Genomic DNA, 230,686 nt, shown 5'->3' with positions numbered 1-230,686 from the left:
GAAGAATCTTCCTTAAGCGCTTCGGTTTTGAGAACAGATGCCGTTTTCACACACGCAACATTCAATAAATATCATTCTGAATCCAAAATGATGCGTTATTTGAAGCGTTTGGAAAACAAAGATCTTTCATTGGTTCACTCCATGATTCCGCTTGGATCTTGTACCATGAAACTGAATGCAGCTTCCGAGTTGATTCCGATCACGAATCCTCAGTTCGCAAACATGCACCCGTTTGCTCCGGTGGAGCAGGCAGCAGGTTACCACGCGATGTTCCGTCAGCTGGAAAAAGATTTGTGTGAATCCACAGGATTTGCAGCCATGTCTTTGCAGCCGAATTCAGGAGCACAGGGAGAATATGCAGGATTGATGGTTATCAAGGCATACCACGAAAGCCGCGGCGACAAGCAACGTACAAAAATGATCATCCCTTCTTCGGCACACGGAACAAACCCGGCTTCTGCAGTCATGGCAGGAATGGAAGTGGTTGTAACAGGTTGTGACGAAAACGGGAACATCAACATCGAAGAATTAAGAACAGTTGCCAACCAAATCGGGAACGAATTGGCAGGTTTGATGGTTACTTATCCTTCCACACACGGAGTTTACGAAGAAGGTATCCGTGAAATTACGTCTATCATCCACGAAAACGGTGGACAAGTATACATGGACGGTGCAAACATGAACGCACAGGTCGGATTAACAAATCCGGGAAATATCGGTGCAGACGTTTGTCACCTGAACTTACACAAAACATTTGCGATTCCTCACGGAGGTGGTGGCCCTGGAATGGGACCGATCGGAGTGGCAGCGCATTTGGCTCCTTTCTTACCAAGCAACCCGGTTGTTGCAGCAGGAGGAAGCACGCCGATCCACGCAGTTTCCGCAGCACCTTACGGAAGTGCTTTGATCTTATTGATCTCTTACGGATACATCAAAATGCTGGGAGCCGACGGATTGCGTCAATCTACGGAAGCAGCTATTTTGAATGCCAACTACATTGCAGCGAAATTGAAAGGTCACTACGACGTATTGTACACCGGTAAAAACGGAACAGTAGCGCACGAAATGATCCTGGATTGCCGTGATTTCAAGAAAACAGCAGACGTAGAAGTTGCCGATATGGCAAAACGTTTGATCGACTTCGGATTCCACGCACCAACGGTATCATTCCCGGTTGCAGGAACTTTGATGGTTGAACCGACAGAATCGGAAGACAAGGAAGAACTTGACCGTTTCATCGAAGCGATGATCAAGATCCGTGCGGAGATCAAAGAAATCGAGAATGGTCACGCCGACAGAGAAAACAACTTGTTGAAGAACGCTCCGCACACAGCAGACTGTATCATCAACAAAGACTGGAATTACCCGTACTCTCCACAGGAAGCAGCTTACCCGGTTGCCTACCTGAAAGAATGGAAATACTGGGTTCCGGTACGTCGCGTAGACAACGCATACGGAGACAGAAACCTGATTTGTTCTTGTCCGAGCGTAGAGAGCTACATGCACGTGGAGGCTTAATTAAGAAAGCAATAAACGCTATAGAGAAATCCGTTCATCAGTTGATGGGCGGATTTTTGTATTTTTGCGGAATCAATTTAACCGTATGAACCGATTAGTATCATTAATATTTTTTTTCTTATTCTTTTCAAGTACAAGTTTTGCTCAGCCTGGAGCAAATGATCCGACATTTAATCCGACGGATATTGGTTTCGGGAATGGGGATGGTGCGAATAATGATATACAAGTTATTGTAAAACAGCAAGATGGTAAAACACTCATAGGAGGTCTTTTTACATTATATAATGGTGTCGCTAAGAATGGAATAGCAAGGTTGAATAATGATGGCACAATCGACACCTCATTTAATATAGGAACTGGATCAGACGGTTATATATATGCTTTGGCAATCCAACCTGATGGCAAGATCCTTATAGGAGGGTTATTTCACTTTTTTAATGGGATATCTAAATTCAACATCGCGCGTTTAAATTCTGACGGGACCCTTGATAATACATTTATAGCTACTACTAATACATCCGTAAGATCAATCGCCGTTCAATCAGATGGTAAGGTTCTTATAGGAGGAGAATTTGTGAATGTAAATAACACGAGTAAAAACAGGTTAGCCAGATTAAACGCAGATGGAACTTTGGATGCGACTTTTAACGTTGGATCTGGTACAAATAACATTGTAACCTCAATTTTTATTCAACCAGATGGAAAAATCCTTTTTGGAGGCGCATTTTCTAGTTATAATTCACTGGGCGTAAATCGCCTTGCTTGTTTAAATATTGATGGGACATTAGATAGTACTTTTGATATTGGTTCTGGACCAAATGATGTTGTGAATGCAATAGATTTACAACCAGACGGAAAAATTTTCGTAGTAGGGAATTTTAGTTCTTACAATGGTACAACCGCTCAAAAAATTGCAAGACTAAATACAAATGGGACTCTCGATGGAACCTTTTCCTCCGCTTCCGGAGCGAATGATGATATTTTATCAATAGACATTCAACTTGACGGAAAGATCTTAGTGGGAGGTGATTTTACTATATATCAGAATTTCGTAGTGCCACAACTTGCACGATTGAACGGGGACGGCACCTTTGATAGTTCATTTGGTTTAAGCGGAATAACTATTGCCACAAGTGGTATTCAGGTTAAATCAATTGTAGTGCAAACCGATGGGAAGATTTTAGCAGGAGGTGACTTGCCGGTTGTTGCGGGATTTAGCTCAAATCAAATTATTCGTTTGAATTCAAATGGCTCAAATGATAATTCATTCAATGTAGGAGGAGGAGCAAACGATGAGATTTTAACAACAGCATTACAACCAGATGGGAAAATCTTAATAGGAGGTTATTTTTCATGGTATAATGAAAGCTTTAAAAAGTATTTGGCCAGATTAAATGCAAATGGAACAGTTGATACTTCCTTTAATGCATCAGCATCTTTCAGCGACATTGTAAGTTCAATACTTGTTCAGCCAGATGGAAAAATACTAGTTGGGGGATGGTTTCAAGTTTATGATGGAGATTCTGTTCGCAGACTTGTTCGTTTAAATTCTAATGGAACCCGCGACATGAGTTTTAATACCGGCACAGGATTTAATTCATCTATTTATACCATGACATTACAACCGGATGGAAAAATATTAGTTGGGGGTTATTTCACTAATTATAATGGGGTTACAGTAGGGCGCATTACTAGACTAAATACAAACGGAACAATTGATAATTCTTTTAACTGTACATCATTGGCTAATGGAGGAGTAAATTCAATAGGATTGCAATCAGACGGAAAAATTCTGGTTGGCGGAACTTTTGGAACATATTATGGTTCAGCCACGAATAAAATTATTCGTTTAAATTCGGACGGAACAATAGATTTATCTTTCAATGTCGGTAATGGGTTTAATGCCGAGGTGAGCTCAATACTAGTTCAACCCGATGATAAGATATTGGTCGGAGGATGGTTTACCTCATATAGCAACGGTAATTCAACAAATAAATTAACTCGGTTGAATACGGATGGGTCAAGAGATTTGACTTTTAATGTGGCATCAGGAGCGAATAATACTATTCTTTCAATAGGGCTAGAACCAAATGGTAAAATTATTATAGGTGGTACTTTTCAAACCTTTAATGGAATTCCATCTAACGGAATTGCGCGTTTAGAAAGCGATGGGTCTTATGATCCTTCTTTTTCTATTGGTAATGGATTCATAAGTGCCAATCAGTATCAACGTATCAATTCAATCATCCTCCAACCTGATGGGAAGAAAATTTTGGCAGCAGGTGAGTTTATGCAGTATGATGGGTTTGGAAACAATCGAATCGCCAGAATATTGAATTGTGTTCAAACATTTGGTACCCAAACTGTTTCTGCATGTGGACCGTACACCTGGATGGATGGAGTCACATATACTCAATCAAATAATACAGCTACATTTAACTTATTGAATTCAACCGGTTGTGATTCAATTATCACACTGAATCTTACAATACTTGCAGATTCCGTTATTGATAATCAAACTGCATGTACATCATATACATGGATAGACGGAAACTCCTATTATGCTTCAACAGATACACCGACAGTAGTGCTGCAAAATGCATTCGGCTGTGATTCGATCATCATACTTCACTTGACCATTCTATCCGATTCGGTGAACGATACCCAAGTAGCATGCAATTCTTTTACCTGGATTGACGGAAACACCTACTATTCCTCTACAAATACCCCAACATTTGTCTTGCAGAATGTAGCAGGTTGTGATTCGATTATAACATTACACCTTACTATCCTGAATTCCAGTTTGAGCACAGAAACTGAAAGTACCTGCGGTTCTTTCACCTGGCCGGTCAATGGTCAAACGTATACTTCATCCGGTCAATACATCGATACGATTCCAAACGCTGCTGGCTGTGATTCGATTATAACATTAGACCTTACGATTTTGAATTCCAGTTTGAGCACAGAAACTGAAAGTACCTGCGGTTCTTTCACTTGGCCGATTAACGGTCAAACGTTTACAGTTTCAGGGCAGTATATCGACACCATTCCGAACGCAGCAGGTTGCGATTCGGTTATCACTCTAGACCTGACCATCATTCCGTCTCTGCCTCTAACAATCGAAAATAGTTTTTCCGTGCCTTCAGACGCTAACACGTGTATAGGTGAAGTAGCAATTGACCTTTCCGGGAATGCCCCTTTCGAACTCGATTTCGACAACGGTTCACAAGTAATTACTTCGAATGGGTATTCTTTAGTAACAGGTTTATGCGCCGGAGTGCACGATCTGCATGTTACAAGCAACTGCGGAGACACACTTTCCACAACGGTCGTAATTCCGGTTGATTCGAATTTCGTATTCAACAACCCGTTTATCGATTCCCTGGCTCAGGATTCTTTGGGTGTCACATTGACGAACTGTGATATTTATTACGCTGGAATTGATACCGCGTACATCGATTCTATCTGGGCAAACGGAAATACCGTAAACGTAATCTGGAACATCGTGGATTCAAACGGTTCGAACTTCGACACGACGAGCTACGTATTGAACAACGGAAACGGTGTTTACTGGCTGCAATTGAGCGTATTCTGCCCGAATAAATCATTGGAAGAATTCTTCACGGTGACGGAAGCAATTTCCTTTTACAATGGCCACGCAGGAACTGCCGGTTTGACGGATATTTCAGACAATCTGTTCGAGATTTATCCGAATCCGGCTACCGACCAGGTCCACATCCACTTCTCCGGCCCGGAAGCTGAATTAACGGTTTATGATGCACAGGGGAAAGTGGTATTGAGAGAACATTCAAAACAATGAAACCATTTCCCTGCAAAACTTCGAACGCGGTATTTACCTGTTTGATTTTAAAAATGCGCAGGGACATAGCGTTCAACGCATTGTGAAGCAGTAGTGGTTATAACTAACTATTTTTCAGAATCCATGCATCGGCTGATGTGTGGATTCGTTATTTTAGGGATTGAGTGACCCAATGAATAGCATTTGTTAATGATTTATTGAAGATGTGTATGTCAGCAGCAGCAAGGATTTTTGTATTTTTGTTGTCTCCGTTTTTAACCTCCAGTAATGAAAATCTTAATCATAGACGACGAAAAAATGGCACGGGAAAATTGCCTGATGGTTTTGGCCCGAACCGGTATTGATAATCTGGTAATCCGTGAAGCGGATAGTGTATCGACTGCTTTGCAGGCAATAGACGAGTTTGATCCCGATCTGCTCCTGCTGGATATCCAGTTACACGACAAAACGGGATTTGACATCCTGGAAACGATTTCACCGCGTTATATTCCAACGATTTTCATCACTGCTTACAATGATTTTGCACTGAAAGCATTCCAGGTTTCCGCTTTGGATTACCTGCTGAAGCCTTTTGACCCTTCTGATCTGACGACTGCATTGCTGAAGGCACATAAGCGGATTCAGAATGATAAAATCCTGGAGCAATTGGACGTATTTCGTCAGCAGATTAAAAACACCGAGCCAAAACGCATTGTGCTGAATACTTCCGACATGCTGCACATTGTTGATGTGGAAGACATCACATACTGCCTGGCTGACGGAGCATACACCCATTTTTTCTTCACGAACCGGAAAGAGATCCTGGTTTCCAAAACCCTGGCTCATTTTGAAAGTGTGATCAGCAGCAACCAGTTCATCCGTACGCATCAGAGTTACCTGGTGAACATGCGCCATGTTACGCAATTCGACAAGCGGAACGGTGGATTCCTGATTCTTCCGAATGGAATTGAAATACCGGTTTCCACCCGTAAAAAAGAAGAAGTTTTAGCTCATTTTAAAGCAAACCACCTGTAATAATTTGAATTCCATGAATCCTTTCAAAAACGCTGATCGCTTGCAACTGGCGGGTCGTTCGGCTATTCTTGCTTTATTCTGCTGCCTGTTTACCGGTTTATCTCATGCACAGCCGGAAGACCTGTTGAAACAACTTCGCCGGCACAAGAAAGAAGATACGGTGAAAGCAAAACTGTATTATGAAATAGCCAGGAATAGTTTTGGCCTGGATACACGCTTGTACAAGGCATATACGGACAGTTCGTTTCAATTGGCTACCAAATTGAAGTTCGACCGGCAAATAGCATTGACACATGCCGCTTACGGATTCTATTATTCCCTGACCAACGAATGGGGAAAAACCATTGATCACCTGAAAAAATCAACAGCTATTTATAAAAAGCTGGGTGGAAATGAACTGTTAATCATAAAAAACCAAGCCTATTACACGAATTATTACAAGTTCATCGGAGATTATGATAAAGCATTGGACAACTGCTTGAAAATCCTGAGGTATTATGATAAGAACAACCTGAAACCTGAAAAAGCAGCATTACTCGGAGAGATAGGGATATTATTGGGTGACCTTAAACGCATAAAGGAAGCAGAAGTATATCACAGGAAATCCCTTGCACTTTTCAGGGAGTTAAAGAACGACATGGAAGTTTCCAGGCTACTCCTCAATCTGGGAGGATTGATGGCCGACCAGGACCGCTATGCGGAAGGAGAAGCTTATTTGAACGAGGCATTGGAAATACAAAAGAAATTAAAGGATGAAGAACGGATATTTGCGGCTAAAGTTGGGCTGGCTGCTATTTATAGTGAGACAAAAAGACCCCGGAAAGGCTTGCAGCTGGCCATTGAATGTGATGAATTCTATGAAAAATATGCGGACACATTACAGCTTGTAAGACTTTCCATGTTTAAGGCCATTGCATATAGAGAGTTAAAAGAATACGACCAGGCAATCGCAGGATTGGATTTGAGATACCCGTTAATTAAGGGAAATCCGAGGCACCTTGGGTTGGAATCCCTCGTGCAACGAGAATATTATTACGTCTATAAAGCGATGGGTAATACCGATATGGCATTGAAATACCTGGAAGGATCCAAGGCACTTTTTGAAGCGAACCAGGATGACGAGATCCAACGTGCCATTTCCCGTGCGCGTGAAGAATACGAAACAGAAAAAAAGCAGGCGGAAAACAACAGGCTTAAAAAGGAAAACGAGTTGAAAGACCTGCAGATCAGCCAGCGCAATTACCTGGTTTACGGATCGATCTTATTACTCGTTCTGATATGCCTGATTGCAATTATCGTAATCCGGAACAACCGGTTGAAGGCGGAAAAAGCCACCATGGAAATGGAACAGCGCTTGCTGCAAAGCCAGATGAACCCGCATTTTACGTTCAACGTATTGCATGCAATCCATACCTTCATGCTCCGGAAAGACACGGAAGAATCCGGGAAGCTGCTGACGTCCTTTGCGCGCCTGATGCGTGCTATTTTGCAGCATTCCTCCAAAGACTACATTCCATTATCCGATGAGTTGAATTGGTTAAAGGATTATATCCGTTTACAACAATTGCGTTTCTCCGACTCCTTCAGTTACACCATCGAGATCGATGAGCAATTATCTGCAGATAATGTATTATTGCCTCCGATGCTGATCCAGCCGTTCATCGAAAATGCGATCGAACATGGTTTTCCGGGGTTAAACAAACCGGGAGAATTACACATTTCCTACAAAAAGGCCGGTAAAGAACTGGAAATTCGCATCACCGATAATGGAAAAGGATTTTCAAAGGAAACTCTGGCGCGTGAGAAGAAGGGTCACGAATCCGTTGCTATTCAAATCACGGAAAAACGCATAAACCTGTTAAACAAAAAGCGAAAAGGAGATTTTAAATTCGAGATCAGTTCTGTGCCATTGCAGGGAACGACCGTCTTTTTCTCTATTCCATTCAGCACCCTTTTTGATTAAAGCCTCCCTTTTTCTATTGGTAGTGTCATACGCTTATTTGAAAAAAGGGCGCACTTATCAATTGCGGCCGTTCGGACACCAAAACGAGGCATTTTGCTACTTTTTGTTGGTTTACTTTTGCTGCAAACACAAAGGAATTATGAGATTAATTATGTTATCAATCGCTGCAGCAGGAGGATTATTACTGGGATCCTGTTCAGCTACACCACCTGTATCAATCAAAAAAGCAACAGAGTTTCAATTCGATGATCAGAAAATGACCGTTGACTTTAAAGCGAGTTCTGTTTTGGTAAACGAAGAAGAGCAGCAAACATTGATCGCACCGGAAGGTAAAATCTATGTAGTAGTTGACGTAAAAGGAGAGAACAGCAATTATTTCCTTTCGGTAAAAGAAGGAGATAAAGAAATTGAAGCAGTGGATTTCCTGGTTGCGGGTCCTTTCGTAAGAGATTTGGATTTGACTTCAAGCCCTGATAAAAGCGATTTATACCTATTGGATGTAAACGGAAAATATACGATCGAGATCAAATCGTTCGGAGATGCTTCTGCTACTTTGGAAATGGGAGCTTTGAAAGATGAAGCGACGGTAAAAGTAAGCGACCGCATGAAAGCATTCCTGAACGAATTTACGGAAGGCGGACGTATCCTGGAAGCAGCTAAGAAATATGTGAAAGAAGGTGTAAACCCTTACGATATTACTACTGAGAACGGTGAACCGATGCTTGGAGATCCGGCAACTCAGGGACTTGCAATCACTAACATCAAAGCAGACGGAACTTATGTATGTTCGGCAGAACTTTGGTACGACACGGTTGAAGTAACCTGGGATGGCGACAACATTTCCAAAATCGTTGTAACCGTTAAATAAGACACTCCTCAATAACCAATCCTACTTAAAAAAGGGCGCTCCTGTAACTCAAATTGAAGCCCGGATCCGTCTTCCGTCTGTCATAGGTCGGGAGACGGATTTTTTTGTTTGTAACACCTGTTTTTAAGCAGATAAAATCCCGATTTGGTTAAACATTCCATTATTTGGTAATTTACATATGAATTTTTAGCCGTTTATTTGTACTTTAAACTGCAACTTATCTGACACTTAAACTCCTGGAGTTCTAATTGTTCGATGATTAATTTATGGAAGAATCAATCTGAAAACACATGCTTAAAATTACCTGTCGCTTATTATTCCTGCTTTGTTTATTGAGCCCGTCAATGGGTTTTTCACAAGCTGCTGCTATTGATCCTACGTTCAGTATTGGAACAGGATTCAATGGCGAGATCAGGTCCATGGTGGCACAAACCGACGGTAAAATCATTTGCGTCGGACTTTTCACTTCATACAATGGAACAACTGCCAATAATATTATCCGTTTAAATCCGAACGGTAGTGTCGATTTAACATTCAATACCGGAGGTTCCGGTGCAAACCAGGGCATCAATGATGTGATCCTTCAGTCCGATGGCAAAATATTGATTGGAGGCCATTTTTCCACCTACAATGGTGTATCAAGAGTAAATATTGCCAGGCTGAATACGGATGGAACTTTAGATGCTTCCTTTAATGCCGGTACAGGATCATTGAGCTCAATGAGCTATGTGAATGCCATAAGATTGCAAACCGATGGAAAAATGGTGGTCGGCGGGTCATTTGATGACTTTAACGGCAATATGTATGTCCATAATATTATGAGATTGAACTCAAATGGATCTATTGATCTGACTTTTGGCAGCGTGAATATTCCCTATGGCTTTAATGGTGTGGTAACGGACTTAGTCGTAGATTTTTTTGGAAAGATTACGGCTGTTGGACAATTTACTTCTTACAATGTTGGTTCAACACAATATCCTTCGGTAAAAATTGCCCGGATAAATAGCAATGGCACATTTGATGCTACGTTTTCAACCGGTACGGGCATTACAGGAGATCCATACAATGTACAAATCACAAATGGTATTTATGTTAGCGGAGTCATTTCGAATTATAACGGCACGAATATTTCCGGGATAGTTAAACTAAACGACAATGGTTCTTTAGCAACCGGATTCAATCCGGGAACAGGAAATAGCGGGGTTCTTGCCGTGGCTTTTCAACCGAATGGTAAGATAATTGTCGGGGGACCTTTTGTTATATTTAATGGTGCGACACGGTATCGTATTGCACGATTGAACGCTGATGGAAGTATTGATGCAACGTTTAATCCAGGACCGGGATTTGATAATAATTATGTGATGTGCTTGCTTCGCCAGGCCGATGGCAAAATTATAGCTGGTGGAAATTTTACCAGTTACAATTCAAATCCAAAAAACAGAATCATCAGGTTACAATCCTGTGATACACCCCTGCAAAGAATTCAGGTTGTATCTGCATGTAATTCCTATACCTGGATCAATGGAACGACTTATACCTCTTCAACGAATGCACCGACTTACCTGATCCCGGGGGTTGGTAGTTGTGATTCACTGATTAAATTGAATTTGACAATCCACAATGCAACAACTGGTATCGATACCAGAACAGCCTGTAATGCCTATACGTGGATCAATGGAATTACCTATACTTCTTCCACAAATACTCCGACTTTCGTTTTACAAAACGCAGCAGGTTGTGACTCAACGGTTACCTTACATTTGACTATCCAATCAAATACCGGTATTGATGTTCGAACAGCTTGTAATTCCTATACCTGGATCAATGGAATTACGTACACTTCATCTACAAACACCCCAACTTTTGTGTTGCAAAACGCATCTGGTTGTGATTCGACAGTAACGCTTCATTTAACGATCAATCATTCCACAACCGGGACAGAGGTTCAAACCGCTTGCGATTCGTATACGTGGATTGACGGGAATACGTACACTTCATCTACAAACACTCCGACCTTTGTATTGCAAAATGCATCTGGTTGTGATTCGACAGTAACGCTTCATTTAACGATCAATCATTCCACAACCGGAACGGATGTTCAAACGGCGTGTGATTCGTATACGTGGATTGACGGGAATACGTACATTGCATCTACAAACACTCCGACCTTTGTATTGCAAAATGCATCTGGTTGTGATTCGATAGTAACGCTTCATTTAACGATCAATCATTCCACAACCGGGACAGAGGTTCAAACCGCTTGCGATTCGTATACGTGGATTGACGGGAATACGTACACTTCATCTACAAACACTCCGACCTTTGTATTGCAAAATGCATCTGGTTGTGATTCGACAGTAACGCTTCATTTAACGATCAATCATTCCACAACCGGAACAGATGTTCAAACGGCATGTGATTCATATACGTGGATTGACGGGAACACGTACACTTCATCCACAAACACTCCGGCTTTTGTGTTGCAAAATGCATCTGGTTGTGATTCGACAGTAACGCTTGATTTAACGATCAATCATTCCACAGCCGGAACGGATGTTCAAACGGCGTGTGATTCGTATACGTGGATTGACGGGAATACGTACATTGCATCTACAAACACTCCGACCTTTGTATTGCAAAATGCATCTGGTTGTGATTCGACAGTAACGCTCCATTTAACGATTAATCATTCTACAACCGGAACAGATGTTCAAACGGCGTGTGATTCGTATACGTGGATCGATGGGAATACCTATACTTCATCTACAAACACCCCGACTTTTGTGTTACAAAATGCATCTGGTTGCGATTCGATAGTAACGCTTCATTTAACGATCAATCATTCCACAGCCGGAACGGATGTTCAAACAGCGTGTGATTCGTATACGTGGATTGACGGGAATACGTACATTGCATCTACAAACACTCCAACCTTTGTATTGCAAAATGTGGCAGGTTGTGACTCAACGGTTACTTTACATTTGACCATTATACCGGCTCTTTCGTTTGCGGTTGAGAACATATTTGTTCTTCCTTCCGATGCAAACTCCTGCGTAGGAGAAGCAGCTATCGACCTTTCCGGAAATGCCCCTTTCGAACTGGATTTTGATAATGGTTCGCAAGTAATTACTTCGAATGGGTATTCTTTAGTAACCGGTTTATGCGCCGGAGTGCACGATCTGCATGTTACCAGCAATTGCGGAGATACACTTTCCACAACGGTCGTAATTCCGGTTGATTCTAATTACGTTTTCAACAATCCGTTTATCGATTCCCTGGCATTGGATTCTTTGGGAGTAACGATGACCAATTGCGATATCTTCTACAACTCCATTGATACTGCTTACATCGATTCTATCTGGGCAAACGGAAATACCGTAAACGTAATCTGGAACATCGTGGATTCAAACGGTTCGAACTTCGACACGGCGAGCTACGTATTGAACAATGGAAACGGTATTTACTGGCTGCAATTGAGCGTATTCTGCCCGAACAAATCGTTGGGAGAATTCTTCACGGTAACGGAAGCAATTTCCTTTTACAATGGCCACGCAGGAACTGCCGGTTTGACAGATATTTCAGACAATCTGTTCGAGATTTATCCGAATCCGGCTACCGACCTGGTCCACATCCACTTCTCCGGCCCGGAAGCTGAATTAACGGTTTACGATTCACAGGGAAAAGTGGTATTGAGAGACAACATTCAAAACAATGGAACCGTTTCCCTGCAAAACTTCGAACGCGGTGTTTACCTGTTTGATTTCAAAAACTCACAGGGGCATAACATTCAGCGCATCGTAAAACAATAATGAATAGCGAAATCATTGAAAATCGGCTCGTAACTTACGGGCCGATTTCTTTTTATATTCGCGTATGAAAAACTTGATCGTTCTTCACGGAGCGCTTGGTGCCCAATCCCAGTTCGAACCGGTAGTTTCCCAATTGTCGGAACACTTCCATGTTTACACACTTGAATTTGACGGACACGGAAAGAAATCTGCAGGAAACGCTGATTTCTCCATCGAAGGATTTGCTCAAAACCTGAAGGATTTCATGCAGCAGAACCATCTTCAAAAACCGCTGGTTTTCGGTTACAGCATGGGAGGTTACGTGGCTCTGAAACTGGAAAGCCAGGAAGCAAATACGTTTGAAAAGATCGTGACTTTGGGAACCAAATTCGGCTGGAACCCCGAAAGTGCCGAAAAAGAAGCAAAGATGCTGAACGCGGAAAAGATCGAAGAGAAAGTTCCTGCCTTTGCTGCTTATTTAAAATCACTTCATGGCGAACAGAATTGGAAAACGGTTCTTCAGCGCACGGCAAAGATGATGCTGGAACTGGGAAATAAACCAGCGCTAACCGCTGATGATTTTCACCGCATTCAAATTCCCGTTCAACTCTTACGTGGTTCAAAAGATATCATGGTGACACAGGAAGAAACCATTGAAACGCAATCCCTGCTTGGAAATGCGGGCTACCGGGAAGTGGAAAAGTGGCAACATCCTGTAAACCAGATTTCCCCGAAGGAACTAGCACAAGAATTGTTAAGTTCGTATTTACCGGGGTAAATTGCTGTAATTTTACTTCATGAAAATTGAAATTTGGTCGGACATCATGTGTCCGTTTTGCTATATCGGGAAAAGACATTTGGAAGCAGCGTTAGATCAATTCCCGGATCAGAACTTTGAAATTGAATGGAAAAGCTTTCAGCTGGACCCGACAATTGTTCCGCAACCTGGTAAAAACGTTTACGAGTATTTGGCTGAACGCAAGGGAATGTCGGTGGAAGAATCCAAACAAATGCACGCCGGGGTAGTAGCCCGTGCAGCTGCCGTGGGACTTGATTATCATTTCGAGAAAGCAGTTATTTCGAACTCATTCGATGCACATCGCCTAATTCAATTGGCGAAAACCAAAGGATTCGGTGACGCCATCGAAGAAACGTTTTTCAAAGCTTATTTTACGGAAGGAAGAGATCTGAATGACAAAGACACCCTGATGGAATTGTGTGTCGGAGTGGGATTAAACGCCCTGGATGTGAAAGAAGTTCTGGAAGATGAGACGAAGTTTGCCGGTAACGTAAGAAATGATATTTCGGAAGCACAGCAAATAGGGGTTCGCGGTGTTCCGTTCTTTGTTTTCGACCGTAAATACGCCGTTTCAGGCGCGCAACCGATCGAGCATTTTGAACAGACAATCCGGGAGGTTTTAAAAGGATAATACAATCAGATTATTAAATTAATAAACAATAGGGACGTGAAGCTTCATGTCCCTTTTTTATTGAAAAAAAGAAGAACGGGGCACAATTCGGAATTCGATTGAGAATTATTTAGTAGTTTTACCCCGTGAATTTCATTTCCACATACCGAAATTTTACGCGCCATTCCATTTGGCGAATGCGTATGTATCCTATTTGCAGGTACTAAATCGCAATGGAGGTAGTTGAGCCTCTGAAAACCCTCAGCAAACAATCAGTTTTTACAATTTTATTATTTACACGATGAACACGCTCGTTTTGGAAGAGCAGGTTCCCGCATCAGGACCCAATTTGGTTTCCGGAGAACTTGCCAGTAGAATTGCTTATTTGGAACAACAGGCTGAAACCTTGCATGAGAGTATGCGCTATGCGGGAAGTTTGCAGCGCAGCATTTTACCCAATGAGCGTATTTTCCAAAACATCTTTTCGGATGCTTTTGTCATTTTTCAGCCCAAGGACATTGTAAGCGGCGATTTCTATTGGATCTTCCAGCACCACGACGACATCTATTTTGCGGTAGGAGATTGTACCGGACACGGTGTTCCCGGGGCGATGGTAAACATTGCCGGAAATGCGCTGCTCCGGCAAATCATTCGCCTGGAAGGATTATCCGACCCGGCGAAGATCGTGGAATTACTGGACCGCGAATTAACGAGCTTATTCAATGAACACTTAACGGAAGGAACAACCCGCGACGGAATGGATCTCGTTTTTTGCAAATTCAATCTTTCTCAAATGAAAGGTTCGTTTTGCGGAGCAGGAAGACCGTTAATCCTCATAAGAGACGGAGAACTGGTCGAATTCAAAAAAGGGCCGGATTCAATCGGGCACACTTCGAAGGAAACGAAGGAATTTGAAACCGTTCATTTCGGGCTGCAGGAAGGAGATCAGTTCTACTTGTTTTCTGACGGATACACCGACCAATTCGGCGGAGAGAACGTCAAGAAATTCAACCGTCAGCGATTCCGCAATTTACTGCTTTCCATCCGGGATTTCGAATTACGCGAACAGCGAAAAGAATTGCTTTTGAATTACAATAACTGGAAGGGAAAGCAGGAACAGGTGGATGATATTTGCGTGGTTGGTATCAGAATTTAAAATGATCAAGGAGGCTTTCCCGAAGCTTCCTTGATCATTAATCTATTGATAATTGATCATTCTTTATCGTACGATTAACTTGTATTTTTCCCCATTCAGGTTAATCCAGTACATGCCCGATTCAAAAGACTGCGTGTCCAGTAAATAAGTGTCTTCTGAGTCCGGAGTTGCTTCGAAAACAACTTTGCCCAATGCGTTGTAAACCGAAAGGCTCGAAATCGGCTCATCGGAAAGAATTGTTACCAATCCTTTGTCCGTCGGATTCGGGTAAACTTTTACCTGGTTTACTTTCGGGCTGTTGTTGATGGAACGTATATCCGATAAGTGGAAATTGTTGTTCTGATCTACCTGCTTCAAGCGGTAATAGGAAACACCGGTTAAAGGAGAATAATCTGTCAGGGAATAATCAAGCGTTACCTGTGACGAGCCGTTTGCGGAAACCGTTCCGATAGTTGACCAGTTCTGGCCGTCATCCGAACGCAACACATCGAAATAGCTGCTGTTGAACTCACTGGCTGTTTGCCAGCTAAGGATAACTTTTCGTTCTGCCAGTGTTGCAGCAAAAGAAACCAGTTCAACCGGCAACGGGCTTATCGTGTAATCTTTGGTAGCCAAAGTGTAATATCCGTCGAGTGTAATGGATTGGTTCGTAAAAATAATCTGATCTCCGGCAATGGAATTTGCCGCTGCGATCTCGGTCCACGGGCCGGTTTGTCCTGCGCGGTAAACCAGGATGTAATTGGAGGTGATTCCCAGGTTTACTCCTGTCATTCCACCGTCACTCATATCGAAAGTGAGGTTAGCAACGTTTGCAGCACCCGTATTGGTCACATCAAAATACCAGATGCGCTGCCAGCGGGAAACATTTGTTCCTGTAATTCCGGCAATGTCTGTAGTGGTCTCACTGTTTACAGGGAAAGCATGCCCTGCAAGAATGTAATCGTTGTTGTCCAGGCCGGAAACCGATTGCATTCCCAATCCTGCACAAGTTGACGGATCGAAAGAAGGATTTGTCAAGCCTGTTGCATCTTTCCCGATTCCTGAAACATTGCGGTCATAATTCCCGTTTGCCGGATTATCACCTACGTACCAATCGTTGGAGCTCAACGCAATATCGTATTTCGCCGACAAGTGATTATTGATAATGGTGCGTTGTGCATCGTTTAATTTCGTGCGGTACATGATGATCTCGGAAATATATCCGTTGAAAGGTCTTGGATCCCCGGTATGTGTTGCTCCTACCAATAGAGGAGAAACTTTATCCGGAACTGTTGTACTGCTTTCCGTACTGGTAGTTAACAGGTTTTCCTGGTCAAAAATCGTAGAACGCTGTGTGGGAGTTAATGTCCCATCGAAAAAGAAATCATAAATCTTGTTGGTATTGACAGTACTTATTGCTGAGTTTGAAAAGCGGTTATTATCGTTGTCAATATCTACAAACAATCGGTTTCCGGTATAATAAAAAAGCATGAAAGCCTCTTCATTTCCAACGTTATTTCGTTTACTGATAATGGATTGCGCGTCGCCGAATCCCTTCATACGTGTTACCGTAAAGAAGCTGTATCCGCTTGTATTGTCGAAAATAGGATTATCCGGAGTGATGAGGTAATCGTTTTGCCCGGAAGAACTGTTGTTATCAAACTCGATTGCGGGATATCCGTTCATCAAAGAATTGACGAATAGTGGCTGCTGTGCCGCTGTAGCCTGACTTAATACCACGCCGTTCCCGGATTGATCAGCCCAGGAGGAAACGGGAGAACCGTTTGTGGAAGTACTGGTTCCGGCATCTGCTTTTAACCACAAAACATTGGTAGCAGAAGTTCCTACTCCCGCAGGACCTGTTTGTCCGAATGAATAAAAAGTAGCAAGCAGACCAAGGATGATCAGGGAGGAAAAGTTGTACATAGACTATTACATTAAATACACTAAAACGAAATAGTGGATCTCTTACGCAGAAACAAAATTAATTTAAAATGTTGGAAAGACGCTCTTAAAAGTCGTTAAATGAGCCAATTGCTTACCCGGGTTACTATGCAGGCATTATGAATGAGGATTAACAAGCTCATACTGAATAGAATCGGTAAAAAGCAAATCTGATACTGATCGGCTTTCATGCTGTGTTTGAACAGATACCCGTTTAATAATTGATCATTATGCCATTGATAATTCTTATTGTGCCAGCCACAAAGTAGGATTGATGCGTTGCACGCTTCCTTCAACCACCTGGTGAATCTCAAAATGAGAGGTGGAAAGATTCCCTTCATCATCCGCAAGCAGTGACCCGATGGACTGTTTTGAACCCACTTTATCGCCCACAGAAACGTAAGCTTCCTGCAGGTTGCTGTAAACCGTTCTGTAAGCTCCGTGTTTGATGATAATCACTTTTCCTGCTCCCGGAATATTCAAAACGCTTGTTACTTCTCCGTCAAAAACGGCTCTTACCTGCGAATTTTTCGGAGCGCCGATATCAATTCCGTTGTTATTGGTATAAACGTTCGGCAGAGTCGGGTGGGCGTTTTTACCGTAGTTTTCGGTGATAGAACCTTTTGCTACCGGCCACGGCAATTTCCCCCTGTTCGATTCAAAACTTTTCCCCAAAGCAATGTTTTCCTTGGTATCCGTAAACGAAACCTCTTTGGTTGCGGTAGAAGTCGTTGTGGTTTTGGAAGATGACGATGAAGCAGTGCTTTTGGAAGCCAGGGAAGCCTTTTTCTCCGCTTCTTTTTTGGCTTTTGCCTCGGCTTCGGCAATTTCTTTTTCAATTGCCAGTTTGATACGGCGCTTCAATTCTGCTTTCTGGCGTTCCTGCTCTTTCAGTTCTGCCATCAATGAGTTCTCATCTTTGCGCAATTTCTCCAAAGCAAGCTGTTTGGCCGACTTATCCTTTTCGATCTGCTGCTTTTCAACGATTTTCTCCTGCAACAATACTTTTTTGTGGTCTTTCTCTTCCCGGATGGTTTTGATCTCTTTGTGGATCGTTTTTTCACTTTGAAGAATGACCTTGAACTGCTTTTGCTGGATTTCCGAAAGACGTTTCAGGTAGGAAGTTCTTTTCACTGCTTCGAAATAATTGGAAGAGGAGAAGATGTACATCATTTTTGCCGATTTGTTGCGGTGCTTGTAAGCGTAAATCAGCAGCTTTTTATACTGCTCCTTTAAGCGGACCAGGCGTTTTTGAAGTTCTTTGATCTGGTCTCCTTTGGAAGAAATGGTTAATTCTGCACTGCGGATCTGGTTGTCAAAATTGCGAACAAGCAACTCCCGGTTCTTCACCTGGTTTTCGATCAGTTTCAATTCATTCAAAGAAGATTCCGTTCCCTTTTTTACTTTGTCCAGCAAAGATTTAGTGGTAGAAAGTTTCTTCTCCAGCTTATTTTGTTCGGCTTGAAGCTGATCGCTTTTCTTCTGTGACCAAACAAAACCGGTGCTGGTCAGTAGAAGAATAAACAGGCTATTTTTCAGAATTGCAGTTGTCATACTCTTCCGGTATTACAAAATAAATTTCCTGAGGGGTGTTTATTTCTGTCTTGTCGTAATCCATAGTTAAAACGATATGATTACGGGCCGTTACAATATCGATGATTACTTCTTTGGGCAACAGGTAAGTATCTACCGTGTCGCGGTCAATATAATCTACGGAAATGTGGGTCGTGTCTTCCGGGCTGTCGATGACCATCCGGCTGATGCTTTTCAGAGAAGGATGAATGAAATAACGGATGATGACATTGTCTTCCTCATTCGCGTCATCGTTCCCGTTTCGTTCCCTGCGCGGATTATCGCGGTTATTGTCCCGGTCGTGCTTGTTGTTGCGGTTATTGGTATTCTCGTCCCGGTTCTCTTTGCGGATGATTCTTTTGCGGTGCGAAGAAATGATGTAATTATACGGGTCGTTGATCTGGAAATATTTTTGGGTCGTGTCGTAAGCAACCGGTAAGCCTAGAAGCAACTCTTCAATATTTCGGTAATCGAAATCCACTCCGAAGGATTCCTTAATGTAGCCCATGTTGGTGAGGATTTTACATTTGTCCTTTCGGTTGGAAATAAACAAAGAATCGCGTCTGATCAGGGAGTTCACAATCGGAATACCCGCATAGGTAATGATCGGGTTGATAGCACTGTCTCTGACTGCCCGGATGGAGGTTTTGAAACTGACTCTCCGGTTGGTATCTGAGAAATGGCACTTGATTTTGGTATAGAACGAATTCGGGCGAATACCGGAAAGACTGTCCATTGCGTGAATCAACTCAGCCGTTTTTCGTTTTTCAAGCTTCACGGGCTTATCTGCGACTGGCCTTCTTGCACAAGAACCCAGAACCACCAATAAAGCAATTCCCAACCATTTAATATTCCGGATCGACATACGTTTTTGATTGAATTTTTTTGGTAAGTAATTTATTCTTTGATCCAAGTGTAAGTGCTTTTTTCCACAATTCAAGCGCTTTAGCGGTATCTCCCAATTTGAAGAAAGCATCGCCCATGTGCTCGATGTAATTTTTGTTTTCTTTGTCCAATTCGTCAGCAATCGTAAACTGCTCCAAGGCCTGTTTGAATTTGCCTTGTTTGAACAAGATCATTCCTTTGGTATCCACATATGGTGCCTGGTTTGATTTCCCGTCAAGGACTTCGTTGATCAGTCTTTCCGCTTTCGCAAGATCCATATTGGCCAATGCCAGTCGCATGGCGTAATTATTCTTTGTCAGGGAATTTGAAGGAGAAATAGCCAGGGCTTTATCGTAAGCTTCTGCTCCTTCCTGGTAGCGTTTCAACCCAAACAAAGCATCTCCTTTTTGCGCGTAGAATTCAGATTCCGTTGCCGGATCGTTCACCACCAAATCTTTCCCCATATCTGCAGCATCAATAGCTTCCTGGAAATGGTCCAATTGCACGCAGGCAATGGTATACAGCAACTGCACACTGGAAATCGTCGGGAATAAGGCACTGCACGCACGTGCATCTTTGTAAAGGTCTTCGAACTTCATCAGTTCGTATTCCAGGATCAGTACCTGGTTCCAGATCGGGAATTTGCCGTCTTCGTGTTTCAGGGCTTCTTTATAAGCAACCAAAGCCTCTTCTTTCTGGTTGTTGCGAAGCAGTAAATCACCTTTGACAGAATACCCTTTTGCATCGTTCGGATAACTTGCGATCAGCAAATCTGCCAATTCGATCAGTTCCTTATCAACGACCACCTGCTTCTCATACATTTCCAGCAAAACCGACATTTTCGTATCGATGTCAATACCCATTCCTTCGAATGCAGCCTTGAAATACTTGTAAGCTTCCGGCTTATTCATCTGGCGGTAGTACAAATCACCCAAAGCCAGGTTTGCACGTGCATTCGACGGATCGTTTTTCACCAGTTCAACCAGCATTGATTGAGCTTTGGCAATTTCCCTTTTGGAGAAATAATAATCCACCAGTGTTCCGATCAATCCCAGGTCATCCGGGTAAACTTCCCGGGCTTTCTGGATTTCGGCAATTCCTTTTTCATCTTGTTTAAGCGAAACATATAATTCGAATTTCTGGATAGACAAATCGGGCAAAACACCTAATTGGTCTTCCATCTTATTCAAGGCGTTGATAGCATCGGTTTGGCGTCCCAAACGCTTCAGGATTTCCGAATGCGCAAACAACCAATCCACATTCGTTGGCTGCGCTTTCACCATTTTGGCAAAGCATTTTTCAGCTTCGGTAAATTTTCCCTGGTTGTAATACATGTACCCCAGTTCCTGCGTATACCAAATGTTATTCGGGTCGAGTTTACTGGCCATTTCGGTGTATTCGGCAGCTTTGGTTTTATTGTCGAGCTGCAGGTAACACTGGCTCAACCCGAAAGCTGCGGCATCGTCTCCCGGACGGATCGTCAGACAGGAATCGAAAGCCTGGATGGCTTCATTGGTTTGTCCCTTTACCTTGTAGCGCATGGCATTGTGGAAGGTCTGAATATACGCCAGATCCTGCTGGTTGTTCGTTTTTCCGGAAGATGCCACCTTTTTGGTCCCACAAGAAGTAAGAACAAGCATCCATGCACATACGTAAAGGAACTGTTTCATCAGCTGATAATTGAATAGTCGCTCAAGCTCAAATCCCGAGCCAAACCTTTGTATTTTGAATGTGAACCCAACATGGAGTCTTTCAGATTCGCATCAACTATGATGGAATACTGTTGCAAAATGCTGTTCTTAATAATGGAATTGGTCACCATGGAACCTTTTCCAAGTGAAACATGCGGCCCTACAACCGAATTTTCCAGGATCACATCCTTCCCGATAAAACACGGAGGAATAATGATTGAGTTCAGCACTTTTGCAGAATCGTCTACCATGTCAATCCCTTTTTCCTGGTCGTATTCCAACACGCGCTGATTGGTAATAACCGTAACTTCTTTATTTCCGCAGTCAAGCCATTCATCTACTTCTCCCGGTTTAAAGCGCTTTCCTTTTTCCGTCAGTCTGCGCAATGCATCCGGAAGCTGGTACTCGCCGCTCTTTATGATGCCGTTTTCTACCAAAAAGTTTAATTCGTCTCTCAAAGCCATTCCGTCCTTGAAATAGTAAATCCCGATCATGGCCAGGTCCGAAACGAAATCTCTCGGTTTTTCTACGAAGTCAACGATCTCACCGTTGTCGTTCAGTTTTACCACTCCGAAATTGCTTGGGTCTTCAATTTGTTTTACCCACAAAATTCCGTCGGCATTCGGGTCGATTTTGAAATTTGCACGGAACAAAGTATCTGCAAAAGCGACAACTACCGGCCCTTGCAGTAATTTTTCAGCACACAAAACAGCATGTGCCGTTCCAAGCGGTTTATCCTGGTAGAAGATGCTTCCTTTTGCACCCAACTTTTCCGCCACTTTGATCAGTTCAGCTTCAATTTCAGGACCGAAATCCCCGATCACAAAACCAATTTCGTCAATCGGTTCGCTGCACAATGCAGCAATGTCTTCCACCAGGCGGTGAACGATCGGTTTTCCACCAACCGGTACAAGCGGTTTCGGAACTGTTAAAGTATGTGGTCTTAATCGGCTACCACGCCCCGCCATTGGAACGATAACTTTCATAGTATTGTTTTAATTTTTTCCTGTACTCCCGAAACCTCCGTCTCCACGGCTGGTTTCCGAAAGTGTATTCGTTTCTGTTAATTGTGCCTGTACATAAGGTGCTACAACCATCTGCGCCACGCGTTCACCACTTTCGATGATCACATCTTCGTTCGACAAGTTAATCAATAACACGCCGACTTCACCCCGGTAATCCGCATCAATGGTTCCCGGCGAATTCAAAACAGTTACTCCCTGTTTGTATGCAAAACCGCTTCTGGGGCGAATCTGTACTTCGTACCCGCTTGGGATCTCCAGGTACAAACCCGTCGGGATCAGTTTGCGCTCCAAAGGCTTCAAGGTAACTGCCTCACTCAAAAATGCACGAATATCCAAACCTGCGGAATCTGCTGTTGCATAATGCGGCAGTTCGTTGTTCGATTTATTGATGACTTTGATTTCCATAGCATTAATTCTGATTTGGATCTTTGGTCACAGCGTAGCTGATATCCATGATATTTTTCACGCTTTGCTCCGTAATTCCCTGCTCGAAAGTGAAGGTATAATTTCCTTTCTGCGGGAATTTGCGGTGTTTGAAGTAAACCGTATTTTCTACAATTGTTCCGGAAGTTTCACCGATCCAGGAACCGTCCGGGTTGGCAATTTTCATTTCAAACGGCTCTCTTCCGACCTGGCCGAGCGGAGTGCGCGAATGAATGAAGAACCACAGGTTATTGTAAGCGTAATCGGTCGTGGTGCGAATCGTAATCTGGATCGTATAGAAAGAAGTGGTATCCGGAATATAGACCTTGAACACCGGCTTTACGTCCTGTTCCCACGAATTATTCGCAAAAGAATACGACTTATTGTAAAGCGGTGAATCTCCGCATGAGCAGAGCAGGGCCACCAACAGGACCACTATCCAACTATTTTTGAGCACCTTCATTTCCTCCGTTGTTATTTTTACGCGGCGGTCTGCGACGATTGTTTTTCTTCTTATTCGGATTTGCCTGTGCCTGAGGTGCATTTCCTTCTCCGCTTTGAGCGTTTTGAGCAGGTTTTTGCTGCTGTTGCGGCTTGTTATTCTGCTGTTGCAGACGGTTTTGCGGTTGTTTATCCTGCTGCGGCTTATTTCCTTGCGGCCTGTCTTGTTTTTGAACAGGCTTTTGAGCTGGTTTTGGAGTTGCTGTTGCAACACCTTCAGCTTGCGGCGCATTTCCTTTCGGCTTTTTCTTCTTGCGTTTTTTGTTCTTGCTGAACGTATTGTCGAAACGGTTCAAAGAATCCTGGCCTACCACATTGTCGTAATCCGGTTCTTTGCGTGTAACCACATGCGAATCGAAATCCTTCAGATCGGCAGGTTTTTTCCCGGATTTGTTGACCTTGATAATATCCTGAACGCGTTCAGGGCTCAAAGCAACCAGTCCTACACCGATAGAAGCTTCGCCTTCATACATGTACCACAATTGTCTTTTGAAAACATCTGTTTTGATGTGGAAAGCAGTTCCTTTTTCGGTTTGCAGTTTCACATCCGTGCTTGGGAAAGACTTGATCGCATCGAGGTACATATCCAACTCGTAGTTCAGACAGCACTTCAGTTTTCCGCATTGTCCGGCTAATTTTTGCGGATTCAGCGACAATTGCTGGTAACGCGCCGCAGAAGTAGAAACCGAGCGGAAATCTGTCAACCAGGTGGAACAGCACAACTCGCGTCCGCAGGAACCGATACCACCCAAACGCTGAGCTTCCTGGCGCGAACCGATCTGGCGCATTTCGATACGGATCTTGAATTTATCGGCCATGTCTTTGATCAACTGGCGGAAATCCACACGACCTTCAGCCGTGTAATAAAACGTTGCTTTCGTAAGATCGCCCTGGTATTCGACATCGGAAATTTTCATCTCCAAACCGATATTTACGGCCAAAGTACGAGCCTGGAACATCACTTCCGACTCCAGAGAGCGGGCTTGCACCCATTTGTCAATATCTTCCTGATTTGCGATACGCAAAATCTTCTTGGTCTCCATCGGTTTTAAACCCGGAGCTTTCTTTTTGACCTGAATTCTGGCTAATTCACCTACTACGGAAACAACACCCACATCGTAACCCGGGCTTGCTTCAACTACTACCACATCACCCACTTGAAGCGAGAGGTTTTTCGCATTCCTGTAAAACGTCTTGCGACTGTTTTTGAAGCGAATTTCAAGTATATCGTAAGATGCCTGACCTGCCGGCAACTGCATGTTTGCCAACCAATCGAATACACCTAGTTTATTACATCCACCAGAACTACAGGTCCCATTATTTTTACAGCCGCGTGGCGTACCACCGCCACTACTGCACGAGGAACATCCCATAGTTTTTCGAATTTGATGTAAAAATACGAAAATTAACAGTCGGGATTGCATTTTGTCGCGCGACTTGACAACAGCTTTTTGTGAATAGCGGCAGGGACGAAAAATTTTTTACCCCTACAGGTAAAAATTCCTTATTTTCGGTTCCAATTAAAACACAATCACACATGAAATTTGGATTTATTTTTTCGACAGCTGTGGCATTCATGCTTTTGGTGTCTTGTAATATGAACAACGATAAGCGAAGAGGATTTAAGGACGTGGTCGAATACAATGATTTCATTGTGGATCACATCAACTCACTGGATTCTGCCTACATTTTGGCACTGGCAACAGATAGCGGTATTGATGTGTGTATGAAAAAATGTGACGACCTGGTTGTATTGTGTGATAAAACAACGGAAGAATTTAAAGGAATTCAGCCGTATGAAGGCGACAGCACGCTAACGATGCAAGCTTTGGCTTATACGCAGTTCATGCGCAACAACGGTAAAACGGAAATCAAAAAGTTGTTGAAACTGATCGATGCTTACCAGAATGCAAGCATGGAAGAGCAGGAAAAAATGGTGGACGAAGTTCAGTCAACCGCTGAAGAAATCGACAAGCAATACGATATTGAGATCAATAAAGTGGACCAGGTTCAACAGAAATTCTCCAAAAAACACAATTTCAAGATCTTAAATTCAAGACACTAAAACAGAAATTCTAAGCTCTGTGAATAAAGCGCATGACTTGAAAGCAGAGCTGTGTAAACAACAACTTCCCGAAAGCATTCCGGTCTAAATGATAATAGGCGTCGTTGAAGATTTCCATGAAATCAAGCGCATTGTTATTCGAAATGAAACGCGCAAAATTAGCGAGGAAAGCAGCTTCTTCCTGGGAAACACGCGTCAGCATATCCTGCGTGTAATTCTTGAGTAAACTTTGGCGAACCATGTGCAGGGCGTATTGCACAAATTGTTTTTGTCCCTCGCGTGAAAGTGCCGAAACCTCATCGGTCCAGTTCAGCATGGCGTTGACATCCTTTTTGAAACAAACGCGCATCAGCTGGATGAACAATTCCCGGAACAGGTTTGCTTCGGACTGATCTCCCATGATTTGCTGGGCATCGATCAGGTTTCCGTTACTCCTGGAAGCAATACTTTCTGCCAGTTGCCGGCCAACTCCGCTTCGTTCCACTACCTGCTGGATCACATCGATCGGGTAAGAAGGAATGCGCAGGATCTGCGTCCGGGAAAGGATCGTGGTGAGTAATTTATCCGGACTGTCGGTAACCAGCAGGAAAAGTGTTTTCGCAGGTGGTTCCTCCAGGATTTTCAGCAATTTATTGGCACAGGTGGCATTCATTTCTTCCGCCATCCAGATCAGCATCACTTTGTAGCCTCCTTCGTAAGATTTCAGGGCCAGTTTCTTAACGATTTCCAGACTTTCTTCCGTTCCGATGATCGGCTTCCGTTCCTTATCATCCATGCGTTTGGTCCAGTGATAGAGATCAAAGATCGGTTGCTCCTGGATTTGTGTGCGCCATTGTGGCAAAAGCGGATTCGTTGTTTTCGAAATGGCCTGGACCGTGGGGAATGAAAAGTGCAGGTCGGGATGCTGTAAATCCGAAACCTTTTTGCAGGATGCGCATGTTCCGCAGCTGTCGTTTTCCTGTTTGTCTTCGCAGAAAATGTACTGAACGAATGCCAAAGCCATCGGTAAGGTAGCATGACCGGCTTTTCCGGCAAACAATTGGGCGTGACTGATTTTCCCTCCTTTGACTTCTTCAATCAAATGAGACTTAATTTCTTCCTGCCCGGGTATTGAATGGAATTGCACGCCGTAAAGTTAAATCTTCTACGCACAATGCGCGGCAAAAAAGCGACAAAAATATTGGAAAGTGAAACAAAGTTCATACCTTGCTGAGACAAAACCCTGCTCGATGAGATCATTCTTCTTACTAATCGGATTAACGGCCGTATTTCCTGTTTTTTCAAGAGCACAGGAAGTAAAATTAAAAGACGAATCCGTCACTTTTTCCGTAGGTTCCCATCATGCAATCGTTGCAGAAATTCCCTTTGGAAAGCGCGCTATCGTGGAGAAACAATTGAAATCCGAACTGAAGGGTTGGGGTGGAAAATTGCTCATTTCCGGCGACGAGTACAAAGTGGTTCAGGGAAAAATGAAAGTTTTCGGAGACAAACGTTTTGACGGCTACGCGAAAATCATTGAAACAGCCGATGCGATCAAAGTGGCTTTTGCAGTGGATATGGGCGGAAAATTCATGTCTGCCGGAGACCATCCTTCGGAGTACAAAACCATTCGTGAACGCGTGCGGAATTTTGGTGCAAAAACAGGAGGGCTGAGCCTCGATGCGGATTTGGATGCCGACAAAAAAGCGCTGAAAGTATTGGAAAAGGAAGAGAAGCAAATCGAAAAGAGCATTGAAAGCTCCAACAAAGACATTGAAAGTTACCAGAAGAAAATCAAACAGGCGGAGAAAGACATCGAAGCCAAAAAAGCCGAATTGAGCATCAAACAGGAAGAGATCAAAACGCAGAACCTGCAAATCACCGAACGTAAGAAAACAGCTAAGAAAATCAAGTAAACAACACACAATATAAACAGCATGAAACAAGTAACACTTTTCGTTGCCACACTATTCACTACCTGGGCAATCGGACAAGAAGTAAAAACATCAAATGACAAAGTGAGTTTTTCTCACGGATCTTTCGACGCGATCGTTGTAACCATTCCTTACGGGAATAAAGATGTTATCGAAAAAGAATTGAAGTCCGAAATGAAAGATTGGGGCGGAAAATACAACAGTTCGAAGGGTGAGTACACCGCGAAAGAAGCCAAAATGAAAGACATGGGTGACAAGTATTTCGACGGATACGCAAAGATTATCGAAAGCGGTTCAGAGATCAAAGTAGCTTTTGCGGTGGATTTGGGTGGCGCGTATATGAATAGCGGTGAGCACAAAGACCAGCACAAAACCATCGAAAGCCGCGCGAAGAAATTCGGACAGAACGCTTCCAGAGAAAGTGTCAACGGGATGATTGAAGCAGAGACCAAAACGCTGAAGAAACTAACCGGAGAGAAAGAAGAAATGTTGAAAAACATCGAGGAATCCAAAAAGGATATAGAGAATTACAAAAAGAAAATCGCGGAAGAAGAGCAAAAGATTAAAGACAACGAAGCGGCATCTCAAAAGAAGGAAACAGAAATCGGTGCGCAAACAACCAAGGTGAGCGAAACGCAGGGGTTGCTGAAAAAAATTAAATAAATCAGGAAAATACGGCAGGGACGCCACGCATCACGTCCCTGCCTGTTTAAAAAACGGCTATCTTTTTGATATGTTTGATTTACGTATAATGGTGAAAACAAAAATGATCTTTTTCATACCTTTGGCGGCATGAAAATTCTCGTTGTCCGTTTCAGTTCCATCGGAGATGTGGTACTCACCACGCCGGTTGTGCGCTGTCTGAAACAACAAGTGAAGGATGCCGAGATCCATTTCATCACCAAAAAAGCATTTCAATCCGTATTGGACCAAAATCCATACATTGACCGCATTATTACCATTGAAAAATCGGTAGATGAGGTGGTGGATCTGTTGAAGAACGAGCGCTACGATTATGTGATCGATCTGCACAACAACATTCGCACCTTGCGGCTGAAACGTGCTTTGAAAGTGAAATCTTTTGCCTTTCCGAAGAAAAATTTCTCCAAATTGCTTTTAACGAGATTCAAGATCAACCGCATGCCGAAAGTGCACGTGGTGGATCGCTATTTTGAAGCAGTGAAGGAACTTGGCGTAAAAAACGATCAAAAGCCCTGTGATTTTTTCCTGTCGGATGCAGATGTCGTTTCCCTGGAATCCATTGCCTTGACTTCCAAACAGTTTATCGCTGTAGCAATGGGAGCACAATATGCCACCAAGCAAATGCCCGTTTCGCTGATGGCGCAAATCCTGGAAGGAGTTCAGCAACCGGTAGTTCTGCTGGGCGGGCCCATGGATTCCGAACGTGCCGCCGAATTGATCCAAAAACTTCCGAACCAACGCGTGCTGGATCTTTGTGGAAAATTGACCCTGCGCCAGTCGGCATTTATGACCAAACAATGTGCTAAATTATTAACCGGCGACACCGGGCTGATGCACATTGCCAGTTGCTTCGAAACGCCGATTGTGAGCGTTTGGGGAAATACCGTTCCTGATTTCGGGATGTATACGTATGCACCGCAAAACAAATCGTTATACACCATTCATGAAGTAAATGGATTAAGCTGCAGGCCGTGTTCGAAAATCGGTTACAAAGAATGCCCGAGAAAGCATTTCAATTGCATGCACCTGCAAAACCCGGAGGTGATTCGAAAAGACTTATTATAGGATTTAGTAGGGGCGAATAATTTTTCGCCCCTACTAAATAGATTTAATCCATAAACAATTTCCGTAATTCCGTGGCGTCCTTCGGGCTCATTTTTTTAGCCAGGATCAAAGCCAGCTGCTTTCTTCTCAACGCTCCTTCAAAACGCTCCACTTCCTCTTCCGTTTCGGGAACCAGTTCAGGAACCTGGATCGGTCCGCCATGCTGATCAACAGCTACAAACGTATAAATCGCCTCATTGGATTTGCTGCGTTTCCCGGTAATGTTGTCCTCCACGAATACATCTACGAAAACTTCCATCGAAGAATTGAACGCGCGGGAAACCTTCGCTTCCAAAGTCACGATAGACGCATGATTGATCGGGGAATTGAAACTCACATTGTTCACATTCGCCGTAACAACCACCCTGCGTGAATGCCGGTGAGCAGAAACACTCGCAATTTCATCCATCCAGGCCAACAATTGGCCTCCGAATAAGTTACCAAGTGTATTGGTGTCATTCGGTAAAACAACTTTTGTAGTAATAGCAAGGGTTTCCGATGCAAGTCTGGCCTTCATGTTTCCTTTTTCCGGTAAAAGTACATTAATTTAACAGGAGGGCAGATGAAGATTGCGGTCAGAAATCAAAAAATTTCTTCTGTTAGAAAAAGCCTTACTATATTTACACGCATCAAAGAAAATTATGGAAAAACTCATTCAGGCATTTTCGTCCAACATCAGCGAAGCATTAGAAATTGCTGCCGGAGCAACATTTGTAAAACCAACCCAGGATATCCGGAATATCGTTATTTGCGGTATGGGCGGTTCCGGGATCGGTGGAAAAATTGTAGCGCAATGGGTCCAGAATTCCTGTTCGGTTCCGGTATTGTCCGTTCAGGATTATACCTTGCCTGCATTTGTGGATAAGTACAGTTTGGTGATCGGTTCCTCTTATTCCGGGAATACGGAAGAAACCCTGTTTGCTTTGGAAGATGCAAAAGCGAAAGGTGCTACGATTATCGGGATTTGTTCCGGTGGTGCATTGGCTGAATTCTGTAAATCCAATCAGTACCAGTATGTGATCGTTCCGGGTGGAAATCCGCCAAGAACAGCACTTGCGTTTTCTTTGGTACAATTAAGTAATATCTTCCTGCAATTGGGTTATGCTCACTCAACGATTTTGAACGAAATTTCAAACGGGAAGAACCTTATTGATTCCGAATCGGCACATATCAAATCAGAAGCGATGCGTGTAGCGCACGAACTTCAAAAAAGAACCGTAGCAGTTTATGCCGGTGCAGAATATGAAGGAATTACCATTCGCGCAAGACAACAGTTCAACGAAAACTCGAAAGAATTGAGTTGGCAGAACGTCATTCCTGAAATGAACCACAATGAATTGGTCGGATGGGGCGGCGGCGACAACCGCTATGCATGTTTGTTTATCCAAACCGGCGATTTGTCCATGCGCAATCAGAAACGTTTCGACATTTCCGTTGAACGCACTAAATCAAAAACAGATAAAGTAGTAGTGATCTCGGCAAAAGGAGCAACTCCGGTGGAAAAAAGCATCTACCTGATCCATTTGATCGACTGGACGTCCTTGTACATTTCCGATTTAAAGCACGGAGATCCGATCGAAATCGACATCATCGATTATTTGAAAGAAGAATTAGGGAAAATCAAATAAAAAAGTAGGGCCGGAAAATTTTCCGGCCCTACTTTTTTACAGTTATAATTAATCTACGAATTTCCCGCCCGCATAAACCTGGAATTCAAAACCTCTGTCGTTGTGAACCTCGAAGTTTACTTTTACGTGTGCGCCCATGTATTTTTCAGGGTCCGCTGCAAGGATATTGACCAATTGGTCTTTGTAATCGAGTCGTAAAGCTGTTGTAAACCCGTTCGGATCATCTGCTCCGAGAATGATGTAGCTAAACATATCCTGGTTCACGAATCCCTGGAAAGTCGTTGCAAACTCTTTTTCAGAATTCAACGCGTCCATTGCTCGTTGTGAACTGATCGGGTGAAGCGGTGCTGCTTTGTATTTCATGCCGTTCACATCGTCCTGGAAAGAAGCACGACGCTCTTTGGTCTTGATGATTTTTCCTTTCGAATCGTAGTACGAAATGCGGTCAATGAAAGTCGCTTCCTGATTCTCTCCGTTCACCTGGTCAATCAATTCCTGGATCACGAAAGGTTTCCCGTTGTTCAGGAAATAGTAACGCGTACCGTTTGTTTTGCCGTTCCCTTCGGAAAATTGCTCTTCCAAGATCTGGAGCACATTGGCCGTGTCCAAATGCCCGATCACTTCAATCATTTGCCCGTCCGCTTTTTCGTAATGCAGGGAATTGGCAACGATATCCGAAGCTTCCGTGATTTTCTTTAACTCAAGGACTTGCCGGTCCATTTCAGCTTCATTTTTGAAAGTTTTTACGATGGTTTTCGTCTCTCCGGAATTTTTCTCACCGGAATTATCAGAACCACAGGAAACCAATCCTACAAGCAATAAAGGGAAAATATACTTTTTCATAGCGTTTGTTTCATTCAAAATGATATGCTAAGTAAAAGTAACAGGTTTATAACAAATGACACCCTTTTTTTAGCTTAAATTAGATCCTGAAAACAGTTCAATGTATGGAAAAGATCGTTATTGCAGGAGGTTCAGGACTTATCGGAACAGGATTAGCCAATCATTTGCGAAAAGCAGGACACGAAGTTTGGGTACTTTCCCGCAAACCTTCAGATCCGGACCGTTTCTTCCTGAACTGGGATCCGTATGCAGGTAAAATAGATCATTCGGCCATTGCCGGAACAAATATCCTGATCAACCTGAGTGGCGCAGAACTGGCTGCAAAAAGATGGACCAAAGCACGCATTGAGGAATTGTACGATTCCCGCGTTGATACTACGAAATTCCTCTTCGAATCGTTTAACAACTCATCAGCGCTCAAGCAATATGTATCGGCATCCGGCGCGGTGGCTTATGGGTTCGATCATCCGGAAAAAATTTACCGGGAATCCGATCGGTTCGGGGACGATATTATTTCAGACATTACCCGGGAATGGGAAAAAGCCGCCGATAAGTTTTCAGCAATCTGTCCCGTTTCAAAAGTCCGCATTGCAGTCGTATTGAGTGAGTCGGGAGGTGCTTTGCAAAAACTGGCCAATCCGGTCAAAAAAGGATTCGGGGCCGTTTTAGCTTCCGGGGAACAAGCCATTCCCTGGATTTACAGCGAAGATCTGTATCGCGTTTTTGAATATGTGATTACCCATAAACTGGAAGGAGCTTACCATGCTTCTGCCGGGAATACTACCAATAAAGAACTCACGAAACTGATCGCTAAAACACTGAATAAAAGATTATTGCCTGCTGTTCCTGCATTTATGGTGCGGATTTTATTCGGGAAGATGGCCATGATGCTGCTTTCGGGCAACAAAGTGTCTAACGATAAACTGGTATCCGAAGGATTTTCTTTCCGGCATGCAGATCTTAATTCAACAATTCAACGTATTTTTGGGTAAACAAAAAACCCCTTGCCAAAAGGCAAAGGATTTTTTTGCTATTAATCGAAAAAACAAGAGCACCCCTACTCCTGTTACTCAAATGAGTACTTTTTAGGGCGAATGATTGTGTTAAATCATTCGAACAGAACAAAGATGTAACATGGACTTGATTATTCGAAATAAATATTTTTACGATTTACGATACCCAAGCTCCAACTTAAGATACTTATTAAACTGTAAATCAAACAATTACAAACATTATTTTAAGTAAAAAATTACAATGTCCACAGGATCAACAGATAGTTTAGTTCGTTTAATTTCGTCACTTTCAAAGGCAGAAAAACGAAGTTTTAAGCTTTATGCGAACCGGAATTCTTCTTCCCAGGAAGAAATCAAGTACTTGCAGTTGTTCGATTTTATTGATAAAACGGAGAATTATTCGGACGACCTGGCCATTTCCAAAATCAGTTCGATCAAGAAAAGCCAGCTTTCCAATATTAAAGCCCATTTATACAAGCAGCTGCTGACTAGTTTGAGGCTGCAGCATGCGGCCCATTTGCCCGCAATTGAAATCCGGGAATCCATGGATCACGCTTTGATCCTGTATGAAAAAGGATTTTACAACCAGGCGTTGAAATTATTGGAGAAAGCCAAACAGCACGCTATAAAAATCCAGGCAACGGTACTGCATTTGGAGATTCTGGATTTTGAAAAATTCATCGAGTCACAGCACATTACGCGCAGTGTTTCTTCCCGCGCCGACGAATTAACAGCCGAGAGCAGGGCTTTGAGCAAGCACGTCCAGGGAAGCATCCAATTTTCGAATTTGTCTTTGCAGCTTTACGCATTGAACGTAAAAGTAGGATTTGTGCGGGACGAAAAAGATTACCGGTTCGTGAAGGAATTCTTCGCGAAACGTTTGCCCGAATACAACATGTCGGAACTCAGCTTCGAAGAGAAAATGCACCTGTACAATGCGTATGTGTGGTACCATTACATGACACAGGAATTTTTGATGTGCTTCAAATACGCGAGTTTGTGGGTGAAATTGTTCGAGGATAACGAACATGTAAAAGATCATTACCGCGAAATGTACCTGAAAGGGCTTTACAACTTACAGAATGCCCTGTTCAATTTGAGGAATCACAAACGCTTGCAGGAATCCATCGAAAAGTTGGAAAGTGCAGACCTGGGCGACCGCGAGAATGAGAACATTTCCCTATTGCACCGCATGTACTGGCTCACGGCAAAAATCAATTATTATTATTTGTGCGGTACTTTTTCCGAGGGAATTGAGATCGTTCCGAAAGTGGAGCAGTTCATTTCCGATCACGAAGATCGTTTGGACAACCACCGCATCATGATCCTGTATTATAAAGTTGCTTGTTTGTATTTCGGGAACGGCGACAATAAGATGGCCATTAAATACCTGAACCGCATCATTCAGCTGAAAGACGTTTCCCTGCGGGAAGATATCCAGGCATTTGCGCGCATTTTGAACCTGATTGCGCATTTTGAATTGGGAACAGACGACCATTTGCTGGATTACCAGATCAAATCCGTTTACCGCTTCCTTCGCAACATGGGCGATTTACACGGGGTGCAGCAGGAAATCCTGAATTTCTTGCGCCAGCTTCCGTTTGCAGATGATCGCTCGCTAATGCGTGCCTTCCGTATTTTGCATGGAAAACTGGTGAAATTGTCCAAACTTCCTTATGAAAAACGGCCGTTCCTGTACCTGGACATTATCTCCTGGCTGGAATGTAAGATCGAAAAACGCACCGTTCAGGAGGTCATCCGGGAAAAATTCCTGCTCGAACAGGAAACCGGGCAAAGCGTCTATTTCCCGGAGTAGGAACGGGAATCCGGAGATTCATCCTTTACAAAAACGAACCGATGACGAAAAATTAAGCAAAAAATGCAACTCAAATTTGTCAGTTTGAAAATAAGTTGTACTTTTGATTACATCTTCGTCAAATAAATGTTTAAATAATCAACAATTAAATGACTGGATTAAAAGTAGGTGATCGAATGCCTGATTTTCAGGGACAAGATCAAAATGGAAAAGAACTATCGAATCGCGATTTTACCGGCAAAAAGTTAGTGATTTATTTCTATCCGAAAGACAATACTCCGGCTTGTACGAACCAGGCATGCAGTTTAAGGGATTCGTACGGGGAACTGAAAAAAGCGGGGTATACGATTTTGGGAGTAAGCATGGATACGGAAAAAGCGCACACGAAGTTTATTGAAAAGTTTAGTTTACCTTTTCCATTGATCGCAGATACCGAACGGAAAATGATTGATGCATTCAAAGTTTGGGGTCTGAAAAAGTTTATGGGGCGTGAATACGATGGAATCCACCGGACCACGTTTGTCGTAAATGAAAAAGGCATTATCACACATATAATAGACAAACCAAAAACGAAAATACACGGTGAAGAGATCTTAAATTTAGAATGATCTGTACATCGTAAGTAGTTTACGACCTACTGGTCATACATTTGCAGAAACGATAACAAAACGATTAAAATTTAAACGATATGGCAGTTAAAGAAATCAACCCGGAAAAATTGAAAGCACTTCAACTAACAATGGAAAAGTTAGACAAGACTTTCGGAAAAGGATCTGTAATGAAATTAGGAGATAATGCGATTGAAGAAATGGATGTTATTCCCAGCGGATCAATCACATTAGACCTTGCTCTTGGAGTAAACGGTTACCCGAAAGGAAGAATCGTTGAGATCTACGGACCGGAATCATCCGGAAAAACAACCCTGGCAATCCACGCCATTGCAGAAGTGCAAAAACAAGGTGGTATTGCAGCGATCGTGGATGCGGAACATGCATTTGACCAGTTCTATGCTCAGAAATTGGGTGTAGATATCGACAACTTATTGATCTCTCAGCCCGACAACGGTGAACAGGCATTGGAAATTGCAGACAGTTTGATCCGTTCGGGAGCAGTGGACCTGTTGGTTATTGACTCCGTTGCGGCATTGACTCCGAAAGCTGAGATCGAAGGAGAAATGGGGGATTCTCAAATGGGATTACAAGCCCGATTGATGTCCAAAGCATTACGTAAATTGACCGGATCCATCAACAAGGCAAAATGCTGTTGTATTTTCATCAACCAGCTGCGTGATAAGATCGGAGTCATGTTCGGTAACCCGGAAACAACAACCGGAGGAAATGCGTTGAAATTCTATGCTTCCATGCGTATCGATATCCGTAAGTCGAGCCAGATCAAAGAAGGAGAAGATGTAATCGGTAACCGCGTAAAAGTAAAAGTGGTGAAGAACAAAGTAGCTCCTCCGTTCCGCAAAGCAGAATTCGACATCATGTACGGAGAAGGAATTTCGAAAGTAGGTGAGGTAATCGACTTAGGAGTAGAATTGAACATTTTAAAGAAAAGCGGATCCTGGTTCTCTTACGGTGAAACACGTTTGGGACAAGGAAGAGACTCCGTAAAAAATATGATCGCTGATAATCCGGAATTAATGGACGAATTAGAAGCAAAAATCAAAGAAGCTCTTGGATCTACTGCTACTGCAGTAGTGGGAGACCAGGACTAACTGCATATCGTTTCCAATGAGTCCTGTCCGCCACGGCGGATGGGACTTGTATTGGAACATACGGCACAAGACTACAACCTAATTTTAACCGCAAAGAGTTAAGGAACGCAAAGAAATGATAAAAACTTTGAGTACTCCTTTCTTTGCGGTTTAATCATTTACTCAATTTCTTTGTGTGTACATACATTGGAATTAACACCTTCTCGACAATATTTCCTTACTTTTGCCCAAACTGAAGCAAATGGTATTATCAATGACCGGCTACGGAAAAGCAAGTGGTACCTTCCAGGGGAAGAAAATCGTTGTGGAAATCCGTTCCTTAAACAGTAAAAGCTTAGATCTGAATATGCGTGCAATTCCATTGTACCGCGAGATTGAGTTGGAAAATCGTTCGATAGTTGCTGAATTATTAGACAGGGGAAAAGTAGAATTGTCTATTTCCCTGGAGAATTCCGGTGAAACGAAGAATTACGCGATCAATCGGGATCTGGCGCAGGCTTACTATAAAGACATCAAGGAAACAGCTGAATTATTGGGTGAACCGGCAGATGATATCCTGGCAATGGTTCTGAGAATGCCGGAGATTTATTCCAATGAGAAAGAAGCACTTTCGGATGAAGAATCGACTTTTGTACAAGGATTGGTAAGAGAAGCTTGCCAGCACTTGAACGAATTCCGTAAACAGGAAGGTGATCAGCTGCGAAAAGACTTCGAAGGAAACATCGGGCGTATCGAAGAATTGCTTTCAGAAGTTCCGAAATACGAAACAGCGCGCATTGAAGCAGTTCGTGAGCGTATGAAAACCGGATTGGAGAAAATCACCAATATATCAATCGACCTGAACCGTTTGGAGCAGGAAATCATTTTCTACATTGAAAAGATGGATGTTTCGGAAGAAAAAATGCGTCTTTCCAATCACCTGAACTACTTTTTGGAAACCATGAATATTCCGTTATGCGGAAAGAAATTGGGCTTCATCACACAGGAAATCGGTCGTGAGATCAACACACTCGGAAGCAAATCCTACCACGTGGAAATGCAAAAACTGGTCGTTGAAATGAAAGATCACCTGGAAAAAATCAAAGAACAAGTTTTAAATACCCTGTAAAATGGCATTTGATTCGAGTGGTGGTAAATGCGTGATTTTTTCTGCTCCTTCAGGTGCCGGGAAAACAACCATTGTTCAATACTTGTTAGGCGAAGTTCCGGAACTGGCATTCTCCATTTCTGCATGCAGTCGTGATCCGAGAGGAGAGGAAGAGCATGGAAAACACTATTATTTTTTGGGAATCGAAGGGTTCAAAGAAAAGATAGATGGCGGTGAATTCATCGAATGGGAAGAAGTTTATACGGATAATTATTACGGAACACTGGCTTCCGAACTGGAAAGAATCTGGGGAGAAGGAAAGACAGTGATTTTTGATGTGGACGTTGTGGGTGGATTGAACCTGAAGAAAATTATGGGCGATAATGCCCTGGCTATTTTCGTACAACCTCCTTCTTTTGAAGCCCTGGAAAAACGACTGCGCTACAGAAGTACGGAAACAGAGGAAAAAATTAATATGCGTTTGGCAAAAGCGCAGATCGAGCTGGACCGTGCACCTGAGTTTGATTATATTCTCCTGAACGACGATTTGCAAAGAGCTTGCAGAGAAGCAGCAGAGATTGTTCACAAATTTATTTCTGGAGTATGAAAGTAGGTTTGTATTTCGGAACGTTTAATCCCATTCATGTCGGTCATTTGGTCATTGCAAATTTCATGGCGGAATACACCGATATCGACCAGGTGTGGCTGGTAGTTACGCCACAGAATCCGCTGAAACTAAAATCTTCTTTACTGGCAGATTACCACCGGTTGGCCATTGTTAATGAAGCGATCCAGGACAATGTGAATCTGAAAGCCTCAGATATTGAGTTCAAGTTGCCACAGCCGAATTATACTGCCACGACTCTTGCATATCTGAAGGAGAAATACCCGACTCACGAATTTTCCCTGATCATGGGAGAAGACAACCTGAGAACTTTCCACAAATGGTACAATCACGAACATTTGCTGGCGAATTATAAATTCTACGTCTATCCGCGTGTTTTGACGGTCCAGGAGGAAGAAGAAGTCCAGGAAATCGGACATCATCCGGAAAATGGATTCAAGAACCACCCGAATATCATTATGTGTGAAGATGCGCCGGTGATGAAAGTGTCATCAAGTTTTGTCAGACACGCTATCAAAGAGGGAAAAGATGTGCGTTACCTGCTAACCGATCCGGTTCGCAAGTACATCGATGAGATGAATTTTTACCGTTAAGCTTTCGCCTTTTTGCTTTTGAATAAGCGTGCAATTTGCTTGCGGAAGAAAAACATCAGGATTAAATAAGGAATTGCAATCAGGAACAGGATTCCGGTATTGATCGAAGAACCGAATGAATTCTCATTCAATTCGCTTCCCTGCTGCGCCAATAATTTACATTGGGAACAACCCTGCCCGAAAACAACATCCACAGCGATCAATGCAATTGCCAATAAAAACAAGCGTTTTTTCATACCGTAAAAGTACGAAACAAACGAATAGAGTAGATATCTCCGGTTGGGATTTAACATATCGTATAGTCGGGGATGGTTGATACGAACTAGCTTTAAGGGAACTAATTAATCAAAGTTTAGAAGTTTTTTAAGTGCATGCAGGTTATATAGATTCCGATCCCCGTATGTACAGGAGAGAGCGGATTTAATTACCTAATTATCTGCGTAAATCGGCGAAATCTGCGTGAAAAAACAGTTATTTGAATCTCTCACAACAACTCCACCAGCTCCTTCCGGCTCAACTGCTTCAGCGTACTTACATCTGTATGCACCAGGTCGCCCACTAATTCGTGTTTGCGCTTTTGCAGTTCCAGTATTTTTTCTTCGATCGTATTCGGTGTGATGAAACGCACGGCAACCACTTTTTTGTCCTGCCCAATCCGGTAAGCACGGTCGATGGCCTGGTTTTCCACTGCCGGATTCCACCACGGATCTACGAGGTACACGTAATCTGCTTGTGTGAGGTTCAAGCCCATTCCGCCGGCTTTCAAACTGATCAGAAAGACGCGGATATTTTCGTTTTCCTGGAAAGCGCTTACCACTTCCTTGCGTTTGCGGGTCTGGCCGGTTAATTTGGAATACGGAATTTCCCGCTCTTCCAACGCCTTCTCGATGAGTTCCAGCATTCCCACGAATTGAGAGAATACCAGGATTTTATGATGCTTCTTTTTGTCTTCGATCTGTTCTACCAATTCCTTGATCTTGGCCGACTGATCGCCGTAGGAAACGCCGTTTTCGTTGATCAATGCAGGTGAGTTACAAATTTGCCGCAATCGGGTCAAGCCTGCCAACACATGCATGCTGTGCTGACCATCCGTGAAATCGGGTTCGCTCAGCAAATATTCCTTCAATTCGGTTTTGTAAACGTCGTAAACGCGCTGCTGCTCGTGATCCATTTCGCAGTAAACTACCATTTCTGTTTTCTCCGGAAGTTCGGTCGCGACTTGTTTTTTGGTACGCCGCAGCAGGAAAGGATGAATGCGTTTTTGCAATTCTTTCGCACGCAGGCTGTCCTGGAATTTATCGATCGGGAAAGCAAAATGCTCCTTGAACTGTTTCAGTGAACCAAACATTCCGGGATTGCAGAAAGACAGGATCGAATAAATATCAAGTGTGTTGTTTTCAATCGGTGTTCCTGTAAGCACAAACCGCTGTTTGGATTGCAGCAAGCGAACGGTTTTGTAGCGTTTGGAATCCGGGTTTTTGATTGCCTGACCTTCGTCAAGGATAATCGTATCAAAGACAAAGTCTTTCAGGTAGCGGATGTCCGAAAGCAGGGTTCCGTAGGTGCTTAAGAGAATATCAAATTCTTCGAAATGATGGACCGACTTGATGCGTTTGGTTCCGTGAAGATCCAAAACCCGCAAATGCGGAGTAAATTTTGCGATTTCATCCTTCCAGTTGAAGACCAGGGAAGTCGGAACAACGATCAGGTGGACACCTTTTTTGGTTTCTAGCTTTTTGGAAAGGTAAGCCAAAACCTGGATGGTTTTTCCCAATCCCATATCGTCTGCCAGGATTCCGCCAAAACCGAAATCGTTCAAAAAATGCAACCAATGATAGCCTTCCCGCTGGTAGTGTCTGAGTTCTGTTTCGAACTGTTGCGGAAGGTCAACTTCAGGAATGCGCTCAAAGTGTGTAATCTTCTCTTTTAAGTCTGTAATCTGTGTCCGGACTGTGCTGTCAATTTCTTCTGCTTCGAACCATTCATCGATGAATTGATAGGAAGTTTTCGGGATCCGGATGACGTCTTCGACCAATTCGCCTTCCTGGAAAAATGCCGAAAAACGGTCGAGCCATTGTTGCGGAAGCAAGGCCATTTGCCCGTCGCCTAATTTTACATAGCGCGATTTCTGGATAATACTGCGCTGAATTTCTTTCAAACGCACGCGGTTATCGCCGACTTTAATATGTGCCTTCGTTTCGAACCAATCAATTCCGCTGATAATTTGAACGGAAACCTTCATGCTTTTCGGAACCAGTTTCAATTTGGTTATTTCCTGGAAACCGTGAATTTCCAGTTCTGCTTCCGACCAGGATTCAAATGCATTCAAAAACCAATCGTTTTCCAAAAACTGGCTTTTGTGCAAATAGAAAAAATCGCCGCCCATCTGGTATTCGAAATCTTTGTGCAAACGGATAATTTGTCCCAGGAAAGCTACTTCCAGGTTTTCATCCCGTGGAATCTCAAAAGAATTCCCCGTTTGATCAATAGTGAGCAATTTGCGTTTGGAAAGAATGGGGATTTCCACATTTCCGTATTCGATGATCGGAGTAATGTGAATATAATGTTCGCTGTCTGTCAGATAAATGCGTTTTGCACCAACGGTTGCCAGTTCTGTTTGTTTAATAATGGCCCGCGTAGCCTTTTTGACGTATGAATAATTGATGCTGATCACGTTCTCCAACGGAACCAAAAAACTGGCCTGGAAAGCATCAAACTGCGACTGGTGAATAATCAGTTTATGATGGTTCTTCCGGAAATAGCTCAATGTTCGCAGGTAATTCCAGTTTTTGATCAGGTATAGGTCCTGCCCGCGACGGATAAACAATTCGCTCTTCATTTTCACCTGGTCGAAGGAAATTTGGTGATTGTCAACTTCAATAAACCCGGTAATTTCGAAGAATTCTTCGTTCTGGTTGACATCCAGGTGCAATTGCATCGGTTTGTCGTGAATATGAAGGGTAAAATCCGTGTCTTTGGGAGGTTTTGTATTCCAGGTTTCGATCACTTCCAGTTTATCAAAAAGCGGTTTGGCAATCCCGATCGATTTGACCACTTTCAGGAAAGTTTCCTCGTCATTAACCAGATTGCGGTACAAATGATGCTTCGTTCCCAACATGCCCAAAGCAGTATAAGCCTGGATCAGCTCCGGGGAAGTTTCCTGCAATGCCAGTTCCAGGGCGTTCAATACCCGGATCGGAGCTTTGATTTTGCCGTTTTGGGTCAAAGCACTTTCATTGACTTCGAACTCAAAATGGTTTTCATCTGGGTAAGCACGAAAGGAAATATAGCGGTTTGGCAGGGGAGCGTGCAATTTTTCCGGGGAAAAGGAAACCGGTGCCAGCTTGCGGTTCAATTCGTCCAGTTTATCAGGAGTTAAACGGATCAACTCCGGGTTTTTCGAAGTCACTTTTACCTGCCGGTTTTCATACGAGAGCTCGAAAAGCCCGTTCCACTTGGTTTCATCCGAAATTCCGTAGGAAAGTGCGGTTTCCGAAATGCGTTTCTTCCGGTCGGATTCATCAAAGAAAGCGCGGAAATCTCCCAGTTCCATGACCCGGTAAAGGACAATGGCCTGGTGATCGCACAGTTTTTTACCATTCCCGCCGCAGCTGCAGGCAAGCACAACGGTCCGGTTTTCCTGTGTCAGGATGACCTCGTGTTCGGCCCGGAAACCGTAATTGCATAAAAAGATGCCTTTGTTGATGGAAAGTTCGACCGCATGAACGGAATTCCCGCTGAAATTCAATACCTGGATAGCTGATGCTTCCGCGAATTTCAAAAGCGTGCCGTAGTTGAGTTCAGCAAAGGTGGAATCGCGAAAAATAAACACATCTTCGTCGTTTTCCGGGTCATCCATTTCAGCTGAACTTAACATCCCGTGAAGATAATTAAAAGCGCCCGGTTTTCTGTTTCCGGGAAGCCTTCAGGAGTAAATTTTACTTAATTTTAGGCCAATCATCTCTAAAATATACATTCAATGAGTTCATTGTGGACTGTTTCAGTAATCAAAAAAGGAAAGAAGTGGATTGATATGGAAGTGCTTTTTGCACATCCGGATGCGGGAAATTTCCCCGAAGACCCGGCTTTTGCCCTGGCGTTACTGACTTCTGAAGCTTACAGTTTCGATAAGGATTACAACCGGGTGGCAACATCGCCGCTTGCAAAGGAAATTCCGTTCGACGATTCGTATTTGCCCGGCTCATTGGGTCCGATAGCGCATAAATTCATTGAGAAAGTGGTGATTTATGAAGCCCGCAATGTTCCTTTCGTGGAAGACGAAGCCCATGAAAAAGTAGGTCAGAAAGTCAAGGATAACCTTGGAATTGATGAAGACCACGAAGATTGGGACGATGAATGGGAAGAAGAATGGAGAAACTTTTGGGACGATGCGAATAACCTTCCCTTGGCGAAATACCGGATTTGGGTCACCGACGAACAATGGACCGAACACCTGAAAGCCGGAAAATACTTCGATACGGCTTCCTTCAGTGAAGATGGTCCGTGGATAAAAGAAAACCGATTGATTGCTTTGGAAAACGAATAAATCCGGGAATAGCCGGATATTTGTACGGGTTGATTATTCTAAGTAATTTGGAGTCTTGAAAACAAGAAGCATCACAAATAGCATCGCATTTTTACTGATCACATTCGTTACGCTGATCTTCCAGTTCAGGCATCTGAATGAAATACCTGCGTATACGCATACGTGGGCTCAAAACGATCGGCTGGCACTTGCAAACGGATTTGTGCGCAACGATCTGAACTTCTTCAAGCCTCAGAATTATATCCTCAATCACCAGTTTCCTAAAAATTGGTCCGATCCGAGCTATTCGACGATTACAGCGGTGGAATTTCCGGTGCATGATTACGTTCCGGCGGTCTTTATGGAGGCTTTCGGCACGAATGAACCGTGGGTTTTCCATGCGTACATACTCATCTACAGCATTGTCGGATTTTTCTTTTTGTACCTGTTGTCGGAGAAGATCTGCGGCTCCAAAATAAAAGCGGCTTTGGTGGTCATTTTTGCGATGTCTTCACCGATTTACATCTTTTACCAGGGCGGATTCCTACCCACGATCCCAAGTATTGCGAATACGATCATAGCGCTTTACTGCTATGCATTGTATTTTGAAGGCGGAAGAAAGAAGTGGTTCAGATGGGCCCTGTTCTTTTTCACTTTTGCTGCGCTTGCCCGTTTCACCTTTGTGATTCCTTACCTGGCGGTTTTGGGCTTCGAACTCATCCGCATTTTCCAAAAGAAAGCAAAATTCTGGCCGAATGTGCTCGGAGTAGGCCTTTCTGCATTGGTTATTTTGGCCGCTCAATACTACAACAGCACGTTGCGGGCAACATACGGGTCGGATTTCCTGAGCCAGCTGTTGCCGGCCGATAATTGGGCGGAAATGAAAACCATCCTGGAACATATCTGGGAAGTGATGGTGCTGGCTTACCTTTCCATGAAACACTATTTCCTGCTGTTCCTGCTGATCGTTCTTGTATTGATTGCTTTGCTCATCAAAGAACGGAATACTTACAGGGTATTCAACGCGTGGTGGATCATCTGCTTGTTTTGGTTTACGGGCGTGGTCTTATTCTGGTTTGCAATGGCCAAGCAATTCTTCGCGCACGATTACTATTTCCTGGACACGTTTTACCTGCCGGTCGTTTTCTTCGTAGCGCTTTGTTTGGCAGTTCTTCCCAAGCCGCAATGGTATTTCGGGGAAACAGTCATGGCTTTATTCGTGATCTATTTCGGGATGATTTCTTTCCGGGAAACTTCCGATTTCCAGGATCAGCGACGTGTTTTTGTGGCGAGTGACCATTTCACGGGATCCGTTATGAACTTTGAAGGATCAGATGAATTCCTGACCAAATCAGGAGTTGCCAGGGAAGATACAATTTTGGTGATCCATACTTACGGGCCGAATATTCCGTTTATCTTTATGAACAGGGTTGGATTGGCTGTTGTAGGCCACGAACCGGATGATATTAACCGGGCACTGAGCTGGAAATGGGATTATGTGGTGTTCCAGAAGCCGTATTTCATGGATGAGGTTTACGCGATTTACCCGGAGATTCTAGAAAAAGTAGAATCGATCGCTACGAATGAAAACCTGATTTTGTGTAAACGGAAAACGGACACGATCCCGCAATCCATGATGGATTTTATGGGGGTGAAAGGAGCGTACAAAACGATCCGTACTGATTTTGAAACGATAAATAAGGCGCAGCCGGGAATTCTGTACGAAAAAGATCCCGCAGATGCTAAAAACCAGGTGGGGGTGGTAGGTGAAAACGAAGCCTATGGTTTTGCACAGGATTTCACCAAAGATGTAGGCCCGGATACGCAGGGAAGAGTATTGAAAATAAAAGGAAAATTCCTGCGTAAGAACGACAACCAGATTGCGATCATCGTGGCGTATTCCCGGGGTAACGATCTGAACTATTATCAGACAGTGGAACTGAACCCGGTTTTACCGGTCAATGAATGGACGGAAAAGGAATTTATCCTGTTCCTCCCGAAACGATCCGCAGCGGATGAAAAATTGAGTTTCTACATCCACAATACCAATAAAAATGTGGTGTTGCTGGATGATTTCGAATTTACCTTTTACAGGAACTAGACCTTAACCGCCTGATCGGTGGAATGATATGGAAACATTTGTAAACAGGATTGTGAGTTACATGGATGAACATGCACTGAATTTTCAGAATGCATGCATTGTCGTTCCATCCGAACGTATGATCGCGTATTTACAACGTGCGTTCTACGAATTTTACCAAAAGCCCATCCTGTCGCCCAAGATCGTGACAATTGACCGCTGGATCCAGGATATCAACCCGATTCCGGTGCTTGATAAAACCAGCTTGCTGTTTGAATTGTACGATATTTTCAAAAAGGACCCGGTGGAAATCAACGTGGATTCTTTTGACTCGTTTATGGCCTGGGGGCAAATATTGCTGAGCGATTTCGATGAAATAGACCGTTACCTGGTGCCCGCCGACCAATTGTTTAAAAACCTTCGGGATATCCGGGAAATCGAGAATTGGTCGTTTAATTCGGAAGAATTGTCCAAAGGTCAGATCCAGTTCATGGCTTTTTGGGACAAGCTGAAACCTTATTATTTTGCACTCGAAGAACGGTTGAATGAAAAATCGCTGACGACCAAGGGAAAAGCGTACCGCTACCTGGCAAACAACATCGATTTGGCTTTTGCGGCCGATAAAGATACCCAGTTCGTATTCGCAGGATTCAACGCGCTTTCGGAGTCGGAAATTTCGATTATGAGGCAACTTTCGATCATGGGCAGGGCTTCGATCCTTATGGATTCCGATGCGTTCTATTTCAACGACAATATTCACGAAGCCGGGCAGTTCCAGCGCGATTTGTGTAAAAGGCTCGAATTGAAAACGCTGCCGTTTATCGAAAATCACCTCAGTACGAAGGAAATGCATATCCGCGTGGTGGAATGTCCGCAGTTTACTTCGCAGGCGCAGGTGGTGGGGAGCGAATTGAAAAAGCTGAATTCCGCTCAGTTAAACGAAACACTCGTGCTTTTGGCCGATGAAAGCTTGCTGAGTTCCATTTTGAAACACCTTCCGGCCGAGATCGGACAGGCGAATATTACCGTTGGTTTGCCCCTGAGACAAACTTCCCTGCGTTCCTGGGTCGACCTGATTTTCAGGCTGCAGGAATCGTTTTTAAGAAGAGGAAATTCCAGTATTTACTACCGGGATTTCATTCAATTTGCGCACCATCCGTTTATTTTGGGGGTACTTTCCGCTGAAGAAAAGAAAGAAATCCAGGACATCGAATCGCGGATCATCAACCACAACTGGCACTTCCTCGACCGGAAAAAACTGGACCTGAGCGAACGCCTGTCCGAGTTGAACAAACTGATCTTTGAACCCTGGAAAAACGATTGGCTGAAAGGAATCCAGGTCATTCAGCAACTCAACGAAAAGCTGGACCTGTGGCTCGAGGAAAAGAACGAACTGGAACGTGCCATTGTTCGCAGGTTTGCGCATGCAACGATCGTTTTGCAAAACATCATGAGCACCCAATCTCCGCTGATGAGCATTTCGTCGTTCCGGAACCTGTTCAATGGAAACTGGAGCAACGAAACCATCGCTTATTTCGGGAATCCGCTGGAAGGCTTGCAGATCATGGGACTTTTGGAAACCCGCGGACTGGATTTCAAGCGCATCTTTGTGTTTGGTTTGAACGAAGGTTCCATGCCGCCTCAAAACGCCATCAACACCATCATCCCGATGGATTTGCGCAAGTATTTCGGGTTGCCGACACCGCGTGAAAAACAGGGATTGTTTGCTCATCACTTTTACCGCTTGCTCCATCACGCCGAAGAAATGCTCATTACCTATTCGAGCGCTTCGGAATCTGTGGGATCGAGTGAACCGAGCCGTTACATTCAGCAAATCGAATTGGAACTCGCACAGGTCAACCCGCATGTGCACATCCAAAAGTCGTTTTACACAGCCGGGAACAAGGAAAAAGTCGGGACTACGGTCATTGAGAAAACAGACGAGGTCATTAATCGCATTTACGAAGTACTGAACGGTGGGATCAGCTTCTCCATGCTGGATAAGTTCATGAGCTGTCCGCTGGATTTCTATTACCGCTACGTATTGCGTTTCGGGGAAGAGAACAAGGTTGAAGAAGACATTGAAAGCAGCACGCTCGGAACGATTATCCACTACGTGCTCGAAACACTTTTTGCACCGTTTATTGACCGGTTCGATGAATCGGGGAGAAAGATTTCAGGCAAAGCGGTTACGGAAGACGACCTGCAGCGGATGGAGAAAGACGTTCCGCTTTTGGTGAGCAAAAGTTTCGAGTTGCACTTCTCGGAAGACCGCAATTCCTGGCAAACGGGAACCAACCACATCAACTTTGAAGTGGCGAAAGAAATGGTTCAGAACGTGCTTCGCCGTGACCGGACCATTTTGAAGGAAAATCCACAGAAAGCCTTGTTTATCCTGGGACTGGAAAGAAGACTGGAAACATTGATCCCGATTGTTCCGGATTCCGGTTCTTCAAAACCGATCGAAGTACGCCTTTCGGGTATTTGCGACCGCATCGACCAGTTTGACGGTGTTCACCGGATCATTGACTACAAATCCGGAAGTGTGAGCCAGGACAAAGTGGAGCTAAAGAAAACGGCCAACCAGGAAAGTTACGAAGAAGCCATTCTGACTAATCGCCGCAAGGGAAATTCCCAGCAAAAACACGTGCTGCAGCTGTTGATCTATTGCTACCTCTACTACAAAGAAACCGGCATTCTGACCGACCAGGCAGGAATTTTCTCCTTCCGGTCCATCAAGGAAAGCCCGCATTTCCTGAAACTCCCCGACGACATCCGCAAAGAAGACATCCCCGAGTTCCTGGAGCAAATCCTCAAACAGACCATTTCCGACATGCTGGACCAAAGCGTTCCTTTCGAGCACAACAAAGACTCGAAGTTCTGCGCTTATTGTAATTAATAAAAGACTATAGCAGCAAATAGTTTTCGGATAGCTGATTTTGCATTGGAAAAAGTAGTGAGAATTGAGAAGAGATATTTTCATGGCCTGTGGCAGAACGCATTTTTTTTGTAACATTTGGAAGATCTGAAAGTTAAACGAATACCATGCAACTAAAATTCTTACCGCTTTATACCTTGTGTTTTCTATTACTGGGTTGTTTCCAGGACAAATCCCGGTTGAAAGGAACTCTGAAACTACCTCCCTACGAAGATCTGATTGCCTCCGTGGAAAACCAGCGTACTGCTTTTCAGAAAGAATACATGAATGCGGATGAAGAATCCCGTAGCAGGATCGAACACAAAGCAACTTCTTACCTCCTGGAAAAGATCACACACGATTTCTTCGAGCAGTGGTACGGGACCGAGTGGGATTTTAACGGAACAACGCGCACCCCGCGAAAAGGAAAAATAGCTTGCGGTTATTTCATCACCACCGTGCTTTTGGATGCCGGGTTTAAAATTCCGCGCGTCAAATGGGCGCAGCAGGCTTCCGAATATTACATCACCCGGATGACCACTGAAGTGAAACGCTTCAGCAACAAATCGCCCGAATTTATGAAAGGCTATTTCCTGGATCAACCGGATGGACTGTTCGTAGCAGGACTCGATAACCACGTGGGTTTTGTATACAAATCAGGTAAAAAAGTGACTTTCACACACGCCAGCTATTACGATCCGCAAACCGGTGTTCAAACCGAAGAACTGGACGGTGACAATCCTTTTGCCAAATCGGCCTACCGCGTGGTGGGGCACATCCTGAACCGGGAAATGATCCGCAAGTGGATCCTGGGGGAAAGCTGGGAAGTGTGATTTTTCTTACCGCAAAGAGAATGAGCGGGCAAAGGATAAACTCAAAATCTTTGAGTCCTTATGTTTCTTTGCGGTTCATTTAAATGGGTTTTACTCTCCCAACCCTTCTTCTTTCAACGTTTTGTCGATACCTTCCAGGTCTGCGTAGAATTCTTCGCCGAATGCGCGGATGAGTGGTTCGCGCAGGAATTTGTATACCGGAACATCCAGTTTTTCGCCGCACGCACAAGCCGGTTTGCAGATATTCCATTCTTCGTAGTTCAAGGCAAGGCCCTCGCTCAGTTTTTTGACGCGGATCGGGTACAAATGGCAGGAAACCGGTTTTTTCCAGGTCGTTTTCCCGGATAAATACGCCTGTTCAATCGCACATTTGGTAATTCCCTGGTCGTCAAAATACACAAAGGCGCATTCCTTGCCGTTCACTAAGGTCGATGCAGGTTCGTTCCACGGGTCCATGTAAAACACCCCCGATTTTTGTACGGCTTCAATTCCTTCCGGGCGCATGAAGGGCATCACATCGTCCAGGATTTCTTCCATAATGTCTACTTCCTCGAAAGTAAGCGGAGCTCCACCGTCACCTTCCACGCAGCACGCGCCTTTGCAGGCGTTCAGGTCGCACACAAATTTGCGGTCGAATACTTCCGTGGAAATCAATTTATCATCTATCGCTACGATCATACTGTTACTGAATTAAAAGAACGGACCAACTCACTCAGATCCTCAAATTGTGCATCGGCCAACATCAGTTTCGGTTCTGGATGATGCGTTTTTTCAGGTACACAAAATACGGTCATCCGGGCTGCTTTCCCGGAAATAATCCCGTTCAGGGAATCTTCGATCACCAAGCAGCGTCTGGGGTCCAGACCCAGGCTTTTTGCGGTCGTTAAGTAAACGGCAGGATGAGGTTTTCCGTACAATTCGAATTCTGCGGAATGGATGGCCTGGAAAAAATGGCGGATCTGCAAAGTATCCAGGATACAGTCGATCAAAACCTGGTAAGAAGAAGTCGCCAAACCGATTTTCAGTCCCTTCGAAGCAAAAAACTCCAGGGATTCTATCACACCGGGAAGTGGAGTGGCGCGTTCGGTCAGTAATTCCACCATGCGCCGCACAATGGCATTTTCCACATCTTTCGGAGTTGCATCCGGCCACGGGGAAACCTGGTACCAATAAGCAATCACTTCATCGATGCGCAATCCCACCGTTTGCTGAAAATCTTCTTTGGTAAGCGGGCAACCCACACTTCTGAATACGTCTTCCATGGCAATTTTCCACAAAGGTTCCGAGTCGGTAAGCACTCCGTCCATGTCATAAATCACTCCGTCAAACTTGCTGAGATTCATTTCTTCTTTTGTACTGGTTTAATGATGTACATATTTCCGCCGCCAATGATCTTCTGCCGTTCGTCTGCCACGTAAATTTTCCCGTTCGAATGCACGGCGATGGCTTCTTTCTGGGTTATCGGCAAAAGTGTTTGATGGGATTCGTATTTCGCTCTTCCGTTCTCAAAACTGTGCGTGATGATCCGGTTATAGGTCAACAGGTATAATTTGTCGTTGCGAATGTCGGCCGAAGTAGCTGCATCCCTGAACCAATCGCGCTTTCCAAGCACCATGTAATACTTCTTTTTAGCTTTGTATGTTCCGGGTTTCGTGGGAAGCGCATACACGTAGCATTTCCCGTCGAAAGGTTCCGCGCGGCATTTGGTAAACAAATACAGGGAATCATTATAAAAACTCATGGCCTCGCAATCGAAGTACTTTTCAGTCAGTTTCGGTGGAAAGCCGGTTTGTTCGGGATACGAGAAATCAATGAATTTCGCCTCCACATCTTCGTTGTCGAGTACCTTTTTCAGGCTCACTTTCAGCACTCTTAAATTGGTACGGGTGTTATTATTATTCCCGAAATCTCCCAGGTACAAATTCCCTTTATGATCCGTCGCAATATCTTCCCAATCGGTATTGTCCGCGTTGGTAACCGTTATTTTATGGCGAATGCTTCCGTCCAGGTTCAGCACGAAAATCTTGGGATCATTTCCACCATCATTGTGAGCAATCAGCGTGCTGTCGTTTGCAAAAACCCACCCGGAAATTTCTTTCAGGTCCTTCGGCAGACGGTTCGTTTTCTGGACCGTTGCTGCAAGAAGGAATATAGGAATAAATAAGAGAAACGCCTTTTGCATGCTGCAAAAATACGAAGAAAACACGTAGGGGCGCGATTAATCGCGCCCCTACGTTATTGTTGTAAAATGTATTGTTAATTCAACACTGCTTCCACCCAGGACTTCCCCCATTCTGCAGTTTCTGTTTCAGACCACAATTCCGGGTAAAAAATGCGCTTCTGGAAACGCGGCGGAAGGTATTTCTGCCAGTTCGTACCACCTGTTGCAGCGATATCGCCTTTGTCTTTCTGTAAATAACGCACCGCAGACTTATAGTGAACCAACGGCCAGTTAATGTTTACGTTTACATCGTTCTGCTTCAGCACATGGATAACTTCAGGCGATTCCTGGTCTTCAGCCGGTAAGCGTAAATAACATTGCCACAGGTTATCGTTGCGCAGTTTTTCACCCATCTGAATGAATTCCTCGCGGTAACGGTCCTCGAATTGAGTCAATGTCAAAGTCTTCTTACCGGTTTCAATATCTGTTGCTCCTTCTTTCCAGTAAATATTCTCAAAAAGCTCGGCAATCGGTTCTTTACCGGTATATTTTGCACGGTGGTCTTTGTGAACCAACTGCAGGAAATCCGTAGAGAAAATTTCGATTTTGCGGTACTGCGCGGATTGGAAACCGGAAGCCGGTGCCAACGCCAGTCTGAACTTCAGGAATTGTTCTCGCTGCATTCCGTCGACCATGATCTCAAAACTCTTTGTCAAAGCCTCAAAATAACGGTTGATGCGCTGAACGTGCTCCACGAAGAAAGCCGCATCCAGGTTCTTGCGATCTGAAATTTGCTGAAATTCATGCAGGCATAACTTAAAGTATAGTTCCGTTACCTGGTGGTACATCAGGAAAACCATTTCATCCGGGAAATCGGTATATGTTTTCTGTAAAGACAACAACGTGTCTACCTGAATGTAGTCCCAATAGTTCGGCATTCTTGAATACAGCAAACTATCCAGGTACGTGACTAAATCCTGACCTTGCGCATCATACTTCGCTTTAAGAAGAGTAATTCTTTCTAAGATTTCAGGAGTTAATTCCATGTATTTTCAGCTTTTAGACAGCAAAGATAGGGGAAAGCAATGTATTAATCATGAACAAAAACGTGAATATTTGAACATTTGGCACTCCGTCCCCTTCGCTTACTAAATTTTTAGCATGGTAAAACGTTTTACTATTTTGCCTTTATCAGGTCGTGTTTTAATCCCGACCATTCCACCAGATGAAGCTTAACAGATCCCACCGGAATTTTTGCTTTCACCAGGATCGGAATGCGGTTTTCGTCTTTTGTCACCCAAAAGTTTAGGTCATCCTGTTTTTTAAACACGCGTCCGGTTTGAACAACCGGGGCAAATTTCATACAGTTGAACTTTCCTTTGCGGATGGAAATCTTCTCATCACCCAGGTATTTCACTTTCAACGGCCAGATTTCATCGTCCATAAAACATTTGAATTCGAACGTATCACCGACCTTTGCAGATTTGAAATTCAAAGTCCGGGCATAGTAGAATGAAGAGATCATATCCTGGATTCCGGAAGGTGTGCTGAAATCCTTCTCACCGTTGTGTACTTTCTGTTTGTCTTGCTTGAATGCATAATCCTGGGAAAGCTTGTATCCGCCCTCTTCCACACGACGCACGAATTGCCACGGAAAAATCCCTTTTTTGTCGATGTAACTTTCATAGACATCATTCACCTTGTAAACGGCATTGAATCCGCCGAGTGTTTTTCCCGTTCCTTTGATATGATATAGATCGCGTGTTCCGTTTCCTTTTTTGCTGGTTTCCTTAACTTCAAGGACCGCTTCACCCGCATCGATGAAACCATATGTAATGCGGTAGCGCAGTTTTTCTCCTGTTTGAAATGAATTGTTTGAAACAGTTGGCAGCGCGATTTCCTGCATACTGCAAGCTAAACCCACTACTAAAATGACTGCTGCGGAGATAATCAAACGTGTTTTCATAATTGAATTTCTAATTTATTGGAAAAAGGGATTACAAACTAAATGCCAAAAATCACTGTTCCGGCTTTAAGAGAAATAATTGATTTCCAGTGAAAAGGTACAATTTTTCCGAAACCAATCAAAATACCTAAAATCTGGTATTGAGCGGGAAGCACACCTCCCTTACTTTTGTGACCAAATTTAGTACCATGAAAAAAACCGCAATCGGGCTATTTGTACTTGCTTCAGTAGCATTTACTGCATGTAAGAAAGATAAAAAGGAAGACGAAACGTCTACGGATCAATATGCACAGCAAAAAACGGACATCAAAAAAACGTATGCGGATATGGCGTTCGCTGTATACAAGGATTCATATACTGCAACCGTAACCTTGCAAACTGCATGTCACACCTTGGCGGATAACCCTTCTCAGGCAAACCTGGATGCTGCTAAACAGGCATGGCTGGATGCACGTGAGATTTACGGTTTAACAGAAGTTTTCCGGTTTGTTGACGGACCGATTGACAATACCAACGACGGACCGGAAGGTTTGATCAATGCATGGCCGATGGACGAGAACTACGTGGATTATGTAGTGGGTGAGCCAAATGCTGGAATCATCAATGACGTAGCTAATTACCCGACTATTGATGCGGCAACAATCGTTCAGGCGAATGAATTCGGTGGTGAAACAAAAATTTCCTGTGGATACCACGCAATCGAATTCTTATTGTGGGGACAGGATTTAAGTGCGCTTACTGCCGGACAAAGATCTTACGAGGATTATGTGATCGGAGGCTCCACTGCTGATAACGAAGGCCGTCGTGCAACTTATTTGAAAGTAGTAGTTGACTTGTTGGTTTCTGCTTTGGACCAGGTGAAAGATGCTTGGGATCCTGCAATTCCGGGAAGCTACTACCATACTTTCCAGGCATTGGACAGCAAAACAGCTTTGCGTAAAATGTTCAACTCGATGCGTGTACTTGCTGGAGACGAATTGGCTGGTGAGCGTATCTATGTTGCTTACGAAAATGCAAACCAGGAAGATGAGCATTCTTGTTTCTCAGACAATACACACCGGGATATTTACCTGAATGCATTGGCAGTTGAGAACCTGTACAAAGGAAACTACACTTCTCCGTTCGGAAATAACATCAGCGGATATTCTCTGGAAGATTTGGTAGGTACGATCGATGCTGCAAAAAACACGGCATTGGTTAACCGTTTTGCCGCTACGATGGGATACATCGCTGTGATGTACCATCCGTTCGACCAGGCAATCGTGTTGCCGGCTGAGCGTCCTAAAGTATTGGATGTAGTGACTTCACTGCAAAGTGAACAAGTAGATTTAGATGCTGCAGCTGCAGTATTCTCAATAACATTTTAATGAAACAGTTATTCCTGCTCGGAATCGTTTTATCAATCGTGGTTTTTTCCTGTAAGAAGGAAGAAACCACTGTTGTTTCTGCGTATAGCGACGATTCAACATTGGTGAATCTGGCCGGGGATTGCAGCACGGGAGATCAAACATCCTATGCTTTCTCTTACCAGATCAACGGGCTCACTTCGGCCCAGTCACTGATGTTCTATGTAGGAAATTCGTTTTTTAATCAAAGCTGGGTGCAGGCACCTTCTTCAACAACTGCCAGAGACGGGTTAGGGCCATTGTTCAATGCAAGATCCTGTTCGGCTTGTCACTTCCGCGACGGAAGAGGAGCTCCCCAGTCAAATTCCGGTTTGCTTTTCCGCCTGGGCGCAAACTTTGACAATTCCCCCGATGCCATTTACGGCGGACAATTACAGGATTTCTCGCACAATTCCATCACACCCGAAGGAAGCATGGGAATTACCTATGTAGAGGAAACCGGTTATTTTGCCGACGGAAGCACTTATTCGCTCAGGAAACCGGTTTACACGGTTGCAGGTCAAAGCTATGGAGCGATGCAGGGAACAACCGGGATTTCTCCGCGGGTTGGACAGCAAATGATTGGTTTGGGGCTTTTGGAACTCATTTCCGAAGCAGATATTTTGGCAAATGCAGATCCGAATGACGCGAATGGTGATGGTATTTCAGGAGTTGCGAATTACGTAACGGATATCGTATCCGGAATGCCGGTTATCGGCCGCTTCGGATGGAAAGCGAACGTAGGAAGCATTGCACACCAGGTAGCAGGAGCATTCAACGGGGATATCGGTATTACCAGCACTTACTTCCCGAATGAGAATTATACGGCCAATCAGCCTTCCTGTGCCGGTTTACCTAATGGGGGAACGCCGGAAATCGAAGACAACGATCTGAATGCGGTGATTCTTTATGCAAAAACGCTGGCGGTTCCGAGAAGAAGAAATGTAACGCAGGGCGAAGTAAAATTCGGTGCGCAGTACTTCAAATCGCTTGGATGTGTTTCCTGTCATAAGATGAATTTCACCACCGGTTTCGGCGGAGACATTGCCCCTTTGAAAAACCAAAAAATAACTCCTTATACAGACCTGCTGCTCCACGATATGGGGCCTGGCCTGGCAGACAATGTTCCGGATCATCTGGCTTCCGGTTCTGAGTGGCGAACACAGCCGCTTTGGGGATTAGGGTTGATCTCATTAGTGAACGGTCATACGTATTTGCTCCACGACGGAAGAGCACGGTCCATAGAAGAAGCTATTTTATGGCACGGTGGAGAAGCTGAAAAGAGCAAGGAAAACTACAAGAAACTTCCCGCGAAACAGCGCGCCTACCTTTTAAAGTATCTGCAATCGTTATAATTGAAAAGTATTGAACCTTTGAACTTTTCAACGGTTTGAACACCATCCTAAAGGATGGAAATCTCCGTTCTCCGGTTCTTCGCCTTTCCTTGCGGAGTGGTGTTATCAGCAACAGGTTTGCTTTCTCCGTAACCCTTTGCCTGCATGCGCCCGGCATCAATTCCCTGGCTGATGAGGTAATTCCGGACGGATTCCGCGCGTTGCTGTGAGAGTATTTGATTGGCGCGTTCTTCTCCGTCACTGTCCGTGTGTCCGTCAATTCGAATCTTCAGGTCCTTTTTGCGCTTCATAATTTCTACCAGGTTTTTCAGATGCGCATAGCTGGCAGCTTTCAGGTCTGCTTTGGCCGTTTCGAATTGAAGGTTGGTAAACGAAAAAGTCGTTCCGGGATCGTATTCAATGACCAATTCTGCTTCTTCAAAAAATTCACCGGGTTTTACCGCAGGAATTTCCAGGGTATTGTACTCAATTTCATCGCCGATACTTTGGATGCGGATATCGTAAACATCACCACTCGGTAGCTGGATAACGAATTGCCCGGCTTGATTCGTAACTCCCGAAAGTGTTTGTTTGGACTTTTGTCCCACGAAAAGCACTTTGTCATTCGGATAAGGTTTCCCGTTAAATCCTTTGACAACGACTTTAACAGGAGCCTTGGTTGCTTGTGCGTTTACACCGAAAGCAAGGACCGCGAAGCATAAAGAGTATATGAGTTTCATAACAGTGTTTTTATGCTCAATGTCGGTATTTGAGAAAAGTAACAATTGAATGGCATTTTCGAAAAGTGAAATTCGGAAATTCAAGCCGGAGTTCGTTAACCGGAATGCTTGCGCACCCGTTCGCAATTTGGCAAACTTACCATTTAGCGAATTAACTCGGCGCGTCGCCGTTGGTATGCAGAATGCCCGGAGAATTTGATCTTGAAACCTGCCAAATTGTATAGTTATTTTAGGACGGGTCAAGTACGGGTCATGTATAGGTCAAGTATGGGTATAGTATGAAACCATTAATAATTGAACAATCGCTTAAAAATTCAACATCCATAAATCGACACCGAATAAATACTACTTTTAAGCTTCCAAAAGGAAGTTCATGAAATTCATCCGATTTAAGATTTTACTGGTGTTTGCCATTGCTTTTATAGTGGGACTGATTTTCTACTGTTTAAATTGGTCGACCCAGGAAAGCATTATTTTTTCGTGGCTTACATTCGGCGGATTATACCTTCTGGAAAGTGTGATTACGATGATCCGCATTCCTTCCAAATCGATCCGCTTGCGTGCCAAAGAAGAAGATCTGGGTGTCTGGATGCAATTCATCGTATTGGTAATGACCTGTTCCACAGCTTTGGTGGCCATTATTTTCTGGAATAGCGATAACAACAGCCATTTCAGTAAGCACAGCACAATCCATGAGGTTTTCTTCATCGCTACCGTAACTTTGGCCTGGATGGTCCTGCACCTGTCGTTTACTTTCCGCTATGCCCATTTGTATTACGGCGACAGAGACGAGAAAGCTGCCGAAGATTCCCGCGGATTGGAATTTCCCGGAGAAGAGCACCCGGATTATTTTGATTTCGCTTACTATTCCTTCACGATCGGGATGACCTTCCAGGTTTCCGACGTCGTGATCAAAAAGAAAGGACTGCGCCGTTTAACACTGGCCCATTCCCTGGTCGCTTTTTTCTTCAATACCATCCTGATCGCCATCACGATCAACGAGATTATTAATCTGTAAGTTTTTAAGCACAATTGAAAGGCAGTTTTGCCTACTTTTTCTGCCTTGGCAAAAGTAGGATAACTACCCTGCGACCGGTTCGGGCGCTACAGCTTCTTCTTCCTTCGGCTCCGGGAAAACAATCGTCTTCTCCAACACTTTTGTAGGAACAAACGGCTGACTGGTGAGCGGGAACAAATCCATCAACTCGCCGCTGTAGTAGAATTCGTAACACAAACCACCGAAAGTATACTCCTTGTCGCCTACATTGAAAGTAGAACCACCCACAGCAGGGTTTTTCTTTGGCTTACTTTTCTGGAAACCAAGGTTGTAAAGCGTTCCCAGGATTTCCGGGCGGTAAGCAAGCGTAAATCCTTCTTTTTCCCAGTGCGACTGGAACTGGCGCAGGAAGAATGCCGTGTACAAATACGAATAGAAATGATCTCCGCCTTTCATCAAACGCTGAATCGTCAAATGCTTATGCGCTTCAATTGTATCGTTGACCAGTTCCGGGAAGGAATCTTTGACATTCAAACAATTCTGGTAATACGCCCCCGGGTAGAAAGCGCTCGTTTTGTCAAAAAGGTTTTTCTCAATTTTCAAGGCCGTATTCTGAAGGATTCCCGTTACCCCGTATCCGCGGTTGGTAGTCATGATCAACCGGTTGTAGGGAATCACGTACTTTTTGAATTGTTCACGGGAAGAGTTAAACATGCGAATCTGTTCTCCTACCAAACACATCACAATCAGGCGCGACTCAACACCCGTAATGCGTGAAACGGAGTCAATTGCAGCACTATCGGCTCTTACCACGCGGCAGAATTCTTTCCATTCCCGATAGTTCGCCCACGGATAGATCGAAAGGGAAGCTTCGCTTGCTGCAGCCTCAATACGCGCCAATTCCTGCTGGTAACCTTTGTGCTTTTTCATGCGCAGGTTTGCGGCATCCAGCATGCGTAAAGCAATCGTCACATCCCCCGAACGCTGGAATGCATCCAGGATGAGCTTGGCATTGTGCGGGTAGTATTTGGCCAAAAGCCCCACGTTTTGGTACATCTGCCGCTCCTGCTTGGCAAAAGTCAAGCTATCTGTTTGGAAGCCCTGGTTGTATTTCCCAGCCATTTCAGAAAAATAACGGCTGTTCAGATCCACGTTTCCGCTGTCGTTCGTCCACTTGAATTTGGCGGCCAAAGCAACGCCGATCAGGGCCATAGCGAACAATGCCAATAAGTGTATCACTCCGAAATAACCGCGGCGCAGCCATTTTCTGAATTTACTTCTGGGCTTTTTAGTGGTTTCGGCTTGTGCCTGGATAGGAGAAGCGGGTTGTTCCATGGATGGTCTTAATTTTGTGCAAAAGTAAAAATCTGTTGCGAAAAATGCACACATTCACCTGCAATCCGTTGAAAATGATTTCAATCAGCGTCTTTTAGCAGATAAAAAGAGGGTATTAGTGTGTGAAAATCACGTCCGCAAGTAAAACGTTTACGGATCTGTAATAACTTTAAAAAAGAAATACTTCAACTCCTTATGAACAAGTTCATTACCTGTTTCATGCTCCTCCTGGTAGTTGCTTGCTCCACGGACCAAACAATCCGTAAGCCGGTCGCAACTGACAAGCTGAGATTAACCGTCAGCGCGAAATATGCTTTTGCTATGGGATACGGAACGATCTTTACCTGTAAAGTGAAATCCGTGGAAACCGGGTTGATGGAAAAAGGAACCGTTTTTAAACTGGTTACCGTGAAACGCCGCTACGAAGAATACCTGATGGAACATCCGGTTTGTAAGATTACCTTTAAAAAGATCGCAACCCACGTGGAAGACAACTGGCTCACTACCGACGGATTTATCGATAAACAAAAGAACAGTTGGGAAGTAGTTGCGATGAAATAAAAAAATAATTTTCAGTCAAATGTTTACCTTTCCGTTTTCTGAACACAACCGGTAAATTCAACATGGAGAAACGCCTATACGATCCTTTGGAAATCAAAAAAGAGCTTGCTGTGCTGTACAGGCACTTTCCGGAGGTCAAACGCTTGCTTCGAACCTTTGGTTGTGACGGCCTGACCGCAGAAGACCTCTTCCAGGAAGCCCTGATCATTTACCTGCGAAAGAAAAACGATCCCGGTTTTGAGTTCCAATTGGCTCCGGTTCATTTCATCAAACAGACCTGTAAATTGCTGTGGTACAATGCTTCCCGCAAAGATCAGAAACAAGGCGCAGGAAGCCTGGAAACGGATCCCGAAGAAACACCGGAGACCTGGATGGAGAAGGAATTGCAGTATAAGCAACTTGAGTCTGCCCTGACGAAAATCGGGGAGCAATGCCGCGAACTCCTGCATTTGTTCTACGGCTTGGGCTGGAACATGACAGATATTGCCAAAAAGCTCGGTTTCCGGAATGATAAAGTGGCGAAGGCCCAGAAATACCGCTGCATCCAAAAAGCCAAGGAATTGGTGCAGGAAGCTCAGCTGAATGTCGAACTCAATCAATTCTAAGCCATGGAAACAAACTGGAACAAATTGATTGAGCGTTATCTGAATAACGAACTTTCAGCAGAAGGAAAAGCAGCTTTTGAAACGGAATTGAACCAAAATCCGGAACTGCAAAAGGAATTTGAATTACACCAATTAACCCGTGAACTGATCGGGCGGCATTCGTTGCGCACCCTGGTAAAAGAATCCGGGAAGTGGTTCCACCTGAAGAAAATACTGATCAATAGCGGCCTTGCGATCGTGATTGCCGGAGCTTTAGCTACAGCGGTTTATGTTGCTATGACATGGAAAAAAGGTGGGGCCGAAAAGAACAGTGAACCCGAACAAATCGAGCAATCCATGTTGGAAAAACTGGAGAAAAACCTGGCTTTTGAGAACATCGACCCGGAATATTTTCAGTTTACCGGCAAATCGGATGTTTTTTTGTCTGAAAGCGGCGTATTGCTGAGCTTAACCGGTGAATCATTCTTACTCGACGGAAAAGCTTACAAGGGCGAAGCAATCGTGCAGTGGCAGGAAGCACAACAAGCATCTGACATTGTGAAAGCCGGATTGAGTACCAAATCGGGAGATCGCCTGCTGGAAACGCAAGGCATGTTCAGCCTGAACGCTTTTACACCCGAAGGCAAAAAACTGCAATTAACAGACAAAGGTGTATACGTCCAGGTTCCGGTCGGCGAACTGAAAAAAGACATGAAACTCTTCACCGGCGTTCCGGGAAAAGATGGGAAAATCGATTGGCAGAACCCGGTAGAACTGGAGCGCCTTCCCAAGCCGAAGGACATGTCGGAAATGGACTTATTCCCGCCGCGCTATGAACCGAAATTGAACGAACTGAAGTGGTTTAAGGAAAGGACCAGACGCGATAGCTTGTATTTGAGTTTTGAGGAAACCGCCGCTGTTTCAGATACGATCGCCCGCAGTGAGAATGCTCAAAAACCAGTTGTTTATAACTCCGTAAGAATCGATGAAATTCCGATTGCAGGAAGTTCAAATCAGGAAAAGATAATTTCAGGTACTGTAAAACAACAGACCCAAATTGAGAGCCCGACGGATAAGGTTCATTGGAATTTTTCCGTGGAAAATCTGAAAAACAATGTTGTAAATATAGTTGCAACGGTAAACCTGGAAGACAACTGGATGATCGGGATTTTAAACAAATCGATCTCACCGTTTACCGTACCAACCCGGTTCACGCTGAATAAAACCCCGGATTTTGAGTTTGTCGGAGAAGTGAAGGATTTAAGTTCGGTTGAGGATCTAAGTCCTGATGCTGGTGGAATGAATTCGGAAAGCGCAAAAAAATACAAGGTCCGGAAGTTCTGCAGTGAAATGGCACTTTACGAAAGCAATCGGCTTGTTTTCAAACAGCAAGTGAAACTGGTAAAAAAGGGCACATTCACTATTTCCGGAAAATTTTCCTACCAGGTTTGTAAGGCTCAATCACACTGTTTACCGCCTTATTCAGGTAAGTTTAGCGTGCAGGTAAGTTCCGGTCAGAAATCAGTCACTGACCATATTCCGCCGTCAAAAGTTCTTGCCATCTGGAACAAAAAATTCAACCATACGAATCTGGCAACGCAGGATTTTGAAGACCGTATGAAAGCCATTCATGAAACCTGTGATGAAAAGGTATTTGATATCTATGCAAATAACCTGGACGAATCGTTGTGGAAACTCGATCAGCGCGTAGTAAAGATGGGTTACCCGGAATTCCAGCGCTTTGCGGATCAGAAAGTAGGAGCGATCCGGATGAATGATGCACATCAAAAGAACCTGGAAGAATTTTACGAAAAAGCGGTCAAAACGCTTCGTGAAACCGGGAAGAAAAACCTGCAGGTTGCGCTGAGTAGAGAACGGCACTGGGATCATGAAGTGCAGGATGAACGAAATAAAGAAGTGTTGCGAAAAGGCCTGCGCGAATCTGCCAATTTGAATGAAGAGTACGGATTCAATTTGCGGAATGTATACAAACAGCTGGGCGTTACGGCAGGATTCCAGATGCATAATGGGGGAAGCATTGTCAATATCGATGCTTACGTCAGAGAAGCAACGGTCAATCGTCAGTCAACCGTTATTACCGATCCCGCAACCGGGAAAACGGCTCAAATTACCTACAAACCAATTAGCATAGAAGTGAAGGAAGCGGAACAATACGGCAAACTGTTTCTGTACCTGTTCTCCAAAGAGATCAACAGTTACCAGCGCCTGGATTTCACGGATGGGAAGTTGAATTACAACCTGAACGGCGACATGAATTACAACGCTGCAATAATCGGAATGAACGAAGAAGGCTTCTTCTATTACCAGATCAATGAATTGAAAGCTCAAAAAACGCAAACTGAGCCCGTTGCACTGGAAGAAATCACTGAGAAGGAATTCGACAAACGGATCAATCACCTGAACGATCACCGCGTTGAAAAAGCCATGAGCCTGAAAGATGAATTACAGTGGTTGTTCAAAGAAAAAGCGAATTACGCCGTTCAGAAAAAACGCCGGGAAAATGCCGCATTCCGCGAAAAAATTCGCCCCACGATTTATTCGTGCGAACAAGGAGCAATCCCAGATAGCACATCCGCAATTGTTGAAGAACTCGCCAAGTAATAATACGACAGTAGGGACGCGATGCTTCGCGTCCCTACTGATTTATATCATCGCGTCTCCGCCTGTTTTTTTAATTCCCGCTGCAAGGTCGAAATGCGCTCATCTTTTCCATCGTGTTTCCAGCCGGGTGCTCTGAAAATATAGCCAAGTTTGGCTTTCAAACCGGAAGCTTGTTTCACATCCCGCACCATGTCGCGGAATTCATCGAACACGATGTGGAAAACGTTGTAAGTGCTGATATTGTGAAGGATTCCGTACTCGGTCGTTTTTTGTTCCTCCGCTTTGTAAGTTCCGAACAAATGATCCCAGATCATGAAGATACCGCCGTAGTTTTTGTCGAGGTCTTCGATTTTCCGGGAATGGTGCACGCGGTGATTGGAAGGTGAATTGAAAACCTTGTCGAACCAGCCCAGTTTCCCGATCGCATCCGTATGCGGCCAGAACTGAAAGATCAGGTTGAATTGGTGCATCATGCACATCATGATCGGGTGAAAACCAATCAGGATGAAAGGAATGTACCAGATATCGCGGTAGGCAATTTCAAACCAGCCCTGGCGCAGTGCAATAGCCAAACTCAAATGGGTAGCCGAATGATGGTTTACGTGCCCGGTCCAGAATAGGCGGATCTTATGACTCAAACGATGGTGCCAGTAAAACCCGAAATCCTGCACGATCATTACCAGCAGCCAAAGCCACCAATGGTCCAGCTGCCATTTCCAGGTGAAAAAATCGTTGAAGTTTTCGATGCCGAAAATATCCGTGAGCCGGAAATTGTTGTAAAGCCAGAAGTAAAACGAAAGCGTAATAGCCTTCATCCCAAAATCGAGCAATACCGACCCGATTCCCAAACCGATACTTGATTTCCCGTCTTTGATCATTCCTTTGGTAAACAGCTTGCGGGGAACCTGGTACAGGAATACTTCGCCCAGGATCAGTAGAATAAATCCCGGGATGAAATAAGTAACCGGGTCCGTGAAATCCAGCGGACTGAATAATCCGAGGCCGTTAAAGAAAGCGGAGATTTGTTCTTTCATGGATCAGGAACGTTTGGCGGAAATCATTCCGTAGACTAAAGAAAGCTGTGCGAAAACGTAAGTAGTCATGACCACTTGTTCCAGAATAGCCGAAGAACTCACAAACAGGTTGAATGCCAGAAGAGAATCGGAAATAACGAACAAAAGTGCCCCGGAAATGAGCATGTTATTCCTGGTGCGAAGGCTGAACCAAGCCATCGTCGAAATAGTTATTCCGTAAACAATTACCGGGATCTCCATCTCTTTCAAATACGGGTGGAGGAAATAGAGCAGCAATCCGAGATACAGCAGGATAAACGGCAAAGAGGCGAGCATTTTGGATTCGCGGAGTTTTACAAAGCTCAGAATATATAGGATATGCGCAACCAGGAAGCAGCCCAATCCTGGAAGAAACGCCCATTTAAACAGTAGAAAGGTATCTCCCAGGAAACTGAAGATCAACCCGGAAAGGAAATAAGGATTGATTCCAGTTGCTTTTTGCCGCACTCCAGAAAAATAGATTGCAAGGATCACCGGCACTAAAAGCGGCTTGGTGAAGAACCGCAGTTCATTTCCGTTCTCAAAACCAATCAGGACCAAATCCGCTACGAAGAGGATTCCCAAAAAACCGATCAGGATTTTGTTTGCCATAAGAAGGAAGTTTTTCCCTCACAATGTAGGAATAATCCATCATCCTTCATCACTTCCAAACATTAATAACCGGAAACGATTGTTGGGCATTTTAACGAAATTTAGGGTTGTTACTGAAAATCCTTCAGTCAATTAATGTAAATTTTCAGGTACCATTCGCATAAATTTTGTTTTTCAGAATGAATTGCACCGGAAGAATGATTTGTAACAAAAAAGAAAGATTATGAAACTGAACATTGGTATTAGCGACAAAGATTTAAAAGGAATCCACCAACTTTTAAACGCCGTATTGGCAGATGGCAATATTTTATACATCAAACTGCGAAAATTCCACTGGAATTTATCGGGGGATAATTTCATGGAACTACACCAGCTTTTTGAAGCGCAATATAACGACGTCGCATTAGCGATTGATGAAGTAGCAGAACGCATCAGTACGCTGGGTGGAGTGGCGATCGGGACAACTTCCGAGTTTGCTGCGACATCCAATCTGAAAGAAACACCCGGAAAAGTTCCGGATATCCAGGGAATGCTGAAAGAATTGGTCAGCGACCACGAAACCATTGTGCGGGCTTTGCGCCAGGGCATCGATGATGCAGAAGAAAAATACAACGATGTGGGAACAGCCGATTTTTTAACCGGGTTAATTCAGAACCACGAAAAAATGGCCTGGAAACTCCGCAAATATTTTAAGGATTGATAATAATCATGTAGGGACGCGATGCTTCGCGTCCCTACATGGATTGCACGATGAAAAATAACCGTATGGAAAAGAAAAACGTGGGATGATTTATCATCCCACGTTCCATTTATAAGTTCTTAAAAGAATTAAACCACAATATTCACGATTCGCCCGGGAACCACAATGATTTTATTCGGGGTTTTCCCTTCCAGCCATTTTTGTGCTTCTGGCATTGCAAGTACTGCTTCTTCCACTTCTTTGGCAGAGAAAGCTGTAGGCAAATCTACTTTCATGCGCATCTTCCCGTTGAAAGAAACCGGGTAAGAAACGTTTGCTTCCACCAGCATTTCCGGGTTGAATTTCGGGAATGGAGCCGTGGAAACCGTTCCTGCGGCATTGCCCAACGCTTCCGACCACAATTCTTCTGCGGCATGCGGGGCGTAAGGAGCCAACAGGATCACCACTTGTTCCAATACCTCTTTCGAATGGCATTTTTGTTCCGTCAGTTCGTTCACACAAATCATCAGGTTCGAAACATTCGTATTGAACGAGAAACGCTCCAGGTCTTCTTCTACCTTCTTGATCGTCTTGTGAAGCGTTTTCAACGATTCTTTGCCCGCAGCTTCATTCGTTACGATCACTTTTCCGTTCTCGTAGAACAAACGCCACAATTTGCGCAGGAAGTTATGCACTCCTGAAATTCCTTTCGTATCCCACGGCTTTGTTTGCTCCAGCGGACCTAAGAACATTTCGTACATGCGTAGCGTATCTGCTCCGAATTTTTCGCACAGATCGTCAGGAGTCACCACGTTGAACCAACGTTTAGACATTTTGTCGACTTCCCGTTTTACAATGATTTTTCCGTTTGCATTCGGAACAAGTTCGATGTTTTCAAATTGCGGCTGCCACTTTCTTAACTCCTCAATTTTAATGCTTTCGTCATCATTAATAAGGTCAATCAGAATGCGTACTTCACGAAAATCAGAAGTATCTTTTTCGATATCGTCATAGGAATAAAGTTTTTCATCCGGTCCGATATAAGCAATGGCGGATTTCCCCAAAATCATCCCCTGGTTGATCATCTTCTTAAACGGCTCGTCGAAGGAAATGAATCCCATGTCGTACAGGAATTTGCACCAGAAACGCGAATACAACAAGTGGCCGGTTGCGTGCTCCGAACCTCCGATGTACAGATCCACCTGGTTCCAGTAATCCGCTTTTGCTTTCGAAACGAACTCCTGCTCGTTGTGCGGGTCCATGTAGCGCAGGAAGTAGAAGGAACTTCCGGCCCAACCCGGCATGGTGTTGAATTCCATGCGGTCGCCCTCGGAGTATTTCCACGCACTTTTTTCGGCACGCGCCAATGGCGGTTCACCGTCTTCTGTCGGTAAATACTTGTCCACCTCCGGCAATTCGATCGGCAAATGAGCATCGTCAACCAAATAAGGAATCTCGTTTTTATAATAAACCGGGAAAGGCTCGCCCCAATAGCGCTGACGGGAGAAAATCGCGTCGCGCAGTCGGTAATTCGTTTTTCCTTTTCCAAGTCCTTGTTCTTCAATTTTTGCAATCGCTACCGACATGGCTTTTTTGATCGGCAATCCGCTCAGGAAATCCGAATTGGCGATCGTTCCTTCTTTTTCGGCATAAGCTGCTTCGGAAATATCCACGTTCTCAAAAATGTTTTTGATTGGAATATTGAAATGTTTCGCAAAATCCCAATCACGCTGATCCCCGCAAGGAACGGCCATAACAGCACCGGTTCCGTAGGAAGCCAATACGTAGTCACCGATCCAAACCGGGATTTTCTCCCCGGAGAACGGATGAATGGCATAAGCTCCGGTAAATTGCCCGGTAATGTTTTTCACATCGGCCTGTCTGTCGCGTTCGGATTTCAAAGAAGCAGCCGTTTTGTAGGCATCAATGGCGTCTTTGAACTCAGCGGTTGTGATCTCATCCACCAGGGGATGTTCCGGCGCCAGCACCATGAACGAAACTCCAAAGATCGTGTCAGGACGGGTAGTAAATACTTCGATGGAATGACCGGAGTCTTCTCCCCCTTTGAAGGGGGACAAAGGGGGATGGCTTCCCTCTAACGCAAAGCGAACGGAAGCCCCAACCGATTTCCCGATCCAGTTGCGCTGCATGTCTTTGATCGCGTCTGTCCAGTCAACTGTTTCCAAACCGGTCAATAAACGCTCCGCATATGCTTTGATTCGCATCGACCACTGGCGCATCAGTTTTTGTTCCACCGGATGCCCTCCGCGCTCGGAAAGCCCGTTGATCACTTCGTCGTTGGCAAGTACTGTTCCCAAAGCCGGACACCAGTTTACCCAGGAATCAGCCAGGTAAGCCAAACGGTATTCCATCAGGATATCCGATTGCTCTTTTTCGGAGTAATTTTTCCATGCTTCAGCAGTAAAGGTGTTTGCAAATTCGCTAACAGCGTTCACGCCTGCATTTCCATTCTTTTCAAATTCCGCAATCAGTGAATCGATGGATTCCGCCTTGTCTGTTTTCGTATTGTACCACGAATTGAAGATCTGTTTGAAGATCCACTGCGTCCATTTGTAATATTCCGGAGATGAGGTACGAACCTCTCTGTCCCAGTCAAATGAAAACCCGATTTTATCCAATTGATCGCGGTAACGCACAATGTTTTGTTCCGTGGTAATTGCAGGATGCTGACCCGTTTGGATCGCATACTGTTCCGCCGGAAGACCGAATGAATCGTATCCCATCGGGTGCAGCACATTGTAGCCTCTCAGGCGTTTGTAACGCGCATAGATATCCGATGCAATGTAACCGAGCGGGTGGCCAACGTGTAAACCTGCCCCGGATGGATACGGGAACATATCCAATACGTAGTATTTGGGTTTTACAGAGTTGTCCTCAGCGGCAAATGTTTTATGATCTGCCCAATATTTGCGCCATTTGCGCTCGATTTCATTAAAATTGTATTCCATGCTTTCGCGTCTCTTAAAGTGTGGGAAGCGCCTGTGCCAGAGCTTAAACGCCGGCACAAAGATACCAAAATAGAGGCATTTACCGCCATTCACACATTTTTATCCGCATGAAAAAAGAAGGGAGTGTAACCAATTCATTTTTTGGTGTTATATTGCTAAAAATCAAAGCTTATGATTCTCCGTATTTTCCCCGCTCTTATTGCAGCAAGTTTCCTTTTGGGAACTGCAGGTTCAGTAAATGCTGCTGAACAGGTAACCAATCAAAGCAAATCTGCTTTGGAAATGAAGGCTTCTTCATTGGGTAAGAAAAAAGATTTCAGACCGAGAAAACCGAAGAAATCAAAGCCGAAAAAGCGCCATTGCGACGCATATTAACAGCCAAAAAAATAAAGATAGTTTAATAACAAAGGGGTTCTTTTTTGTGATCTGTCACGGAAGAGAACCTTTTCTATTTGAAAAAAACTATTTTTAGTCCATGTATCGCTTCATTCTGTCCTTTTCAATCGGGTTTGTTTGTCTTCTTGGCATTTCAAAGACGGCCCTTGCAGGTAATGCGGATGAATCGAGCTACCGGAAAGCCTACCTGACGGAAAAAAACGGAACCAAGAAATTCTGGCGCCAGGTAGCCCTGGGTAAATACTACCAGTTAAACAACGTTCAAAAGGCCGATTCCATTCGCTATGCGATCATCGATGCGAGCCGTGTGGAATCTGATTCTGCCAAATTACAGGCATTGATCTTCGACCTTCGGGTGGAAGCCCTGCTGGGGAATAAAACGGCATACTATGCTAAAATTCTCCAGTTACAACCCTATTTGTCGCGCACGGATTCCAAGTTGAACCAGGTTCATATTTTTCATTTACTGGCAGAATACCACATTGCTTTTCGTGAGTTTGAGCAGGCAGATATTTACCTGACGGAAGCGCTCCGTTTTTCAAAACGGGTGAGAAGTTATGCACTGATTGCAGAAACGAACCGCTTGCTGGCGAAACTGAATATGGAGCAGAACAAACGCGATGCTTCCCTGGAATTCGCTGAAATGTCCATTCAATATGCGCGCCGCTCAACCGATAAATCCCTGATGGCGAAATGCGTGAACATGCAGTCGGCTATCTACAATTTCTTCGGGCAGGTCGAATTATCCGTTTCCAAGAACTTCATTGCACTTCAATTGGCCAAGCAGGCAAACGATTATCCGCAGATTGCCCAATACCAGCGTGAGATCGGGGAATCTCAGTACCAGATCTTCAACTTCGACAACGCCAACAATTTCTTCATGCAATCGCGTGAAACGGCTTTAAAAATCCAGGATTACCGCCTGGCCGGATTAGCCGATACAGACATCGGTTTGGTGAAACTGGCCAAAAAAGAATACGAAGAAGCCATTGCAGACCTTAAAAGGGTCGTTCACACGCTTCAGGCTTACAACGACCAGGACGGATTGGGACTGGCGCATAAGTACCTGGGAAATGCATTTAACGAACAAAAGAAGTATGACGAAGCATTGCGCTACTACAACATGGCGCTGGTTTACTTTGAGTCCGCATCCAATCGTTCAGAAATTGCTTCTGTGTACCACCTGGTCGGGACCGTTTTTGCCGAACAGGGAAAGTATAAGAACGCCCTGAATTACCTGAACCGGTCCATTGATATCCGTTCGCAGTACGGTTACATCGGGGGAATTTATCCTTCCTACAAGGAAATTGCAGACGTTTACAAGAAGACCGGCAACATGAAACTGGCCTACGAATACCTGGACATGTACTCGGATTATTCGGACAGTGCGCGGATTGTGGAAGTAAGCGCGAAAATTGCCGAATTATCGGAATTGTACCGTTCCGAACAGCGTGAACGTTTGATTGCCATTCAGGCAGATTCCATTGAATTGCAGCGAAAGGAAAAGGAAAACACCGAATTGCGGAATATCTTCCAGATGTACATCATCATCGGGTTCATCATCTTGCTGGCCCTGGGAGCGTTTATCATTTACAACCGCTGGAAACAGCGAAACATCCGTCAGTTGCAGCGCGAAGCAGAAATGAACCAGACCCTGCTGCGTTCACAAATGAACCCGCATTTCGTCTTCAATGCGATGTCTGTGATTCAGAGTTACATTTACGAGAACGATACCAAAAACTCCACGAAATTCCTGATCAATTTCTCCAAACTCATGCGGCTGATCCTGGAAAATTCCTCCAAGGAGTTTATTCCGCTGACAACCGAGATCGACATTTTGAACAAGTACCTGGAAACACAAAAATTGCGTTTCGGAGACCGCTTTGAGTACGAAGTCAGCGTGAACCAGCAATTACTGGATGAAGAAACCGTGATTCCACCGATGATTACACAGCCCTTTATTGAGAATGCTATCGAGCACGGACAGCTGCATACGATCGAAGGAGGATTTATCCACGTACGCTTTACCAAAGACGAGGAAATGCTCCACGTGATGATCGAGGACAACGGGATCGGCAGAAAAGGGTCGAAAAACAATAAGAAAAGCGCCGAACACAAAAGTATGGCGATGAAAATCACTCAGGACCGCATCAACAACCTGAGTTATAAGTACAAAATCCTTGGTCGCATGGAAATGGAAGATTACGACAAGGAACTGGAAACCGGAACGCTGGTGAATATCTATTTGCCGTATAGAACGGATGGAGCGAACGGATGAAACTTCGATCCGCCGGGACTGACTCGGTTTCCTTAAAATTCATTGATTTGTCAAGTAACTGAACCCCTGATTTTCGGGGAAGACACATTTTATAATAAACCGCTTCTCTGAACGTTTAATAGGTATTAATGTTTATCTTTCGGCACAAATCCAACAAACCATGAAAAAAGTATTAATCATTGATGATGAGCAGCGAACGCGTGAATTGATCGCTAAAATGATCGAATCATTTGACCTGGATATTCAAACATTCCCGGTTGGCGAGAACGTACAATCTGGATTAGCTGCCATCAAAGAAATTGAACCGGATTTGGTATTTCTTGACATTCAGATGCCGGACGGTACGGGGTTTGATTTACTGAAATCATTACCGGAAAAAAACTTCGAAGTCATATTCATTACAGCGCATGAAGAATTCGCTATCAAAGCCATCAAGTTCTCGGCGCTCGATTATATCCTGAAGCCGGTCGACCCGGAAGAATTGAAAGCCGCGCTGGAGCGTGCCCTTGAATCAATGAAAGAAGCAGATGCCAGACAGGAACCGCAGTTTGAAGCTTTACAAAACAACATCCAGCCGAATCAAAAACGCAGATTGGTACTGAAAACACAGGAAAGTGTTCACGTAGTAGACCTGGACCACATTATCCGTTGCGAGGCAGACCGGAATTACACCTCTTTCTTCCTGACGGAGGGAAAGAAAATTTTGGTTTCCAGAACACTGAAAGATTACGAAACATTGTTGTCCGGACACAACTTTTTGCGTGTGCAGCAATCGCATTTGATCAACCTCAATTTTGTGGATCGTTACGACAAGGGAAACGGTGGTGCAGTGGTCATGAAAGACGGATCGGAGGTACCTTTATCACCTGCAAAACGCGATATTTTCTTCCAGATCCTGGAAAGCTTATAAGGCCTGTTAAATTAGTTCTGCCAAATATTCATTCAAATCCGGTGTTTATTCATTAGAGGATTTCTATTTATAGTACATAGCTATCTTAGAAGAGGAAATAAGGAGAATGGAATCAGGTTGTTTTCTATGTTAGGTTGAAGTTGAAACGGAAAAACACTGCAATGGAGAGGCAGTTTTTTCATTTTCTAGTTTTATTGAAGAGTATACAGTTCTATCTCCGTCAAAGACTTGACCGATTTAAAAACTTAGAAACAACCTGATTTTCATTAAAGTTGATTGTTCACACGCGACATACAAACTAAAACACTACTAAACGGATTAGAGACTCATGTATTCATGGGTCTTTTTTGTTGAAAAGTATTAAACATTTCGTCGTTTAAATGTTTTTTTATAAGTTTAGTCGAAAACTCAGTTTTCAATTCATCAATTCATTTAATTTTGCTCAAAAATGGAAATGGACACAACTAATTTCGTTCAAATTGAAAAAGAAGAGGTGGCAGGTTTGCATTTTCCGAAGGAAGAAATTTTGGAAGATACGGATTTGATCGCGAAGCGAAAAGCAGATGTTAACCGCGCGATTTCTCTTGGTAATTTGGAACATTATAAAGTAAAGATTTATTTTGCAGACGATAGTGGGGAGAAGGTTGTGAACACAACTATCTGGGCAGTAACAGATGTTGCAATTGTTTTAAAACAACACGTTCTTATTCCAACACATCGTATCATCAAACTAGAAATATAATAACAGCATGTCGAAAAAAAAGTCAATCATTAGCTATGATAAGCTGAGTATCGATCAGAAGAAACAATTATTAATCGCATTCCCGGAAGGATTTTCCGGAAACACTACAAAAATGACCAATCCGATCACCGGTGAAGTGTTCGATTCATTGTTGTGGGAAACTGAAGAGATCATTTACCTGGTGAAACTTCCGAAGGTGACTTTAAAATCTCCTTCTGTAGATGATGACGATGATGATGAGTTCGAAGATGATTTCGATTCAGCAGATGCAAAAGGAGATGATGACGATGTTTCTGACGATGACGACGATGATGATTCTTACGATGATGCTCCGGCTGATGAAGACGATGATGAAGACGAAGACTAAGGTCTATTAAAATATGAATTCATGCCCCGGTTCCGTAACTACGGGATCGGGGTTTTTTAATGCGATGGAAGAAGAACAACTAACAACGCCTGCTCCCGGAAAACAAACGGAAGAGGACAAGGCCCTGAAGCGGAAGAAATGGCTGAAACGCGCCGGATTAGCCGGGTTCTTATTCTTCCTGATCAAAGGACTGGTTTGGATCGCGGTTGCTTTGTTTGCCTGGAAAGGCTGCAGCTGAGTTTACCTTTTCAATTCCCGCACATTGGGTAAAAAGATCTGCATGTTCCGTTATTTTACCTTGACAATACTGGCTGTTATTTTCAGCATCACCGCTACCTATTCGCAGGATACGGCTTCCGTTTATTTTAAAGTGGGAAGCCACAAACTATCTGACTGGTCCCAAAAAGTCCTTCAAAAAACGTTTGCAGACCTGGATTATACGGATCTGGAGCACATTGCCTTTATCGGTTATTCGGATAGTACCGGGAAGATTGATTCCAATCAGAAATTGTCTGAAAGAAGGGCAAAAGCCGTTTTAAAATTCAGCGAACGGTTCATGGAAAGCAAAATTCCCACGGATATTCAATCGAAAGGAGAAATACCACGGATTGTAGACAGCCTGAGCCGTCGTGTAGATGTGGTTTTCCATTACCGCTCTTCGGATGATTGGGATCAAAATCAAAACAAGGACACGCTGGTAATCGTACCGAAAGACCCGCGCTGTTTTTTTATCGATGAACACATAGAGGCTTTTGGCCATGTCACGGTCAGAACACATAAGAAAAAACAGGTTGTTTACCTGGAATTACTGAATGAAAAAGAATTCTCACAACGGAAATATTACTATGTAAAGAACCCTTCCAAATCCACTGCGGTTGCCCAGCGCGTGAACTTTAAGTTGGAAACGACGGGAATGCTTTGGTGGCGCGAAAAGCGTCTTACCGCAACCATTCCACTGGATAGTTATAAGCAATACGGGTTGTTTTACCTGGAAGAGCCTCCATGCAACGGCTGCAAGGAACAATTGTTCAAAAAGGATACGGTTGTTTTTACAAAAACAGCGATTCTGAATGATTATTTCATCATGAGTGTTACACAGTTCAAAAGCAAATTCTTTCGTCCGAATGTTGTGAAAGTCCGGGCACCGAAGGAGTACATTCTCGAAGGAACGTCGTATTACGCAGTTAAAGATTACGGGTATGAAATCAAGAACGAACAATTGGAATGGAAAGAAAAGCGCGGGAAGAAGAAAGAGGATTACCTGTTTTCGGAAATTCACATGAAAGGTGTTCGAATGGCTTCCATCGCCCGCCCGCAGCGAATGTCTTACTGCCCGGATAAAAATACCTGGCCGGATAGGACTGGCGGTGGTTATTATTCCTGGGGTTGCGGCAATTATGGAGGACGGCTTTCTTTTCCCGGTTCTATGACTTTTTTAGCGGGAATACATGCCTTTTACCACAACGATACCGTTACAGCGTTTGTTTCTGTAGGATTGGGCTATGAATTGGGGCGGAATGAACTTGCCTTAAACATCGGCCTTAATCATCATCCGGGATTGTATTATTCGGCACATTATCACGTGAATTTTCTGGATTTCACCACGATGACCAACCGCATGCTGGACCCGTGGCAAAAATTGAATAACAGTCAGTTCACCACACGGATTAAAGGATATGTCGGGCCGGAATTTCGATCCAGTTATAACCAAAAATACCGCTCTTTTTCCGAACTGAACCTGCATCTTGGTTTTTCAGTGGCGTGGCAAAACGGGTTGAATTATTATGTCCAGGGAGGAATTGCCCGCGATTTATCGGGCCGGATCAATAATGGGTTTTATCCTTACATCCAGGCGGGGTTGCGGTTTATGATTAAACTTTGAAGATTATTTGCTATTCCCAAGGGTTTTTATGCTTTGATTTTCAATCAGCGATTTCATTTGCGTGATAGCGATTCTGTTCAGCTGAATCAATCTTTCACTTTGTGGCATAACCTGAGCAATAAGCATGGAATTGATACTTTCGAGATTAGAAAGGACAACTAATTGCTGAATGGTAGCGTGATCCCTGATATTTCCTTTTACATCCGGATTTGAATCCCGCCATTGTTTGGCGGTCATCCCAAAAAGCGCCATATTCAATACATCTGCTTCAGTTGCATAGATTAGGGAAGTTTGATTCTTGTTTAATTCCAATGGGATGAGGTTTTCCTTGATAGCATCCGTATGGATCTTGTAATTGACCTTTGCCAACATTCGTTGAAAACTCCAATCCAGATTTAGACGATTGTTTTCCTCTGTTTGTAAACGTTTATATTCCTTAATTAAGTATACCTTAAACTCGGCGCTGATCCACATACCAAATTCAAATGCTATATCTATATGAGCATAAGTTCCTCCGTATCTGCCTGCAGTTGCTTTTAATCCAATAGCATTTGTTTTCTCAACCCATTCTTTCACACTGATTTTATAGCTGTTTAAACCGGCCTGACTTTTAATTATGGCGAATTCGCCATAATTAAAAGTTGGATTATTTATCGATTCCCAAACACCCAAAAACTCAACTGTATTTCTATTACGTAACCAATCAGAAATGAAAAACTCACCATCCTTTGCTTTGAGCATATCGGTTAATGAGATATAATCTTCCGAATTGCTTTTATAAATAGTTATGGGTGTACCCTGAACTTCAATTTTTTGATTTTTCATTATTTGATATAGTAGTAATAGTTTCCATGATAAAATGAGAGTCTCTTAGATTAAGTTAGGAAATATTATCGCTTGAAAAAAGTGTTTTTTCGAAAAAGACAATTCCCAAATTCGACTGTTTCCATCCGCCGGGGTGGAACGAACAGATTGGAGGCTTATTCACGATTATCTTTTAATAAAACACACGCCTTATATGTTTGATTTTCATCGGACTAAAGAAATGAATTGAATTATTACATATAAGTAGGGGCGAAAAATTTTTCGCCCCTACCACTATTTTTAAACCCGTCGGGTTTTATTTAATCATTCAATTTCAATACCGCCATGAATGCTTCCTGCGGAACTTCAACTTTTCCTACCTGGCGCATGCGTTTCTTTCCTTCTTTCTGTTTTTCCAATAATTTACGCTTACGGGAAATATCACCACCGTAACATTTTGCAGTTACATCCTTACGCAAAGCCTTGATCGTTTCACGTGCGATGATTTTCGCACCGATAGCTGCCTGGATCGGAATTTCGAATTGCTGTCTTGGGATCAGTTCCTTCAGCTTCACACAGATTTTCTTCCCAAGGTCGTAAGCATTGCTACGGTGAACCAATGCAGAAAGTGCATCCAGCTGTTCTCCGTTCAGCAACATGTCCATGCGGATCAAATCAGATTCCTTATAACCGATCGGGTGGTAATCGAAAGAGGCATAACCGCGGGAAACAGATTTCAAACGGTCGTAGAAGTCAAATACGATTTCTGCCAAAGGCATTTCGAACGTTAATTCAACGCGGTCCTGTGTCAAATAAACCTGGTTTCTCAATTCACCGCGTTTTTCAATACACAACGTCATGATCTGACCGATGTATTCGCTTTTCGTGATTACCTGCGCTTTAATATATGGTTCTTCAATGCGGTCAATCGTAGACGGGTCCGGCAATTCGGACGGGTTATTCACCGTAAAGCGGTCATCCGGATTTTTAGTTGTGTAACAGTAGTACGATACGTTCGGTACCGTTGTAATCACGGTCATATTGAACTCGCGCTCCAAACGTTCCTGGATGATTTCCATGTGCAGCATTCCCAGGAATCCGCAACGGAAACCGAAACCAAGTGCAGCGGAAGATTCCGGTTCGAAAACCAGCGAGGAATCGTTCAACTGTAATTTCTCCATGGAATAGCGCAATTCTTCGTATTCGTCTGTTTCTACCGGGTAGATTCCGGCAAATACCATCGGTTTAACGTCCTCAAATCCTTTGATAGCTTCCGTAGTCGGATTGGATGCCAGCGTAATCGTATCTCCTACTTTTACTTCTTTGGCAGTCTTGATCCCTGAAATGATGTATCCCACATCACCCGCACGAACTTCATTTTTCGGGCTCAGGTCCATTTTCAGGATGCCGACTTCATCTGCATTGTAATCCTTCCCGGTATTCAGGAAACGTACTTTATCTCCTTTTTTGATCACCCCGTTTTTCACGCGGTAGTAAGCAATGATTCCCCGGAATGAATTGAAAACCGAGTCAAAGATCATGGCCTGAAGCGGTGCATTCTCGTCTCCTGTCGGGGCAGGAATGCGCTCGATAATAGCTCTTAAAATATCTTCTACACCCAAACCGGTTTTCCCCGAAGCAGGGATAACATCACTTGGGTCACAACCGATCAGATCAACAATTTGGTCCGTTACTTCTTCCGGCATGGCACCCGGAAGGTCCATTTTATTCAGGATCGGGATAATCTCCAAATCGTGCTCCAAAGCCAGGTACAGGTTGGAAATAGTTTGTGCTTCAATTCCCTGGGAAGCATCTACGATCAGTAAAGCTCCTTCACACGCCGCAATGGAACGGGAAACCTCGTAAGAGAAATCCACGTGTCCGGGTGTGTCGATCAGGTTCAAAACATATTCCTGCCCTTCAAACTTATAATTCATTTGAATGGCGTGCGATTTAATGGTAATACCGCGTTCACGTTCCAGGTCCATATCGTCGAGTGCCTGAGCCTGCATTTCACGATCTGAAATAGTCCCTGTTGTTTGCAACAAACGATCTGCTAAAGTACTCTTACCATGATCGATGTGCGCGATAATACAAAAATTGCGGATATGCTTCATGGCGCAAAGATAATGCTTTTTTTTTCAGATTTGTTCCGGATACTTATGCGCTGAAAGCGTGAAAAGCGTTCCCGGATAAAAAGAACCGGCCAATTACCGGATCAACGTTAGAAAATGATGACCTGTCAACTGGATATTTGTTGGAAGTGTTACCTGATAGGTAAAGAAATAAACTCCTTCTGATGCGGGATCGCCGTTGATGCGTCCGTCCCATTTTTCAGTAGGAGCGTTTAATTCGGCCACGCGGTTCCCCCAGCGGTTCACAATGTCGACATGTATTTTTAGGGCGTCCGGAAACGGGAGGAAAAACTCATCGTTGATCCCGTCTCCGTTCGGAGTAAAGGAATTGGCAATAGATGCATTTTCCGGTTGCGGTTCCGGCTCGGTACCCGGATCGGGAGCCAGGATAGTAACATAGATTGTGTCGGTATCCGAACACGAACCGTTACTTGCAGTAAGCACCACCGGGTAAATACCGGGCTGCGTAAATGTTGCTGAAACGATTTCCGTGACATCCGTGGTGGAAGTCGTCAGATTTGGTGCAAACTCAAAAACAAAAGAAGTCGCATTTTGACTGGAATTGGAAAAGTGAACCGTCAGGCCCGGATAACCGGTTGTTGCATCCGTAGCGGTAAAACTTGCAACCGGCATTTGGGTGCAGTCTTCCGGTTTCCAGGTTATTCCGCGCAACTGGGTCCCGGACGGGAAACCTGCTGAAGAGACCAGTACCGTTTGCAAAGATCCTCCTGTAACCGGGCAGGAATTAATAATATACGCTCCGCTTCCCCGGGAGATAAAGATGGTATTGTCTCTCACGGTTAAATCGGTCATGGAGTAGTAGGAATCCTGGCACAGCAGCACCGGCGGATTGGCAAAAGCCATATCCTGCTTGAAAACGCGGCTGTCGGAGTTGACCGAACAATCAAAATAATACAGGACTCCCTGTTCATCGAATTCGATGGCGTCAGCTTCCGATTCAATGGCATTCGTAGTCGGATGACTAAAAACCCCGATAATTTGTCCCTGCATCGTAGCGGTGTTGATCCGGATCAAAGTTTCCGAACAATAATCGCCTTGCGAAGCACCCCCGTTGAGGCTCACCGAAGCATACAATTGGTTGTCCTGCGGATTAAAAGCAATTCCTTCCATAACGGAAATGGTGTAGCCGGGAACGTTCACAGCACCTAGCGTAGTATAAACCCCGGTTTCAGAAATCCGGAAGATTGAATTTCCCAAAGGGACCTGGATTCCATAATAACAACTTTGGGACTCACTCCAGTCGAGGCTGAACGGATCGGCCGCCGGGAAATTGGAAATATTCAGATAAGGATTGACTCCGCCGTTATTCTTATTGACTTTGTAAAGCTTTTGATTGGCCAAAAGGATTAGTGTATCTGCGGTAGTTTGGGAATACACCAAACCCGTGAACAGGAACAGGATTCCAATCAGGAAATGTTTCGGATGGAGAGCAGCTTTCATGTGATCTAACGAAATTTAAGCGTTAATTAATTGGTTGATTGCAGCTAAATTACGGTTAAATTTCTGAAATTTCACTGGAATTGAAGAATTGGTTTTAGGATTTACACCCTATCCAAAATCGTGCGTACAATTCCCTGGATGCGCTGAGCCATTTCATCGGTCGGAAGGTCGTTGTCGTCGGTTCCGAACGGATCTTCGATTTCTTCTGCCAGGACTTCGATACTTACGAATACATAGAAAATGAAAGTTGCAATGATGGCCGACCAATAGCCGAAATTCACCACGAAAGCAAACGGAAGCGTAATGACGTAGCTGAAGATGAATTTCTTGAAGAACATCGAATAGGAATAGGGGATCGGCGTGTTTTTGATGCGCTCGCAGGCACCTACACAATCCAGGAAACCGTTCAGGTTGCGGTCCAGTCTGATCAGGTCTTCTTCGGAAACAACGCCTGCCTTTTTCAGCTTGTTCAAACGGCAGTACATCAATTCCACAATCCCCGACGGAACGTGGTCCAGGCCTTCCAGGAAAGTGCGTTCTTCGGGAGTAATGTCCAGTATGTCGTAATTGGTTCCTGCCCGCAAATGTTCCTTGATGCACAAAGCAAAATTCCCGATGTGACGCCCGAAGAAATGATTGTCTTCCGTACTTAAATCCAGTGAAGTTAATTTCACGGCCAGGTTGCGGGAATCATTGACCAATTGGCCCCAGTTTTTACGTCCTTCCCACCAGCGGTCATAAGCCGTATTGGTGCGGAAAGCAAGCAACAGGGAAATCACGAACCCCAGGATCGAGTAGATCGAAAACAGCTTTTCCAGCACCATCGCTTTCGGAAAGAAAAGGTCTTCCGCCAAAGCCACGCCCATCGTAAACACAAAAATAAAGACCAATTCCCTCCAGAGAATGGAAATCGTATCGCTTTTTGTTAAGTGAAAAATGAGTGCCAGCCAGCTTTTAGGGTTGTATGAAATCATGAGTTGAATTGAGGAGCAAAAATAATCAATTTTGGGTCAGTGATAATTTTCCGGTAAAAAACACGTTAATCTGCACGTTGGGTAAATTTCAGGACAGGATTTACCAGGGAAAAATGCTACAAACAGCGATTTTTTCATCGATTAGGCGCTAGAATTTGGCTATTGCCTAATTTGGGATAAATTTGCAACTCTTAATTGAAACTGGATATGGAAGAAAGCAGCAAGGTAATGCAGGAACAACGGATGAATCTCTTCGTTACATTATGGGCTAAGCGTAAAATACTAATCATTGTTACTGCCGCGGGACTCGTGGTTTCCACCGTGATTGCTTTCTTAATGACACCTTTATACCGGTCTACGGCAATCGTATTCCCGGCGGCAACCAGTACGGTATCTTTCTCCGAACAGCGAAATGCAAAAGCTTCTTCCATGGACTTCGGGGAAGAGGAGCAGGCCGAACAATTGATCCAGATCCTTCAGTCTTCCAAAGTGCGCGATAAAGTGGTTCAGCAATTCGATTTGATGAAGCATTATGAAATCGAGCCGGATGACGCCAATAAGCACTACAAACTGGTAAAGGAATACAACAGCCACATTTTATTTGTGCGTACGCGTTACGGTTCCATCCAGATCGATGTATTGGACAGAGATCCGCAACTGGCTGCAGATATGGCCAACAAGATCGTGGACCTGATCGATACCGTGAAAAACGAAATGGTGATGGAACGTACGGTTCCAGCTTTCGAGATCAACAAACGCAAGAAAGAACAATTGGAAGCGGATAAAAAAGCGGTTTTGGACCAGTTGGATTCACTGGCTGCTTTGGGAGTAGTTCCGCTGGAAGGGCGTGCGAACCTTTTCCAGGCATACGTAGAAGCGAAAAATGCGGAAGACAAAGCAGATTATAAAGCGCGTATCGATATCAACCTGAAGTATGGAGCGGTATTCGACGGATTGGAATATGTGCGGAATGAAAAGATCATGAAATTATCTGATTTCGCGGCTTCCTATGAACAGGCGGAATCGGATGCCAATACGCAGTTCAACCACAAGTTCATCGTGGAACGTGCCGTGGTAGCAGATAAGAAAGACAAGCCGAAGCGTTTGATCATTATGTTGCTGGCAACTTTCGGAACATTTGTGTTCATGGTCTTTGCCCTATTGATCCAGGATAAGATCAAAGAAATCCGCAAGCTGGCATAAACGTGGCTTTTTTACGGGAAAATAAGTTATTGTTAACCCTCGGACTGGCTTTTGTCGGTTTACTGGGTTACGGGTTTTGGTTCGACAACGAATACATTCCGCTTATTCCCTACGCCCTGATTGTTTTGTTTGTTGCGCTGTTCTACACGGAATACACCTTCTTTTTTATCATCGCAGCAACTCCTTTGTCCATCAATATAGAAGAGTATACAGACAGTTTCGGGCTGTTCGTACCTACGGAACCATTGCTTTTCGGGACCATGCTTTTGCTGTTGATCCAAAATCTGAAATACCGGGTTTTCCCCACTTATTTAAGGAATTCGGCCATTGTCTGGACAGTTGTCTTTTACTTGGTTTGGATCTTTTTCACATCCATCACCAGTGAAAATCCGGTGACATCCCTGAAATTCCTGTTAGCGCGGCTTTGGTTCATTGTTCCCGTTTTGTTTTATGGAAGTTCGGTATTTTATGATCCGAAGAAAATCCGCTGGTTCCTGTGGTTGTTCCTCTCTGCCATGATTATCGCAATTACCTATACCATTTTGGTGCACGCTTCCTACCGCTTCGGGGAAAAGGAAAGTCACTGGGTCATGTGGCCGTTTTTCAAGGATCACACGATTTACGGTGCGTTGGTTGCTTTGGTCGTTCCGTTGATTTTCTCCTTTTACTTTTCGCGTAAGCACGGGCCGCTACTCCAGTTTATCCTGATCGGTTTCATGGTGATTTCCATCCTGGGATTGTATTTCAGTTACACACGTGCAGCCTGGTTGAGCGTCTTTTTGGGGATGGTCATCTGGATGCTGATCCGCTTCAAAGTAAAATTCTCCTGGATTGCCGGAATAACGCTGGTGGTCGGAATCTACATTTGGGCTTCCTGGGATGAGATCCAGCAGGATCTGGCCCGGAACAAATACGAACACACGACCGAAGAATTCGGAGAGCGTTTGCAGAGTGCTACCAACGTTACAACGGATGCTTCCAACCTGGAACGTATCAATCGCTGGAATTGTGCCATTGACATGTTTAAGGAACGCCCATGGGTAGGATTTGGCCCGGGAATGTATTCCTTCGAATATGCCCGTTTCCAGCGCCCGGAAAACCTGACGATCATTTCCACCAACTTCGGGAATATGGGAAATGCGCACAGTGAATATCTGGGGCCTCTGGCTGAAATGGGCTGGATCGGGATGCTGAGCATGCTGGCCATTGTAGCTGCGATCTTTTACGAAGGGATTACGCTTTACAATCAGTGGCCGTCGGAAGACCGGGAAATCAAAACGCTCTTAATGGGTTTCATCATTGCTTTGTCGACCTACTTCATTCACGGATTCCTCAATAATTTTTTAGATACGGATAAGGCAGCTGTTCCTATTTGGTCTATGTGTGCTATCTTTATAGCCTTAAGAGCACGCTTGAATCAGATCAAGCTGAGCCAGAGATAAAGTTCGCTTAAGCGGACAGACACAAATCTTCAACAAAAAACACGATGTTTACAGGCATTATAGAAACCCTCGGGACCGTTGTTGCGATTGAAAAAGATCAAAGCAATGTTCATTTTACAGTAGAATCTTCCATTACCCACGAATTGAAAATCGATCAGAGTGTGGCTCACAACGGTTGCTGCTTAACGGTTGTAAAGCTGGACGGTGATTCATACGTAGTGACAGCCATTCAGGAAACATTGGATAAAACCAACCTGGGCGACCTGGAAGTGGGATCGAAAGTAAACCTGGAGCGCTGTATGCTGCTGGGCGCACGGCTCGACGGACACATTGTGCAGGGACATGTAGACACTACTGCAACCTGTGTTTCCATTGATGATCTGAACGGAAGCTGGAAATACACATTCCGTTATGATTTTGATCAGCCTACCGTGGCAAAAGGATCCATCACCGTGAATGGTGTCAGTTTAACCGTTGTAGATTCTGAAAAAGGATTGTTTTCCGTTCACATTATTCCCTACACACAGGAACACACCAATTTTCATTCGTTCCAAGTGGGAACAAGGGTGAATCTGGAATTCGACATTATTGGAAAATATGTAGCCCGCTTAATGGAGCAACAGAAAGCTTAATGATTTAATAATACTTTTATTTAAATCGATTTAGTTTTTGTAACTAATTGAAATTCAACAACTAAATTTTTTACTAAAATTTAGTTTTGTTCCGGTAAACTGTAAAATTTTTAGGAACATAGCTCCGTCTTTTCATACATTTGGGAAAAATTTCAAAAAAAATGAAAAGACTTTTACTCATTCTAATCACCCTTCTTCCGATGATGGGGATCGCACAGATCGCTTCATGGGACTTTACGGGAGAAAGTACTTTAGCGACGAGTACCGCTGAGGTTTATGCTGCCAATCTGGATGCTTCACCCACTTTAACACGCGGTTCTGGTGCTGCAGCTTCAGCAGGATCAAACTCCTTCCGTACGGTTGGTTTTCTAAACAATGGTATTTCAGTTGCAAATACGGATTACTTTGAGAATACTTTTTCAGCGGCTCCGGGATATCAATTGTCACTTACATCTATTGATGCTGTTTTTGCTGGAACAGCAAGCTTTTCAGCATCTCCGGGTGTTTCCATGCAATACGCTTACAGTTTGGACGGAACCAACTTCACATTGATCGGTTCGCCTTTCGTGAAAATTGGAAACGGTGCCATGTCACAAATTAACTTAAGCGGTATTTCAGCGCTGCAAAATGTGCCGGATAATATTACAGTTACTATCCGTTTTTATGCCAGCGGACAAACAACCACAGGAGGATGGGGTTATAACTCTCCTTCTGCAGGAACAGTTGGTTTGGCTTTCGGCGGATCCGTTACAGCAACAGGAGGATGTATCAACACTGCTGCAACGATTACTCCGGCGCCACAATGTACTTCTTATACAGTTCCTTCCGGAGATGAAACCTATTTCGCTTCCGGGGTTTACCACGATACCATCCCGAACGCGGCTGGTTGCGACAGTGTTTTAACGATTAACTTAACGATCAAAAACAACACAACTTCTACCATTTCTCCGATTGCCTGCGGATCTTACACAGTTCCTTCCGGGGATGAGACTTATATGACGTCAGGAACGTACAATGATACGATCCCGAATGCTGTTGGTTGTGACAGTATTATGACGATCAACCTGACAATTACAGGTTCTATTACATATTACCAGGATTCAGATGCGGATGGTTTCGGAAACCCTGCTGTTTCTCAAACAGGATGTGCACCGATCCCGGGATACGTTACCAACTCAAACGATTGCAACGATTCAAACCCTGCAATCACTGTTGGAACAACATTCTATGCTGATGCGGACGGTGACGGACTGGGAAATCCGGCTGTTACACAAGTTGCATGTACAGCACCTGCAAACTATGTTTCAAACGGCAATGACTGTAATGATTCCAACAATGCGATCGGAGCAGCACAAACCTATTATGCAGATACCGACGGTGACGGATACGGAAACCCTGCTGTTTCTCAAACTGCTTGTACACAGCCTGCCAACTACGTATTGGACAATACAGACTGTAACGACAACAACCCTGCGGCTCACCCGGGTGCTACTGAAATTCCGAATAACGGAGTGGACGAAGACTGTAATGGTTCCGATTTGAACACCATGGGAACAACTTTGGGAATGTATGAGTTCCAGGGAAATACCTGCCCGATTGTTGTTGCATCTATGGAGGTTACAACGCAGCCTGCAAATGCGACTTTCGGTCCATATGCTGCTACAGGATCTACTTTGGTTTGTCAGACAGCTGCGGATGTAATCAATTTTGCAGGGTTTAATACTTCAGCTACGGTTGATCCAACTCAGTATTTCAGCTTTAATGTAACACCGGCAAGTTGCTATAGCTTAGATTTAAACCGGATTATATTCTTACATAAAACAAGTAATACCGGAGGTACACCAACTGTTCACCTGCGATCAAGCCTGGACAATTTCACTGCGGATATTGCAACGAAAACATTACCGAACAGTACTGCGAAAACCGATACAATTGATTTACCGGCAGTATTTGATAACGTAATCAATACGATTGAATTCAGATGGTATATTACGGGAATCGGTCAAACCGGATCGACTTATCGTCATGATAATGTGAAAATCATGGGTAATATCAATGCACTTACTCCGACAACCTATTATGCAGATGCAGACGGTGACGGATACGGTGATCCTGCAACTTCTCAATCGGCTTGTTCTGTTCCGGCAGGATACGTGTTGGACAATACAGATTGTGACGACACAAACGAAGATGCATTCCCGGGTGCGGTTTGGTACCAGGATAATGACGGTGACGGTTTAGGAAACAATGCGGTTTCGTTGACTCAGTGTACACAACCGGCAAACTATGTTGCGGACAACACAGATTGTAACGACGCAGATGATCAGATCGGAAGTGTGGTGATTTATTATGTGGATGCTGATGCTGACGGATTTGGTGATGCAGCTGATGCAGGAACAAACTCTTGTACTCCGATTGCCGGTTCCGTAACCAACAATGACGATTGCGACGATTCGGACGAAGACATTAATCCGGGCGCAGCAGAAGTTTGTGACGGAGTGGACAACAACTGTGACGGCGACATCGACGAAGGATTTACCATGTTGACTTATTACGAAGATGCTGATAACGATACATACGGAGACCCTACGTCTTCTGTAACAGATTGTACTCAGCCTGCAGGATATGTTACGAATAATACCGACTGTGACGATACAAATGCGGCAATCCATCCGGGAGCTACAGACAATACCGGAAACACGATCGATGAGAACTGTGACGGAGTTGACGGAGTTTTGGGTATCGAAGAATCAATCCTTGCAAACCTGAATGTATACCCGAATCCGGGAACAAGTTCGGTAGTATTGAACATGAGCAACGGATGGAACGGATTCCAGGTAGTTTTCGCAGGTGTTGACGGTAAAGAAATGAAGTTGACAGCTATTCAGAAATCTGCAAACGAACTGGAATTCAATACGGATTCCCTGGTTCCGGGAGTATATTTCATTCGCCTGACTTCTGATTCAGGAACTGCTTTGGTTCGCTGGGTGAAAAACTAATTATAATATCAAAAAATGCAATAAGTAGGGGCGCGATTAATCGCGCCCCTACTTATTATGTACCTTTGCATTAATGGAACACATCATTTATAACGTTACGGTAAGCCTTGATCCGGCAATTGAGCAGGATTGGGTCAATTGGATGCGAACAGTTCACATTCCCGAGGTAATGGCAACCGGTTGTTTTTTGGAAAGCCGCATGTCTAAAATGAACGAGCAGGAGGACGGAGCATGCACCTATGCAATGACTTATGTGGCTTATAGCCAGGAACACCTCGACGATTATCAGAAAAATCACGCTGCTGCTTTGCAGGTTGATCATAAAACCAGGTATGAAGGGCGTTTTGCGGCTTTCAGAAGCACTTTAAACGTTATTCAACATTTCCGGCATGAGCGTTAGAGCAAAGAAACATTTAGGACAGCACTTCCTGAAAGATAAGAACATCTGTAAGAAGATTGCAGATCAGTTTACCCATCACAAGGGAGTGAAAACGGCTATCGAAATTGGTCCCGGAATGGGAGCGCTCACGGAATACTTGCTGCAGGACCCTGAAACGGATTTGTATGTGATGGACCTGGACGAAGAATCTGTGGATTACCTGAAAGTGCATTTTCCGCAATTGGAAGGGAAGATTACATTCGGGGATTTCCTGAAAATGGACCCGAAAAGTATTGTAGGAGACAAACCTTTCGCGGTACTGGGAAATTTCCCGTACAATATTTCTTCGCAGATCTTGTTCAAATGCATCGATTTCAAGGATTCGATTCCTGAGATCATGGGGATGTTCCAGAAAGAAGTTGCCGAACGCGTAGCCGAAAAACCGGGAACAAAAACATACGGAATCCTGAGCGTGTTGCTGCAGGCTTATTACGATATTGAATACTGTTTTACAGTAGATGAACACGTATTTGATCCACCGCCGAAAGTGAAGTCGGGAGTGATCCGCTGCACCAGAAACGACCGGGAAAAACTTCCCTGCGATGAAAAACTGTTCAAGCAGGTGGTAAAAATGTCCTTCAATCAGCGACGCAAAACCATTCGTAATTCCATCAAAGCATTGCTTCCCGAAAGCTACGAAGAAAACCCGATGCTCCAGTTAAGGCCGGAGAGATTGGGTGTGGAGGAATTTATCGAGTTGACCAACTGGGTGGAAAAACACCGTACTGTTGATTAAAATCCGCTGATTCCGGGGATATTTCCACGTTTCTTCCAAAGAAACGAATGATATTCATTTACTTTAACATTTTCTGTGATTTACCCTGTGTTATCAGTGTTTCCAAGGCTTTACTAACAAAATCGGGTATTAATTCTTTGGTTCTGTGAATAAGTAATTGTTACCATTCATCCTTTTCGCTTTACTCCTCTGAAAATTCGATTATTTTTGTGCGAATTTCAAAAATTACGTTGTAATGTCACAAGAGAAAACAAGATACTCAGATAGTGAATTGGAAGAATTCCGTCAGTTGATCAACGAGAAGTTGAAAGAGGCGAATGTCGATTACGATATGTTGAAAGCGTCTTTGTCAAACGACAATCATGGAACAGATGATACGGGCAGAACTTTCAATATGATGGAAGATGGGTCGGAAACGTTATCTCGTGAGGAAGTAGCTCAATTGGCAGCCCGCCAGGAGAAGTTCATCGAAAACCTGAAAAATGCCCTGATGCGTATTGAGAATAAAACGTACGGTATTTGCCGTGTTACCGGTAAATTGATCCAAAAAGAGCGTTTGAAACTGGTACCGCATGCTACATTGAGCATCGAAGCTAAAAACATGCAAAACAAATAAGTTGAAGAAACAACTCTATATCGTTGTCATAGCGGTATTCTGCATATTGCTTATTGATCAGATAACCAAGATTTGGGTGAAAACCCATTTCAACTATTACGATCCGCCGGTAAATGCGATCGGTTCATGGTTCCGGTTATTGTATATCGAAAACCAGGGAATGGCCTTCGGAACAACATTCGGGGCAAGTATCTGGGCAAAATTGGGATTGAGTATCTTCCGAATTTTTGCAAGTGCAGCGATCGCTTATTACTTCGTAAAACAGTGGCGTAAAGGAGCTAAAACAGAATTCCTGCTTGCAATCGGGCTGGTATTTGCCGGGGCAACCGGGAACTTGATCGATTCCATGTTCTACGACTTCATTTTTGATTACGATCCGTGTATCGGGTTCAATCATTTGGAAGGATCGGGAATCTGGACGGATTGCGGGATCGTAGGAAAGTACGAAACACGTCATACCGGGTTTTTACTGGGGAACGTGGTCGATATGTTCCAGTTCAATGCGGAATGGCCATCCTGGGTTCCGTGGTACGATAAGAACGGGGATAACCAGATCTTCCCGGCTATCTGGAATGTGGCAGACGCCGCAATCAGTATCGGGGTCATCATGATCATTTTCAGACAACGGAAGTATTTCCCGAAAGAGAATAAAAAAAACGTGGTTGCAAAACCAAATCCGGTTTCTACCGAAGAAAATATACCAGGAACGGAAGAGTAATCTTCCGTTTTTTTTATCAATGAGGGTCTATCACATCTTAAAATCGGAATCGATCATCCATTTTTCACGTAATCGAAAGGCTGGAATAGTTTGTCTTTTGGCTTTATTAGCAGCAACATTTGCCTTGACATCATTTCGGGAAGCCCATAATGAAAGTGGAATAATTTTTTTGGCAGTAAGTTGAGTGATCCTTTTGTGTAAGGATTCCTGCAAAAGAAGTGCAAAAAGTTTTGTGAATCCATCATACCGCATGGTGGTAGGATAAGTACTGAATAGCGGATAATACTCGGTGTGTTTGCTTTTATTTTGAATAATGATCGGAGGAAGTCCGGCATTCATCAACTGAAGATTGATAAGAATTCTCCCCATTCGTCCATTTCCATCTACAAAAGGGTGAATGGTCTCAAACTCAGCATGAAAATGAGCTATTTTGTCCAAAAAATAGAGGTTCTTAGTTACATCGTATTGCTCAATAAGTTCATGCATTAGTTGATTCACAAACGAAGGATTAGCACCTAAATGATTTCCTATCCGAACCCACTCTTTTCCACTTCTGAAACGTCCGGCAATACTGTCATCAATATTTGTAAGAAGCATCTTATGCAAGTTCAGAATCAATTTAACCGACTGTTTGTGCCGTGATTTTGAAAGTAGCATTTCGGTAATTTGTGCTAAATTTTTTGCTTCAAATACTTCCCGGATATTGACTTTCCGGGGGAGTTCAGTCCCTGTGAGTATTTTTTCCGTATCTTCTAAAGTCAGTGTAGAATTTTCGATCGCATTGGAATTATAGACCATTTCCGGAATTTCAGCAAGTGAAATTTCTCTAAGAAAGCTTTCATTACCTTGAGAAAGTAATAAATACTGCCTTTTCAAATCATTTAATCGGTCTATAGTTGTTTGGTTTATCACCCTTATCTTTTTATAAAGATAACCAACTTTACGTGAAAACAGATGATTTTTACCAACTTTTCACGCAAAGTTGCTCTATGGGGATTCTCAATTTATCTCCCTGTCGACCACAATCTGAATAATTTTTCCTGCTCCAGAGTCATGTCTCTGATAATCTCTATCGTATTGTAAAGCATTCCTTCCTGGAATTTGGCCGGGAAAGTCAGCGGTACTTGTTTTCCTTTTCGTTCCACGTGAATGGTAACCATTGTTCCTTCCGGGACAAGAGTTCCGTCTTCGTTTCTGTAAACTGCCTGCAATTCTTTGTAATCGACCTGGTCTTTTGCCTGCAATCCGAAAGGGTTTGCTGCATCCGCTTTTTTAATAGCAATTTTTCCGTTAATGATGCGATTATCTGCTGTTACTCCGCAATTTTTGTCGGTTAGGAAATGCGAAGGAACTGTTCCCGTTTTGGATTTTGCGTAGTCGATTCCGATAACTTTAAAAGTTTCTTCGATCGCCAGTGGAGTGGTTCCTTCCACATACTTCGTAAAGAATGCTTTCAGATCCGGGTGAACAGCCGCTACAAATTCATCGATAAACGTTTCTTCATTGAAAGAACGGTTGCTTCCATACTTGCCGCATAATTCGAAAATGACTGTTTTCAAGGTTTTGGAACCCTTCGTCAGACGCATGATCTCAATATCCAATAACATCGCCATAATTGCTCCGCGCTCATATACCTGTGCATACTGATCGGAGTAAGGCTTGTCAAATACGTTCGCGCTCATAACCGTAAAAGGCATGTTATCCGGGTATTCCGACGCACTCATGATTTTGCCCTTCAGGTTGTTTTCAACGGTCGATTTCACCGAAGTCAGTCCGCCCTGCATAGACACGAGAACGGAGAAATATTCCGTAGTTCCTTCATACAGCCACAAGTGTTTCGACATAATCGGTTTCGTGTAGTTGAATTCACCGATAAACTGGCTGTGGAGGCTCAGAGGCGAATAGATATGCATGAATTCGTGAATTCCTGTTTCATAGACCATGTCGGTGTAGCTGTTGTGACCGAAATCGGGCAGGAAATAGGAGGAAGAATGCCCGTGTTCCAAAGCACCGAATCCCTGGCCACCTAATGATTTTGCCAATTTGATTTTTTGGAAAAGCCCGATCTTTTTCTCCCCGCTGAAAACCGCTTCCAATTCGCGGTAATCCTTTACAAAATTCAAAAAGGCGTAATTATCTACCGGCAGTTTTCCGCCAACGAACCGGTCAATGGCAACCATTGCCGAATCGATCTTATGCTTGATGTAATAAGCCGACGAATCCATTCCTTCGTGATAGGAAGCAATGATCACGTCTGTTCCCTGCACACGGATATTTTCGTCCTTTTCGTGGGTAAATAAAATGGGATTATCAATAAGCTCATGGTAACTCTTGCTCCGGAATGTAACCTGGTCTTCCGTTTTTGATTGCTGGACAAGTGTTGTAAAACCCTGCAGGTTTTTGGGCTTCCTGAAAGTAATTTCGTATTCGTTGTTCCATTCGAGGCCAAAATAACCGAAAAGTCCGCCGTTATTGATGTAGAAGTACTTACCTGCTTCGAACCCGGTTCCTGCCGGCTCAAAAATCTTGGTTTTCCCGTTCTTTTCCTCCCAGGAATCATCCACGAGGTATTGCACTTTTGCCACATCCTTCCCGGGAACGATTACAAAGCTGTTATTCCCCTTTTTTTTCACCTTCAATGCTTTTCCGGACGAATCGAAGGCTTTGAATTGCGTGATAAATCGTCCGTAGTCCAAAACGGCATAAGTTCCGGGAACAGTCATCGGGAAGTTGAAGACTGCAGTATCTGGTCCTTTGTAAGTTGTATTTAAAGTAATCGCGATCCGGTCCTTTGTGCAGTTGGTCAAATCTGCCTGGTAGGTCATTTTTTGTGCGAATGTCCCGAACGCCAGGGTACAAGGCAGTAGTTGCAAGAGTAGTTTCATAAAATTGGGATTAGTTGGTATTTATTCAGAGTAAAGCCAATACTTTGTCGACGTCCTCCGGGGTATCTATATTGGGGGTTTCTATAGCGGTTTCTACTACCCGGATGGAATAACCGTTGTACAGCCAGCGCAATTGTTCCAGCGATTCGATCTGTTCCAGTTTCGTTTCCGCCAGTTCGCTCAATTGAAGCAAAACCTCCGAACGGTAAGCATACAATCCGATGTGACGTAAGAACGGGTAAATCTCCAGCGGTTCGCCCTTCGCGTTGGCAAAATTCGGGATCGGGCTGCGGGAAAAATAGAGTGCACGGTGGTTTTTGTCGATCACCACTTTGATCCGGTTGGGATTCAGGATGTCTTCCATTTCGATTTTGCGGGAAGCAAGCGTGGCAATCTGCACATCCGGATCGTTAAATGCCTGTAATAACTGGTCTAACTGACGTGCGTCCACCAAAGGTTCATCTCCCTGGATATTGATCACTACATCGTATTTTTCAGCGAGGCTACGTACGATTTCAGCACAGCGGTCAGTTCCTGTAGGATGTTTGGAATCCGTCAGCATCACCTTTCCTCCGAAACCCGAAACTTCCTGCACGATTCGTTCATCATCCGTTGCCACAACCAGGTCTGTCAAGAGAGAAGACTTTGCTGCTCCTTCCACTACGCGCCGGATCATTGTTTTTCCTTTCAGGTCAATGAGCGGTTTCCCCGGAAAGCGGGAAGAGCCGTAACGAGCAGGAATGATGCCGAGAATGCGCATAGGTTTTTGTTCCAAAGTTAAGGGAATGTGGGAAACAACAACGCAGGCCCTGAAAATTTTCCGGCCCGGCTGTCAATCAAAAATTGTTTTCGTGCTTTTTCCTAATTTTGCGTCATGAAAAAGATATCTTCCGCAATCACCTGTTTAATCCTCGCATGCAATCTCTTTTCCCAGGAGCATCCAAACCTGGTTTCTTCCACCAAAGTAACCACTATCGGATATTGGAACATCGGGGATAAAATAGCTTACCAGGTCGAACAATCAGAACTGACCACCAAAACAAACAGTTCACAACCTGCAAAAGAGTCGGCCAACTCCTACGATCTCGAATTAAGGGTGCTGGATAGTACCGAGCACAGCTATGTCCTGGAAATGAAATACCTCAAGTCTTCCGTAGAAGGATATGATCCGCAATTACAGGAATTGATGAATTCCTTCCAGGCAAGTGCACCGATCCGTTATCAGACGGATGAATTCGGGGCTTTTCAAAAGATTCTCAATACTGCTGATTTGCAGCGGGACTTTAAAAAGAAGTCTGAGGAATTCAAGCAACAAATCATAAACAACCGGGGTGCTGAGGCAGCAAAACCGGTGATCAAAATGTTGGATGAGTTACTGGATGAATTTGCCAAACCCGAAAACATCGAAGTACTTTACCTGGGCGATATTATGGCAATCCACGGGAATTACGGAATGGAACTTAGTTTGAATAAACCGTTGGATGTAGATGTGGAGCTTCCGTGTTTGATGGATATTGTTGTGAAAGGATCCGGAAAGATCACCCTTCAGTCCGTTAATAAGACGAAGGACCTTGCCACCATCGCAATCCGTTATAAACCGAACCAGGATGAATTGAAGCGTTACATGAAAACGTTTTTTGATGTATTTGCTCCCGGTGGGAGTAAGGAACTCAAAGTTGATGATATGAAAATTGATTTTGAGAATACGGAGAAACTGCAAATGCAATTGAGCAGCGGCTGGATGCCGTCCATTCAGACAAGCAGGACCATCAGTATTTCCTTCGGCGAAGAGAAGATCAAAAAAGTGAGTACTACCAGTTATACTTTCAAATAGGGGTTGTTGCCCGATCGTGACAGTGTGTATGAGTTTCAGTTAAAACTGTCGTTGGCCATTCAGCATTCGCAATTCGGAATTATCTTTACACCATGAAATATCTATTTGTCGGTTTAGGAAACCCGGGTTCGAAATACGAAGAAACACGCCATAACATTGGTTTTAAAGTGGTGGAAGCTTTGGCGAAGGAATTGGGCGGAACTTTTTCGCTTCAAAAAACTGCCGAGGTAGCGGAGGTGAAATTCAAAGGAAGAACACTTTTTTTGGTGAAGCCTACAACCTACATGAACCTTTCCGGGAAAGCGGTCAATTACTACCTGCAGCAGGAGAAAATTCCCAGGGAAAACCTGGTGGTAGTAACCGATGACCTGGCACTTCCATTCGGGAAATTGCGCATGAAAGGAAAAGGGTCTGATGGCGGACACAACGGATTGAAAGACATCCAGGCGACTTTGAATACAACCGAATACTGCCGCCTTCGCTTTGGCGTTGGGGCTGATTTTCACAAAGGCCAGCAGGTCGATTATGTATTGGGTGAATGGACTGCCGAAGAACGGGAAACACTCAACGAACGGATCGCTGTTGCAGCCGAGTTTTTGAAGAGTTTTGCCGCTATAGGAATTCAATTGACTATGACAAATTGGAACGGTAAATAGTTATTTGATTATCAAGCCATTGTGTGTTTTCAAGGTGTTAAATCTCTGTAAAGTATTTTTTCGAATTGAAACTATCTCTACCTTTGTGTGTGCAAATAAATACCATTTGTACAAAAAACTATGCAATACATACGACTCACAAGAAGTGACGACTTTACAAAAAAGCTCTCCCAACAAGTAGATGAATACCTTAAAAGAAATAACCTGAAGCGTTATGGAAACTGGCGCATTCTCCTGAAAGTTCCATTGATGTTCTCCTTGTTTTTACTTCCTTATTTTTTAATGGTTTTCGGAGTGATCGAAAATCATTGGCTGATGTTCTTCATGACGATGGTCATGGGTGTGGGAATGGCAGGAATCGGACTATCGATCATGCACGACGCCAATCACGGAGCATTTTCCAAATACAAATGGCTGAATAAAATCATGAGTTTCTCCATGGAAATCCTTGGGGGTTCCAACTTGAACTGGCGCATTCAGCACAACGTATTACACCACAGCTTTACGAACGTACACGACATGGATGAAGACATCGATTCGATCGGGTTACTTCGTTTTTCACCAAATGTACCGCGTAAGAAAGTACACCGTTTCCAGGTTTATTACGCGTGGTTCTTCTACGGATTTATGACCTTGGCATGGATGACCAATAAAGATTTCATGCAATTGAGCCGTTACAGCAAAGAAGGCTTGCTTCAGGCACAGAACAAGACATTCAGAAAAGCGTTGATCCAATTGATCTTTTCCAAGTTGCTTTATTACGTATATATCATCGCTATTCCATTACTTGTGATGGATGTAAGTTGGTGGCAGGTGCTCATAGGTTTCTTCGTGATGCATTTTATTTGCGGATTAATTTTGGCATTTGTTTTCCAGGTAGCACACGTAATGCCTCAAACAGAATTCATGACCAAAGACGGGTATACTGAAAAGAACGACGAGGTTTCCTGGGCAAAACACCAGATGATGACCACAGCGAATTTCGAGAACTGGAACCCGTTATTGACCTGGTACGTAGGTGGATTGAACTACCAGATCGAACACCATTTATTCCCGGATATTTCGCATATTCATTATCCGAAAATTTCCAAGATCGTTAAAAAAACGGCACAGGAATACGGTATTCAGTACAACTACCACACGACTTTTTGGGGAGCGATCTTCAACCATTTGAGATTATTGAAACAATTGGGAAGAGCTTAAAATCTTTCAAATAGAAACAGTAGGGCCGGAAAATTTTCCGGCCCTACTTCGTTTTGAACAATCCGATTCTGCGAATTTCTTATCTTTAAGCATGGGACATGATCATGCACATCATCATCACGAAGTTGTACTGACGAAAGTCAATACCGCTTTTGTTGTCGGGATCATACTCAATTTGGCGTTTGTGGTCATCGAAGCCATTGTAGGTATTGTAATTGATTCGCTTTCCGTACTTTCGGATGCCGGGCACAACCTGGCGGATGTTGGAACTTTGGCCCTTTCGCTGCTGGCTTTCAAACTCATGAAAGTCAAATCGACCAGTCAATATACTTACGGTTACCGCAAGACTTCCATTCTAGTGGCTTTATTTAATTCCATGCTTTTGGTTCTGACCATCGGGGCAATTGTTTACGGTTCGATAGACCGGATCTTTCATCCGCAGGAAATTCCGGGACTAACCGTTTCCATCATTGCAGGGATCGGGATTGTGATCAATTTTTCCACAGCCTTATTCTTCCTGCGCAACAAAGAGAAAGACATCAATGTGAAAAGTGCTTACCTGCATTTGCTCGCAGATGCGTTGGTTTCGGCAGGATTGGTGGTTGGCGGTATCGTCATTTACTACACCGGTTTGTACTGGCTGGATTCGGTTTTCAGTTTGATTATTGCGGCAATTATATTGTTCGGTACCTGGAAGTTGATGAAGGAAAGCCTGCGCTTGTCTTTAGACGGTGTTCCGAGTGCAATTCACCTCGAAGAAATAGTGGCTCTGGTTCAACAGGCAAAAGGCGTAAGAGAAGTTCATCACGTGCACATCTGGCCTTTGAGTTCCACCGAAAACGCCATGACGGCTCATTTGGTGCTGGAAGAATCCGTAACCTGTGAAGAAGAAGCAAAAATCAAGCACGAATTGCGCCATTTACTCGAACATCAGAACATCCGGCACGTGACTTTCGAAACCGAACGGAAAGCTTGTGAAAATGGAAGTTGTTCTTCCTGATAGCGATCTGCATACCACCCCTCTTGATCTCCCCTCGAGGGGAGAATTGAGCTTCCTCCCTGGAGGGAGGACTGAGGAGGGTGATATAAGCAAAAAACCCTGACACCAAAAGGGCACCAGGGTTTTCCAGCGTAGTGTATATGTAGGTTATTTATCTCTTGATCAACAATTGTTTCGTCGCAGTTCCCTCCGTGGAAGAAACTTTCAGCCAATACATACCGTCAGCCAGATCAGCTACGTTTAAAGTAAAGGTTGCAGCAGTATTTTGCTGTGTGAACAATACCTGTCCGTTAGCTCCGTAAACCACCGCTTCTGTGTTCGGTACATTTGTTTCTACGAAAACCGTCTGAGAAGCAGGATTTGGATAAACCGTGTATTCGAAAACCGTGTTTTCATTCAGCCCTAAACATGGGTCAGAAACGATGACGATCGTATCCATATCCTGACAACCGTTGCTGTTCGTAACAGTCAGAATGTAAGATCCGCCTTGTGTAGCTGTTGTGTTTTGGGTCATTGTACCGTTGTTCCAGCTATAAGTGGTGTATCCTGCCGGACCGTTCACGGTTACCGGGAAATGATTGGCACATACGGTCATATCAGCACCCAGGTTGATGTTAGGCAAGACAAACAAAGTCAATTCCAATGTATCCGTGTTCACACATCCGTTTGCATCCGTTCCGGTAACAATGTATGATCCTGCTGTTGTGGCATTGAATGGAGCTCCGTTTATAACGCCGTTGTTCCAGGCCAATGTTGATGCACCTGTTGCAGTGAAGGTAACAGAAGTTCCCGTACAAACAGATTGGTCGGCACCTGCATCTACAGTTGGTAAGGCATTCAATGTCAGTATAAGCGTGTCCGTTCCAACGCATCCGTTTGTATCTGTTCCGGAAACAATATAGGCACCTGCAGTTGTTGCGTTGAACGCCATTCCGTTTGTGATTCCATTGTTCCAAACCAGGGTTGAAGCACCTGTTGCTGTCAATGTAATGGAAGTTCCGGTACAAACAGTTTGATCGGAACCGGCATCAACCACAGGAAGCGTATTTACAAGAACAGTCAAGGTATCTGAATTCTCACATCCGTAAGCATCTGTGGCAGTTGCGATGTAATCCATCGTGGAAGTCGGGAAGAAATCAACGCTGTCCTGTACGCTGTTGTTCCACGCAATTGTTCCGGAAGTTGTAGCATGCAGGTTCACAGTATCACCGGTACAGATTACAAGGTCTGCTCCTGCAGCGATAGTTGGTAATGTCAATACGTTGATCGTTTCCGGCAAAGTAGTATCCGCACAGGCGTGAGTGGTATTCGAAACATATACGCGGTAATTTCCTGTTTCCGTAACATCCAGTGAATTTCCTGTTTCACCCGCGATTACCTGGTCATCTTTCAACCATTGAACCGTACTTTGAGCATTCCCCGGAATTGTCAAAGTAACCAGGTCACCCGCACAAATAGAATCCGTAGGAACTGTGATTGTTGCGCCTGCAAGGTCCACGCAGGTATTGATGTCGAAAATAGAAAGTGTGGAGCTTACCTCATTGGCAAGGATCACGATATCGTTTCCTGTAGGTGAGTCTTCTTTTTTGATGATGATAATTCCTTCTGCACCACGGTCCGGACCATTGGAAGCTGCTGAGCGGTTGTTGTAGTAACCTACGTAAACCGGGGCACTTGGAACATCCACATTGAAGATCATTACTCCACCAACTCGTTCCAGGGAAACAAACAAATAGTTGTTCCCGTTGATCACAGCGGTTGCAACACCTTCCGGTTCCGGACCTTTGTCATCCGAACGGTTTTTAGATACCGCTGCTCCTGCACTGTTGCTTGCATTGAATAATCCGGCAATAGCAGGATGAGTAGCTGTGATCTGCTCCAGTAAGTCTTTAGAGTCGAAAACCAAAGCACCGGTTTGCGCATTCCAGATAGAGAACGAACGTGTTCCGAAAACGTGGATATCATCGATATCTCCGTCGCCGTCTGTGTCACCGCTTGTTTTGGTAACGTTGATACGGCCCATGAACTGAGCATGCTTCAGGATATTTTGATCAGGAATGGAAGCATCCAGGGAGGTTGCAGACAAACGCGCAATTTCTGAGAAAGCAGTGTATTCACGTGCGTCTCCTTCGTTTGCAGAGAAAATGTATTCTGTTCCGGAAATAGAAGCATGTGCCAAAGCATCCGGCATGAATAAGCCTTTTACCGGTGCTGAACCGATGAAAATTCCCGCAGTCTGGTCAGAAGCATCCAACCCGTTGTTCCCGTTTGCGTAATTCATAGTTCCCAAAGGACGAATAGCGCTAACAGTTCCCGCAGCGATATCGATCACCGCCATGGCATTGTTTTCCTGTAAAGAAACGAAAGCCGTAGTATTGTCTTCTGAGATCGTAATGTATTCCGGTTCGAAATCCTGTGCTGCGGAGCTTCCTGGCCCGAAGATGCGGATTCCCTGTGAACGCAAAGCGGTTTCCTGTCCGTTGAATGACTGGAAATTCACCATGGTTACGTTTGCAGCAGTCAGCGTAGCATAACCACCCGTAATGTCTACAATTCCGATGGAACCTTCCGGGTCAACCGAATAATCTGTTTTCGGCTCGCCTTCACAAGCTACCAGCACTTTTGTATAATCGTTATTGAATGTGATCATGTCCGGCATTGCTCCTACGGGAACCTGGGAGATCAAAGTTCCGTTCTGATCCAGGAAAACAATATTCCCGTTTGCCTGCGGATTGGTGTTTTCTACTGCACAGGCAACTACTCCGTTGTGAACCGTCAATGAGTTGATATTTCCATAAGGTGTTATTGAAATAGAGTTCAACAAAACAGGAGTTGCAGGATTCGCAAAATCTACGATATCCACTTTTGCACCTACGGAGTTTGCTATGTATAATTTATCTGTTGTGGGATCAAATGCAACGATTTCTGCGGAGTTTGTTCCTTCTGCACCGTTAGAGAAGCTGGTAAGCAGGTTTAATTTCAGTTCGTTGTTCGGAGCAGGATTCTGGTAATCGTTGTCTTTGATGTAAATGATCTGGAAAGAGTTGGAACCGATGGTTGCATTTTCCAATGAACTCATTTTCAAAATCACTTTCTCTGTTCTTTCAGCAAGTACGTCGTCTACGATTGTTAAACCAACATTGGTAACTCCGTTAAAACTTGCGGGGATGACGATCGTATCCTCAGCCAAAGTAAAGTCTGCAGTTTCCGTAGCATCGGTGTAAACAGAATAGCTCAAAATCACTTTTGCAGGAAGTGTATTGGATGCTGCTGAATTGATTCCTACGGTTACAGTTCCCGCGTTCTCAGCAAAGTTTTGTGTAACAGCAGAAAACGTAAATGTTCCCGCTGCAGGAGGAGCAGTTGACAAAGAAATACTACTTGCGTTATCGTCCGCAAAAGTTTGTGTTGTCCAGGTACGACCTGTAGACCAAGTGTTGGTTAGTGTGTTATAAGTACCTGTTGCTTTTCCGGTAGAAGCCCCCGGGTCAGCCGTAAAGAAACTGTTGGTTTGCAATTTTCCTCCGGAATACAAATCGTTTACCGGAAGTTCATATCCCGTTGTTGTCGTTACAAATGCACTTCCGATAGCCGTTCCGTAGAAAACAGCATCTACCGGTACGGTAGCGTTGGTAATGCTTGCTACAGGAACGTTAAATACTGCAATTCCGTCAGCGTTTCCACCTCCGTTACCAAAAACACCTGCTGTTCCGCCTGCGTTTCCAAATCCGTCTCCCGGAGTTGTGGTTACATCAATGATCCTGATTTTTGTTCCGGTTACGGCCATTCCGTTTCCTCCTACATAAACCACATCGCCAGCAGCAACCGTTCCGGTATTGATCTGGAAACCATAGCTAACGGTTCCTCCGGCGATCCAACCGCTGGCAGTTGCGGTTCCATTGTTGTTAACAACAACAGTATAAGGAGTAAGAGAAAAATCGATGTTTTTCGTGGCTTTCAATTCCACCCATTCCAGATTATTGTCATTTGAAGGAGGGTTGATATAGAATTCTGAGATTACGAGTCCCGGATTTTGAGCAAAACTGGAAATGCTCATAAAAACCGTCCCGATAAAGAGTACCATTTTTTTCATTGCTGTATAAACTTTCGGCAAAGTTCACCACAGCATATAATCAAAAGGGAGAAATTGAATGACTTTTACGGTAAGATTGTGTTGGTGAAAAATGAAGTTTGTGAAGTTAAAATGAATGGAAACACGGAATCCGGACGGATTTTTTTAAATGCGCTTGATGATTTCTTAAAACAATCGATTTAGTATGGTTAAAATCAGTAGGCGCGCGATTAATCGCGCGCCTACTGATTTTGGGTTATTTCCAATTTTTTAATATAAGTGCTGCCAGGCTTAAATCCAGCGGAGTGGTGATCTTGATATTTTCCTCATTTCCCGGGATCAAATGCACCCGCGCACCGATTGCTTCTACCACGCTGGCATCGTCTGTGAAACTGGTCGCGTATTTTTGTTCGTATGCTTTTTGAATGAGTTTTGCTTCGAAAACCTGCGGTGTCTGAACAATGCGGTAGTGATCACGGCTTACGGTTGCGTTCGTTTCACCATCTGCAATGCGCAGTGTTTCTTTCACCGGGATCACCGGGATCACGGCACGGTGGCTCTTAACTTCAGCAAGCAATTGCTTTAAAACCGCTTTGCTGATAAACGGGCGAACACCGTCGTGAACAGCGATCCATTCTCCGGAAGCCTTTTGCAATGCATTTTTGATCGAATCAAAACGCTCATCACCGCCCGGAATAATTTCGTGTGGAATAGTAAACGCATATTTCCCGCACATTTCATCCCAATCCTTCAGGTAATCCGGAGGGAGTGTTACGATCAGTTCCGCGGCAGGATCAAAGGCATGCAGCTGTTCGATGGTGTGCATCAGGATGGGTTTGTCGTTCAGCAACAAAAATTGCTTCGGAATTGAGCCTCCCATGCGTTTTCCAATTCCCCCGGCGGTAATAATGAATGTGAGCATGGTATAAATATAATGAAATGTGGTTTGTGATGGGTTTCGATTTATAGGGACGCGATGCGTCGCGTCCCTACCTCAAGTGCCACAAAAAAGTAGGGCCGTAAAATTTTACGGCCCTACTTTTATATTTATAATAACTGATTACTTGATCTGGTTCGGATCTTTTGCAGCCTGATCGTTGAATTTTTTCTGCCATCTCAACCAGTAGAACAATCCGAAGAAACCTAAAATGATTACAGAATAATTAAAGATATCACCGATGTTGTCATAGAACCATGCACCATTTAGGATTTTTCCGAGTGTCCACCAAAAATTATTCATCTTTTCTGTTTTTTGTTGCGACAAAGTAAATAAATAATTTGTTGATAACTTCCGATTTCGCTGAAAAAAATTCAATATTTCATCATTTAGAATCGTTTTAAACTTAATTGGCGAAAAATGAACCTGGTTTTTGTTTCCCAAAGCAAGAAGAATCCGTAACTTTGCGACATTAAAATTTAAAAATTATGTACCCACCAGAACTCGTACAACCAATGAAGGAAGACCTTACACGTGTGGGCTTTCAACAACTCGTATCCGCATCAGAAGTAGATGCAACAATTCCAACCAGCAAAGGTGTTGCCCTGGTAGTAGTAAATTCTGTTTGCGGATGTGCGGCAGGAAATTTAAGACCGGGAGTGAAAAAATCTTTGGAAATTGCCGGGAAAAAACCGGATCATTTATTGACTGTTTTTGCAGGTGTTGATACCGAAGCAACTCAGCAGGCACGTAAGTACTTTTTACCGTTCCCTCCGTCTTCACCGTCTGTAGCGTTGTTTAAGGATGGAAAACTGGTTCATTTCCTGGAAAGACACAACATTGAAGGAGTAACTGCAGCTATGATCGCTGAGAACCTGGAAGCAGCTTACGAAGAATTTTGTTAAGGACTTTAAGGCTTTAGGATTTTAAGACTTCAGGACTGAATGACTCGTTGGTCAAGGGGTTCTGAAGTCTTTTTATTTTAATTAAAAATCTAAAAGTCCTAATATCCTGGATCTTGAAGTTCTAATATCCAATGATGATAGATACGCACACACATCTTTATTCCGAACAGTTCAACGAAGATCGTACGGCTATGATCCGGCGCGCTATTGCGGCCGGAGTGGAACGCATGTACATGCCCAACATCGACCTGAACTCGATAGAAGGAATGCACGCACTGGAACAACAATTCCCGGAAAACTGTTTTGCCATGATGGGATTGCATCCTTGTTCCGTAGACGCGGATTGGGAATTGGTGCTGGCAAAAATGAAACTCTTCCTGGAAAAAAGGCCCTATGTGGCAGTGGGCGAGATCGGAATTGACCTTTACTGGGACAAAACCTTCGTGGAAGAGCAAAAGGAAGCTTTCCGCACGCAAATCAATTGGGCAAAAGAACTTCAGGTTCCCATTGTGATCCATGCACGCGATTCTTTCCCTGAAATTTACGAAGTACTCGACAAGGAGAATGATGAACGTTTACGCGGTATTTTCCATTGCTTTACCGGGAATGAACAAGACGTACAAAAAATCCTCGGTTACCAGGGATTCCTGTTCGGGATCGGTGGAGTGGTGACTTACAAAAAGTCGGACCTTCCTGAAACGCTGAAGCACATTCCACTGGAAAAATTGCTCCTGGAAACAGATGCACCTTACCTCGCGCCGACTCCTTTCCGCGGAAAACGCAATGAAAGTGCCTATGTAGTTCACACGGCAGAAAAGATCGCAGAAATCCTGGATTTGCCTTTGAATTCCCTGAAAGAGATCACGACCCTGAATGCGATGGAGTTGTTTCATCCGTAAATGGGAGAATTGACATCCGGTTGTCAAATTGTCTGATGTCCCAATTTTCCAATGATTTCTTCCGGAAAAGATTTTATCTTCGAATTCTTCTTAATGAATTCGTATGCGTTCAATCTTAATCCTTTCCTTCCTGCTTTTAGGCGTTTCTTCGTTTGCCCAGAAAAAGCTAAAAGTACTTCATACCAATGTGAAGTCTTTCCGGATGAAATTTCCGAGCGATCCTGCAATAACTCTTCGAACCTGGACCATTGCACCCCATTTGAAACCCGACAGCACGGTAGTTTGGGATGAAAAAATCCAGTTTATTACAGATGTTGATTCCATTTACATCAAAGTGGATAAAAAACATCCTGTTTGCGATTTCCTGGTGATTTACCAGCATAAAGATACTTGCCTGACGCGTGTGAGGTTCGAGGAAATCCCGGACCATATCGGAACCCTGAAGAAAGCCGCCAAATACAATACTTCGGATTTGAGAACCGTTCCGGAGTTCACTTACCAGGATTCAAGCAATGTTCATTTGCGGGCACTACGTAAAAAATACAACCTGGATTCCATTGCGGGAGACGCCGGAGAACTGAATCAAATCATTAACCTGATGCACTGGATGCATAATACGGTTGCGCACGACGGACAGCACGGCAATCCCGAAAGCAAAAATGCAGACGACATGATCATGGCTTGCAGCGACGGCTCACGCGGATTAAATTGTCGCGGACTGGCCATTTCACTGAATGAATGTTACCTGGCAATGGGATTCAAATCACGCTACATTACCTGTATGCCGAAAGACCTGCAATTTGACGATTGCCATGTGATCAACATGGTTTATTCCGACTGGCTGAAAAAGTGGGTGTATATGGATCCGACCAACAATGCATATGTCATGGATGAAAAAGGCACACTTTTAAGTATTGAAGAAGTCAGACAGCGACTTATCGATGGCCGGACCCTCATTCTGAACCCGGATGCCAATTGGAATAACGAAGAGTATGTTTGGGCCGAAGAATACCTTCATTTTTACATGGCAAAGAACCTGTATCGCCTGGAATGCCCTGTTTCAAGCGAATACAACTACGAAACCCAGGTCGAAGGAGGAAATGCCGTTTACCTGGAACTGGTACCACTCGACGGTCTGAACCAAAGTCCGCAGAAATCGGAACGTAAGGCCAAAGGAGTGAATTTCACCTATACAAACTATGTCACCAATAACCCGAAATCTTTTTGGGTATTGCCAAAGACCGAAACGACCAGATAGCTGAATAATCTTCTTCCCGGATACTTGCTTTTTCGGTATTTTCAGTGAACTTTGTCGCGACTAATTCGAGCAATATGAGTACAACGCCGCAAGTATTGGTGATTTACACCGGGGGAACCATCGGAATGGTGAACGATCCGTTGACTGGATCACTGACAGCCTTTGATTTTGGTGACGTGTATAAGCACATTCCCGAACTGGCGCGTTTGAACGTACAACTCACCACGCATGCCTTTCCGCACCCGATCGATTCATCCGAAATGAACCCGCTTTGGTGGAAAGAAATGGCCGAATTGGTTTACAGCAAATACCATGACTTCGACGGTTTTGTGATCCTGCATGGTTCGGACACGATGGCTTTTTCAGCATCTGCCTTGAGTTTTATGCTCCAGGGACTGGAAAAACCGGTCATCTTCACCGGTTCACAATTGCCCATCGGAACGATTCGCACGGACGGGAAGGAAAACCTCATAACAGCCATTGAAATCGCTGCAGCAACAGACGAAAAGGGAATTCCGCGCATCCGCGAAGTGGCGATCTATTTCGAATATTCACTCTATCGCGGGAACCGAACCTCCAAAGTTTCGGCTTCTTCCTTTGAAGCATTCCGCTCCCCGAATCTGCGTCCGCTGGCTGTTGCCGGAGTCCACATCGATTATACGGGCGAAACGGTTGCATCCTCCAAAGGATTGGAGCTGTTTACCGATTTTGATCCTTCTGTGGCTTTGATCAAGTTTTTCCCGGGGATCAATTGGAACATCTACGAATCTTTGTTCGATGCTAATAAAACCAAAGCGATCATCCTGGAAACCTACGGTTCAGGGAATGCCCCTTCCGATGCAAAATTCCACGAATTGCTGTTGAATTACCTGCAAAAAGGCGGAATCGTGCTCAACATTACTCAGTGTTCCACGGGCAGGGTAGAGCAGGGAAAATACGAAACCAGTTCCTTTTTCGAAAAGAACGGCGTGCTTTCCGGTTTCGACCTTACAACAGAAGCAGCGGTAACCAAAACGATGTACGCTTTAGGAAAAAGCGCCGGAAATACAGACATTGCAAAAGCAATTTTGAAACGGTCGGTTTGCGGGGAAGTCACACTCTGACCGGGCAAATAGATGGATGTCTATCTGTATTTTGGAGACGTTTTTTCGGAAGACTATGCAATGCTAAAATTACATCCCCGGATGCATCTCAACGAATCACCAGTGTTTTACGGATAAGTTTTACTCCATCATTCACCTTCAATAGGTAAACGCCATTCGGTGATACTGATAAATCCAGCTGGTAGTCGGAAGACCAATTGACAGCGGTACTTGAGAGGACCAGTTTACCCAGCGCATCGTAAACTTCCAGGTTCCCTGCTTCACCGGTCAGCTGAGCAAAATCCAGGTGAAAAATACCCGTTGACGGATTTGGATAAACCTTGATTTCTTCTGATAAAAATTCCGGATCAATTCCCGCAGTGGATGGGAATTCGAATTCATAAGCTCCGATATCTATTGAACTTCCCGAAGGATTTCTTGGAACTAAAGCGGAAGTATGTGATTGATACTGATAGACCGGGATCAACGGATAAGCCATAGCTGTAGAACCTGCATTGACTCCATGATCGATAGCAGCTGTTGCGCCGGAAGTCAGTGAATAATCGTTTGTGGCAGCATTTGTAAATCCGAAGGTGGTGTAATCAGTAGATAGTACGTTTCCGGCAGAATCGAGGGAAGCCGGTGTATTTCCGCTGAAGAACGTATTACTCGCTCCTGGAACCGATGCAAAAATGTTGTTGTAAATTTTGAACGTGTTTATCCCGGAAGCCGGAACAGTATTGAAGAATTTGATGTTCCCCGGAAACTGATTAATGACCGTATTGTTTACGAAGTAAAAGTCTTCCAGCGGATTGGTGACCGCGTCATATCCGATTATTCCGTGATTGGCTCCGGCCGGTCCCTGGATAAAAATATTCCCCATGATTACATTCATACCTCCCTGGGCGATGTTCAATTCCCAGCTTCCGTAACCCGTTGTTCCTTCATCAATCAGGTTGTAAAGAATGTAGCTTCTCTGCGCTCTCGTCTTGATCGAATTAGCCTGCCCTCTCGGATGATGGAAATAACAGTTTTGTACCAACAGCGTATCCGTACTTGCACCAATGTAAATGTGATGTTCGTAACCCGAATGCGTAGGATCATTTTGGAGCTGGTAGCCATTGTTCTCAAATTCCGAATTGAGTATGGTGACATTACTGGTAGTAACGCTTCCGTTGCCTTCCAGGATTCCGTTCTGGCAATTGACAAAGCGGCAGTTGACGATCGTAATATTGTTTGCCTGGAACCGGATCCCGGCACCATTCCCGCCATCTGCGTCCGAAACCTGTGCTCCGTCAAACACGATGTTTTCAATATAAGGATTGTCGGAAATACCGGCCGATTCAAAAACGAAAATTCCCTTTCCGTTGGAAATATCTCCTGAATAACGCAGTATACTCCGGTTACTTCCGGTCCCCAACCCGATAAACTTCAAATTCTTTTTGGTCCATTTGGTGGCATCGTTCAAATAAACCCCGCCGTCCAGGTAAACCGTGTCATTATCAGCCACCAGGTTTCTCACCTGGCTGGGCAAAGTATAGGTTCTTGTAGCTCCGACATACCATTCGGTAGCGGAACAATACGCGTTAGTTAAAAGAATTGCTGCAAGGAATACGGAGTATTTTATCTTCATAGTAATCGGGTTTTATACTAAAGATAACAGAATTTTTGGACTGTGAAAGGCTACAAAACAGAGATTTTTCCTGGCTTTGCAGAGAGGAAGGGATTACGAACCAATAAAGATTGGCTTCACAACGTGCTTAATCCTTTGCGAATGATTGCATTAGTTCATTTTCTACCGATTAAGAGAAAAACTCTTATCGCTATAAAAATAAAAATCCCGCCGTTAAGCGGGATAATTCATGCAGAGAGGAAGAGATTCGAACTCTCGATACAGTTACCCGTATACTACCTTTCCAGGGTAGCTCCTTCAACCACTCGGACACCTCTCTAGTTGTTTCGAAAGATAAGAAAGAAATTTAGCTCCTTCAATCCCGACGTTAGCAGTCGGGGACACCTCTCTATAATTGTGGAGTGCAAAAATACACTTTTTCTTTAAATCCGCAAGATAAGTGCTAAATATTAGAACAATATGCTGATCATTACCCAAAAACAAAGGCTGCCCGATTTACTCAGACAGCCTTTCTAACCTAACCACTATTCACTCTGACCTAAGCGTTAATTGGGTATTAGAAATAAAAGCCGATGGCTATTACGGATCATTCTCATTCTGTTTCTTGCTCTGTTATTAGAAATTATCGGTGCTGGTGTTATTTACTTTCAATTTGTCGTCGCCGGTAGAAATGACTTTGAACTCGGTTCTGCGGTTTTTCTGGTGTTCTTCTTCCGGACAGTCGGATTTAACAGGCCCTTCGCAGGCACAATTGTTCAGCAAGCGCGACTCACCATACCCTTTTCCGTAGATGCGTGCCGGATTGGTAATTTTCTTCTTAATATACTCGGCAGAAGCTTTGGCCCGGCTGTCAGACAATTTCATGTTGTAAGACTTGGAAGCACGACAATCGGTGTGTGAACCCAATTCTACCACCATGTTCGGGTATTTATTCATGACTTCCACGATCTTATCCAGTTCTTTAGCGGCATCCGGACGAATCACGTACTTGTTCAAGTCGAAGTTGATCGGGTTGATTTGTACCATTTCCGACAAGTCCTTCACTTCCGGGTCCAGGCCCAGGTCAAGGATTGCATGAATGTCGTATTGCCCCGGTTTGTCGAACAAAGTGTTGTAAGTAACCGTTTTGGAAAAGTATCCTTCTTTTTGCAGCACCAGGTTGTAGCTTCCGCGATCGTTGAGTTTCTTTCCGAAAAGTGCTTCACGGAAGTCTCCGGATGCAGGAGTTGTGATCTTTTTCGACTTGTTGGTCATATTGTCAACCAGGTAAACGGATACATTTTCCAATGGCTTCCCGGTTTTCTTGTCTGTGATCAATGCATACAAAGACAAGCCCGGATCTTTTTCGAGGATCACGTCCGCAATGACAACCTGCTCATTGGTAAAGGTGTTTGTGGTATTCTTCCCGTCGAAATAATTAGTTTTTGAACCCGCCAAAGCATAGTTCTTCTCGTATTCTGCTTCGAAGGAATAAGAACCGTTTTCATCTGCAGTAACTGTTCCGATTACCGTTCCTTTGTCGTCTTTCAGGTCGATCTTTGCATTCGGAACGATTTCACCCTTTTTATCCTTTGCTGTTCCCTGGATGGTTACTCCGAAAGTAATCGGCCGGATCAGCTGTACGGCATAAATATCGTCACCACCTTTTCCGCCTGTGCGGTTCGAAGAAAGAAAACCTGTTTTCAGGTCTTTCGATGAGTTGAAGGCAAAATCGTCGAACTGGCTGTTGACAGGAACACCCAAAGAATGGATTTTCCCGATTTTGCCGTTTTCCATAAAAGCAACAAATACATCCAATCCTCCCAACCCGGGATGCCCGTCTGTTGAAAAGAACAAACGCTCTTCCTGATCAATAAACGGGAACATTTCCTGTCCTTCCGTGTTGATTTTGTTCCCCAGATTGATCATCTCACCGAATGTCCCGTTTTCCAGAACAGCCGCTTTGTAAATATCCGCACCACCCATTCCTCCCGGTTTGTCGGAAACGAAGTACATCGTTTTACCGTCGGCGGTAAGCGCGGGATGACCCACCGAGTAATCTTTCGAGTTGTAAGGAAATTCTTTTTCCTCCGTCCATTTCCCGTTCTCATCCACTTTGGCCATGTACAGTTTCAGGTTCTGGATCTTCTGTCCGTCGCGGCGCTTCTTACCGGAAGAAATATTATTCCGTGTAAAGTAAACGGTCTTTCCGTCGGGTGAAAAAGCAAGCGGACCTTCGTGAAATTTGGTATTTACTTTCGAAACGCGTTTGGGAGATCCCAACTTGTTATCGGTGCTGACCGTTGCGGAATACAAATCCAAAAACCGGTTGGCATTCCACGACCACTCTTTTTTCACGAATACCCGTTTCTTGCGTGCCGTAATAAAGTACATCCGGTTCTGCGAAGGATTGTAGTAACCTCCAAAGTCCGCAACTCCGGTGTTCAGCTCCAGGTTTGTCAGGCTGAAGAACGGAGCGGTCTTCTCGATTTTGGATTTGTAACCGGTGTTTCCTAAAAACAGCTGGCTTCTCAAATCTGCCTGTGCAGCATTGCTGTACTTGTTCATCCACTTGTCGCTTTCGGAATAGTTTCCGGTCTGTTTCAGTACATAAGCATAATTGTAATAATCATCCGGTTTGGCTTCGGAAGATTCGATCATTTTGCCGTAGTTTTCAACCGATTTGGTGTAATTGTCCATCTTCAGGTAACTGTAAGCGAGTTTGCTTTTCAGCTGAGGGCTGTCCACTTCCGAACCGATCAGTTCTTCGTATAATTCTGCAGCATAGGCATAGGATAAACGGTTGAAATAGCTGTCTGCTTTTTTCAGTTTCCCCGATTGTCCGAATACCGATAATGAAACACTGCAAATGATTGCTAATAATATCGTTTTCATGTTTGTGTCTTTTATGGATTTAGAAGTAACGAGGTGAGCGGATCCCTTCTTTTTTGAAGACAAAGTCGTATGACAGCATGACTTCAAATGACCCGTCGTTGTACTTCCTGATTTTTTGAGTACCGAAATCACTTGCTACACCTATTTTAAACTGCGGTGAAAGCTGGAATTGTAAAAATGCTCCGAAAGCTGCCTGTAAGCGGTAATTCGCTCCGAACCAGATACGTTCATTGTAAATAGCCGCTACCGTCAAGTCCAAACTTAATGGTGCGCCTTCCGTAATTTTCACCAGGGAAGTAGGTCTCAGTTTCCATTTATTGGATAAAGGAATGACCCCTCCAACAGTCCCGAAATAATGCCGGCGTTCCAGGTTGGTGGAGTTTGAACCGTCATAACTGCGTTCCAGGATCTTCGGAGAACTAACCCCGATGAAGAAACTCGGAGTGTGGTAATAAATACCTGCCCCGAAGTTCGGATTGATGTTGTTGCGGATGTTCTGCAATAATTTCGGATCGTCCGGTGTATCACTGTTCAAACCATCCCTGCCGATATTGATGAGGTTAAAGCCTCCTTTTATTCCGAATGCCAGTTTACCCTTGTGGTTCTTGAAGCGGATCGTGTAGGAAGCATCGGCGTAGAACATTGTTTGGTTCATGGGCCCGATATTATCGTTTATGGCAGTTAATCCCAATCCTACGGATTCGTAGGAAAGCGGAGAATGGATGCTCAGGGTGGAAGAACGCGGCCTTCCGTCGAATCCTACCCATTGTTCGCGGTGGATCCCCGTTACGTTCAGCATACCGCGGCTTCCCGCATACGCCGGATTTATAAACAGCATGTTATCAAAATACTGTGTATAATGAGGATCCTGCTGTGCGTTTGCACCGGTGCTCCCAAGAAGCACCAGTGTGAAACAAGCTATTAAAAATTGGTTTGTTCTCATCTTTTCAAGTTGAAAAATTTCTATTCTTATCGCTGGATGTATACGTATCCTTTCAATACACCCGCGGTTTCATCTTTCGTATCCAATACATAGAAGTAAGTTCCTGTAGGGAGCTCTGTGCCGCCTACATTCAAAGGACTGTTTGAAGTACCGTCCCAGGTATTCAGGTATCCGTCTGCAGAGAACACCACGTTCCCCCAGCGGTTGAATACCGTCAGCTGGTTATCCGGGTAACTTTCGATCCCTTTGATCACCCACACTTCATTGATGCCGTCACCATCCGGTGTAAATGCATTGGAAATGTCGATTCCACAAGTTTTTGGATCACACGGGTTCATCGGATCAGAACCTGCTGTCACTTCTTCACCATTGGTAATGCCGTCTCCGTCACAGTCTGCATTGTTCCATGCAGCAGTCGGTGTACCGGTCTGGTTTGCCAATACGAAATCACAAGGATTGTTCGGATTGGTACCATCTGTTGTTTCCGTACCATTTGTTACACCGTCTCCGTCGCAATCAGCGGTACTCCATGCTCCGCCCTGTGTCACTGTCACATTGGATGCAGTATAATCACACGGATCATTCGGATTGGTTCCGTCTGTTACTTCTTGTCCGTTCGGAACTCCATCTCCATCGCAGTCTGCAGTATTCCAGCTTGCAACCGGCGTTACTGTTTGACTGGAAGCGTTGTAATCACAAGGATTTGCCGGATCAGTCCCATCCGTTACTTCCGTACCGTTTGTTACACCGTCTCCGTCACAATCTGCATTGTTCCATGCGGCGGTTGGTGTTCCTGTCTGGTTCGCCAGTGTAAAGTCACACGGATCCAACGGGTTATCTCCGTTCGTTACTTCGTTTCCGTTCGGAATTCCATCGCCATCACAGTCTGCACTGTTCCACGCCGCGTTCGGTGTTACTGTCTGATTTGCCAGTGTCAGGTCACACGGATCGTTCGGGTCTGTTCCGTCAGTGATTTCCTGGCCGTTTGTTACTCCATCACCGTCACAATCAGCATTGTTCCAGGCTGTTCCCGGTGTTCCGGTTTGACTAGCCACTATGAAATCACACGGATCATTCGGATTGGTTCCGTCTGTTACTTCCTGTCCGTTCGGAACGCCATCTCCGTCGCAGTCTGCATTATTCCAAGCGGTGTTTGGTGCCACTGTCTGGCTTGCCAATGTGTAATCACATGGATCAAGCGGGTTGTCACCGTCGGTTACTTCGTTTCCGTTTGTAACACCATCGCCGTCACAATCAGCAGCATTCCATGCTGCACCTGGCGCCACTGTCTGACTTGTCCCTGTAAAATCACACGGATCAAGCGGGTTGTCACCGTCGGTTACTTCGTTTCCGTTTGTAACACCATCGCCGTCACAATCAGCAGCATTCCATGCCGCAGCAGGTGCCACTGTCTGACTTGTCCCTGTAAAGTCGCAAGGATCATTCGGATCAGTTCCATCCGTAATTTCGTCGCCATTGGTAACTCCGTCGCCATCGCAGTCATTGGATGGATTTGACAAACACGGAATAACTGTAATAATAACCTGTGCCGTATCACACAATACAGGCATTCCGGTATCACAGATCGAATAGATCAGCGTATCGTTTCCGCTAAATCCTGGGTTTGGCGTGTAGGTAATTTCACCTGTAAGCGGATCTATAGTTACTGTTCCGTTTGAAGGCTGAGTCACCACAGTTACGGTTGTTTCATCCAGATTTCCGTCAGGATCCGTATCATTGGCAGGAGAGTCAATCACCACCGGATTTCCTTCATTGGTAGATGCATTATCGGTATTTGCTACCGGTGCATCGTTGACAGGAGTTACCGTAATCACAACAACTGCCGTATCACATGCTACCGGCATTCCGGTATCACAGATCGAATAAACCAGCGTATCGTTTCCGCTAAACCCGGTGTTTGGCGTGTAGGTAATTTCACCTGTAAGCGGATCAATGGTTATCGTTCCGTTTGAAGGCGGAGTCACAACAGTTACGGTTGTTTCGTCCAGGTTTCCGTCAACATCTGTATCATTGGAAGGAACGTTGATCACTACTGGTGTATCTTCATTGGTAGCAGCAGTATCGTCGTTGGCATCCGGCGCATCGTTTACCGGATTGATGGTAATGACCACCAAAGCAGTGTCACACAATACCGGCATTCCCGTATCACAAATGGAGTAGATCAAGGTATCTGTCCCATTAAAATCCGTATCAGGAGTGTAGGTAATTTCACCTGTTGCCGGATCAATGGTTACTGTTCCGTTTGCCGGAGGTGTAACAACAGTTACGTTTGTATTATCCAGGTTTCCGTCAGGGTCTGTGTCGTTTGAGGGCGCATTGATCACTACCGGCGTATCTTCATTGGTTGTGGAAGTATCCCCGTTTGCTACCGGCGCATCATTCACCGGATTTACGGTAATCACCACCAAAGCGGTATCACACAATACCGGCATTCCGGTATCGCAAATGGAATAGATCAACGTATCGTTTCCGCTGAAGCCCGGATCCGGTGTGTAGGTAATTTCACCGGTAACCGGATCAACAGTTGCTGTTCCGTTTGCAGGCTGGTCTGTAATTGTTACGCTTGTATTATCCAGGTTTCCATCAGCATCTGTGTCATTGGATGGTACATCCACCACCACCGGTGTATCTTCATTGGTAGAAGTTGTATCGCCGTTTGCTACCGGTGCATCACTCACCGGAGTTACTGTAATGATAACCACGGCTGTATCGCAGAATACAGGCATTCCCGTATCGCAAATGGAGTAGATCAGCGTATCTGTTCCATAGAAGTTTGCATTTGGTGTATAAGTAATCGCTCCTGTAACCGGATCGACGGTGGTTGTTCCGTTTGAAGGCTGGTCCGTAACCGTTACACTCGTATTGTCGAGGTTTCCGTCCGAATCCGTATCATTTGCCGGAACGTTGATTACTACTGGTGTGTCTTCATTCGTTGTTGCCGTATTTCCGTTTGCTACCGGCGGACAGTTTGTTGCCGTAACCGGTAAAGTAATGTGTGCTGCATTGTATTCACACGGATTCAACGGATTGGTTCCGTCTGTTACTTCCGTGCTGTTACTGACACCGTCGCCATCACAATCTGAACTGTTCCATGCCGCATCCGGAATAACACTCTGGCTTTCCAGTATGAATTCACACGGATCGTTCGGATCTGTTCCGTCAGCAGCTTCGTCTCCGTTGGTAACTCCGTCGCCGTCACAATCTCCGTTCAACCATGCTCCGCTTTGCGTAAGGGTAATGCTTGCCATTTGCAATTCACACGGATTTAAAGGATCGGTATCATCAGTGATTTCCTGACCGTTAGTAACACCATCACCGTCACAATCGTCGGTGTTCCAGGCAGCAGTTGGCGTTCCCTGGCTTGCCAGAAGCAGGTTACATCCGTCACCCGGATCTGTTCCGTCAGTGATTTCCTGGCCGTTTGTTACTCCATCGCCATCACAATCTCCGGCAAGGTCTGTTAAAATGTCTACATCGACATAGAAGTCTTCCACTTCCCCGTGAATCACAGGCCCGAAACTTCTTTCATCCATGGCTGCAGTTGCAGGGTTATCGCTCAGTGTTTCAGTCGTAATCCTTACACGTGCGTACTTATTCCCGCAGGAAGTTGAAACACCATTCCACGTAAGGGTGGTAGTTTGAGCACCAACAGCTGAAGGAACAGAAGCAGTAACAATCTCGTTTTGAGAGAAAACTCCGTCATTGTTCCAGTCTATCCACGCATAAATATTCGCGTTGGTACCTGAATTGTTTGTAAAGGTAAGTGTAGTAGAAAAGCCCGGGTTTAGGGTAGAATGTGACAAAGGTGTTGTTAACCCGTCTTCATCTGCTCCGTCTCCGTTTGTTCCTGTATTAGTTGCTCCTGGAGCTACGTTATTGCTCAATCCATTGTCCGGATCGGGTTGGCTTGCTCCCAGGTAAATTTCATCGCCGCACATGTAATAGTGTGTTGCCGGATTCCCGTTTTCAAAAGAAAATGGCGCGTCTCCGGCATCGTAGGTACTGGACCCGCAAATCAAACCTACCGGTGTGTTAGCACAGTCGAAAGTAGAAACAGTACTGGTTGCGGAAACTCCGTCACCCATGGAACCATCGATCTTGTGTCCCATGTAGCAATACCTTTCAGCACACAGTTTCATAATAGCTGTGGTGTGCCCGCCGATCTCCACATATGTTGCGTGATCTGTTCCCTGGGCGAATCCATTGGGAACTTTCGGCAGGGTATGATTTCCTGTTCCTCCCGGTACACCGATCATTTCATTGTTGTTGGAACCCCATGACCACAATTCTCCGTTGGAAAGGATCACAGATACCGAAGCATTTGGTGTTCCCGGTGATCCGTCATTGTCGTTGGCAGAAACAAAGATTACATTGGTAAGGTCTGCAGTGTTTGTGGAGTTCCTTACCGGCACCCATCCTGTGGAATTGGTAGTAGTTCCTTGTCCGAGCTGGCCGTTTCCATTACTTCCCAATGCGTATAATTTGTTCGTTGCAGGATCAATAGCAAAGTAGCTTGCACGGTTGCTGGCATCGGTCCAGGTATTGTTACCGAAATCAGCTGTCATGGCAATCATAACCGGAAGTCCTGAGAACGGCGTTGTCATAGCTACTGCACGGTCGTAGGAAGCAACAGCGGAACCGTCACCACGGTAGCAGGCCGGTCCCCAGGTATACCACTGGCCGGTAGAAGTGATGGCAAAAGCTCCCACAGGAGTAACGCGGATATCCACCACACCTGTAAGCGCCGGATTTCCGGTAATGTCCCTGGTTACCCGTGCCCAATAATTCTCCGAAGCTCCGGGCATAACACCTCCGTTCCCGTGAATAGCATTGTTGCGCCCGCTTACATAAACTTCTCCCGAATGTGTCAGCAACACCAATGCTCCCCAGGAAGCAATCATGTTTTTCACGTCTGTAGGAACAACGCCTACCGGCATTGAAATTTGTGCAAATCCTGCCAGGTTATCCAGTCCCGTTCCAACTGCCACGTTATTTGCTCCCCAGGAGTAAAGCCCGTCTGTAGACAAAACGAATGCCTGTGTAGTGGTGGAAGACTGTGTGGCCAGCGTTGCAAACAAAGGCTGGCCGGTATAATTGTAATGCTGTGCCGGAATTCCCGGATTCGGTTCGATAACAACCGGTGTGAGATGTCTTGCGGCAGCGGCTCCGTTTCCATTGGCTGTTGAACCCGCTCCCCAAATCAGGAATGTACCGTCGGGACGGGAAGCAATGGTTGTATGGAATCCGGATTGGATCTGATCGTAAGGTTGAAGGGGATTACAACCCGAAGATTGTGCCCTTACCGCTGAAGCGGAAAAAGCGATACACCCGACAGCCAGAATGAACTGGTTGAAAAATAACTTCTTTTTCATTTTTAATTCGTGATTGAGTAATTAAAAAAGTGGGCTTCCCCGGTAGTATCGTAAACACGGAATTGCACATTCCCTTTAGCGGGAATTGTTCCTGATAATTCGAATACCAGCTTATTCTCCCCGTTCTTTAAAACAGTTTTGTCATTTTTCAGGCGGGAGGAAATAGCGGCTATACCGGTTGTCTGTACTTCAAGGATAGAGTATTCAACCGGTTTTCCATCGTAGGATTTAACCGTTACAGGAATAGTCATGCTGGTTCCGGAAATCGTTCCGGTGGTGAGAGGTGTTGAGAAGACCGGATTTTTCAAATCAAAGATCATCTGAACACTGCTAACTGCTACAGTTACTGTTTCTGTTTTTCCCGGATGATCTCCATGAGCAGGAATCACGAAGGTGACTTCGTATGTTCCAGGCGTGGAGAAAACCAGTTTCCCGGTGGATTTTCCTGTACCGGATGTTTTGCTGACTCCTGTCTGAGGAGCAACTTTCCAGGAAATGGATAGGGGAAGTTCTGTGGCAACTCCTGTTTCAATGGCGTCGCCGAAACTGATTGAGTAATGACTTTGCAGGACACTGACATCCTCGTCACACGAAACGTGTAGTGGGCTTCCGTGGACTAATAAGCACATCCAGGAAAAACCCAATAGGGTGAATAGTCTTTTCATAGAGTAAAATAATGAGTTAAAAACTGAAAAATTCGGTGCGAATATACCTCGGGACAGATGCCATTTAATAGCAAAAGGGTATCTGTATTCGGGAATTTAAACAGTGTAAATTCAGTTTAAATAAATTGATATTCAGTTAGTTGAAAACAATTAGTGCGCTGATTCGTAAAAAAGCACTTCTCATCCTGCTAAAACGGTATTTGCGCATGGAAAATGATCTGAAACGACTCGAAAAAAGTTCGGGAATTATGTATTTATACAGGTAAAAAAGACATCTTATTTTGATGCAACTATTCAGATAGTAATTAAATGGGAGTGGTCAGGAAGCTGAATAGTAAGAAAAGCACGCGGATATCGCGGATTTGCGCAGATGTATAACTATTGATTTTGATAAAAAGGCGAGTGTCTGCCACGTCGGAAGCATGTATTTGCGCAACTTGTCCCTATATTTCGGGTTTTGTGGGAAATAACACCCGTTTTGTGCTAAGCAACGATTAGGATAGTTTTCCTGTGTTTTTACTGTCTTTCTTTCAAATAAGCCAGGAACGTAGAAGGAGGAAATCCTGTTACAGCTTTGAAGACGGCTGAGAATTTACTGTGAGAGGAGAAGCCGCATTCATCTGCAAGCACACTGAGCTTGTAATTTTTGAATTTCTCATTGGTTTCGATCTTCTCGATAATGTATTTAATACGCAGCTCATTGATATACGAGTTGAAATCCTTGTTCAGGTAGGTATTCAGAACGTGAGAAAGGTATTTGGTGTTTGTATTGAGCATTCCGGCAAGCATGGGAAGCGAGATTTGTTTGTCTGTGAACTTACTTCCCCGTTCAAATTCTTTCAGGTCATTGATGATTTTGGTTTCCATAGCATCCGACATGATCTTGCGGTTCGGGTCTCTTTTTTCCGGCTCCATAACTGTTTTCTCCTGTTCATTTTCCAGGCGTTCCTGTCTCATGCGGTTCATTACTTCCCTGAAACGTGCACGTTCGCGTTTTCTGCTTCTCCGGTGCCAGATAAAAATCCCTACGATCACCAGGCACAGCCCGATTGAAACGATCAGCAATACGTTCCTGTTTTGAGCCAGGTCTCTGCCTTTGGACTTCGTGGTGCTTACAAAATCAGCAATGGATTCTTTCTTCTTTTTTTCACTCAGCTCCAGTGCATGAACATATTTGTCGTTGTATTTGGAGTATTTTTGAATGTCTTCCGAAAGTTTGTAATAATCTGCCAGTGTTTGATACACTTCAATTTTCAATTCCAGATAATCGGATTTCTCAACAATTTCCTCGGCTTTCTGCAGGTTTTCAAAGGAGGCTTCTTTGTTGTTCTTCTCCAGGTAAATGCGTCCCAATCCGCTGTAGATAAACCCGCTCAGCATGGCATTTTCCTGCGTGACCTGTGTTAGTTGCTCCTGAGAATTGTTATAGTGTACCAGCGCCTCATCCCATTTTTTCAGCCCGATGCAAATGCGTCCGAGCAACTGTTCATTGGTAGCTAAAAAATAGGTTTTATCCTGTTCGTTGTAAACCAATTGATTAAAATAGGTGTCGGCCTGCTTTGCCGCTTTGTAAGCTTTTTTGAAGTTTTTGTATTCGATTTCGTAATAGGCGGTTTCCTGGTAAATCAGTCCGAGATAAAGCTTCTTCATCTGGTCGTTTTCTATTTTGAGGCTGACGGTTTTCCCTTTTTCCAGGTATTCCTCTCCTTCTTCATATAGTCCCATGATCCGGTACTGAGTAGACAGGAACCCGGCAATTCTGGCTTCCCAATCGTAATAATCGTATTTTACAGCGATCTTGTCTGCTTTTACGGCGAATTGAACGGATTTTTTGATATCACCCTTTTGCTGGAACAGGGAAGAAGAGAGCATCAATGCTTTCAACCGGTGAATTTCCTGCTTCGAATTCCGGTAGAGGGAGTCCGCAATATGAATGGCTTTATTGATGTCTTTGGCTGCAATGTTTACGGCTGTGGTGAAGTAAATACTGTCGAATTTTTTCTCATCGGTATTTTTTTGTGCCATTGCTTGGCCGGACAAGATGCAAATCAGCATACTTATCCCGATGAACAGATATAATTTATGGATCCGTACGAAACGGAGTTTGGTTTGTATCATCATTGGGTATATCTAAAATGTGTCTTAGAGTGTATTAAAATTAGGCAAAAAATCAGAACGGACGCGCAACATGCAGGATGCTCCTTATTAACCGGCCTCGCCTTTCAGCCGGTTTACCTCCTGTTGCAGTGCATGAACCCGGTCAAGCAGGTGTTTGATCGTTTCCAAACCTTCGAGGTTGATTTCCAGTTCGTAATACAGGTGCGTGTATTTCTCCAGGTCGGCCAGTTGTTCAAACGCAATGAAAACCGTTTCGTCGGTACGAATCAACTCAATCAGACCGTGCTCATCCAGTTTTTGTACAAATGAGCGTTCGATGTTATAAACCACGCAGCATTGCTCAATGGTTATGTGATTTGCCTTTTCCATATTAATTCGTTTTACGCTCGCGGGCAAGCTGTTCGATCAATTCTTTTTCTTTCGCTGTAAGGCCGGTAGGAATTTGCAGTTGGTAAGTCACATACAAATCGCCGAACGTGCCTTCTTTTTTATACACCGGGAATCCTTTTCCCTTCAGGCGCACTTTGGTACCGTTCTGTGTTTCGGGAGCCACTTTCATTTTCACTTTCCCGTCGAGCGTGTCGATCAGTTCTTCTCCGCCCAGAAGTGCTTTGTAAAGGTCCAGGGGCACATCGGTATAAAGGTCGTTTCCCTTACGGGTAAATGCCGTATTATTTTGAATTTCAAATGTGATGTACAAATCTCCGTTTGGTCCGCCGTTCATACCGGGTGCACCGTGGCCGGCCAGTTTGATTTCCTGTCCGTTCTCGATTCCTGCCGGAACTGTAATACGGATATTTTTCCCGTTCACCGTAAAAGTCTGCTGATGTGTTTTGGCCGCTTCAGTCAGGGAAAGCTGAACTGTTGCCCGGAAATCCTGTCCCTTGAATTTGGTTTGCCTACCACCGCCGCGATTTCCGAAGATGGAAGAAAAGAAATCGGAATAATCTCCGCCCTCTTCATAGGTAAAATAATCGCTGCCAAACGGGTTTCCGGAATCACCGAACGGATTTCCCTGGCCGTAAGAACCGGATGATCTTTGCTGCTGGCGTGCTTGTTCAAACTGATCGGCGTGCTTCCAGTCCTTTCCGTACTGATCGTATTTTTTGCGGTTCTCCGGATCGCTCAATACTTCGTTTGCTTCGTTGATCTGCTGAAACAACTTACTTGCTTCCGGGTTATTCGGATTTAAATCCGGGTGGTGCTTCCGTGCCAGTTTCCGGTACGCTTTCTTGATATCCTCTGCGCTTGCGTTTTTATCAACGCCCAAAATTTTGTAATAATCGATATACTCCATACAACTGAACCTTGTAGTGTTAAGTTACGGGTTATAACGGTATTTTGCAAGCTGGAAAAGATGATTGAAATCATCCTGAAAAGGAATAAAATTACATCGTATCCAGCACGTGCTTTGATTTTAACCCGGCCGGCACGATTTGAATACTTACCTGTGCGTGCTGATTGGCCTGCACTTGCACGACCAGCTTATCGGATCTTTCGCCTTTTCTGCCTGCTTCTACTTCATAAGTTCCGGGTTGCAGTTCGATGAATAGTTTTTTCCCGGAATCAATGCGGCCGCGTTCTTCGCCATTGATAAAGACCGGGCTGGCAATCAGGCGGTTTTGCATTTGTTTCTCCCGCATGAAATGAATACCGCTTTTATTGAAGTAATCATCGTCGATTAAATAGCCGGTCTCACTGCTTTTCCGGTTCCGGATGACTTTCAGGATAAACAGTAGAGCTATCATGGGCAATAGCAGTACTAAAAGCGTTACCAATCCGGTGATACCAACCGGGTATTTGTCACCTGGATTCGGAGCAAACAAGTTGATGAAAAACAGTGCCGGATACGTTTCCATGATCAGCGACCCGAAGGAAAGCATCAGGGCGGCAAAAATGTAGATGTAGATGAAAATGCGCATGTTAGCATGAATATAGTACGAAGTTAGATAAATCAATTTGGGATAAAACCAGTAGGGATGTAAAATTTTACACCCCTACTGGTAATTTCGATTTACCCGGCATCTTACTAATGCAAGCCTTTCATGGATTAATGTACGTGTTTCCAAAACTTTTACCATCTTTATCCCATGAGATCTACGATCATCGAAACCATTGCCAAAATTGAGCAAGAAAAAAATATCAAAGTGCTTTTTGCCTGTGAAACAGGTTCGCGAGCCTGGGGTTTTCCTTCACCGGACAGCGATTATGACGTGCGCATGATTTACAAGCACGAACGCAACTGGTATTTGACCATTTCTGAGAAAAAAGACACGATCGAAACCATGCTGAACGACGGTGATCTGGACATTACCGGCTGGGATATCCGCAAATGTTTGCGCTTATTGTGGAAATCGAATGCAGCATTGCTGGAACGTTTGCAATCACCGATTGTTTATTGTGAAGAACCGGGATTCCTGGAGCTGATGAAACCTGCTGCCGAGGCGTGTTTTTCTCCTATTGCAACGATTTACCATTACCTGAGCATGGGCAGAAACAGCTTCGACGATGTGAAGGATGAAGATGAGGTGAAACTGAAGAAATTGTTCTATGCATTGCGCGCAGCATTTGCCTGTAAATGGATCCTGGACAAAGGAACTACGCCTCCGATTGTATTCCAGACGATGTTGTACGAACTGGAAATCGATCCTGCTTTGAGAAAACGCATCGAAGAGCTGATCGAATTAAAGTCGGGAAAGAATGAAAACTATATTCATCCGAAAGAGCCGTTGCTGAACGATTTTATTGCAGAGCAATTCCTGCGGGCAGAAAACGAATCGAATTCATTGAAATCGCGCCAGGAAAAACGGATTGACCTGGACGAACTGTTCCTTAAAATCCTGGGAGAAAAGTGATGCTGAACATTCAGGATTTGCATGATGAACGCAAACACTTGCTGTTGCAATGCATCAGTGGAAGCAGGGCTTATGGACTGAACACGCCTCAATCAGATACGGATTACAAAGGGATTTTTGTCTCTCCGAAAACTGTTTTTTACGGTTCGCACTTCAATGACCAGGTAGCAAATGAATCGAACGATATCGTTTATTTCGAATGGAAGAAATTCATAGACCTGTTGGGGAAAAACAACCCGACAATCCTGGAATTGCTGGCAACTCCGGATGATTGCATTTTGTTTAAACATCCATTAATTGCCGATTTGAAGGCCGAAGATTTCTTGTCTGAATTATGCTGTCAAACCTTTGCAGGATATGCGCAGTCACAGATCAAGAAGGCAAGAGGATTAAACAAGAAGATTAGTAATCCGGTTGAACCGGAGAGAAAGGAAATCCCCGATTTTTGTTACGTGATTGATGGGATGCAAGTAGTTCCGGTAGCAAAGTGGCTTTCCGACCGGAATTTTAACCAATCAGATTGCGGGTTGGTGAAAATTCCGCACATGCGCGATGCATATGCTTTGTTCCATAATTCCCAGTTGGAAAGCGGTTTTCTGAAAGGTATTTATTCCGGTCCGGATTCAAACGATGTTTCATTGAGTTCTATTCCGAAAGGAATTCAACCCTTGGGACTTATGAGCTTCAATAAAGACGCTTATTCGATCCATTGCAAAGAATATGCACAATATTGGGAGTGGATTGGCAAACGGAATGAAAGTCGTTATCAAAGCACCATTTCTCACGGGAAGAACTACGATGCAAAAAACATGATGCACACTTTCCGGTTGCTGCATATGGCTGAAGAAATTGCCCGGGAAGGAAAGATTTTCGTGCGCCGGAACGACCGGGAATTTTTGATGAGTATCCGCGAAGGAAAATTCGAATACGAAGACTTGTTAACCCGTGCCGAAGAAAAGGTGCAGCTGATCGAGGAATTATTTGAGAAAAGTCCGCTGCCGCAGGAACCGGATCTGGAAAAACTGGAAGAGTTATTGATCGGTGTGCGCGATGAATATTATTTGTTGTAAAAACACGTAGGGACGCGATGCATCGCATCCCTACGTGTTCGGATAAATCCCATTTTATATCATTCAGTAACTACTTCCCGGCGCTCACCGATCTGTTGTCTCCACATGGCGTAATACAAACCTTTTTCGTCCAGTAATTCACTGTGTTTCCCGGTTTCGATAATGAGCCCTTTTTCCAGTACGAAAATGCGGTCCGCATGCATAATCGTTGACAAACGGTGCGCGATCAGGACGGTAATGTGTTCTTTCTGATCGGTAATTTCACGGATCGTATTGGAAATAGCTTCTTCCGTAATGGAATCCAGGGCTGAAGTTGCCTCATCGAAAACCATCAGTCTCGGGCGACGTAATAAAGCTCTGGCAATGGACAAACGCTGTTTTTCACCACCGCTCAGTTTCATTCCGCCTTCACCGATTACCGTGTCGACACCATTTTCACTGCGTGCAATGAGGTTCTCACAAGAAGCTTTTCGTAAAGCGTCACTGATTTCTTCGTCCGTTGCGTCCGGTTTTACAAACAACAGGTTTTCTTTGATCGTTCCGGAGAATAGCTGCGTGTCCTGGGTCACAAACCCCAATTGCTGCTGCAGCTCTTCTTTGTCGATTTCGGTACTGCTGACTCCGTTGTAGCTGATGTCGCCGGTTGGTGCGCTGTACAACCCCACCAGGAGTTTTACAAGTGTACTTTTCCCCGAACCACTCGGCCCGACGAATGCGATCGTTTCGCCTTTATTGACCTCGAAAGAAATGTTGCTCAAAGCATCATAAGAAGCTGTTTTGTGACGGAAACCTACGTTGTGGAAAGCCAGTTTTTCAATGGCATTCAATTTTGCCGGTACCGCAGGTTTCACTTCTATCGGTGTATTGATAATTTGTTCGAAATTGTTCAAAGAAGCTTCTGCTTCGCGGTAGGAAATAATTACGTTCCCAACTTCCTGCAAAGGCCCGAAAATGAAGAAGGAATAGAATTGCAAAGTCATGATCTGACCAACTGTCAACGTATCTTTGAAGATCAGGTACATCAGGAAGAACATGATGGACTGGCGCATGAAGTTTACAAATGTTCCCTGGATAAAGGAAATACTTCTTACCTGGCGTACTTTCTTTAGTTCCAGTGAAAGAATTCTGCGTGTAGTGTCGTTCAAACGCTCTGTTTCCTGCGTAGCCAACCCCAAACTTTTCACCAGCTCGATGTTGCGCAAACTTTCCGTGGTGCTTCCCGCCAGTTGGTTGGTTTCCTTTACAATCGTGGTTTGAACCTTCTTAATACGCTTCGACAATTGATTGGTAATGTAGCTCAGCAATAAAGCGGAACCCAGATAAACAACGATTAATCCCGGGTGAACGCTTAAGGCATAAACGACCACGAAAACCAATCCGACCAAAGAGGTAAACAGGATATTTACGAAGTTCATAATGAAGCGTTCGTTATCGATGCGCACTTTTTGAAGAACATTCAGTGTTTCCCCGCTTCGTTTGTCTTCAAATTCGCTGAATGGAATTTGCAGCGTGTGCTTCAGTCCGTCTGTGTAAATATCTGCACCTACTTTTTGGATGGTCAGGTTCACGGTATAATCCTGGAAAGCTTTCGCAATACGGCTCACCATGGCAGCACCGATTGCCAGCCCGATCAATCCGGCAACTCCGGCCAGGAATTCGTTCTGAGTATAATCACCCGGACGTGTAGCATACTTGTCCAGTAATTTTCCGAAAATGTAAGGGTCTAAGAGTGAGAATGACTGGTTGATACTGGCTAGTATCATGGAAAGGAACACAAGTCCTTTGTAGCGCTTTAAATAGGATACGAGTATTTTCATGTAAATAAAATTGGTATTTTTTCCTGAAGAATGAATGTTATTTGATAAAAATCAATGTGTTTGAATTGTTGTTTCAACAGGAGGTGCAAAAGTAGTAAAAGTTGGCGAATTAAAACCACATAGGCATATAGGTCACATAGATTTTTGTAAAGTTTGATTAGAAAATACGATACAAATATATCCTATGTATTCTATGATTCTATGTGGTTAAAAAAACCTCCCTCGGTTTAATCCGAAGAGAGGCTTTTCTGTTTATTATTAGGGGTAACTCAAACTTAATGTCCGTCTGCTACAACAGCTTTTGCGCCTTTCTTGTAGCGGATCAGGAATACCACCGGGATACAGATCAGGATCAGACAAGCGACCATGAAGAATCCATGGTTGTAACTCACCAGCATTTGCTGGCGGGTCATCAATCCGTCCATGGTGCGATTGGCCATTTCCGTTGCTTCTACCGAATCAAATCCCCGTGAAAGGAAATTCTGAGTCAGCAACTGAAGGCGTTCGTTTACCGCATCACTGTATTGGTTGATGTAACCGACCATGTTTCCGCGAATCAGCGCATTGGTATTCGTCAGGTATACGTTTATCAAGGCAATACCAACCGATCCGCCCAACTGACGGATCATATTCGCCAAACCGATCGCCTGCGGCATATCTTTCGGATTCAAACCCTGTACTGCCAGTGAAAGAATAGGCGACATCATAAATGCCATTCCGAAACCTCTCAGTACAAACGGAAGATAGAAGTTTCTTTCCGAAGAATCCGGTGAAGAGAACGACAAGAGCATCACGAAGCTGAAAGTCATGGCGATTCCGAATAGAATTACCGTTTTCGGGTTCATTCCGCCTCCGAGCAATCGACCTACCAAAGGCATAGCGACGGCTGTACACAAAGCTCCCGGAATCATGAACATACCGGTTTGTGTGGCTGTCCAGCCCAAGGAAATCTGTACGAAAAGCGGGAAGATAAATACCGTTCCGAACAACATTAAACCGAGCAGGAAGTTCATAATGGAACCCATGATCATGTTGTAGTTCTTGTACAAACGGATATTCACCGCCGGATAATCGATGCGCAATTCCCGGATAATAAATGCAGCCAGTGCCGACACTCCGATAATAGTCATCGCAGTAATCTCGTGGCTTTCGAACCAATCATCCGCTGTTCCTTCTTCGAGTACATACTGGATCGAACCGATCGAAATAACCAGGAATAAAATTCCCCACCAGTCGATCTTCTTGGGCCTGACGGCCCCGGGCCGATCGGTCACATACCGGTAACTTAAGATCGTTGCTACAATACCGATTGGAATGTTCACGAAGAAAATCCAGTGCCAGGAGAAATTATCAGTAATGTAACCTCCGAGAGTCGGGCCGAAAGTTGGTCCGAGGATCAATCCCATCCCGAAGATCGCATTTGCTGTAGAGATTTTTTCCGGCGGGAAGGCTCCGATGATAATGGATTGTGCCGTTGAAAGCAAACCACCACCACCTAAACCTTGCACAAAACGCCAGAAAACGAGCGTCCAGAGGCTGTCTGATAGACCACACATCAGGGACGCCACTGTAAATACAATCACAGAGCCGGTGAAGTAATTCCGGCGACCGAACAGGTCACTGAGCATACTCGTCAGCGGAATGATAATCACGTTTGAAATGGCATAAGCCGTTACAACCCAGGCGATCTCTGTTGTTGTTGCACCTACGTTACCACTGATCTCGCGTAATGAAACGTTGACAATGGTTGTATCGAGTAACTCGAGAATGGCACAACTGATCGCCGTGATTACCAGGATCCACTTTTCAGCTCCCGTTGGATATACAATGGGTGTTTTTAAAGCAGTTCCTTCCACGATTATTTTACTTTAACTGATACATATGCGCTTAATCCCGGGAAAAGAATCTTGATTTCCTCTTTCGTCAAATGATCGATCGTAATTTTCACAGGAACGCGTTGTACGATTTTCACGAAGTTTCCTGTTGAGTTGTCCGGAGGCAACAGGGAGAATTTTGCACCTGTTGCACCTACGAATGAATTCAATTTACCGGTCAATTTGATATGCGGATAAGCATCTACTTTAATTTCAACCGGCTGACCGATCTTCATATTTTCCAATTGTGTTTCCTTGAAATTTGCAGTCACCCAAAGGCTTGAATTGTCGATTGCAGAACAAACTGCCTGACCCATGGAAACGTATTGACCTACTTCCACACCTCTTTTGGAGACAACTCCGTCACACGGCGCTTCGATGGTTGCATAATCCAATTGCGTCTGTGCCAGTTTCAATTCAGCTTCACGCTGGCGGATCAAAGCTTCTGCCAGGGAGATCATGGAAACTTGTCCCAAAGCCTGGGAACGAACTCCGGCAGACTGCGATTGGGATACTTTCAATTGTTTCAAAGCGGAATCATATGTTGCCTGAGCTACTTCCAATTCGGCATTGCTGTTATCCAATTCAGCCTGCGTTGCAGCTTTTGCAGCGAACATATTCTTTGTACGCTTGTTGTCTTCTTTTGCTTTGTTCAATCTTGCTTTTGCGGAATTGATGCTCTCCTGTGTTGTTTCTGTAGAGAATACTGCTGCACTGGCGCTTTGATTGGAAGCTGCTGCGTTACTTCTTACGGCATTCAGGTTGGCTTTGGCATTTTCCAATGCAGCTTCTGCCTGTGCTACTTTTGCTTTGTATTCCGTATCGTCGATCACTACCAGCAATTGTCCTTTTTTCACTTCCTGGTTGTCTTCAAACAGTACTTCTTTGACATAGCCTGTAATGGATGAACGAACCGGAATGATGTTCGCATCCAATTGTGCGTTGTCTGTGGATTCGGTATTTCCGCCCATCAGGAAGATTACAACTCCTGTAATAACTGCAGCAGCGATAATCCCGATAATGATTTTCATTCTTGGGCCTTTTCCTTTTTTCTCTTTTGTGTTTTCCTTTTCCATGAGTGTTTTAATTAAAATTTGATTGAACCTGATGTTGCGTTGATTGTTGAAATGGCATTCATGCGTTTGATTTCGTGAACTTTCTTATTGAGTTTTGCCTGAAGTTCAGCGTTTAATTGTGACAAATAGTTTACAACGGTAATCTTGCCATTTTCCATTTGAGCAGTTGCGGTTGAAGTGACACTGTGTCTTTTTTCGATGATCACATCGTCTTTTTCGATCATTTGAGCCAATGCGCTTAACTGTGCCGCCTGCGTATTTAAAGAAGCTTCGATGTTGAACAGGAACGCCTCTTTCTGAATATCAATCAGGCTTTTGTTCAGTTCAACCTTTGTTTTCTCACGCTTTAAACCGTATAATGAACTGATGTTCCAGCGTAGGGTTAAGTTTGCACTACCGAAGAAACGCAATTCCTGGTTGATGAAGTTCGGACCCGGACGACCGTAGTTTCCGGCTGCTCCTACGGTTACTTTTGGAATCGCGTTCGAATTGATTTGCTTGAAACGCGCGTCCAACAGTTTAGCCTGCAGGTCGAAGATTTTCATTTCCGGGCGCATGATCTCGATACGTGCAGCGGTTCCGCCGATCGGGGTTTCCGTCATCGCCGTATTCTCATCTACCGGTTTCCCGATATAAAGGGTCATTGTTTTGTAAAGCCCTTCCAGCTGGAATTTCGACTCGATGATGTTTTGGTCCGTCTTCAAGATCTCGGCTTCGAGTTCGTCCAGGGAACTTGCAAGTACCAAACCGTTGTCCACACCGGCTTTCATGTTTTTGGCGCGGTTCTCCAGGTCTTCCTTGTAAAGCTCCAGGATTCTGAGATTCTCACGGCCCAAAAGGATATTGACATACAATTGATTGACACGTTCCACCAATTTGTACAATTCCACTTCGTTTTGCTGGATCGTCAGCTCGGAATTCAAACTTTCCACATTGCGCTGCGATTTGGTTTGTCCGCCGTCGTAGATGTTTTGCTCCAGGCTTAAAGAAGTCATGTAGGCATCGTGCGGGAATTTGATGTCCATTCCCGGGAAATTGAATTGAACAACTTCCGTGTTGTAAGTTGCCTGTCCCATGAATGCTAGTTTCGGTAACCAGTTTTCACGGATTGCTTTTTCGTTTTGTTCCGTTTGTTGTAGGGTGACTTCGTTTTGTTTGATCAATGGATAGTTTTTCTTCGACCAGGCAATGCACGAGTCCAGCGAAATGGAGTTTTGCGAAAACCCGATCCCTGCAGTGGCAATGCTTAGTACTGTAAGTAATTTACGCATAATTGTTTGTGTTATTGAAATTTGAAGGAAATGAAATCTTTGACGGATTGTTTGATTTTGTCTTTGCCGCTGTCATCCCAGTCATAGCCATGTTTTTTCAGCATGACTTTGTAAAGAGGGGATGCCAGGAACGGGTATGCACACATGGAATGCAGGTTCACCATGAAAAGAACAGGATCAAAAGGTTTGATCTCGCCTTTGGCGAATGCTTCTTCCAATGTGGGGATTAGCAGTGAGCGCTGGTTCTTCAGGTGCTTTACCTTTTCGTGGAACATTTCAGGGTTGATGGAAATTTCCTTGATGATGAACATAGACATCTGAGGATATTCGCTGAAAAACTCGAACATGTTGTCTACATACTGCATCAAACGCTCCTTGATCGGAAGCGATGTATCTCCGATAACCCTCATTTGTGAGAAATAATTTTCCAGTGCTCCGTCAAAAACAGCGTCAAATAATTTCTCTTTACTCCGGAAATAATAATGAAGCAATGCCTTGTTTATTCCTGCAGTATCAGCAATATCCTGCATCCGTGCACCGTAAAGACCATACTTCATGAAAACATCCTTAGCAGCCTCCAAGATCTTTTCTTCCGTTGTTGAATCCTTTAATCCCATAGTTTAATTGTTGAGTTTAACTAAATGGTTAAACCTTTTTGCAAAACTACATAGTTAATTTTGATTCATACCTATTGAAGTGTAAAAAAATGTTATTTATTCGGTGAACGGTATCACCATGGAGGTGAAATGATTCCATTTTGGTAGGGACCCGATGCATTGCGTCCCTACCAGGAATATACCCAATAAACAGTATCAAAGCGGTTGCCGCAAGAACTCCTGCGGATTATCCCGCGTGATGAGGTCATGGAACTCGGAAAGTTCGATCTGCGATAATTTAAACAGTTCACTTTCCCGTTTCTCCTGTTCGGTCATGAAGAAATCAGTTCCGAACAAAACCCGTTTGGCCAAAAGTTCTCCCTGGTTGTCGGGTGTTTTCATGAAAGCGATAATTGCTGCTTTCACCTTTTTATCGTCCAGATCGCTCAGCGTGTAGGAGATGTCGGTGTACAAATTCGGGTACTTGACCATCATGTCGCGGATCCGGTCACACCACAATTGGCTGTCGACCCGGCGGATCTTTCGTAAGTCGGGGTCTTTGGCGGTATTGTCAATAATCTCATTCGACCCGCCCATGTGTGCCAGGCAAATTTTCAGTTTCGGGTATTTCTCCAGGATCGGGATGTAGTTCTGCGGATGACTGAAGAGGTCGCATGCCTTGTCGTTGTCACCGATCAGATTATCAGCGATCCAATTTTTTTGATAATAAACACCGATTCGCTCGTAAATCTCAGTCATTGCCTGATTCGATTCGGGATTGTTGTTCGAAAGTGTTTTCGGATTCGGCGGGATTAGTTCGGTGATCTTACTACCAATGTATTGCGATCCGACACGTGTAACATGCGTAATGACCGGAAGTTGGTTTTCCTCGGCATAAGCATACAGGTTGTCCAGTCGCGGATCGAAAGCAAAAAATCCCAGGGCCGGATACAGTTTAATGCCTGAAAAGTAAGGAAAGATCGTTCCTTTATGTTCCAGTCCCATTTCGAAATAGTCTTTGGACCAATTCACCAGGTCCGTTCCGGATTTATGGCGCGGATCAATTCCCAGGAAGGGAAAGAAATTTGCCGGGTAATAGCGCTTGATATCTTTGACCGCTTCCAATTGTGTTTCGAACGTAATCTGGTGTTTGGAAGCGTTGTTGTCCATGAAATCCATGTTCATCGTTAATCCAACAATGCGGACACTGGAGTCGAATTGTTTTCCGACTTCGAATTCCAGTTCGAATACATCCAGCTGTTTGCGCTGTGTGGCAACTTCCAGGAAACCGATGTATTTATCGAAAGTCTTTCGTTTGTTGCTGTCTTTTTTACGTCCCATTTGTGCGAAAAAAGCAATGGTTTTCCGTGCCCATTTCGTGTCGAGGATGTGCTTGATCATGCGTGGCATGCGCCGTACGAATTTGGAAGGCAGGATGCGCAAAAAATTGTCGGGTACACATTCGCTGTTGAATACGTGCGTATGAATATTTGAAAAAGGATACTGCTGTTTCATAAACCGGAATTAAGATTTGGATGATTTATCGCCCTGGGGAATCTTCCCTGATCTTCGGATATTGACAAATTTCGTGAGGATCTCGAACCAGAAAGGCGCCCCGAAACTCAGGGAAACACCGGATATAACAATGCCGAGGATGTATTTGAAGATATTACTGAAATCAGTGCTGCTGTTGCGGTGGGCCAGGTAGGCGAGCAGTCCGGGAGTTTTGGAATCGTGGATCGTTGCCAGGTGTACTTCCTTTGCCGGTTCATCGGCGAACCAAGATAAAGGAGCAACTGTTTTCGACCAGCCGATCGGAACGTTGAGTTCCGAAACCATATTCATGGCGCTGTCCAGTTCGTGTAGTTCTTTTTTATCGATCAGGCTTTTGAGCCTTGAGGTGCTGTCGAGATTCTTTAAAACCTGTTGCATGCGTGCCACTTCAACGGATCCGGCGGTCACGTTTCCGCTGCTGTCCTTCACAATCGCAACAGATTTCAGGATGAAACTGATATCGTTTCGCAGGGTAGAATCCTTTTCCAGGTTTTCCACTGTTCGTTCGGCACTTTCAACCATCCGGTTTTTCAGGTTATCATCCAGGCTCAGTACTTTTAATAAATGCAGGCTATCCACATTTAAGGAAATGGCAACCAAAAATCCGAACACCCGGAATTTGGTGCGCTGCTTGGTTTTGTACCATCCCGAAACGCGGTCCATATAGTCGTTGTACCATTGTTCGATATGCGTTTTCAGTTTGTCGTAATCCGTTCCGGATTTATCCAGGAAAGACTGCATCAGGTCGGAAAACTGGCTGGTATTCATTTGAGAGACCCCCAATTGGAACCGCTGAATCATTGTTTCCGGAAGGGGAACTTCTTCCAGCTGGTACTTTTTGGGACCGTCTTCGCTTGTAACCACATTGATTTTCCGGTTGTGCACAGCTTGCTGCGAAATAATATCAACAAGCACTTCGGCAAACATGCGGGAAGAAATGTACTGGGTTTGCTTGTCGCGCGCACTTTTCAATCCGTCGATGGTTACGTGATTGTAAAATAAGTAGCCGTAATCCTTGTTCAAAGGATCTTTCAGCAACTTGTAAATGGAATCTTTCAGGAAAGTTCCGCGCGTTTTGGAATAATAGCTCCATGCTTCGGTGAGAATGGATACTAAAATGCTCAAAACGGCATAAATAAATACCAGTGAAAGGAGAATCAGCAGGATGTTGTTGTCGGCAAAGTTCATAGCAGTGAATAATGTGGCAGAAACCGGAAAAGTGGATTTGAAAAATGAATATGGTTAACAGTTGGTTCAAAAATAGCAAAGAATCGGGAATATGCTCTCGAAACACGAACTTTTTTTCAAAGAAATTTTTCCTGGTATACCGCTCATAATCAGCGTAATTCAAACGGGTTTCTTTCGGGTGAAATCAATTGTAAATTCTTCTTAAATCTTTGTGTTGAAAACGGAGTTTTTGATTAATTTCACAGCCTGTTTTTTTATCTTTACAGTCACATTATTTAGAAATCATCGTAGTTCATGAACAACTTTGAAATAACAACTCCAACAACCCTGGTTTTCGGTAAAGACCAGTTGCCGAGAATCGCCAAAATGCTGCATGAGCAAGCTGTTGACGGAAAAGTCATTGTCCTGTATGGTGGCGGGTCGATCGAGAAATCCGGTTTTTTAGATAAACTAAAAGCGGAGTTGAATGGCCTGGAACTGCATTTCTTTAAGGGAATCGAAGCAAATCCGGAATATACGACCCTGATGAAGGCTGTGGAATATATCCGTGAACACAAAATCGGGTATATGCTTGCAGTTGGTGGTGGTTCTGTCATCGACGGAGCGAAATTTATTTCAGGCGCAGTGAATTATGACGGCGATCCGTGGGATGTATTGACTCACGTTCCGGGATCTGCATTCACTTCTGCTGTACCATTCGGATGTATTCTTACGATTCCTGCAACCGGATCGGAATCCAATTCCGGAGCGGTAATCAGCCGTTCGGAGCTAAAAGAAAAAAGAACGATGGGCGGTCCGCTGTTCTTCCCGAAGTTTGCCTTGCTTGATCCGACTTTCGTGGCAACTTTGCCCAAACGCCAGATTGCAAACGGGGTAATCGACGCATATACGCATACCATGGAGCAATACCTCACTTTCAAAGGAGAGAATTTATTGCAGGAACGTTATGCGGAAGGAATTCTTTCCACCCTGATTGAAATCGGGGAAAAAGTATTGGAAAATCCGGCGGATTATGAACTGGCTGCAAACCTGATGTGGTGCGCCAACCAGGCATTGAACGGCGTATTGCGCTGCGGAGTGACCACCGATTGGGCAACTCACATGATCGGGCATGAATTGACGGCTTTGCACGGAATTGATCATGCACAGACACTTGCGATCATTGCTCCGCGCCTGTATGAAGTGAAATTTGAAAGCAAAAAAGCAAAACTGGCACAATACGGAAAACGCGTCTGGAACCTGGAAGGATCGGAAGACCAGATTGCCCGAAAAGCCATTGTCAAAACAGAAGAATTCTTCCATAAACTGAGTGTCAAAACACGTATTTCCGAATACACATCCGATTACAGCGAGACGGCAAAGATCATTCACGACCGTTTTGTGCAACGTGGCTGGACGGGACTTGGAGAAAATAAAGACCTTACTCCCAAAGAGGCAGAGTATATCGTTAACCAGGCTATTTAATCAATGGGACTTTCAAGCAGATATACGATCCGCAGGGAGGCGTCACCCGCTTTAATCGAATTATTGACCCAAACCACATTGGGTACGAACGGTGCGCGCTACAAGCATTTAGATACACCGACACGTATTTTGGAAGCGGATAATCCTTTATTCATTTCCCTGGAAAGAGACGGAAAGGTGCAGGGAAACCTGACGTTTTGTGACCGCGGAAAACAATGGTATGTCCGCTATTTTGCATTTGCAAACCAGAAACAGGCTTCCAAAAATGTCAATCGTGTGCCTAAGAGCAATTCGCGGTTGAAAATGGAGATGGCAAGTTTCTTTGACGAAATATTCGAAGGCAAACTGGGAAACGCCCCGGATGCTTTTTATGCGTATATCGATCCTGCAAACGACCGCAGTAAATGGATGTCTGAACAATTCGGATTCCGCACGGAAGCGCAGTTGATTTCACAATCTTTCAGTCGCACCAAACCGCGTGCTGTAGCACATGTACGTGAGATCGAATCGGAAGAACTGATCAACGAGTGTTTGGCAAAAGTTTCCGGCTCACACGCTTATTTTATCGAACATCACGCGAAGAAAGGGCCGTTCTACGGTTATTTCAATCAATCGGGGGAAATAACGGGTTTTGTTAAAGTGACGAAAGCCAATTGGGTCATTGAACGTTTGCCTGGAATGCTCGGCGGGATTTTTACCAAACTGATCACCGTTACACCGGGAATCCGGCGCATTGTCAAACCGAAAAACCACAGTTTCCTGGTACCCGAATCCCTTTGGGTAAAAGACAACGATCCGGGCGTACTTTCTGCTTTGCTGGAAGGTATTTTGGCCGAACAAAAAGTCAATATGATGCTTTGGTTCGTGGACCGGAGAGAATCGCTTTGGCGCGAAGCACGCCATTATGTGGATTGGGGCTTGTTCCATAAAATGACCCCGCAACCGATTGTGGATGTGGTGGTTTTGCGCAAGAATCCGCTGAAAATGGACGAACTGCGTTCCAAGCCGATATTTGTGGCGGGTTGGGATATGGTTTAAGAACAGAACGAGAAACAGACTGGGATGGAGGTAAGGCGCAAATGCTACTTTTTCCAAGTCTGTATTCATCTGAATTAAAGTGTCTTCCGGAGTTATTATTCCGGAAAAATCGTTAAATTCAAATCCGTACGAAATAAACTCTTCGTTTGTTTGTTAACCATTGAACGAAGACGTAACTTTGTATGTCGAATACTGATTGTATGCATCCTTATAAAGCAGGACCTTTATTGGAACAAATCGTAATCCCGCAGGATTTACGGGATAAGATGACTGTGGACCAGTTGCCGCAGGTTGCAGATGAGGTGCGCCAATACATCATTGATGTCATTTCCGAGATCGGGAACTCGCATTTCGGGGCCAGTCTGGGAGTGGTGGAACTGACGGTTGCGTTGCATTACGTATTCAATACTCCTTATGATCAGTTGGTTTGGGACGTTGGTCACCAGGCTTACGGGCACAAAATCCTGACAGGTCGAAGAGACGTTTTTCATACAAACCGCACAAAAGGCGGAATCTCCGGATTCCCGAAACGTTCCGAAAGTGAATACGATACCTTCGGAGTCGGACATTCGTCCACTTCTATTTCAGCTGCCTTGGGAATGGCTGTTGCAAGCCGCTACAAAGGAGAAAAGAACCGGCATCACATTGCGGTGATCGGTGACGGTGCAATGACAGCCGGAATGGCTTTTGAAGGAATGAACCATGCCGGATTCGAGAAAGATGCCGATTTATTGGTCGTTCTGAACGACAATTGCATGTCAATAGACCCGAATGTGGGTGCTTTGAAAGAATATCTGACGGATATCACGACTTCCCATACTTACAATAAAGTGAAGGATGAGGTTTGGAAATTGCTGGGAAAAGTGAGCAAGTTCGGGCCGGATGCACAGTCAATCGTTTCGAAAATATCCGGTGCTTTGAAAGGTTCCATCCTGAAGCAAAGTAACCTGTTCGAATCGTTAAACTTCCGTTATTTCGGACCGGTTGACGGACACGATACAATCGGTTTGGCGAAAGTACTGGAAGATTTGAAAGATATCCCCGGACCGAAAATCCTGCACTGTATCACGCGAAAAGGAGCAGGTTATAAGTTTTCGGAAGAAGGAAACCCGACCAAGTGGCATGCACCCGGAATTTTCAATAAGGAAACCGGTGAAATCGTGAAAATTGTTCCGAAATCTCCGCAGCCTCCGAAATACCAGGACGTATTCGGTCATACCATTGTGGAGTTAGCCGAGCAAAATGAAAAGATCATGGGAATTACTCCCGCCATGCCAACCGGTTGTTCGCTTACATTTATGATGGACGCTATGCCGGATCGTGCATTTGATGTGGGAATTGCCGAACAGCATGCAGTCACGTTTTCTGCAGGTTTGGCCACACAGGGATTGATTCCGTTCTGTAATATTTATTCTTCGTTCATGCAGCGTGCCTACGACCAGGTATTGCACGATGTTGCCTTGCAAAACCTTCCGGTGGTGTTCTGCCTGGACCGCGGCGGATTGGTTGGAGCGGACGGAGCAACACATCACGGGGCTTACGACCTTGCATACATGCGCAGCATTCCGAATATGATCGTTTCTGCGCCGATGAATGAAGCGGAACTTAGAAACCTGATGTTCACCGCCCAGGCTGAAAATCACGGGCCTTTCTCCATTCGTTACCCTCGCGGGAACGGAGTAATGACCGAATGGAAAACCCCGATGAAGGCGATTCCTATCGGGCAGGGACGAAAAGTAAGCAACGGGGAAGATATTGCACTACTGACAATCGGCCACGTGGGAAATTTTGCCCAGGAAGCGATTCAGTTGCTGAAAGAAACAGGTGCATCTGTGGCACATTACGACATGCGTTTTGTGAAACCATTGGACGAAACCTTATTGCACGAAGTATTTACGAAGTTCGACAAAGTGATTACCATTGAAGACGGCTGTATCATGGGCGGATTCGGGTCGGCAATCATTGAATTCATGGCTGACAATAACTACCGCTCACAAGTTGTTCGATTGGGAATTCCGGATAAATACGTTCATCACGGCACACCGGAAGAATTGCACCACGATTGTGGTTTCGATGCTTTATCGATTGCGGCGAAAGTGAAAGAAATCCTGAATATTTCCACTTCGGAAGAGCAAAGACCTCAAAGCGAAGTAGGTTAGCAGAAGCTATAGCATTTTAGCAGTTTATTTCCATTCGAATTCATCGATAAGCCCTAATTTTGGATCATGTCCAATTTTATCCTGATAGCAGTTTGTTTTCTGGCCGGCTTCTTACTCCGGAAATCGGGAGTTTTGGCGAAAGGCAGTCACCAGGGAATTAACGTCTGGATTATTTATGTAGCGCTTCCTGCCGCAACATTGAAATACCTTCCCCACATTGTTTGGTCTACTGACCTTATTATCCCGTTAATTACTCCTTTGATCTGCTGGTTCGGTGCCTGGCTGCTTGCTGAATTGGTCTCAAAACGCTTTCAGTTTGACCGGAAAACCAAAGCTGCTTTTTGGATCGTCACCGGATTGGGAAATACTTCTTTTGTCGGTTTTCCGCTAATTTCTGCTTATTATGGCGAAAAATACCTGTCGATTGCCGCTGTGACAGACCAAATGTCCTTTTTTGTACTGGCAGTATTCGCGTCGATTGTTGCCATGCAGGCTTCCGGAACAGCAAAGGCGGATTTCAAAACGATTAGTCTGAAGCTCCTGAAATTCCCGCCGTTTATTGTTATCATCCTTGCATTGGTTTTGCCGCATTTCATCTCTTTTGAACCGATTACTCCCTTGGTTTCTACCCTGGCGGCAACCTTGTCTCCATTGGCTTTATTTTCGGTTGGGTTGCAATTTGAATTGGGGAAAATGCGCGATGTACTCCAGCCAATTTTGGCGGCTTCATTGTATAAACTCATTCTTTCCCCGCTGATTATTTTGGGGTTGGCTTTTGCTTTCCAGACCGGGGAAATGCAAACCAAAATTTCTGTTTTTGAGGCTTCCATGGGAACGATGATCAGCGCGGGGATTTTGAATGATCAATTCGGTTTGAATCCGCGGTTGAGCAACCTGATTGTTTTCCTGACGATTTTGCTGTCGTTTGTAACGAGTGGAATTTGGTATTACCTGCTGGAAATCCTCGTGTGAAACACCCACAGCCCACTAAAAACCCGGTTCGTCATTTGGCAAACAGGCAAATTGGCAAATTGTCAAAGTGGCAAATTTGCGCCGGAGGCGGGTAGAAATACCCCGTGATTGAAACCCGGAATCAATCCCGTTCCTTTCAAATTTCTTTCCTATTTTTGCAACTCATAGAAAAATAACATGAAACGAACTAAAATTGCTGATTTATTAAGTCAACCGAAAGTCGGGGAAACTTACCTTGTGAAAGGCTGGGTGCGATCATTTCGCAACGACCGTTTTATTCAATTGAATGATGGTTCTACCATCAATAATTTGCAGGGTGTAGTGGAAGCGTCTAATTTTGACGAGGCAATTTTAAAGAAAATCACAACCGCTGCTTCTATTGGTTTGAAAGGTGTTCTGATCGAATCCCAGGGAAGCGGACAAGCAGTTGAATTGCAGGTTTCAGAAATTGAGATCATCGGTGAAGCACACCCGGATGATGTTCAGAAAACGATTTTACAGCCGAAAAAGCACAGTTTGGATATTTTGCGTGAACAGGCGCATTTGCGTTTCCGTACAAACTTGTTCGGGGCGGTTTTCAGAGTGCGTCACGCTGTGAGTTATGCCATCCACCAGTTCTTCAACGACCGCGGATTCTATTACATTCACACACCGATTATTACCGGTTCGGATGCAGAAGGAGCAGGAGAAATGTTCCGTGTAACGAACCTCGATGCGAAAAATCCACCGTTGACCGAAGACGGATCGGTGAACTTTGCAGAAGATTTTTTCGGAAAAGCAGTAAACTTAACGGTTTCCGGACAGCTGGAAGGAGAATTGGCAGCATTGGCTTTGGGCCAGATTTATACTTTCGGACCAACGTTCCGCGCTGAGAACTCGAATACATCGCGCCATTTGGCAGAATTCTGGATGATTGAGCCGGAAGTAGCTTTCAACGATATTCACGACAACATGGATTTGGCGGAAGACATGCTGAAATACATCTGTGAGTACGTGATGAAAAACTGTGCAGACGACCTGAAATTCCTGAACGAGCGCGAAGCGCAGGAGCAACAGTCGAAGCCGCAAAACGAGCGCAACGAATTGGGATTGATCGAACGTCTGCAGTTTGTAACGACCAATGATTTCAAACGCATTACGTATACCGAGGCCATCGAAGTATTGATGAACTCGAACCATTACAAGAAAAAGAAGTTCAAGTACGATGTGAACTGGGGAACTGATTTGCAATCGGAGCACGAACGCTATTTGGTGGAGAAAGAATTCAAGCGTCCGGTGATCATTACGGATTACCCGGCATCGTTCAAGGCATTCTACATGCGTGCAAACGACGGGTGTGAGCCAGGTAAAGAAACCGTTGCAGCGATGGACATCCTGTTCCCGGGAATCGGTGAGATGGTCGGAGGATCCCAGCGTGAAGAGCGTTTGGAAATACTGAAAAAGAAATGTGCAGATTTCGGGATCCATGAGGAAGAATTGTGGTGGTATCTGGATACACGCCGTTTTGGTTCTGTTCCGCATTCCGGTTTCGGACTGGGTTTTGAGCGAATGGTGATGTTTGTGACGGGTATGACCAATATCCGCGATGTGATTCCATTCCCGAGAACACCACAAAACGCGGAATTTTAAACAGAGTTTAAAGGTTTAATAGTTCAAAAAGTTTCAAAGTTTAAGCGGTTAAAATAATTTTCATCGCGTTTCAATTAACTGAACTTTTTTCTTAAATTAAGTAGAAATCAACTATTTAATGGAAAAGATAAAACGTTTTGAAGAGTTACACGTTTGGCAGAAAAGCCGTGATTTTTCTAAGGAAATTCACACATTGTTTAAACATAGATCTGCGTTTAATGAACGAGCTTTAAGTAACCAAATTATTCGTTCAAGTGGAAGTATTATGGATAACATCGCCGAAGGATTTGAACGCGGGGGGAATAAAGAATTTTTACAGTATCTTTGGATTTCGAAAGCAAGCGCTGGAGAAAGTAGATCTCAACTATACCGGGCTTTGGACTTTGGAATACTTCAAGAATCTGATTTTTTGAAATTAAAATCGAAGGCCGAATTATTATCAGTTGGAATCTATCGTTTGATTGTTCAGATTAAGCAATCTGATCTCAAAGGACAAAAATTTATTGATTAAAAATTAATTTGAACATTTGAACATTTGAACATTTGAACATTTGAACATTTGAACATTTGAACATTTGAACATTTGAACATTTGAACATTTGAACATTTGAACAGACTTTAACTATATTTATAATACGGAATCAAATCCTCCATGGCACTAAGACAGCAGCTTACACAAAAACTGGAACAACGACTTTCCCCGCAGCAAATTCAATTGATGAAACTGTTGCAGGTTCCTACCATGGAATTGGATCAGCGTATCAAACAGGAGTTGGAGGAAAACCCGGCTTTGGACGAAGGAGCCGAAGAAGTGGAAGATGATTACGATAACGATCCGGAGGACGATTACAAAGACGATGAAAACGAATTCGACACCGATTTCGACATCAGTGATTACTTCGATGATGACACACCGGATTACAAAACACAGGTAAACAATAAAAGTAAGGACGATGAGGAGCGCGGAGTTCCGCTCTCTGTCGATTCTTCCTTCCAGGATAAACTGACGGAACAATTGCATTTGTTGGACCTGGACGATACCCAGTTCCAAATTGCGGATACCATTATCGGGAATCTGGATGAATCCGGTTATTTGAACCGCGAATTGGATGCCATTGTGGATGATCTTGCCTTTTCGTCCAATATCATGGTTTCCGAAGAAGAAGTGGAGCATGTATTGAAAGTGGTACAGGAATTGGACCCGGCAGGAATCGGCGCACGCGACCTGAGAGAATGTTTGTTGCTTCAGATCGAACGCATCCAGGAAGGAAATATTACCTTGTTTACAGCTAAAAAGATCCTGGAAGACCATTTCGAAGAGTTTACCAAAAAACATTACGATAAGATCCAGAAGAAACTGGAAATCGAAGACGAAGACCTGAAAGAGGCGATTGATGCAATTATTCGTTTGAATCCCAAACCGGGAGGCTCTCTGAAAGACAATTCGAAAAGCATTCAGCAGGTTATCCCGGATTTCATGATTGCAGAATTTGATGGCAAACTGGAATTATCCATCAACGGAAGAAATACACCTGATCTGAAAGTTTCCAAAGAATACGAGCAATTGCTGAGAAGTTATGCCGAAGGGGCGAAAACGTCTAAGGCTGATAAAGATGCGCTTTTGTTCGTGAAAACGAAACTGGAAGGGGCAAAGTGGTTTATCGATGCGATCCGTCAGCGTCAGCAGACATTGTATACTACGATGCACGCCATCATGATGTACCAGTATGATTTCTTCCTGACCGGGGATGAAACGAATATGAAACCCATGATTCTGAAAGATATTGCAGAAATCGTAGGGCTCGATATTTCGACCGTTTCGCGTGTTGCAAATTCAAAATACGTTCAGACAGCTTACGGGGTTTATTCCCTGAAGTACTTTTTCTCCGAGTCCCTTTCAACCGATTCCGGTGAAGAAGTTTCAACCCGTGAAGTAAAGAAAATCCTCACTGATGCGATCGAAGCGGAAAACAAAAAGAAACCGCTAACCGATGAGCATTTGGCGAAGTTACTGAATGATAAAGGATACAATATCGCCCGAAGAACGATCGCCAAGTACCGCGAACAGTTGAATGTTCCGGTAGCACGTCTAAGAAAAGAACTCTGATGAAAATCGTTTCCAAGATTCTGTCCTGGCTTTTCCTGCCGCTTTTAGCCCCGGTTTACGCTGTGGTAATAGCCATGTATACGGAGAGCTGGGAAGCCGATTTTTACCAGGGAGACAGTTTATTTTCACTGGATGAACGTGCCAAGGAATTTTTCCTGTACCTGTTCACCTCTTTTTCATTCCTGGCACCCGCATTAACGGTTTTATTTCTTCAAACAAGAGGTTCTGTAACCACTGTAATGATGGAAAAACGCACAGAACGGATCATCCCGGCTATCATGACGGTTCTGTTCGGGATTTCTTTATTGGCGATCCTGCTGTTCAAAGTTCCTCATAACCTTCCCGGTGCACGCTTTATTTTTGGCCTGTCATTCGGTTCTTTGATAGCTGTAGTTGTTTGTACGGCCCTTACTTTTCGCTGGAAAGTTTCTTTGCATGCCGCCGGAATGGGAATCTTAACCGGTTTTCTCTACATGTATTACAGCAAAATGCTCATCTTCCCGATGTGGATTCTTATGCTTGCTTTTATTGCCAGCGGAATCGTGATGTCGGCAAGGATGTACCTGAAACTCCATAGTTTATCCCAATTGGTGATAGGGTTCGCCATTGGTTTTGCCGGCCTCGTGTTGGGAATCCAATTTTTCTTCCGGTATTATTAGGATTTAAAGAATCTGAAGCATTGTCGTTAAACGAAATGGGAAAAAACAGTCTTTTTTGTTAAATTTGTTTTGCCTCGTGACAACCTTTCCCACTTTTTATTGTCTAGCAGATACAGAACTAAAAATAAACCGCGTTGAAAAAATTAGTAATCGTTGCGGGATTCCTTATTTCCACATCGGTGACTTTCTCCCAGTCCATCGATTCAAGAATCCTGAAAAACAAAGGCAAAGAGGCCGAAAAAGTGTATGAGTACAACAAGAACACATACAATTATTTCTTATTCGAATTAGACCATTCTTATGAGGTTGTTTCCAAAAATTCCCTTTCAAAGGAGCAGCGATCTCTGATTAATAAGAACATTAAATTGACGGATTCGGATATTGTGAATATCGGTACTTCCAATTTTAACTTTTATGACCTGGGTATTAAATTGTCTAAAACCGAAAGACAATATGTGCAGGTCGATAAGGATCAAGTGTTGGTTTTTTATGCCATTCCCGAAGTCACAAAAGCCTTTACCGCAAGTCCTCTAAATACTAAATAGAACACACCTGTAACCTTATGAAGAATTTTCTTTTTGCGCTGATAACCTTATTGGCGTACAATACTTTTTCGCAAACGAACATCCAAATGAGCCCGGCAATCAGCGGGCAAACATTCAGTACCTGTAACGGTTTCATCATTGACTCCGGAGGACAGGGAGGTGCCGGTTACGGAAACAACGAAACGGTGGTGGTAACGATCTGTCCGGATACTCCGGGAGATGTGATTACCCTTGTATTTAATACGTTTCAGCTAAGTACAGCGGATGACAACCCTTCTCCGAACGTGACAAACGTGGATTACATGGATGTTTACGACGGAAACTCGACTTCTGCACCCACTTTGGGAACCTATTCAGGAACTCAGCTTCAGGGAGTAGTAATCATGTGTACGCCATTGAATACGTCCGGTTGTTTGACGATCCGTTTCAGATCCAATTCTACGGGAACCGGAATGTTTACCGCAAGTGCAACCTGTACAACACCTTGTGCTACACCAACAGCAGGAGGTTTCATTGTTGCGGGGGAAACTCCTGACAGTACGCGCATTTGTATCGGCGAACAGGTTGATTTCTCCGGTGTGGGATCTTTCGCAGCTCCCGGATTTACACTGGCGAATTACGCATGGGATTTCATGGACGGAACAACTGCAACAGGACAAAATGTGTCACACAGTTTTTCTGCTCCGGGCCAATACCGTGTACAATTGATTGTAACAGATAATAACGGCTGTACCAATACCAACTTACTTGATTTACAGGTTTTCGTGGCTACTTTGCCGACCTTTGAAGCTTTCCCGGGTGATACGACCTTGTGTATGGGAGAAAGTGTTGTCCTTACCGCACAACCGGTACTTTATCCGGTAACCTGGACAGGATTTCCGGGATCTGCTACTGTGGATGACGGATGTTTAACGGATGACCAATTGGGTGTTGCCCAGGAAATTCCGATTACTCAAACCGGATTCAGTGCCGGCGCAACGCTGACACAAGTGAGCGATCTGGAGAGTTTGTGTCTCGAAATGGAGCACTCTTTCATGGGAGATTTGGTAGTTATCGTTGAATGTCCGAACGGGCAAAGTCAGGTATTGCACCAGCAGGGTGGAGGCGGAACCCAGATCGGGATTCCAAACCAGTTGGATAATGTGGATTGTTCGGATCCTTCTACTCAGGGAACACCTTTCAATTACTGTTTTACACCGACTGCCACTGAAACCTGGGTTGACTGGGCTAACAATAACGGTTTCGGAACACTTCCTGCCGGAGATTACGAACCGATCCAGCCGTTTAGCAACCTGTTGGGTTGTCCTTTGAACGGAGTCTGGACATTGATCGTGGTAGATAACTGGGCTGCGGATGACGGAACATTGTTTTCTTTTGAATTGAACATGGCTCCGTATTTATACGAACCGGTAACTACTTTCGAGCCGCAAATTGGTTTGGGAAGCGATTCTTCTTACTGGGTTTTACCGGCAATTTACGGAACACGATCTACCGACGGTGATGTGTTGACCATTAACCCGGGAGCACCCGGAACTTATACTTACAATTACATTGTATTGGACAATTTCGGATGTCAGAACGACTCAAGTGTAACAGTAACAGTGAATGAAAATCCACAGGCGGATGCCGGTGCAGATGCAACAATCTGTAACGGAACACCGATTCAATTGGATGGAAACATCGTTGGTGGAAATACGAGTTGTGATTATACCTTCAACCTCGAAGATTCGTGGGGTGACGGCTGGAACGGGAATAATTTGCACGTTACCGTCAATGGGGTTACTTCAAGCTTTACGATTGCAACCGGATTAGCAGCAACCTATACCTTATCGATACCAAATGGGGCCGCATTTACCGTTGAGTTTGACGGTGCCGGATCTTTTATTAACGAATGTTCCTATGAAGTATTGGACGCTTCCGGTTCCGTAGTATTGTCTGACGGAACAAACGGAAATGCTTCCACTACGGTTCACAATTTAACCGGAAACTGTTTGGGGAACTTAACTTTTGAGTGGACTCCTGCAGGTGCAGTTTCGAACCCGGCAATTTTGACACCGACAGCTACTGTGAGTACCAATACGACTTTGACTTTGACCGTTTACCCGACAGGTCATCCATTGTGTGCAACTACGGATCAGGTAAACGTTAATATTTCTGCTTCTGCTTACCCGGGAGCAAATAATACACTAACGATTTGTGCGCAGGGCGCTCCAACGGATTTATTCCCGCTTCTCGGACCGGGAGCTTCTCCGAACGGAACCTGGAAGAATCCTGCCGGCGCGGCGGTTGCCATGCCTTACGATCCGATTACGATGAACCCGGGAGTTTATACCTATTCAGTAGATTCCAACGGGTGTGTTTCTTCAGCGACTATTACAGTTACGGAGATCAACCCTACGGTTACTGCAGTTCCGACAGCGGCTAATTGTCATGGAATCGCAAACGGATCAGCGACTTTAACAGTTGCCAATGCTACGGAATATTCCCTGGACGGTGGTGCAAATACACCGATTCCAACTCCTTTCGTGGTGAATGGCCTGGCAGCAGGAAATCACCAGGTGATTGTATACAATGTGGGCGGATGTACCGACACGGTTGATTTCGTCATTACTGAGCCGGTTGCTCTGTCAATTACTTCCATTACGCCGGATCTGGTAACTTGTTCGGGAGATGCTTCAACTCTGAATGTAACGGGAACAGGAGGTTCCACCGCTTATACCTTTACCTGGTTTACCAATGCGGGAATCCAGGGAGTGGGTCAGAATATCAACGTGAATACCATTACAACAACACAATATTGCGTGGTAATGACAGAAGCGTGTGGTTCGCAGCCGGATAGCGCCTGTATGACGATCACTGTTCCTCAGCCATTGAATCTGGTACTTACTCCGGATGATGCTGACGGTTGTTATCCGCATCATGTTATTTTCTCGAACAATACTCCTGGTCCGGGAGCACCATTGTTGAATACCATTGATTTCGGTGACGGATCACCGGTCATTACAACAGAAGCACTGGATACCTGTTCGCATACTTACGAGCATCCGGGAGTTTACACCGTAAGTATCATGACTCTTTCCGACAGCGGATGTACGTACATGAATACTTTCACAAACATGATCACGGTATACGACAATCCGGTTGCAGATTTCAATATTTCTCCGAATCCGACAACGATTTTTGAAACACATATTCAACTGAACAATCTGAGTTCAACAGATGTGGTTTCCTATAGCTGGTCTATTCCGGGTGGTGAGCCGAACCAATCTTCTCTGGAAGATGTAGGTGTGGACCTGCCGGAAGGAGTGGTTGCAAATTATGCGATTACCCTGGTGGTTACGAGCGAACACGGATGTATTGATTCCGTGACGAAAATCGCGCAGGTACTGAGTGATGTCATTCTGTACGCTCCGAACACCTTTACCCCGGATGGTGATGAGTTCAACCAAACGTGGTTCCTGTATATGGATGGAATTGACATTCAGCAGTTTAACCTGAAAGTATTCAACCGATGGGGAGAAGTTGTTTGGGAAAGCAATGATCCGGCCGGAAGATGGGATGGAACTTACCAGGGAATGATAGTTCCGAACGGTCAGTACACCTGGATTTTGGAAACAAAGGAATTGGTAAGCGATAAAAAGTATACCTTTAACGGATACATCAATGTATTGCGTTAATGAAAGTACAGATTTTTACGGGTAATCCCATTCAGCAAAACGGTTCGATCGTTTACAACGAACAAGGCGATGCGGTCATTATTGATCCGAGTTGCTACGAGCGCTATGAACAACAGGAGTGGCTGGATTTTATCGGGGAAAACAACCTGAAGATCCATGCGGTATTGAATACGCATTGTCACATTGATCATATTACCGGGAATGCGTTTTTGGTGAACCACTTTGGCGTTCCTTTCCTGGCGCACAAGGAAGAATTATTTACATTGAGCTTTGCCGAGCGTTCCGCACAGATGTACGGACTGGCTGCTTATGTGCCTTCTCCGGAACCGACGGATTACCTCACGGATAACCAGGTTTTGAAGTTCGGAGAGTTGGAACTGAAAGTGATTTTCGGGCCGGGACATTCTGTAGGCCACGTAGCTTTTTACAGCGAAGCAGATCATTTGCTGATCGGAGGTGATATCCTGTTCAAAGGAAGTTTCGGAAGAGTGGATTTGCCCGGCGGATCCATGGAAGTGCTGAAGGAAACGATCTTTAAGAGAATCTTTACGCTACCGGAGAACACGGTGGTTTATCCGGGACACGGACCGACTACAACGATCGGGGAAGAGAAACGGACAAATTATATTTTACAGTTTTAAAACGAGATCAATTAAAAAATGTAGGGGCGAAAAATTTTTCGCCCCTACATTTTTATAGAATTATTATTTCTTACGGAAGTAAATTCTAACCGGAACTCCTTCAAAATTGTACATTTCACGCAGGCGGTTTTCCAAAAATCGCTTATACGAATCCGGGATATACTGCGGTAAATTACAGAAGAATGCAAATGCCGGAGCATGAGTCGGAAGCTGCTGTACGTATTTGATCTTCACATATTTTCCTTTCAAAGATGGCGGCGGATTGCTGTCAATGATCGGCAGTAATACATCGTTCAATTCTGAAGTGGAGATCTTTCTCGTGCGATTTTCATATACTTCCATCGCTTTTTCCAAAGCTTTGTGGATACGCTGTTTCGTAAGGGCAGAAGTAAAGATGATCGGAACATCGTTGTACGGAGCCAGATCGTTTCTCAGTTTCTTTTCGTACTCCACAGCGGTCATGGTGTCTTTTTCCACCAAATCCCATTTATTGACCAACACAACCACCCCTTTGTGGTTTTTCTCGATCATATAATAAATGGTCAGGTCTTGCTTTTGAATTCCTTCGGTTGCATCAATCATGAAAATACAGATATCCGAATCTTCAATGGTGCGAACCGAACGAAGGACCGAATAGTATTCAATGTCTTCGGTAACTTTTGCTTTTTTCCGGATACCGGCCGTATCGATCAGCATGAAGTCAAAACCGAACGCTTTATAGCGTGTATCGATTGAATCCCGTGTTGTACCGGAAATATTCGTTACGATGTTTCGCTCTTCACCTGTAAAGGCATTAATCATGGAAGATTTACCCACATTCGGTTTTCCTACTACTGCGATACGCGGCAAATTTGCTTCCTCTTCTCCGCGTGGATCTTCCTTGTCAAAGTATTTGACTACTTCATCCAGGATTTCTCCTGTTCCCGAACCATTTGCGGCAGAAAGATCGAATACATCTCCTAAACCGAATGACCAGAATTCAGCAGACATTCCAACACGATCGTTGTTGTCGACCTTATTCGCGATCACTAAAATTTTCTTTTTGGTTTTGCGAAGGATGTTTGCAACCGTTTCATCCAAATCCACGATTCCGGTGGTAGCATCCACTACGAATAAGATGACGTTTGCTTCTTCGATCGCGATTTCAACCTGCTTGCGGATTTCTCCTTCAAAGATATCCTCCGAACCTCGCACGTAACCACCGGTATCGATCACAGAGAACGGAATCCCGTTCCATTCGCCACGGCCATAGATGCGGTCGCGGGTTACACCACTTACTTCTTTTACGATGGCATGAGAACTTTCGGTTAAGCGGTTAAACAGGGTGGACTTTCCAACATTCGGGCGTCCTACGATGGCAATTATATTTCCCATTTCTTGTTTTTTAGACGTACTTCACAGCACTGCGTTATAGATAATCCCGGGACTTAATACCCGTACTTTTTCAATTTTTGTTCACTGGCTCTCCAGTCTTTGTCCACTTTTACGAAAGTCTCCAGGAATACCTTTTGACCTAAGAAAGCTTCCATATCCAAACGGGCATCGCGGCCGATACGCTTCAACATATCGCCTTTTTTCCCGATAATAATTCCTTTTTGAGAATCGCGTTCTACGATGATCAGCGCGCGAATATGCGTAATGTTATCTCCTTCTTTGTAGGATTCAATCTCGACCTGGCAGGCATAAGGCACCTCTTTGTCGCAATGCAAAAAGATCTTTTCGCGGATCATTTCCGAAACGAAGAAACGCATCGGACGGTCGGATAATTCATCCTTATCAAAATATGCCGGGCCTTCCGGAGCCAATTGCAAAATGCGGTTCCAGATCACATCGATGTTGAATTTGTGCAACGCAGATGTGGGGATAATTTCCGCATTCGGAACTTTTTCTTTCCAGTACTGCACGCGTTCTTCCAGTTTTGTTTGATCGGCCAAATCAATTTTGTTCAGGATCAGCAAAACCGGGATGCGCAATTTCACAATACGCTCAAGCGTTTCTTTGTGATTCATTTCATTTTCGCTCATATCGGTAATGAAGAGCAAAATGTCGGCATCCTTGAAAGAACTTTCCACGTAGCTCATCATCGCTTCATGCAGCTTGTAGGAAGCATTCACTACTCCCGGAGTATCCGAGAAAACAATCTGGTAATCGTCGCCGTTTACCAGGCCGTGAATCCGGTGACGCGTGGTTTGCGCCTTGGAAGTAACGATGGAAAGCTTTTCGCCCACCAATCCGTTCATAAGCGTCGATTTACCAACATTTGGGCTGCCAACAATATTTACGAAAGCTGATTTGTGAGACATATTTTGAGAAATTTAGGTGCAAAGATACGCTTCTTATTTCAAAAAGGGCTTAAATGAGTGAATTCCTGCGTTAATATTGTTAAACTTTGCGTGTTCCGAAATGGAAACAGTGTAAAACATAAAACCCTGTTTATCAAAATAAACAAGGTTCTTTAGGTGGTGATTGATCAAGTGAATGGTTTCCTTTTGGAAAGCGGCCGGTTTGATTTAGAAAGGTTTCTCCTTAGAAATGGAGTCGCGGGTATTTTTCTGAACGGCGACAGCACCGAATACGGCGAGTACGAATGAGAAAGCGAAGAATCCTTTTTCACTTCCCCACATGTTGGCATTCCACAAACCAACAACGAGCAGAGCGATGGAAAGAATGGTGCAAAACCAACAGATTCCGTAATAGATATCTGTTACCGGAACTCCTTCCAGGCGGTCACGCACGCTTTTCTGCACACTGATTACGGAAAAAAGTGCGAACATAATCACGGTGAAGTAATATCCTTTGTCAGACAATTGAAGTTCCTTGTTTCCGAATACTCCGGCAAAGTATCCGATCAATCCTGTTCCGAAAGCCACCCAGCTGGCAGCGATAAATGCAAATGAAGGTTTCTGAGTCATTGTTTTAAGTTTAAAAGTTTCTACAAAGATGTGTCTTGCTAATCTTTTAGTAAAATGATTTAGTAATACTTAAAACAAGTGAGTTGCGATTTTCCGTACAAGGGGAAGCAATTGCTGGAGATATTGATACTAAGTTTAACTTAGTAGATTTAGATTGTCACGACCCTAATAGTTTAAGCCGTCTGCACCTAAAGGTTGTATTAAAAATTGGAAAGTATATTCATCGCAAAAGCACTAATTTTATTTTTTGAAAATCATTCATCATGTTGCTTAAACAAATCTTATATATCTTAACTATATTGATAGGATTTCACTGTAGCTCCCAAAATTTGGTCAAAAACGGAAGCTTTGAAATCCTAAATAACTGTCCGGTCAATCAGGGCTCAGTTACTATTACTTATGCGACAGACTGGATGATCCCTTTAAATGGAATTATGGGCTCACCTGATTTATTTGCACCTTGTGCTCCGAATACAAATATGCAGGTTCCGAACAATTTTGCAGGGCATCAATTTCCTCAGGAAGGGGCGGTTTATGCCGGGTTAATTGAGTATGCGTATGATCCGTCCATTAATGATGATAATGCTCGAGAATACATGTGCAAGGAGCTAGAATGCAGCCTGAAACAAGGACATCAGTATTATGTGGGATTTTATACTAGTGTAGGAGATAAAGCGGCTTACAGCATTAATGAAATTGGCTTGAAATTTTTTGATAGCCGTCCTACACAAATACTACAATCAAACCCTGATGTTGAGTTGTTAATTTCAAATTCAACGATCAAAGATACAGTCAACTGGATCCTGGTATCAGATACAATTACCGCAAATGGAACAGAAAAGTTCTTATCTATCGGTTGCTATTTGACAGATGATGATGCAACCGTTGAAATGTTTAACCCACAGGCCCTTATGAAAAGAGCCTATTTTTACATCGATAATGTGTTTGTCATCCCATTGGATACAGCTGACTACAAACCGCAAATGGAAATTCTTGGAGCAGATAAGTTTTTGTGTCCCTTAGATAGCTACCAATATGACTTCAGCACAACTGCAACAGATGTAATTTGGCAAAATGCCGTGGAAGCAACCGTTTTTACGGTTTCAGACACGGGACAATATATTGTAGAAGCTTATATTAATGGTTGCAAGTATCAGGACACAGTCATTTTTTCGGCAGCCGATTTGAGTCAAGATATGTGTGAATCACTGATTGAATTTCCGAATATTTTTACCCCCAATGGAGATAAGGTAAATGATTTATTAGTTCCAGTTAAGCTTCGATTGATTACTAATGCCAGACTATCCATTTACAATCGTTGGGGAAATTTAATATATGAAACGCAGGATATGGAAACCGGCTGGAATGGTGTGGTTGATGATAAACCGGCGGTAGAAGGTGTGTATTTTTGGAGGATAGAAGCAGAAAATTCATTAAATTCTTCGGATTTGCATGCTTCAGGATTTTTCCAATTAATAAGAGATTAGACTTTTAAGGGAGACTTTCATCTTAATCCGTGAACACCAAGTTTTTACAATAACTGATTGAAAAAATAATTCCTTTTTAACACAATTCATTAGTTTTTTTCAAAACACATTGCTATTTTCGCGATGTATTAAGATCAACCTTCTGGAACAACAACCTTCGCCTTAATCCTTTCAGGTAATTTTGGGTTTTATATTTCAATTGTGCATTGATCTTAAAGAATGGTTCCTATTCGGGAAACACATTTTTGTTTTGCAACCTAAAAAGTCACCTAATGAGACTTATTTTTATTTTCTTACTTCTCCAGTCCCCGACTGCTTTTAGCCAGGGATTTGTTGTCTATCAAGACTTTTATGATTCAATTCCCTCCGGTTTTGAATTTCATTTAACCGGTGAAGCCAATCTAACTGATTCTATGTTGGTCGAGGTTGAAGTAACATCAGCTGATAGCTTACATACTAACTTGTACCAGGGAAACCACAATATGTCAAATGGAATCTCAACATTTCCAGGTTTTACTTATGACGCGATCCAACATACATTTACCATTCAGTTGGGCGTTTTTCCTACCAAAGCAATTGAAATTTGGTTGAGGGCCAGAATCGAGGGAGTGATTAAAGAGGAATTGCTGCTGGTAGAATTTGATTAAACATTGACCAATGAATAGTAAGAGAATTGAAATGATAAAGATCCTTGTCTTAACAATAGGATTGTTAAGTGGGCTTTCTGCTTGGAGTCAAACTCCTACCGTGGCTGTTAATACAACAGTTACTCACAACACATGTACACCCAGCCTCGGAAGTTGTAGTTATACGCTGGTACCTTCAAACGGTTGGCTTTCATCTACCAGAATCACATCATTAAAATTGTACTATGACAACTATGTAACCGGGGTGTCCGATTTTTTTTATGATCATTTAGCATTATATGCTAATACCAACCCGTCAGGAACGGTATCCAATATACCTCCTGGTCATTACTATTTTACAGGAACAATAACCACCAAGGATGGATCCGGAAATAATGTCAATGTTAATTTTTCAAAGCACATTTGGGTTGGTTACCAGGTGAGTTGGGAATCTCAAAGTGAAATGATCAGTGGAACAACATTGAATAGTATTTACAGGAATCTGACAACAAGTGGAAACACGTATGGATGGGAGCAATCATTTAACACATCATCCGGGTATTATGGGTTTATTGAATTTCAAAAGAAGACTGCAACAACTTATCCAAATACCATGTATTGTGTCTTTAATCCACCTTCAGACCTTTCTACTTTTACTCCAGCAGGTAATTATCAATACATTGAGATACGACAATCAACGGCTTCTGCCTCATCCATAAAATTGAAATATTACAATGGAACCAGTTATGTTACAACCACATTATCAAGTAATAGTACTGATCGGGTGAGATTCTTCAGAGTAAATTCAGCTTCAACTTGCGTGATCCAGTTAAATGATTCTCCAACAAATGTTTCACCGAATTTCACTCAAACAGGCTTATTAAAAGTCACCATTTTTACAGATCAATTAAATACGGAAGCACAGAACGTCATAACCTATTTTCCTTGTGCAGCCAGGACAAACAGTAATACCAGTCCGGCAGAAGTGAAGCGAGAGTTGGACGGCGGGTATGTTTCAGCAGTTGAAGGAAAACTGAAGTTTTATTACCAGGAAGAATACAGCATTGAACCGGGTAAATTTCTTCCATTTACCATTTATGATGAAGACTATGTCAAAAAAGCTTCCTGCGATTTTAATGGAACCACTTTTCCTGTAGGTAATACCTTTATGAAACTTCCATACAATTATGACGATAATACTTATAATATGACTCTCTCCACCTTAGGTTTGACTGTAGGAAAGTATTATATCCTTGAATTACAAAATCCAACGGGAGAAAAACGCTATCTCCGCTTTTTATATAACAACTAATTTCCAGCCATGCACCATCTAAAAAATAACAAGCAGGTTTTGAAAGGAATAAGTAGCTTATTGCTTATAACCATGTTGATCAACTGTGCATCCCCGGTTGTTTACGCCATGCAGTATAATGTTCCGGGTAACTTTCAATTGATTGAAAATAAAAAAGAGTTGAATTTTGCCCGATTCATTGCAAATCTCAGCGAGGAAAATTCCGACAAAGCTGTAAAAGTAAACCGGCAAACTAACGCAAATCTATCGACGACTTTAAAGACGATGTCAGGAGGTCCCGGACAATCTGAAACATCCGGTTATACCGTATCGAGTACTGATGGAATGGTTGATAAATTTACCGGTGATTTAACCTACTCAATTCCGATTGCAGATATTGAAGGTTATGCTTTAGCGCTAAGTTATAGCTCCAACATTAACATGAATACCGAAGCATCCTGGGTAGGACTGGGTTGGGATTTAAATGTCGGAGCGGTGAACCGCACTATGAGAGGCTTACCCGATGAATTTAACGGAGAACAGACTGTAGAAAGAACATTCAACCAGGCAAATGATGTTACTGACGGATTCAAACAGGGTGGATATCTGGGATATGGTATTGGTCTGGGAGGTTCGAAATATGCCAATTTAGGTCTGCAGGTTACGGCGCTGTGGGGAAGTTATAGCAATACTTATTTGGGGAATGGGAAGACTTTTGATTTCGGACTGCAGGCTTCCTTATCATTCGGGTATGAAAAATCAGGATTATACGTAGCGCCGACCTTTGGATTGGGTTATAGTTCGGATACCAAAAGAGGGGTGGGCACAAACACCAGTTACGGGCTCTCTGCGGGTCGTGACAACGGGAGTTCCCAGGGTATCGGGGCCGCATTGGGATACACTTATGGACAAAGCTTTCAAAGTCGCCAGGGATTGGTAGCAAAAACACATTCTTTCAACGCAAGTCTTGGATATGAAGATAAAGACAAAACAAAAAATAATGCCAAGACCAAGGGGAAGTATGGCCTTAGTGCTTCCTACGGGACCAGTTCGGTTTTACCTTATGGTACAATTACTTCCCTTCCAAGCGTGCGCATGAACTCCTATGGTAATTCCGGTTCATTCGGTACAGATTTCTTTTTCGGGGTTAAATTAGGCATCAGTACCTTAAAAATCGGTTTTATTTCAACCGACTATGACACTCAAATTACCATAGCCAGAAATGCAGATTCCAAAATTATTCAGCCTGCTATCGGTTATTATCACAGCAACAAATACGACAACTATGCTGTTGCACCCAATGGATACGGAACCACTACCCCATTGATGGATTTTAACCGGATAAACGATTATGAGTATTCCAAAGAAATGGTAAACCTTCCATTTTCATTTCAGACCTACGACATTTTCAGTGTCAGTGCCATGGGATTCGGAGGAACATACCGGGGAAGAAGAATGGATGTGGGAACTTATGAGGATGCAGCATCTAAAATGAGTAATGACAATACAGGAGGCAGCTTTTCACTAGGATATGTACAGTCTACAACTCCTCCAACTATCGGAACTTTAGGTATCGCCGGATCTACCATTAACGGTGACGGTGACGTAGAATCAGGAGAGTTTACTGCAATTAATGACAATAATGCGAGACTTCACTTTACTCCCGAATCCAAAGGAAATAAATTTGATAATTCGGTCTACTTTAAAGCATCCGGTGAAATGACACCGGAGGACTTGGGCGATCTGAATACCTTGGGAGGAGCACAGCCTGTTTACCCGACTTTTGAACTTTATGACAATGAAAAAGAAGTAAGACTAACTGGAAATATCCAAAATGAGAATGCAACTTTTTCGAGCGCCATTAATTCAACTTCGATTAATGCAGCAAATACCCGTGTAAGGGCAAATTATTTTGCTCCTTATACAGCAGAAGAATACAGTGCTTTTGCAGGTGAGGCAGGCTTTCAGTACTTTACAAGTACCGGAGCTTCTAATGTTCAAAAACGTATTGAACCAGGAATAGGTTCGAATGATCCGCATTATGCCAATCATTTATCAGCTATAGAAACAATGAATACAGACGGAACCCGGTATGTTTTTGGGATTCCTGCATATGAACTGAAATCTGCACAAGTTACTTTTTCAATGACAGGACAAACAGATCCTGATGGAGACGGTTTGGTTTCTTACAGTCCGGGGACGGATAATTCTATTAGCAATACCAGGGGCGAATCCCACTATTTTGATAAATCGGTAGTTCCGGCTTATCCGCATTCCTTTTTACTAACAGAAATGCTGAGCTCCGATTATGTAGACAGAACAGATAATGGTCCGAGTCTGGATGATATCGGGAATTATTATCACTTCAAATACACGCGTCTTTTTGATAAAACAACTCCTTATAAATGGCGCTTTCCGATGGGAGTTAACCAGGCAACATTTAACAGGGGGTTATTAGGAACCAACCTCGATGATATGGCAAATTATGCCTATGGTGAGAAAGAGGTGTGGTACCCGAAACAAATCGAATCGAAAAACTTAATTGCTGAATTCGTTTTAGAAGACAGGGATGATGCAGTTGGTGTGACGGATGAAAATGGTGCTTTAAATTCCGCTGCAAAGTTAAAACGGTTGAAGTTTATTAAGATTTACAACCGCTCGGAAAGAATCGATCCGGTAAACGGAGGTTCTGTAAAACCACTTCAAACCATTGAATTTGAATACACCTATGAATTGTGCAAAAATAATCCTTCGAATATAAGCACCATACCAGGTCAAACGGGTAAACTGACTCTTACAAAAGTAAGGTCATATAGCGGTACATCCCAGGAAAATTCCCTCTATCATTACGAATTTAAGTACCCTACATCAGCAGCAGAAAATCCGGATTACAGCCCGGTAACTGATGGATGGGGGAAAAAGAAAGCCATTGATCCGAACAAACCGAACGATGTTTTTCCTTATACGGATCAGGATCCATCTGTTGCTGCATTAAATGCAAAAGCATGGAAGCTCAAAAGAATTGACACTCCTGCAAATGGTACCATTGAGTTTGAATATGAAGCTGATTCATATACGACTGTTCAAAATCGCAAAACGATGAGACACATTGATCTGAAAGGAATGATGGCTGTGTCTGAATTGAAAGATATCCTGGATGCTGGAACCTGGGATCAAAGTACGTATTTATCGTCCAGTTATCACAACTCATCACTGAGCGGAGTAACCTCCGGAACAAACTGGCCATTTATGCGGGATTACCTGAATCTAACAGGTGATTTTGATGAAGGAGTAGTTCCGAATAACGTACTGATTTATGAATTGCCTCAATCGATTGACGGAACTTTACCATTCAGTACTGCCAATACAGAATTACGCAATCAATACTTCCGTGATCTCACACAATCCAGCGGATTAATGCAATCCATCTTTGTAAAGCAGCACGTAAAAGTTACCAGCGGTGTCAACGAGTTGGTTCCATGGTTTGCCAAAATTGATGTCGATTACGGCGGTGTCACGGCAATCGGTATACTTCCCCCAACAGCTGTTGGAGATGATTACAAATATGGTTATGTGGTTTTAAAACCAACTATCGTAAATGATAAAGATGGAAAAAAGAACGGGAATGTATTCCATCCCCTTCAAAGAGCTGCCATTGAATTTGCACGCCGTAATCTGGCAGATGTGGTTTATGGTGCTACCGCAAGTGCTTCTGCAGACCAGGAACTTATCCTTGATAAATCGGTGGCGATGAAGAAAACGGATATCAATGCGCTCATGAGTGACAAGGGATGGGTATCAACCTTAATCACTGATTTTTCGACGGTTCGGGTTTATTCGCCAACTCCTAAATTCGGAGGAAACGGAAGGGTTTCACAAATCACCTATAAAGATAATTGGGAAGCGGTATCAGGAGAAGATATACCTGGAGTTTATACCTGGAAATATACTTATACATCAGACGAAGCTCAGGGAAATGCTGCCTTTGAACCCGCCGGGATCATTGATGAATGTGCCCTGTATTCCTGGGATACATATGTCAATGTGTTGAAAAAGTTCCCGGATGAAACAAAATTTAATCCAACCCCACTTGCCCTGCCATTATACCCGGACCCGATTATTGGATATGAGAAGGTAAAGGTAGAGATGACGGGGGTTGAAAACCGTGGATATTCGGAAACCGAATTCATAACGTCTAAGAAATACCCTGTACTTTTCCAAAAAACGGTGATTAATAAATCCGTTGAAACGGATAAACCATCCAATTTCTTAACTGGGAAAACAACGAATCGATTTGCTTTTTCGCAAGGGTTTTCGATTCAAACCAATGATTTCCATGGAAAGGAATTCCGATCTTCCATTTATGCTTATGATAAACCACTTCCCGGACAAGACCCGATGCCAAGTTTGCAGGAACAGGTTACTTATTCTTACCGGGATCTGGCAACTCCATTACCGATGTTAAAAAATAATGGGGTTGTTACGAACGAATATGTTGCTCAAGAATACGATATCCATGCAGATACCAAATTTGTAAGTAATGAAGTAACGAATCGCGAGACGGCATTTGGGGTTTCATTGAAATTTTTATACTCTCCTCCTTATGTAATACCTATTCCGATTTTTGGAATCACAAAAACAAGCCGTACCGAAGCATTCTATTCAGCGGCGGTTGTTAAGCACATCAATCGTTCGGCGATCGTTGAAAATATTGAAACCAGAACATTTAATTCGGTCAATAAGGCAAAAAATATTCTTTACGATTACCAGTCAGGGAATGTGTTGTTATCGTCTTTGAATGACGAATACAATGACAATAAAGACAATGATAAACTGAATGACGAATTATATTCCATGGTTTATCCATCTCACTGGTATTATAAGAGTTTGAGAGATAAGTCGTCTTCTCAGAACGCTGTTTTTAATGTCACCGTTGGAGCAGGCGGGGTGATTTCGGGTATGGACCATTTATTGTCACCCGGAGATGTGATTCGGTTTGTGAGCCCAGCATTAACAGGTACTGTTTGGATTGCAAAGAAAAACACAACAACTAATGGCGATTTGTTTTTAATGACCATGACCGGGTTAAGTGCCTTTGGAACACCGGGTTACCCTAATACAGGTTCTTATACCGTTGAGATTATCCGTTCAAACAGGGAGAACCGTTTAAACGAAACGATGGAGAATTTTGTAACAAAAAAGGACCCATTCGATGAAACAACCAATACACTCACTTTCCCGACAAACGCAAGCAGTGAAATTATTCATTCTTCTGCATTGACCTACAGAGACCGGAATAATATCAAATGTGGTATCCCTTCCAGCAAAGAAGCATCTTATTCGAATAACGAAGCAACCCTGAATCAAAGCCTCAACCCATATCTATATGGAATGCGTGGAGATCTGGTAGTGGACAATACTTATGAGTGGCAAAGTGAGCGTGTTCAGGCATCACATGATTACCGGACACGTTTTGACGGGGCTTATCTCAATTTTACGCCTTTCTACACATTGAGCGGGGGGAATTGGGTGAAGCATTCATTTCCGGTTGAACCTCCGGTGGCTACCTCCGGATGGAGACCGGGCGAAAAGATTTCCACTTACGACGTTTTCGGCAAAGTGCTGGAATCAAAAAATCAATTGAACTTATATTCTTCCGTATTGTATGGATACAATGCTCAGTTGAACCTGCTGCCTGTTGCCTCAGCTGTAAATGCACGACAGCAGGAGATCGCTTTTGAGGGATTTGAAGATTTGAACTATTATCCACTTTCAAACCTGGGTAATAATGTTCCACATCTTAATTTCACAGTGAGTGCTTCACAGGTAGATGCAACAAGCAGGCATAGTGGAATAAATTCGCTTAAATTGACTTCTTTGTCATCTCTTACCGCAACAGCCGGTATCGAAACAGCTTGTATTGCGGAAGAAGCTCAGGATGGGACAGCTAATTCATTTGTTGTAACGGAATGTAATTGTATAGAGCCATTTAAACCGACTTTTGGAAGCTATATCATTGGAGCCTGGGTAAAGAATACAGATCCAACTCTTCCGGCCAACGGAACAATTACGGTTTCAATTCCGGGAGCAACGACCCCCTCTTACACATTCACTGCAAGTGGCCCGGTAATAGACGGCTGGCAGCGAATTGAAGGTGTATTCAAGATAGATGGAACAGCCACAGGTATGACCATTAAACTGAACCATACCAGCGGATCCTCCGTGAATTTTGATGATTTCAGAATTCATCCCGAGATGGCAAGTATGACTACTACCGTTTATGACGCCAAAACATTGTTGCCAATGGCTACCCATGACAGCAATAATTTCACCATGTTCTATAACTACGATGAAAATAACAACTTGGTTCGTGTCAGAGTAGAAACAATCGAAGGAATTAAAACGGTTTCGGAAACAGAGACCGGTGGTAAAAAGAAATAATCAACCTTATCATGAAGCACTTAATATTAGCTATAGTTTTAGTAGTCCAGTTCGGACAAATGGCCTTTGGAGCAGTTGAAAAATTTGTGGCGAGGGTTGATGGCAGTTCAGGGACTTTAACGGCCTCCTATTCAACACCTGCGCTGACATTGTATGACGATAAGTATTATACTATGGCAACGACATTGCCGTCTTCCTGGAACTTTTACAATGCAAACGTCACGAATACCATCCGCTTCGGGATCAACCCGGATGTGATCCATACCACCTCTTACCCCAACGCAAGCATTACCTTGCAATTAAATTTGTGGAAATGGAATGCAGTCGGAGGCGGTTTCAGTGTGACCACTGAAAACAGAACGTTATCGCTTTCAAACCCATCTGCAGGTCCTACGGACATCCTGGACGAAATTTCCTCCTGTACTCTAAAAGGGGCTTACAAAATAGAGGTTTTCATTACGAGTTATTCGGGATTACCATCATTTAATTCGATTTTTCTCTCTGCGGAAACGGAAGTTGAACGCTATTATACCCTGAATAACAATGCTGTAACAGGTTTAAATCACAGTGTCTATCCAGGTAATACGGAATTGATTCAGTTTGCCTGGGATCAAAAGTGGGGAGCTGAATACTACGAATTGGAATGGTCACACATTTCCAATGCTTCAGCTGATGTGAATACTCCTGTTGCCATGAACCTTCTTAGTTATAATTATTATTTGAATGCTACCCGAGTGGTTGTTAAAGGAAATTCCTACTCAATTCCTAAGGTATTTGATGGTGGTTATATTGTTTACCGTGTCCGCCCTATCGGATTTACGGGATCCCAGTTTAATATCCGAAAGGAGGGAACCTGGACAAATGCGAATGAATCCGGAGTATTGACCACCCATAATTCGAACATTATTCCTATAATCGGTGAATTCCAGTCCGGTATGAACTGGGTGCATCAAGTGACTTATGATGATGACGGAAGCCGATTTGAATCGGTGAGTTATGCAGATGGTTTGGGGAAGGTCCACCAGAGCATTGCGATCAATCCGGAGACCAACCAATCTATTGTTTCGAACATTTATTACGACCAGGTGGGAAGAGCTGTAGTAGCAGACTTACCAACACCTACGGGAGGAATTGATTTAACACATAAAGACAATTTCAACCGAACGGAAGCAGATAATACCATTCCTTACAGCTGGCAGTATTTCGACAATGAAAATGCGGATGTTTGTAACCCGGATGGAATCGGGTTTGCGACCAACCAAGGGGCAGGCCAATACTATTCAACGGCAAATAATACCCAAACAGGAGCAAATCAACGAGTTCCCGATGCTGAAAAATTCCCTTTTACACGGCAAGTTTATACCGATGATTTTACCGGACGTTTAAAATTAGTATCCGGAGCCGGTGGAACGCTTAAAACCGGTTCAGGGCATGAAAGCCAGTTTTTTTATCCGGATGTGAACCAATACGAGCTTGATAAGCTGTTTGGAGCGGAAGTTGGTAAAGCAACACATTACAACAAAATGGTAACCATTGATGCGAATGGCCAGATCTACATTCAAATTACAGATATGGCCGGACGTGTGGTTGCCAGTTATATGGCAGGAGAGAATCCGGATCCATTAGATATGATCGAAGGAAACGGGGAGGTTACACAAACCATTCCGCTTTTACCTCAAAGTGAGCAGTCTCTTACGGACATTATTCCTTCGGCAACATTTACTTCCCTCCAATTCATAACAGCCGATGCTGACTTTGATTTCTATTACGGATTTACACCTGCCGAATTTCACAATTCCTGCATGGCTGATAATATCTGCCTGGATTGTGTTTATAACCTGGATTTTCGAATTCTTGACGATTGTGGAGCTGTAGTCTACCAAAAAAGTCAACCAATCAATGGAGATGAGTTAACCAATTTGTGTAACGATGAGGATCCTTATTCATTTACACAAACAGTTCCTTTGGTAGTTGGAGAATATCAGATTATTAAAAAATTATCAGTCAATCAGGATGCTATATACAGAAATTGGTGTTATTACATTGATAATAATTCCTGCCTGGATCCTTTGAGTTCGTATTTCAACCAGGAATATGTACTGCAAACTTTCCCGGAATGTACTCCTGAATTAGCAACGGAGTCCGGAAATGAATGCGAGGATTATCGTCAAATGATGCTGCGCGATATGTCGCTTGGTGGCCAATATGCCCGATTTAACCTGAGTGGCGGAGTATACTCTGCTATTCCCGGAAGTCATAGTATTTTCACCAATAATGGACTGGGAACGGGTTATGGGTATCAAAATCCTTCTCCGCCCTATTTGGATGCAAACGGAAACCCGGCCCTGGTAAACGGGGTACCTCCTCAGAGTCTTACAATGGCACAATTTATCCAGAATTTCCAACCTAGCTGGGCAAATTCATTACTGTATTTACACCCGGAATATTGCTACTATCACATTAGCTGTGAAGGAACTTCTACCTTATCAGATAGTTATGATTACGATAACGAATTGCAGGCTACTTATACTTATTCGGAAGCATGTGCTGCCGGGTATTTTCATCCGCTTACTTCCAATACGGTTCCTGTTCAATTGCCCATGTCTCTTTGTAACGGAACTTCGGGCATTGATCCTTTCTTTGCTTCAACAGGTGTAGGAGCTTCCTATGCCAGTGCCATGAATAGTGAAATGAACAACTACCAGTCTTCGGGATTCAGCATGTGGCACATGGCGATTTACTATGCATACTGCCAGGGAAGCGGAGATATTGCCACGTGTATTGCCAATTTCAGAAATGAGAAGTCAGATTGTTTCAACGACCTGATTTGGGTTACTTTCAGGGACTTATATTTAGAAGCCAAACAAGGATATGTCTACCAGGCAATTCATGCCGGCTGTCCGTCGGTACCATCCATTGGTGTTGATGCAGGATGGGAGAATTACACCTCTATTTTTGGTAATATGGAAACATTGCCGGATATGGATGGCGATGGGAACCCGGAAGATGGAACAGGATTAACACAAGCAGAAGGGCAAGATTATTTGGATGATCAGGTTGCTCAGTCCTGTCATGATGCATGTGTAGCTTACGCAGATCAATGGCTGGCTTTATTGGGCGACTGCGATTTGGCAGGGGTTAACGTATCCAGTTTACATGCAAGTTTAGTAGATTTATGCGCAAGTGGCTGCAGCAGCACTCATCCCATGGGAGCAAGCACTTCTTCCAGCGGACAAACAATCCAATCTGTATTATCCAGTTATGGAATTCCAATGACAAGTACCTGTACCGGTCTTTTGATCTCAGAGCCCGCACCGTTTGCAAGCACGGAAACAATGACCCTTGCTGCTTCAAGCCCGTTGGACCCATGTGCCTGTGATGTGATCATGACTGCCGAGTACGATATTGCGCACGGTATCAATAATCCGAGTCATTTCAATTTGGAACAATTAATTGCCTCTCGCACAGGAGTTTCTCTGGAAGATGCGCACTATTTATTATGTGCTTGTAAAGCTGTTTATAAAGATCCGTATGTTCCGAATGCGGTTAACTGGCCTACAGGATCTACTCCTGCATTGGCAGCTTATGGATACAGCATTCCCGCAACTATAGCATGTAAACCGGACAACTGTACGGATTGCAATGAAGTTGGAAATCTAATTAACGATTTGCACGATCAGTTTTCATCTGAATCGGGCTTCGAAAATTCAGCTAATTATTCGATTATTTTAACCAACTATTTAAACCTCGAATTAGGGTTCCAGCTAAGTTATGCGGACTATTATGAATTTCTGCAGAAATGCAGTGCGACTTCGGAGAATCCTTATTGTTATGCTACCCCACAGGCAAAGGAATGGGTATCAGTCATGAAATTGATCACTTTCCGGGGAACATTAATAAGTCCTACAGCAGTTAATTTACTGACTGATAATATTGTGTATGCAACAGGCAGCCTGAAAAATTACTTGCTGGGAAATAATTATTGGACTTCTCTAAACGGGAATTCGCTAACAACACGCTGGGGAGATGAGGCAATTGGCAGTTGTGCCATTACTCTAACCTTGCCGGACAATGCACCATTCGGTTTTGAGGATATCGTCTCCTTTGAAAGTATTGCACCTCTTTCGGAGGGTTGTGGTAATCCGAAAGATTTTAAGGTTACTGTCCAATATCTCAGTTGCGGACTTATGCAAACTGCAGAATTGATAGGTACTAGTAACTGTTTCCAAATGATCGATTGTATTTGCAGCCCGGAAGGCCTGACCTTATGTGACGAGCCATTTGATAATAGTACCTTGTGCTATCAGCCTCGTTTGGATGAGATTTACCAGAATGCATGGAATAGCTATCAGGCAGCCGTACAAGCCTTATATGAATCCTATTTGAAAGATTACAATGCGGCATGTGCCTCTGTTTTCTCTACAGAAGAATTAAGATATACCGGGCCTTCGAACAACTACCACTACACCTTATTCTATTACGATCAGGCCGGGAACCTGGTTAAGACAATCGCGCCGAAAGGGATTCCTGCTCTTTTCGATCAAACAAATGTGGATGCTGCAAGAAATAGTGTGATCAGTTCAACGAATTTTACGATGGTATCGACCTACGGGTCTCTATCACCTTTCCCTGCCAATACGTACGAAACTACTTATAAATACAACTCATATGATCAGTTGGTAAGTACCATGAACCCGGACCATGATGGAGCAACCAACTTCTGGTACGACCGTCTGGGACGTTTGGTAGCTTCTCAAAATGCCGCTCAGGCAGCTGACAAAAAGTATAGTTATGTTTTATATGACATTTACGGGCGGCCTGTAGAATCCGGTCAGGCAGACCGGGATTACATTGACCACTACGATCAAAATGGAACTCCTTACTATGGCCTGAGGGCGCTTTTGGATGAGAATACCTTGAAAAAGGATGATTTGGATGCAGCCTTCAAAGCTTATATTTATTCCTGTGCCCGGACAGAAGTAACCTATACGGTCTACGACAAACAAGTCATTCCGGGAGTACCTGGCAAATTTGCAACCGGAACCCAGCAAAATTTGCGCTTGCGTGTTGCCTCAGTGGTTTACTTTGAGACAGTCACTGCGACCACCATGCCAACTAGCGGGTATGTTTCGGCCGTGCATTATTCTTACGATATTCACGGCAATGTCATTGAATCCCTCCAGGATGTACCAGCAATGATCGACGTCCAGCAGGATATCAAATCCACACAGTACCAGTTTGAATTACTGAGTGGAAATGTGAAGAAAGTAGAATACCAGCAAGGTAAACGGGATAATATGACCCACCAGTATTTCTACGATAAGCTGAATCGCCTCGCAGAAGTATTTACCAGTACGAACTACGGCGTAGATATGAACCGGGATGCCCACTACCGTTATTTTGATTACGGCCCGCTGGCACGTGTTGAGATCGGGCAGCACAAAGTGCAGGGGAACGATTACAGTTATACGATCAATGGCTGGATGAAATCCATGAACGGTACGACCATTGATATCAACCGGGATGCCGGCAAGGATGGTAAAATGGGTTATTTACCGGTGAACCAGCAAGTCAATGCGCTGTTTGCCCAGGATGTTACAGCCTATACGTTGGGGTATTTCACCAATGATTACTCCAGTATTATGCCAACAAGTTTCCTGGCGGCTATCGGAACTTCAAATCCGTTTGCAAGTGCCAGCAAGAATCTCTACAATGGAAATATCGCTCACACTACCACAGCCATTACGGGCTTTGAAAATCAGGCCAGTGTGTATACTTACGACCAGCTGCAGCGCCTGAAAAACACTGCTGTTTACCGGTCAACGGTCAATTTGAAGGCTTCTAATAATTGGAACGATGCATATTATACACCCGAATACGCCTCCTCCTATACGTACGACAAGAATGGTAATTTGACCACTTTGGTGCGAAAAGGAACCACAGCGCTTGGTCTCGGGATGGATAATTTAACCTATGATTACAACACCGGCAGGAACCAGCTTAAAAAAGTAGCTGATAGTGAAGGTACAACACCGCTATATACGGACGATATCAATGACCTGGCCGGCAGTGTCCATTACACCTACGATCAGATCGGCCAATTGACTTACAACGCTGAGTCCAACCAAACATATACCTGGCGCAAGGGCGATAAAAAATTAGCGATCCAAAAGTCGGCAACCAAACAATTGGAGTTCGTATATAACCCTTTTGGGCAGCGCATCTATAAGGTTCAAAAGAAAGTAGTGAGCGGAGTTGTTCAGGCACAAACCGCCACTGAACCGTGGATTTACACCTATTATGCCTATGACGCCAACGGGCAGGTCATGGCTACTTACAATGTGACAATGAATACCAGCAACAGCGTGAAGACCGCTGAAGTAAACGAGCAAATGATCTATGGAACCGGGCGCATCGGTTTGATCAACCGGGACCAGCTGATCTACACGAACCAGGACGGGGAAACACTTGATGAACCGGCTGGCTTCTACAAAAACAAACTGGGAAGGAAAAACTACGAGTTGACCAATTACCTGGGGAACGTGCATGCAGTGATCACCGATCGCAAAGTCACGCACGCCAATGCAACGGCGTATGTATTTAATTCCAATACGGTAGATGGCTGGACAGCCGGTTCCAATGCCGGTACACCGGTTGCAAACTACGGAACCCTGAACGTTACCACTACAGCGGGAAGCAACAATTTTGTTCAGCGAAGCTTTACTACTGTTTCCGGTACTACTTACCAGTTGTTTATCCGCGCCAATAAAGGGACTGCAGCCAATTTAAAAGTGAGCGCGGGAACTGTGGTCGCAAACTACACCCTGGTAAGCGGTCAGATGAATATATTGACATTCACTGCCAATGCTGCAACTACGAATATCGTCATCCAGCCAACAACTACCGTTGCAAGCACTTTCAACGTGGACGAAGTAGTTTTAAGCTCTGCGAGTTTGTATGAGGCTGTTACTATCATGAAATCGGATTATTACCCATTTGGTATGCAGATGCCGGGAAGGTTTACCAATAGCGATAAATACCGATTTGGATACAACGGTATGGAGAAAGATGATGAAATGAAGGGTATCCCGGGATCCAGCTATACGACTGAGTTCAGGCAGTATGACCCGCGATTGGGAAGATGGTTGTCACCTGATCCATTAGCCGAACAGGCTCCAGGTTGGTCTCCTTATCGTGCATTTTTTGACAATCCGATTTTATTTAATGATCCAAGTGGATTGTATGAAACTAAAAGAGAAGCCCGCCAAGCACGAAGAGGTGCTCGTGACGCTGGATATGAGGTTGGAAATATTAAAGGGAAGGAGGGGAATTATTATTTTAAAGCATCTAAAACATATGGCAGAGATAAACTTTCAACAACAATGTATAGTAGTAAATTTGAAATTAAATCTGGAAAATACAAAGGTGGCATAGAATTTTATGATGTTGCAGATTCGCGTGGTGCAATACCTGCTGCAAATGCTCACATGGGTGAACGATTTAAAGTTGGTATGTATACTATTGTTCCCTATTACATCAATAATAAATTAGATCACTATGTTGCACATACAATGGTCAATGACCCTTCAAATCCTTCACAAGAAGTGGCCCGATATGATTATATAATTGGAAGAGATAAGCTCGATCATTTTGAAAAGGAAGTCAATACTTATGAGTTTGTTTCGGTAACCTCATTCGGATATGGGGCTAAATTGCACTTAGAACAATGGCAAATAGATTATGCAAATGGAGACAGAGTAAGCGCTTTATTCAGCTATGTTGGAGATCAATGGAGTAATCCTATAGCTATAATAAATGCTGTAATGGTAGCATTCCCGTCTAAATTACCTATTAATAGTAAAGTCTCATTTAATCGTGGTGGCTATAAATATACTGTTCGCTCCCACGCAGCAGATGTTAATGCTCCAATAGGTACAAATTCAGCTAGTGGACCTATTTATAGAGTATCAAGGCAAGCTTTAAGAAGAGTAAATGGACAAGGTACCGGAACACAATATTTAGATATTAATGGAGTTTGGCATCATGAAAGCACTTTAAAAGCTACTTTTAGAGATGGAAGTCCTAATCCTAATTATAATGCTGGGGCTGCAAATGACACTCATATTCCAAATCAAAATATATATAGATGGCCATAAATGAAAAAAATATAATCCTGAAAGGAAAATCTTCCGAGGAAAAATTGAAAGTATTAGAGCAATTAGGTGACTTAATTGAGGAAAAGTATAATTGGATTAATCCAGAAAAAGAGTTTACTTACAAAGTAATAACAACTATTGTTGATGCAATAATAGTTGAAAATTCTACTGATATTCAGTATGAAATGTTTCAAACATTATATAATTGGTCTTGGTTTCCTTGTTCAGATGAGCCTTATGATAAATTATTATCTTATATTGATGATATAACTGATCCTTCATCCTTTATCCTTCTTCTGAGAATACTGATAGCAAGTGGAAACTTGAAATATTTGGATATACTGAAGAAGTACGAAAAAAATAAAAATATTGAGGTTGCTAAAGTCGCAAAAGAGGGAATTGAAACTCTATTAAACAGGTAACGGTAGTGATAATCGTACAATTTACCTAATGCTTATTAAATTAGGTAATGTTCCGGGTAATGTTCTCAATCTGCATCTGAACAGATATTACAACTATAAATTACTGAAAACCAACTCGTATTTGCGGGTTGGTTTTTCTTTTGGAGGGTTGTCTTTACCTGGTAAGAGCGAAAACAAATGAAACGAGGTATCCAAAACACCGTGTTTACGTACCAGTTGTTCTCAACGTGCACCTCATGAAATGTAGACAGTTCAGAATCTTGTATTAAAAAAGGAAAAACCGGTAAGCGCCAACGATACAAATGCATTGACTGTAATAAATATCAACAAGAAAGGTATACCTACAATTCATATTTGGTGTCAGACGTTGAGATCATAAATCTAGTAAAAGAAGGTGTTGGAATCAGGAGTACCGGTCGTTTATTGCAAATATCCAATTCAACGGTAATAAGACGTATTCTGAGAATTGCACGAAATTCAAAGGGAAAAACCCCGTTCCAGTCGGAAGAACCTACCAGGTAGATGAATTATTCACGTATGTCAGTAGTAAAAACAATCGTATTTGTATCGCATATTCTTTAAACCCGGAAACCGGTGAAGTTATTAGTTTTGTCGTTGGGAGAAGCAAAACCTGAATCTGCGAACGCACCTGAAACGTTTGAACCGCAGTACCATTTGTTATTCGAAATCACTAGCGATGCTTTTAGCGGTTGTGAAGATTTATTGTTGGGAATAAAGTCTAAATTTAGGGCTCAATACGGGTGACATTACTGATTGTAAGAGCTTATAGTCTGAATACATAAAGAATATTGAATTACAATGGAAAATATTGGCTGGAGCAAAATAAAAACAGGAGTGGGTTATGCAACCCACATTCCGGAAGCAATTAAACATTTAGGTTCTTTTTTGGAGGAAGAAAGACACAAGGCATATTGGAATATTGATAATTATGTTGTTGTCCAATCGGATTTATACGAAGCTGCTTATTATGTTATTGAACCTATTCTTGAATTGATGGAAAAGGAATACACCGTTAATCGTCTGTATCCATTAAGAATTTTAACTGAAATAGCCATAGGCGGAAGCTCTGAATCTATCAAAACTGAAAAATATGGAATAACAACAGTAGGTGAGGCTTGTATGAGATGTCTGAGAGATAATAGGGAACGAATTGAGAAAATAACCGTACATGATGAGAACGAAATTGAAGAAAAGGAAACTTTGATAGAAGAAATTGAGTAGGGCATTATAGTAGTGCTATCAATCATCACCTTTAATGCAATGCGGTTACCACGTTATTTAACGCTACTTGCACGTTCGATTCCAATGCCGGTACACCGGTTGCAAACTACGGAACCCTGAACGTTACCACTACAGCGGGCAGCAACAATTTTGTGCAGCGAAGCTTTGCTACGGTTTCCGGTATTACTTACCAGTTGTTTATCCGCGCCAATAAAGGGACTGCAGCCAATCTAAAAGTGAGCGCGGGAACTATAGTCACAAACTACACCCTGGTAAGCGGTCAGATGAACATCATCACCTTTACTGCGAATGCCGCATCTACCAATATCGTCATCCAGCCAACAACAACCGTTGCAAGCACTTTCAAGGTGGACGAAGTGGTGTTAAGTTCAGCGAGTCTGTATGAGGCGGTTGTCCTTATGAAATCGACTACTACCCATTTGGTATGCGCTGGGACGTATCATGATGTATGAACGAATGTTTTTCTTAAAGGGCATTTCTTTGGAGAATAGCTATCCCAACAGAATCTTTTTTAGAGTATTCACTTTTAGCTATTCTGATCCCAAAACAATTCCATTAAAGAAATTACTTCCTTCAAAAACAGTAAAAGGCTCGAAAACTTATAATGTATTGATTAAATGACTAATCTCTTACATTTGTTTTTATTATTTCGAATTCATTATGGACTGGAAATTCATTTATAATCAACTTACCAAAAATTCTTTACTAATAAATATCCGAATCGTGATCTTTTTCAGTCAAAGTTTCATGAATAAACGTAAAGGTGCAGATTTGGGAATTATTGCACTTCCCTTTTTGATACCCTTATTTCTAATATTCAAGAGAACATTACATAATGAAACTGAAATAGGTATTTCAATAATAATTACTATTTCTTTACTGTTCTTACTAGCTTATCATGTAATCAAAAGAAATAAAAATATAGTTTTGGCTTTGAGGCCTGATATACACATTCTTTTAAAGAAGAATCTCAAAGAGTTTTATATAATTTGGGGATTATTTATGCTTATATCTTCTTTATTCAATGTAGCTTGGTACTTATTTTTGGTTTTTTTCATTTTTTAATGGTTAAGAATATTGGTAATGTTTTAGGTAAGTTGATGGATGCTTCTTAAAAACTAAAAAGATAACTGGAATAAAATCGATACATAAAACCAGGACGAGCCTTTGAAACAATAATCGATTGGTTTACTTCACTCCCGCGCCAGGGATTGGAGCGGCATCCTCTTCTGATTGATCCGGAAGAGATAAAGCGGAAAGCCCGGTGCTGGTAAACCATGAGGAACGAAATGGTTTGATCAGCAGGCGCCCAAAACATTTTACCAAAAGCTGGGCTTCTACAAAAACAAACTGGGAAGGAAAAACTACGAGTTGACCAATTACCTGGGGAACGTGCATGCAGTGATCACCGATCGCAAAGTCACGCACGCCAATGCAACAGCTTATGTATTTAATTCCAATACGGTGGATGGCTGGACAGCCGGTTCCAATGCCGGTACACCGGTTGCAAACTACGGAACCCTGAACGTTACCACTACAGCGGGAAGCAACAATTTTGTACAGCGAAGCTTTACTACTGTTTCCGGTACTACTTACCAGTTGTTTATCCGCGCCAATAAAGGGACTGCAGCCAATCTAAAAGTGAGCGCGGGAACTGTAGTCACCAACTACACCTTGGTAAGCGGTCAGATGAACATCATCACCTTTACTGCGAATGCCGCATCTACCAATATCGTCATCCAGCCAACAACTACCGTTGCAAGCACTTTCAACGTTGACGAAGTGGTGTTAAGTTCAGCGAGTCTGTATGAGGCGGTTGCGATTATGAAAACGATAACTATTGGGATGAACGTGCGACATTCGAAAATTTGGGAACAAAAAAAACGGTAACCAAAAAATGATAATCGGTTACTAATAATTAACTACCGGTACCAAACAAGGAGTTAGCAGAGGATGAAACAATATTACTTTCTTTACATATCCACTTTATTTAATTGGTAGAAGGTATATACTCACTAATTACCTTGCAAAGTAATTCCTTCGAATCGATGTTCCTTGAATAGATCTCACGATGAAAACTCGTAAGCTTTGTTAGTAAACGAATAAGCTCCAATTTTTCGCGAAGTGACAAATCTCCGGATACAATTTTAGTAGCTTGTCTGATCTTGAGCATATGCTCCTCTAGCAGGTCCTTCCCTTTGGAGGTGATTTCAATTAATTTACTTCGTTTATCTATTTCAGAATTAGTTTGAAGTACCCAGCCTTGTTTTATTAATCGATTGATAATTTGTATTCCGGTTGGCTTGTCTTGAATATTCATCCGGATCAAATCCATTTTACTCATTGTCCCGAAAGCCTTTAAATTGATCAGGTAGATAAACTCTTCCTGCGTAGAAAATGGAGAGTCCAAAATGATCGATTTGGAGTACATTTTAGCATATTTGCCAAGATGTGTGAGCATGGTACTAATGACACTTTCCGGAGATCTTCCCTGCTCTTTAAATTCCCAGGAAACTTCATCTGAGTGTTTTTTTTCAAGGGCATCATTATGTAAGATCCAACTTTTAAATCCATCAAGATCTGAAGAATAAAACTCTCCTTCGTTTTTAGATTCAAAATGTTCGAGAAGCTCAAGTACTTTCTTAATTAAATCGTAATTCGTTGACATTGAGTAATTATTAGTATATAAATATACCATAAATGGCAGATATCATTAGTTACAAATAAAAATTTAGTACTTAGTTATACTTATTCACATCAAAAAAATTCTCAAACGGTCATCCACATCTTTCTAATCCCCAGTAACCCAAACGATCTATAAATTGGATGTATACCCGATATGGATTTTGTTGTGAAAAGTGGTGATTTCTACAAATTAGTTGTTACGCAAGCTCTCATTCTCAATTCTCGCTCTGAGAAAAAAGCGTTTCAGAATGAGTATGAGACTAGAGGGAAAGAAAAAAGCGTAACCACTTTCGTAATTACGCTTTTTTCTTTGTAGCGGGGACACGACCACCATCGAACAAGGAGTTGGCTGAGGACATTCATAACATACAACTATTTTAGTCATGGCGTAAATAGTTTACGGTCTTCCGCCTGCATCTTTGCAACAATCAGTTAACAAGCTTCTGAAGATTTATTTTGCTATAACATATTTTAACAATCTCAAAAAGAAATAATTATAGTTGGAATTGCGTTTTTATTTTTTGTAACTAGATTGCAAACAACAACTTATTGTAACACTTAAATTATAATCACCATGCCGAACACTATTCTAAACAGTAGAAAGTTTACCGTAGCCGGACGAATTGACGCCTCTTTTACGCCGGAATCAACAGAATCCTTAGAAAAAATCTCAAACCTCGAAGTAGAACTCTGGCAAAAGAGTCCTATGGATGTTTTCTTCCTTGGAAAGGGAATTACTAACGATGATGGGGATTTTGAAATCACATTTACCGTAAACGATGAACCCAAATACCTCGTTGACGGCAGTATCGAGAACGTTTTTGCGAAAGTTTATTACCAGGGAACGCTCATTTCCGGAGAAAACCCCTATACAGATGACGATTTTACCCGCCGACCTATCAAAGACATTGTCTTGAGGGAAGGATATACAAACGTAGGATCTTATACCGTTCAAATTACTGCTTTTGAATTTCCGGTAAGCTCTGTTACTATTGCCGCTGAAAAACAAGTGACTACCCGAAACAGCATTCTGTTTAGCATTAAAGAATCAGAGAAGCTGGAGCGTCCTTTACCGGTTGGGTATCTATGCAGTTATGAAGGATTGATCGATGCTATCTCCAAAAGCTTTTTCAGTGCCTCTGTCGCATCGGTTAACGAAGGTTATTTGGAAATAGTTGTTCCGGTCCTTCCGGTTAGCGTGAAAACAAGTGATGAATTTATTGTAAACACAAAAATAAACGGAACTCCTTCCATTGCTTCTGAAAATGTTTATTTAAAAGTTGCTACTCCGGATCTCAGCACTGTTTTATATACCATGAACACGACTTTGGTGGTTCATGAAGGAAAACTTTGCGTTTATGGAAATGGGCTTTACTACCCGATTGCACTGACTCCAACAGGGCTTGGTACGGTCACAAGAATCGGAATTGATCCGGATGGTTCACTCTTTATGTACAATGAAGATACTCAGGACTGGGATACATATTCGGCCCTGACCTTTTACCAATTCCAATACCCGGAAAATCTGACGGTTTTTGCGGACGGAATGTATGAGGCAGGCGGAAGCGTGGGTACTATTACATCCGGTACTTTGGGGGATGCTACATTTGCACCTTTCTCTATCTCGGTAGAAAACACCGGTGTCTTCCCTATTGATATTGACTTAACCGTACAAGGGCCGGGAGGTGTTGGAACATTTTTCTCCGGTGTTATCCATGACCTGCTTCCGGGAAGTAAAAATTTTACGGTAATACAAACTTCTGCGTTTTGGGATACGCAATCTGACTCCCCGACACTTAATGACATCGAAACAATCAGCGGCACCACTTTTTCAACTGATCTGATAGATTTCCTGGAAGATGAAAATCTGGATACTATGGACACCCTGAAAAAAGCAGGTCCGATCCGGTATATTGATGGTTTACCTGATGTGGAAGACTCGGAATTAACCTTGCTTCAGGCACACGTCGATTTGTATACTGTAAACCGCGATGCCGAGCAAAACCAGTTTATGATCAGCAATGGTTATACCAATCTTTCCAAAATTGCAAACACGCCAAAAGATGTATTTATAGATGGAGTAGAAAGTGTCGCGATCACACTTTACGATGCGGCAAAAATTCATGATACAGTAGCTCAAAATCACAAATTGTTATCCAATCTATTGGTCGGAAAATTGGGGGATTACGAATTAAAAACACATTATATTCCGGATATTGAAAATTCCAACTTTGCTCAAACAGCATTTTCGAAATTCATTAACCGTTGCGACTGCGAAGACTGTACTTCAGCAGTGAGTCCGTTCTCTTACTTGGTAGATCTGGTAAAATACGGTGCAAAACACATTAGCAAAGCGAGTATTCCCTCTTATTCGCCTATCAATTACAATGCATTTTTAACCCTACTGGAAGACTATTTCTTCCAGCCATTCGGATCTTTTTCGGTGGATTGTGATACCCTGCACAAAGAATATTGCCGTTTACGCTTGGTAACAGAGATCTTAGAACAATATGTTGCAACAAAAACACTTCCGACAGAAGTACTGGAGCGATTAGAGAACGACCGCAAGAACTTTTTGCTATTGACTTACAAAACCATCCTTGTTCAATCTGGAACATCTTACGAAGAACTACGCAGTATTGTAGCGATACAAGATTTGGATGATAAAAAAGAGGCTGCACAACGTTTCGCTGATAAACTGGGAATTTTGTTATATGCACCACCGAGCACTACGCAATATACGGCTGACCGCATGTGGCTGACTTTTGATAATGCATCCGCTGCTCAGGAATTGACGGCAGAGAATCTGGAAATTATTTACGGTTTCAGGGATACAGAACGAGATGTATTGACAAACCCCGCTGAAGCATTGGTGCTAACTTGGAAGAATGAATACCTCCTGGAAACTTGGAAAAAGGTAGATTATTATTTCTCTGCATATAGCCGGGAAGGCGTTGATCCGGGTAATGATCTTACATTCAAAGCCGAATGGAAACCAATCATCGATCCTGATATGATCGGAAGAGGTGATATGACCTATAAATCTTCCGACTTTGCTCTGGATCTGTGGAGACATAGAAAAGAAAATACGGACATTTTTTTAAGTTATTTTGCCTCTGATGAAGAGATTCTCTCACGAACTTCAGCAGATATCCATGGAAGAATTTTAAGGGTACCAGGTATTAATCTCTCGGGTGTAAATTTTTTAGATAATAAAATTCGTTTACAAGACCCATCTGATTCAGAATTTAAAGATTTTGAACTGTTTAACGTTTCATTAAATGGCGCAAATACAGATTTGAGATTGAAGAAATCTACTCCGGAGGTCTCCCAATTGGCTTTATTTCAACCGGAAGGAGATACTCCTGTCATGAGGTATGATAATGTTGTTTCTGTAATCAACCCGCTTCCTGATGATGATTCAGCTATAACATTAATCTGGGATGGGCCTGCAATTCAAAATTATTTGGTAGGGGGACGTGCTAAACTTATCAGTAGTGGAAGTCCGCTTGTTTTCAACACAGAGAATACAATCGGATTTTATACCATGACGGTTTCTTCGGTTTCCGTTACTCCTGGAGGTACTGAGGTAGAATTAGTTTTAGGATCAGATTTACCGGCAGAATTTGTTGCAGGAAACGTCAGTTTTATCTATGAAGCGGAAGTCTTATTAGATACAACAACTATTCCTGATCCGGAAAAGATCTGTACCAAACTTTTTGAAAAGTCGTTTGAATATGACTATTTGAACCCTGCTCCAGCCGGGATGATAGATCCATTTACATATACAATTGGAGAAGCACCCTTGACTTGGCCAGGGTCAATTGATACAGAACCGACCTATTACACAAAGCTGAAAAAGTTGTATGAAATCATTCGTTCAGGAGATACAGCAGAAGCTTATATGGACCTGATCACTGAAAATCTATATACAGATGCGTTTGGATTTAGCGTGTTCATGGAAAATTTAATCGCTTGTGAACAATATCTGGATTCCATGTATTCTGTTGACAAACCTGAATCATCACAATTCTATCAAACAGCATCTATTTTTCGCAATTCTGCACGTACGAGGTTAAACACCATTTGGGTCAAGGAAGAAATTAACCATATCCCTACCGGTGGCACAGATCCAGAAAAATTGATGTTGGATGCCCGCTTTTTTTGGAAAGCCTTGAACGAACCGTCTACTGGTTCCTGGGACCCATCATTGCAGACCATTCCTGACAACTATCTTGAAATCACGAGTTCCAATGTTGCAATCATTGATCCGGAACTGGTATCCAGAGACCGACTGCTTATTTCACCCGATGCGGAACCTTACATAGATCTGTACGATACACGACAAGAGCAGCTGGAAGATAAGCGTACAGAATATTTCTCTTTACTCGTACCTTTTAATGCAGCAGGTTTTAAACGCATTTTGAACGAGATCAATACCGGAGACCAATTAACCAATTACGATATCAATCCACCATATGCAGATATGACGGCATTAATTACAGCTTTCCAGAGTAATGATGCATTCGTTAAGCAAGAGGCAATAGAAGTATTGAATGATGCATTTGCACTTACCCCGGAAGAATTTTCATTGATTATCCCGGTAATGACAGCGTACCAGGATGCGGATCCGTCCAATCAGCCTACACCAGTTGAATTGCGTTCTGTCGCCGATTTGTTGGTTACAGCTTGTAAGAGAAAACAAATGTACTTTACAGATAATATGGGAAATGGATGGATTTTACCGGAGATTTCTATGGGTATCAAATATTATAATGTATTTCAACTCAGAATGGATCCTATGAGAGGAAATTCCCAGGATCGTTCGTTGTGGCAACAAACATTGGCTAAATGGAACCGCGTTCCGACCGTTTTCCCGGATATTGTTCCTCCGGAAAACATTAAAAAGTTTGTTCAGGGAGAAACGGTTCACGACATATGGGTTGAAAGGAAACAAACTTTGGACATGGCTTTTGATCAGCTAAGTCTGTTCTTCAATGATTCATTTACCGCCGCCGAATTGTTCACTAGTATTCAGTCTCTTTTAAGCGTAATGATTTCCCGCTCAACTACCGGCGGTGTCGGTACTGAATACCTTCATTATTTCACGGACCTATTTGAAAAAGAAGATGCTGGCGAGGACATCCGACCTTATTTGAACCAGCTCGCTATTCAAATTGCAGAATACCGGGTACTGAGACAAATCTTTGAGGTACTAAAAGCCGAAAACTATAATGCTCCGACTCTTCCCTCCAACTTGTTGCCTTCCGAGTACGATGACCTCATTAATATAGTTATTCGTATTAATTTGATTACTACCGGGTACTTCGAATTTATTCAGCAAGAATATGCCGAAAATATAGTCTTACAAGGGGAAGATTTCCAAAATTACACTCCGGCGATTATTAATTTCCCGATCAACCTAGTACAAGATACCCAACAATGGCGTTCTCCGAACGCAGATAAAAAGGCTTGGAAGGATACTTTGAATACGCGAATTGAACGTAAAGAAAAAGTGACGGAAGCATGGAATTCTGTGATTGAGGAAACCGAAGATATTACTTTGCCGGTTATGCGTGATGCATTGATCCAGGCGCTTAGAAATAATTGTGAATCATTCGATCAGGCAGCGGAACGGATTGCCAAAACATTGTTCATTGAGACCAAAGATAATTGTTGCGTAAAACATAGCCGTGTGTCACACGCGATTGAAACACTTCAGGGGCTTATTTTTGCTCTGGAAGCCGGGATTTATGATGACTACCTCAACGGATTCTCTTTTTCCGCGCCAAACTTCGATAAAGAATGGCAGTGGCTGGGTTCCTATGCAACCTGGCGATCAGCGGTGTTTACCTACATCTATCCTGAAAACCTGTTGTATCCAACCTTGAAACGCAGACAAAGTCCGGCGTTCATTGAATTGGCAGAAACCATTCAGAATGCAAATCGTTTCACACCGATCGATGCTTGCAAAGCCGCAAAAAAATACCAGGCCTATTTCGAAGACATTCAAAACCTGAAACTGGTCTGCACGGCAAATACGGATGCATACATCTTCCGTAAAGATCCTCTGGACTGTTGTGGTGATATGAATAACAGCATGCGCGAATACATGACTTTCTACTTCAGTCAAAGCACGCTCACTGATAAAGTGTATTATTCATCCAAAGCGTTCTATGCGACCGATCCGAACGAACACGATTTCTGGATAGAAATCCCGATCAGAAAGAAAGCAACAATCCTGGGTTGTCTTCCGATCAGTTCAGAATTTGATGACAACGGAAAGGCAACGAATGCCACTTTGTGGTTGTTCTATACTTTCAAAGAAGACGGAGAGTTCAAGCTGGCTTATCTGAAAAAAGACCTGATGACGGCCGGAAGTGAATGGGCAGAAGAAGAAACACTGGAGCTTCCGGATCTTACAGAAGTAACTTATTCCGATGCCTATCAAGGTATACAGGGTCCGTTCTCGAGTTCTCCTGACACCATAAATTATTCGTTGTTGAATAACCTGGATGTATTGACTCAAATTACTGTTTGTCAGCATTCCATAGAATGGGATTTTGTAAATTTTGTATTGTCCTACAAGCGATGGAATGGGGTAATGAGACACATTGTTATCCGATACATGCCTAAAGATGATTTCTTCGATACCAACATAGGAAATCTGATTTTCCTGGAGAATGATAAACTTCCAATAACTGGTGTTGTTCATAACATTACAACATCTGTTGCAAACCTCAATGCATTAACCGGTATCACTGTTGTTTTCAAAAATGAAATTCGCACCGGGTATTTTGGCAGTTTATCCGGCTTAGTTCCTATAATTCCGGTTAGCCTCTCTTATGCAAATATTATTGGTGTATTTAAGAAAGATCAGTCGCACGATACTTTTGTAGTTGCAAATCGGGATAACTCCGGATTTACAAAGTATACGGAAGTTTATGGAACGTTTACCAACAATCCGCTGGTGCTGAATCTTCACCAGTCAGCTTTGACTGCGGATACATTTAATAAAAATGTGCTATCCATAGCGCCGCGCTTTAACAGTTCTGTTTGGGAATCGGCAAATGCCGTAACCATATACAATGAAAACATCCTTTCGGGTGTAATTTTCCGGATTAATATGACATCACTGGGTGCTGTGCTTGCATTTGCTCTTGCTCCTGAAAAAAGTGTAACCGTGCAAATCGAATCCGGGGATTGTATTGACAACTTTGATCTGCGCACTACCAATATCAAATTGCACATGCGTGCCAATTTAAATGCACCGCAGGGAAATCCGGCAGGATCATTATTCCGGACAAATTCGATCAAAGAAGTGTTGTATGAGGCCTATTATTTTGTCCCGATGCTGATTGCACTGGATCAGCAGCAAAGGGGTGACTATCCGACGGCACTGGATTGGTATCAGTCGGTTTACGATTATACCAATAACCTGGCTAGTAAACGCAAAATCTTCTACGGATTGGTACTCGAAGAATCCATTGTAAACGTGTTCGACCGTCCGTCAGACTGGCTACTCGACCCGCTCAATCCGCATTTAATTGCTCAAACCCGCGTCAATGCATATACGAAGTATACGTTGATGAACATCATCCAATGTATGACCGCTTATGGAGACCGGGAATTCACGATCGATACGATCGAAACGGTTCCGAATGCACGAAAATTGTATACGGAAGTATTGGATCTTTTAAAAGTAAGCGAACTGAATGTGAAGCCGTCGCAATGTTATACGAGTTCACATGCTTGTTTTGAAACTGCTATTGAAGCTCCGGTTGACCTATATTGGTCAAATGCATTTGTGCAGTTGCAATCCGAATTGGAAGGCCTGAATAGTGTAGCATGGATTAACGAAGCTTCCTCTGAATTGGTTACTATTTTCAACGGGGAATCATCCATGCAGGAAAAATTCTCTTCCGGATTCACTTTCCTTTCGGAATTCAAAGATTCGCATCCTGTTGAAGCGGCCGATTCGGTAACGGAGCTCATGGATGGGATTGGTAGTCGCATGGACGATGCATATCGCTACCTGCTCGCGGGTTTGGATACACAATCATTCAACAACGTGGTAGGTGCTCATTTCACGAATACCTTGGCAACACTGGCTTCTTCCACTGCCGACGAGGTTTCATCTCCTTTGAATCAGGGAAAAATCAGCTGGTTAAGAAATCCAATTCCTCCGAATGCCAATGTATTGAATGTTAATTTTACGACCAGTTCGGGAACACAGCTGCTAAAAAATCCGGATCTGGCATACAATCCGTTCCAGCCGGCACCAGCTGCTTTGCAAGCCAACCTGGTATTTGCGAATGCATCCGCTTTGTACCACCCGTTCTTGTATGCTGAAGACTATGTGCCATTTGTGGATTACGCTTTCTGTTTGCCTTCTAATCCGGTGTATGCTGCATTGGAACTGAAAGCCAACCTGGAATTGTTCAAGATTTTCAATTGCCGCAACATCGCCGGTATGGAACGTTCATTGGACATTTTTGCCGCACCAACTGATAGTGTGAGTGGTGTTCCGGTTATCGGTGCCGGAGGCAACCTGGTTCTTCCGGGAGTAGCAAACCTGGCTCCTTCTCAATACCGTTTCCGGGTGTTGATCGAACGCGCCAAACAATTGGTTTCCCAGGCACAGCAATTGGAGAGTCAGTTCTTGTCCACATTGGAAAAAGAAGATGCAGAGAATTACAGCCTGTTGCGTGCGAAACAAGATTTGCAAACAGCTAAAGCTACTGTTAAATTGCAGGATATGCGTGTAAAGCAAGCTTTGAATGAGGAAACAGTGGCTGATTTGCAATTGGACAAGGTCGAGTTTATGCAGAGTACGTATGATAATTGGATTAACGCAGGGCTTAATGCCTATGAATTAATTAGTATAATCCTATTAAATGTTTCTGCTGGATTACAAACAAATGCAGGTGCGGCGGCATTGACCCCAGCTGGGAAGTTTGATTTAGTAGGAAGTTTTAACAGTATTGCAGGTGCAATTTCGACAACTGCATCAGTTATGTCCCAAATGGCCTCTTATCAGCGACGTTCACAAGAATGGCAGTTCCAGAGTGATTTGGCGGGTTATGATATCAGTATTGCTAACCAGCAAATTAAAATTGCTGAACAAAATACTCGAATTGTTTCCCAGGAGCGTGAGATTGCTTCCATGAATATGGACCATGCAACAGATACGCTTGAATTTTTAAAAACTAAGTTTACCAATGCTGAACTGTATCGCTGGATGGGAAATGTATTGGAACGTACGTATAGCTATATGTTGAGTATTGCGACCGCTGTTGCAAGAACAGCTGAACAACAGTATTACTTCGAACAACAGGAGCAGGCAGGACCATTTATTTTAAATGACTATTGGGAAGTTCCTCAAACCGGAGCTTTAACTTTAACCGGTGGTGGTGGTGATCGCAGAGGTTTGACAGGAAGCGCACGTTTGTTACAGGATTTGACACGTTTGGATCAGTATGCTTTTGAAACAACCAAGCGCAAACTGCAAATGACTAAGATGATTTCATTAGGACAACATTTCCCGGATGCTTTCCAAACATTCCGGGAAACAGGCGTATTGAATTTTGATTTGACCAATCGTTTATTTGATTACGATTTCCCGGGGCATTACTTGCGTTTAATTAACGGAGTGAAAGTTTCAGTAATTGGTTTGGTACCGGTCTATGATAATATTAAAGCCACCTTGACAGCAGGAACAACTTCCTATACCGTAATTGAAGCGAACAATACCTTCCAGCGCATTCCAATCAGAAGAATGGAAACAGACCAAGTGGCGTTGACAGGAGCTTCCCGTGCAACGGGCATGTTTGAATTGCAGCCCATGCAAAATGAATTCCTGAATCCATTTGAGGGAATGGGAATCGAATCGCGCTGGGAATTTAAAATGCCGAAGTTCTCTAACAGGATGGATTTTAGTAATATCGCAGATGTGGTCATCGAAGTGGAATACACTGCTTTGGATAGCTTCCAATACCGCTTCCAGGTATTACAGGATATTGATAATACCCTTGGATTCAGCAGAGGATTCTCCTTCAAGAATGATTTTCCGGACCAGTGGTATGAACTAGCACAGGCTCAGGAAGGAAACACCTCTTTCTATGTTGACTTTGAATTGAAGCCAGAAATGTTCCCGGCTGGAGTTGATAATATCCGTTTGGATGGTTCAAATGTATTGTTGCATTTTGCACGGAAAGACGGGTTTACCGATGAAATCTCCATTGCGGACTTCAGTCTGATCACAGCAGGAAATAATGCTCAGCCAATGGACGGAGTGACCGTAAACGGAATATTTAGTGCCAATGCATTATCCAATGTCTTGAATACTCAAAGTCCAGCTACCCCATTTGTGAAATTGCGTCTAGCTTTTGCGAACACCCCAATCAACAGGGAGTTATTTAGCCAGGAACATGTAACGGATATTTTGGTATTGGTAAGTTGCAAAGCTGATCTACCTATATATCCCTTATAATGTTTATTTTAATAACTAATTTCATTAAAAAAATAAAAATCATGAAAAATGCCAAATTAATCTTGCTTATCACAACAATGATGTTGTTGGGAATTTATAACGCTAATGCGCAACAAGAAAATCCTCAAACAGTAATCATTCGAACTATAGAGTCCGCAAAGACAGGCGCAACAAATTCGAGTATGATGATAATTACTCCAAATGGAGACAAAAAAGTTGTTCCATTATCAGGACACAATTTTAGCAACTATTCTGAAAAAACATTAGAGAATAGTGTAATTATACAGCAAGAAATCACAAAATGGCAAAAAGAAGGATTTCGTATAATTAGTTTTTCAACAGATGGGGGAGACATCTATGCACGAGCTTTTATTATCCTAACGAAGGAGTAGTTCAAAAAATACAAGCTTGCAGAAATGAAGTTTAATCAAAATCTAATAACCACCAAACAATCACAACATGTCTAACACCAATGGCACATCTGCAATAATAGCTCCCTCGGGCGGGGGAGCTCAAAGCGGTCTGGGAGAAAAATTCTCTCCGGACTTATTCACAGGAACCGGAAATTTTAGTGTTCCCATAGCTGTTCCTTCAGGCAGGAATGGCATGCAACCTAACTTATCTTTAGGATACAGTACCGGAAACGGGAACGGTGTCTTTGGGCTGGGCTGGGCATTGGGAATTCCCGGAATTACTCGTAAAACTAGCAAGGGAATTCCGGTTTATGATGACCGGAAGGATGTTTTCATTCTGTCAGGAGCAGAGGATCTGGTTCCTGTAAAACATGAAAAAGAAACTGTTGAGGAAGAAGGAACTTCAGTCAATTGGGAGCGCACATACTATCGTCCGCGCACTGAAGGCTTGTTTGCCCGTATTGTTCACCACAAAAAAAGTAGTGGCAAAAATTACTGGGAAGTAAAAAGTAAAGATGGTTTGATCACCTATTACGGTAGTCCGGATCTTCCGTTCAGAGAAGCTTCGTTTGTGATTGCGAACCCAGAAAACCGGAATGCTATTTTTGGATGGACTCTGAGCAAAACGGTCGATCCTTTTGGAAATGAAGTCATTTACGAATATGAGCGAGAATTGCTTCTTTCAGATAGCAAAGCACAACCTCATAGCTCCGACCAGTTATACCTTTCTTCCATCAAATACAATCAGTACTATGAGGAAGATATAAAAAAACACCTGTGTGAAGTGCGTTTTGAATACGAGGAACGCCCGGATGCTTTTTCAATATATCGTCAAGGGTTCGAGACTCGAACTACCAAACGCTGCAAGTCTGTTTCAACATACACACATGCTGACGAAACCCGCAAAGTAAAGACTTACCATTTCAATTACATGGAAGGGCTTCCTTTGAATGGAATTTCTCTATTGAAGAACTTAAGTGTAGAAGGTCACAAAGGAGCAGAAAGTGAATGGATGCCGCCATTGGAATTCGGTTATTCCACTTTCAAGCCTTCCATTCGTGGACTGGATGAAATAAAAGGTCCTATTCCTTCTCTTTCATTGGCACAATCCGGATATGAATTGGTCGATGTGACAGGAAACGGACTTCCGGATTTGCTGCAAATGGATGGAACGGGATCACGTTATTGGCCCAACAAAGGAAAGGGTGTTTTTGCTTCTCCTAAAACAATCCCGGTTTCTCCTTCTATTCAACTGGGGAATGCTGGTGTTCAGCTGATCGATGCGAACGGAGATGGGCGCAGTGATTTATTAGTTGTCAATGATAATCAGGCAGGTTATTTTTCCGGAAGTTTCAATGACGTTTGGGATAAAAAGAATTACCGTTCCTATTCCAAAAAACCTTCATTCAGTTTAACGGATCCGGAAGTGCAACTCATTGATTTGGATGGAGATGGAATTACAGATGTATTGCGTAACGGAGCCAAGTTTGAATGTTTTCTGAATGACCCGGAAAAAGGATTTGACCAATTGCGTCTTGCAGACAAAACCTTTGCGGATTTCAGTTTTGCAGATCCACGCGTTCGTTTCGCAGATATGACTGGGGATGGATTACAAGATATTGTACTCATTTCATCCGGAAGAGTGCAGTATTGGCCGAACCTGGGCTATGGACGTTTCGGTAAAATTGTCAATATGACTAATGCACCACGTTTCCCGGAACAATTCAATCCGAAGCAAATATTATTGGGAGATTTGGATGGTGACGGACAAGCTGACATTGCATTTGTAGAAAATAATCAAGTTACTCTGTATGTAAATCAAAGTGGAAACTCTTTTTCACAAGGAGTGAAAATCATGGGGACTCCGGCTGTACATCAGGCAGAAAGTCTGCGCATTGCAGATATCATGGGAACCGGTCAGGCCGGAATTGTATGGAGTCAGATTGTTACAACCGGAACAAAAGGAAGAATGTTCTTCCTGGATTTCACTGGCGGAAATAAGCCCTACTTGCTGGAAGAAATGAACAACAATATGGGAAGTGTTACGCGTGTTGCATACGGTTCTTCCATCGAACATTTTTTGAGAGACGATCAGGATCCACAAACACGTTGGAAAACACAATTGCCTTTTCCGGTACAGGTAGTGAATCGCACGGAAGTTCATGACCTCCTCTCCGGTGGAAAGCTGGTAACCGAATATTCCTATCACAATGGTTACTGGGATGGAGCAGAACGAGAATTCAGGGGCTTTGCCCAGGTTGATTCACGGGATACGGAATCGTTCGAACGTTTTACTACGGCATCCTCGGATGGGACTGAGAATAACTTAAACAGTCCGGGAAACCTGATTGCAGAATATTACTCTCCACCTGTGGAAACCAAAAGCTGGTTTCATTTGGGGCCTGTAGGCCCGGATTATACCCGCTGGGAAGAACTGGATTTTGCATATCAATATTGGCAAGGAGACAGTAATGTCCTTCAGCGAACGACAGAAACTAAAAACCTATTGAGTTCCTTGCCCAGAAGAGCCAGACGAGATGCTATTCGGACTCTAAGAGGAACTTTGTTGCGATCAGAACTCTATGGTCGTGACGGATCGGTACTAGAGAATATTCCATACACCATTACGGAAAGTTTGATGGGAATTCGAACTGAGTTTGATCCGTTGTATACATCCCAACAGCTAGGAGAACAATATGTATTTTTCTCCTTTAGTTTAGCTGGAAGAACCAGTCAATACGAGCGTGGAAACGATCCAATGCACCAATTTACCTTCACAAAAGATTACGATGCTTATGGAAATCCGGGAGGGCAGTTAAGTGCGGGACTTCCACGTGGGGCAACTCCACTCGGAGGCGGAAACGGAGACTACCTGGGTACTTACGGCATCAGCGAATTCATTTACAAAGACATTCCGAACGGGCAATACATGGCGGACCGGGTAAAAAAATCGACTTCATACGATGCTACTAAATCCGCAACAAACCTGAATATTTTTGGGTACAAAGACCTTGTTTTCAATAGTAACACATTGCCTGTAATAGGCTGTTCCCTGAATTTTTACGATGGGGAAGCTTTTGAAGGCTTACCTTACGGACAAATCGGGAATTATGGTTTATCCGTGAGGAGTGAAACGCTTGTCTTGACAGAGGAAATTATAGAAACTGTATATGGTATAGATACTCCTGAATGTTTTAAAGTTACTCCTGATTGGAGTAGTACAAATGGTTATCCTACTACTTTTGAAGAATTGCTGCAAAATGGAGATCAGCGTTTAGGGTACAAAGACCGCAGAAGTGGTTATCCAAATCATAAGGAGGGATGGTATGCGGAAAATGGACGCATTAAGTATGATTGGCAGGATAGTGAGATAGAATATCCTGTTGGATTGGTTATGGAGAATAAAGATGTATTTGACAATCTTTCCACAATTGAATACGATTCGTATCAATTTCTTCCTGTAAGGGCAAAACAATGGTTCAGTACAACAGGTTATCTAGAAGTAAGATCGGAATATGATTACCGGATTCTTCAAACTAATAAGATAACCGATTTAAATGACAACAGCTCCGTTTTTGATTTTTCACCGCTTGGATTACTATGCGCTACGGCATTAATAGGTAAAGGTACAGAAGGAGATTATAAAAGTAATTCAGGAGATTTTTACGAGCGTTTCTCTCCATCTGTACAGATGGAATATGACTTCTTTGCATTTAAGAACCAAGGAAATCCCATTTGGGTAAAAACCATCTTAAGAGAAGAACATTACCAACAAAATCCTAATAGTTTGACCATTGTTAAGGTGGATTACTCAGATGGCTTTGGAAGGTTGTTGCAGACAAGAACTCAAGCTGAAGATGTGATTTTTGGAAATCAAATCTTTGGATCTTCAGGATTATTAGCGAATCAAAATACTGTGAATGCTCCTGCTATAGGTGTTGAAAGGGGTGAAAACGATCCGCTAAACGTAGTAGTAAGTGGTTGGAGTATTTACAATAATAAGGGGAAAATCGTGGAACAATACGAACCTTTCTTTGATAAAGATTTTGATTATTCATTACCTCAATTAAGTACTACGGGAGGGACAATTATGCCACAAATGGGAGTGAAAATTAAAATGTATTATGATTCATGGGCAAGATTGATCAAAGTAGTAAATCCTGATAATAGCGAACAACGGGTGATTTATGGCGTTCCTAACTCGCTAGATTTCCCTGACAACTTTACACCTACTCCATGGGAAAATTACACATATGATGGAAACGATTTAGCCCCATTGACTAATCCGACAATAAATATCCCTCAAAATAATTGGTTTACCCCGTCTAGTAATTTGGTAGACACATTTGGAAGAACTGTCAAAACCACGGAGCACAAATCGCATTATAATCCAGAGACGGAAATGTATGAAGATGTTTTGATGTACTATCAATATGATATTCGAAGCAATTTACTAGAAGTGCGTGACTCCTATAATAGAAAAGTGTTCGAACATATTTATGATCTGCGACCAGTTAGGAAAGATAGTTTTATTCCACCACTTTGGACAAAACACATTGACAGCGGAAAAAACATCTTAGTTTTTGATACGACAGGAAAAGTCATTGAAGGAAAAGATGCCAAGGGAGCTCGAATACTCTCGGTTTATGATCCTTTATATCGGCCAATTTTTGGTTGGTCAAAAAACAATGGGATAAGTTCTTTTCGTTTAAGTACTCAGATAATTTATGGTGAAGAATCAATTTCACCAAAAACAAATAATCTCCTTGGACAAGTATGGCAACAATATGACGAAAGCGGAAAAATAGAAAATGTAGCATTCGATTTTAAAGGCAACTTACTTTCTAAAAAACAGCAAGTAATTAGTAGTGTTGTATTGAAAACTGCATTGAATAATTATGAAACGTACTTAATCGATTGGACCGGATTGCCAACTATTTTAGATATAAAAATCTTTGAAACGAGTAATACCTTTGATGCATTGAATAGAGTAATAAAAATTTCTTTGCCAGAGAATGTAAATAATGAACGTAAAGAAATAACACCGACATATAACCGTGGAGGAACACTTGCAAAAGTAAGTTACGATGGAATAGAATACGTAGAAAATATTGTCTATAATGCAAAGGGAGAACGATTACTTGTAGCTTTTGGCAATAACGTTATGACAAGATATTCCTATGATTATAACACTTTTCGCTTATTACGTCAACGAAGTGAGAAATATGTTAAATCCCACATTGGAAATCTTATCACTTATGAGCCACAAAGTGGATCGAATAAACAAGATGACGGTTTCAATTTTGATTTGGTTGGAAATATTCTTAAGATACTTCATAGGGTAAACGATTGTGGCATTACAGGAAGTATATTGGGGAGTAATTCTTTAGATAGGAATTTTGAATATGATCCTCTTTATCGAGTTGTTTCTGCTGACGGACGAGAGAGTGATACCCAGCACGAAAATGATTACCTGTACAGTTATGCGCCTACTCCTGGAACTCCTAATGCAAATAACGTTCGTAATTATACTCGAAAATATACTTATGACAAATTAGGAAATATACAACAAGTAAAACAATTGGGAACGAACGGTTTTACTCGAAATTTTACATATAACGAAGGGTATAACTCTTTACAAAAAGTAGAAACTTTAGCTCCTTCATTGATAGAAGACTTCACCTATGATTCCTGTGGGAATCAAATCACTGCAGGAACTACCCGAAATTATATTTGGAATGCAGGAAATCAATTAATAGCATATTACAATCAAGCAGGGAGCTCCGATCCTACGATATTTGTACAATATGATTATTCCGGAATGAACCGAGTGAGTAAGTTAGTTCGTACAGGAACAAGTACTAATCCAATTTACGAGCGTACTATATATATTGATGGTCTTTTTGAGTATTGCATTCTGGAAAACGGGACTGTTTATGAGAAAAATTATGTCCATCTGACGGATGACAATTCGCGTGTTGCGATAATTCGAATAGGAGATTTGTTTCCTGATGATATCTCTGCTGATATTATATATAATCTGGAAGATCAAATTAGGAGTTCTACGGTACGCCTTGATGTTTATGGAACTATCATCGATAAGGAAGAATATTATCCTTTTGGTGATAGTTCTTTAAGAACATTTACTAAAAAACGATACCATTACGTAGGTAGAGAAAAAGATCTCGAAAGTGGGTTGTATTATTACGGGGCGAGGTATTACGCAGCATGGACTTGTAGATTTATCAGTGTGGATCCGTTATCTTCAAAATATGCACACCTTAGCCCCTATAATTATTCTGATAACAACCCAATTAATGACTATGATATTGATGGTATGCAGAATAATAACTCAAAAAATAGCGAACAAGGAAAGAATGGTGGGGAAACTGTCATTCAATCTACTCCTATGGAGGGTCAGAGAAACTTCACTGATAAAAATGCCGACCGGAATGAAATGTTAAAATTGCCAACTGAGGGAATGAAAGAAAATAATATTGTTGAGTTTATTTATACTAATAAAGATAATTCCCAACTGGTATCCAGATATCATTTCAGAAATGGTGATAAATGGGAGAAAGATGTTTCCGGAACCTCAGCTTCAGGACGCTTTGGACACTATTATATGGGTACCTATGTGTATACTTCCGAAGTCTCATCATTAAAGAAGAATGAAGATGCTAATCCTAAAAGTGGAGAGCATTCAACTGGAGATGGTTCATCAGATGTACCGCCGAATGGGCCACCAGATGTACCTGGAAATCCGCCACCAACAGGAGGCGGAATCAAAAGACCTCCTAAACCACCAAAAACTCCTATTTTACCTCCACCTCAACCGTGTTATGAGGATCAAACGAGACCAGTTGATATTAATGCACAGTTTAACGCTGATACATGGACTTTAACTAATAGAAAATCCACATATGGTTGGGCTAAAGGATTAGCAAAAACTATGTTACATAATCCAGGTTCTACATTAGTATTAATTTATAATTTGAATTTCGCTGAAAACGATCCAAAGATTTGGAATATGATTAATCCGGTTTCTAAGGTAAAAAATAGAGAAATGGGGTTGAATCGAGCGCAAGAACTTAAACGAATGTTGATGGGATTAGGAGTTCCATCGTCGAGAATATCGACAATTCGAGGTAGTTTAACTGCTGCTAAAAGTGTTACGGGTGAATTGATTAATAAAGTTAGGATAAAATGTCCATAAAAATGGCATGATTTTATAATAGTAATAATTATGAAAAAGAGGAAACCAAGCTATTTAATGATTTTTATTTTATTTTCGATCTCAAGCATTTCCTTGGTAGATGGTAATCAATTACCTAAAAAACAACTAAGTAAAGGTGCTGATGTGATTTTTTGGGATCCTAAAATAAAATTAACCTGGGATGATTTTCAAGGAAAGCCCGACGAGAAAAGCAAATACAAAGCTTCTACGTACACTATCATAGATAGTAAGGTTAATACTCGTTGTGATAGTATAGTTGATTATGATTTTGTATGTTCTTTTGGAAAAAAAGAATCGTGGAAAAAAATAACGACGACAAATCTTTTAAAACACGAACAATTGCATTTTGATATTGCAGAATTAGCTACTAGAAAATTAAGAAAGGAATTTTTAGATTACAAGTTCACTTCTTTAGACAGCATTAATCCAATGATAAATAGAATATTTGAAAAAGCCGTGTTAACAAGAAGAACTCTTAATAATCAGTATGATAAAGAAACAAATCATGGACTTGTTTCTGAAAAACAAAAACTTTGGGAAATAAAAATTGCTAAGGAATTAACAGAATTAGAACGATATTCGAAGACCAGGGTGGTTATTAAGCGGGTTAGATCTAAAAAATAGGATTTCAGAGTCTATCAGTTGATTGCTACATAAATTTTAGTGATCAAGAAATATTCAGATTAAATGAAAAATCAGATCCATTTGGATCTGATTTTTCATTTTTGTCTACACTTTTCCAAATAATCATAAATCTTAGAAGCCAGCAAATCAATTTTCCGGTTTGACAGGCTTGAGTATAGCTTTAGCACCGGCTTTGATAGTTCCATGTATTTCTCAAAGATTTCATCTACATCTTTCCGATTCTCCAGGTCCATGATTTCGAAAATGATAGAACTAATATCCAATTGGTAATCGTCTGCGCGAACCTGCACTTTTTGAAGTGAATGAATCATTTTCCAGTTAATCAAATCCTGCTTGATCAGATTAATGATAATGGTTTCATTACAAATGAATGTCTTTCGGGTTTCTATTGGTGCGTGTGGTAGTGTTTCCATTTGGAGAAGGTTTAATTTCCCGCTCAGCACCAAAACGGGGGTTGATAAAACAAGCAGGCGTGGTGCTCAGCTTACTGTCCTCAAGGTATCGCCAAACACCCGACACACAATAAACCAAAGACAACCACGCCCGTTTCCAGGAGTGGTTAGTCTATCAGTTCTTGCGTGTCTTAATTTTGGCGATTTTGAGGGCAAGACCTAATAGCTAACGCTACTCTTAATATTTTAGAAGTACCTTCTTTGAATTCTATCTCTCCAAAGGTACTATTATTTCATAGTACTAATTCATATCGAAATATAGAACAAGTTATATCCAATAGGATATTAGTTAACTTTTAATTAGTGTAAAAATACATTAACATTTCATTTTACACAAATATATTTTTGTTATACGATTTTTTATAGGCGAATTACATAATCAAATCAATTGATTTGGAAGCTATATTTTTGATGTAAAAGGATATTTTCTTTACGTATTCAAAAATTAAAATGGCCAAAAAAGCAATTAATAGGATAAAAGTAGTTCTGGTGGAACAAGGAAGAACTAATAAATGGTTGGCAGATAAGATCGGAAAGAACACTACAACTGTTTCCCGGTGGTGTACGAACGATATGCAGCCTTCTTTGGAAACTTTGTTATTGATTGCAGATACTTTGAAGGTAGATGTTAGAGAACTGCTTCACTCCACAAAGTAATAATCTTAAATAGATTGATTCAAACCTACATATGAAAAGCGAATCGTCCATAATTTTTTAACATCAGCGCAATCGAACTCTTGTTAGTCATAAAATACTCTTCCAGTGAATAGTATTTGCTAGTATCAGGAACTACCGCATTTTCATCGATCTCAACAAATAGCTCAGGTAATTCTTTATCATCAACGATTTCAGTCTTTGATATCACATAACGAAGTCCCATTCTAAAAGCATCAATTTCACAATCAGGAATTAGCATCGAATTGATTATTTCATTATACACACCACTACCGTCAGGTGAAGTAAATAGCTTTAAACGAGGCGTAATTCCGATGGATTTAATTTCACCTCTATAGATTTCAACTTTATTCTCATCTATGTAATCTACAATGAGGTGAAACAATGGAAGGTAATTGGAATCTCCTTTTATTAATGTAAAATAGAATGCTTTAATAATGGAGTCAGGATTATAGACATCAACAATTACTCTGTATTTATCCTTTTTGCTTTCCAAATCACTAAATATACGGTCGATAAACTCAGCCCAATGGGGAGTGTGAACTAAGCAATGTTGACATTCTAATCGAATTTCCTTTAACCTTTCTTTTTGAGTTGATTCTGAAAAACCAACAAATTTATTTGGATTGTTGCCATCATGCCCCTTTAACTCTTTAATGAGCAATTCGTCAGTGTATCTTGGGTCCGTTTTAAAAATACCATAACGATTGATTGATGAAATTTTCCAGCCTTGAGTACTTATGACACTTTCAAACTTTTCAGCATATCCTGCTTCGATGTCATCTACATAGTGTGTCATTTCAAGAGACATTATCAACACTTCTTCCAGATAGTTTAGGTATTCAAACTCATTTTCGAACTCTTCTTCTTCCATATCTAAATGACTCTCTCCGTCTAAGAGAGCAATCGACTGTAATAACTCTTTCTTGGTTACCCTTTGGAGGGCAGCATTTATAGCATAAGGAAAAATTATTTCTTTTCTGTCAGGTGCATCCAGATTCACCAATACGTAATCTGAAGTATTAGCAAGTTGCAGTTTTTGGTCCAAAATTTTATGAGCTTCCTGGCGTTTGTCTTCTGAACGAAACAGATACATTATTTGTGATGGCATGAACTTCCTAGCAAAGAACTTGGAGGAGATTGGTGCTATTTCCTCTTTGTGTTCGGGTATTTTTGTTTGTTCATTAATATTAATCTGAAAACCTTTGATAGAAAAAGGAGAATCAACACATAAACTGGAAAATGCTTGAATGATTTCATCCCAATGGGTAGAAACAATGATAATCCGGATTTCACTATTGCGGGCATTGTACCTGTTCTTGATGAGTTGAGCGTATTTAAGGACTTCTGTAAAAGTCTGCCTGGCCGCAGAGTCGGACCAATTTCAACTATGACGAAGTTATTGTAGATGTCACTACACAATATATCTATAAAACCACTTGTCCCTATTTCATCCGGGAGGTAATGTTCTTTCTCTACCACCTTTAATCCCTCTTCAATGAAATCAGGATTCTCGACCATGTAATCTCGTATGATGTGCTCGATTTTCATGAGTACTTTTTTTCAGTGAGTATTTATAAGTGGATATTTTGGCTGATAACAAATTACGATTTTATATATAAGTTGCCAACCACTCGGGCTTGTTCAACATTTCTCTTAGAAATGGTGCTTTTAAAAATTTTCGGTCATCATACTTATCAAAGGTATAATCTTCAATTGCATCGTTTAATATTTCTTGATAAGACATACTTTGCTTCCGTTCTTCATTTCTTCTAAATCGATTGGCCAAAATTCTCAACTCAGTTTTACTAAATTGTCGAACTTCTTCGTTATATCTTGTATTAATTTCAAATAACCAGTTCCACGTATCAACTTTATCAACATCATTATTAAAGCCTATTGCAACTTCTGGTTCTTTTAATTCTAAATAGTTTGTAGAACCCAAATCATTTATCTCAATGCTAATTTCAAACTCATTTTCTAAAGGCACGAAAGGATAAAATGATATTCTTCTATTTTCAAATGGGTTCTTAGTCGATTTACACTTCTTATTACATTTACTGCACAAAGGAGGTAAATTTTTGAAGTTCACTGATGCGAAGGGATAGTCGGCTTTGGGTAAATAATGATCATTATCTTCCCGATAATGAGATTCAGCACTTTCAATGGGTGTCAAACCACAACAAGGACAGAACTTGTAGTGACCGCTATTTTCAATTAGCTTGTTGTAATAATCTAATTTTTCTTTGGTATTGATCAATTCATTATAAAAACGAACCAATAATGGCTTCATTTTTTGTTCAACGATAGAATTTAATGTATTCAGCTCAATGGGTCTTGATAAACCTTCACACAATGATTCAATATCATTATTAATAAAAAAAGCTTTGCGAATTGCGGCTCTTTCATCTTCAGATAATCCCTTACAGATTTCGTAAATTTCGTCTACTGCCGTCTTTACCCAATCTCTTGCTAAATAGATAACCTCGAAATCTTCTGATAGTAAATCTTGACAATTTTTTTCATTTACCGCATTACACCAAACATTACAAATCAAATGTTGGACATGAGTTTGGTAAAGGAAAACGTTATGATTGTCCAATGGTTTATAAGTTCTTAGCATCCGGATTATCTTTAAGTTTCTTATTAAGCTGAGATAATACCATATCTTTTTCTATGGATTCTCCAAATTTTCTCAATTTGGTCTTCGCATTTGCAATTTCTTCAGAGGTAGTTATTTCGTCAATGTTTATTTTTTCAATTTCTGAATAAGATAAATCTCCAATTGATTGAGTGTAATTAAAAAGCTTGTCTAGTACTAATTCAACAGATGTTCCGTATGTATTAAAGGCATTATCAAGTTCCGAAACTTTTTTAGCTGTAGTTTTACCCTCCTCATCTTTCTCAAATAAAATTACATTGTCTGGCAAACAATCAGATATGATGAAAGGAGAATGAGAAGTTAATAACACATCTTTTAATAAATGTACATTGAAATCATTCCCTTTGTTTCCAGCCTCAATGCTATCATTTAATACTTTTACAAATTTAGCCCTCCAGCTCGGATTGAAATGGGTTTCTGGTTCATCTAACAACAATAAAGTCCGTCTATCTTTAAGAAGTAAACAGATTCCAATCGTGTGTATGAATTGATGTTCTCCATCAGAAAAACTTCTCAGTAACAAATCTTTTTGCTCCCCAGTTTTCTTTAATTCTTTAGTGATGTAAAAATCTAAAAAATGAAATATATCCTGAGATGGACTCGGAACCGGTAATTTACCATCCGTGTAAATACCTTTAGATTGGTAAACATCTGCTTTGGTTTTTTCGTCGATGATATAATTATTTAACTCATAAAGTAGACGAAATAAGTGAAAGCATTTTAATGCATTGTTATTAAAATGATTTCTAAAAGCTGCTTTTGTTGCATCGTTTACGTAGAAATCTAAGTATAATGTATCGGTTTTATAATCCAAAAACCAAGAAGTAGCACATTCTTTTAAATCTTTTAATTCTCTATATTCAAGGAAATCTATTATTGGTTGTTTTTTTGTATTACCTCTAGAGTCTTCAAACTCAAATTCGTGCAGGTGAATGCTCATCCTAAAGCTCCTTAAACCCAAAATACCTGTATTATCTACAGATCTAAGAGGTGCCAAAGTTTCATCATCTTCAAACAGCAAGCAAGTTAATAGTACAGCTTGACTCATATTATTGTCAATATAAATCAAACTATTCTCTGCTTCCTGGTATTCACTATAATTATCTCTAACCGCTTGCAAATACTCGTCTAAATGAATTAGACGGCTTTTTATAAATGGTAAACTTAAAATTTCATTTTCTCCTGACGAATATCCAATGATATGAGCAGGTAAATATGTTTTTCCTTCCGCAGCGGATTCTTTACCTTTTGAAGGTACTAGTGAAACCTCTCTTCTTTCAGCTGATTCATCGAAAGGAAATGATTGGATGAACATTTGTGGTTCTTTACCCTCTTCTTTAATAATCGTCACTTTATCAAAGTAATAAAGGGCATAATATTTTCTATTATGTTGACCGATTAAATATTCTAAAGTAAAAGCATCCGGTGTGCAATCTGTTCTTCTAAAGTTCTCAGGATTTTTAATACTCTGAGGTAAATATCGTGCCACACAAACCTCTAAATGATAAAAGATATTGGCCAAAGCCTCTAATACATTAGATTTACCGCTTCCGTTTAAACCTGCAAAACAAAATGGGCGAAAGTATTCCATCGCTTCAGTATTAGCCAAAGAATGAAAGTTTATTTCAAAGCCTTGTTGGAGACTTCGAAATCCATCTTTGTTTTCTATTTTTAATCGGAGTAATTTCATTAAATAGTCAGTTTTACACGTTTCGAATTATCATCAAATACTTGTTTAATTCTATTCTCTTTTAGAAGCTCAAATACGAATTCTTTTGCTTTATCATAAAGTCTTTGATCGTAAAACCGGTTGTTGTTTAGCTCATCTTTATCCAATCTTTCCAATAATAAATTTATAGTCTCTTGATTACTATTTTGTTTAAAGAATGAATAATCATTTTCTAACAACATTTCCAAATCTACAGCTGTATTAAAATCTAATTCACCTTTGAAAAGTAAATATGATAACACGTCAAATAATTTCTGAAGTTCGTGTTTAGAATTAATGATGTTATTGATTGCCTTAATACTTTGTTTATAGATTAGCTCAAATCTATTTTGAAGTTCAATTGGTGCCTCTTTTATTTTTAATTCTTTTATTAGAGTTAAGTTAAGACCATTCATTACAGCCCCTCTTTCTCTAATTCTTAATTGTCCTGTAATGTAAGGATTAGAATGAATTGAAAATGCTAAATAGTATGGATTACATCTATTTTCATTTAATGTAATGGCAGCCAAATGTTTAGTATTTATAGTAGTCCCTATATTTTCAGGAATAACTGCTGATTTACCAACTGTTCCCATAATCGTAATTATAACATCCCTCGGGAAAACTTGGAAATTCTTGAATTCATTAAAATCCTCTATTGAAATAAATCTTTTTTTCTTCCACTTAAAAGTATTTTCAACAGCATTATCAATTCCCAAAACAGCTATTTCTCCTTCTTCTTTAAATCTTTCATGCTTTAATCTACTTCCAAAAGGTCCAGTTCTAAAACTCTTTTTATTCTTTCCTAATTCCACTATTGACACCTCTTGCCAGTAATTGAAATTTGGGTTTTTTTCGCCAAACATTTCAAGAAATATAGATTTGAGAAACTCATTATACAACATTAGTATTTTATCTCTCTTTTCTAACAAACTTTTTGCTTTATCCAATAACGCAACTATCCTATTCTGTGTCTCAATTTCTGGCAGATCAATTTTCATTTTTTCTACTATGGAAAGTGAGATATTTTTTAGTGTTGCTCCTTTACTTTGAAAAGAAAGGTATTCTTGATTATGATCTAGCCAAAATTTCAAATAGTTAATATTTAATACTTCATAATTTTTGGGTTGGATACCTAATATTGCTTGATTTGTAGATGCATCTACTCCGAGGATGGCTGTTTTCCCAACAGATCCATACATCGCCAATAACAAAGTTCCTTTAGGAAAAATTCTGTTATTGATTTCCTTTAATCCTTCTTCTGTTAAATTTTGGTCTGTTTCATAAATAACGTCATTAACAGAATTTTTAAAATCAGAAATAGTCACCCATGGTATATTTCCTCCATAAAAAATAGGGCTACTCTTTTTTGGAGTGCCACCACTTTTCATTTCGCAGATATCTTTAAGTAGAACTTCCATTATCTAATCATGTTTTGTAGTTCTTCCATTTCCTTTCGAATAATATCCTCTAATTGAAGAATAGCTTCCAATATTTCCTTTGGTGGATCATAATTCTGTTCTTTGTATTCAAATTGTTTATAACGATTATAGCTTAAGTCAAATTCATTAGCTTCAATCTCATCAATAGGGACATAAAAATGAGTAAGCCTTTCAATTGGAGTGTTTATTTGTTTTTGATTAAATGCGTCTCTGGCAATTGGAAGGGGGTTGTCAGATAACTTTCTTCTATTGTCATCTAAGCTGTAGCCGTCATTTTTCAACTCATAGAACCAGACTCTTTTAGTATTAAAGACATTGCTGTTTTCTTTCATTTTAGAGAAGACCAAAATAGAAGTTTTAACGCCTGCATAAGGTTTGAATACTCCACTTGGTAAAGAAATTACTGCTTCTATAGCATTATCCTTTAGCAAGACTTCTCTTGTGGCTTTTTGATTTTTGTTCGCACTAAATAAAACTCCTTCAGGAATAATTACTGCAGCTTTGCCTCCTTTCCGAAGCATTTTGGAAATACGAATTAAGAATAGTAATTCACTTTGAGTTCCATAATTTTTGAGTTTATCACTGACGCCTTCTTTGTTAATTCTTCCCGTAAATGGTGGATTGGCAAGAATGATTGAATATTCCCCATCCTTATGTTGTGCATCATATAGCTTAGATAAAGAATCCAGATTTTCAATTTGCGGAATTTTTATTCCGTGAAGCATCAAATTCATTAAGCCAATACGTACCATGTTTTGGTCGATGTCGAAACCAAAAAAGGTATTACTATCCAACTTATTCCAGATTTTTTGATCAGTTATTTCCTCTCCACCATTTCTTTTAAAACGATTTAATCCGTTTTCGTCCTCTACAATATTTGATGCTTTTGTATTTTTCGTAAGTATGTGTTGATAGGCTCCTAGTAAAAATCCACCTGTACCACAAGCAGGATCACAAATCTTATCATTCAAACCTGGATCTATCAGTTCACACATGAATTGAATGATATGTCTTGGAGTTCTAAACTGACCATTTTTACCTGAAGTACCAATCTCATTAATTAGATATTCATAAACATCTCCCTGAGTATCTTGAAATTGTTGTCCTTCCCCTTGTTGCTTTTTAATATCTTCAAAAATGCTATTTATATCATCGATAGCCTCCTTCAGCAATGTTGCACTGTTGATTCCGAAAACAGCATTTTGCATATGTCTAGAGTAAGGCTGACTGGGATCATTTAAACCTTTTATAAAAGGAAATGCTTTTTTACTTACTACCTCTAATATTTCATCCGCATTTTCTAAAACAGAAAAACTTGACCAACGACATTCGTTTGCACTTTCTGTAAGAATTTTACCATTCTTACCATTCAAAGGTTTACCATTAATATCAATCTTTTCTCTGATAAAAATGGTCTTATATCCCTTGTTTCCTTTTTGGGCTTCTTTATCCGCATCATCTATTCGACGCAAAAAGAGTAAATATGAAATCTGTTCAATTGCCGTAATTGGATTGGTAATTCCTCTACTCCAAAATTTATCCCAAAGCTTATTTATTTTTGACTTTAAATCGTTTGATAACATATTTCTATATCCTTTCTAAAATTATTTTTTATCGCACTAAATCGAAACAAAATTTATTCTGAATATCTTGCTGTCAAGCTAAGCATTTTTTAAATGCTGTTCATCCACAAAAACCGACCAATCTATAAGTTACCTATTCAAACAAGATAATCAAAGACCGTTATTTTTCAGTAAATAGTTACTAGAATTAAATTTTAACCCTTATTGCAAAAATAAACTTATATCCGGGATGCGATTCTAAATCTTAAACACATTATTGAATGGCAATTTTTGTGATATTGCTTTGAGCAATAAAAACAAATAAATACAGATAATTACGCAACCATTCAATGGTGTTTTTAGAAAATAAAGGAAAATCCCCGCAAATGGATTTTCAAGTAGTTTTTAATCGTAACCCCTGTAATTTATAAGCGATTATTTCGTTACTTGAAGTATAATCAAACTTCCATGGAAAATCATCCTCCTTCCGACCAAATTGAGCAAAGAACGTCCCATTATCTGCAACAATTCCAGTCCACCTATTCGGAACTACAGAATGGGATCAAGAGAGTTGAAAATCCACTCCAATTTACGCGTGATTCTATTGAACGTCAAATGGCGCAAATCCCGGGTTTGTCTCACTTATTTCAATCCTTAAAGAGATTACACGATTATCATTTGCAATTATTCGGCACCTGGACATTTGAGCAGTTTAACGAGCAATTCGAAGCGCTTAAGGAACAAAGCAATCAGGATCTTGAAGCAGCGTTACTGGCATTGACATCGGGAAGTCCTCGCGTTTACGATGCACTTCCGGCATATTACAGGGATTTACTGAGTTCCAATCATACCCTTACTGAAATTGTTTCGGATGAACAAAAGGTGTTGAATATGTCAGCTGAGGATCTGTTCGAACTATTGGCCTATCACCAGGCGTTGGTACTATTCAAAGCAGAACTGGATGAAAAGGAACAAACCATCCGTTTAAAATCTTCCGTGCCTAAGCCAAAATTTGGATTTACCCGTTCACAACAGACACTCGTATTTCATTACTTGCTTACTGCTTCCGGGGTTCGCCCACGGGCAGGAGCGAATATATCGGATTGTGCCATGCTTTTACATCAATTGTTAGGGCTTCCGGTAAATGATATCGCCAATTCCGATATTTACAAAAAGCTAAAACGACCCATTGATCATTCCAGTCCTTCAAAAATGATTCAAAACCTGCTTTTGATTCGTCCTTTTTTTGATGCTTTGCCCCATAAACCCATCGTCGATTTGATTGATAAGGATTTAAACCTGCTGCTCAACAGCCAGCAAAAAGGCTGAAATTCATTTTATTCTTCAATCTGGGTACACCCGGATCTGCCCCCACCGCTTGTAGGCATCGTAACTTTGTGCATGAAAGCAGGGATGAATCCCGATTAATAACACAAAAAGAAAAACGATGAAAACAAGTGGAAGAATAGAACGGATGGAGTTGTTGGATGACGATGAGTTCTCCCTGGATGAGATTCCGAAAAAAGACAAGAAGAAAAAAAAGAAAAAAGCAGAGAAGCGGAAAGAACCTGGTTCTTCATCCATCAAACAATTGCTTGCCGGATTCAATGAACGACCAACCAAAAACAATGTCCAAAATACCTTGTTGAAGCTGGTTGCCGATATTGCCGGTGTTGGTTTGGGAACTGCATTAAGCGCTTCATTGGGGAAAATTGCTCCGGCTGCTGCTATTGCATTGATGGGAGCAGGACATTACATCGGCGACGAATCCGGACTTTTGCGTGTAGTTGGGGCAAGTACACTTGCACATAGCGTAGCTAAATCCAAAGAGTACCGCAAGAACCCTGAAATGACTATTGCGGACAGATTGAAAGACGTGAAGGACGGTTGGTTGTATGCCACATTGCTAAAGCATTACCAGGAAGAAGAGCAATCTACTAGCAACAAGATTGCTGAAGTGAATCCGGAACAGATGACAACAAATGAAAGCGTTGAGGGGATGGATTGGGGTGAAGATGAATCGGACTCAGATCAGGAAGCTTCGGAATTCGATTCTACTCCATTGAATAATGCAAGGAAAAACAAATCGTCTTACTCCGAAGCCTGGAACGAACCGATTCAGGATAACTTGGAATCAATACCTAAAGAACGGGCGTTTTTCTCCGATCAACCGGACCGGAATCCGTGGGAGGATGAACTGCCTGACACGTCTCTTTTATAATCGTTTGAATCATGGAAAGCAGACAGCCTTACAACACCGAAATCATTCAACGCCTTTACGAGCAGTTGTGCTTTTTACAGAAACAAGGAAACAGCAGAGATTACGAAATTCGCCTGGATCGCCTGACCGTAATACCCCGAACCAATAATACGGATGTGTTTTACAGCTATGAAGCGTGTTTGGGAGAATGGACACAAGAATTGAGTATTTGGATCTACAAAGGTTCGTCCCGTGTGGCAGATAAGTATGCCTTTGTTTTAAGAGAACCGGAAACCGAAAAAGGAGGCTACACCCAAATACAAGTAGATGCATTAATCGCACGAACCAAACGGGATTATGCCCAGGGAATGGAAATGTCCGAACTGAGAAGTAAAATAAAAAGACAGAAAAGAACCATCAAGCAATTGCGGAATGCTCTTGAAGCGAAAGAAAAGGATACTTCCGGACAAGTTGCAGGTTTGATCAGCAGTTTGAGCAAAACCTCGCTTTTGGACGGCGTTTTAAACACAAAGGATCACCAGGAACAAACCGAGAAACCAGTTCCAGATTCGGAATCCATCAACGGATTGGACACATCGCAACTGATCGCTGTATTTGCACAGTACCAAAAGAAACTTGGTAACGCAGATTTCCAGGCTGTTTTGGGAACTGCCATGACACTTGCGCAAAATCCAAAGTTGATTGCACCGGTTCGTGAATTCATTCAACAACAAACAGACAATGAAAGCAAAGAAATCTAAAACAGTCGTATTGCTTACCTGTAAACAAGCGGTAGACTTTTTACAGATCACATCCCCCACGCTTCGCAAATGGACCAAAGAGGGATTACTAAAAGCGTACAGCTTGGGAGGACGGATTTATTACAAACAGCACGAGATAATAGACGCCCTCCAGGCAATTGATTAACAAGCGATCAGCCGTTTAAAAGAACCTTCGACCTGTATAAAACAGGTTTATTCGGAGGTTTTAACAAAAATTAGCATTAATTGGCCCCTAAAGGGTTCACCACCACCAAAATATCTCGTAATATGGTCACGGATTTAATAGCGAACATCCGCAAAGAACTCACCAAAATCAAGAGTTTCACAAAAAATCGTGTTGGAAAAATGAATGCCGAAAGCCTCAAATCGTATCCGGGATTTGAGAACATGAGTATCGAATTAAGACAACAATTTTTAGAAACCATGCGGGAGTTATGTAGAATAGCTCTTATGCACCTTAGTAATGGAAAGAAAAATGAACAAGTCACTAGAATCGTTTGCAGCGTTAACCGCAAAAGCGCTGCCAGCTCAAAGAAGAAGTAACGGAGCAGTCATATACACCCGTGTTTCCACGAAAGAACAGGCCGAGAACAACGGTAGTTTGGAGACACAAAAGAAGTATTGCGATATGTATGCAGACCGCCGAGGTATTCAAGTCATCGAATACTTCGGAGGAACTCACGAATCTGCACGAACCGACGAACGAAAAGAGTTTCAGCGGATGCTTGAATTCGTCAAGCGTCGAAAAGATGTCAGCTTTATCATCGTGTATTCTTATGATCGCTTGTCTCGCTCAGGGATGAGTGCGTCTGTAGTGCTTGAAAAACTTAAAAAGGAAGGTGTGTATGCGCTTTCTGCAACTCAAGAAGTAGATGCTTCTACTTCTTCCGGTACATTTCAGCAAGATCTGTTTCTGCTTTTCTCGAAGTTCGACAACGACCTGCGTCGGGATAAAACAGTTGGAGGAATGCAGGACAAGTTGAGAAACGGGTTCATTGTAGGAGCCGTTCCATTTGGTTACACCAACACAAATCCCGGGCGAGGAAAAGACCCGGTATTGGTTATCAACGAAGATGGTAAATTGCTCCGCAAAGCCTTTATGCTGAAATATAAGTATGATTGGGATAACGTAAGGATTTGTAACGAGCTTCGTAAGGAAGGATTTCGGAAAGATCGAAAGAGCCTTCATGACTACTTACGGAATCCGGTTTACTGCGGGGTAATTGTTTCATCGTTAATTCCGGGCGAAGCTATCGAAGCCAAACATCCACCGATTATTTCCAAAGAGATTTTCAAGCATATCAATCAAATCCTGGATGAACGTCGTAAGAAAGGATTACATTATGATTCTTATAAGGAAGAATTGCCCTTAAAAGGTTTTGTGAAGTCTGCAACGAATGAAACGAACCTTACGGGATACCTCGTCAAATCAAGAAATAACCGGCCTTACTATAAAAACAATGTCAACGGGACAAAAGAGAATGTCAGCGGAGAGAAACTGCACAACCTATTCATAGATTTATTAGGAGCGTATACACTTGCTGATCCTAAATTCATTGAACCGATGAATGCAATACTTTTGGAATCATTCGACGAATTGACCGAAGAAAGTAAATCCGCTACCGCCAATCTGGAAAACCAATTGATCAAGCTCGAAGCCGATCTGAAAAAAGTGAAACGACGACATGCACTTGGCGAAATTGACAAAGAAGTTTACGAGGAATTTAAAGCCGAGGTTGAGGAAGAAATCAACCAAATCGGTGAGTCTCTTTCCAAAAGCACTTTTAAATTATCGAACATTGAAAAAACGATCAGAAAAGCAATCGAGATCGCTCTGGATCTCCCTAAAATGTGGACTTCCGGAGATATTGATACTAAGAAGCGTATTCAAAAAATGTTGTTTCCAAGCGGTTTGGTGTATGACTTCAAAAAAGGCGAGTATCGAACATCGAGAGTAAATGTCTTCTTTCAGAAAATCTCAGCAATGGCGGGGGTTTCGGAAGGTGCAAAAATAACGAAGGGCATCAGAAATGATGCCCTGTCGTTCGGTGTAGCGGGGACACGACTCGAACGTGCGACCTTCGGGTTATGAGCCCGACGAGCTACCAACTGCTCCACCCCGCAATATATCTTTAAAATGATTTTTTGCTATTTCAATTGCTAACAGTCGTTTCCGTTAGTGGACTGCAAAGATACGCACTTTTTATCGTTATGCAAGCTTTTTAGGGAAAACTTTTCTTTTTTTCTTAGTAGAAGACGCTTTTCCTTCAGAACGAGGAAAAACGAATATCAATTTTTTGATGGTACAGGAATCGCTATTCTATTGGGTTTTAAACAGATCCGTTTCTTGACTAAAACAGATATTAGAATAAGTCGAAAACCGCCATTCTGCTTAACATTTGATTCATTTCCGGGCCGTATCTTTGCTCAAAATTCAAAATCATGAACAAAGCCATTGTATTAGCAATCGTTGCAACTTTGGGTTGCACCACCTTCGTTTCGGCACAAAGCGGAACAACAACTTCAAAAACTGCGGTTCCTGCAGGGAAGGAGCGCATTAGCCTTGCTGCTATTGAGATCAACGCTACGATGGTCGTTCCGTCGGGAGTGAAAGCCCTGGAAGAGACTTATAGTTACTACATTTCCAACGGGAGCAATTTCGTGATTTCCGTGGAATCGGCCTACGACATGACCCTGGACAAATTGAAAGCGGAGATTGCTTCCAACCCGGATAAAAAGTTGATTTCGACAAAAGCACATTCTGTCATCTTCCAGGAAAAGATGATGGGTCGCGAGATGGTGCATTTCGAATCGTATGTGGAGATCGGCGGACAGCTTTACCGCTTCTACGACAAGCGTGTTGCGCCGTTGACACTTGAGCAGGTAACTCCGATGTGTGAAGCGGTGGAAACAATTCAGCCTTTGTAAGCAATAGAAATTTCAGATAGATAGAAAGGGTTATTCACTTGGTGAATAGCCTTTTTTTATAACCGGGTTTTGAAGATCAACCGGAAATTGCATAAACCTTTTAGCTTTGTACCGTACAACAAATTGATCGTATGGACAAACAACAGTATTTTTTGAAACTCAACCCGCCTCGTCCGAGCTTTATTATGGATATGACGGAAGCGGAAAAGGATATTATGCAAAAGCACGTGGCTTATTGGATGGAATTATTGGAAAAAGGCATCGCAATCGTTTTCGGACCGGTGATGGACCCGGCTGGTGGTTATGGAGCAGGAGTTGTTTCGGTTGATGACGAGGCACAACTGAAACAATTGATTGCTGATGACCCGGCAAATGGCTTGAATCAGTATGAATATCATCCTATGAGAGCTGTTTTTAAACAATAGGAATTCACAGACTTGAAACAGAAAAGGTTGTACACGATGGTACAACCTTTTTCATTCAAATCGGGCATTATCTGGTTGCTACTCCTAATAGAGATAAAATGAGTGCAAGTGCCCGCCGCTTAATAACGCGTTTCATCTTTTTCCGAAATTCAGGATTAAAAATATATTTCAATAGATATTCCATACTAAGAAGTTACGAAACTTGATTGAACTATACAAATTTTCAGTGCTTCACATAAATAGATTACGACCTCCAACGTTACTTTTGTATTGTCAAAATCAAAAAAACTGCTAATTTTCAATCCACATCTTAAGCTATTCACAATGAAAAAATTAACCCTTGCCTTCGTTCACGGATACAGTGTCACAAACATCGATACTTACGGAGAAATGCCCCTGCGATTGGCGCAGGAAGCCGGCACTTACGGCTATGAACTCAAAATCGAACACATTTTCCTGGGACGTTACATCAGCTTCAATGACGAAGTGCGTTTGGAAGACATTTCCCGCGCCATGGAACAAGCCGTGCAGGAACAATTAATGCCGACCCTGGCGAAAGGGGAACGTTTTGCGTGCATTACGCATTCTACCGGCGGACCTGTTGTGCGCACCTGGTGGAGCAATTACTATAAAGATCAGAATAAGATTTGTCCGATGAGCCATTTGGTAATGCTTGCCCCGGCAAATTTCGGTTCTGCGTTGGCCCAATTGGGTAAAAGCCGCCTGAGCCGCATCAAATCGTGGTTTGACGGTGTAGAACCCGGACAACGCGTGTTGAATTGGCTGGAATTGGGAAGTACTGATGCCTGGAAACTGAATAAGGAGTGGACACAGAACGGACAGAAATACATCGGGCCGAACGGAATTTTTCCTTTCTCTTTAATCGGGCAGGACATCGACCGCAAGTTGTATGACCATTTGAATTCGTATACGGGAGAACTTGGAAGTGACGGGGTAGTGCGTGTTGCAGCGGCGAACCAAAACAGCCGTTACGTTAAATTGACGCAGCAAACTCCTGAATTGGCAGGAGGAAAATGGCAGGCAAACCAGCTTCAGATTTCCGAATTTGCAGAAGCTCCGTCAACTCCTTTCCGGGTGATGACCTACAAATCCCACTCGGGAGCAGAAATGGGAATTATGCGCAGTCCGCTGAAAGATCCGAAGGATGCTAAAGGAACGGAAGTCGTGAATGCGATTTTCCGTTGTATCGGGGTGACAAACGAGGCGGATTACCAAAAAGTAACAGCCGATTTTGCCAAAGAAACGGTAGCTGTGCAGGAAAAAGGATTGGTTGAGCAGGATAAAGGGCTTTTCGGGAAGAAATACTACATCCATGACCGTTATTCCATGATCTTATTCCGGTTGACGGATTCTGAGGGATACCCGGTGACTGATTTTGACCTGATCCTTACGGGTGCCAACCACGATCCGAATGGCTTGCCAACGGGTTTCTTCGCCGACAGGCAATGCAACCAGGTGAATAAATCGACGGTTACTTATTTCTTCAATTATGATGTGCTTAACGGGAGAAAAGCGATGACTGTGAACGGTTGTAAGCTGGATGAACTGAAGGGAATCAATGAACTGGGATTGATTATTCGTCCACGACCGGATGACGGATTTATCCGCTACCTGCCTTGTGAGATCCATGCTTCGAAGGAGTTGTTCGACAAAGCATTGCAGCCTAATTCCACTACGATGATCGATATCTGTATTCAGCGTGTGGTGAGTAATGAGGTTTTCCGATTTGAGAAGGTGAAAAATACTTCGAGTGTGCAGAACCTGAATTTTAAGAAGGTGGCGCCCGGGAATGGGATTGTGAAGTGATGGTTTAAGCACAAGGGCGTGAAGAGCGCGAAGAGATTGAGGTTATTGGTTTTTCAGCGGGGTGATTGGTAGTTTCGCTCTGCTCTCGGGGTTTTTGACCACATAGGATCATAGGTCACATAGTTTTATGTACTACATATAAGAACGGTTGTCTATTCAGACAACCGTTTCTTTTAGTGATAATGGGTTTATTTATTGGCGCATTATTAGTTTGACCTGTTTTTCTTCGGCAGACTTGATTTGTTCTACTTGTTTCAGGGTGTTGCCTTGTTTGTTAAGCAGGTAATCCTGGAAGATATGGCTCAGGTACAGCGGGGATTTCATTTGTCCGCTTGTTTTGAACTTCACAGCACTGTGACACGAGAAACAGTTTGCAAGGTTCCCTACGTTGATGGAATCTATACTCGGCTCGAAGGTTTGTGTAAATGTTTCCATGGTGACGTTTGCACAATTCAAACTACCGCGGGCGAAGCTTCCCGGTGTGGCATTGGTGAGGTTGTATCCCAAACTGTCCAGAAGCTGTGCCTGCTGCAGCGGAGTTTTTCCATCGGTATTCAGCCAAATGGACCCGTTGTAGAAGTAATTCGCCCACACGTCATTCAACTGCGACTTCACGCATTGGTTGATGCCGTCGACGTTTTGGAAATCTGCAGGTTCCTGTTGTGATGTGACCATAAATGTCCCGTCGGGGTTGCGTGGAATTCCATATTGGAACAGGTCAAATACCTGATGAGGTGTTTGTCCCAATCTCGTTGCAGAGTTATACAGGATCCCGTTGATCCCGGTTGTTGTTCCATTTTTAAACAATAACTGGTCGGAAGCTGAACTGGCAGAATTGGCGTCCCAATCGTAATCCGGTGCGAGGTCGTCGTGCTCGAAAGTTGCCCAGATAAATTCAGGGTGATTTTGTACCACGCCCACTACGTGCATTCCGATCAGAGCAACTTCGGTGTTGGTGAAGGAAACCCCGTTATTGGTGGAAAGCGATGCGGTGGTGGTGTAATATTCCGCTTGTTTGGAAGCCGGAATTGCTGAAACCGGAACCCAGGCTACTTTGAGCTCGAACGATCCAACCGGGAAGGCGGCTGTGTTGTTAAGCGGCAAAGTACCATTCTTCAATTGTTGTGCGAAGCCCAGTGCGGCCATATGCATGGTCGGGTTCATGTGAATGGAATAATAGACCATTGCGCCGTTTCCGCCATTGTAATCCGGGTTGGTCTGCAAAACTGCGCTTTCAGATCCTGCCTGCGCGGTGTCCTGAAGTACGACCAAAGCACCGGTCGGAACAGAAACTGAAGCCATATTGGAGGTAACTTGTTTGACCTTGCTCTGGTTCAGGAATAAGGGATTTCCGCCGGCATCTGGTTTGGTGAGCCACAGGAATTTGTTCCACGACCATTGGTGAAAAATCTGATTGGTGGTGCTCGAAGTATCGAAGGGACTTCCTGCACCTTCTTCGGGGGCTGGTGTCTGACTGTGGGGGAACCAGCTTGGATTGACCAAACAAAGGGAATCGGGTGAGTTGCTGGTAGTATAGCCGGTCTCCACTTTTTCTTCCGGCCCGGAAGTGCAGTTGGATAGGACGGCCACACCAATTATAGCCAGCGCGCCCAAACTTAGGGTTAACGTGTTCTTTTTCATGAATAGTGTCTCAATTTAAGTTTGAAACTAAAGTAGGATAAATTCCATGTGCCGGCCGGAGCAATGGTATCAAACGGAAAATAGCGTTCACCAAATGCCGAAAAGGGAGCATGAAACGGGTTGAAAAAACAAAAAAGAGTATCCGCCGGGTGGCGAACACTCTTTGATGATCTTCTTTAAGTACTGACCTAACAAGTACTAACGAGATTTTTTGTACTCAAAGAAGGGGTTTATCAGAATTTGAATGAAACGGTGAGCGGAATAACCAACTCATCCAGTTTGCGTGAAAAGGATGTTTTCAAATAGAATTGCTTGCTGAAGAGCGGTGTAACTCCCAGAGAAATGTGTTTGTTCAGGTTGTAATTCAGGGAAAGCCCCGCGCCCGGCTGCAGGTAGCTGAAGCTCTCCGACTGAGGTTGTGCGATATCCACGACCTGTATTTCTTTCAGCTTTAAGGATGCGAATAAATTGCCGGATAAGCGCAGATCGGCTGCTGCAGAAAACTTCCCGATTCTCAGGAACTCGAAACTGGTCCCTACAGAGAGTAAAACGGATTGCATTTGGTACCGGGCCGTTACATCTTTTGCCAGGAAACAGCTGTTCGCACCGTCGTCGCGGATGTTTTGCAGCGGAACTTTTTCGTTATTTACCACATAGGTGAAGTAATCGGCTTGCGTGATGGCCAGGTTGTAGGTGAATTGTGTCTGTTTTTGGTTGAATACCAATCCTGCATAGATTTTGAAGCGGTCGCCCACTTTGAAGCGGGCCTGCAGACCTAACTCAAAGCCGGAAGAAGCGAAGGTGCGCTTGCTCAATTGCCCGGAAGTGAAGTAATCTTTGAAAACCGCCGAATGATAGAGTGATGGTCCGCCGGAGATTCCCAGTGAGAAGATTGAATGCCGTTTGTTTTCTGTCGCAGTGGGTTGCTTTTCAGCAAAGTCTTTTTCGGCTAAGGCAAGAATTTCCAGGTAGCTCAATTCGTTGTATTCCGAGGAATCGATATGTGTTTTTGCCTTATTTTCCGTTGCTGATCGAGTGATTGTATTCGTATCCTTGAAAGTAACGGTTTGCTGGGTGGATAATTCAACGACTTCCTTCCCGGTATTTACCTTTTTAGCTGTAAGCAAATTCGTAAAATTATTTCCAACCGAATTGGAATTATGCATGGTTTGAGAGCTTGAGCTTCCTGGTTTTCCCTGTTTAAAATAAGTGGCAGGTTTCTGCCGGCTATTTTGATTGGAGCGGACGGTTGTATAAGCACGTGATTTGCCCGGTTTTGTTCCCTGGTTCGGGAATCCCCGATCGAGATAACTATCGGAACCTGAACTACCAGTTGTTTTGGGGATATCCGAAACGATATTGCCTGCTTTCCGGTGATCATTCAACACCTGTTTTTTACCGTCTTGCTCCCGGTAGTTATGGGCATTGAAGTTGCTATTCAGCGACGAATTATCCTGAGAATGCACTCCCTGGCCGGAAACAGCGATCACGATAAAAGCAGTTATCAGCAGGATGCAGCATCCGCCGAAGAGCCACCAGAAAAAGCCGCGACGTTTCTTTTCGGGGAACAATTCTTCCTCGATCCGGTCCCAAACGAAACCCGGAACTTGTGCCGTTCCCTCAGACAATTTGTCTTTGAGGAGTTGGTCCAATTGGTTCTGTTCACTGTTTTTCATAACTGTTCCAGTTTAAGTTTCAATGCGGCTTTTGCCCTCATGAGCTGAGAGCGGGAGGTGCTTTCCGTAATATTCAGCAACCCGGCAATTTCGCGGTGCGAATAATCTTCCAGTACTGCCAGGTTCAGGATGGTGCGGTACCCATCCGGAAGTGCTTTCAATGCCAGTAATAAGCGTGCTTCCGTTTCTTCTTTCTGCCAGTAATCGTCTTCTTCCGAAATGACCTGGTAGCCTTCAACACTTTCCGATTCCAGTTGCCTTTTGTCGATGCGCAGCCTGGATAAACATTGGTTAACGGCGATTCTTCGCATCCAGCCTTCAAAGCTGCCCTGCCCGCTGAAGGATTCGATTTTCCGGTAGGCTGTTACAAAGGTTTCCTGCAGGGCATCCTGTGCATCCGCATCGTTTTTGAGGTAGCGGAGACAGACGTAATACAACTTCGGGGACAGGAATTGATAGAGCGCGCTGAATGCCCCGGGATCGCGTGAATCCAGGAACACCACTAGCGCGCTATCTACTGATTTGAATTTCAAAGGAATGGTACTACTTTGTGTAACACTTTGTAGCTAAATGTGGGAGAACCTGCCGCGGCACATTCTCCCGGGTTTCAGGAATGGATAATTATTCGTGTGCCACACAGATGCTGCGCAATTCGGATTCGAAGAGGTTTGCACCCACGGTTACCGTTTCAAATTCCGGCCCGCGGATGATGATGGAATCGACCACTCCTGCAAAGGTTTCACCCGGTGTTTGCGACATGAAGACCGTTCCCGGCTGGAAATAGCGCTCTACCGTGTAGCCATAAGGATTCAGGAAATGATTCAGGGAATCGGGAGTAGTGGAGATCAGCGGGGTTCCCGGGAACTGCACATTTACCAATGAAGGGTGGGGATTTGTATTACTCGCAAAGCGGGCGTGCACAAAGGTGATTTTGTTGGACACGCAGGCGAGCATGTTTGCACTGTTGAAGGCGATGGACACACCGCCCTGGTAACCGTAGAACCCGTTGGGCGTTTCATGAACAATGGGGCTTGGACCTACCATTTGACCATCTATCAGGAAAGGCACCTGCTGTGCATAGGGCGTTGCAATGATGAGGTTGTTGGTGCCCACTTCCAGCATATCGCCAAAACAAAAGCTGCAAGGTGTTTCTTCCGTGGTGTTTTTGTTGATTGGAGTAGCGGGGTTTTGTTTTTTACAGGCGATTGCCAGTAAAATAACTGCTGCCGAAGCAGCTAAGGGTTTTAAAAGTGTTGTTTTCATATTTGTTTTTTAAGGTGTTCTTCTTAGTAGAGAACGAAAACCCGTTTTCGCTGCATGAAGCCGATAAATTTTTTTAAAAAGTGCCCGAAACGGGAATTTTTACCCGGAACTATGACGTGGAGAAGGGGTGGGAAGGTGCATGATTGAAAATTCTGTAGGGACGAAAAATTTTTCGTCCCTACAGGGATCCAAAAAACTACGTGTTCTTTTTGAATGATTTTCCCGTTGTTTTTTCATTTTTTGGCTGTTTTAATGCGATTTTAATCCGAAAACGGGGCATTTTTGTTAATTTTAGGCATCATCACAAATTGGTTTCTTAGTTAAACCGCAAAACCAGTTTCATGGGGCATGTTCCGGAGTTAATTATCGATTTGGCACTTATTTTGGGTGCAGCGGCTGTTATGACGATCATCTTTAAGATGTTGCGTCAACCGGTTGTTCTCGGGTACATCCTTGCCGGGGTGGTGGTGGGGCCTTATTTCAACTTCTTCCCGACGGTGGTGGAATCCGAAGGGATCAAGACCTGGGCGGAGATCGGTGTGATCTTCCTGTTGTTTGGTTTGGGACTTGAATTCAGTTTCAAGAAATTGCTTAAAGTGGGAAATGTGGCCGTGATTACTTCCCTGATGGGAGTTGGGATGACTTTCCTGATCGGGTATAATGTGGGAGTGATCCTGGGCTGGAATACGATGGATAGCTTGTTTATGGGCGGAATCCTGAGTATTGCTTCCACGACCATTATCTTCCGGGCGTTTGACGAATTGGGTGTGAAGAGCCAGAAATTTGCGGGGATCGTACTGGGGGCACTTATTATAGAGGATTTGGTGGCTGTTGTTTTGATGGTGATCTTATCCACGGTTTCGATCAGCCGCTCGTTCCAGGGAATTGACATGATCTTTTCGATCGTGAAACTGATTTTCTTCCTGGTTTTGTGGTTTGTTTCGGGGATTTTTTTCCTGCCGACCCTTTTCAAACAACTGAAAAAATACCTGAACGATGAGACCTTGCTGGTGCTGTCTTTATCGCTGTGTTTCTTGATGGTGGTACTTTCCGCGGAAGCCGGGTTTTCGCCTGCACTGGGAGCTTTTATTATGGGTTCTATTTTGGCGGAAACGCCTAAAGTGGAGAAGATCGAACACCTGGTGCAATCGGTGAAGGACTTGTTCGGGGCAATTTTCTTTGTTTCGGTGGGAATGCTGCTCGACCCGGATATGCTGGTGGAATATGCCCTTCCGATCGCAATTTCTACAGTGGTACTTTTGGTTGGGAAGCCGATTTTTGCAACGATTGGTGCGTTGTTTGCCGGACAACCGATTAAGGTAGCGGTGCAAACCGGGATGAGTTTGTCGCAGATCGGTGAATTTTCGTTCATTATAGCAACTTTGGGTGTAACGCTGAATGTGACCAGCGATTTCCTGTACCCGGTAGCGGTGGCTGTTTCGGTGATCACGACGTTTACGACACCTTATATGATTGGTTTTTCGGCCAGGATGTCGGATTGGGTGACGGCGAAAATGCCGGTGAAGTGGAAGAACCGTTTGTATAAGTACAGCCAGGGAACGCAACAGGTGACGGAGGCCAGTGACTGGAAAAAGCTGATCCGTTTTTACCTGATCAATACGGTTATTTTTTCGGTGGTGATTATCAGCATTATTTTATTGGCTGACCGCTTTTTGGCGCCGTTTTTCGAAGAAAGTGAGTGGAAGGACCTGTTTATTGTTTCGCTGACCTTATTACTGATAGCCCCGTTCCTGTATGCACTTGCCCTGCGGCGCGGGCCTTCGCAGACGTATGCGAATATCTGGATGCGGCCTTTGTACCGCGGGCCGCTTTTGGCTTTGATCATTTCACGGATCGCACTGGCAATTTTCTTCGTGGGATTTGTCTTTGCGAAATACTACTCGCCATTGGCCGCATTCCTGGGAGTACTTGTAAGCACGGTGTTTTTTATCACCCAGAGGAACCGGATCAAGCGCTTTTACGGGCGGATCGAAACCCGTTTCCTGCTTAACCTGAATGACCGCGAACGGGCACAAAAGGAAAAAAATTACCTGGCGCCGTGGGATTCCCACTTAACGACCTTTACACTCGATGCGCGTTCCCCGATTATCGGTTTGCCGCTGAGTACGATGAAATTGCGTGAAACTTTCGGGGTTAATATCGTGATCATTGAACGCGGAAACCAAACGATTAATATTCCGAGGCAGGAAACGATCCTGTACCCGAACGATGTGATTTCTGTGATCGGGACGGATGAACAACTGGCAGATTTTAAGAACCACATTACGATTTCGGAGGCAAAGATTGACTCCAAATCGGATACCTCGCAGGTAGGACTGCATTCCTTCTCGATCCCGGAAGATTCCGGCCTGATCGGGCAAACGATCAGGCACTCCCGGATGCGGGAAATGTGTCACGGAATTGTGGTGGGCCTGGAGCGCGATGACAACCGCATTGTGAACCCAGACCCGGATATGGCTTTTGAAGCCGATGACGTGATCTGGATCGTTGGTTCGAACAGGAGGATCCGGATTTACCTGCGCGATATTCTTAAGAATGCCTAGTGTACGGAAACCGGCTGATGTGTGATTCGGCGTTCAGTTCCGTTCCTTTCAGCAGGTGATTGGCCAATTCGTGCATCAATAGCGGTGCAATCATATAGCCTTTCGTACCCAGTCCGTTTGCGATCACCATTTTCGGATAGTCGGGATGTAAGCCCATGAGCGGCCTGCGGTCTGGAACTGTGGGGCGAACCCCGGCTTTGTGTTCCACAATGGTATAGGCTTCGGAAGTGACCGATTTCAAATTCTCAGCGATGGCCTGTTTGCCTGCTTCCGTGGGAATGGTATCGTCTGTATCCCAGGCGTAGGTGGAACCCACTTTGAAGCGGTTATTTCCCAAAGGAAGGAGGAAGCACTTGCGGTTGAGGGATTCTTTCGCATAGATTCCGGTGGATTCGATGGTGAGCAATTCGCCTTTTGTTTGCTGCAATGGCAGGTATGAGAAAAGCGGGTTGTACCGGGCATCTTTTCCTTCTGCAAAAACAATGAAGTCGTAAGAGTGTCCTTTATAAATAGCCTGCCCGGCGTTTAGTTCGCCGTGATCGAAGGTTTCGCGGAAAAGGATTCCTTTCGATTGGAAATACGCCAGATTTGCCCCGATAAAGGCATTCGTATCGATGTAAGAAGCCTGTTTGACCCGGCCTGTTCCAAAGGTATTTTGTTCCAGCGGGAAGTTCAGGTCGTCTTCCGTTAAGGTTTCCATATATTCCGAAAACTCCGGAAGTTCCTGTTTGGTTTTCCAGAATCCGAGTTCCTGTTCGGATGCAAACAAGCGGCGGATGACCAACGGATGGAAAAACGAATTCCCGGTCAGCTGTTCCAGTTCAGTATATTTTTTACGGGCAAAAGGAACGAGCTCCGAAACGCGCCAGCTCAGGGTCATGCGCCGGAATACCAGCGGATTGATAATTCCTGCAGCAACGACAGAAGAAGCATTTTTGTCGTTATCGATCAACACCACCTCACAACCGGCCTGAAGCAATTCATGCGTTAAGCAAATTCCGGCAACACCACTTCCTACAACTAAGATCTTCATGGTGCAAAGATGTTTAAAAGTTTAAAGAGTTCAAAGGGTTTCAAAAGGTTTCAATTGAACACTTGAACCTATTATTTGAACTTGGTAAACGGGATGAACCGCGGTACTTTTCGCTGATAGTTCGTATAATCCGGGTATTTCTCTGCGGAGAGTGCTTCGGAGAAGTCGGAGCTACCTTTGAACAGGACAATTAAAAGCAGGCAACCCGCCATGGACCAGTTGATCCATTCGCCTGTTGCAACGATGCTGAATCCGTAGAACAAGACCCAAACCGTTTGTTCCATGGCGTAATTCGGGTGACGGACAATTGCCCACAAGCCCGTATCCACAAATCCTTTGGAGTAAGGCCCCAGGTTTTCCCCGGCTTTGATTCGTCGGTGTTTTTCCGTTTGAAAATCGTATTGCTGCTGATCGGCTATAAACTCCACGACTACCGCGGCAATGATTGCCACTGCGATCACCCAGTCCCAGATTTGAATGGCAGCCGGTGCACCGTCTCCCAAACCGGTCAATACCGGAAGGGTGAATAAAAAGATCAGTGTATTTTGATAAGAACAGATAAAAAACAAGTTGAAAAGCATCCAAACAAACTTGTTGTTGAAACCGGGTTTTTGGCGCAGCACTTCCCAGCGGTAATCTTCTTCACCTGTCCAGAATTTCCATTGATAAGCACCTCTTCGTGCAAAGTTGTAGGTGAGGCGCACTCCCCAGATCGTAACCACAACAGCCATCAGTATTAAGCGCGGGGCAAAATCGCCGGCGTAGGCCACATGCCACACATAATAGATGGGGATGATGCTCCAGATCTTGTCGATCTGTGAGTTGTTGCGGGTAATTTCTCCGAGCAGGAAACAAACACCGGTCACCACTGCAAGGACGATACTCATTTCCGTAAGCACTTCAGATTGAAGGGGATTTAAAGGAGTTCCGAAATAGAACGACATCAATGGCACTACGACCAGAGTCAGCAAGAGGATAAGTATAGTAATTAACATGCGTGAAAGGTACTATTTAATTCAAAAGGATGAATTCAAAATGGAAAAATAATCAATTGAAAAGTGAAAAGTGAAAAGTGAAAAGTGAAAAGTGAAAAGTGAAAGTTGAAAGTTGAAAGTTGAAAGTTTTTAGACTTAATCGACCATGCTATTATTTGTCTTGCCGAAATCGGTGATTTCCCTTCTTTTCAATTTTTCCATTCTCCATTATTCTGCTACTGCCAATACCGCGATACTGATCTTCGCATCGGGAAATTCTTCCCGGAGTATTCTCACGCAGGTTTCGAGCGTGGAGCCGGTTGTTACCACGTCATCTACAACGAGCAGGTGTTTCAGTCCGGTGCTTTTTGTTCCCTGGATCCTGAACCGGTTCTGCATATTCTCCCAGCGCGAGGATTTTCCTTTTTTGGTCTGGCTTTCGGTAAACGAAATGCGTTTTAACAGGTCTTTCCGGAGCATGACACCGCTGCTTTCGGCAATGCCCTTGCAAATGATCTCCGCCTGGTTATAGCCGCGAACAAACTCTTTTTTGGGGTGGAGCGGAACGGGTACCAATGCATCCACATCGGAGAACTTTGCCAGGCCTTTGAGCTTTGTTCCGATCTCTTTCCCGAAATGTTTCCCGACTTGTGGGTTGTCTTTGTATTTGAGTTCGTGCAGGATCTGCTGAGTGGAATTTTCTTGTTTGAAACGCAAAAGAGCATACGTTCCTTCGAGTTGTACCCTTCCCCAAAACAATTTATCGAGGTTCGTTTCCCCGGTGTAATCCTCAAAATGGGTGTAAACCAATTCGCTCAAACAAACGGGGCAAATAGCCAGTTTAGTCTGATTGAATTCGTGCCGGCAAATAAGACAGTTTTGAGGATAGAGGACATGGAGCAAATCGCGCTTCCATTTGTTAAAACTCGACGAAGAAATTAGTGACATAGTAGTATCTATTTGGCTTTGCTCAACTATCAACAATAAGGTGTTAATAGCCTCTTAAAACTAATAAAAAAACCAACTTAAAATCCACCTAATTTTATAGGAAACACGACTGAAAGTCTTCATACACTTGAAGTTGGACGAAACTGGATAATTCTTCGATGAATTGCACATTCTGTACTGTGAATATCTTTAGAGGGGATGTTGATAAACTCGCTAAGTGTTCATGTTAAAGGATTTCAAAGTAGCGATGTTGAAAACCTCAACCGATTGTGGATTTCTTTAATTGTGAAAGGAAAGAATTTTGACAATTTTTGTAAGCCCCTTTGAGCACAAAACTTGTTGAACACACGCAACAACATTGAAGGGGAAACTAACTGAAATTTGAATACCAACACCCACTGATCTATGGTTAGAAATGACCATGGCATAGGAATTATTGACTAAAAAAATCTGACGATAGAATGTCAGGAATTAAAAAAACAAATTAAAAAAATGGCACAGGCAGAACCAATCTTATCGGAAAACAAAAACAGATTCGTGTTGTTTCCAATCCAACATGAAGATATCTGGTCTTTTTACAAGAAGGCAGAAGCAAGTTTTTGGACTGCAGAAGAAATTGATTTATCGCCGGATTTAATTGATTGGGAAACGAAGCTGAATGACGACGAGCGTCATTTCATCAAACATGTTTTGGCATTTTTCGCAGCGTCTGACGGAATCGTGAACGAAAACCTGGCAGAGCACTTTTTGGCTGAAGTGCAATATACCGAGGCAAAGTTCTTTTACGGTTTCCAGGTTGCGATGGAGAACATCCATTCAGAGACTTACTCGCTGTTAATTGATACCTATATCAAAGATCAAAAAGAGAAGAACCATTTATTCAACGCATTGGATACGATCGATTGTGTTCGCAAGAAGGCAGATTGGGCGTTGCGCTGGATTGATAACGGTTCGTTTGCAGAGCGATTAGTTGCATTCGCTGCTGTAGAGGGAATCTTCTTCTCGGGTTCATTCTGTTCGATTTTCTGGTTGAAAAAACGCGGCTTGATGCCAGGATTATCGTTCTCCAATGAGTTGATCTCCCGCGACGAAGGTTTGCACTGTGATTTTGCCTGTTTGCTGTACACGAAGCATTTGGTGAACCAATTGTCCAAAGACCAGGTGCAGAAAATCATCCTGGATGCCGTGGAGATCGAGAAGGAATTTGTAACGGATGCATTGCCTGTGAAGTTAATAGGTATGAATGCAGAACTGATGGCACAATACATTGAATTCGTTGCTGACCGACTATTGACAGAGCTTGGGAATCCAAAGGTGTTCAATACGGCAAACCCATTCGACTTCATGGATATGATTTCTATCCAGGGAAAAACCAACTTCTTCGAAAAACGCGTGGCAGAATACCAAAAATCAGGCGTTATGTCGAACAAGGAAGACCAAACATTTAGTTTGGATGAAGAATTTTAATTGATTATATTATTAGTACCAATAACAACAACCCAAATAGATAGAGCGCTATGTACGTAATTAAAAGAGACGGAAGAAAAGAGGCGGTGAAATTTGATAAGATCACTGCACGCATCATCAAGATGTGCTACGGGCTTGACCCGCTGGTTTCACCGGAGGCTGTTGCCATGAAAGTCATCGAAGGAATCTACGATGGAGTAACGACAACAGTTTTAGATAATTTGGCCGCTGAGGTTGCAGCAGCTAAAACCATTGACCACCCGGATTATGCTTTATTGGCATCCAGAATCGCGGTGTCGAACTTGCACAAGGAAACGAAAAAATCGTTCTCCGATGTGATGGAAGATTTGTACAAATACATCGATCCGAAAACAGGACAACGTGCTTCCCTGATTGCTGATGACGTGTATGAAGTGATCTCTAACAACAGAGAATTACTGGATTCAAGTATCATTTACGATCGTGATTTCCGTTACGATTACTTTGGGTTCAAAACATTGACAAGAAGCTACTTGTTGCGTTTGAACGGTGAAATCGCAGAAAGACCGCAACAGATGCTGATGCGTGTTGCCGTAGGTATTCACAAAAACGATCTTCAGCAGGCAATCAAGACGTACAACCTGATGTCTGAAGGATGGTTTACCCACGCAACACCGACCTTGTTCAATGCAGGTACACCAAAACCTCAAATGTCTTCTTGTTTCCTGTTAACGATGAAAGAAGACAGTATTGAAGGTATTTACGAGACGTTGAAATCTTGCGCTCAGATTTCACAATCGGCTGGTGGTATCGGATTGGCTATTCACGATATTCGTGCTACAGGATCATATATCAAAGGAACAAACGGTACATCCAACGGAATCGTTCCGATGCTGCGTGTATTCAACGACACAGCCCGTTATGTAGACCAGGGTGGAGGTAAGCGTAAAGGCTCTTTCGCGATGTACATCGAGCCTTGGCATGCAGACGTATTCGATTTCTTAGACTTGAAAAAGAATACCGGGAAAGAAGAAATGCGTGCACGCGATTTGTTCTACGCATTGTGGATTCCGGATTTGTTCATGAAACGCGTAGAGGAGAACGGAGACTGGACATTGATGTGTCCGCACGAGTGCCCGGGACTTTCCGAAACTTATGGAGCTGATTTCGAAGCATTGTATACGCAATATGAAACGGAAGGAAAAGGCCGTAAGACAATCAAAGCACAGGACTTGTGGTTCAAAATCCTGGAATCTCAAATTGAGACAGGTACACCATACATGTTGTACAAAGATGCAGCAAACTCGAAATCCAACCAGCAAAACTTAGGAGTGATCAAATCTTCTAACTTGTGTACGGAGATCATCGAATACACTGCACCGGATGAGATCGCAGTTTGTAACTTAGCTTCTTTGGCATTGCCGAAATTCGTAACAGAAGAGGGAACATTCGACCACGATAAATTGTTCGAAGTAACTTACCAGGCAACTGTAAACTTGAACCGTATCATCGACGGAAACTTCTACCCGGTAGAAGAAGCGCGTAACTCGAATATGCGTCACCGTCCGATCGGATTGGGAGTTCAGGGATTGGCAGATGCATTTATCATGATGCGTTTCCCATTCGAATCGGAAGAAGCAAAAGCATTGAACCGCGAGATCTTCGAAACGATCTATTACGCAGCAATGACAGCTTCCAAAGATCTGGCTATCGCTGAAGGACCTTACGAAACAATTGCAGGATCTCCTGTATCCAAAGGAATTTTCCAATTCGATATGTGGGGAGTAACTCCTACCAACCGTTGGGAATGGGATGTGTTGAAAGAAGAAGTGAAAAAGCACGGTGTGCGCAACTCTTTGTTGTTAGCTCCGATGCCAACAGCTTCTACGGCACAAATCCTTGGAAACAACGAATGTTTTGAGCCTTATACCTCCAACATTTATACGCGCCGTGTATTGTCGGGTGAGTTCATCATCGTGAATAAGCACTTGTTGAAAGATTTGGTGAAAGAAGGTTTATGGACGAAAGATATGCGTCAGAAATTGATGGCAGCAAACGGTTCTGTTCAAAACATCCACGAGATTCCTCAATACATCAAAGACCTTTACAAAACAGCCTGGGAGATTTCTCAAAAAGCAATTATCGAACAAGCTGCTGATCGTGGAGCATACATTTGTCAATCGCAATCCCTGAATATTTTCATGGAGAATGCAAACTTCGGTAAATTGACATCTATGCACTTCTACGGTTGGAAGAAAGGATTGAAAACAGGGATGTACTACCTGAGAACGAAAGCTGCAACAGATGCGATCAAGTTCACGGTAGACAAAGCTGTAACTGAAGAACCAGCAAAAGTATCTGCAGCGGAATTGGAAGAACAACAAGCGGCAATCGCATGTTCTTTGGATAATCCGGACGGATGTGAAATGTGTTCCGGGTAGAAATAAATTAAAAAATGGACGGTGGGCACGCGATTAATCGCGTGCCCACGTGTTGTTGTGATGTTAATAATTGTGCCGTTTTTATGATATCACATATCCCGCTCGTAGAGTCGCGAAGCATCGCGTCACCACAGCGGGATTTTTTGTAGGGTACGCGATGCATTGCGTCCCGACAAAATGGTATTTTTAAAAAAAACAATTCAAACACCGGCATGAATTACGAAGAACATTTTGATCGATCAGCGCAATTGCGCTCCAACCACTGGAAGTCCATTGGAAATCTTCACCCGGATGTGATTACTCATTTGATCAACCCGGCATTTATGGGAGGCCCGGAATGGCCTTCTACCCGCCAGGCATTTGTGATTGTCGATACTCCTTCAGGAACTGTTTTGTCTTCAGACGGATTGAGTGATCCCTACAACGATTTCAATGAAAACCCGGATAACCAGGCTTACAACGGTGTTGGCTGTGAGTTCTACATCGAATGTGACGAGAACCTGGGAGATTTTGACGCTATTAAATCCTCCTGGCAATTCTCCGTGGTTTATCAGGCTGCACAATTGGCTGCGGGAAACCCGAATATTGCTTCCATTATTGAAGAACATACATACGTTTCTACCGAATTGTACCATTGCACCGTCCCGGATTCTTTTTTGAATGAACACGGACGGGTTGGTGTGTTATTTGGGCTGAAATCCAACCAAGTACCCGCTGAAGTGGAATTGTCTTTGGAAACAATCCGTTTGGTGAACGTGACTTTACTGACCAAAGCTGAATTGGATTACATCACTGAGAAAGGCGGTGAAGCACGGATGGAAATAGCCCGGAAACTGGAAGCATTGCCAACCGCGGGGAAATCTTTCCTGGACCGTCAATCGGTGGTTTAAAAAATGAGAATCAGTGCTGGAATGGATGTTTTTAATCCTTATTCTCTTTCTCATGCTGTTTTTTCAATGGAGTAAAATTCGATCGGATATACTAGCGTAGCACTTAAAACGTTAGTACTTTAGCATGATGCACGCTGTACGGGTTGGTCTTCTATTGCTAGGCAGTATTTTTTGTTGGGTTCATAGCTGGACACAGGATAACGCGTACCGTCAAAAAACGATAGCTGCAACCGGCAATGTTATTCAGCTGGATTCTTTAAGTATTGCGCCAAACTCGTTGATCGTGCGCTGTGGCGGGGAAATCATTTTACCTTATCAATACCTGATCGATTACGCGAAGGGAACCTTTCAATTGTTCCGGCCCTGCTCGGATGAATTATCGGTCTCTTACCGCGTTTTGCCGTTTTCGTTCGCTAAAAGCTATCAGTTGCGTGACACGAATATCATTTATACACAAAATAAGGGTGACCGGGAGAAATACCTGATTACGCCAACCGTAGAACCTTTGGATTTGATGGGAGCGAATGGCTTACGAAAATCAGGAAGTATTTCGCGGGGAATTACTTTCGGGAACCGGCAGGACCTTTCGGTAAATTCTTCTCTGAACCTGGAATTGTCGGGATACATTGCTCCGAACCTGCAGGTACTGGCTTCGGTAACAGATGATAACCTGCCGATACAGCCCGAAGGAAACACGAACAAATTGCAGGAATTCGACCAGGTATTCATCCAGCTGTTCAATGACCAGTTTAAGCTGACTGCCGGAGATTTCTGGATCAGTAAACCCGACGGATATTTTTTAACCTACAAAAAAAGGGGCCAGGGTCTGACGGGAGAATATTTCTGGAAGAAAGACAAGACCGGAACGATCAAAACACAGGTCAGCGGGGCCTTATCGAAGGGAAAATTCAACCGGCAGATTATCCAGGGAGTGGAAGGGAACCAGGGGCCTTATCGCTTGCGGGGAAATGAGAACGAGCCATACATCATCATCCTTTCCGGAACAGAACGGGTTTATATCGACGGGAGGCAGCTGAGCCGTGGCCAGGAATACGATTACGTAATCGACTATAACACTTCCGAACTGACTTTTACGGCCAAGAACCTGATCACAAAAGATATCCGAATCGTAGTTGAATTCCAGTATTCGGACCAGAATTATGCCCGTTCGCTCTTTCAGTTCTCAACGACCGCGCAAAGTAAAAAACTGGATTGGTGGTTGAACGCCTATTCGGAACAGGACGCGAAGAACCAGCCGTTGCAGCAAAACCTGACGAACGATCAGAAAAAATTATTGTCGGAAATCGGTGATAGTTTGCAACTGGCCCGTTATTCCGTTATCGATTCGGTGGGATTCTCTGAGAACCTGGTTATGTATCAAATGGTTGACACATTGGGATACGACAGCGTGTTGGTAGCCTCCGTGGATCAGAGTGTGGCATTCTACAAAGCACAGTTTTCGTATGTGGGACCGGGAAAAGGAGATTATGTGTTTGAAAAATTCAACGCGATCGGGCGGGTTTACAAATGGGTTGAACCTGTAGGCGGTGTATCTGTTGGGGATTACGCACCGATTTCCCTGTTGATTACTCCGAAAAGACAGCAACTGTTTACAGCCGGGGCAACTTACCGCTTCAATGAAAAGCTGAAAGTAACCACCGAACTCGGGATGAGCGGCTATGACCTGAATACCTTTTCGAGCCTGGACCGCTTTGACGACAGGGGCTATTCCATGCGGACGAGGATTGAACATTCGAATCCTTTCGGAAAAGATTCTGTTCCTGCCTGGAGTTGGAAAAAGCAAGCCGAAATAGAAATGCTCGACCCGTATTTCAAACCCATTGAACAGTACCGTGCGGTGGAGTTTGATCGCGACTGGAATACGCGAAACCAGGGGTATACCGGTAACCAGGTACTCACTACTTTGGGAACAAGCATTGAAAACCGCTATTTCGGCAAGATCGGGATCAATGCGCAGCAATATAAGATCGGGTCGGATTTTTCCGGGTTGCGCACGCAAGTGATAACAGCCTGGAAACAAAGCGGGTTCAATGTGAATATTGATGCAAGTTTCCTGAGCGCAAAAAACGAGAACTCCAATCAATTCTTACGCCACAAAGCAGATATTTCCAAGCAAATTAAAAAAGTGCGCATCGGGTTTAAAGATGACCAGGAATTGAACCGTTTTATGCAGGGAGATTCCTTATTGGCCCTGCAATCCTATAGTTTCTTCGATTACCAGGGATACGTGGCTTTGGGAGACACTTCTTCCGGGGAATTGCAGCTGAGTTACCGGGAGCGTGTGGATGGTCGCTCAGACAGTACGCGTTTGCGAAATGCTGCCAAGGCGCGAACATTGCGTGTGGAATGGACCAAAAACAACTGGAAAAACCAACGCTTATACGTGGTGGCGAACTACCGCGAATTGAAGATCCTGGATACAACTTTAATCACCCAGGCGCCGGAAAATACTACCAACGGACGGATTGATCACGACATTAAATTCTGGAAAGGAGCTATAAACCTGACAACTTTCTACGAAGTGGGTGCCGGACTGGAACAAAAGAAGGAATTTATCTACATCAAGGTCAATGACGGCCAGGGAGTTTATACCTGGAACGATTACAACAACGACGGGATCAAGGACCTGAACGAGTTTGAAATTGCAGCTTATGCGGACCAGGCGAGTTATATCCGGGTATTTACACCGTCGAATGATTACATCAAGACCTATTCCAACGAATACAACCAATCCCTGACACTTCGTCCGGAACGCGTATGGGCAAACAGCGGCGGATTTAAAAAAGTACTGGCGCGTTTTTCCACACAAACCCGTTTCCGGTTGCAGCGAAAAACGAATGTATTTGACGGAGCAAGAGCCTACAATCCCTTTGTGGGAAGCATCGACGACAATTCCCTGATCAGTACGGCAAACGTGATCAAGAATACGGTTTACTTTAACCGGACAAACAACGTTGGGGGAGCAGATTACAGTTACGAAAGCTCGAAGACAAAGACCCTGCTTGCTACCGGGTTCGACGGTAGAACGAAAGAATCGCATGAAATGAACGGACGCTTGACCATCCTGAAGAAATTCAGCATCCAGTCGCAATTTGAAACCGGGTTGAAAACGTCATCCGTAGATTACACGACCGGCCGGAATTACCGGTTGCATTACTGGCAATTAAAACCGTCGCTGATCTACCAGCCGAATACCTCGCTTCGCTTCAGTTTGGACGGGCGTGTTATTAAAAAGAAGAACGAAGAAAACCTGGGCGGCGAACGGGCCGATATTTATGACATTGGTGTGACCGGAAAGTACAACCAAACGCAAAAGGGAAGTTTGCAGGGACAATTCAACGTGATCCGGATCGCATTTAAAGGAGATTCCAACTCACCCCTGGGCTTTGAGTTGCTGGAAGCACTGAAGCCGGGAGTGAATTACGTCTGGAGTTTGGGATATCAGCGTTCCTTATCCAAGAACCTGCAAATATCGGTTCAGTACAATGGCCGGAAAAGCGAAGGGAATAAAGTAATTCATGCCGGTGGAATGGAGGTGAAGGCGTTCTTTTAACAAGTTAAAAGAGGTTCAAAAGTTTAAAAGGTTCAAATCTTCTTCGCCCTGCGAGCTTCGAAGGTTCAAAGTTTAAAGAATGAAACATTTGAACATTTCTCACCCATAAACAAAAAAGACCTTCCAACATGAAAGGCCTTTCTGATAAAATATCCTTGAACTATTAATGTCCTGCTCCTTCTTCCTCTTTCGGGAAGCCTGCAATCATTTTCTCATAATCAGCCAGCAATGCTTCCGCATCCGTTACTTTTCCATGAGCGATATCAGCCGCATTGGAATTTCCGTCCTTTTTAGCTTTCTCTTCTTCGGCTTTATACTTATCGATGGAGTTTTTCAGATTATCTCTCAAATACCCGATGTATTGAGGCATGAACATTTGCGTGTACATTCCTCCTGTTTTGTACTCATTCTCATAGATAGGAAGCGTACGTCTCTGGATTTTCGGTTCCTGGCGCGCAGCAAAGAAGGTCATGGAGTTCAATAGCCCCAATTTGTCAAATCCTTGTACCAGGTTTGATTTGAAGGTGTTTTCGTAATAAGTGATCTGATCCGCATCTCCGTATTTCGCGTAGATCATTGCAACGCCCACCTGCATTTTGCTGGAAGGTTCTTTTTCCAGGTTTTTAGATGCCTCCAAAGCTGCTTTGTTGTTCACTTTTGAAAGCTGAAGCAATGCCGCGCTGATTACGGAGTAAGACTGGTCTTTTTGAATGCTTTCTATACACAATTGCTCCAGTTCCGGGCCGGAAATGATTCCTGCCAAAGCCGTAATGGCTGCCACGCGAACAGAAGAAACCGGATCTGAACTTGCCAGTTGTTTCAAGCGGGCAATAGAAGCTGTTTTGCTGTCACCGCTCATTTTCCCGATTTTCTCGATCGCTGTGGAACGGATATCCCAGAACGGGTCTTTCAATGCTTCCTGAGCTACTCTTGCAGCTTCCGCAGAGCTAGCCGGAAGTTTTTGAAGTGCTGCCTTCCGGTGGATGTAATGTTTGGAATTGTTCCATTGGAAAGCGTACCAGGATGGATCTTTTTTCTCTTCCATTTTGCATAAAAGCATGGCCTCAGCATCAAAGATCACATTCTTAACTGTTCCCTGAGTCTCGATTTTTACTGTTGTAGACTCTTCGTTGAACCACTGGCGTGTAGTCGTTGTACCGCGGTCGTCATAAACCGTTACGTCAACCGGTAATTTGAACAACCCGAAATCTTTCTTTTGTTTCTGGTTTACTGTAATGGAAACAGAATTTGCATCCGTGCTGTAGGATACATCCAGGATCGGATGTCCTTTCCCCAGGTACCATTGGTTGAAGAACCAGTTCAGGTCTTCTCCGCTTACTTCTTCGAAAGCCAGTCGCAATTGGTGGAACTCAGCTGCTTTGAATTGATTTTGTTTCAGATAATTCTTTAAACCTAAGAAGAAAGCCTCGTCACCGATGTATTTGCGAAGCATGTGCAAAATGCGTCCTCCTTTGTTGTAGGAGTGGCCGTCGAACATGTCTTCACGCGATTTGTAATCAAACCAAACCAGGTTGTGGTAACCTCCCTGTTCTGCAGATGCAAAATAACCAGCAGCTTCCTGCAATGCCTGGAATTCTGCTTCATCCAAACCATGACGGTGCTCATCCCATAGGAATTGCGAGTAATTCGCGAAGGATTCGTTCAATGTCAAGTTCGACCACGATTCAGCAGTTACCAAATCACCGAACCAGTGGTGGAACAACTCGTGTGCAATGGTCGAATTATCGTTTTCATCCAACAATTCGCGTTGTGTCTTATAGGCATATTCACCGAAAACTACCGCCCCGGTATTTTCCATTGCCCCGGAAACGTAATCTCTCACCACGATCTGGGAATACTTGTCCCATGGATATTCCACTCCCAAAAGCTGGGAGAAGAAACCGATCATTGCCGGAGTTTCCCCGAAAATTGCTTTTGCGTCTTTTTCCCACTGAGGTTCTACGTAGTAGTTTACCTCCATGTTTGTTCCATCCGGGCGCTTATATGTATCTTTTACCACTTTAAACTCACCGACACCCATCATGAATAAGTAAGGAGCATGTGCAAGGTCTTGTTTCCAGTAATCGGTTCTGGTTCCGTCGGCATTTTTCGTAGAACTGATCAATTTCCCGTTGGAAAGCGTGGTGTATTTATCCTGAACGGTGATGTAAATTTCCTGTTTTGATTTCGAATTCGGAGAATCGATGGTTGGGAACCAAACGGAATTGGATTCTGTTTCACCCTGCGTCCAGATCTGAGGCATTTTGTTGGCTTCTTCTCCGCGCGGATTGATGAAATAAAGGCCTTTATCGCTGGTGATCGCATTGGATCCGCCTGTTTTGCGTTCGTCCGGTTTCGCGATGTAATCAATGACAACCGTAAAGTTCTCATCGCGCGTGTAAGTTTTATTTAGTTTGATGGTCAGTACATCGTCTTTGTAATCAAATTGCACTGCTTTACCGGCCATGGAAACGCTTTTGATTTCCATTCCTTTGGCATCCAGGACCAATTTGTCGGAAGGATAGTAATGCGGTTTTGCCTGCAGCGTCTCTTTCCCGATCAGCCAGGACTTCGTCCAGTCAAAAGAAACTTCCAGTTTGGTATTGATCAAATCTGTCAGAACGGTTCTGGAAGCATGATATACTTTAGGTTCTTCTTGCTTTGTATCGTCAATTGCAGTAGTAGTTGACTTTGAGTCGTTGCTTTGGCTTGCCGCGTGCTCATTGTCAGAATGTTTCGGTTGGCAAGCTACTAAGACAAGAGCAACCAAGTAAACTATTTTCTTCATTTCGGGGCGAATATGATTCGTAAATATTATGAGGAGCAAATATAGGAAACTATGCTTTTTTTCCAATCTTTTTCTAGATGAATGGCCAAATAGTTCGTATTATTGTCGCAAAATTCTTACAGATGGAAACAGCTAATTGGACAACGGACGGAGAAGTCCTTCATGCTAACAGAGATGGGGTTCATATCCGTTGGGAAGACCAGCAGTTTTTTACAATTACGTACAAAGGGAAGAAATTCCGCGGAGAAGTGATGTCGAATCGCATGGAAGAAGGGTTGTTGACCCTGAAGCTGAACCACCGGGTATTTGAAGTGAAAAAAGGCGGTCCGTTGGATGAATTGATCGCATCTTTGGGAATGGATAAGCCGAAACTGCGCAAGTTAAAGCAGCTGAAAGCACCGATGCCGGGAAGAGTGGTAAGCGTTGCCGTTACGGTAGGGCAATCCATCGAAGTAGGAGATCCGTTATTGACACTGGAAGCTATGAAAATGGAAAACGTATTGAAAGCAGAAGGTGTGGGAGTAGTAAAAGCCATCGCAATCAATCCGCAGGATGTGGTAGATAAAGGCGGGTTACTGATCGAATTCGAGTAGAAGAAAGCAATAACGAAATTGCTTTGCGAAGGACAAAACTTAGCGCAATCAAAAGAGCATACATCAAAACAGGATATCCTGTTTTATAGAAAGAATATCAAACTAAAAACGGCTCCCGAAAGGAGCCGTTAGTCGTATTGATAAAATATGTCTTTTTAACTTTTCTGCAGTGTGAAAGCCTTATTGATGATAGAAGGATAAACTGCACCGAATTCTTTCATACACCATTCCCTTAAACGTTGAATTTCTTCCGAATCGGACATCCATTTAATTGCCTTAGACAATTCTTTCTGGAATAAGAGTGGGTCAAAACTTACCCGAACCAGGATTTTTTTCGTTAGTTCAAACATGGGGTTCTGTTTATAATTTCATCTAATATAACGATCCCTTTCCGGATTTGGTATGTTAAAAATGTTAAAAGTTATGCACACAAAAAAAGCGTGTGCCCGTAACTATCAGACACACGCCACTTTATAAAGCTGTTGTTAAATTTTCAATGCAGATGCTGCTCGATGACCTGGTAAATTTCTTCGGTCGTTTTATCGTACACGTAAATCAAATAATGCATGTTGTCCACATCATATTGACTCGGCAGCTGATAGGTGTAATTGACATAGTACTTTCCGTTGGATCCAAGGTCAGCAGCAGTCAAAACCCTTCCGAACGCATTTCCGTCGATACAGTCACGCATAATGTCTCTGTGCACGTAGTTTGCATTTCTTGTCAAATCAGGCATCAATTGCGGTGCAACCAGGGAATCTTCACATACGTAAACCACTACAGCAAGCTGATTGGTAATGTTGTTGTCCACTTTATCTACTT

Annotated in this window: 167 protein-coding genes and 2 tRNA genes (2 of these 169 cut by a window edge); 97 read left to right on the top strand and 72 right to left on the bottom strand. The window is 43.1% G+C overall.

Annotation, left to right across the window (positions count from 1 at the left end; translation table 11 throughout):
• The 9 genes from gcvP to ABDW02_RS12345 all read left to right on the top strand — a co-directional run.
• Positions 1–1,518, top strand: the 3' portion of a protein-coding gene (gene gcvP / locus ABDW02_RS12385; RefSeq protein ID WP_343634872.1) for an aminomethyl-transferring glycine dehydrogenase. 1,314 nt of this gene lie to the left of the window's left edge; 1,518 of the gene's 2,832 nt are visible here — the last part of the coding sequence; its start codon lies beyond the left edge, outside the window; it ends in the stop codon at positions 1,516–1,518.
• An 85-nt stretch (positions 1,519–1,603) separates the two neighbouring features.
• Positions 1,604–5,338 (top strand): hypothetical protein, encoded by a 3,735-nt coding sequence (locus tag ABDW02_RS12380; RefSeq protein ID WP_343634871.1) that lies wholly within the window; start codon positions 1,604–1,606, stop codon positions 5,336–5,338.
• 267 nt (positions 5,339–5,605) lie between these two features.
• Positions 5,606–6,352, top strand: coding sequence for a LytTR family DNA-binding domain-containing protein (locus ABDW02_RS12375; protein ID WP_343634870.1), 747 nt, complete (start codon positions 5,606–5,608; stop codon positions 6,350–6,352).
• 13 nt (positions 6,353–6,365) lie between these two features.
• Positions 6,366–8,315: a histidine kinase gene (locus ABDW02_RS12370; protein ID WP_343634869.1), complete on the top strand. Its 1,950-nt coding sequence runs from the start codon at positions 6,366–6,368 to the stop codon at positions 8,313–8,315.
• Positions 8,316–8,454: 139 nt separating this feature from the next.
• Positions 8,455–9,183 carry a hypothetical protein gene (locus ABDW02_RS12365; protein ID WP_343634868.1) on the top strand — a complete coding sequence of 243 codons (729 nt, stop codon included), beginning with the start codon at positions 8,455–8,457 and terminating at the stop codon, positions 9,181–9,183.
• Positions 9,184–9,473: 290 nt separating this feature from the next.
• Positions 9,474–12,992 carry a T9SS type A sorting domain-containing protein gene (locus ABDW02_RS12360; protein ID WP_343634867.1) on the top strand — a complete coding sequence of 1,173 codons (3,519 nt, stop codon included), beginning with the start codon at positions 9,474–9,476 and terminating at the stop codon, positions 12,990–12,992.
• Positions 12,993–13,056: 64 nt separating this feature from the next.
• Entirely contained in the window at positions 13,057–13,749 is a 693-nt protein-coding gene (locus ABDW02_RS12355; protein WP_343634866.1) for an alpha/beta fold hydrolase, read from the top strand.
• Positions 13,750–13,768: 19 nt separating this feature from the next.
• Complete coding sequence (locus tag ABDW02_RS12350; protein ID WP_343634865.1) at positions 13,769–14,401, top strand: DsbA family oxidoreductase; 633 nt, start codon at positions 13,769–13,771, stop codon at positions 14,399–14,401.
• A gap of 280 nt (positions 14,402–14,681) precedes the next feature.
• Positions 14,682–15,536, top strand: coding sequence for a SpoIIE family protein phosphatase (locus ABDW02_RS12345; protein ID WP_343634864.1), 855 nt, complete (start codon positions 14,682–14,684; stop codon positions 15,534–15,536).
• A 63-nt stretch (positions 15,537–15,599) separates the two neighbouring features.
• Here the strand turns inward: ABDW02_RS12345 and ABDW02_RS12340 are convergent, their stop codons facing one another.
• The 8 genes from ABDW02_RS12340 to ricT all read right to left on the bottom strand — a co-directional run bounded on the left by ABDW02_RS12340 (position 15,600) and on the right by ricT (position 24,929).
• Positions 15,600–17,441, bottom strand: coding sequence for a T9SS type A sorting domain-containing protein (locus tag ABDW02_RS12340; protein WP_343634863.1), 1,842 nt, complete (start codon positions 17,439–17,441; stop codon positions 15,600–15,602).
• 264 nt (positions 17,442–17,705) lie between these two features.
• Entirely contained in the window at positions 17,706–19,013 is a 1,308-nt protein-coding gene (locus ABDW02_RS12335) for a peptidoglycan DD-metalloendopeptidase family protein (RefSeq protein ID WP_343634862.1), read from the bottom strand.
• Complete coding sequence (locus tag ABDW02_RS12330) at positions 18,988–19,896, bottom strand: DUF4292 domain-containing protein (RefSeq protein WP_343634861.1); 909 nt, start codon at positions 19,894–19,896, stop codon at positions 18,988–18,990. Before ABDW02_RS12330 ends, ABDW02_RS12335 begins: the two co-directional genes overlap by 26 nt.
• Positions 19,877–21,586, bottom strand: coding sequence for a tetratricopeptide repeat protein (locus ABDW02_RS12325; protein ID WP_343634860.1), 1,710 nt, complete (start codon positions 21,584–21,586; stop codon positions 19,877–19,879). The genes ABDW02_RS12330 and ABDW02_RS12325 overlap by 20 nt, the downstream gene beginning before the upstream one ends.
• On the bottom strand, positions 21,586–22,593 hold the full coding sequence (locus ABDW02_RS12320) for a sugar phosphate nucleotidyltransferase (protein WP_343634859.1): 1,008 nt from the start codon (positions 22,591–22,593) through the stop codon (positions 21,586–21,588). The genes ABDW02_RS12325 and ABDW02_RS12320 overlap by 1 nt, the downstream gene beginning before the upstream one ends.
• Positions 22,594–22,602: 9 nt before the next feature.
• On the bottom strand, positions 22,603–23,037 hold the full coding sequence (gene dut / locus ABDW02_RS12315) for a dUTP diphosphatase (RefSeq protein WP_343634858.1): 435 nt from the start codon (positions 23,035–23,037) through the stop codon (positions 22,603–22,605).
• A 4-nt stretch (positions 23,038–23,041) separates the two neighbouring features.
• Positions 23,042–23,518 carry a gliding motility lipoprotein GldH gene (locus ABDW02_RS12310; RefSeq protein ID WP_343634857.1) on the bottom strand — a complete coding sequence of 159 codons (477 nt, stop codon included), beginning with the start codon at positions 23,516–23,518 and terminating at the stop codon, positions 23,042–23,044.
• Positions 23,499–24,929 (bottom strand): regulatory iron-sulfur-containing complex subunit RicT, encoded by a 1,431-nt coding sequence (ricT, locus tag ABDW02_RS12305; RefSeq protein ID WP_343634856.1) that lies wholly within the window; start codon positions 24,927–24,929, stop codon positions 23,499–23,501. Before ricT ends, ABDW02_RS12310 begins: the two co-directional genes overlap by 20 nt.
• 164 nt (positions 24,930–25,093) lie before the next feature.
• Between ricT and ABDW02_RS12300 the strand changes: the two genes are divergently transcribed.
• Entirely contained in the window at positions 25,094–25,621 is a 528-nt protein-coding gene (locus tag ABDW02_RS12300; RefSeq protein WP_343634855.1) for a hypothetical protein, read from the top strand.
• 10 nt (positions 25,622–25,631) lie between these two features.
• Here ABDW02_RS12300 and ABDW02_RS12295 read toward each other — a convergent pair whose 3' ends face one another.
• Positions 25,632–26,747, bottom strand: a complete 1,116-nt coding sequence (locus tag ABDW02_RS12295; protein ID WP_343634854.1) for a DNA polymerase III subunit — start codon at positions 26,745–26,747, stop codon at positions 25,632–25,634.
• A 103-nt stretch (positions 26,748–26,850) separates the two neighbouring features.
• On the opposite strand from ABDW02_RS12295, the gene ABDW02_RS12290 reads away from it, so the two are divergent.
• From ABDW02_RS12290 to ABDW02_RS12280, 3 genes are all read left to right on the top strand, one after another.
• On the top strand, positions 26,851–27,516 hold the full coding sequence (locus ABDW02_RS12290; RefSeq protein ID WP_343634853.1) for a hypothetical protein: 666 nt from the start codon (positions 26,851–26,853) through the stop codon (positions 27,514–27,516).
• Positions 27,517–27,537: 21 nt separating this feature from the next.
• Positions 27,538–28,197, top strand: coding sequence for a hypothetical protein (locus tag ABDW02_RS12285; protein WP_343634852.1), 660 nt, complete (start codon positions 27,538–27,540; stop codon positions 28,195–28,197).
• Positions 28,198–28,326: 129 nt separating this feature from the next.
• Entirely contained in the window at positions 28,327–29,301 is a 975-nt protein-coding gene (locus ABDW02_RS12280; protein WP_343634851.1) for a glycosyltransferase family 9 protein, read from the top strand.
• A gap of 43 nt (positions 29,302–29,344) precedes the next feature.
• On the opposite strand, the gene ABDW02_RS12275 is transcribed toward ABDW02_RS12280, so the two are convergent.
• Positions 29,345–29,857 carry an acyl-CoA thioesterase gene (locus ABDW02_RS12275; protein ID WP_343634850.1) on the bottom strand — a complete coding sequence of 171 codons (513 nt, stop codon included), beginning with the start codon at positions 29,855–29,857 and terminating at the stop codon, positions 29,345–29,347.
• A gap of 124 nt (positions 29,858–29,981) precedes the next feature.
• Here ABDW02_RS12275 and ABDW02_RS12270 point away from each other — a divergent pair, with 124 nt between their 5' ends.
• On the top strand, positions 29,982–30,968 hold the full coding sequence (locus ABDW02_RS12270) for a bifunctional phosphoglucose/phosphomannose isomerase (protein WP_343634849.1): 987 nt from the start codon (positions 29,982–29,984) through the stop codon (positions 30,966–30,968).
• A 48-nt stretch (positions 30,969–31,016) separates the two neighbouring features.
• Here ABDW02_RS12270 and ABDW02_RS12265 read toward each other — a convergent pair whose 3' ends face one another.
• Positions 31,017–31,811, bottom strand: coding sequence for a hypothetical protein (locus ABDW02_RS12265; RefSeq protein WP_343634848.1), 795 nt, complete (start codon positions 31,809–31,811; stop codon positions 31,017–31,019).
• A 104-nt stretch (positions 31,812–31,915) separates the two neighbouring features.
• Between ABDW02_RS12265 and ABDW02_RS12260 the strand changes: the two genes are divergently transcribed.
• From ABDW02_RS12260 to nadD, 7 genes are all read left to right on the top strand, one after another.
• Positions 31,916–32,803, top strand: coding sequence for a TIGR01777 family oxidoreductase (locus tag ABDW02_RS12260; RefSeq protein ID WP_343634847.1), 888 nt, complete (start codon positions 31,916–31,918; stop codon positions 32,801–32,803).
• 262 nt (positions 32,804–33,065) lie between these two features.
• Positions 33,066–34,640, top strand: coding sequence for a hypothetical protein (locus ABDW02_RS12255; RefSeq protein WP_343634846.1), 1,575 nt, complete (start codon positions 33,066–33,068; stop codon positions 34,638–34,640).
• Between the two features lie 149 nt (positions 34,641–34,789).
• Entirely contained in the window at positions 34,790–35,248 is a 459-nt protein-coding gene (bcp, locus tag ABDW02_RS12250) for a thioredoxin-dependent thiol peroxidase (protein WP_343634845.1), read from the top strand.
• An 80-nt stretch (positions 35,249–35,328) separates the two neighbouring features.
• On the top strand, positions 35,329–36,360 hold the full coding sequence (gene recA, locus ABDW02_RS12245) for a recombinase RecA (RefSeq protein WP_343634844.1): 1,032 nt from the start codon (positions 35,329–35,331) through the stop codon (positions 36,358–36,360).
• Between the two features lie 241 nt (positions 36,361–36,601).
• Complete coding sequence (locus ABDW02_RS12240) at positions 36,602–37,468, top strand: YicC/YloC family endoribonuclease (protein ID WP_343634843.1); 867 nt, start codon at positions 36,602–36,604, stop codon at positions 37,466–37,468.
• Between the two features lies 1 nt (position 37,469).
• Positions 37,470–38,054, top strand: a complete 585-nt coding sequence (gmk, locus tag ABDW02_RS12235) for a guanylate kinase (protein WP_343634842.1) — start codon at positions 37,470–37,472, stop codon at positions 38,052–38,054.
• Positions 38,051–38,665, top strand: a complete 615-nt coding sequence (gene nadD, locus ABDW02_RS12230; RefSeq protein WP_343634841.1) for a nicotinate (nicotinamide) nucleotide adenylyltransferase — start codon at positions 38,051–38,053, stop codon at positions 38,663–38,665. Before gmk ends, nadD begins: the two co-directional genes overlap by 4 nt.
• On the opposite strand, the gene ABDW02_RS12225 is transcribed toward nadD, so the two are convergent.
• A complete protein-coding gene (locus ABDW02_RS12225) occupies positions 38,662–38,901 on the bottom strand; it encodes a hypothetical protein (RefSeq protein WP_343634840.1) in 240 nt (79 codons plus the stop codon). The two genes, nadD and ABDW02_RS12225, sit on opposite strands and share 4 nt — an antisense overlap.
• 248 nt (positions 38,902–39,149) lie before the next feature.
• On the bottom strand, positions 39,150–42,542 hold the full coding sequence (locus ABDW02_RS12220; protein WP_343634839.1) for an SNF2-related protein: 3,393 nt from the start codon (positions 42,540–42,542) through the stop codon (positions 39,150–39,152).
• A 102-nt stretch (positions 42,543–42,644) separates the two neighbouring features.
• Between ABDW02_RS12220 and ABDW02_RS12215 the strand changes: the two genes are divergently transcribed.
• From ABDW02_RS12215 to ABDW02_RS12200, 4 genes are all read left to right on the top strand, one after another.
• Positions 42,645–43,211, top strand: coding sequence for a hypothetical protein (locus ABDW02_RS12215; protein ID WP_343634838.1), 567 nt, complete (start codon positions 42,645–42,647; stop codon positions 43,209–43,211).
• Between the two features lie 55 nt (positions 43,212–43,266).
• Positions 43,267–45,291 carry a glycosyltransferase family 39 protein gene (locus ABDW02_RS12210; protein WP_343634837.1) on the top strand — a complete coding sequence of 675 codons (2,025 nt, stop codon included), beginning with the start codon at positions 43,267–43,269 and terminating at the stop codon, positions 45,289–45,291.
• A 28-nt stretch (positions 45,292–45,319) separates the two neighbouring features.
• Positions 45,320–48,169, top strand: a complete 2,850-nt coding sequence (locus ABDW02_RS12205) for a PD-(D/E)XK nuclease family protein (RefSeq protein ID WP_343634836.1) — start codon at positions 45,320–45,322, stop codon at positions 48,167–48,169.
• Positions 48,170–48,315: 146 nt separating this feature from the next.
• Positions 48,316–49,020 (top strand): hypothetical protein, encoded by a 705-nt coding sequence (locus tag ABDW02_RS12200; RefSeq protein ID WP_343634835.1) that lies wholly within the window; start codon positions 48,316–48,318, stop codon positions 49,018–49,020.
• Between the two features lie 90 nt (positions 49,021–49,110).
• Here the strand turns inward: ABDW02_RS12200 and ABDW02_RS12195 are convergent, their stop codons facing one another.
• The 5 genes from ABDW02_RS12195 to ABDW02_RS12175 form a co-directional block, all read right to left on the bottom strand.
• Positions 49,111–49,695 carry a DUF3109 family protein gene (locus tag ABDW02_RS12195; protein ID WP_343635949.1) on the bottom strand — a complete coding sequence of 195 codons (585 nt, stop codon included), beginning with the start codon at positions 49,693–49,695 and terminating at the stop codon, positions 49,111–49,113.
• Positions 49,695–50,363: a hexitol phosphatase HxpB gene (gene hxpB / locus ABDW02_RS12190; RefSeq protein WP_343634834.1), complete on the bottom strand. Its 669-nt coding sequence runs from the start codon at positions 50,361–50,363 to the stop codon at positions 49,695–49,697. Before hxpB ends, ABDW02_RS12195 begins: the two co-directional genes overlap by 1 nt.
• The gene (locus tag ABDW02_RS12185) at positions 50,360–51,202 is read right to left on the bottom strand and encodes a hypothetical protein (protein WP_343634833.1); all 843 of its coding nucleotides are present in this window, start codon (positions 51,200–51,202) and stop codon (positions 50,360–50,362) included. The genes hxpB and ABDW02_RS12185 overlap by 4 nt, the downstream gene beginning before the upstream one ends.
• 74 nt (positions 51,203–51,276) lie before the next feature.
• The gene (locus ABDW02_RS12180; RefSeq protein ID WP_343634832.1) at positions 51,277–52,227 is read right to left on the bottom strand and encodes a tryptophan 2,3-dioxygenase family protein; all 951 of its coding nucleotides are present in this window, start codon (positions 52,225–52,227) and stop codon (positions 51,277–51,279) included.
• Positions 52,228–52,358: 131 nt separating this feature from the next.
• A complete protein-coding gene (locus ABDW02_RS12175) occupies positions 52,359–53,147 on the bottom strand; it encodes a DUF3108 domain-containing protein (RefSeq protein WP_343634831.1) in 789 nt (262 codons plus the stop codon).
• A gap of 188 nt (positions 53,148–53,335) precedes the next feature.
• On the opposite strand from ABDW02_RS12175, the gene ABDW02_RS12170 reads away from it, so the two are divergent.
• Together ABDW02_RS12170 and ABDW02_RS12165 are read left to right on the top strand one after the other, a co-directional pair.
• On the top strand, positions 53,336–54,514 hold the full coding sequence (locus ABDW02_RS12170; RefSeq protein ID WP_343634830.1) for an imelysin family protein: 1,179 nt from the start codon (positions 53,336–53,338) through the stop codon (positions 54,512–54,514).
• Positions 54,514–55,887, top strand: coding sequence for a di-heme oxidoredictase family protein (locus ABDW02_RS12165; protein WP_343634829.1), 1,374 nt, complete (start codon positions 54,514–54,516; stop codon positions 55,885–55,887). Before ABDW02_RS12170 ends, ABDW02_RS12165 begins: the two co-directional genes overlap by 1 nt.
• Positions 55,888–55,934: 47 nt before the next feature.
• On the opposite strand, the gene ABDW02_RS12160 is transcribed toward ABDW02_RS12165, so the two are convergent.
• A complete protein-coding gene (locus ABDW02_RS12160) occupies positions 55,935–56,606 on the bottom strand; it encodes an OmpA family protein (RefSeq protein ID WP_343634828.1) in 672 nt (223 codons plus the stop codon).
• Positions 56,607–56,979: 373 nt separating this feature from the next.
• Here ABDW02_RS12160 and ABDW02_RS12155 point away from each other — a divergent pair, with 373 nt between their 5' ends.
• Positions 56,980–57,624 carry a DUF1345 domain-containing protein gene (locus tag ABDW02_RS12155; protein WP_343634827.1) on the top strand — a complete coding sequence of 215 codons (645 nt, stop codon included), beginning with the start codon at positions 56,980–56,982 and terminating at the stop codon, positions 57,622–57,624.
• 63 nt (positions 57,625–57,687) lie between these two features.
• Here ABDW02_RS12155 and ABDW02_RS12150 read toward each other — a convergent pair whose 3' ends face one another.
• Positions 57,688–58,938 carry a hypothetical protein gene (locus ABDW02_RS12150; RefSeq protein ID WP_343634826.1) on the bottom strand — a complete coding sequence of 417 codons (1,251 nt, stop codon included), beginning with the start codon at positions 58,936–58,938 and terminating at the stop codon, positions 57,688–57,690.
• A gap of 195 nt (positions 58,939–59,133) precedes the next feature.
• Between ABDW02_RS12150 and ABDW02_RS12145 the strand changes: the two genes are divergently transcribed.
• The 3 genes from ABDW02_RS12145 to ABDW02_RS12135 all read left to right on the top strand — a co-directional run bounded on the left by ABDW02_RS12145 (position 59,134) and on the right by ABDW02_RS12135 (position 62,705).
• The gene (locus ABDW02_RS12145; protein WP_343634825.1) at positions 59,134–59,499 is read left to right on the top strand and encodes a hypothetical protein; all 366 of its coding nucleotides are present in this window, start codon (positions 59,134–59,136) and stop codon (positions 59,497–59,499) included.
• Positions 59,500–59,561: 62 nt separating this feature from the next.
• Entirely contained in the window at positions 59,562–60,104 is a 543-nt protein-coding gene (locus tag ABDW02_RS12140) for a sigma-70 family RNA polymerase sigma factor (RefSeq protein ID WP_343634824.1), read from the top strand.
• 3 nt (positions 60,105–60,107) lie between these two features.
• The gene (locus tag ABDW02_RS12135; protein WP_343634823.1) at positions 60,108–62,705 is read left to right on the top strand and encodes a hypothetical protein; all 2,598 of its coding nucleotides are present in this window, start codon (positions 60,108–60,110) and stop codon (positions 62,703–62,705) included.
• Between the two features lie 47 nt (positions 62,706–62,752).
• Here ABDW02_RS12135 and ABDW02_RS12130 read toward each other — a convergent pair whose 3' ends face one another.
• Both ABDW02_RS12130 and ABDW02_RS12125 read right to left on the bottom strand, forming a co-directional pair.
• Complete coding sequence (locus tag ABDW02_RS12130) at positions 62,753–63,739, bottom strand: sterol desaturase family protein (RefSeq protein WP_343634822.1); 987 nt, start codon at positions 63,737–63,739, stop codon at positions 62,753–62,755.
• Between the two features lie 3 nt (positions 63,740–63,742).
• A complete protein-coding gene (locus ABDW02_RS12125) occupies positions 63,743–64,369 on the bottom strand; it encodes a lysoplasmalogenase (protein ID WP_343634821.1) in 627 nt (208 codons plus the stop codon).
• A 223-nt stretch (positions 64,370–64,592) separates the two neighbouring features.
• Between ABDW02_RS12125 and ABDW02_RS12120 the strand changes: the two genes are divergently transcribed.
• Positions 64,593–65,069: a DNA starvation/stationary phase protection protein gene (locus ABDW02_RS12120; protein WP_343634820.1), complete on the top strand. Its 477-nt coding sequence runs from the start codon at positions 64,593–64,595 to the stop codon at positions 65,067–65,069.
• Between the two features lie 128 nt (positions 65,070–65,197).
• Here ABDW02_RS12120 and leuS read toward each other — a convergent pair whose 3' ends face one another.
• Positions 65,198–68,017 carry a leucine--tRNA ligase gene (gene leuS / locus ABDW02_RS12115; RefSeq protein ID WP_343634819.1) on the bottom strand — a complete coding sequence of 940 codons (2,820 nt, stop codon included), beginning with the start codon at positions 68,015–68,017 and terminating at the stop codon, positions 65,198–65,200.
• 171 nt (positions 68,018–68,188) lie between these two features.
• Between leuS and ABDW02_RS12110 the strand changes: the two genes are divergently transcribed.
• The 7 genes from ABDW02_RS12110 to ABDW02_RS12080 all read left to right on the top strand — a co-directional run bounded on the left by ABDW02_RS12110 (position 68,189) and on the right by ABDW02_RS12080 (position 74,592).
• Positions 68,189–68,392 (top strand): hypothetical protein, encoded by a 204-nt coding sequence (locus ABDW02_RS12110; RefSeq protein WP_343634818.1) that lies wholly within the window; start codon positions 68,189–68,191, stop codon positions 68,390–68,392.
• Between the two features lie 100 nt (positions 68,393–68,492).
• Entirely contained in the window at positions 68,493–70,691 is a 2,199-nt protein-coding gene (locus ABDW02_RS12105) for a histidine kinase (RefSeq protein ID WP_343634817.1), read from the top strand.
• Positions 70,692–70,851: 160 nt separating this feature from the next.
• On the top strand, positions 70,852–71,601 hold the full coding sequence (locus ABDW02_RS12100) for a LytTR family DNA-binding domain-containing protein (protein WP_343634816.1): 750 nt from the start codon (positions 70,852–70,854) through the stop codon (positions 71,599–71,601).
• 448 nt (positions 71,602–72,049) lie between these two features.
• Positions 72,050–72,343, top strand: a complete 294-nt coding sequence (locus ABDW02_RS12095; RefSeq protein ID WP_343634815.1) for a hypothetical protein — start codon at positions 72,050–72,052, stop codon at positions 72,341–72,343.
• 7 nt (positions 72,344–72,350) lie between these two features.
• Positions 72,351–72,710: a hypothetical protein gene (locus ABDW02_RS12090; RefSeq protein WP_343634814.1), complete on the top strand. Its 360-nt coding sequence runs from the start codon at positions 72,351–72,353 to the stop codon at positions 72,708–72,710.
• A gap of 13 nt (positions 72,711–72,723) precedes the next feature.
• Positions 72,724–72,948, top strand: coding sequence for a hypothetical protein (locus tag ABDW02_RS12085; RefSeq protein WP_343634813.1), 225 nt, complete (start codon positions 72,724–72,726; stop codon positions 72,946–72,948).
• Positions 72,949–72,990: 42 nt separating this feature from the next.
• A complete protein-coding gene (locus ABDW02_RS12080) occupies positions 72,991–74,592 on the top strand; it encodes an OmpA family protein (protein WP_343634812.1) in 1,602 nt (533 codons plus the stop codon).
• 3 nt (positions 74,593–74,595) lie between these two features.
• Here ABDW02_RS12080 and ABDW02_RS12075 read toward each other — a convergent pair whose 3' ends face one another.
• The 4 genes from ABDW02_RS12075 to ABDW02_RS12060 all read right to left on the bottom strand — a co-directional run bounded on the left by ABDW02_RS12075 (position 74,596) and on the right by ABDW02_RS12060 (position 79,966).
• On the bottom strand, positions 74,596–75,417 hold the full coding sequence (locus ABDW02_RS12075; RefSeq protein WP_343634811.1) for a KilA-N domain-containing protein: 822 nt from the start codon (positions 75,415–75,417) through the stop codon (positions 74,596–74,598).
• Between the two features lie 299 nt (positions 75,418–75,716).
• The gene (lepA, locus tag ABDW02_RS12070) at positions 75,717–77,513 is read right to left on the bottom strand and encodes a translation elongation factor 4 (RefSeq protein ID WP_343634810.1); all 1,797 of its coding nucleotides are present in this window, start codon (positions 77,511–77,513) and stop codon (positions 75,717–75,719) included.
• A 93-nt stretch (positions 77,514–77,606) separates the two neighbouring features.
• Entirely contained in the window at positions 77,607–78,992 is a 1,386-nt protein-coding gene (locus ABDW02_RS12065) for a gliding motility-associated C-terminal domain-containing protein (protein ID WP_343634809.1), read from the bottom strand.
• Between the two features lie 101 nt (positions 78,993–79,093).
• Positions 79,094–79,966, bottom strand: coding sequence for a bestrophin family ion channel (locus tag ABDW02_RS12060; RefSeq protein WP_343634808.1), 873 nt, complete (start codon positions 79,964–79,966; stop codon positions 79,094–79,096).
• A 207-nt stretch (positions 79,967–80,173) separates the two neighbouring features.
• Here ABDW02_RS12060 and ABDW02_RS12055 point away from each other — a divergent pair, with 207 nt between their 5' ends.
• From ABDW02_RS12055 to ABDW02_RS12020, 8 genes are all read left to right on the top strand, one after another.
• Positions 80,174–81,169, top strand: a complete 996-nt coding sequence (locus ABDW02_RS12055) for a Wzz/FepE/Etk N-terminal domain-containing protein (protein ID WP_343634807.1) — start codon at positions 80,174–80,176, stop codon at positions 81,167–81,169.
• Between the two features lie 29 nt (positions 81,170–81,198).
• Positions 81,199–82,611 carry an O-antigen ligase family protein gene (locus ABDW02_RS12050; protein ID WP_343634806.1) on the top strand — a complete coding sequence of 471 codons (1,413 nt, stop codon included), beginning with the start codon at positions 81,199–81,201 and terminating at the stop codon, positions 82,609–82,611.
• Between the two features lie 44 nt (positions 82,612–82,655).
• Entirely contained in the window at positions 82,656–83,243 is a 588-nt protein-coding gene (locus ABDW02_RS12045; RefSeq protein WP_343634805.1) for a riboflavin synthase, read from the top strand.
• Between the two features lie 161 nt (positions 83,244–83,404).
• Positions 83,405–86,242, top strand: coding sequence for a MopE-related protein (locus ABDW02_RS12040; RefSeq protein ID WP_343634804.1), 2,838 nt, complete (start codon positions 83,405–83,407; stop codon positions 86,240–86,242).
• A 73-nt stretch (positions 86,243–86,315) separates the two neighbouring features.
• Positions 86,316–86,642 carry a DUF4286 family protein gene (locus tag ABDW02_RS12035; RefSeq protein ID WP_343634803.1) on the top strand — a complete coding sequence of 109 codons (327 nt, stop codon included), beginning with the start codon at positions 86,316–86,318 and terminating at the stop codon, positions 86,640–86,642.
• Complete coding sequence (gene rsmA, locus ABDW02_RS12030) at positions 86,632–87,417, top strand: 16S rRNA (adenine(1518)-N(6)/adenine(1519)-N(6))-dimethyltransferase RsmA (protein ID WP_343634802.1); 786 nt, start codon at positions 86,632–86,634, stop codon at positions 87,415–87,417. The genes ABDW02_RS12035 and rsmA overlap by 11 nt, the downstream gene beginning before the upstream one ends.
• A 235-nt stretch (positions 87,418–87,652) precedes the next feature.
• Positions 87,653–88,033, top strand: a complete 381-nt coding sequence (locus ABDW02_RS12025) for a TraR/DksA C4-type zinc finger protein (protein ID WP_144334364.1) — start codon at positions 87,653–87,655, stop codon at positions 88,031–88,033.
• A gap of 1 nt (position 88,034) precedes the next feature.
• Entirely contained in the window at positions 88,035–88,751 is a 717-nt protein-coding gene (locus tag ABDW02_RS12020) for a signal peptidase II (protein WP_343634801.1), read from the top strand.
• A gap of 30 nt (positions 88,752–88,781) precedes the next feature.
• On the opposite strand, the gene ABDW02_RS12015 is transcribed toward ABDW02_RS12020, so the two are convergent.
• From ABDW02_RS12015 to kdsB, 3 genes are all read right to left on the bottom strand, one after another.
• The gene (locus ABDW02_RS12015) at positions 88,782–89,663 is read right to left on the bottom strand and encodes a Fic family protein (protein WP_343634800.1); all 882 of its coding nucleotides are present in this window, start codon (positions 89,661–89,663) and stop codon (positions 88,782–88,784) included.
• A 92-nt stretch (positions 89,664–89,755) separates the two neighbouring features.
• Complete coding sequence (locus tag ABDW02_RS12010; RefSeq protein ID WP_343634799.1) at positions 89,756–91,636, bottom strand: hypothetical protein; 1,881 nt, start codon at positions 91,634–91,636, stop codon at positions 89,756–89,758.
• A 25-nt stretch (positions 91,637–91,661) separates the two neighbouring features.
• A complete protein-coding gene (kdsB, locus tag ABDW02_RS12005) occupies positions 91,662–92,396 on the bottom strand; it encodes a 3-deoxy-manno-octulosonate cytidylyltransferase (protein WP_343634798.1) in 735 nt (244 codons plus the stop codon).
• Positions 92,397–92,510: 114 nt separating this feature from the next.
• Between kdsB and ABDW02_RS12000 the strand changes: the two genes are divergently transcribed.
• From ABDW02_RS12000 to ABDW02_RS11985, 4 genes are all read left to right on the top strand, one after another.
• Positions 92,511–93,470 carry a hypothetical protein gene (locus ABDW02_RS12000; RefSeq protein ID WP_343634797.1) on the top strand — a complete coding sequence of 320 codons (960 nt, stop codon included), beginning with the start codon at positions 92,511–92,513 and terminating at the stop codon, positions 93,468–93,470.
• Positions 93,471–93,562: 92 nt separating this feature from the next.
• Positions 93,563–94,126, top strand: coding sequence for an aminoacyl-tRNA hydrolase (gene pth / locus ABDW02_RS11995; protein WP_343634796.1), 564 nt, complete (start codon positions 93,563–93,565; stop codon positions 94,124–94,126).
• A gap of 120 nt (positions 94,127–94,246) precedes the next feature.
• Entirely contained in the window at positions 94,247–95,329 is a 1,083-nt protein-coding gene (locus ABDW02_RS11990) for an acyl-CoA desaturase (protein WP_343634795.1), read from the top strand.
• 91 nt (positions 95,330–95,420) lie between these two features.
• Entirely contained in the window at positions 95,421–96,329 is a 909-nt protein-coding gene (locus ABDW02_RS11985; RefSeq protein WP_343634794.1) for a cation diffusion facilitator family transporter, read from the top strand.
• A 151-nt stretch (positions 96,330–96,480) separates the two neighbouring features.
• Here the strand turns inward: ABDW02_RS11985 and ABDW02_RS11980 are convergent, their stop codons facing one another.
• The 3 genes from ABDW02_RS11980 to ABDW02_RS11970 all read right to left on the bottom strand — a co-directional run bounded on the left by ABDW02_RS11980 (position 96,481) and on the right by ABDW02_RS11970 (position 101,641).
• Entirely contained in the window at positions 96,481–100,422 is a 3,942-nt protein-coding gene (locus ABDW02_RS11980) for a choice-of-anchor I family protein (RefSeq protein WP_343634793.1), read from the bottom strand.
• Between the two features lie 235 nt (positions 100,423–100,657).
• Complete coding sequence (locus ABDW02_RS11975; RefSeq protein ID WP_343634792.1) at positions 100,658–101,323, bottom strand: 2-C-methyl-D-erythritol 4-phosphate cytidylyltransferase; 666 nt, start codon at positions 101,321–101,323, stop codon at positions 100,658–100,660.
• Between the two features lie 138 nt (positions 101,324–101,461).
• Positions 101,462–101,641, bottom strand: a complete 180-nt coding sequence (locus ABDW02_RS11970) for a hypothetical protein (protein WP_343634791.1) — start codon at positions 101,639–101,641, stop codon at positions 101,462–101,464.
• 185 nt (positions 101,642–101,826) lie between these two features.
• Between ABDW02_RS11970 and ABDW02_RS11965 the strand changes: the two genes are divergently transcribed.
• The 4 genes from ABDW02_RS11965 to ABDW02_RS11950 all read left to right on the top strand — a co-directional run bounded on the left by ABDW02_RS11965 (position 101,827) and on the right by ABDW02_RS11950 (position 105,503).
• Positions 101,827–102,243, top strand: coding sequence for a BrxA/BrxB family bacilliredoxin (locus ABDW02_RS11965; RefSeq protein WP_343634790.1), 417 nt, complete (start codon positions 101,827–101,829; stop codon positions 102,241–102,243).
• Positions 102,244–102,377: 134 nt separating this feature from the next.
• On the top strand, positions 102,378–103,142 hold the full coding sequence (locus ABDW02_RS11960; RefSeq protein ID WP_343634789.1) for a TatD family hydrolase: 765 nt from the start codon (positions 102,378–102,380) through the stop codon (positions 103,140–103,142).
• A 103-nt stretch (positions 103,143–103,245) separates the two neighbouring features.
• Positions 103,246–104,400, top strand: a complete 1,155-nt coding sequence (locus ABDW02_RS11955; RefSeq protein WP_343634788.1) for a transglutaminase domain-containing protein — start codon at positions 103,246–103,248, stop codon at positions 104,398–104,400.
• 74 nt (positions 104,401–104,474) lie between these two features.
• Positions 104,475–105,503, top strand: a complete 1,029-nt coding sequence (locus tag ABDW02_RS11950) for an asparaginase (protein ID WP_343634787.1) — start codon at positions 104,475–104,477, stop codon at positions 105,501–105,503.
• Positions 105,504–105,591: 88 nt separating this feature from the next.
• Here the strand turns inward: ABDW02_RS11950 and ABDW02_RS11945 are convergent, their stop codons facing one another.
• The 10 genes from ABDW02_RS11945 to ABDW02_RS11900 form a co-directional block, all read right to left on the bottom strand.
• Positions 105,592–107,115, bottom strand: a complete 1,524-nt coding sequence (locus tag ABDW02_RS11945; protein ID WP_343634786.1) for a T9SS type A sorting domain-containing protein — start codon at positions 107,113–107,115, stop codon at positions 105,592–105,594.
• A 232-nt stretch (positions 107,116–107,347) separates the two neighbouring features.
• Positions 107,348–107,434, bottom strand: a tRNA-Ser gene (locus ABDW02_RS11940).
• A 296-nt stretch (positions 107,435–107,730) separates the two neighbouring features.
• Entirely contained in the window at positions 107,731–109,989 is a 2,259-nt protein-coding gene (locus ABDW02_RS11935; RefSeq protein ID WP_343634785.1) for an OmpA family protein, read from the bottom strand.
• 19 nt (positions 109,990–110,008) lie between these two features.
• Positions 110,009–110,932 carry a type IX secretion system membrane protein PorP/SprF gene (locus ABDW02_RS11930; protein WP_343634784.1) on the bottom strand — a complete coding sequence of 308 codons (924 nt, stop codon included), beginning with the start codon at positions 110,930–110,932 and terminating at the stop codon, positions 110,009–110,011.
• Between the two features lie 26 nt (positions 110,933–110,958).
• Complete coding sequence (locus ABDW02_RS11925) at positions 110,959–116,325, bottom strand: Ig-like domain-containing protein (protein WP_343634783.1); 5,367 nt, start codon at positions 116,323–116,325, stop codon at positions 110,959–110,961.
• 2 nt (positions 116,326–116,327) lie between these two features.
• Positions 116,328–116,990, bottom strand: a complete 663-nt coding sequence (locus ABDW02_RS11920; RefSeq protein ID WP_343634782.1) for a hypothetical protein — start codon at positions 116,988–116,990, stop codon at positions 116,328–116,330.
• A gap of 516 nt (positions 116,991–117,506) precedes the next feature.
• Positions 117,507–119,015, bottom strand: a complete 1,509-nt coding sequence (locus tag ABDW02_RS11915) for a helix-turn-helix domain-containing protein (protein WP_343634781.1) — start codon at positions 119,013–119,015, stop codon at positions 117,507–117,509.
• A 180-nt stretch (positions 119,016–119,195) separates the two neighbouring features.
• A complete protein-coding gene (locus ABDW02_RS11910; RefSeq protein WP_343634780.1) occupies positions 119,196–119,477 on the bottom strand; it encodes a chaperone modulator CbpM in 282 nt (93 codons plus the stop codon).
• A 1-nt stretch (position 119,478) separates the two neighbouring features.
• On the bottom strand, positions 119,479–120,405 hold the full coding sequence (locus ABDW02_RS11905) for a DnaJ C-terminal domain-containing protein (RefSeq protein ID WP_343634779.1): 927 nt from the start codon (positions 120,403–120,405) through the stop codon (positions 119,479–119,481).
• A 91-nt stretch (positions 120,406–120,496) separates the two neighbouring features.
• The gene (locus tag ABDW02_RS11900; RefSeq protein WP_343634778.1) at positions 120,497–121,030 is read right to left on the bottom strand and encodes a DUF2846 domain-containing protein; all 534 of its coding nucleotides are present in this window, start codon (positions 121,028–121,030) and stop codon (positions 120,497–120,499) included.
• 168 nt (positions 121,031–121,198) lie between these two features.
• On the opposite strand from ABDW02_RS11900, the gene ABDW02_RS11895 reads away from it, so the two are divergent.
• Positions 121,199–121,963, top strand: coding sequence for a nucleotidyltransferase domain-containing protein (locus ABDW02_RS11895; protein WP_343634777.1), 765 nt, complete (start codon positions 121,199–121,201; stop codon positions 121,961–121,963).
• Complete coding sequence (locus tag ABDW02_RS11890; protein WP_343634776.1) at positions 121,963–123,033, top strand: nucleotidyltransferase domain-containing protein; 1,071 nt, start codon at positions 121,963–121,965, stop codon at positions 123,031–123,033. Before ABDW02_RS11895 ends, ABDW02_RS11890 begins: the two co-directional genes overlap by 1 nt.
• 59 nt (positions 123,034–123,092) lie before the next feature.
• Here ABDW02_RS11890 and ABDW02_RS11885 read toward each other — a convergent pair whose 3' ends face one another.
• The 7 genes from ABDW02_RS11885 to ABDW02_RS11855 all read right to left on the bottom strand — a co-directional run bounded on the left by ABDW02_RS11885 (position 123,093) and on the right by ABDW02_RS11855 (position 132,409).
• Positions 123,093–124,850 carry an ABC transporter ATP-binding protein gene (locus ABDW02_RS11885; protein WP_343634775.1) on the bottom strand — a complete coding sequence of 586 codons (1,758 nt, stop codon included), beginning with the start codon at positions 124,848–124,850 and terminating at the stop codon, positions 123,093–123,095.
• Between the two features lie 275 nt (positions 124,851–125,125).
• Positions 125,126–126,706 carry a DHA2 family efflux MFS transporter permease subunit gene (locus ABDW02_RS11880; protein ID WP_343634774.1) on the bottom strand — a complete coding sequence of 527 codons (1,581 nt, stop codon included), beginning with the start codon at positions 126,704–126,706 and terminating at the stop codon, positions 125,126–125,128.
• A gap of 2 nt (positions 126,707–126,708) precedes the next feature.
• A complete protein-coding gene (locus ABDW02_RS11875; RefSeq protein WP_343634773.1) occupies positions 126,709–127,800 on the bottom strand; it encodes an HlyD family secretion protein in 1,092 nt (363 codons plus the stop codon).
• A gap of 11 nt (positions 127,801–127,811) precedes the next feature.
• A complete protein-coding gene (locus ABDW02_RS11870) occupies positions 127,812–129,071 on the bottom strand; it encodes a TolC family protein (RefSeq protein ID WP_343634772.1) in 1,260 nt (419 codons plus the stop codon).
• Between the two features lie 11 nt (positions 129,072–129,082).
• Entirely contained in the window at positions 129,083–129,688 is a 606-nt protein-coding gene (locus ABDW02_RS11865; RefSeq protein WP_343634771.1) for a TetR/AcrR family transcriptional regulator, read from the bottom strand.
• Between the two features lie 195 nt (positions 129,689–129,883).
• Complete coding sequence (locus tag ABDW02_RS11860; RefSeq protein ID WP_343634770.1) at positions 129,884–131,182, bottom strand: amidohydrolase family protein; 1,299 nt, start codon at positions 131,180–131,182, stop codon at positions 129,884–129,886.
• Between the two features lie 9 nt (positions 131,183–131,191).
• On the bottom strand, positions 131,192–132,409 hold the full coding sequence (locus ABDW02_RS11855) for a hypothetical protein (RefSeq protein ID WP_343634769.1): 1,218 nt from the start codon (positions 132,407–132,409) through the stop codon (positions 131,192–131,194).
• 294 nt (positions 132,410–132,703) lie between these two features.
• On the opposite strand from ABDW02_RS11855, the gene ABDW02_RS11850 reads away from it, so the two are divergent.
• The 11 genes from ABDW02_RS11850 (at position 132,704) to ABDW02_RS11800 (ending at position 147,300) form a co-directional block, all read left to right on the top strand.
• Positions 132,704–133,873 carry an iron-containing alcohol dehydrogenase gene (locus ABDW02_RS11850; RefSeq protein WP_343634768.1) on the top strand — a complete coding sequence of 390 codons (1,170 nt, stop codon included), beginning with the start codon at positions 132,704–132,706 and terminating at the stop codon, positions 133,871–133,873.
• A gap of 3 nt (positions 133,874–133,876) precedes the next feature.
• Positions 133,877–134,911 (top strand): hypothetical protein, encoded by a 1,035-nt coding sequence (locus ABDW02_RS11845; RefSeq protein ID WP_343634767.1) that lies wholly within the window; start codon positions 133,877–133,879, stop codon positions 134,909–134,911.
• 200 nt (positions 134,912–135,111) lie between these two features.
• A complete protein-coding gene (gene dxs, locus ABDW02_RS11840; protein ID WP_343634766.1) occupies positions 135,112–137,070 on the top strand; it encodes a 1-deoxy-D-xylulose-5-phosphate synthase in 1,959 nt (652 codons plus the stop codon).
• A gap of 66 nt (positions 137,071–137,136) precedes the next feature.
• On the top strand, positions 137,137–138,042 hold the full coding sequence (locus ABDW02_RS11835) for an AEC family transporter (protein WP_343634765.1): 906 nt from the start codon (positions 137,137–137,139) through the stop codon (positions 138,040–138,042).
• A 177-nt stretch (positions 138,043–138,219) separates the two neighbouring features.
• Entirely contained in the window at positions 138,220–139,671 is a 1,452-nt protein-coding gene (gene asnS / locus ABDW02_RS11830) for an asparagine--tRNA ligase (RefSeq protein ID WP_343634764.1), read from the top strand.
• A 118-nt stretch (positions 139,672–139,789) separates the two neighbouring features.
• Complete coding sequence (locus ABDW02_RS11825; RefSeq protein ID WP_343634763.1) at positions 139,790–140,182, top strand: four helix bundle protein; 393 nt, start codon at positions 139,790–139,792, stop codon at positions 140,180–140,182.
• 141 nt (positions 140,183–140,323) lie between these two features.
• Entirely contained in the window at positions 140,324–141,778 is a 1,455-nt protein-coding gene (rpoN, locus tag ABDW02_RS11820; protein WP_343634762.1) for an RNA polymerase factor sigma-54, read from the top strand.
• Positions 141,778–142,437, top strand: coding sequence for a phosphatase PAP2 family protein (locus ABDW02_RS11815; protein ID WP_343634761.1), 660 nt, complete (start codon positions 141,778–141,780; stop codon positions 142,435–142,437). Before rpoN ends, ABDW02_RS11815 begins: the two co-directional genes overlap by 1 nt.
• Positions 142,438–142,571: 134 nt before the next feature.
• Positions 142,572–142,982: a hypothetical protein gene (locus ABDW02_RS11810; RefSeq protein WP_343634760.1), complete on the top strand. Its 411-nt coding sequence runs from the start codon at positions 142,572–142,574 to the stop codon at positions 142,980–142,982.
• A gap of 17 nt (positions 142,983–142,999) precedes the next feature.
• Positions 143,000–146,659 carry a PKD domain-containing protein gene (locus tag ABDW02_RS11805; protein WP_343634759.1) on the top strand — a complete coding sequence of 1,220 codons (3,660 nt, stop codon included), beginning with the start codon at positions 143,000–143,002 and terminating at the stop codon, positions 146,657–146,659.
• Positions 146,659–147,300, top strand: a complete 642-nt coding sequence (locus ABDW02_RS11800; RefSeq protein WP_343634758.1) for an MBL fold metallo-hydrolase — start codon at positions 146,659–146,661, stop codon at positions 147,298–147,300. Before ABDW02_RS11805 ends, ABDW02_RS11800 begins: the two co-directional genes overlap by 1 nt.
• Before the next feature lie 63 nt (positions 147,301–147,363).
• On the opposite strand, the gene der is transcribed toward ABDW02_RS11800, so the two are convergent.
• The 3 genes from der to yiaA all read right to left on the bottom strand — a co-directional run bounded on the left by der (position 147,364) and on the right by yiaA (position 150,212).
• Complete coding sequence (gene der, locus ABDW02_RS11795; protein ID WP_343634757.1) at positions 147,364–148,674, bottom strand: ribosome biogenesis GTPase Der; 1,311 nt, start codon at positions 148,672–148,674, stop codon at positions 147,364–147,366.
• A 53-nt stretch (positions 148,675–148,727) separates the two neighbouring features.
• Entirely contained in the window at positions 148,728–149,603 is an 876-nt protein-coding gene (gene era / locus ABDW02_RS11790) for a GTPase Era (RefSeq protein WP_343634756.1), read from the bottom strand.
• A gap of 207 nt (positions 149,604–149,810) precedes the next feature.
• Positions 149,811–150,212, bottom strand: coding sequence for an inner membrane protein YiaA (gene yiaA, locus ABDW02_RS11785; RefSeq protein ID WP_343634755.1), 402 nt, complete (start codon positions 150,210–150,212; stop codon positions 149,811–149,813).
• 263 nt (positions 150,213–150,475) lie between these two features.
• On the opposite strand from yiaA, the gene ABDW02_RS11780 reads away from it, so the two are divergent.
• The 10 genes from ABDW02_RS11780 to ABDW02_RS11735 all read left to right on the top strand — a co-directional run bounded on the left by ABDW02_RS11780 (position 150,476) and on the right by ABDW02_RS11735 (position 171,788).
• Positions 150,476–151,699: a gliding motility-associated C-terminal domain-containing protein gene (locus ABDW02_RS11780; protein WP_343634754.1), complete on the top strand. Its 1,224-nt coding sequence runs from the start codon at positions 150,476–150,478 to the stop codon at positions 151,697–151,699.
• Positions 151,700–151,971: 272 nt separating this feature from the next.
• Positions 151,972–152,346 carry a hypothetical protein gene (locus tag ABDW02_RS11775; RefSeq protein ID WP_343634753.1) on the top strand — a complete coding sequence of 125 codons (375 nt, stop codon included), beginning with the start codon at positions 151,972–151,974 and terminating at the stop codon, positions 152,344–152,346.
• Positions 152,347–152,356: 10 nt separating this feature from the next.
• Complete coding sequence (locus ABDW02_RS11770) at positions 152,357–153,637, top strand: hypothetical protein (protein WP_343634752.1); 1,281 nt, start codon at positions 152,357–152,359, stop codon at positions 153,635–153,637.
• A gap of 9 nt (positions 153,638–153,646) precedes the next feature.
• The gene (locus tag ABDW02_RS11765; RefSeq protein ID WP_343634751.1) at positions 153,647–160,057 is read left to right on the top strand and encodes a hypothetical protein; all 6,411 of its coding nucleotides are present in this window, start codon (positions 153,647–153,649) and stop codon (positions 160,055–160,057) included.
• 11 nt (positions 160,058–160,068) lie between these two features.
• Positions 160,069–168,213 carry an RHS repeat-associated core domain-containing protein gene (locus ABDW02_RS11760; RefSeq protein ID WP_343634750.1) on the top strand — a complete coding sequence of 2,715 codons (8,145 nt, stop codon included), beginning with the start codon at positions 160,069–160,071 and terminating at the stop codon, positions 168,211–168,213.
• Positions 168,204–168,635, top strand: a complete 432-nt coding sequence (locus ABDW02_RS11755) for a hypothetical protein (RefSeq protein WP_343634749.1) — start codon at positions 168,204–168,206, stop codon at positions 168,633–168,635. Before ABDW02_RS11760 ends, ABDW02_RS11755 begins: the two co-directional genes overlap by 10 nt.
• Before the next feature lie 658 nt (positions 168,636–169,293).
• Positions 169,294–169,371, top strand: a complete 78-nt coding sequence (locus tag ABDW02_RS11750; RefSeq protein WP_343635948.1) for a hypothetical protein — start codon at positions 169,294–169,296, stop codon at positions 169,369–169,371.
• Positions 169,372–169,454: 83 nt separating this feature from the next.
• Positions 169,455–169,877 carry a hypothetical protein gene (locus ABDW02_RS11745; protein WP_343634748.1) on the top strand — a complete coding sequence of 141 codons (423 nt, stop codon included), beginning with the start codon at positions 169,455–169,457 and terminating at the stop codon, positions 169,875–169,877.
• A 152-nt stretch (positions 169,878–170,029) separates the two neighbouring features.
• Positions 170,030–170,350, top strand: coding sequence for a hypothetical protein (locus ABDW02_RS11740; RefSeq protein WP_343634747.1), 321 nt, complete (start codon positions 170,030–170,032; stop codon positions 170,348–170,350).
• A gap of 919 nt (positions 170,351–171,269) precedes the next feature.
• Positions 171,270–171,788 (top strand): hypothetical protein, encoded by a 519-nt coding sequence (locus ABDW02_RS11735; protein ID WP_343634746.1) that lies wholly within the window; start codon positions 171,270–171,272, stop codon positions 171,786–171,788.
• Positions 171,789–171,888: 100 nt separating this feature from the next.
• On the opposite strand, the gene ABDW02_RS11730 is transcribed toward ABDW02_RS11735, so the two are convergent.
• The gene (locus tag ABDW02_RS11730) at positions 171,889–172,566 is read right to left on the bottom strand and encodes a winged helix DNA-binding protein (RefSeq protein ID WP_343634745.1); all 678 of its coding nucleotides are present in this window, start codon (positions 172,564–172,566) and stop codon (positions 171,889–171,891) included.
• A 591-nt stretch (positions 172,567–173,157) separates the two neighbouring features.
• Between ABDW02_RS11730 and ABDW02_RS11725 the strand changes: the two genes are divergently transcribed.
• The 4 genes from ABDW02_RS11725 to ABDW02_RS11710 all read left to right on the top strand — a co-directional run bounded on the left by ABDW02_RS11725 (position 173,158) and on the right by ABDW02_RS11710 (position 191,349).
• Positions 173,158–183,075, top strand: a complete 9,918-nt coding sequence (locus ABDW02_RS11725; protein ID WP_343634744.1) for a neuraminidase-like domain-containing protein — start codon at positions 173,158–173,160, stop codon at positions 183,073–183,075.
• A 41-nt stretch (positions 183,076–183,116) separates the two neighbouring features.
• Positions 183,117–183,467 (top strand): hypothetical protein, encoded by a 351-nt coding sequence (locus tag ABDW02_RS11720; protein WP_343634743.1) that lies wholly within the window; start codon positions 183,117–183,119, stop codon positions 183,465–183,467.
• A 67-nt stretch (positions 183,468–183,534) separates the two neighbouring features.
• Complete coding sequence (locus tag ABDW02_RS11715; protein WP_343634742.1) at positions 183,535–190,704, top strand: SpvB/TcaC N-terminal domain-containing protein; 7,170 nt, start codon at positions 183,535–183,537, stop codon at positions 190,702–190,704.
• 30 nt (positions 190,705–190,734) lie between these two features.
• The gene (locus ABDW02_RS11710; RefSeq protein WP_343634741.1) at positions 190,735–191,349 is read left to right on the top strand and encodes a DUF922 domain-containing protein; all 615 of its coding nucleotides are present in this window, start codon (positions 190,735–190,737) and stop codon (positions 191,347–191,349) included.
• A gap of 95 nt (positions 191,350–191,444) precedes the next feature.
• On the opposite strand, the gene ABDW02_RS11705 is transcribed toward ABDW02_RS11710, so the two are convergent.
• Positions 191,445–191,783, bottom strand: a complete 339-nt coding sequence (locus ABDW02_RS11705; RefSeq protein ID WP_343634740.1) for a hypothetical protein — start codon at positions 191,781–191,783, stop codon at positions 191,445–191,447.
• A 489-nt stretch (positions 191,784–192,272) separates the two neighbouring features.
• Here ABDW02_RS11705 and ABDW02_RS11700 point away from each other — a divergent pair, with 489 nt between their 5' ends.
• Positions 192,273–192,479 carry a helix-turn-helix transcriptional regulator gene (locus tag ABDW02_RS11700; protein WP_343634739.1) on the top strand — a complete coding sequence of 69 codons (207 nt, stop codon included), beginning with the start codon at positions 192,273–192,275 and terminating at the stop codon, positions 192,477–192,479.
• A 25-nt stretch (positions 192,480–192,504) separates the two neighbouring features.
• On the opposite strand, the gene ABDW02_RS11695 is transcribed toward ABDW02_RS11700, so the two are convergent.
• From ABDW02_RS11695 to ABDW02_RS11670, 6 genes are all read right to left on the bottom strand, one after another.
• The gene (locus ABDW02_RS11695) at positions 192,505–193,608 is read right to left on the bottom strand and encodes a hypothetical protein (protein ID WP_343634738.1); all 1,104 of its coding nucleotides are present in this window, start codon (positions 193,606–193,608) and stop codon (positions 192,505–192,507) included.
• Between the two features lie 35 nt (positions 193,609–193,643).
• Positions 193,644–194,048, bottom strand: coding sequence for an endonuclease NucS domain-containing protein (locus ABDW02_RS11690; RefSeq protein ID WP_343634737.1), 405 nt, complete (start codon positions 194,046–194,048; stop codon positions 193,644–193,646).
• 61 nt (positions 194,049–194,109) lie between these two features.
• Positions 194,110–195,120 (bottom strand): hypothetical protein, encoded by a 1,011-nt coding sequence (locus ABDW02_RS11685; RefSeq protein ID WP_343634736.1) that lies wholly within the window; start codon positions 195,118–195,120, stop codon positions 194,110–194,112.
• Positions 195,104–196,849: a restriction system-associated AAA family ATPase gene (locus ABDW02_RS11680; protein WP_343634735.1), complete on the bottom strand. Its 1,746-nt coding sequence runs from the start codon at positions 196,847–196,849 to the stop codon at positions 195,104–195,106. The genes ABDW02_RS11685 and ABDW02_RS11680 overlap by 17 nt, the downstream gene beginning before the upstream one ends.
• Positions 196,849–198,288 (bottom strand): restriction endonuclease subunit S, encoded by a 1,440-nt coding sequence (locus tag ABDW02_RS11675; RefSeq protein ID WP_343634734.1) that lies wholly within the window; start codon positions 198,286–198,288, stop codon positions 196,849–196,851. The genes ABDW02_RS11680 and ABDW02_RS11675 overlap by 1 nt, the downstream gene beginning before the upstream one ends.
• On the bottom strand, positions 198,288–199,892 hold the full coding sequence (locus ABDW02_RS11670) for a class I SAM-dependent DNA methyltransferase (RefSeq protein ID WP_343634733.1): 1,605 nt from the start codon (positions 199,890–199,892) through the stop codon (positions 198,288–198,290). Before ABDW02_RS11670 ends, ABDW02_RS11675 begins: the two co-directional genes overlap by 1 nt.
• Positions 199,893–200,339: 447 nt before the next feature.
• Here ABDW02_RS11670 and ABDW02_RS11665 point away from each other — a divergent pair, with 447 nt between their 5' ends.
• The 5 genes from ABDW02_RS11665 to ABDW02_RS11645 all read left to right on the top strand — a co-directional run bounded on the left by ABDW02_RS11665 (position 200,340) and on the right by ABDW02_RS11645 (position 203,396).
• Positions 200,340–201,200 (top strand): hypothetical protein, encoded by an 861-nt coding sequence (locus ABDW02_RS11665; protein WP_343634732.1) that lies wholly within the window; start codon positions 200,340–200,342, stop codon positions 201,198–201,200.
• A gap of 118 nt (positions 201,201–201,318) precedes the next feature.
• Positions 201,319–202,092 carry a hypothetical protein gene (locus ABDW02_RS11660; protein WP_343634731.1) on the top strand — a complete coding sequence of 258 codons (774 nt, stop codon included), beginning with the start codon at positions 201,319–201,321 and terminating at the stop codon, positions 202,090–202,092.
• Between the two features lie 11 nt (positions 202,093–202,103).
• Complete coding sequence (locus ABDW02_RS11655) at positions 202,104–202,832, top strand: hypothetical protein (protein WP_343634730.1); 729 nt, start codon at positions 202,104–202,106, stop codon at positions 202,830–202,832.
• Positions 202,813–202,998, top strand: a complete 186-nt coding sequence (locus tag ABDW02_RS11650) for a helix-turn-helix domain-containing protein (protein WP_343634729.1) — start codon at positions 202,813–202,815, stop codon at positions 202,996–202,998. Before ABDW02_RS11655 ends, ABDW02_RS11650 begins: the two co-directional genes overlap by 20 nt.
• A gap of 122 nt (positions 202,999–203,120) precedes the next feature.
• Entirely contained in the window at positions 203,121–203,396 is a 276-nt protein-coding gene (locus tag ABDW02_RS11645) for a hypothetical protein (RefSeq protein ID WP_343634728.1), read from the top strand.
• Positions 203,397–204,904: 1,508 nt separating this feature from the next.
• Here the strand turns inward: ABDW02_RS11645 and ABDW02_RS11640 are convergent.
• Positions 204,905–204,977: transfer RNA gene (locus tag ABDW02_RS11640), tRNA-Met, on the bottom strand.
• A 318-nt stretch (positions 204,978–205,295) separates the two neighbouring features.
• Between ABDW02_RS11640 and ABDW02_RS11635 the strand changes: the two genes are divergently transcribed.
• The 3 genes from ABDW02_RS11635 to ABDW02_RS11625 all read left to right on the top strand — a co-directional run bounded on the left by ABDW02_RS11635 (position 205,296) and on the right by ABDW02_RS11625 (position 208,033).
• Positions 205,296–205,781: a hypothetical protein gene (locus ABDW02_RS11635; RefSeq protein ID WP_343634727.1), complete on the top strand. Its 486-nt coding sequence runs from the start codon at positions 205,296–205,298 to the stop codon at positions 205,779–205,781.
• Positions 205,782–205,912: 131 nt separating this feature from the next.
• On the top strand, positions 205,913–206,206 hold the full coding sequence (locus tag ABDW02_RS11630) for a YciI family protein (protein WP_343634726.1): 294 nt from the start codon (positions 205,913–205,915) through the stop codon (positions 206,204–206,206).
• A gap of 324 nt (positions 206,207–206,530) precedes the next feature.
• Positions 206,531–208,033, top strand: coding sequence for a hypothetical protein (locus ABDW02_RS11625; protein WP_343634725.1), 1,503 nt, complete (start codon positions 206,531–206,533; stop codon positions 208,031–208,033).
• A gap of 192 nt (positions 208,034–208,225) precedes the next feature.
• Here ABDW02_RS11625 and ABDW02_RS11620 read toward each other — a convergent pair whose 3' ends face one another.
• The 4 genes from ABDW02_RS11620 to ABDW02_RS11605 form a co-directional block, all read right to left on the bottom strand.
• On the bottom strand, positions 208,226–209,674 hold the full coding sequence (locus ABDW02_RS11620) for a hypothetical protein (RefSeq protein WP_343634724.1): 1,449 nt from the start codon (positions 209,672–209,674) through the stop codon (positions 208,226–208,228).
• Between the two features lie 233 nt (positions 209,675–209,907).
• Complete coding sequence (locus ABDW02_RS11615) at positions 209,908–211,350, bottom strand: hypothetical protein (RefSeq protein ID WP_343634723.1); 1,443 nt, start codon at positions 211,348–211,350, stop codon at positions 209,908–209,910.
• On the bottom strand, positions 211,347–211,883 hold the full coding sequence (locus tag ABDW02_RS11610; RefSeq protein ID WP_343634722.1) for an RNA polymerase sigma factor: 537 nt from the start codon (positions 211,881–211,883) through the stop codon (positions 211,347–211,349). Before ABDW02_RS11610 ends, ABDW02_RS11615 begins: the two co-directional genes overlap by 4 nt.
• A gap of 88 nt (positions 211,884–211,971) precedes the next feature.
• Complete coding sequence (locus ABDW02_RS11605) at positions 211,972–212,613, bottom strand: hypothetical protein (protein WP_343634721.1); 642 nt, start codon at positions 212,611–212,613, stop codon at positions 211,972–211,974.
• A 341-nt stretch (positions 212,614–212,954) separates the two neighbouring features.
• On the opposite strand from ABDW02_RS11605, the gene ABDW02_RS11600 reads away from it, so the two are divergent.
• Positions 212,955–215,177, top strand: coding sequence for a cation:proton antiporter (locus ABDW02_RS11600; RefSeq protein ID WP_343634720.1), 2,223 nt, complete (start codon positions 212,955–212,957; stop codon positions 215,175–215,177).
• On the opposite strand, the gene ABDW02_RS11595 is transcribed toward ABDW02_RS11600, so the two are convergent.
• The 3 genes from ABDW02_RS11595 to ABDW02_RS11585 all read right to left on the bottom strand — a co-directional run bounded on the left by ABDW02_RS11595 (position 215,164) and on the right by ABDW02_RS11585 (position 218,132).
• The gene (locus ABDW02_RS11595; protein ID WP_343634719.1) at positions 215,164–216,210 is read right to left on the bottom strand and encodes an FAD-dependent oxidoreductase; all 1,047 of its coding nucleotides are present in this window, start codon (positions 216,208–216,210) and stop codon (positions 215,164–215,166) included. The two genes, ABDW02_RS11600 and ABDW02_RS11595, sit on opposite strands and share 14 nt — an antisense overlap.
• 71 nt (positions 216,211–216,281) lie before the next feature.
• Positions 216,282–217,205, bottom strand: a complete 924-nt coding sequence (locus ABDW02_RS11590) for a DUF1295 domain-containing protein (protein WP_343634718.1) — start codon at positions 217,203–217,205, stop codon at positions 216,282–216,284.
• A 207-nt stretch (positions 217,206–217,412) separates the two neighbouring features.
• Complete coding sequence (locus ABDW02_RS11585; RefSeq protein WP_343634717.1) at positions 217,413–218,132, bottom strand: phosphoribosyltransferase family protein; 720 nt, start codon at positions 218,130–218,132, stop codon at positions 217,413–217,415.
• A gap of 492 nt (positions 218,133–218,624) precedes the next feature.
• Between ABDW02_RS11585 and ABDW02_RS11580 the strand changes: the two genes are divergently transcribed.
• The 4 genes from ABDW02_RS11580 to ABDW02_RS11565 all read left to right on the top strand — a co-directional run bounded on the left by ABDW02_RS11580 (position 218,625) and on the right by ABDW02_RS11565 (position 226,483).
• Positions 218,625–219,599 (top strand): ribonucleotide-diphosphate reductase subunit beta, encoded by a 975-nt coding sequence (locus ABDW02_RS11580; RefSeq protein ID WP_343634716.1) that lies wholly within the window; start codon positions 218,625–218,627, stop codon positions 219,597–219,599.
• A gap of 50 nt (positions 219,600–219,649) precedes the next feature.
• Positions 219,650–222,019, top strand: coding sequence for a ribonucleoside-diphosphate reductase subunit alpha (locus tag ABDW02_RS11575; protein ID WP_343634715.1), 2,370 nt, complete (start codon positions 219,650–219,652; stop codon positions 222,017–222,019).
• Positions 222,020–222,231: 212 nt separating this feature from the next.
• On the top strand, positions 222,232–222,909 hold the full coding sequence (locus ABDW02_RS11570; RefSeq protein ID WP_343634714.1) for a hypothetical protein: 678 nt from the start codon (positions 222,232–222,234) through the stop codon (positions 222,907–222,909).
• Between the two features lie 124 nt (positions 222,910–223,033).
• Entirely contained in the window at positions 223,034–226,483 is a 3,450-nt protein-coding gene (locus ABDW02_RS11565; protein ID WP_343634713.1) for a hypothetical protein, read from the top strand.
• Between the two features lie 163 nt (positions 226,484–226,646).
• Here ABDW02_RS11565 and ABDW02_RS11560 read toward each other — a convergent pair whose 3' ends face one another.
• Positions 226,647–229,271, bottom strand: a complete 2,625-nt coding sequence (locus ABDW02_RS11560) for a M1 family metallopeptidase (RefSeq protein ID WP_343634712.1) — start codon at positions 229,269–229,271, stop codon at positions 226,647–226,649.
• Positions 229,272–229,393: 122 nt separating this feature from the next.
• Here ABDW02_RS11560 and ABDW02_RS11555 point away from each other — a divergent pair, with 122 nt between their 5' ends.
• The gene (locus ABDW02_RS11555; protein WP_343634711.1) at positions 229,394–229,864 is read left to right on the top strand and encodes a biotin/lipoyl-containing protein; all 471 of its coding nucleotides are present in this window, start codon (positions 229,394–229,396) and stop codon (positions 229,862–229,864) included.
• 155 nt (positions 229,865–230,019) lie between these two features.
• Here the strand turns inward: ABDW02_RS11555 and ABDW02_RS11550 are convergent, their stop codons facing one another.
• Together ABDW02_RS11550 and ABDW02_RS11545 are read right to left on the bottom strand one after the other, a co-directional pair.
• A complete protein-coding gene (locus ABDW02_RS11550) occupies positions 230,020–230,214 on the bottom strand; it encodes a hypothetical protein (protein WP_343634710.1) in 195 nt (64 codons plus the stop codon).
• A gap of 143 nt (positions 230,215–230,357) precedes the next feature.
• Positions 230,358–230,686: the 3' end of an Omp28-related outer membrane protein gene (locus ABDW02_RS11545; protein WP_343634709.1), read on the bottom strand. Its footprint extends 607 nt past the window's final position; only the last 329 of its 936 coding nucleotides appear in the window; its start codon lies beyond the right edge, outside the window; it ends in the stop codon at positions 230,358–230,360.

The sequence above is a fragment of the Fluviicola sp. genome (assembly GCF_039596395.1).
GTDB lineage: Bacteria > Bacteroidota > Bacteroidia > Flavobacteriales_D > Crocinitomicaceae > Fluviicola.
The sequence above is the reverse complement of the archived record's forward strand: the minus strand, read 5'-3'. Positions and strand labels throughout refer to the sequence as shown.

Excerpts from the sequence above, each read along its gene's own strand:
- ABDW02_RS12260 (WP_343634847.1), top strand. The coding sequence starts at position 31,916 with ATGGAAAAGATCGTTATTGCAGGAGGTTCAGGACTTATCGGAACAGGA.
- ABDW02_RS12265 (WP_343634848.1), bottom strand. The coding sequence starts at position 31,811 with ATGAAAAAGTATATTTTCCCTTTATTGCTTGTAGGATTGGTTTCCTGT.
- ABDW02_RS11945 (WP_343634786.1), bottom strand. The coding sequence starts at position 107,115 with ATGAAGATAAAATACTCCGTATTCCTTGCAGCAATTCTTTTAACTAAC.
- ABDW02_RS11955 (WP_343634788.1), top strand. The coding sequence starts at position 103,246 with ATGCGTTCAATCTTAATCCTTTCCTTCCTGCTTTTAGGCGTTTCTTCG.
- ABDW02_RS11555 (WP_343634711.1), top strand. The coding sequence starts at position 229,394 with ATGGAAACAGCTAATTGGACAACGGACGGAGAAGTCCTTCATGCTAAC.
- ABDW02_RS12120 (WP_343634820.1), top strand. The coding sequence starts at position 64,593 with ATGAAACTGAACATTGGTATTAGCGACAAAGATTTAAAAGGAATCCAC.
- ABDW02_RS11755 (WP_343634749.1), top strand. The coding sequence starts at position 168,204 with ATGGCCATAAATGAAAAAAATATAATCCTGAAAGGAAAATCTTCCGAG.
- dut (WP_343634858.1), bottom strand. The coding sequence starts at position 23,037 with ATGGAAATCAAAGTCATCAATAAATCGAACAACGAACTGCCGCATTAT.
- ABDW02_RS11865 (WP_343634771.1), bottom strand. The coding sequence starts at position 129,688 with ATGGGATTAAAGGATTCAACAACGGAAGAAAAGATCTTGGAGGCTGCT.
- gmk (WP_343634842.1), top strand. The coding sequence starts at position 37,470 with ATGGCATTTGATTCGAGTGGTGGTAAATGCGTGATTTTTTCTGCTCCT.
- ABDW02_RS12085 (WP_343634813.1), top strand. The coding sequence starts at position 72,724 with ATGAATTCATGCCCCGGTTCCGTAACTACGGGATCGGGGTTTTTTAAT.
- ABDW02_RS12075 (WP_343634811.1), bottom strand. The coding sequence starts at position 75,417 with ATGAAAAATCAAAAAATTGAAGTTCAGGGTACACCCATAACTATTTAT.
- ABDW02_RS12275 (WP_343634850.1), bottom strand. The coding sequence starts at position 29,857 with ATGAAGGCCAGACTTGCATCGGAAACCCTTGCTATTACTACAAAAGTT.
- ABDW02_RS12225 (WP_343634840.1), bottom strand. The coding sequence starts at position 38,901 with ATGAAAAAACGCTTGTTTTTATTGGCAATTGCATTGATCGCTGTGGAT.
- ABDW02_RS11645 (WP_343634728.1), top strand. The coding sequence starts at position 203,121 with ATGGTCACGGATTTAATAGCGAACATCCGCAAAGAACTCACCAAAATC.
- ABDW02_RS12025 (WP_144334364.1), top strand. The coding sequence starts at position 87,653 with ATGTCACAAGAGAAAACAAGATACTCAGATAGTGAATTGGAAGAATTC.
- ABDW02_RS12370 (WP_343634869.1), top strand. The coding sequence starts at position 6,366 with ATGAATCCTTTCAAAAACGCTGATCGCTTGCAACTGGCGGGTCGTTCG.
- ABDW02_RS12135 (WP_343634823.1), top strand. The coding sequence starts at position 60,108 with ATGGAAACAAACTGGAACAAATTGATTGAGCGTTATCTGAATAACGAA.
- ABDW02_RS11605 (WP_343634721.1), bottom strand. The coding sequence starts at position 212,613 with ATGAAAACAACACTTTTAAAACCCTTAGCTGCTTCGGCAGCAGTTATT.
- pth (WP_343634796.1), top strand. The coding sequence starts at position 93,563 with ATGAAATATCTATTTGTCGGTTTAGGAAACCCGGGTTCGAAATACGAA.
- ABDW02_RS12160 (WP_343634828.1), bottom strand. The coding sequence starts at position 56,606 with ATGAAACTCATATACTCTTTATGCTTCGCGGTCCTTGCTTTCGGTGTA.
- ABDW02_RS12095 (WP_343634815.1), top strand. The coding sequence starts at position 72,050 with ATGGAAATGGACACAACTAATTTCGTTCAAATTGAAAAAGAAGAGGTG.
- ABDW02_RS11860 (WP_343634770.1), bottom strand. The coding sequence starts at position 131,182 with ATGAAACAGCAGTATCCTTTTTCAAATATTCATACGCACGTATTCAAC.
- ABDW02_RS11675 (WP_343634734.1), bottom strand. The coding sequence starts at position 198,288 with ATGGAAGTTCTACTTAAAGATATCTGCGAAATGAAAAGTGGTGGCACT.
- ABDW02_RS11765 (WP_343634751.1), top strand. The coding sequence starts at position 153,647 with ATGCACCATCTAAAAAATAACAAGCAGGTTTTGAAAGGAATAAGTAGC.
- der (WP_343634757.1), bottom strand. The coding sequence starts at position 148,674 with ATGGGAAATATAATTGCCATCGTAGGACGCCCGAATGTTGGAAAGTCC.
- ABDW02_RS11950 (WP_343634787.1), top strand. The coding sequence starts at position 104,475 with ATGAGTACAACGCCGCAAGTATTGGTGATTTACACCGGGGGAACCATC.
- ABDW02_RS11630 (WP_343634726.1), top strand. The coding sequence starts at position 205,913 with ATGGACAAACAACAGTATTTTTTGAAACTCAACCCGCCTCGTCCGAGC.
- ABDW02_RS12380 (WP_343634871.1), top strand. The coding sequence starts at position 1,604 with ATGAACCGATTAGTATCATTAATATTTTTTTTCTTATTCTTTTCAAGT.
- ABDW02_RS11960 (WP_343634789.1), top strand. The coding sequence starts at position 102,378 with ATGATAGATACGCACACACATCTTTATTCCGAACAGTTCAACGAAGAT.
- era (WP_343634756.1), bottom strand. The coding sequence starts at position 149,603 with ATGTCTCACAAATCAGCTTTCGTAAATATTGTTGGCAGCCCAAATGTT.
- ABDW02_RS12310 (WP_343634857.1), bottom strand. The coding sequence starts at position 23,518 with ATGAAGGTGCTCAAAAATAGTTGGATAGTGGTCCTGTTGGTGGCCCTG.
- ABDW02_RS12145 (WP_343634825.1), top strand. The coding sequence starts at position 59,134 with ATGAACAAGTTCATTACCTGTTTCATGCTCCTCCTGGTAGTTGCTTGC.
- bcp (WP_343634845.1), top strand. The coding sequence starts at position 34,790 with ATGACTGGATTAAAAGTAGGTGATCGAATGCCTGATTTTCAGGGACAA.
- ABDW02_RS11710 (WP_343634741.1), top strand. The coding sequence starts at position 190,735 with ATGAAAAAGAGGAAACCAAGCTATTTAATGATTTTTATTTTATTTTCG.
- ABDW02_RS12285 (WP_343634852.1), top strand. The coding sequence starts at position 27,538 with ATGAAACAAGTAACACTTTTCGTTGCCACACTATTCACTACCTGGGCA.
- ABDW02_RS12290 (WP_343634853.1), top strand. The coding sequence starts at position 26,851 with ATGAGATCATTCTTCTTACTAATCGGATTAACGGCCGTATTTCCTGTT.
- ABDW02_RS11775 (WP_343634753.1), top strand. The coding sequence starts at position 151,972 with ATGAGACTTATTTTTATTTTCTTACTTCTCCAGTCCCCGACTGCTTTT.
- ABDW02_RS11650 (WP_343634729.1), top strand. The coding sequence starts at position 202,813 with ATGAAAGCAAAGAAATCTAAAACAGTCGTATTGCTTACCTGTAAACAA.
- ABDW02_RS12320 (WP_343634859.1), bottom strand. The coding sequence starts at position 22,593 with ATGAAAGTTATCGTTCCAATGGCGGGGCGTGGTAGCCGATTAAGACCA.
- ABDW02_RS11760 (WP_343634750.1), top strand. The coding sequence starts at position 160,069 with ATGAAGCACTTAATATTAGCTATAGTTTTAGTAGTCCAGTTCGGACAA.
- ABDW02_RS12045 (WP_343634805.1), top strand. The coding sequence starts at position 82,656 with ATGTTTACAGGCATTATAGAAACCCTCGGGACCGTTGTTGCGATTGAA.
- ABDW02_RS12105 (WP_343634817.1), top strand. The coding sequence starts at position 68,493 with ATGTATCGCTTCATTCTGTCCTTTTCAATCGGGTTTGTTTGTCTTCTT.
- ABDW02_RS12335 (WP_343634862.1), bottom strand. The coding sequence starts at position 19,013 with ATGACAACTGCAATTCTGAAAAATAGCCTGTTTATTCTTCTACTGACC.
- ABDW02_RS12185 (WP_343634833.1), bottom strand. The coding sequence starts at position 51,202 with ATGCAAAAGGCGTTTCTCTTATTTATTCCTATATTCCTTCTTGCAGCA.
- ABDW02_RS11680 (WP_343634735.1), bottom strand. The coding sequence starts at position 196,849 with ATGAAATTACTCCGATTAAAAATAGAAAACAAAGATGGATTTCGAAGT.
- ABDW02_RS12345 (WP_343634864.1), top strand. The coding sequence starts at position 14,682 with ATGAACACGCTCGTTTTGGAAGAGCAGGTTCCCGCATCAGGACCCAAT.
- ABDW02_RS12340 (WP_343634863.1), bottom strand. The coding sequence starts at position 17,441 with ATGTACAACTTTTCCTCCCTGATCATCCTTGGTCTGCTTGCTACTTTT.
- ABDW02_RS12270 (WP_343634849.1), top strand. The coding sequence starts at position 29,982 with ATGGAAAAACTCATTCAGGCATTTTCGTCCAACATCAGCGAAGCATTA.
- ABDW02_RS11725 (WP_343634744.1), top strand. The coding sequence starts at position 173,158 with ATGCCGAACACTATTCTAAACAGTAGAAAGTTTACCGTAGCCGGACGA.
- ABDW02_RS11900 (WP_343634778.1), bottom strand. The coding sequence starts at position 121,030 with ATGCGCATTTTCATCTACATCTACATTTTTGCCGCCCTGATGCTTTCC.
- ABDW02_RS11770 (WP_343634752.1), top strand. The coding sequence starts at position 152,357 with ATGAATAGTAAGAGAATTGAAATGATAAAGATCCTTGTCTTAACAATA.
- ABDW02_RS12220 (WP_343634839.1), bottom strand. The coding sequence starts at position 42,542 with ATGTTAAGTTCAGCTGAAATGGATGACCCGGAAAACGACGAAGATGTG.
- ABDW02_RS11720 (WP_343634743.1), top strand. The coding sequence starts at position 183,117 with ATGAAAAATGCCAAATTAATCTTGCTTATCACAACAATGATGTTGTTG.
- ABDW02_RS11715 (WP_343634742.1), top strand. The coding sequence starts at position 183,535 with ATGTCTAACACCAATGGCACATCTGCAATAATAGCTCCCTCGGGCGGG.
- ABDW02_RS11665 (WP_343634732.1), top strand. The coding sequence starts at position 200,340 with ATGGAAAATCATCCTCCTTCCGACCAAATTGAGCAAAGAACGTCCCAT.
- ABDW02_RS11875 (WP_343634773.1), bottom strand. The coding sequence starts at position 127,800 with ATGGAAAAGGAAAACACAAAAGAGAAAAAAGGAAAAGGCCCAAGAATG.
- ABDW02_RS12200 (WP_343634835.1), top strand. The coding sequence starts at position 48,316 with ATGCAACTAAAATTCTTACCGCTTTATACCTTGTGTTTTCTATTACTG.
- ABDW02_RS12130 (WP_343634822.1), bottom strand. The coding sequence starts at position 63,739 with ATGAAAGAACAAATCTCCGCTTTCTTTAACGGCCTCGGATTATTCAGT.
- dxs (WP_343634766.1), top strand. The coding sequence starts at position 135,112 with ATGCATCCTTATAAAGCAGGACCTTTATTGGAACAAATCGTAATCCCG.
- ABDW02_RS12350 (WP_343634865.1), top strand. The coding sequence starts at position 13,769 with ATGAAAATTGAAATTTGGTCGGACATCATGTGTCCGTTTTGCTATATC.
- ABDW02_RS11690 (WP_343634737.1), bottom strand. The coding sequence starts at position 194,048 with ATGAAAATCGAGCACATCATACGAGATTACATGGTCGAGAATCCTGAT.
- ABDW02_RS11730 (WP_343634745.1), bottom strand. The coding sequence starts at position 172,566 with ATGTCAACGAATTACGATTTAATTAAGAAAGTACTTGAGCTTCTCGAA.
- ABDW02_RS11655 (WP_343634730.1), top strand. The coding sequence starts at position 202,104 with ATGGAAAGCAGACAGCCTTACAACACCGAAATCATTCAACGCCTTTAC.
- ABDW02_RS11805 (WP_343634759.1), top strand. The coding sequence starts at position 143,000 with ATGAAGAATTTTCTTTTTGCGCTGATAACCTTATTGGCGTACAATACT.
- ABDW02_RS11705 (WP_343634740.1), bottom strand. The coding sequence starts at position 191,783 with ATGGAAACACTACCACACGCACCAATAGAAACCCGAAAGACATTCATT.
- ABDW02_RS12255 (WP_343634846.1), top strand. The coding sequence starts at position 33,066 with ATGTCCACAGGATCAACAGATAGTTTAGTTCGTTTAATTTCGTCACTT.
- ABDW02_RS11595 (WP_343634719.1), bottom strand. The coding sequence starts at position 216,210 with ATGAAGATCTTAGTTGTAGGAAGTGGTGTTGCCGGAATTTGCTTAACG.
- ABDW02_RS12360 (WP_343634867.1), top strand. The coding sequence starts at position 9,474 with ATGCTTAAAATTACCTGTCGCTTATTATTCCTGCTTTGTTTATTGAGC.
- ABDW02_RS12375 (WP_343634870.1), top strand. The coding sequence starts at position 5,606 with ATGAAAATCTTAATCATAGACGACGAAAAAATGGCACGGGAAAATTGC.
- ABDW02_RS11695 (WP_343634738.1), bottom strand. The coding sequence starts at position 193,608 with ATGCCATCACAAATAATGTATCTGTTTCGTTCAGAAGACAAACGCCAG.
- leuS (WP_343634819.1), bottom strand. The coding sequence starts at position 68,017 with ATGGAATACAATTTTAATGAAATCGAGCGCAAATGGCGCAAATATTGG.
- ricT (WP_343634856.1), bottom strand. The coding sequence starts at position 24,929 with ATGGGATGTTCCTCGTGCAGTAGTGGCGGTGGTACGCCACGCGGCTGT.
- ABDW02_RS11560 (WP_343634712.1), bottom strand. The coding sequence starts at position 229,271 with ATGAAGAAAATAGTTTACTTGGTTGCTCTTGTCTTAGTAGCTTGCCAA.
- ABDW02_RS12280 (WP_343634851.1), top strand. The coding sequence starts at position 28,327 with ATGAAAATTCTCGTTGTCCGTTTCAGTTCCATCGGAGATGTGGTACTC.
- rsmA (WP_343634802.1), top strand. The coding sequence starts at position 86,632 with ATGAGCGTTAGAGCAAAGAAACATTTAGGACAGCACTTCCTGAAAGAT.
- ABDW02_RS12080 (WP_343634812.1), top strand. The coding sequence starts at position 72,991 with ATGTTCCGTTATTTTACCTTGACAATACTGGCTGTTATTTTCAGCATC.
- ABDW02_RS11635 (WP_343634727.1), top strand. The coding sequence starts at position 205,296 with ATGAACAAAGCCATTGTATTAGCAATCGTTGCAACTTTGGGTTGCACC.
- ABDW02_RS12325 (WP_343634860.1), bottom strand. The coding sequence starts at position 21,586 with ATGAAACAGTTCCTTTACGTATGTGCATGGATGCTTGTTCTTACTTCT.
- ABDW02_RS12100 (WP_343634816.1), top strand. The coding sequence starts at position 70,852 with ATGAAAAAAGTATTAATCATTGATGATGAGCAGCGAACGCGTGAATTG.
- ABDW02_RS11700 (WP_343634739.1), top strand. The coding sequence starts at position 192,273 with ATGGCCAAAAAAGCAATTAATAGGATAAAAGTAGTTCTGGTGGAACAA.
- ABDW02_RS11835 (WP_343634765.1), top strand. The coding sequence starts at position 137,137 with ATGTCCAATTTTATCCTGATAGCAGTTTGTTTTCTGGCCGGCTTCTTA.
- recA (WP_343634844.1), top strand. The coding sequence starts at position 35,329 with ATGGCAGTTAAAGAAATCAACCCGGAAAAATTGAAAGCACTTCAACTA.
- ABDW02_RS11930 (WP_343634784.1), bottom strand. The coding sequence starts at position 110,932 with ATGAGAACAAACCAATTTTTAATAGCTTGTTTCACACTGGTGCTTCTT.
- ABDW02_RS11925 (WP_343634783.1), bottom strand. The coding sequence starts at position 116,325 with ATGAAAAAGAAGTTATTTTTCAACCAGTTCATTCTGGCTGTCGGGTGT.
- nadD (WP_343634841.1), top strand. The coding sequence starts at position 38,051 with ATGAAAGTAGGTTTGTATTTCGGAACGTTTAATCCCATTCATGTCGGT.
- ABDW02_RS11590 (WP_343634718.1), bottom strand. The coding sequence starts at position 217,205 with ATGTTAATTACTATACTTATCCTCTTGCTGACTCTGGTCGTAGTGCCA.
- ABDW02_RS12035 (WP_343634803.1), top strand. The coding sequence starts at position 86,316 with ATGGAACACATCATTTATAACGTTACGGTAAGCCTTGATCCGGCAATT.
- ABDW02_RS11965 (WP_343634790.1), top strand. The coding sequence starts at position 101,827 with ATGTACCCACCAGAACTCGTACAACCAATGAAGGAAGACCTTACACGT.
- ABDW02_RS12240 (WP_343634843.1), top strand. The coding sequence starts at position 36,602 with ATGGTATTATCAATGACCGGCTACGGAAAAGCAAGTGGTACCTTCCAG.
- ABDW02_RS11570 (WP_343634714.1), top strand. The coding sequence starts at position 222,232 with ATGAATTACGAAGAACATTTTGATCGATCAGCGCAATTGCGCTCCAAC.
- ABDW02_RS11585 (WP_343634717.1), bottom strand. The coding sequence starts at position 218,132 with ATGTCACTAATTTCTTCGTCGAGTTTTAACAAATGGAAGCGCGATTTG.
- ABDW02_RS11625 (WP_343634725.1), top strand. The coding sequence starts at position 206,531 with ATGAAAAAATTAACCCTTGCCTTCGTTCACGGATACAGTGTCACAAAC.
- ABDW02_RS12330 (WP_343634861.1), bottom strand. The coding sequence starts at position 19,896 with ATGTCGATCCGGAATATTAAATGGTTGGGAATTGCTTTATTGGTGGTT.
- ABDW02_RS11870 (WP_343634772.1), bottom strand. The coding sequence starts at position 129,071 with ATGCGTAAATTACTTACAGTACTAAGCATTGCCACTGCAGGGATCGGG.
- ABDW02_RS12040 (WP_343634804.1), top strand. The coding sequence starts at position 83,405 with ATGAAAAGACTTTTACTCATTCTAATCACCCTTCTTCCGATGATGGGG.
- ABDW02_RS12150 (WP_343634826.1), bottom strand. The coding sequence starts at position 58,938 with ATGGAACAACCCGCTTCTCCTATCCAGGCACAAGCCGAAACCACTAAA.
- ABDW02_RS12000 (WP_343634797.1), top strand. The coding sequence starts at position 92,511 with ATGAAAAAGATATCTTCCGCAATCACCTGTTTAATCCTCGCATGCAAT.
- ABDW02_RS11910 (WP_343634780.1), bottom strand. The coding sequence starts at position 119,477 with ATGGAAAAGGCAAATCACATAACCATTGAGCAATGCTGCGTGGTTTAT.
- kdsB (WP_343634798.1), bottom strand. The coding sequence starts at position 92,396 with ATGCGCATTCTCGGCATCATTCCTGCTCGTTACGGCTCTTCCCGCTTT.
- ABDW02_RS11890 (WP_343634776.1), top strand. The coding sequence starts at position 121,963 with ATGCTGAACATTCAGGATTTGCATGATGAACGCAAACACTTGCTGTTG.
- ABDW02_RS11800 (WP_343634758.1), top strand. The coding sequence starts at position 146,659 with ATGAAAGTACAGATTTTTACGGGTAATCCCATTCAGCAAAACGGTTCG.
- ABDW02_RS11660 (WP_343634731.1), top strand. The coding sequence starts at position 201,319 with ATGAAAACAAGTGGAAGAATAGAACGGATGGAGTTGTTGGATGACGAT.
- ABDW02_RS11985 (WP_343634794.1), top strand. The coding sequence starts at position 95,421 with ATGGGACATGATCATGCACATCATCATCACGAAGTTGTACTGACGAAA.
- ABDW02_RS11550 (WP_343634710.1), bottom strand. The coding sequence starts at position 230,214 with ATGTTTGAACTAACGAAAAAAATCCTGGTTCGGGTAAGTTTTGACCCA.
- ABDW02_RS11975 (WP_343634792.1), bottom strand. The coding sequence starts at position 101,323 with ATGCTCACATTCATTATTACCGCCGGGGGAATTGGAAAACGCATGGGA.
- ABDW02_RS12355 (WP_343634866.1), top strand. The coding sequence starts at position 13,057 with ATGAAAAACTTGATCGTTCTTCACGGAGCGCTTGGTGCCCAATCCCAG.
- ABDW02_RS11815 (WP_343634761.1), top strand. The coding sequence starts at position 141,778 with ATGAAAATCGTTTCCAAGATTCTGTCCTGGCTTTTCCTGCCGCTTTTA.
- ABDW02_RS11935 (WP_343634785.1), bottom strand. The coding sequence starts at position 109,989 with ATGAAAACGATATTATTAGCAATCATTTGCAGTGTTTCATTATCGGTA.
- ABDW02_RS12215 (WP_343634838.1), top strand. The coding sequence starts at position 42,645 with ATGAGTTCATTGTGGACTGTTTCAGTAATCAAAAAAGGAAAGAAGTGG.
- ABDW02_RS12090 (WP_343634814.1), top strand. The coding sequence starts at position 72,351 with ATGTCGAAAAAAAAGTCAATCATTAGCTATGATAAGCTGAGTATCGAT.
- ABDW02_RS11915 (WP_343634781.1), bottom strand. The coding sequence starts at position 119,015 with ATGGCACAAAAAAATACCGATGAGAAAAAATTCGACAGTATTTACTTC.
- ABDW02_RS11855 (WP_343634769.1), bottom strand. The coding sequence starts at position 132,409 with ATGAACTTTGCCGACAACAACATCCTGCTGATTCTCCTTTCACTGGTA.
- ABDW02_RS11565 (WP_343634713.1), top strand. The coding sequence starts at position 223,034 with ATGATGCACGCTGTACGGGTTGGTCTTCTATTGCTAGGCAGTATTTTT.
- ABDW02_RS12180 (WP_343634832.1), bottom strand. The coding sequence starts at position 52,227 with ATGGAATTAACTCCTGAAATCTTAGAAAGAATTACTCTTCTTAAAGCG.
- ABDW02_RS11895 (WP_343634777.1), top strand. The coding sequence starts at position 121,199 with ATGAGATCTACGATCATCGAAACCATTGCCAAAATTGAGCAAGAAAAA.
- ABDW02_RS11600 (WP_343634720.1), top strand. The coding sequence starts at position 212,955 with ATGGGGCATGTTCCGGAGTTAATTATCGATTTGGCACTTATTTTGGGT.
- ABDW02_RS11615 (WP_343634723.1), bottom strand. The coding sequence starts at position 211,350 with ATGAAAAACAGTGAACAGAACCAATTGGACCAACTCCTCAAAGACAAA.
- ABDW02_RS11575 (WP_343634715.1), top strand. The coding sequence starts at position 219,650 with ATGTACGTAATTAAAAGAGACGGAAGAAAAGAGGCGGTGAAATTTGAT.
- ABDW02_RS12060 (WP_343634808.1), bottom strand. The coding sequence starts at position 79,966 with ATGATTTCATACAACCCTAAAAGCTGGCTGGCACTCATTTTTCACTTA.
- ABDW02_RS12165 (WP_343634829.1), top strand. The coding sequence starts at position 54,514 with ATGAAACAGTTATTCCTGCTCGGAATCGTTTTATCAATCGTGGTTTTT.
- yiaA (WP_343634755.1), bottom strand. The coding sequence starts at position 150,212 with ATGACTCAGAAACCTTCATTTGCATTTATCGCTGCCAGCTGGGTGGCT.
- ABDW02_RS11780 (WP_343634754.1), top strand. The coding sequence starts at position 150,476 with ATGTTGCTTAAACAAATCTTATATATCTTAACTATATTGATAGGATTT.
- ABDW02_RS11920 (WP_343634782.1), bottom strand. The coding sequence starts at position 116,990 with ATGAAAAGACTATTCACCCTATTGGGTTTTTCCTGGATGTGCTTATTA.
- ABDW02_RS11845 (WP_343634767.1), top strand. The coding sequence starts at position 133,877 with ATGGGACTTTCAAGCAGATATACGATCCGCAGGGAGGCGTCACCCGCT.
- ABDW02_RS11745 (WP_343634748.1), top strand. The coding sequence starts at position 169,455 with ATGGAAAATATTGGCTGGAGCAAAATAAAAACAGGAGTGGGTTATGCA.
- ABDW02_RS12205 (WP_343634836.1), top strand. The coding sequence starts at position 45,320 with ATGGAAACATTTGTAAACAGGATTGTGAGTTACATGGATGAACATGCA.
- rpoN (WP_343634762.1), top strand. The coding sequence starts at position 140,324 with ATGGCACTAAGACAGCAGCTTACACAAAAACTGGAACAACGACTTTCC.
- asnS (WP_343634764.1), top strand. The coding sequence starts at position 138,220 with ATGAAACGAACTAAAATTGCTGATTTATTAAGTCAACCGAAAGTCGGG.
- ABDW02_RS12125 (WP_343634821.1), bottom strand. The coding sequence starts at position 64,369 with ATGGCAAACAAAATCCTGATCGGTTTTTTGGGAATCCTCTTCGTAGCG.
- lepA (WP_343634810.1), bottom strand. The coding sequence starts at position 77,513 with ATGAAGCATATCCGCAATTTTTGTATTATCGCGCACATCGATCATGGT.
- ABDW02_RS11825 (WP_343634763.1), top strand. The coding sequence starts at position 139,790 with ATGGAAAAGATAAAACGTTTTGAAGAGTTACACGTTTGGCAGAAAAGC.
- ABDW02_RS12140 (WP_343634824.1), top strand. The coding sequence starts at position 59,562 with ATGGAGAAACGCCTATACGATCCTTTGGAAATCAAAAAAGAGCTTGCT.
- ABDW02_RS12170 (WP_343634830.1), top strand. The coding sequence starts at position 53,336 with ATGAAAAAAACCGCAATCGGGCTATTTGTACTTGCTTCAGTAGCATTT.
- ABDW02_RS12010 (WP_343634799.1), bottom strand. The coding sequence starts at position 91,636 with ATGAAACTACTCTTGCAACTACTGCCTTGTACCCTGGCGTTCGGGACA.
- ABDW02_RS11670 (WP_343634733.1), bottom strand. The coding sequence starts at position 199,892 with ATGTTATCAAACGATTTAAAGTCAAAAATAAATAAGCTTTGGGATAAA.
- hxpB (WP_343634834.1), bottom strand. The coding sequence starts at position 50,363 with ATGAATCTCAGCAAGTTTGACGGAGTGATTTATGACATGGACGGAGTG.
- ABDW02_RS11970 (WP_343634791.1), bottom strand. The coding sequence starts at position 101,641 with ATGAATAATTTTTGGTGGACACTCGGAAAAATCCTAAATGGTGCATGG.
- ABDW02_RS12365 (WP_343634868.1), top strand. The coding sequence starts at position 8,455 with ATGAGATTAATTATGTTATCAATCGCTGCAGCAGGAGGATTATTACTG.
- ABDW02_RS12055 (WP_343634807.1), top strand. The coding sequence starts at position 80,174 with ATGGAAGAAAGCAGCAAGGTAATGCAGGAACAACGGATGAATCTCTTC.
- ABDW02_RS11580 (WP_343634716.1), top strand. The coding sequence starts at position 218,625 with ATGGCACAGGCAGAACCAATCTTATCGGAAAACAAAAACAGATTCGTG.
- ABDW02_RS12110 (WP_343634818.1), top strand. The coding sequence starts at position 68,189 with ATGATTCTCCGTATTTTCCCCGCTCTTATTGCAGCAAGTTTCCTTTTG.
- ABDW02_RS12065 (WP_343634809.1), bottom strand. The coding sequence starts at position 78,992 with ATGAAAGCTGCTCTCCATCCGAAACATTTCCTGATTGGAATCCTGTTC.
- ABDW02_RS11620 (WP_343634724.1), bottom strand. The coding sequence starts at position 209,674 with ATGAAAAAGAACACGTTAACCCTAAGTTTGGGCGCGCTGGCTATAATT.
- ABDW02_RS11850 (WP_343634768.1), top strand. The coding sequence starts at position 132,704 with ATGAACAACTTTGAAATAACAACTCCAACAACCCTGGTTTTCGGTAAA.
- ABDW02_RS11990 (WP_343634795.1), top strand. The coding sequence starts at position 94,247 with ATGCAATACATACGACTCACAAGAAGTGACGACTTTACAAAAAAGCTC.
- ABDW02_RS12300 (WP_343634855.1), top strand. The coding sequence starts at position 25,094 with ATGAAATTTGGATTTATTTTTTCGACAGCTGTGGCATTCATGCTTTTG.
- ABDW02_RS11685 (WP_343634736.1), bottom strand. The coding sequence starts at position 195,120 with ATGCTAAGAACTTATAAACCATTGGACAATCATAACGTTTTCCTTTAC.
- ABDW02_RS12175 (WP_343634831.1), bottom strand. The coding sequence starts at position 53,147 with ATGAAAACACGTTTGATTATCTCCGCAGCAGTCATTTTAGTAGTGGGT.
- ABDW02_RS12155 (WP_343634827.1), top strand. The coding sequence starts at position 56,980 with ATGAAATTCATCCGATTTAAGATTTTACTGGTGTTTGCCATTGCTTTT.
- ABDW02_RS11980 (WP_343634793.1), bottom strand. The coding sequence starts at position 100,422 with ATGAAAAAAATGGTACTCTTTATCGGGACGGTTTTTATGAGCATTTCC.
- ABDW02_RS11885 (WP_343634775.1), bottom strand. The coding sequence starts at position 124,850 with ATGAAAATACTCGTATCCTATTTAAAGCGCTACAAAGGACTTGTGTTC.
- ABDW02_RS11905 (WP_343634779.1), bottom strand. The coding sequence starts at position 120,405 with ATGGAGTATATCGATTATTACAAAATTTTGGGCGTTGATAAAAACGCA.